Source organism: Pseudomonas sp. SWRI77 (assembly GCF_014269105.1).
GTDB lineage: Bacteria > Pseudomonadota > Gammaproteobacteria > Pseudomonadales > Pseudomonadaceae > Aquipseudomonas > Aquipseudomonas capeferrum.
In genome coordinates this window covers 1-171,408 of record NZ_JABWRV010000012.1, presented here as the reverse complement: position 1 = coordinate 171,408, position 171,408 = coordinate 1, and the positions used below count along the sequence as shown (strand labels likewise).

Below are 171,408 nucleotides of genomic sequence, written 5' to 3'. Positions count from 1 at the left end.
CCTCCCGCCCGCCCTCAAACGGGCCAAAGCAAGGGCCAGGGCCACCTGCGCATCATCGCCGGCGAGTGGCGCAGCCGCCGCCTGGCGGTGCCTGAAGGCGACGGCCTGCGGCCAACGCCTGACCGCGTGCGCGAAACCGTGTTCAACTGGCTTGCGCCTTACATCGAAGGCGCCCGGGTGCTGGATGCCTTTACCGGCAGCGGTGCTCTGGTGCTCGAAGCCTTGTCTCGCGGCGCCGAAGATGCCGTGGCCCTGGACAACAACCCAGCCGCCATCAGTAACCTCAAGGACAACCTCGAGCTGCTGCGCTGCCCACGCGGGCAGATCCTGCAGACCGACGCGCTGCGCTACCTGCAAAACCCGGCCAAGCAGCAGTTCGACGTCGTGTTCCTCGACCCGCCCTTCCATCAGGACCTGCTGGCCAACACCTGCAACCTGCTGGAGCAGAACCAGTGGCTGCGTGAACAGGCGTGGATCTACACCGAAAGCGAGACCGCGCCCTCGGCCTTGCAAATGCCCGGTAACTGGCGCTTGCACCGCGAGAAAAAGACCGGCCAGGTGCATTACGCGCTTTGGCAGCGCGGCTGACCGCCCGACTGCACGCCGGTTTACCGTGTTGGCGTAATTAGTTACAGCACAGTAACCGGCGCCATGGCTGAAGCTGCTCCTTCGTTTCTTGCAGGAGCACTTGCGCCATGTCCGAACACCCGTTGCGCGGTGTTGCCAGGAACAACAGCCTGGCCGCGCTACTCACCAATACCACCTATCAGCGGCAAGCGGATGACCACCTGAATACCTACATCGAGCGCTTGACCCAGCTGCCGGCTATCGACCAATAGCGCAGGTACAGGGGCAGCGTTTCATGGCACTCTAGGCAGGCACATCACGAGTCGCCCAGCATGCCCAGCCTCACTGCCCATTTTCGCCCGGCCGTCGGCCTGTCCAATCCGCACCTGCAAACCTTATGGGGCCCGCTCTGGCGCAAGCTGCCAGCGCTGCAGCGCGACCGCGAACGGCTGTGGCTGGCCGATGGCGATTTCATCGACCTCGACTGGCATGGCCCGCACCAGGCGGATGCGCCGCTGGTGCTGGTGCTGCACGGGCTGACCGGGTCTTCCCACTCGCCTTACGTCAAAGGCCTGCAGCAAGCCCTGCAGGGCCGCGGCTGGGCCAGCGTGGCGGTGAACTGGCGCGGTTGTTCGGGCGAGCCGAACCTGCTGCCGCGCAGCTACCACTCCGGCGCCAGCGAGGACCTGGCAGAAATCGTCGCGCACCTGCGCGCCCAGCGCCCATTGGCGCCACTTTATGCAGTGGGTTATTCGTTGGGTGGCAATGTGCTGCTCAAATACCTGGGCGAAAGCGGCTCGGCCAGCCAGCTGGAAGCTGCGGTCGCGGTGTCGGTGCCGTTTCGCCTGGACCAGTGTGCCGACCGTATCGGCCAGGGTTTTTCGAAGGTCTACCAGGCCCATTTCATGCGCGAGATGCTGGCCTATGTACAGCTCAAGCAGCGCCACTTCCGTGAGAAGGGCGAACACGAGCGGCTAGCAGCCCTGCAACGGCTCGGGCCCCTGACCAAACTGCGCACCTTCTGGGACTTCGACGGCAGGGTCACTGCGCCGCTCAATGGTTTCAACGATGCGCACGACTACTACCGCCGCTCATCGAGCCGCTTCTTCTTGGGCGAGAACCGCACGCCGACCCTGATCATCCACGCCAGCGACGATCCATTCGTGTCCAGCCACAGCTTGCCTTTGGCAAGCGAACTGGCAGCGCAGACGCAGTTTGAACTGCACAATCGCGGTGGCCATGTGGGTTTTGTCGATGGCAGCCTGCGCAACCCGGGGTATTACCTGGAACGGCGGATTCCGCAGTGGCTGGTAGAAGGCGCGTAGCAGCCGCCCGGGTCAATCCCCGGTCGCCACCCCACGCGCCGGATCATTGATCCACTCGCTCCACGACCCTGCATACAGCCGCCCCAGCGGATAGCCCGCCAGTGCCAGGGCAAACAGATTGTGGCAAGCCGTCACCCCCGACCCGCAGTAGGCCACCAACTGCTCTGGCGAGCGCCCCGCCAACTTTTCGGCAAACCGTTGCTTGAGTGCGTCGGCCGGTAGAAAACGCCCGTCGCCCCCCAGGTTGTCGGTAAACGCCGCGCACTGCGCACCAGGAATGTGCCCAGCAACCGGGTCGATCGGCTCGACTTCACCGCGAAAGCGCGGCAAGCCTCTGGCGTCGATCAACGTCAGCCCCGCATCGCCCAAGTGCTTGGCCAAGTGCTCGGCATCGATCAGCAACGTGTTATCCGGCTCACCTGTGAACGTACCCTCGCGCTTGAGGGGTGGGTCAAGGCTCAACGGCAGGTGCGCTGCATGCCATGCCTTGAGGCCGCCATCGAGGATCGACACGCCACTGCGCTTGCCCAGCCAGGCCAGCAACCACCAGGCGCGGGCGGCAAATGCACCGGGGCCGTCGTCGTAGAGCACCACCTGGCTGTCATTGTCCAGCCCCCACTCGCGCAGGCGCTCAACCAGCCGCCCCGCATCCGGTAATGGGTGGCGCCCCGTGCGTCCCTTGCTTACCGGGCCACTGAGGTCGCGCTCAAGGTCGGCGAAGTGGGCCCCGGCAATATGCCCCTCGGCATAGCTGCGTTGGCCATAGTCCACATCCTCGAGGGCAAAGCGGCAGTCGAGGATCACCAGATCGGGCGAGCCCAGACGCTCGGCCAACTGTTGCGGGGTGATCAATTGCGCAAGGGGCATGACTATCTCCTGATCGATGGCACGCGTGCCCTGGTTTACAGTTCCAGGGCCTGGTTGAACGGTACGTGGAATTCCTGGCACAGCGCGTCCACGGCATTGCGGGCGTCAACGGTGACGAAGCCGAGCTCCAGCACCAGTACCTGATAGACGCCGCGCTTGAAGGCTTCTTCACCCAGGTGCGCGGAGTGCTCACGCGTGGTGCTGAGAAAACGCACCCATGACGTCAGCACGATCCAGGCGTTGATGGTCAGCGACTCGATCTGCGCCGGCGCCATGGCCAGGATCCCCGCGTCGACAAAGCCCCGGTAAATCGCCTGGCCCTGGCGCAGGCAGCGCTCGGAAAACCGCCGATAGCGCGCGGCCAGCTCGGGGTCGCTGTCCAGCAGGTGTTCCAGGTCGCGGTGCAGGAAGCGGTAGTTCCACATCGCCGCGAGCAGGGCCTTGAGGTAGAAACGCTTGTCTTCCACCGTTGCGGCTCGCCCTTGAGGCGGGCGCAGAAAACTGTCCACCAGCGCTTCGTACTGGCTGAACAACAGGGCGATGATCGCCTGCTTGTTGGGGAAGTGGTAATAGAGGTTGCCGGGCGAGATTTCCATGTGCGCGGCAATATGGTTGGTGCTGACGCTACGTTCGCCCTGCTGGTTGAACAGCTCCAGGCTGTTCTGCACGATGCGCTCTCGGGTCTTCATGCGCGGGGCCATGCTCAGCTCCCAGTCTGCGGGCCTTGGTCAAAGGGTCATCTTACGGCTTATCCGCTGTGGAATGCACCGCTCGAACCCCAGGAAAAATTCGCACCATGGTACCGATTAGAGTATAGGCTCTAGGGACTCCCTCGCCCGGACTCGCGCCGATATGACCTCGCCCGTTGCCTTGCCTCCTGTGCATTCCGACCTCGACTTGACGGCGAGGTTCGCCGCTCAACGCCAGGCTTTTGCCGGCAACCCCACGCCACCGGCGGCGCAGCGCCGCCAGTGGTTGAAGAGCCTGCGCGAGGCACTGCTGGTGGGCCAGGCGCAACTGATCGAAGCCATCGACCAGGACTTTGACGGCCGTAGTGCCGACGAGACCTTGCTGGCTGAACTGCTGCCCTCGATCCAGGGCCTGCGACACGCCGAAAGGCATTTGCAACGCTGGATGCGCCCCGGCCGGCGCCGCGTAGGCCTGGCCTTCCAGCCCGCCAGCGCGCAGGTGCACTACCAACCCTTGGGGGTCGTCGGCATCATCGTGCCGTGGAACTACCCGTTGTTTCTCGCCATCGGCCCGCTGACCTGCGCCCTGGCAGCGGGCAACCGGGTCATGCTCAAGCTCAGCGAAGCAACGCCGGCCAGTGCCCAGGCACTCAAGCAGTTGCTGGCGCGCGTGTACCCCGAAGACCTGGTCAGTGTGGTGCTGGGTGAGGTCGAGGTTGGCCAGGCCTTTGCTCGCCTGCCGTTCGACCACCTGCTGTTCACCGGCGCTACCAGCGTGGGCCGCCAGGTCATGCTGGCTGCGGCCCACAACCTGACCCCGGTGACCCTGGAACTGGGCGGCAAATCGCCGGCCATCGTCTCGGCCAGCGTGCCGCTGGACAGCGCGGCCGAGCGCATTGCCTTCGGCAAGACCCTGAACGCCGGCCAGACCTGCGTAGCCCCCGACTACGTGCTGGTGCCGCGCGAACGGCTGCAGGCCTTCAGTGACGCTTACCAAATCGCCGTTCGGCGCCTGTACCCACATATCGCCGATAACCCCGACTACACCGCCATCATCAACCCGCGTCAGCTGCAGCGCCTGCAGCACCTGCTGGACGACGCCCGCGACCAAGGCGCCGAGGTGCTCGACCTGTACCCTGGCGAACCCCGTCAGGGGCGACGCCTGCCCCCCCACCTGCTGCTAGGGGTGAACGATGGCATGCAGGTGATGCAGGACGAAATTTTCGGCCCGCTGTTGCCGCTGGTGCCCTATGACACCCTCGACCAAGCCTTGGCCTACATCAACCAGCGCCCACGCCCCCTGGCCCTCTACTACTTCGGCTACGAGCGCACCGAGCAGGAGCATGTACTGCGCCACACCCACTCCGGTGGCGTGTGCCTGAACGACACCCTGCTGCATGTCGCCCAGGACGACCTGCCCTTTGGCGGCATAGGGCCTTCCGGGATGGGGCACTACCACGGCCACGACGGCTTCCTGACCTTCAGCAAAGCCAAGGCGGTGCTGGCCAAGCAACGCCTGAACGCTGCCCGCCTGATCTACCCGCCTTACGGCAAGGCCTTGCAGCGCCTGGTCTACAAGCTGTTCATCCGCTGAGCCCTGGCCCATGCAGCGCCGCGACCTGCTCCGTTTCAGCCTGGGAGCCAGTGCGTTCCTCGCCACCACCAGCCTGGTCGGCTGCACGGCGCAGTCGCCCGCCACCGGCTACCGGGCACTGCGCGACGACGACCTGCCCCTGCTGAGCGCGCTGATCCCGGTGGTGCTTGCCGGCACCCAGGCCGTCGATGGGCTGGTGCTGCACAGCCTTGATCACAAACTGGCGGCGCTGTCGCCAGAGATGCTCAAGCTCACCCGGCAATTGTTCGACGTGCTCAGCCTGCCGCTGACCCGTGGCCCCCTGACCGGTATCTGGGGCGCCTGGCAGCAAGCCAGCGCCGAGCAGATCAACGCGTTTCTGCAACGCTGGCAGGGCAGCTCGCTGAACCTGCTGCGCATGGGCCATGCGTCGCTGCTGCAACTGCTGCTGATGGCCTGGTACGAACGCCCGGAAGCCTGGGCGGCCTGCGGCTACCCAGGGCCACCGAAGATCTGACCACAACAAGAGCACCGCCAATGCCTGTAATCGACCCGTTTCGCCAAGGCCTCGAACGCGGCTGGATCACCCACGACGGCTCGCGCCTGGCGAATGATCTGACCCTGCAAGCGGACATCGCCGTGATCGGCAGCGGCGCGGGCGGCGCCACCAGTGCGCAGTTGCTCAGCGCCGCCGGGTTCAAGGTATTGCTGATCGAAGAAGGCCCACTGAAGACCAGCAGCGACTTCCACCTGCTGGAGAGCGAGGCTTACGCGAGCCTATATCAGGAGGGCTTGGGGCGGATGAGCAAGGATGGCGCAATCACCATTCTGCAGGGTCGCGCCGTGGGCGGCACCACGCTGGTCAACTGGACTTCGAGCTTTCGCACACCGCCACAGACCCTGACCCATTGGGCCCAGGAGCACCAGGTCAGCGGTTTGAGCAACGAAGCATTAGCCCCCTGGTTCGAACGCATCGAACAGCAGTTGGGCATAAGCCCCTGGGCCTTGCCGCCAAATGCCAACAACGAAGTGCTGCGCCGTGGCTGCGAACAGCTCGGCTATCGTTGGGCGGTGATACCGCGCAATGTGCGCGGTTGCTGGAATCTTGGCTATTGCGGCATGGGCTGCCCGGTCAATGCCAAGCAGTCGATGCTGGTGACCAGCATACCGGCCACCCTCGACCACGGTGGCGAGCTGCTGTACCTGGCCCGGGCAGAGCGCTTTGAGCACGACGGCGAACGCATCGCCGGGTTGCAGTGCAGTGCCCTGGACGCCAACGGGATAACCACCACCGGCAAGCAGATCAGCGTAAGCGCCCGGCACTACATTCTGGCCGGGGGCGGTATCAACAGCCCTGCCCTGTTGCTGCGTTCCAACGCCCCCGACCCGCACGCGCGCCTGGGCAAACGCACCTTCCTGCACCTGGTCAACTTCAGCGCGGCACGTTTCAACGCCCGCATCGACCCCTATTACGGCGCCCCGCAATCAATCTACAGCGACCATTTTCAATGGGTGGGCGGCAGCGACGGCCCGATCGGCTACAAACTCGAAGTGCCGCCCCTGCACCCGGCCCTGGCCAGCACCCTGCTGGGCGGGCATGGCAACGACAATGCCCAGCGCATGGCCGAGCTGCCGCACACCCACGTGATGCTGGCGTTGCTGCGCGATGGCTTCCACCCCCAAAGCCAGGGGGGCGCCGTCGAGCTGCGCGGCGATGGCTCACCGGTGCTGGATTACCCAATCAACGATTACCTGCGCGACGGTTTGCGTCGCGCCTACCGCAGCATGGCGCACATCCAGTTTGCCGCCGGTGCCACGCGGGTACTGCCGGTGCACGGCGATGCCCGCTACGCCAGCAGCCTGAGTGAAGCCCTGACGATGATCGACGAGCTGTCACTGGCGCCGTACCGCACACGCCTGGGCAGCGCCCATGTGATGGGCGGCTGCGCCCTCGGTGAAGACCCGCGTCAGGCGGTGTGCAACAGCTTGGGCCAGCACCACCAACTGGAAAACCTCTCGATTCACGACGGCTCGCTGTTCCCCACCAGCATCGGCGCCAACCCGCAATTATCGGTTTACGCCCTCAGCGCAAAGCTCACCGATGCCCTGATCACCCGCCTGGCACACAACGCATGACAACAAATGCACCCACTGTCTATAGTGCCATCAGCCGGCCGCACGACTTGGCCGGGCGCAATCGCTGCGCTACCATCCGACTCCCCAACGCACTCCAGCCAGGATGACGCGATGAACCGAGTGTTGTACCCGGGTACTTTCGACCCCATTACCAAGGGCCATGGCGATCTGGTCGAGCGCGCCTCGCGGCTGTTCGACCATGTGATTATCGCGGTGGCGGCCAGCCCCAAGAAAAACCCCCTGTTCCCGCTGGAACAACGGGTGGCGCTGGCCCGTGAGGTCACCAAGCACCTGCCCAATGTCGAAGTCATCGGCTTCTCTTCCCTGTTGGCGCATTTCGCCAAGGAACAGGGCGCCAACGTCTTCCTGCGCGGCCTGCGTGCGGTGTCCGACTTCGAGTACGAGTTCCAGCTGGCGAACATGAACCGGCAACTGGCCCCCGATGTCGAGAGCCTGTTCCTGACGCCTTCGGAGCGCTATTCGTTTATTTCCTCGACGTTGGTCAGGGAAATCGCGGCATTGGGCGGCGATATCAGCAAGTTCGTCCACCCCGTGGTGGCAGAGGCGCTGACCGAACGCTTCAAGAAGTAACGCCTGATCGCCTGAATATCGCGCCCGCGTGCACTGCGGGCGCGAATGCGGCACAATTGTGCCCATTGCGTTGAACATGCCCGGGCGGTGAGCCCCGGCCGGAGTCCCCATGTCCCTGATCATCACCGACGATTGCATCAACTGCGACGTCTGCGAACCCGAGTGCCCGAACGAGGCCATCTCCCAAGGCGAAGAGATCTACGTGATCGACCCTAACCTGTGCACTCAGTGCGTGGGCCACTACGACGAGCCGCAGTGCCAACAGGTCTGCCCGGTCGACTGCATCCCGCTGGATGAAGCGCACCCGGAGACCGAAGAGCAACTGATGGCCAAGTATCGTCTGATCACTGGCAAGGCCTGAGCCCTGCGAATGGGCCGCCAAGCGGCCCCGATTCAGCGCTGGCAGCGCGGGCAGAACACACTGGCCCGCTGCCCAAGCTTCACCTCGCGCAAGGTCGTGCCACACAGCTTGCACGGCATGCCACCCCGCCCGTAGACGTACAGCTCCTGCTGGAAGTACCCCGGCTGCCCATCCCCGCCAATGAAGTCGCGCAAGGTCGTGCCGCCCTGCTCGATGGCCGCCGCCAGCACCCGCTTGATCTCGATGGCCAGCTTCAGATACCGCGCCCGCGATATACCGCCTGCCTCCCGGCGTGGGTCGATGCCTGCGGCAAACAACGCTTCGGTGGCGTAGATGTTGCCCACACCGACCACGATCGCGTTGTCCATGATGAACGGCTTGACCGCCATCGAGCGCCCGCGCGACAGCTGGAACAGGCGTTCACCGTCGAACAGGTCGGTTAGCGGCTCTGGCCCCAGACGCAGCAGCAGCTCGTGGTTGAGCGGGTCGAGGCTCCAGAGCATGGCGCCGAAACGGCGCGGGTCGGTGTAGCGCAGCATCAGCCCCGACTCCAGCTCGATGTCGACATGCTCGTGCTTGGCCGCCGGCAAGCCCAGCTCGACCAGGCGCAAATTACCCGACATGCCCAAATGGCTGATCAAGGTGCCGACCTCGGCATTGATCAACAGGTACTTGGCGCGCCGCTCGACGCTGACGATACGCTGCCCCGACAGGCGCACATCCAGGTCTTCGGGGATCGGCCAGCGCAGGCGCCGGTCACGCACCACCACGCGACTGACCCGCTGGCCTTCCAGGTGGGGCGCGATGCCGCGCCGGGTGGTTTCTACTTCGGGTAGTTCCGGCATGTGTCAGTGCCCGCCCAGCTCTCGGATATTCTGCTTGAGGTTTTCGAAGTCGTAGTCCGACAAGCCAATGTAGTCGAGCACCAGCGGCCCCACCACCTCCCACTCGTGGTCAACGCTCTGGCTGCCCAGCACGCGGTAGGACGCGCAGATGTGCTCGGCCATCTTCAGCACCGCCAGCAGGTTTTTCAGCTGGCTCTGGGTATTGCGCGACGACTCGTCGCGGAACACCGCCAAGGCATTGTGGTGGTTGGCGATGGCCGCAGTGAGGTGCTCGGGCAGACGCCAGGATTTGGCGGTGAAATACCCCACTACCGAGTGGTTGGTATTGAACGCACGGTTTTCCGTATCGACCACACGGGTTTCGCCGTCGGCCTTGGCGTAGGCCTCTTCCAGCACCTCCATGTAGTTGGGGAAGCGCTTGAGCATCAGCGGCACGCCGCAATCATGGAACAGCCCAAGGGTGTAGGCCTCGTCCGCCAACTGCATGCCGGTGCGCTTGGCCAAGGTCAGGCAGGTCATTGCCACATCCTGCGCGGTGTCCCAGAAGCGGTTCAGGGTGACGATGGTCTCGTCGCTCATTTCGCCTTTGATCGACTGGGCGTTGATCAAGTTGATGATCGAACGGCTGCCCAGCAGGTTCACCGCACGCTGGATCGAGCCAATTTTGTTGGAGAGGCCGAAATGCGGGGAGTTGACCAGCTTGAGCAAGGCGCCGGACAAGCCCGGGTCCTGGGAAATCAGCTTGGCGATGGTTTCCAGATCCGGGTCAGGCATGTACTGCTCGAACTGCAGGTCAACCATGATCTGCGGTTGCGGCGGGATGGTAATGCCTTGCAAGGCTTGCTGGATCTGTTCGGCGCTGAGTTCTTGGGACATGCGTACACACTCGTTGAGGACGGCGAATTCTAACACCGGATCGTCTGGCTTTACGGCTGGCCAGCACTTTGTCGCGCCCAGCACCGCAGCAAGGGCCAACACGGTATACTCCCGCTCTTTTTTCCCGGAGCGACGTCATGTCCCTGCCCAGCCTTCGCCTCAAAGCCAATGCCGACCGCCGCCTGCGCGCTGGCCACCTGTGGGTCTACAGCAATGAAGTCGACGTCGCCGCGACCCCGCTGCAAGGCTTGCAGGCCGGCCAGCAGGCGGTCCTCGAGGCCGCCAACGGCAAGCCGCTGGGCATCGTGGCGCTGAGCCCGAACAACCTGATCTGCGCGCGCCTGCTGTCGCGCGACGTCAAGCTGCCACTGGACAAGTCGCTGCTGGTGCACCGCCTCAACGTCGCCCTGTCGCTGCGTGAGCGCCTGTTCGACAAGCCGTGCTACCGCCTGGTCTACGGCGACTCCGACCTGCTGCCAGGCCTGGTGGTCGACCGTTTCTTCGACATCCTCGTGGTTCAGCTGGCCTCGGCCACCATGGAGCTGCACAAGGACGACGTGATCGCCGCCCTGGTCCAGGTGCTCAAGCCAAGCGGCATTCTGTTCAAGAACGATTCCGCCGCGCGTGATGCCGAAGGCCTGCAGCGCTACGTCGAAACCGTTTACGGCGAAGTGCCGGACTGGGTTGCACTGGAAGAGAACGGCGTGCAATTCGAGGCCCCGGTACGTGAAGGGCAAAAGACCGGCTGGTTCTATGACCACCGCATGAACCGCGCCCGCCTGGCCCCCTACGTCAAAGGCAAACGCGTGCTCGACCTGTTCAGCTACATCGGTGGCTGGGGCGTGCAGGCCGGCGCATTTGGCGCCAGCGAAGTGTTCTGTGTGGATGCCTCGGGCTTCGCCCTGGACGGCGTCGAGCGCAACGCCGCACTCAACGGCATCAGCGAGAAACTGACCTGCATCGAAGGTGACGTGTTCGAGGCCCTGCGCGAGCTGAAGGCCGCCGAAGAGCGCTTCGACGTGATCATTGCCGACCCACCCGCGTTCATCAAGCGCAAGAAAGACCTGAAAAACGGCGAAGCGGCCTACCGCCGCCTCAACGAACAGGCCATGCGCATGCTCAACAAGGACGGCATCCTGGTGAGCGCCTCGTGCTCCATGCACCTGCCCGAAGATGACCTGAACAACATCCTGCTGACCAGCGCCCGTCACCTGGATCGCAATCTGCAACTGCTCGAGCGCGGCGGCCAAGGCCCGGACCACCCGGTGCACCCGGCCATTGCCGAAACCCGCTACATCAAGAGCATTACCTGCCGGTTGCTGCCAAACAGCTGATGCACTGCCCTGGGGCCGCCTTGCGGCCCCAAGGCACATCAGATACCCAGCACGTACGAAGCAATCCCGAAATACACCAGCACCCCCGCCGCATCGGCAATCGACGTCACCAACGGCCCGCTGGCAGTCGCCGGGTCGAACTTGAGCTTGGTGAACATGAACGGCAGGCTCATGCCGATCAGGCTACCCAGCAACACGATCACCAGCATGCTGCTGGCAACGATGATGGCCACGTCCACCCCACCGCGCAACGCACCCAGCGATGCCACCGCCACCGCCATGGTGGCCCCCAGCGCCAACGCCACACCGCACTCGCGCCCCAGCATCCGCAGCCAGTCACGCATCACCACCTCGCCCGTCGCCAGGCCCCGCACCATCAAGGTCGCCGACTGCGCCCCGGCATTGCCACCGCTGTCCACCAACAGCGGCAGGAAGAACACCAGCACGATATGCGCGGCAATGGTCTCTTCGAACGCGGCGATGCCCGCCCCCGAAAACAGGTTGCCGAACACCAGCAGCACCAGCCACAACACCCGCTTGCGGTACAACAGGCTGACCGTGGCATCCCGCAGGTTGCCCACGTGGTTGGTGATGGATGCGCCCTTGTGGAAGTCCTCGGTGGCCTCATCGACCACCACGTCGAGCGCATCGTCGCACGTCACCAGCCCCACCAGACGCCCGCCCTCGTCCAGCACCGGCACGGCCAGCAGGTCGTGCTGGCGTATCAGACGGGCCACCTCTTCCTGGCGGGTCGCGGTACACACGCAGATGACCTTGTGCACCATGATCTGCTCGATCGGCTGCTCGGGGGCGGCCAGGATCAGCTCGCGCAAGGACAAGGTACCGCGCAGGTTGCGCTGCTCATCAAGGACATAGGACTGATAGATCGTTTCGGCATCGGCGGCCTCGCGGCGCAGCATGTCGATGGCCTGGCTGGCAGTGAGGCCGGCATCGAGGCACGAGTATTCGCTGGTCATCAGGTAACCGGCCGTGCCTTCGCGGTAGCCGTGCGGGTGCAGCAGGTCGTCGCGACGCGCCTGGGCGGCCTGGCGCAGGTCGAGGGGGGAAACGCAGAGATCGGAAGAGTGTTGCATGAGGTTCTCCAGGCGCCGACGCAGGCACCTGCAAACCTCAGCCACACGGGCTCAAGCCTTCGCAGGCCCTGGCGGCGACGCGCTCAGTGCCAATTTACGAGTTCGGTATGAACTGAAACTGGGAAGGTCCATTGAGGGTGTATCTCGTGAAGCCGCACATGCGGCGGGCGGATCATAGTCAGCCTGGGCCGGCGGGTCAGCCCTTGAAGCGCCGTTTCGGAAGGGTCCTACAAACTACCGGCTATTCGGCCAAAGCCACCGCCCAGACACATCGCCATTCCCTCGCCGCGCCAGCGGTGTAGAATCGGGCTATTCATCGCCAGTCATCCCCGGCGGGTTTATGAGCTCTGGTCGAGCACGCGGCGATCCCGTGGTGTCTTCGGCCCCATCCGTGCCAGTGGCAACCGGCCTAAGGCGCATAGGACAAGAGAAGCTCACTCCCCTTTTTGTGACCTGATTAAGCCGCCAGGAGTGCTTCATGCCTGATTATCGTTCCAAGACTTCCACCCAAGGCCGCAACATGGCCGGCGCTCGTGCCCTGTGGCGCGCCACCGGGATGAAGGACGAAGATTTCAAGAAACCGATCATTGCCATCGCCAACTCGTTCACCCAGTTCGTCCCGGGCCACGTGCACCTGAAGGACCTGGGCCAGCTGGTTGCCCGCGAGATCGAGCGCGCCGGTGGCGTGGCCAAGGAATTCAACACCATCGCGGTCGACGACGGCATCGCCATGGGCCACGACGGCATGCTGTACTCGCTGCCTAGCCGCGAGATCATCGCCGACGCCGTGGAATACATGGTCAACGCCCACTGCGCCGACGCCATCGTCTGCATCTCCAACTGCGACAAGATCACCCCCGGCATGCTGATGGCCGCCCTGCGCCTGAACATTCCGGTGATCTTCGTCTCCGGCGGCCCAATGGAAGCCGGCAAGACCAAGCTGGCCAGCCACGGCCTGGACCTGGTCGACGCGATGGTCATCGCCGCCGACTCCTCGGCCTCCGACGAGAAGGTCGCCGAATACGAGCGCAGCGCCTGCCCGACGTGCGGTTCGTGTTCCGGCATGTTCACCGCCAACTCGATGAACTGCCTGACCGAAGCACTGGGCCTGGCCCTGCCGGGCAACGGTTCGACCCTGGCCACCCACTCCGACCGCGAACAGCTGTTCCTCACGGCTGGCCGCACCATCGTCGAGCTGTGCAAGCGCTACTACGGTGAGAACGACGCGTCGGTGCTGCCGCGCAGCATCGCCAACTTCAAGGCGTTCGAAAACGCCATGATGCTCGACATCGCCATGGGCGGTTCGACCAACACCATCCTGCACCTGCTGGCCGCGGCCCAGGAAGGCGAGGTGGCGTTCGACCTGCGTGACATCGACCGCCTGTCGCGCGTGGTGCCGCAGCTGTGCAAGGTGGCGCCGAATATCCAGAAGTACCACATGGAAGACGTGCACCGCGCCGGCGGCATCTTCAGCATCCTCGGCTCGCTGGCCCGTGGCGGCCTGCTGCACACCGACCTGCCGACCGTGCACAGCCGCAGCATGGAAGAAGCCATCGCCAAGTGGGACATCACCCAGACCGACGACGAAGCGGTACACACCTTCTTCAAGGCCGGCCCGGCGGGCATCCCGACCCAGACCGCGTTCAGCCAGTCGACCCGCTGGGAAACCCTCGACGACGACCGTGAAAACGGCTGCATCCGCAGCTTCGAGCACGCCTACTCGCAAGAGGGCGGCCTGGCCGTGCTGTACGGCAACATCGCCCTCGACGGTTGCGTGGTGAAAACCGCCGGTGTCGACGAGTCGATCCACGTGTTCGAAGGCAGCGCGAAGATCTTCGAGAGCCAGGACAGCGCCGTGCGCGGCATCCTCGCCGACGAAGTGAAGGCCGGTGATATCGTGATCATTCGCTACGAAGGCCCGAAAGGCGGCCCGGGCATGCAGGAGATGCTCTATCCGACGTCGTACCTGAAGTCCAAAGGCCTGGGCAAGGCTTGCGCCCTGCTCACCGACGGTCGCTTCTCGGGCGGTACCTCAGGCCTGTCGATCGGCCACGCCTCGCCGGAAGCCGCCGCTGGCGGCGCCATTGGCCTGGTGCGCGACGGCGACAAGGTATTGATCGACATCCCCAACCGTTCGATCAACCTGCTGGTCAGCGACGAAGAGCTGGCTGAGCGCCGCGTCGAGCAGGACAAGAAAGGCTGGAAACCTGTTGAAGTGCGCCCGCGCAAGGTGACCACCGCCCTCAAGGCCTACGCCCTGCTGGCGACCAGTGCCGACAAGGGTGCGGTACGCAACAAGGCGATGCTCGACGGGCTGTAAGGCTTTCCAGCGTTCGAAAAACCGGCGCCCTGTGCGCCGGTTTTTTATGCCTGACGGATCAAAACCAGCGCCGAGCGACGAGAGCAACTACCTTGCTTACAAGTCTGCGCCGACCCTGGCAACACATTGGCGCAACTGCGCCAGCAGCAGGGCAACCGAGCGTTTCGGTTTCGCCGCCGCTGTCAGCACAAACTGCGCATGGGGCAAGGGCGGCAGCGTTGGCACTTCCAGCAGCCCTGCGGCCAGGGCGGCCGTGCGAGTGACCGGTGTTACCCCTAGACCGCCGCTCACGGCTGTCATCAAGCCTCCGGCACTTGGGCTCTGGCAGACGATACGCCATTGCCGCCCCGCGCGCGCCAGCGCCTCGATGGCAGCAGCCCGATAGGGGCACTGGTCAGAAAACACAGCCAAGGGAACAGCGGTGGACTCATCATCTGCAAGCAGCGCCAGCGGCCCTCTCGCCCAGACCAGCGGCTCGGACCACAACAGCTCACCAGGCTCATCACCGTTGCAGCGGCTACCCAGGACAAAATCCAGCCCACCGGACTGCACCAGCGGGAGCAACTCCCCTGTCAGGCCGACTTTCAGCACAAGCTCAGTATCCGGGTGAGCGACCGAGAATCGGCGCAGGCAGTCGATCACCGGCGCCTTGACCATCTCCTCGCTCAAGCCCACGAGCACAGTACCTGAAACCCGCCGCCCCACACCAAGGCTTGCACGGGCATCGTCATGCAGCGCCAGGATGGTGCGGGCATAGCCTGCCAACCGCGCACCTGCTGGCGTCAGGCTGACCGAGCGGGTGGTGCGCTCCAGCAACTTGTGCCCGGCTTCGCTCTCGAGCCGCCGAATGTGCGCGCTGATCGCCGATTGCGTCAGGTGCAGCCGCTCGGCAGCACGGGTAAAACCACCGCTGTCGGCAACGGCAAGCAGGCTACGCAGAAGGACAGTATCGAACACGAATTGATCACCTATCTCACTCAATGAGGCGAGCATACGTTATTTCTATAATGGATCATCCTCAATCAGACTTTGCGCAGCCCGCCTGTGCACTCAAGCACCAGCGGACATGTCATCAACGCTGCCAAGGAGAAGCACCCGTGGTTGAACGTGTCTTGTATGTGTGCGCCTCACCGAGAGGAGAGCGCTCGGTTTCCGCTCAGATTGCCGAAGTCTTTCTGTCGGCGCTGGCAGAGCGCAAAGCCATAGAGGTAGACCGCCTGGACCCTTGGGAATGCGCGCTGCCCGAGGTGGATGGCGACCTGCTTGCGGCCAAGTACGCAGGGCTTGCCGATGCCCCGCTTTCACCCGCGCAAACCGCTGCATGGGCCCAGATCACAGCGCTCGCCAAACGCTTCCATCGAGCGGATACGTTGCTGTTCAGCGTGCCGCTGTGGAATTTCGGCATACCGTACAAGCTCAAGCACCTGATTGACGCGATTTCGCACAAGGGCGTTCTGTTCACCTTCGACGAGCAAGGCTTGAACGGCATGCTGGGCGGGCGCCGGGCGGTGGCCATCTACACCCGCGGACTGGGGTATGGCCCCGACTCGCAAACGCCCGACCAGGCGTTTGGCCTGGAAAAACCCTTCCTCGATGCGTGGTTCCGCTCTGTCGGCATCAACCGGGTGCACAGCATCGTGGCCGAACAAACGCTAAGCCCTGCGGGCGCCAGCGTCCGTGCCAGCGCCCTCGTAGAAGTGAGCTTGCTGGCGCGCAACATCGATCAGGCACAGGCCCGCACCATCATCGTCGGCCGCAGCGGCTGAGGTGCGCCCCGTTACTGGATCTGCTCCGGCGTGACGATCACCCAGTTCTTGTCAGCCGTCACCGGCAGCCCTTCCTTGGCCTGGGCGGCTGCATGCTTGGCGATCATCCCGTTGAGTTGGTCCATGTACTTGGCCTTGCGGTTTATCCACAGGTGGATGCCCCCCTTGCCCACATCCACGCCGTGGAACTGCATGTAACCATCGCTGGTCGGCGTGTCGCCCCCGACCAATACCGGTTTCTTCCATTCATCGATGTAGGTGAGGATCGCCGCCTGCTTGCCTGCCATCCACGTTGCCGGTGTCCACAGGTACGGCGTCAGTTCGAGGCCTTCATTGGCCTTGGGGTCATAGTGGCCGGCGCCAATCTGCTTGCGCGCCGTGGTCAGCTGGCCGCTGGCGCGGTCTTTGAGCAGCAGGCTGACACCAATGACATTCTGCGGCTTCACGTTGTAGCCGTACTTCGGGTCGGACGCGACCATGCGTACCAGTTCTTCGGAGGCGGCAGAAATTACATACACCTCGATGCCATTCTCCATCAGCTTGTTGAACAGCTCGGCCTGGCCGGCGAAGACCTTGGGCGGCTGCACCTCGATGGCCTTGACCTGGTCACCTTCGAAGTAGGTGCTGGGCACGGGCTTGCCCGAGGCCATCAAGGCATCGACCTGGGCCTTCAGCTCTTTCAGGGTAAAGCCCGAGAACACCTGGGCCACCCACGGGTAGCAGACCATGTCGTCGATTTCGCACAGGCGGTAGTAGTAACTGAACAGGCTTTCCTTGTGCTCGGCCGTGTCCTTGAACGGGATCAACTTCAACGAAGGGTCGAGCTTGTCGCGAGTCAGCAGGCCCTGGTTCTCCATGAACGGCAGCAGCGCCTCTTCAAGGTCGTGGCGGTAGCTGGTGTTGTCCATGTCGAACACCGCGTAGTTACCTTTGTTGGCGTTGGCGGCGATCATGCTGTCGAGCTGTTTGGCGGCCTCGGCGGGCCAGTGCTTGAGTTCGGTGGCCCAGGCCTGGACACTGAACAGCAGGGAAAGACCGACGGCGAAGGCTTTCGGAGCAAGCTGCATGTACGAATCTCCTGAAATGACCAGGCAACGCTAGCCCAACATACCGCACCCGCCAGCCCTGACAACGACGCCCAGGCAGCTTGAAACGTCGTGTTCATTGCTTTTTGCGACACGGCGTTATTCCATTAACGACTAAGCAAATTCCATTTGGGTATAAATTCGTTTGTTTTCAGGCTGTTAGCATTTCCGTTCGCAATCGCTCACAGAGGCGATGCCTCTTCTGTTCTTGTTGGAGCTTCAATGAACCTGCCGCTGTCACTCAACCTGCTGGCGTTCCTGGCCCTGTTGCTGGGCCTGGCACAAACCCGCCATACCCAATGGAGCCTGGCCAAGAAAGTCTTGCTGGGCCTGGTGCTGGGCGTGGTATTCGGTTTGGTCCTGCACACGATCTATGGCGCTGGCCACCCGGTACTGAAAGCCACCATCGCCTGGCTCGACCTGGTCGGCAACGGCTACGTCGGCCTGTTGCAGATGATCGTCATGCCACTGATCTTCGCTTCGATCCTCAGCGCGGTGGCGCGCCTGCACAATGCCTCCTCGCTCGGGCGCATCAGCGTGCTGAGCATCGGTACCCTGCTGCTGACCACGGCCATCGCCGCGCTGATCGGCATCGTCCTGACCAACCTGTTCGGCCTCACTGCCGACGGCCTGGTGGCGGGCGTGCAGGAAAGCGCCCGGCTGCAAGCGATCCACAGTGACTACGCGGGCAAGGTCGCCGACCTCAACATCCCTCAACTGCTGCTGTCGTTCATCCCCAGCAACCCGGTGGGCGACCTGGCGCGGGCCAAGCCGACCTCGATCATCAGCGTGGTGATCTTCGCCGTGTTCGTCGGCCTGGCCGCCCTGCAACTGATCAAGGACGATGCCGAAAAAGGCGAGCGCGCCCTGTCGGCCATCGACACCCTGCAGGCCTGGGTGATGCGCCTGGTGCGCGTGGTGATGAAGCTCACCCCCTATGGCGTGCTGGCCTTGATGACCAAGGTGGTGGCCAGCTCCAACCTGGACGACATCCTCAAGCTGGGCAGCTTTGTGGTGGTGTCGTACATCGGCCTGGGGCTGATGTTCATGGTGCATGCCCTCATCCTGGCTGCGACCGGGGTAAGCCCGCTGCGCTTCTTCCGCAAAGTGTGGCCGGTGCTGACGTTCGCCTTCACCAGCCGCTCCAGCGCCGCCAGCATCCCGCTGAATATCGAAGCACAGACCCGCCGCCTGGGCGTGCCGCAATCGATCGCCAGCTTCAGCGCCTCGTTCGGCACCACCATTGGCCAGAACGGTTGCGCTGGGCTGTACCCGGCGATGCTGGCGGTGATGGTCGCCCCGGCGGTTGGTATCGACACCTTTGACCCGCTGTGGATCGCGACCCTGGTCGCCATCGTCACCCTGAGCTCGGCCGGGGTTGCCGGGGTTGGCGGCGGTGCCACCTTCGCCGCGCTGATCGTGCTGCCGGCCATGGGCTTGCCGGTCGAGTTGGTGGCGCTGCTGATTTCGGTGGAGCCGTTGATCGATATGGGGCGAACGGCCCTGAACGTGAATGGTTCGATGACGGCTGGGGTGGTTACCAGCCAGCTGTTGAAAGAGACCGACAAAGGTGTGCTGGCCGATGATCAGCATGCAGAGTTGAGCCATAGCTGAGATGGCTAGGGGCTGCTTCGCAGCCCCACACTCTCAAACCCTTTCCCAAACGTCGAAATGGTAAGCCGGCCCAGCCCCTTCAGGCGCCTGCGGCTCACTCGATACCCGCCGCCACTGGTGCTCGTCGAACGCCGGGAACCAAGCATCGCCCTCAGGCGATAGCTCCACACGGGTCAGGTACATGCGGCTCACCAGCCCCTTCTCCAGCGCCTGCCCATACAGTTGCGCACCGCCAATCAGCATCAACTCATCGACGCCCTGCTCGCGCGCCCACTGGTCAGCCCGCACCAGCGCAGCTTCCAGTGACGCAAACACCTCGGCGCCAGGCAGTTGCAGCCCCGGCTGGCGGCTGACCACGATATTCAACCGCCCCGGCAATGGCCGGCCCAGCGAGTCCCAGGTCTTGCGCCCCATGATGATGGGCTTGCCCAGGGTCGTGGCCTTGAAGTACTTGAAGTCCCCCGGCAGGTGCCAGGGCATGGAATTGTCGATGCCGATCACGCGGTTCTCGGCGAGGGCCGCGATCAGGCTGAGAGGGAGTGTGCTAGTCATGCTGGCGAGGATAGCAAACCCGCCGTGGGTTATGCTTCTGCCCTGACCTGTGCAATGGAAGACCTTGTGACTGGACCGACGCCACTGGATAAACGCTGGCTCACCGAAGCGGTGCGCCTGCGCGAGGAACACGCCGGCCCCCTGGAAGACCAGGAGGCCAACCGCCGCGCCCGCCAAGTCGGCGGCGACCTGGCGGCCCGTATCGAGACCCGTGCGCTGTTGCTGGCCGAACGCGACGGCATGGCGACTGCCCTGCGGCACTGGAAACAGGGCGCACGCCTGGCACTGCTGGCCCTGCTGATCGTCGCTGCCTTCAGCGGCGCGGGCCTGGCCTTCGCGGCCCTGGGGGACGGCCAACGCCCGGTGAATGTGTTCTGGGCGCTGGGCAGCCTGCTTGGGCTGAACCTGCTGATGTTGCTGGGCTGGGCGATCGGCCTGGGCCTGAGCGGCGAACACGGCGCAGGCCTGGGCCGCCTGTGGATGTGGCTGAGCGAACGCTTTGCCCGCGATGCCAAGGCCGCGCACCTTGCGCCGGCGCTGCTGGTGCTGCTGCAGCGCCAGCGGCTGAACCGCTGGCTGCTGGGCGTGCTGGTGCACGGCTTGTGGCTGCTGGCGATGAGCACAGCGCTGGGCATGCTCCTGGTCTTGCTGGCTACCCGGCGCTATGGCTTTGTCTGGGAAACCACCCTGCTCGCCGCCGAACCGTTCATCCACCTGACCCAGGCGCTCGGCGCCCTGCCTTCGCTGCTGGGCTTTGCGGTGCCGGACGAAACCCTGATCCGCGCCAGCGGCGACACGCTGCCGGCCCTGGACCTGGCGCGCCAGGCGTGGGCCAGCTGGCTGCTCGGCGTGGTGCTGGTGTATGGCCTGCTGCCGCGCCTGCTGTTGGCCGGGTTGTGCCTGTGGCGCTGGCGCCAGGGCCGCGCGCGCCTGGCGCTGGACCTCAGCCTGCCCGGCTACGCAGCCCTGCGCGAAAGCCTGATGCCCCGCAGCGAACGCATCGGTGTGCAGGATGCCGCGCCCGAAACCTTGCCCCACTTCGCTGCCGGCCAACTGGAAAGCGGCAGCAGCGGTGCACTGCTGGTCGGCCTGGAGCTGGACGACCAGCGCCCCTGGCCGCCCGCCCTGCCCAGGAACGTGACCGATGCCGGTGTGCTCGATAGCCGCGAGTCACGCAACAAGCTGCTCGAACAACTGAGCCGCTTTCCGCCTGCGCGCCTGGCCATCGCCTGCGACCCGCGCCGCTCCCCCGACCGCGGCAGCCTGGCGCTGCTCGCCGAACTGGCACGCAATGCCGGCGCCACCCGTATCTGGTTGCTGCAGGCGGCGCCAGGTCAAGCCCTGGATGCCGAGCGCTTGGGCGACTGGCACGAAGCCCTGGACCGTCTCGGCCTGCCCCACGCCGACACCTCGCCCCTGACCTGGCTTGAGCATGGCCATGACTGAGCCGCTGAAACTGGCCGTGGTCGGCCATACCAACGTTGGCAAGACCTCACTGCTGCGCACCTTGACCCGCGATGTGAGCTTTGGCGAGGTGTCTCACCGCCCCAGCACCACGCGCCATGTGGAAGGGGCGCGCCTGTCGGTGGACGGCGAGCCGTTGCTGGAGCTGTACGACACCCCCGGCCTGGAGGACGCCATTGCCCTGCTCGACTACCTTGAGCGGCTGGAGCGCCCGGGCGAGCGCCTGGACGGCCCGGCCCGTCTGGCGCGCTTCCTTCAGGGCAGCGAGGCGCGCCAGCGCTTCGAGCAGGAGGCCAAGGTGCTGCGCCAGTTGCTGGCCAGCAATGCTGGCCTGTATGTGATCGATGCCCGCGAACCGGTGCTGGCCAAGTACCGCGACGAGCTGGAAGTGCTGGCCAGCTGTGGCAAGCCCCTGCTGCCGGTGCTCAACTTCGTAGCCAGCAGCCAGCACCGCGAGCCCGAATGGCGTGAAGCCCTCGCCCGCCTTGGCTTGCACGCCTTGGTGCGGTTCGACAGCGTGGCGCCGCCGGAAGACGGCGAACGCCGCTTGTACGAAAGCCTGGCCTTGCTGCTGGAAGACGCTCGCCCTGCCCTGCAACGGCTGATCGACGACCAGCAGGCGCAACGCCAGGCCCGCCACCACAGCGGTAAACGCCTGATCGCCGAGCTGCTGCTCGATTGCGCCGCCTGCCGGCGCAGCGTGGTGGCCGAGCCTGCTGCCGAAGCCAAGGCCATCGAAGCGCTGCGCCAGGACGTGCGCCAGCGCGAGCAGCGCTGTGTCGAGGCGCTGCTCAAGCTGTACGCCTTCCGCCGTGAGGACGCCCATGCCAGCGATTTGCCGTTGCTGGACGGGCGCTGGGGCGATGACCTGTTCAACCCCGAGACCTTGAAGCTGCTGGGTGTGCGCCTGGGCAGTGGCGTTGCGGCGGGTGCTGCGGCGGGTGCCGGGGTCGACCTGCTGGTCGGCGGCCTCACCCTTGGCGCCGCCGCCCTGGCCGGGGCCATCGCCGGCGGAGCGCTACAGACGGCACGCAATTATGGGTCGAGGTTGATGGGCAAGCTCAAGGGCCAGCGCGAGCTGACCGTCGACGATACGGTGTTGCGGCTGTTGGCGCTGCGCCAGCAGCAGTTGATGGTGGCCCTGGACAATCGCGGGCATGCGGCGCAAGACAGCATTCGCCTGGGCGAACTGGATGAGAAGGCCTGGCGCGAGGGCAAGTTGCCTGAGGCCTTGATCAGGGCGCGGGCGCATCCGCAATGGTCGACGCTGAACCCAGGGGCACGGGTGAATCAGGCAGAACGGCAGGAGCAGTTGGAGGCGTTGGTTTTGCAGATTTGAGTGTTGTGAGTGGGCGGGAGGTGCATACCTTGAGGGGTGTAGCGCCTCAAGGCATGCACTTCCCAGCCCCTACGCCCTCACTGCTGCGCCACCTTCTCCGATTTGCCGTCATAGCGCTTGCGCCACTCGGCAAGAATCTCGTCGCGGTGCTTCGAAGCCCAGGCAAAGTCGTTCTTGATCAGACGCTGCTCGTAATCCGCTGGCAACTCGGTCTGCGGCTTGGCAATCCCCGGTGCAGCCAGCACCGCGAAGTTCTCCTTGTACAACTCCATCGCCGCGGGGCTGGCCGAGAAGTCAGCCAGCCGCCTGGCCGCATCGGCCTTTGGCGTGCCCTTGATCACTGCCGTCGCCTCGATCTCCCAGCCCAGCCCCTCTTTCGGCAGCACGATGTCCAGCGGCGCCCCCTGGCGCTTGAGCTGCACGGCCGGGTATTCGAACGAGATACCAATCGGGAACTCGCCCGCGGCCGCCAACTTGCACGGCTTGGAACCCGAATGAACGTACTGGCCGATGTTCTGGTGCAAGGCGTCCATATAGGCCCACCCCTGCGGCTCGCCAAAGGTCTGCAGCCAGGCACTGACATCCAGGAAGCCGGTACCGGACGAGGCCGGGTTAGGCATGACGATCTTGCCCTTGTATTCAGGCTTGGCCAGGTCCTGCCAGCTTACCGGCTTGCTCAGGCCCTGCTTTTCGGCCTCGATGGTGTTGAAGCAGATGGTCGCGGCCCAGACGTCCATGCCCACCCACGCCGGCGGGTTGGCGGCGTCGCGGTAGTTCGCCGAAATCTTGCCCAGGTCCTTGGGCGCATAGGCGTCGAGCATGCCGTTCTGGTCGAGGATGGCCAGGCTGGACGCCGCCAGGCCCCAGACCGCATCGGCCTGCGGGCGGTCTTTCTCGGCCAGCAGTTTGGCGGTGATGATGCCGGTGGAGTCGCGTACCCACTTGATCTCGATGTCTGGGTTGGCCTTTTCGAAGGCCTGCTTGTAGGTCTTGAGCTGCTCGGCTTCCAGCGCGGTATAGACCGTCAGCTGGGTCTCGGCGGCCGAAGCCTGCAGGCTGAACACGGCAGAAACGGCAGCGGCAAGTGCAAGGTGCTTGAACATGGTGGGGTTCCTTACAGGTCAGGCGGTCGCGGCGCGTTGGCGCCAGGCTTGGGAGCGGCGCAGCAGGCCGCGCGAGGCTGCGGCCAGCAGCAGTGAAGCGCTGGCACTGGTCAGCAGAATCAGGGTCGACATGGCGGCAGCACCGCCGACGTTGCCCGCGTCGTCCATGTTCAACACGGCGACGGCGGCAAGGATGGTGTCGGGGCTGTACAGGAAGATCGCCGCCGACACGGTGGTCATCGCCGAGACGAACAGGTAGCGAATGATGTCCAGCAGCGCCGGCAGGCAGATCGGCACCGTCACCCGCAGGAAGTGCCGGTACAAGGGCGCCTTGAGCGACAACGCGGCGGCCTCGAACTCGCCGTCGAGCTGGCGCAGGGCGGTGGTGGCGGTCATCTGCGCGGTGGTCAGGTAGTGGGCGATGGTGCAGATGACCAGCAGCCCCATGCTGCCGTACAGCACATGCAGCGGGTTGCCGCTGAGGTTGAAGAAGAACACGTAGCCCAGGCCCAGCACCAGGCCCGGCACTGCCATGGGGATGAAGCTGAGCAAGCGCAGCGCCTGGTTGAGCAGGCGTTGGCCCTGGGTCTTCTCCATCAGGTAGGCACCGCTGAAGATCACGACGCTGCCGATCAGCGCCGTGCCGATCGCCATGGTCACGCTGTTGCGGTAGGCCAGCCAGCCGCCACCGGCAGTGTCCTCGAACATGTAGTGCTTGAGCGACAGCGAGAGGTTATAAGGCCAGAACGTGACCAGCGACGAATACACGGCCATGCCGATCACCAGCAACAGGGCCGCGCAGACCAGCACGACGATGGCCAGGAAGCAGGCATCGCGGCGGCGCGAGGGCTTGGGCTCGAACACTTGCGCACGTCCACTCATGGCCTCGCCCTGGCGCCGGCGCAACCAGGCATCGACGGCAAAGCTCAACAGTGCCGGCAGCAGCAAGACCATGCCGATCAGTGCGCCGCGGCCAAACTGCTGCTGGCCCACGACAGCTTTGTAGGCTTCCAGGGCCAGCACCTGATAGTCGCCGCCGACCACGACCGGGACGCCGAAGTCAGTGATGGTCAGGGTGAACACCAGGCAGAAGGCCGCGAACACTGCCTGGCGTGTGGCAGGCCAGGTAATGCTGGAAAACGCCCGCCAAGGCCCGGCCCCCATGCTGGAGGCAGCGTCGAACAGGCGTGCATCGGCCAGCGACAGGGCTGACAGCAGAATCATCAGCGCATGCGGGAAGGTGTAGATGGCCTCGCCCAGCACGATCCCCCAGAAGCCGTAGATGTTGTCGCTCAGCAGCCCGCGCAGCAGGCCCTGGTTGCCGAACAGGTAGACCAGCGCAATGGCCGGCAGCATCGACGGCGCCAGCAGCGGCAGCAACGAGATACCCCGCCACAGGCCCTTGGCCGGGATCAGGGTGCGCTGCAAGGCGTAGGCGAACAGGTACGCCAGCGGTACCACGATGGCGGCAACGGTGAGCGCTACCGACAGGCTATTGCCGAGCAGCCAGTGGAAGCCCTCGCTGGTGAACAGTTCACGCGCTGCCGCCAGGCCGCCACCCTGGCCAGCCTCACCGCTGAAGCCGCGCCAGAAGATCGCCAGCAGCGGCATCAGCACGGCCAGCACCAGCAACATCAGCAGCAACCACTTGCCACCGACGACGAACAATCGGTCACCGCGGGCGACGCCACGTTCGGACGCAGCCTTGGCCTGGGCCAGCGGCAGGGACATTGGCGCGGCCATCTCAGGCAAACACCTGCAGGCTCTGCGGTGGCAGCGCCACCCAGATGTCCTGCGAGCCCAGCCGCGGCATGGCCTCGGGGGCCAGTTCGGCCAGCAATGCATGGCCGGGCAGGTCTTTGAGTTCGAAGCTCATGCGGCAGCGGTTGCCGAGGAACGTGATCTCGCGGACCTTGGCCGCAAACAGGTTTTCTTCGTGCACCACCGGGTTGACGGTGATCGCCTCCGGCCGGCAGAACAGCCGGCCGCTGCTGGCTCGCGCCGAGCCGGGGGTCAGGCGCATGCGCATGCCACCGACCTGGGCCTGGTTGTCACTGCTGCGCTGAAACGGCAGCCAGTTACCCTGGCCCACGAACTCGGCCACAAAGGGCGTGGCGGGCTGGTCGTAGATTTCCTGCGGCGTGGCGTACTGCTCGACCTGGCCGTTGTTCATCACCGCGATGCGGTCGGCCATCAGCATGGCCTCGTCCTGGTTGTGGGTGACCATCAAGGTGGTGATACCCAACTGGCGTTGCAGTTGGCGCAGCTCGGTGCACAGGTGCTCGCGAACCCGCGCATCCAGCGCCGACATCGGCTCATCCAGCAGCAACAACGAAGGCGCCGGCGCCAGGGCACGCGCCAGGGCCACACGCTGCTGCTGGCCGCCAGAAAGCTGGCCGGGGTACTTTTTTTCGCTACCGGACAGGCCAACCAGCTGGAGCATTTCAACCACCCGCTGGCGCGCTTGCTCACGGCCACTGCTCATCAGGCCGTAGGCGATGTTGGCTTCGACGGTGAGGTTGGGAAACAGCGCGTAGGACTGAAACAGGATGCCGTAGTCCCGGGCCTGGGGTGGCAGATCGGAGATGTCGCGCTCACCGATGTACAGCTCGCCGCGGTCCTGGCGTTCGAGGCCGGCGATGCAGCGCAACAACGTGGTCTTGCCGCAACCGGATGGGCCGAGCAGGCACACCAGCTCGCCCGCGGCGATGTCCAGGGAGACATCGTTAAGCGCCGTGAAGGCGCCGAAGCGCTTGTGGATATTGCGCACTTTCATTTGTGCGCCCGAGGTGGCGTTGTTCATGGCAGGGCCTCATCGAAGAGATGGGGCCATGCTAGGAAGGCTGTGCGACGGTTCTGTGGCGTTCAGGCAAAAGCTGGCGATAGTGGTATAGGCAGATTTTGTATCTGCACCACTGACCTAGAACTGTGAACCGGCCACTTCTTGTGCAACCCCCAGAAACGCTGCAGGCAAACGCGCCTGGCGCCGCTCCTTCAGGCAGTACAGGTATTCATGCATCAGCGGCGCTCCCTCCAGCACCAACACCCGTAATTCGGGGTTGTGCGGCACTTCATGCCGGGCGATCACACTGATGCCGATGTTGCGCAACACCGCCTCACGGATCGACTCGCGGCTGCCGATTTCCAGCAAGGTTGCAGCCTTGACGCCCGCCTCCTGCAGCATCTGCTCGGTCAGCTTGCGCGTGGTCGAGCCCTGCTCGCGCATCAACAGGCAATGCCCGGCCACCACGTCGATGGACACCGCCTGGCGATGGGCCAACGGATGGTTACGGTGTACCGCCACCACCAGCGGGTCGGTGCCGAGCACGCGGCGCACCAGGCGTGCATCCTCCAGCAGTTGCGACGAGGCAGCGATATCGACCCGGTAGTCTTCGAGCATTTCCAGCACTTGCTGCGAGTTGCCGATCTCCACCGTCACATCCACCTGGGGCAGGCGCTCACGGAAGATCTTCACCAGGTCGAGAATGTAGTAAGGCGCGGTGGCCGCGATGCGCAGGCTGCCCTGGGCCTGGCCACTGTTGCGCAGTTCGAACTCGATGTCGGCCTCTTGCTGCAGCAGCGCCTTGACCATCGGCAGCAGGCGCACGCCCTCCTCGCTCAGCACCAGGCGCCGCCCGCCACGGTAGAACAGCTCCACCGCGTACTGGGCTTCGAGGTTGCGGATCTGCGTGGTCACCGTGGGTTGGCTGAGCCCGAGCTTCTTCGCCGCCAGGGTGATGCTGCCCAGGCGGGCCACCATGTAGAAGGCTTTGAGCTCGGAACTCTGCATGCACGTCCTCTATTTGCGCAAAAGGCGCAAGCCGTTGAACACCACCAGCAGGCTCACGCCCATGTCGGCAAACACTGCCATCCACAAGGTGGCCATGCCGGCAAAGGTGATCGCCAGGAAAATCGCCTTGATGCCCAGGGCCAGAATGATGTTCTGCCTGAGAATCGCCGCACTTTGGCGCGACAGCCTGACGAAGGCCGGGATTTTGCGCAAGTCGTCGTCCATCAACGCCACATCGGCCGTCTCGATGGCGGTGTCGGTACCAGCAGCGGCCATGGCAAAGCCGATTTCGGCACGGGCCAGGGCCGGCGCATCGTTGATACCGTCGCCGACCATGCCCACCCGATGGCCCTGGCTGTACAGCGCTTCGATGGTCTTGAGCTTGTCGTCCGGCAACAGGTTGCCTTCGGCGCGATCGATGCCGACCTGGGCGGCGATGGCCTCGGCGGTATGGGGATTATCACCGGTCAGCATGACCGTCTTGATACCCAGCTCATGCAGCTCGGCGATGGCCTGGCGACTGCTTTGCTTGACCGTGTCGGCCACGGCGAACAAGGCCAGCGGGCCGCTGCGGTCGAGCAGCAAGACCACGGTCTTGCCCTGACGCTCCAGTGCATCCAGCTGCGCCTCCAGCGCCGGCGAGCACAGGCCCAGCTCCTCCACCAGGCGGTGATTACCCAGGTGGTAGACCTCGCCCTCGATCACCCCGCGCACACCACGCCCGGCCAGGGCGGCGAAATCGCCCACCTCGCTCAAGGCCAGCCCTTGTGCCCTGCCGAACTGGGCAATGGCACGCGACACCGGGTGGTCCGAACGCTCACCCAGGCTGGCAGCCAAGGCTTGGGCACGGCCTTCGAACAGAGGCTCCAGCACCTTGGCGTCGGTCTGCACCGGCTTGCCGTGGGTGAGGGTGCCCGTCTTGTCGAGGGCCAGGTAATCCAGCTTGCGCCCGCCCTCCAGGTAAACCCCGCCTTTGATCAGGATGCCCTTGCGCGCCGCTGCGGCCAGGCCACTGACGATGGTAACCGGGGTAGAAATGACCAGTGCACACGGGCAGGCCACCACCAGCAGCACCAGCGCACGGTAGACCCAGTCGAACCAGGCGCCAGCCAGGAACAGCGGCGGGATCAGCGCCACGGCCAAGGCCAGGGCAAAGACCACCGGGGTGTAGATACGCGAGAACTGGTCGACGAAGCGTTGGGTGGGCGCACGGGCGCCTTGGGCCTCCTCGACGGCCTTGATGATGCGCGCCAGCGTCGATTGCCCAGCGGCGGCAGTTACGCGGTACTCCAGGGCACCGGCCTGGTTGATGGTGCCGGCGAACAGCTTGTCACCCATGGCCTTTTCCACAGGCAGGCTTTCACCGGTGATCGGCGCCTGATCGACGCTGGATTGGCCGCTGGTGACTTCACCGTCCAAGCCGATGCGCTCACCTGGCCGTACCCGCACCTGGGCACCGATGGCCACCTCACGCACCTCCACTTCACGCCACTGGCCATCGGCCTGCTGTACCGTCGCCATGTCGGGGGTGAGCTGCATCAGGCCGCTGATGGCATTGCGGGCCCGGTCCAGGGAGCGCGCCTCGATCAACTCGGCGACCGTGAACAGCACCATCACCATGGCCGCTTCCGGCCACTGGCCGATCAGCACCGCACCGGTCACGGCAATGCTCATCAAGGCGTTGATGTTGAGGTTGCGGTTTTTCAGGGCGATCCAGCCCTTCTTGTAGGTGCCCAGGCCGCAACCCAGGATCGCCGCCAAGGCCAGCGCGGCCACCAGCCACTCAGGCGCCAGCCCGGTGAAATGCACCACTTCCGCGGCAATGGCGGCAACAGCGGACAGCCCCAGCGGCCACCAGCGGGTCTTGCTTGGCGAGGCGCTGGCGGCCGTTGCCGCGTCCCCTTCAATGAGGGGTTCGGCCTTCATGCCCAGGCTGTCGATGGCCCGTTCGATCTCGACGGTGCCGCCCAGCGTGTGCCGCACGCCAAGTACGCGGTTGATCAGGTTGAATTCCAACTGCTCGATGCCCGCCAGCTTGCCCAGCTTGTCCTGGATCAGCGTTTGCTCGGTGGGGCAGTCCATGGCCTCGATACGGAAGCGGCTGAGCTGTGCGTCGCCGCTGGCTTTTTCGCTCAACTGCACCAACGCTGGGGCGGCGGCGCTACCGCAGCAGCTGTGGGCGTGGTGGTCATGCTTGTGGTGGGGGCTGGCAGGCTGGTTCATTGGGTCATCCTTAAAGTGAGCCTGTTGCCAAGTGAACACCCTGTAGCCACTATAGGGTCAAGCCATCCGCTGGAGATTTCGCGATGAAGATTGGAGAACTGGCAAAAGCCACCGATTGTGCCGTGGAAACCATCCGCTATTACGAGCGTGAGCAGCTGTTGCCAGAGCCGGCGCGCACCGACGGCAATTACCGGCTCTACACCCAAGCCCACGTCGAGCGGCTGACCTTTATCCGCAACTGCCGCACCCTGGACATGACCCTGGACGAGATCCGCAGCCTGCTACGCCTGCGCGACAGCCCTGAAGGGTCGTGCGGCAGCGTCAATGCGTTGATCGATGAGCATATCGCCCATGTGCAGGCGCGGATCGATGGGTTGGTGGCGTTGCAGGAGCAGTTGGTGGAACTGCGGCAGCGGTGCAATGCGCAAGGGAATGAGTGCGCGATCTTGCAGCAACTGGAGGTGAATGGGGCGGTATCGGTGCCGGAAGGTGAGCATTCGCATGTGGGGCGAAGCCACGGGCATTGAGCATGCTGGGGGCGCTTTGCGCCCCAGCAATTGCGAAGGTTAAACCGCCATCGGCGCCGTCATCGGCGCATGGTGCTCATACCCTTCCAGGCTGAAATCACTCGGCTCGATCTGCTCCAGCCACTGCGGCTCATACTTGCCGGTCTCGGCAAACGCTGGCACGCGGTCGCTGATCACCAGCTTCGGCGCTTGCAGCGGCTCGCGTTTGAGCTGTTCGTTGAGCATGTCCAGGTGGTTCTCATACACATGGGCATCGCCAATGAAATACGTGAACCAGCGCGGCGTGTAGCCGGTCAGGCGGCCGAACAGCGACAGCAAAGCCGCGCCCTCGGTGAGGTTGAACGGCGTGCCCAGGCCCAGGTCGTTGGAGCGAATGTACAGGGTCAGGGAAATTTCCCGAGTCTCGGCATTCGGGTGGAACTGGTACAGCAGGTGGCACGGCGGCAGGGCCATTTCATCCAGCTGGGCGCAGTTCCAGCCGTGGAACAGGATGCGCCGGCTGCCCGGGTCGTTGGCGATGGTGTCCAGGCACTGGCGCACCTGGTCGATGGCCTTGTACAGGATGACAAAGGCCTGGCCGTCTTCCTCGTCCTGGGCAATCTTGCGGAACCCCTGCTTTTCAGCCATTTCGATGGCCGCCGGGTTGCTCAGCGGTACACGCTTGTAGCCCGGCCACTGGCGCCACTGAACGCCGTAGATCTCACCCAGGTCGTCATGCCCCTGGCGGAACGGGTTGGCCAGCCACTGGGCGTTTTCGTTGGCGTTCTGGTCCCAGACCTTGCAGCCCAGGTCGCGGAATTCACCGGCGTTCTTCACGCCACGCAGAAAACCGACCATCTCGCCGATGGCCGACTTGAACGCCAGCTTGCGCGTGGTGATGGCCGGAAAGCCCTTCTGCAGGTCGAAGCGCAGCATGGCGCCCGGCAGGCTGATGGTGCGGATGCCGGTGCGGTTTTCCTGCAGGGTGCCGTTTTCGATGACGTCACGGACCAGGTCAAGATACTGTTTCATGGCTTACCTGTAGCAAGAACGGCAGAGGGATCGCCCCTGCCGTCGGGAATCAGATGGCGGGTGTCGCCGTGGGTTTGCGATTATAAGCCCACCAGATCAATCCGAGGCCGGCCAGAATCATCGGGATGCAGAGTATCTGACCCATGGTCAGCCAGCCCCAGGCGATGTAGCCCAGCTGGGCATCGGGTACCCGGACGAATTCGACGATGAAGCGGAAGATGCCGTAGAACAGCGCGAACATCCCGGAGACCGCCATGGTTGGCCGCGGCTTACGCGAATACAGCCAGAGAATCAGGAACAGTGCCACGCCTTCCAGGGCGAACTGGTACAACTGCGACGGGTGGCGTGGCAGTTGCTCTGGGTCGCTGAACGGCGGGAACACCATTGCCCACGGCACGTCGGTGGCCTTGCCCCACAGCTCGGCATTGATGAAGTTGCCGATACGCCCGGCGCCCAGGCCGATCGGTACCATCGGCGCAACGAAGTCCATCAGCTCGAAGAAGGTCTTGTTGTTGCGCTTGCCGAACCACAACGCCGCCAGCATCACGCCGATGAAGCCGCCATGGAACGACATGCCACCCTTCCACACCTCGAAAATCAGCGTCGGGTTGGCCAGGTAGGCGTGCAGGTCATAGAACAGCACGTAGCCCAGGCGACCGCCGACGATCACCCCCATCGACAACCAGAACACCAGGTCGGACAGCTTTTCACGGGACCAGGTGGGGTCGAAGCGGTTCAGCCGACGCGAGGCGAGCAGCCAGGCGCCGCCAATACCGACCAGGTACATCAGGCCGTACCAGTGGATTTTCAGTGGCCCGAGGGCCACGGCCACGGGGTCTATCTGCGGGTAAGGCAGCATGGATATTCCTCTAGTTTCAAATCAGCGAGCTAAATCAAAAAGCTGAGGCCGACGCAGAACAGCAACGCGGCGAACAGACGCTTGAGCAGGCGTGGCGACAGCTTGTGCGCCAGGCGCGCGCCGAAGCGGGCGAAAAACATACTGGTCACGGCAATGCCGAGCAGCGCTGGCAGGTACACGTAGCCCAGGCTGTGCGCCGGCAGGTGCTGTTCGTGCCAGCCCAGCCACATGAAACTCAGGGCACTGGCCAGGGCAATCGGCAGGCCACAGGCCGAGGACGTTGCCACCGCCTGCTGCATGGGCAGGCTGCGCCAGGTCAGGAACGGCACGGTCAACGAGCCGCCACCGATACCGAAGATCGCCGAAGCCCAGCCAATCACCCCGCCTGCTGCGGTCAGCGCGGGCTTGCCAGGGATGCCGCGGCTGGCCTTGGGCTTGAGGTCCAGGGCCATTTGCGCGGCGATGATCAGGGCGAACACACCGATGATCTTCTGCAGCAGCGGGCCCTGGATCAAGGATGCGGTCTTGGCGCCGACCCCGGCGCCGAGCAGGATGCCCACGGTCATCCAGGCGAAGATCGGCCATTGCACCGCTCCACGGCGATGGTGCTCGAGCACCGCATTGATCGAGGTGAAAATGATGGTTGCCAACGAAGTGCCGACTGCCAGGTGGGTCAATACCGAAGGGTCGAAGCCCTGCAAGGTGAAGCTGAACACCAGTACCGGCACGATGATGATGCCACCGCCCACGCCGAACAGCCCGGCCAGCACGCCAGCGCATGCGCCTAACAGCAGATAGAGTACGAACTCCATTCGTTGCCCCTGAGCAAATCAATCCGGCATGGTAACGGAAGCCGGGCTCGAGGCTCTAGTGAACTTCGTGACAGGATGGATCAGCACCGCCGCAGTGGGTACAGTGGCACAAAACACAGAGGCCCAACCGATGTGCCTGATCGTATTCGCCTGGCGGCCGGGGCATGCCCTGCCGCTGATCGTGGCGGCCAACCGCGACGAGTTCTATGCCCGCCCCACGCAGGCCCTGGCGGCCTGGGAGGATGCGCCTGGGGTGTATGCCGGGCGTGACCTGGAGGCCGGCGGCACGTGGCTCGGCGTGGGGCCGCAGGGGCGCTTCGCTGCGCTGACCAACATTCGCGACCCTGGGCAGGCGCTTGGCGTGCGTTCCCGTGGGGAGCTGGTGGCGGCGTTTCTGCAGGGTGAGCTTGGCGTTGAAGCGTATCTGGACCAGGTGGCCAGCCGCAGCAGCCAGTATTCGGGGTTCAACCTGCTGGTGGGCGATGGTACGCAGTTGGGGTATCTGCACGCTCGAGACGCGGCGCCGCGTTTGCTGGAGGCTGGGGTATACGGGCTTTCCAATGCCGGGCTGGATACGCCGTGGCCCAAGCTGGTCAAGGCGCGCGACGGCCTGGAACGGTTGCTGGGCTCAGCTGACCCGCAGCGTTTGCTGGCGTTGCTGGCCGATGGCGAGACGGCGCCTGAGGCTGAGCTGCCGGAGACTGGCGTGGGGGTAGCGACCGAGAAGCTGCTGTCGAGTGTGTTTATTGCCAGCCAGAATTATGGAACGCGGGCCAGTACGGTGCTGATCGTGGATGATCAGGGTGAAAGACGGCTTATTGAACGCAGTTTCGGGCCGTTTGGGGGGCATTTGGGGGACGTTGAGGTAATGGTCTGATAGAAGTGTTTCGGCAGTACCGGCCCCTTCGCGGGGCAGGTATCAGAGGGTCTTGTTGGCCCCAGGCCCGATCATCCGCGCCAGCCCAAGGTTCTTCAACGCCAGCTGCAACGAGCTGTGGATAACCTGCGGGTTGTCATGGCTCATGGCATCGGTCAGCAGTTCCTTGGCCTTGCTCATGTTGATCTGGCGCAGCATCCACTTCACCTTGGGCAGGTTGGTGGCGTTCATCGACAGGCTGTCGAAGCCCATGGCCATCAACAGTACCGCCGCCGCCGGGTCACCGGCCATCTCACCGCAGATGCTCACCGGCTTGCCCTCGCCGTGGGCATCGCGCACCACGGTATTGAGCGCCTGCAGCACCGCCGGGTGCAGGTAGTCGTACAGGTCGGCGACCCGTGGGTTGTTACGGTCGACTGCCAGCAGGTATTGGGTCAGGTCGTTGGAACCGACCGACAGGAAGTCGACCTGCCGCGCCAGCTCCTTGGTCTGGTACACCGCCGCGGGGATTTCGACCATCACCCCAACCGGTGGCATCGGCACATCGGTGCCTTCGTCACGCACCTCGCCCCAGGCGCGGTGAATCAGGTGCAGGGCTTCTTCCAGCTCATGGATGCCGGAAATCATTGGCAGCAGGATACGCAGGTTGTTCAGGCCTTCGCTGGCCTTGAGCATCGCGCGGGTCTGGACCAGGAAGATTTCCGGGTGGTCGAGGGTGACGCGGATGCCGCGCCAACCCAGGAAGGGGTTTTCTTCCTTGATCGGGAAGTACGACAGCGCCTTGTCCCCGCCGATATCCAGGGTACGCATGGTCACCGGCAGCGGGTGAAAGGCCGCCAGTTGCTCACGGTAGATCGCCAGCTGCTCTTTCTCGCTGGGGAAGCGCTGGTTGATCATGAACGGCACTTCGGTGCGGTACAGGCCTACCCCTTCGGCGCCGCGCTGCTGGGCACGTGCGACGTCGGCCAGCAGGCCGGTGTTGACCCACAGCGGCATACGGTGGCCGTCGGGGGTGATGCAAGGCAGCTCACGCAGTGCATCCAGGCCCTGCGCCAGCTGGCGCTCCTCCTCGACCACTTCGCTGTACTGCTTGCGCAGCACGTCGCTGGGGTTGGTGAACACCTCACCCTTGTAACCGTCGACGATCAGCTCGATGCCGTCGACCTTCGAATACGGCAGGTCGACCAGGCCCATCACCGTGGGGATACCCATGGCACGGGCCAGGATAGCGACGTGGGAGTTGCCCGAGCCCAGTACCGAAACCAGGCCGACCAGCTTGCCTTCAGGCACTTCGCCGAGCATCGCCGGGGTCAGTTCTTCGCTGACCAGGATGGTGTTGTCGGCGTACACCAGCGACTGCGAGCGTGCCTCCTGCAGGTAGGCCAGCAGTCGGCGGCCAAGGTCCTTGACGTCCGAAGCCCGCTCACGCAGGTAGTCGTCGTCCATCAGTTCGAAGCGGTTGACGTGCTCGCCGACCACCTGGCGCAACGCGCCCTGGGCCCACTGGCCGGTCTTGATGACCTCGGTCACTTCGCCACCCAGGGCGGCGTCCTCGAGCATCATCAGGTACACGTCGAACAAGGCGCGCTCTTCGGGGCGCAGCTGGGTGGCCAGCTTTGCCGACAGCTTGCGCATGTCGGCGCGCACGCCTTCAAGGGCGTTCTGGAACAGCTTGAGTTCAGCGTCGATGTCTTCGACGGTCTTGTCCGGCACCACTTCGAGGTCGGCAGGCGGCAGCATCACCACCGCACGCCCCACGGCAGCGCCTGGCGAGCCCGGCACACCGACGAAGCGAGCTTCCTGGATGCCCTTGCCCTGGCGGCCCAGGCCACGAATCGAGCCAGTCGCCTCGGCATGGGCGATAACCCCGGCGAGCTGGGCGCTCATGGTGACCAGGAAGGCTTCTTCGCCCTCATCGAACTGGCGGCGCTCCTTCTGCTGGATGACCAATACCCCAACCACACGACGGTGGTGAATGATCGGCGCACCCAGGAAGGAGGCGAATTTTTCTTCACCGGTTTCGGCAAAGTAGCGATAACGCGGGTGATCGGCGGCGTTTTCCAGGTTCAGCGGCTCTTCCCGGGTACCGACCAGGCCGACCAGGCCCTCGTTGGGGGCCATGCTGACCTTGCCGATCGAACGCTTGTTCAGGCCCTCGGAGGCCATCAGCACGAAGCGGTTGGTTTCCGGGTCGAGCAGATAGACCGAGCAGACCTGGCTGCCCATGGCCTCCTTGACGCGCAAGACAATGATCCCCAACGCCGTCTTGAGATCTTTGGCGGAGTTCACTTCCTGGACGATCTTGCGCAGCGTATTGAGCATGGCTCGGGGTCGAACTCCGTCGTCAGTCGCGCGTCAGCAGACGCGGTGCTAGCTCTTTCAGGGCGCGACGGTAGACCTCGCGCTTGAATGTCACAACCTGGCCCAGCGGGTACCAATAGCTGACCCAGCGCCAGCCGTCGAACTCCGGCTTGCCCGTCAGGTCCATCCGTACCCTTTGTTCATTGCTGACCAGACGCAGCAGAAACCACTTCTGTTTCTGGCCGATGCACAGCGGCTGGCTGTGCGTACGCACCAGACGCTGGGGTAAACGATAACGCAACCAGCCGCGGGTGCAGGCAAGAATTTCCACATCATCGCGTTCAAGGCCAACTTCTTCGTTCAGCTCGCGGTACAGGGCATCTTCCGGCGTCTCGTCAGGGTTGATACCACCCTGGGGGAATTGCCAGGCATCCTGGTTGATCCGTCGAGCCCATAGCACCTGCCCGGCATCATTCGTGAGAATGATCCCGACATTGGGGCGAAAACCATCCGGGTCGATCACGGCAGCAACCTCGCAAACGCATGTCACCGCATTGTTCCACAAAGCCTGCGAGCGCAGCAACGCGCCCGCCAAGCTTATGTGCAGCGAGGTGAAAACTCCGTATTCTGCGGGCCTACCCTGTGGCTGATGCGAGTGAACGCGATGCGCCTGGCTTTATTCGACCTGGACAATACCCTCCTCGGTGGCGACAGCGACCATGCCTGGGGTGACTATCTGTGCGAGCGCGGCATTCTCGACCCGGTTGCCTACAAACAACGCAACGATGCCTTCTACCAGGACTACCTGCACGGCACCCTGGACCTGCAGGCCTACCTGGCCTTTTCCATGGAGATTCTCGCGGCAACGCCTACGGCCCAGCTCGACGCGTGGCACCGCGATTTCATGCGCGACTGCATCGAGCCGATCATCCTGCCCAAGGCCCTGGCATTGCTGCAGCAGCACCGCGAAGCGGGCGACAAACTGGTAATCATCACTGCCACCAACCGTTTCGTGACCGCGCCGATTGCCCGCCGCCTGGGCGTGCGCACCCTGCTGGCGACCGAATGCGAAACCCGTGATGGCCGCTTTACCGGGCGCAGTACCGATATACCGTGTTTCCGTGAAGGGAAGGTGACGAGGTTGCAGCGCTGGATGCTGGAAAACGACTATGACCTGGCAGACAGCTATTTCTATAGCGATTCGATGAATGACTTGCCGTTGCTGCAGCAGGTGACTCACCCGGTGGCGGTGGACCCGGACCCTAACCTGCAGGCGGAGGCGCAGCAGCGCGGGTGGCCGGTAATTTCGCTGAGGGATTGATGTTTTCTGTGTCGGCCGCTTGGCGGATACCTGCGAAGCGGCCGGCAGGTTCAGACAGGCTTGGCGCCCATCAGTCCGGCAATCGACAGGAAGCACACCCCGCTGAACACCGCCAAGGCCAAGGTAAACCGCAACCCCACCACCTCAGCCTTACGCAGCCGATTCAAGCGCACCATCAGCCACCACACCGCCAATGCCCCGAAGGTATAGATGACGCTGGAGGCCAGCACCCAGGTCTGCCCCAGCGGCCAGCCCACCAGGTGCACCAGCCACCAGCCCGTGAACGGCATGCTCACCAGGCACAGGCCCATGACCAGCCAGACAAACACCAGCGGCCGCCGCAGCAATTTGCCGTAAGCCTCGCCATCGCCCAGCCTGCGGGCGCGAACCGTCCAGGTCGCCAGGCCCAGCGCGCCCAGAAGCAGCAGCGCGGTGGCGAGGATGTGCAAGGTTTTGAGTGTGGTCAGGTGTTCCATGTTTCGATTGTCCTTGTGCAGGCCGTCAGCCCCAGCTTAGCCGCTCAGCCCAGAAACAGCCGGTAAGCCGGGTTCTCGGTCTCGTCCCAATACGGGTAGCCGATTTTCGCCAAGGCCGCCGGCACCAGGTGGCGCTCGTCCTCTGGCACCTGCAGCCCCGCCACCACACGCCCGTCGGCCGCGCCGTGGTTACGGTAGTGGAACATCGAGATATTCCAGCGCCCGCCCAGTTTGTTGAGGAAGTTGAACAACGCACCCGGACGCTCCGGGAACTCGAAGCGCAGCACGATCTCATCACTGGCACCGGCCGAATGGCCACCGACCATGTGCCGGATGTGCAGCTTGGCCAGTTCGTTGTCGGTCAGGTCGGTGACCGGGAAGCCCTGCTCGATCAACTGCTGCACCAGCACCGCGCGCGGGTCGTTGTCCGGGTGGGTCTGCACGCCGACGAAGATATGCGCCTCGTCGGAGGTGTGCTTGCGGTAGTTGAATTCGGTGATCTGGCGTTTGCCGATCGCTTCGCAGAAGGCCTTGAAGCTGCCAGGGCGCTCGGGGATGGTGACGGCGATAATCGCCTCGCGCTTCTCGCCCAGTTCGGCCCGCTCGGCCACATGGCGCAGGCGATCGAAGTTCACGTTGGCGCCCGAATCGATGGCGACCAGGGTCTGGCCGGTCACGCCGTACAGCTCGACATACTTCTTGATGCCGGCAACACCCAGCGCCCCGGCAGGCTCGGTGATCGAGCGGGTATCGTCGTAGATATCCTTGATTGCTGCGCAGATCTCGTCAGTACTGACGGTAACCACCTCATCCACGTGCAGGCGGCAAATATCGAACGTGTGCTGGCCGATCTGCGCCACCGCCACACCGTCGGCGAACAGCCCGACCTGCGGCAGCACCACGCGCTCGCCCGCAGCCATGGCGGCCTGCAAGCAGTTGGAGTCGTCCGGCTCGACGCCGATCACCTTGATTTCCGGGCGCAGGTACTTCACGTAGGCAGCGATACCGGCGATCAGGCCGCCGCCACCGACCGGCACGAAGATCGCGTCCAGCCGGCCTGGGTGCTGACGCAGGATTTCCATGGCCACGGTGCCCTGGCCGGCGATGGTGTGCGGGTCATCATAAGGGTGGATATAGACGAAGCCCTTTTCGTCGACCAGCTTCAGCGAGTAGGCCAGCGCCTCGGGGAACGAGTCGCCATGCAGCACCACCTTGCCGCCACGCGAACGCACGCCTTCGATCTTGATCTCCGGGGTGGTCTTGGGCATCACGATCGTGGCCTTGATACCCAGCTGGCGGGCCGCCAGGGCCAGGCCCTGGGCATGGTTGCCGGCCGAAGCGGTGACCACACCGCGGGCCAGCTCTTCCGGGCTCAATTGCGCCAGCTTGTTGTACGCCCCACGGATCTTGAACGAGAACACCGGCTGCAGGTCTTCACGCTTGAGCAAAATCTGGTTGCCCAGGCGCTTGCTCAGCTGCCCGGCGCTTTGCAGCGGGGTTTCGACAGCGACGTCGTAGACGCGCGAGGTGAGGATCTTCTTGACGTACTGTTCGAGCATCGGGAAAGCATCACTGGCCGCAGGACAAGGGCTGCGAGTCTACCCCAGCGCTACGTCGGGCGACCACAGCAAAGCCGCGCAAGCCGTTATACTAAGCCCCTTTGAAACCTCCCCCGCCCCTCTCGGAGCCCGCATGACCCAGGACCAACTCAAACAGGCCGTCGCCCAGGCCGCTGTCGACTTCATTCTGCCCAAGCTGGATGAAAAGAGCGTTGTCGGCGTCGGTACCGGTTCGACCGCCAACTTCTTCATCGACGCCCTGGCTCAGCACAAGACCGCCTTCGATGGCGCGGTCGCCAGCTCCGAGGCCACTGCCCAGCGTCTGAAGGGCCATGGCATCCCGGTCTACGAGCTGAACAGCGTCAGCGAGCTGGAGTTCTATGTCGACGGTGCCGACGAGAGCGACGCGCACCTGAACCTGATCAAAGGCGGTGGCGCGGCCCTGACCCGCGAGAAGATCGTCGCGGCCGTGGCCAAGACCTTCATTTGCATCGCCGATGCCAGCAAGCTGGTGCCGGTGCTGGGCGCCTTCCCGCTGCCGGTCGAAGTGATCCCGATGGCCCGCAGCCACGTGGCGCGCCAGCTGGTCAAACTGGGCGGTGACCCGGTGTACCGTGAAGGCGTGCTGACCGACAACGGCAACGTGATCCTGGATGTGTACAACCTGCAGATCACCAACCCGGTCGAGCTGGAAGCGCAGATCAATGCGATCGTCGGCGTGGTCACCAACGGCCTGTTCGCGGCACGTCCGGCAGACCTGCTGCTGCTGGGCACCGCTGAAGGCGTGCAGAGCCTGAAGGCCGAGTAACCCCTCCTTCGCGGGGCAAGTCGGATCGCCGAACCGCCGCGCCCATAGATCCCCGCCTTTTCAATCCAGCGGGGGCGTCTGTGGGGCGGGCTTTGCCCCGCGAAGCGGCCCTCAAGGCCAATCAATCTGCCGGCTGCTTGAACACATAGAACAGGTTCGGCTCACTGACCAGGTAAATGGTCCCCGCCTCGTCCATGGCGATCCCTTCCGCCTGCGGCACCGTCTGCTTCAACCCCTGGTAACCCTTGCGCAACGACAGGGTGCTCAGCGGCCTGCCCTTCACGTCGAGCTCCAGCACCAGCCGCGATTCATCCGACAACGCCAGCAGGTGGCCGCTGCGTTCATCGAACTGCAAACTGGACAGATCCCGCACGAACAAACGCGAATCACGCTTGCGATCCTGCACCACATTCACGGCATAAGGCTGCTCGGGGTTTTCATGCGGGAAGCCATGCACTTCGTAGATCAGCATCGGGTCACGCTCCTTGGCCACGAACAAGCGCTTACCGGCCGAGTCGTAAGCCAACCCCTCGAAGCCCTTGTTGCCGTTCAGGCCAATGCCCAGGGTCAACTGCTCGGCATCACCGGCATCGAGGAACAGCGTGTCGTCATCAAGGCGCACGCGAATCAGCCGCTGCTGGCGTTCATCGGTGATCACATAACTGTTGGGCCCCACGTACTCCACCGCTTCCGGGTCGCCGAAGCCGGTCAGCGGCACCCGCCGCAGGATGCGGCCGTCCAGCGACAGCTCGATCAGCTCCGAGCGTGCATTGGTGACGGTGAACAGGGTCTTGCGGTCGGGGTCGTAGGTCAGGGCCGAAATGTCGTCATCCAGGCCCTCGACAGGCTGTGCCTCGACCACTACCCGATAGCGGTCCAGGCCAATGCCTTGTTCGGCAGGCTGCCACCAGGTCTTGAGGTTGAACCAGCCCCGCTCGAACAGGCGAAACTCTTGCCCGGCCCAACCGAGCAAGAGCAGGCCAATGAAGGCCGGGATCAGTGACAGGCGAAGAAAACGACGCATTTGAGGCAGACTCGACGAAGGGGTGGCGAATCTAACCACGAACAACTGAACTAAAGCTTAATGCCATCATCCGAAAAATCAGATGATCGTGTCAGTTTTTCTTGAAACGATAGAAAAGCGCCGGCTCGCTGACCATGTACAGGTTGCCCTTGTCGTCCATGGCCACGCCTTCGGCACGCGGAATGGTGTCTTCAAGGCCGTTGAAACCACCCAGCAAGGTCATGAAGCTCACTTGCTGGCCCTGCTCATCCAGCTCCAGCAACATGTTGGAGTCTGCCGACAGCACCAGCAGGTGCCCGGTACGCGGGTCCACGCCAAGGGCCGAAAGGTTGCGCAGGTCGAGTTCATCACTGGGCAGCGGCTGTTTGTCGCCCTTGAGCGGGCTCCGGCCATCGGTGCTCCAGGTGTAGAGCTTGGGCGGGCGCTCTTCGCCGATCACCAGGCGTTGGCGCAAAGGGTCCCAGGCCACAGCTTCGAAGCCCTTGTTGCTCTTCACCGACTTGCCCAGGTCGTAGCTTGGGAAATCGCCGTGGTTGAGCGCTGTGGTGTGCGCATCCACCTTGACCACGGTCAGGTCGTGCAGCCGCTCGTCGACGATCGCCAGGTGCCCACCCTCCATCACCGCCACCCCTTCCGGGTTGTTCCAGCCGTGCAGCGGGATCTGGCGCAGCACATTGCCGTCCAGGCTCAGCTCGACCAGGAACGGGTTCTTGCCCATGACGGCGAACAGGGTGCGGGTTTGCGGGTTGAAGGCGATGTCCGAGGCTTCGTCATCGTCCATGCCCGGCAGAGGTTTGGCGTCGATATCGACCTGGTAGGCCGGCAACCACACGCTCTCGCTCTGCTCGGCCGTGCTTTCAAAGCTTTCCTGGATCCACAGCACCGCGCGGTCATCCCAGTGCATGGCCACGGCGACGCCATAGCCGATGACCGCAGCAACTGCCAGGCCAAAGGGCCAGCGCAGGTAGAAGCGTCGCTTGGGCTTTGCAGAAACGGGGGCGCCGGAAGGCAATGCCATGCAGAGTTATCCTGGGTGAATGGGCGAAGGTTTGCGCATTATCCAGATGCCGTGTGAAAAAACGGTAAAAACCCGTCAGGTTACATCCGCGTGTGTGTAGGCGCGGCCTTGCCGGGGCGCCGGACCGGTCGGAAAGGGGTGCGAAGCAGCCCCGGGATATTGGCGGCGACGCTGAAATCGAGGGGGCCGCTTTGCGGCCCGTTCGCGACGCAAGGCCGTTCCTACACAAGGCGGTGCCAGGTTAGAGCACCCGGCTTTCGAAGCGGCTGACACCCGGCAGTTCCAGCACCAGCTCGAGGGGCCGCTTTGCGGCCCGTTCGCGACGCAAGGCCGCTCCTACACAAGGCGGTGCCAGGTTAGAGCACCCGGCTTTCGAAGCGGCTGACACCTGGCAGTTCCAGCACCAGCTCATCACCGACATTGAACGGGCCTACGCCAGCGGGTGTACCGGTCAGAATCACGTCGCCGGCCTGCAGCGAGAAATGCGCAGCGATGTGCTGGATGATCGGCACGATCGGGTTGAGCATCATCGCGCTGGTGCCGTCCTGCACCACTTCGCCATTGAGGGTAAGGCGCACCGGGATGTCGGTCACGTCCTCGAAACTGGACGCCGAAACGAACGGCGGCAGCACGCAGGCGCCGTCGAAGCTCTTGCTCAGCTCCCACGGCAGGCCCTTTTCCTTGAGCTTGGCTTGCACGTCGCGCAGGGTCAGGTCGAGCGCCGGGGCGAAACCGGAGATGGCGTCGAGCACCTCCTCTTCGGTCGGCCGGGTGGACAGCGGCTTGCCAATCAGCACGGCGATCTCGGCCTCGTAGTGCACGGCACCACGGTCGGTCGGGATCTTGAAACCACCTTCCAGCGGCACCACGCAGCTACCCGGCTTGATGAACAGCAACGGCTCGCTGGGGATGGGGTTGTCCAGTTCCTTGGCATGCTCGGCATAGTTGCGGCCGATGCACACCACCTTGCCCATCGGGAAGTGAATGCGCGTGCCGTCTACGTACTGGTGCTGGTAACTCATGGCCGACTCCTCTGGATACTGCTTTTTATACGGGTGCGAAGATCTTACCCGGATTCATGATGCCGTTAGGGTCGAAGACGGCCTTTATTGCCTTCATGCAGGCGATTTCTTCGGGCGAGCGGCTGTAGCCCAGGTAGTCGCGCTTGGTCATGCCCACACCATGCTCGGCGGAGATCGAGCCGTTGTAGCGCTGGACGATTTCGAACACCCACTTGTTGACCTTGGCGCACGAGGCAAAGAAGTCATCCTTGCTCATGGCGTCGGGTTTGAGGATGTTCAGGTGCAGGTTGCCGTCGCCGATATGGCCGTACCAAACCACTTCGTAGTCCGGGTAATGCTCTGCGACGATGGCGTCGATATCACGCAGGAACGCGGGCACTTTCGACACGGTGACGGAAATGTCGTTCTTGTACGGTGTCCAGTGCGAGATGGTATCGGACAAGTACTCGCGCAGCTTCCACAGGTTTTTGAGCTGGGTTTCGCTCTGGCTCATCACCCCGTCCAGCACCCAGCCTTGCTCGACGCAGTGCTCGAAGGTAGCCAAGGCTTCGTTGGCGACCTCCTCGGTACTGGCCTCGAACTCCAGCAGCGCATAGAACGGGCAATCGGTCTCGAACGGCGCCGGCACGTCGCCACGGCCCATGATCTTGGCCAGGCCCTTGTCGGAGAAGAACTCGAAGGCGGTCAGGTCGAGCTTGCCCTGGAAGGCATGCAGCACCGGCATGATCGAGTCGAAGTCCGGCGTGCCCAGCACCATCGCGGTGAGGTTGCGCGGGGCGCGGTCCAGGCGCATGGTCGCCTCGACCACGAAGCCCAGCGTGCCCTCGGCGCCAATGAACAGCTGGCGCAGGTCGTAGCCGGTGGCGTTCTTGATCAGGTCTTTGTTCAGTTCCAGCAGCTCGCCCTTGCCGGTGACCACTTTCAGCCCGGCCACCCAGTTGCGGGTCATGCCGTAACGAATGACCTTGATCCCGCCGGCATTGGTACCGATGTTGCCGCCAATCTGGCTGGAGCCGCTGGAGGCGAAGTCCACCGGGTAATACAGGCCCTGTTCTTCGGCATAGGCCTGCAGCTGCCGAGTGATCACCCCTGGCTGGCAGACCACGGTGCGGTCGAAGGCATTGAAATCGAGAATCTGGTTCATGTAGTCGAAGGCGACCACGACTTCACCATTGGCGGCCACCGCGCCACCGGAAAGCCCGGTGCGCCCGCCAGATGGCACCAAGGCCACCTTGTGCGCATTGGCCCAGCGCACAATCGCCTGCACTTGCTCGACAGTCTTGGGCAACACAATGGCAGTCGGCGCGGGCGGGTAATGCTTGGTCCAGTCCTTGCCATAGGCTTCGAGGGAAGCCGCGTCGGTCAGGACCTTGCCAGGGTCGACAAGGGTCATCAGTTCATCAATAACAGCGGGGTGGTTCATCGCTGGAACTCTCGACTTATTCATAGTCACCCTGAGCACTCTTCACCTGTCGGGATAAGCTCAGATTGTGTCGCGTATGCTAGCATAGCCCTCCCGCTGTTCATGCTAAGGCCGATGCCGCGCCTAGCATCACCCCTCGCCATTTTTTCTCCGGGATACAGGTTTACGCAGATGAGCAAGACTTCTCTCGACAAGAGCAAGATCCGGTTCCTTCTTCTTGAAGGTGTGCACCAGAACGCGGTCGATACCCTCAAGGCTGCCGGCTACACCAACATCGAATACCTCACTGGTTCGTTGCCGGAAGCCGAGCTGAAGGAAAAGATCGCCGATGCCCACTTCATCGGCATCCGTTCGCGCACGCAACTGACCGAAGAGATCTTCGACTGTGCGAAGAAGCTGGTCGCGGTTGGCTGCTTCTGCATCGGTACCAACCAGGTCGACCTGGAAGCGGCCCGCGAGCGCGGTATCGCCGTGTTCAACGCACCGTACTCCAACACCCGTTCGGTGGCCGAGCTGGTGCTGGCCGAAGCCATCCTGCTGCTGCGCGGCATCCCTGAGAAGAACGCTTCCTGCCACCGTGGCGGCTGGATCAAGAGCGCGGCCAATTCCTTCGAGATCCGCGGCAAGAAGCTGGGCATCGTCGGCTACGGCTCGATCGGCACCCAACTGTCGGTCCTGGCCGAGAACCTGGGCATGCAGGTCTACTTCTTCGACCCGCTGACCAAGCTGCCGCTGGGCAACGCTGTACAGGTCGCCAGCCTGCACGAGCTGCTGGGCCTGGCCGATATCGTGTCGCTGCACGTGCCTGAGCTGCCATCCACCCAGTGGATGATCGGCGAGAAGGAAATCCGCGCGATGAAGAAGGGTTCGATCCTGATCAACGCCGCCCGCGGCACCGTGGTCGAGCTGGATCACCTGGCCGCCGCGATCAAGGACAAGCACCTGATCGGCGCCGCCATCGACGTATTCCCGGTCGAGCCGCGCTCCAACGACGAAGAGTTCGAAAGCCCGCTGCGCGGCCTGGACAACGTGATCCTGACCCCGCACATCGGTGGTTCCACCGCAGAGGCCCAGGCCAACATCGGCCTGGAAGTTGCCGAGAAGCTGGTCAAGTACAGCGACAACGGTACTTCGGTGTCTTCGGTCAACTTCCCGGAAGTTGCCCTGCCGGCGCACCCAGGCAAACACCGCCTGCTGCACATCCACGAAAACATCCCAGGCGTGCTCAGCGAGATCAACAAGGTCTTCGCCGAGAACGGCATCAACATCTCCGGTCAGTTCCTGCAGACCAACGAGAAAGTGGGTTACGTGGTAATCGACGTCGACGCCGAATACTCGGACCTGGCGCAGGAGAAGCTGCAGCACGTCAAGGGCACCATCCGCTCCCGCGTACTGTTCTAAGTTTCACTGCATCATGAAAAAGGGAGGCCCTGGTGGCCTCCCTTTTTCGTTTGGATCCTGGGCCTGCTGCGCAGGCCTGTTTCACTCTTCCACAGTGACCGTGACCTTCTTCGATTCAACGCTCGGCTTGAACGGCACGTGATACTGGTCACCCAGCACCAGCTGCAAGGTGTGCTTGCCCGGCGTCAGGGTAATGGTCGCCTCGGTCTGTGCCTTGCCGAAGTGCAGAACTTGCGGGCCGGCCGGCAGCGGCGCGTTGTTCTCCGGCATCAGGCTGGTTGGCAGCGGCATGTCGGCCACCGGCTGCTTGTCGACATCCACCAGCAAATGGTGATGCCCGGTATGCGGGGTCTGGTCACCCGCAGGTTTTAGCCCCATGCCCTCGATGCCGAACTTGACGGTGAAGGTCTTGTCGACCGTAGCGCCATCGGCGGGGGAAACGATGAAGACCTTGGCATCCTTGGGCGGCTCCTGGCTCTTCAGGGCATCCGCAGCACTGGCGAACACCGAGGCCCCCATCAGCAGACCGGCTACGGCAGCACGCGAAAATAGGCTGTTCATTCACTTCTCCTGTGATTCACTTATTGACCGCCACCTGCAAACGATCGGCGGCGGTAGTTCACCATAGCCCACAAAGAGAAATATTTCAGTTAGGGTTAAACCTCGCCAAGGCTTCAAGGTCATAGGCTGCGCTCGACCACGACGAGGAAGAAAGTCGTGGCGAAAGTTATTCATTTGCCAAAGGATAAAGGGGCATTACATGCGTTCGACCATAGGTGTACTGCTGGCAGTACTGATCACGCCATTGGCTCAAGCCGAGCTGATCGACGAAATCGCCGACCGGGGCGAACTGCGCATTGCCGTGCAGGCCGACAACTCGCCGTATGCGTTCAAAGAAAACGACCACCTGACGGGCTTTGAAATCGACTTCGGCCAAGCGTTGGCCAACCAACTGGACCTGCGTGCCGAGTTCATCGAAACGCCTGCGGCCGAAGTGCTGCCAGGTGTCGAAAGTGGCAAGTACGACATCACCCTGACCCCGTTGGACAACGCGCCCAAAGCCGATACACCGTTCGACCTGAGCCAGCCTTTTGGCGAGAAAAAGCTGGTCATCCCGTTCCAGAAGGACAACCCGGCATTCGAGAGCGCGGTGAACAACGCCTTGCAGCGCCTCAAGGACAGCGGGCGCACGGCGGAGCTTGAGCAGAAGTGGTTCAAGGGTGTGCAGGAGACGGCCGCAGGCCAGTGACCGCGCCTACACGTTCGCCAGTGCCTGCTGCGCTTCATCCAGCTCCAGCTCACTGAACACCAGCACCCCCTCGCGCCGCAGCAAGGCCGTGGTCACCCCTTCCCCCGGCACTTTCACCCCACTGAAGGTGCCATCGTAGGTCAGGCGATTACCACACGAGGGGCTGCCGGACTTGAGCACCGCGACCCGAATCCCGTGCCGGCGCACCAGCGCCAATGCCAGTTGAGCACCCGCCAGGAAGGCGTCGCTGACGTCCTCACCGGTTACCGTCAACACCTGTGCCTGGCCGTCGAGCACCTCGCCGCCCTGTCCGCCGGGGATCTCCGCAGGCGGGCGCGGGGTCGGCAGGCCGCCGGCCACTTCCGGGCACAACGGCACCACCCGCCCTTCGCCCTGCCAGAGCTGCAATAGGCCCGGGTGGCCACTGGCGCGGCCGTCATAGCGCACCGGCTGCCCCAGCAGGCAAGCGCTGACCAGTACCTTCGGCAGCTCAGAACGGGTCATTGCCACGCCTGCGGAACCAGCCGGTCAACGACAGTCGCTCACGCCCGGCCGGCAATACCTCATGGGGCACATCGCCCGCCAGAAACACCACCAGGCAGCCGGCCACAGGCTGCACATCGTGCTCGACACCATTGGCCAGGAACATGCGTAACTGGCCGCCATCCTGCGGCTGCCAACCCTCGTTCAGGTAGAACACCGCCGAGACCATGCGCCGGTCATCGTCACGGAAGCGATCCAGGTGACGGCGGTAGAACGCCCCTGGTGGGTACAGGGCGAAATGGCATTCGAAGTCTTCCAGGCCGAGAAACAGCCCCTGGTTGATGGCCAGGCGTAGCTGGTCCATGGCTGCCAGGTACTGGTCGCAGGCGGCGGCCTGGCCGGGGTCGATCCACTGGATCTGGTCGCCGCGGATCGCTTCGCGTACCTCCTGTGAAGCCCCGCGCCCGACCCCAGCCGGGTTGAGTTCGCCTTCGGCATCACGGCGTCGGCACTCGGCCGCCAGCGCGCGCACCAGGTCGGCAGGCAGAAAGAGCGCCTGCTGGGACCAGCCATGGGTGGCCAGATCGTCGACGACGGCCGCAAGCATCGGGTGTTCAGGGGAGGTGTGCATGGCGCGCATCATATCCATTAGCCCTGCACTCGCACAGCGCCACTTGGCTGAGAAGCGCGCAGGTATCTCGACAAACCGACGCTGGGACAAGGACAATGGCAGCCTGCCGACAGGAGTCCTGAATGCGCCGTCTGTTTTCCCTGATTCTGCTGATGATCTGCGCCATGCCTGTCTGGGCAGACAACCTGGATCAACTGTACAAGGCCGCCGGCTGGCCCGACCAGCGCGCCCACTTCAACGATGCCCTGAGCGCCGCCCAGGAACGCTATCGCAACAGCCTGCCGCCTGCGGTCTACCAAGCGCTGGTCAACAACAGCAATCAGCGCTTCCAGGCCCAGGCCGTGGACCGTCGTGCCCAGGCGCAACTGCGTGCCACCCTGAACAACCCCGCACCCGCGCTGGCCTTCTTCCAGTCGCCGCTGGGCCGCAAGGTGGTGGCCGCCGAACTGCAGGCCACGCGCAAGGACCAATTGGCCAAGCATGCCAAAGGCCTGCCGAAGATCCAGGCCAGCGACGACCGTTTGCTGCTCATCGGCCACCTGGCCCGGGCGCTGCCAGCCCGCGAGGCGGGTGCCGAAGTCAGCCTGGCGATTGCCGGCGTCGCCGCCGACAGCCTCAGCTCGATGATCCCCGGCCTGTTCGGCGGCGGCCAGGCCCAGGGCCTGCTCGACGGCCAGCGCCAACGGCTGATGAACCAGATCGGCGAAGACCTCAACAATACCTTGCTGTACGTCTACCGCGACTTGTCCGACGCCGAGCTTGAAGCGTTCGCCACCTTCGCCGAATCGACCGAAGGCAAGGCGTATTACCAGGCGGCACTGGCGGCGGTGCGAGCGGGGCTGGCGGTGGGCCAGAGCGCTGCCGACCTCAAGTGATCAGCCCAGGCGCTGGTCGATGAAGGCGAAGTAACGCTGGCGAATGCCGGGCAGTTCATTGGCCAGGTGGTGCCGCGCGTCGGGCAGCATCAGGATCTGCGGCTCGGTGAACTTGGCCTTGAGCACTTCGAGGTTGTAGGGCCAGTCTACCGTGCCATCCGCCTCACCCTGTACGATCAAGGGCCGCCGCGTGCTGCGTGGCGCCGCTTCTATGCGCTTGACCCAGGCGATCATTGCACCGACCCATGCGGTCGGGAGGCGGCGCGGTTGCAGCGGGTCGGCCTCCAGGAACGTCAGGAATGCCGGGTCATTGGTGTTCTCACTGAACCGCCGTTCGATGCCGTTGACGAAATGGCGCAGCACGCAGTAGCTGAACTTCGACCACCGCCAGGCACTGGGCCGCACCAGCGGCGCAAGCAGAATCACCTGTCCGTCGGCCGGGCTTTGCTCGCCCCGGTGCAACAGGTGGTCGACCACGATGGCGCCACCCGTACTCTGCCCGCACAGGTGCCAAGGGCGCGGCAGGTCCAGCCTGCGTGCTTGCTCGAACAGGGTATCGAGCACCTGCTGATACAGCGAGAAGTCACTGATACTGGCCCGCTCACCACTGGATAGGCCATGCCCGGGCAAGTCGCAGCTGATCACCGCGTAGCCCTGGCCCAGCGCCCACTCGATCACATGCCGATAGAGACCCATGTGGTCGTAATAGCCATGCAGCAGGAATACGGTGGCCACCGGCTGCGGTGGTAGCCAGACTTGCCCGACCACATCGAACCCGGCCGCCTGGAAGCCACCCAGCCAGCGCTGTACAGGCAGATCCAGGCCGTAGAAATGCTGGTAATCCCGACCCTGCGCCGACAACGGCTGGCGATCGGTCAAGGGCGCTAGGCTGGCGCGCAGCAGGTCGGGGAGTAAGGCAGCGGGCATTGGGTACATCCAGAGCGAAGCGAGTATTGATCTGTGATATTCAGCTCTGAGCCTCAACGTGGCAAGCTTGGTCACTTACCAATGCCTGGCATCGGTCCTTGTAGGAGCAGCCTTGCGTCGCGAACGGGGTGCGGAGCAGCCCCGGCAATGTCGGCGGCGAAGCTGAAATCCTGGGGCTGCTCCGCACCCCGTTCGCGACGCAAGGCCGCTCCTACAAAGGCCCGCGGACACCCTCATGAATACTCGCGCCATCAAACTGCTTGCCCTGTTGCTCTGCATCCTCACCCTGTGGCTGGCCTACGACGCCTTCCAGGCCCGCTACCTGCGCCCGTTCGACAACCAGACCACCCTGTTCGAGGGCAGCCAACTGCAACTGCCCCCTGAACTGGCCGGCCCCGGGCCGATCCGCGTCGTGCACTTCTGGGACCCGGCCTGCCCGTGCAATGTCGGTAACCAGCAACACCTGGGCGACCTGGTCAGCCAGTTCACAGGCCAGGGCGTCACCTTCCATGTGTTGCAAAAGCCCGGCAGCCACGGCCAGCTACCGGCGAACCTCACTACCCTCAAGCCCCTCGCCAGCCTTCCTGGCAGCGAACACCTGCCCGCCTCCCCGGCCGTGGCCATCTGGGACCGGCAAGGCCACCTGGCTTACTTCGGCCCCTACAGCGAGGGCGCGGTGTGCAACGCCAGCAACAGCTTCATCGAGCCGATTATCAAGGCGTTGCTCGACGGCCGCCCAGTGACCGCCTCCAACACCCTGGCGGTGGGTTGCTACTGCCCTTGGGGCGCCTGACGCACCCGCGCCGGGTTACCCACCACCACCGCACCCGCGGGCACATCGCGCGTCACCACGCTGCCCGCGCCGACCACCGCGTTGTCGCCAAGGGTCACCCCCGGCAGGATGATCGCCCCGCCACCAATCCACACATTGTTGCCAAGGGTCACCGGCCGACCGCTTTCAAGGCCGGTGCGGCGCAGCTCAGGGTCCAATGGGTGGTCGGCGGTGTAGATCTGCACCGCCGGGCCAATCTGGCAATCGTCGCCGATGTGCACCGGCAGCACATCGAGGATCACACAGTTGAAGTTCATGAACGTATTGCTGCCAACGTTGATGTTGTAGCCATAGTCGCAATAGAACGGCGGGCGGATCACCGTGCCTTCGCCGGCTTGGCCAAAGTGCTCGGCCAGCAGGCTGTGACGTGCGTCGTTGAGCAGTTCGAAGCTGTTGTTGTAGCGATGCATCCAGTGCTTGTTGGCAATCTGCTCAGCCTGCAGCTCGGGGCAGCCAGCGTGGTAGAGCTGGCCGCTGAGCATTTTCTGTTTTTCGCTGAGGGACATGGAAACTCCTTTCGAGGGCTATGCTCTGTTCGCGAATCCGTCGATGATCGGACCACAGTTTCCGTTCGAATGCACAAGGAGTCTCGATGAAGCGCAGCCTGACCCTGTTGGCCGTGGTGATCGCCGTGGCCGCTGGCGCCGGTTACTGGTACGTGCACGGCAAGCTGCCACAACGCGAGGGCGAGGTGCTGATCGCCGGCCTGCAGGCGCCGGTCAGTGTGCGCTATGACGCGCGCGGCGTGCCGCACCTGCAGGCGCAGAACGAACAGGACCTGTACCGCGCCTTGGGCTACGTGCATGCCCAGGACCGGTTGTTCCAGATGGAGATCATGCGCCGCCTGGCCCGAGGCGAGCTGGCCGAGGTGCTTGGCGACAAACTGCTGCCCACCGATACCCTGTTCCGCAGCCTGCGCATCCGCGATCAGGCGGCACTGATGGTGCAGCGGCTGGACCGTCAATCGCCCGCCTGGCAGGCCTTGCAAGCCTACCTTGAAGGCATCGACAGCTGGCAGGCCAGCCGCCCCAAGCCAATCGAATTCGACCTGCTGGGCATTACCCCACGTCCGTTCACTGCCGAAGACACCCTCAGCATCGCCGGCTACCTGGCCTACAGTTTCGCCGCCGCGTTCCGTACCGAGCCGGCACTGACCTACATCCGCGACCAGCTTGGTCCGCAGTACCTGAAGATCTTCGACCTCGACTGGCAGCCCGAGGGTGCCTTGGCTAGCCCCTTGGCCGCCGCCGACTGGCGCAGCCTGGAGGCACTTGCCCGGCTCAGCCATGACGCCCTGAACGACGCCGGTATCCCGCAGTTCGAAGGCAGCAACGCCTGGGCCGTTTCCGGCAGCCGTACCCGCAGCGGCAAGCCCCTGCTGGCCGGTGACCCGCACATCAGTTTCGCAGTGCCGGCGGTGTGGTACGAGGCCGAACTGTCGGCGCCTGGGTTCAACCTCTACGGCTACTTCCAGGCCCTGAACCCCTTCGCACTGCTCGGGCACAACCGCGACTTCGGCTGGAGCCTGACCATGTTCCAGAACGATGACGTCGACCTGATCGCCGAACGGACCAACCCCGCCAACAGCGACCAGGTGATGATCGACGGCACATGGCAAACACTGGAAAAGACTGAACAGACCATCGCCGTCAAAGGCGAGGCTCCGGTCACCATCAGCCTGCGCCGCTCGCCCCACGGCCCGATCGTCAACGAGGTGCTGGGCGCAAGCGCCGGGACCACGCCGGTGGCCATGTGGTGGGCTTTTCTTGAAACCGAAAACCCGATTCTCGACGGGTTCTACCAGCTCAACCGTGCCGACACCCTGGGCAAGATGCGCGAGGCCGCCGCCAAGGTTCAGGCGCCTGGGCTGAACTTCGTCTGGGCCAATGCCCGTGGCGATATCGGCTGGTGGGCAGCGGCACAACTGCCGATCCGCCCGCAAGGCGTCAACCCGACATTCATCCTCGATGGCGCCGGCCCGCAGGCGGACAAGCTCGGTTTCTACCCCTTCAGTGCCAACCCGCAGCAAGAGAACCCGGCACGCGGCTACATCGTTTCGGCCAACTATCAGCCGCCCTCGGCAGTGCCCGTCCCGGGCTACTACAACTTGCCGGACCGCGGCCGCCAGCTCGACCGCCACCTGGCCACCCCTGACGTGAAATGGGACACCCAGAACAGCCAGGCCTTGCAGCTGGACACCACCAGCGATTATGGCCCGCGCACCCTTGCCCCGTTGCTGGCGACGCTGCGCGCGGTGGCCGAGGGCGACGAGGAAAAAGAGCTGGTCGAGCAACTGGCCGCCTGGGGCGGTGACTACCCGCTGGACTCGACCAGCGCGACGCTGTTCAACCAGTTTCTCTATGAACTGGCATTCGCTGCCCTGCATGACGAACTGGGCGACACCTGGTTCCCGGTGCTGATCAGCACCCGCGCCATCGATGCCGCCCTGCCCCGCCTGGCAGCCGATGCCGCGTCGCCCTGGTGGAGCACCCGAGGTGCCAACGAACGTACCGACCGCGCGGCAATCGTGCGCATCGCCTGGCAGAAGAGCTTGAAGCACCTGCGCGATACCCTGGGCAGCGACCCGGCCAGTTGGCAATGGGGCAAGGCCCATACCTTGACCCATAACCATCCGCTCGGCGTGAAAAAGCCGCTGAACCTGCTGTTCAACGTCGGCCCGTTTGCCGCGCCAGGCACGCATGAGGTGCCCAACAATCTGTCGGCGAAGATCGGGCCGGCGCCATGGCCGGTGACTTATGGGCCTTCGACGCGAAGGCTGATCGACTTTGCCGATGCAGGGCAGGCATTGACGAGCACCCCGGTTGGGCAAAGTGGCGTGCCGTTTGATCGGCATTATGCGGATCAGGCCAAGGGTTATATCGAGGGGCAGTATCAGAAGGCACAAATGGGAGTGATTCCGGCGCAGAGCACTTTGAGATTGCTGCCGGCTGAGTAAGGGCTGCTGCGCAGCCCATTCGCGGGGCAAGCCCGTTCCCACAGGATGGGCACTGGAACACAGGTTTGTGCAGTACCTGGACCGTGCGGGAGGGCTACAACCGGATCAGAACGCCGGCAGTACCGCACCGCTGTATTTCTTGGCGATGAATTCCTTCACTTCCGGGCTGGTCAGGGCCTTGGCCAGCTTCTGGATGGCGTCGCTGTCCTTGTTGTCCGGGCGGGCTACCAGGAAGTTCACGTACGGCGAATCGGCGCCTTCGATCACCAGCGCATCCTTGGCCGGGTTCAAGCCGGCTTCCAGGGCGTAGTTGGTGTTGATCATGTCCAGGTCAACCTGATCCAGCACACGCGGCAGCATGGCCGATTCCAGCTCGCGGAATTTCAGATTCTTCGGGTTCGTGGCGATGTCTTTCGGGGTGGCCAAGGCATTTTTCGGATCTTTCAGCGTGATCAAGCCAGCCTTCTGCAGCAGCAGCAGGGCACGGCCGCTGTTGCTGCCCTCGTTAGGGATGGCAACAGTAGCGCCTTCCTTCAACTCGCTCAGGCTCTTTACCTTCTTCGAGTAGCCACCGAACGGTTCGACGTGCACGCCGACCACGGTTTCCAGGTGAGTGCCTTTGCCCTCGTTGAAGTTCTGCAGGTACGGCAGGGTCTGGAAGTAGTTGGCGTCCAGACGCTTCTGGTCAACCTGCACGTTGGGCTGCACGTAGTCGGTGAAGACTTTGATCTGCAGGTCCACGCCTTCCTTGGCCAGGGTCGGCTTGATCAGCTCGAGAATCTCGGCATGCGGCACCGGGGTAGCAGCCACCACCAGTTTTTCGGCGGCATTGGCCAGGCCAGCGAGCGACAGGGCGGCGGCCAGGGCAGTGGTCAGCAGGGTCTTCTTCATGGTGGTCCTTGTTCTGAATCTGGGCCATCGGCGATGGCGAAGTCGGGTGCCCTGCCCCGTGTGGGGTGGGCGTGAAGCGGACAATACCGAGATTTCTTATACCGTAACAATATCTTTTAATTAGCTGCTTATTCCAAAAACAAACTGCCATCACCGCCTTTGCATATGAGCGCTGTCTAACGCGCAGGGTTGGGCAGGTCGAGGTCCTCCGGCTGGATCTCTTCGCTGTCATTCACCAGCAGGGCGAAGTGGATGACGTTCTCCAGCTCGCGGGTGTTGCCGGGCCAGGCATGGGTTTCCAGCACCTGCTGGGCCGCGTCGCTGATCAGCGGCACCGAGCGTTGCAGGCGGGCGGTGTAGATACCCACAAAGTACTCGGCCAACGGCAGAATATCGCCACGGCGCTCGCGTAAGGGGGGCAGTTCCAGCGCGCCCTCGCGCAGGTATTGGTACAGGCGCTCATTGAACCTGCCAGCCTTCACCACCCGCGCCAGGTCGATGCTGGTCGCCGCCACCAGGCGCACATCCACAGGCTGAGGCTGCTGCGCGCCGACGCGGGTCACTTCGCGGTTTTCCAGCGCGGCCAGCAGCTTGCCTTGGATCTCCAGCGGCAAGTCGGCTATCTCGTCCAGGTACAGGGTGCCGCCGTTGGCCGAACCGAACCACCCGGCGCGGCTGCTGGCAGTGCCGCTGTGGGCACCAGCGCTATAGCCGAACAATTCGGCGTCGGCGTAGGTCGGGCTGATGGCCGCGCAACTGACCGACACGAACAGCCCGCTGCGGTCACTGGCGCGATGAATCTGCCGTGCCAGCAACTCCTTGCCGGTGCCGGTCTCGCCACGAATCAGCACAGGCAAGGGCAGTGGCGCCAGGCGTTCGAGGTCTTGGCGAAGCTGTTGCGAACGGGGGTCGATGAACACCAGGGCCTTGGCACGAATGCTCAGCGGGCTCTTGTCCAGCTCGGGGAAGGTCAGCAGCGGCTGGCCAAACGGGTTTTGAAAGGTCATGACGAACTCCCGCCCCAGGCCTTCGATGGCCGGGCGTCAGGCTAACGGTAATCAGTAGGGGCGATCAGGCGCGGCGCAGTGCGCGCTGCTCGACCCGGCTCTGCAGGCGATACAGGTAGGCGAAGCCTTGTTCCCAACGCTCGTGGCCGGACTTGACGTTGATGTGCCCGGCATTGGTCAGCAACCCCGCTTCAGCACCCCAGGCCTGGGCCAGGTGCAGTGCACGCGGCACGCTCACTGCCGGGTCGTTGTCGGAGCTGACCACCTGGCTTGGGAACGGCAGCGCCTGCATCGGGATCGGCGCGAAGTTGCGCAGGGCCGGCGCGCAGGTCGGCCGTTCGACATCCGCAGGCGCCACCAGCAGCGCGCCACGCACTTGGCGCAGCAACGCCGGGCTGGCCTCGGCGGCCCAGTGGGCGACGGTGATGCAGCCCAGGCTGTGGGCGATGAGGATCACCGGCGAGCGTTCGGCGGTAATCGCCTGCTCCAGGGCCTGCACCCAATCACGCCGTTGCGGGGTCAGCCAGTCGTGCTGCTCTACCCGGGCGCTGTTGGGCAGGGTGCGCTGCCAGTGACTCTGCCAATGGTTGTCTGGCGATCCTTGCCAGCCCGGCACAATCAGGTAACGAATAGGCTCATTGCGCATGGGGACGCCTCCAGTGAGTTTGCGTGCTTGGAGACCAGTATAGGGAGGCAGTCATATTCGTAAAGGAATAAGAAGCTATTTATTAATAACTTAAATTCATTTGCAGAGCGGCTGAGATGGGGATGTGTGATGGCGTCGTGGTGCCTGGTTCAGGGGTTGCGGTGATGCGTAAACCGAGCGCCGCGCGGGCGGCGCATCGCGAGCTAGCTCGCTCCATTTGTTTCGGGCCAATCACGCCTGTCCCTGCGTACGCGACCGCCTTGTTTGTACGACGCGATATCGAGGCGGGCGCCAAAGGGGGCCGCGCGCCAATGCCTCAGGAATAATTGGCCCGCAACAAATGTACAAGCGGCCTTGTGCCGCGAAAGGGCCGCAGAGCGGCCCCCGGCGAACTTAAGTGAACAGCATCAGGGACCATGCCCGGGTTTTTATTTTGAAGCGGCTCAGATATCCGCCACCTTCTGCCAGACCTTCGGCCTGAAGAACAGCGTCTCCCCCCGCGCCAGGCCCGTCAGGCTATCGTGGTCCTTGACCACCTCAGCTTCGATCAGCTCGCTCTGCCCTTCCACCTTCAAGGTCACCCGGGTCGTCGCGCCCAGCGGGCGAATGTCGCGCACCTCGGCGGCGTGATGCCCCTCGGTCTCATGCCGCGACAGCGACACCTCGTGGGGGCGGAACAGCACATGGTTCCCTTCGCTCAAGGCCAGGCGGTTGGAGTCACCCAGGAAGTGATAAACGAAGTCGTTGGCCGGCTGCTCGTACACTTCACCCGGCGAACCGATCTGCTCGATCACGCCCTTGTTCATCACCACGATGCGGTCCGCTACTTCCATGGCCTCTTCCTGGTCATGGGTCACGAACACCGAGGTGAGGTTGATGTCCTCGTGCAGGCGCGCCAGCCAGCGGCGCAGCTCTTTACGCACCTTGGCATCCAGGGCACCGAACGGCTCATCGAGCAACAGCACCTTGGGCTCCACCGCCAAGGCGCGAGCCAGGGCGATACGCTGGCGCTGGCCACCGGAAAGCTGCTCGGGGTAACGGTCGGAGAGCCAGTCGAGCTGCACCATGTTCAGCAGCTCATGCACTTTCTCGGCAATTTTGCTCTCGCTCGGGCGCTCGCCCTTGGGCTTCATGCGCAGGCCAAAAGCGACGTTGTCGAACACGCTCATGTGGCGGAACAGCGCGTAATGCTGGAACACGAACCCGACGTTGCGATCACGCACGTCGTGGCCAGACACATCCTCGCCGTGGAACACGATGCTGCCGTCATCCGGCGTTTCCAGCCCGGCGATGATGCGCAGCAGAGTGGTCTTGCCGCAGCCGGACGGGCCGAGCAAGGCCACCAGCTCACCGCTGTGGATATCCAGGTTGATGTTGTCCAGGGCCTGGAAGCTGTTGAAGCGCTTGCTGACGTTACGAACTTCGATCGACATGAATTATTCCTCCGCAGCGCTGTGGCGCAGGCGGTTAATACGGTTCTCGCTCCACTGCTTGAGCAGCAGGATGAAGAGCGCCAGGATCAGCAACAGGCTGGCCACGCTGAAGGCCGCAACGTGGTTGTACTCGTTGTAGAGGATCTCCACGTGCAGCGGCAAGGTGTTGGTGACGCCGCGGATATGGCCCGACACCACCGACACCGCGCCGAACTCACCCATGGCTCGCGCGGTACACAGCACCACGCCGTAGATCAGGCCCCACTTGATGTTCGGCAGGGTCACGTGCCAGAACATCTGCCAGCCATTGGCACCGAGCAGGCGCGCGGCCTCTTCTTCCTGGGTGCCCTGCTCCTGCATCAGCGGGATCAGTTCACGGGCCACGAACGGCACGGTGACGAAGATGGTGGCCAGCACGATGCCCGGTAAGGCAAAAACGATCTGGATATCGTGGTCCTGCAGCCATGGCCCGAAGAAGCCTTGGGCACCGAACATCAGCACGTAGACCAGGCCGGCGATCACCGGCGACACCGAGAACGGCAGGTCGATCAGGGTGACCAGCACGCTCTTGCCGCGGAAGGTGTACTTGCTTACGCACCACGCGGCGCTGACGCCGAACACCAGGTTCAGCGGTACCGAAATGGCCACCGCCAGCAAGGTCAGCCTGAGCGCAGACAGCGCATCAGGCTCGAAAATCGCTTCGAAGAAGGTGCCAAACCCGTTCTTCAAAGCCTGCGACACCACGATCACCAGCGGCAGCAGCAGGAACAGCGCGAACACCAGCCAGCCAAGGCCGATCAGAATACGCCGCGAGGTGGCGCTACCACGCCGGGCAGCATTGGCGGCGGCAGTAGCGCTCAGGGATGAACTAGACATAGCCGGCCTCCTTCAAGGGGTTTCGATACGGCGCTGCAGCAGGTTGATCAGCAGCAGCAGAATGAAGGAAACCACCAGCATCAACACGCCGATGGCGGTTGCGCCGGTGTAGTCGTACTGGTCGAGCTTGACCATGATCAGCAGCGGCAGGATCTCGGTCTTCATCGGCATGTTGCCGGCAATGAAGATCACCGAACCATACTCACCCACCCCGCGGGCGAAGGCCAGGGCAAAACCGGTCAGCCAGGCGGGCAGCAGTGCTGGCGCCAGTATATGGCGGAACACCTGTAGCGGTTTCGCGCCCAGGCAGGCGGCGGCCTCTTCCACTTCACGCGGGATGTCGGCCAGTACCGGCTGCACCGTGCGCACCACGAATGGCAGCGTGACGAAGGTGAGCGCCAGGGTGATGCCCAGCGGCGTGTAGGCAATCTTGAAGCCCAGGTCAGTGGCGAACTGGCCAACCCAGCCCGCCGGCGCGTACAGGGCAGTCAGGGCGATACCGGCAACGGCAGTCGGCAGGGCGAATGGCAGGTCGATCATCGCGTCGATGATCTTGCGCCCGGGGAAGGTGTAGCGCACCAGCACCCAGGCCAGCAGGGTGCCGATCACGCCATTGATGATGGCGGCGAACAGGGCGGTGCCGAAACTCAGCTTGAGCGCGGCGATCACCCGCGGCGCGCTGATGATGGTCCAGAACTGCTCCCAGGTCAGCTGCGCGGCATGCACGAACATCGCGGCCAGCGGTATCAGCACAATCAGGCTGAGGTACACCAAGGTGTAGCCCAGCGTCAGCCCGAAGCCGGGTATGACGGGGGAAATACGACGTGACATAAATATCCCTGGTTGAACGCACGAAGCCCGGCGGTTAAGCCGGGCCCGTGCAGGCTACTGAAGGGTGTTGCTCCCGCAGGCGCAGAATTACTGGGCCTGATAGATCTGGTCGAACACACCGCCGTCGTTGAAGAACTTCGGTTGCGCAGTTTTCCAGCCACCGAAGTCCTTGTCGATGGTTACCAGGTCCAGTTTCGGGAATTGCTTGCCGAATTCGGCAGCGACCTTCTCGTCACGTGGGCGGTAGAAGTTCTCGGCGGCAATCTTCTGGCCAGCCGGGCTGTACAGGTGCTTGAGGTATTCGGTGGCAATTGCGGTATTGCCCTTCTTCTCGGCGTTCTTGTCGACCACGGCCACCGGTGGCTCGGCCAGGATCGACAGCGAAGGCACGACGATTTCGAACTTGTCGGCGCCACCGTCTTCCTTCAGCGCCAGGAAGGCTTCGTTTTCCCAGGCCAGCAGGACGTCGCCCTGGCCGTTGTTGACGAAGGTGATGGTCGAGCCACGGGCGCCGGTATCCAGCACTGGCACGTGCTTGAACAGCTCTTGCACATAGGCCTTGGCCTTGTCTTCGCTACCACCGGTCTTCAGGCCGTAGGCCCAGGCGGCAAGGAAGTTCCAGCGTGCGCCGCCGGAGGTTTTCGGGTTCGGGGTGATGACCGAAACGTCTTTTTTGATCAGATCGCCCCAGTCCTTGATGCCTTTCGGGTTGCCCTTGCGCACCAGGAACACGATGGTCGAGGTGTACGGGGTGCTGGCGTCCGGCAGGCGGGTCTGCCAGTTGTCCGGCAGGGTCTTGCCGAGCTTGGCGATTTCGTCGATGTCGCCGGCCAGGGCCAGGGTCACCACGTCGGCGCGCAGGCCATCGATCACGGCACGGCCCTGCTTGCCCGAGCCACCGTGGGATTGCTGGATCTTCACCTTGTCGTCCGGGTGGGACTGCTGCCAGTGCTTGATGAATTCGGCGTTGTACTGTTGGTATAACTCACGGGTCGGGTCATAGGACACGTTCAGCAGTTCGTAGTCCTTGGCGATTGCGGAACCGGCAAAAACAGCACTGGCCAGGGCGGCGAGCGCATAACGGCGGATGGACATGGTGAAGCTCCCGATTGGCATTTTTCTAATTTTTGGAAGGTGTGGCGCGATCAGCCGGACTTGCTGCCGGGCTGTTGCAGGCGGAACTTCTCCTTGCGCTCGATCTGGACGACCTGAGCGTTGTGCACGGTAATCTCCACCGCACCGAAGCGCAGATCGCGCAAGGCGCTCTGGATCTCACGCAGAATGGTGGCTTCGTCCTGACCGTCGATGCTACGCAGCGATGCACTCATGCTCGTTCTCCTTGCAGTGAGGGTGCCGGGCAGAGGTTTGAAGGGGGGGTTGCGCCTGGCTTGAGGGCAATAATAGTGAGGCGCGGATATTCTTAAAAATACTGTTTAAGAATTTTTATATAACCATTTTAAAAAACCCTGTGGTCGCGGCTTTAGCCGCGCCCACAGGGTTCGATGACGCGCTTCAGTTTTGTTTTTGCGGCTCGCGGATCTTGTACCAGGCCACATACAGGGCCGGCAGGAACAGCAAGGTCAGCAACGTCGCGACGATGATGCCGCCGATCATGGCGTAGGCCATCGGCCCCCAGAACACCTCTCGGGCTATCGGAATCATGCCCAGGCTGGCTGCCGCCGCAGTCAACAGGATCGGCCGCCGCCGATGGTTGGTGGCCTCCACCACCGCATCCCATGGCGAGAACCCCTGCGCTTCGAACTCGTCGATCTGGGTCACCAGGATCACCGAGTTGCGAATGATGATGCCGGCCAGGGCGAGAATCCCGAGAATCGCCACAAAGCCCATCGGCGTGCCGGTCGGCACCAGCGCCAGCACCACACCGATCAGCCCCAGCGGCGCCACGCTGACCACCAGGAACAGCTTCTGCACGCTGTGCAGCTGGATCATCAGGAAGGTCGCCATGAGGAACAGCATCAGCGGGATGACCTTGGCGATCGGGCCTTGGGCTTTGCTGCTCTCCTCCACCGTACCGCCCGTGGCCACTTCGTAGCCGACCGGCAACTGGCTGGCGAACTCATCGATCTTCGGCTTCAGTTGGGCCACCAGGTCGGTGGGCTGGATGTCGCCGTTGACCGAGGCCTTGATGGTGATGGTCGGCTTGCGGTCACGGCGCCACACCAGCGGCTGCTCCAGTTCGTAGCGCACGGTGGCGAAGGCCAGCAGCGGTATCGAGGTGCCACTTGGGGTGACGATCTGCAGGTTCTGCAGTGTGTCCGGCGAACCCCGCTCGCTGTCCACGGCACGGGCGACCACGTCCACCAGGTAGATATTGTCGTTGACCTCGGTCACCGGTGCGCCGCTGACGATGCTGTTCATCACGTTCGCCACGTCTTCGGACGACAGCCCCAGCTGGCGTGCCTTGTCCTGGGCGATTTCGATCCGCAGCACCTTACCGGGCTCGTTCCAGTCGTAGATCATCTCGCCGATGTGCTCGTTGGCATCGAGCAGCGTGGCCAGGTCGATCGCATGCTTGCGCACCTGGTCGATGTCCTTGCCGCTGACGCGGTACTGGATCGGCCGGCCCACCGGCGGGCCCATCTCCAGCGACTGCACGTTGGTGCCGATGCCGACGAACTCTTCATGCAGCAGTTTCTGCAGGCGCGCCATCATGCCTGCACGCTCCTCGAAGCCTTTGCTGACGATGACCAGCTGGGCGTAGTACGGGTTCTGCAGCTGCTGGTCCAGGGGCAGGTAGAAGCGGATTGCGCCCTGGCCGATATAGGTGCTCCAGCGCACCAGGTCCGGGTCGTCCTTGATTCTTGCCTCCAGGCGGTCGACCACCTTGCGCGTCTCCTCGATCGAGGCGTTTTGCGGCAAGTTGAGATCGACGAGGATTTCCGGGCGATCGGACGACGGGAAGAACTGGTTTTGCACAAAGCGCATGCAGAACAACGCCAGGACGAACAATACGATGGTGCCGATGATGGTCAGCCATCTGTTGCGCATACACCACAGCAAACCGCCTTCGAACGCCCGCCCTAACCGGCCAGGCTCGGCGTCGTGGGCCTTGAGCTTGTCAATCTTGAGAATGTGCACGCCCAGCACCGGCGCAAAGAACACCGCCACCACCCAGGACACGATCAGTGCCACGGCGATCACTGCGAACAGGGTATAGGTGTACTCGCCGGCAGAACTGGCATTGAGGCCGATCGGCACGAAGCCGGCCACGGTCACCAAGGTGCCGGTGAGCATGGGGAATGCCGTCGAGGTGTAGGCGAAGGTGGCCGCCTGCTCCTTGCTCTCGCCCATTTCCAGCCGTGTGACCATCACCTCGACGGTAATCATCGCATCGTCCACCAGCAGCCCCAGGGCGATGATCAGCGCACCCAGCGAGATCCGCTGCATGGTGATGCCGCTGTATTCCATGAACACAAAGACCATGGCCAGCACCAGCGGGATCGAGCAGGCCACCACCAGCCCGGCGCGCACGCCCAGGCTGACGAAGCTCACCGCCAGCACGATCACCACCGCCTCGAACAAGGCGCTGGTAAAGCCGCCCACCGCGTCCTTGACCACCACCGACTGGTCGGACACGGTGTGCACACCCACGCCCACTGGCAGGTCGCTGACGATGCTGTCCATCTTCTGCTTCAGCGCAGCGCCGAACACTTGAATGTTGCCGCCGGCCTTCATGCCGATCGCCAGGCCAATGGCAGTCTGGCCGTTGTAGCGGAACATCGGCGAAGGCGGGTCGACATAGCCGCGCTCGATATCGGCGATATCGGCCAGGCGGAAGAAGCGGTCATTGATCCGCAGGTTGACGGTTTGCAGGTCTTTCTCGGAGGCGAACTGCCCGGTAGTACGTACCGAGATGCGCTCTGGCCCGGCTTCGATCACCCCGGCCGGGGTCACCGCGTTCTGTTGCTGCAGCGCCTGCATGACTTGGCGCTGGTCGATGCCCAGGGCCGCCAGCTTGCGGGTCGAGAACTTCAGGTACAGCACTTCGTCCTGGGTGCCGACCAGTTCGATCTTGCCGATATTGGGTACTTCACGCACCTCGGCCCGGGCCTGCTCCACATAGTCGCGCAACTGGCGCAGGGTCAGGCCATCGGCGGTAAAGGCGTAGATGGAGCCAAACACGTCGCCGAATTCGTCGTTGAAGCCCGGCCCCTGGATGCCTTGGGGGAATTCGCCGCGAATGTCCTGGATCTTCTTGCGCACCTGATACCAGATGTCCGGGATGTCGGCGGCCTTGGTGGTGTCGCGCAGGTAGACGTAGACGGTGGACTCGCCGGGGCGTGTGTAGCTTTTGGTGTAGTCGAGGGAGTCGAGCTCTTCGAGCTTCTTCTCGATGCGGTCGGTGACCTGGTAAAGGGTCTCGTCCTGCGTCGCACCCGGCCAGCGGGTCTGGATCACCATGGTCTTGATGGTGAACGACGGGTCTTCCTCACGGCCCAGGTTGAAATAGGAAAAAATCCCCATCAGCAAACCGACGAACATCAGGTACCAGACGAAGGACTGGTGGCGCAGCGCCCATTCGGACAGGTTGAAGCTTCCTTTCATTGCGCGTCCTCGTCGAAGGTAACTTTCTGGCCGGGCTTGAGGCTGTTCACGCCAGCGGTAACCACGCGCTCGCCGGGTTGTACGCCGGCGCTCAACATGAAGCTGTCGCCGGTGCGTTCGGTCAACGTGACGTCACGGGTGGCGACTGTTTTCTGTTGAGGGTCGATCACCCAGACCTGGGTTTTGCCATCACGCTCAAGCAGCGCGCTCAAGGGCAGTTCACTGCGCGGGGTGATCGCAGAGGTCAGGGTCACGCTGATCGCCGTGCCCAGGTGGAACGCGTCCGGGGTGCTGGCCAGGGTCAGCCGGGCACGCCGGGTGCGCGTGGCAGCGTCGGCCTGGGGCTCCAGCTCGCGCAGGGTGGCGGTGGTGTTGATGCTGGTATCCAACTGCGAGGCAACGGTGAACGTAAGGTCCTTGGTCAATGCTTCGGCAATGTTTATGGGCAAGTCGATGACCGCTTCCTTGACGTCTGGTCGGGCCAGGGTGACCACGGCCTGCCCGGCCGTGACGGTCTGCCCGGCTTCGGCCTGCCAGGCGGTGATCACGGCCGCATGGTCGCTGCGCAGGGTGCTGTAGTCGAGCTGATCGCGAGCCTGGCTGACCGCCGAGCGCGCCTGCTCCAGGCTGGCACCGGTGGTTTTCAGGTCGGTCTGGGCAATATCCAGCTGGGCCTGGGCGCCAACGCCGCGGTCATACAACTGCTGCTGACGACGTGCGTTGGCCTGGGCGTTGATCCACTGCGCCTGAACCCTGGCGAGGTCGCCCTCGGCCACGCGCAGCTGGTTCTGCTGGTCGGTCGGGTCAAGGGTGGCCAAGGTATCGCCGGGTTTCACCTGGGCGCCGACATCCAGCCAACGCCGGGCGATGCGCCCGGAGACGCGAAAACCCAGGGTACTTTCAAAACGCGCCTGGATGGCGCCGGCGAAGCGGCCCAGCTGCGACTGCGCCTGCGCCTCGACCAGGGTCGACAGCACAGGGCGCACGGCTTCAGGTTGCTGTTCTTCACTGCCACAGGCGCTCAACAACAGCCCTGCCGCGCCTATCAGCATTAGACGTTTCATGGCGCGGCGCCTCCATCCTGAGCATCGACTTTTTCAACCTGCATGCCCGGATGCAAGAGCTGACCACCGCTGACCACAACCGTTTCGCCACCTTTGATGCCTTGGGCGACGACGACCTTGCCGGTGAGGTAGCGCGTGACCTGCACTTTGCGCAGCTCGACCTTGTCGCCCTCGCCCACCACCCACACTGCCGGCTCATGCAAGGCCTTGGTCAGTGCCGCCCAAGGTAACTCGATGCTCGGTCGCCCCTGAGCATTGGCCGTGGCGGTGACCGGCGAGCCCAATTGCATGCCCGGCGGCACGTTGCGCAAGGCCACCTTGACCTGCACCGTGCCGCTCTGCGCCGACACCGTCGGGGTGATTTCGCGGACAAAACCCTGGGCCTGAACCTTGGGGTCATCGAGCAGGCTGACGACCACTCCGGCATCGCTTGGCGGTGCCACCAGCAGCGATTCATAGACATTGAACACCGCGTCGCGGTCGCCATCGCGGGCCAGGCCGAAGATCGGCATGGTCGCCTGCACCACCTGGCCGACTTCGGCCTGGCGCTCGGTGATCACGCCATCGGCCTCGGACACCAGCGCGGTATAGCTCAACTGCTCCCGGGCATTGGCCAGCTGTGCCTGAGCGGCCTTGAGCGCGCTCTGGTTGCTGCGCAGCGCCGCTTCGGCAGAGTCGTACTCGCTCTGGCTGGTATAGCCTTTGGGCAACAGTTTTTGCTGGCGCACGAAGGCGGCGGCCGTCTGTGTCACACGCGCCTGGGCGGCGAACACTTCAGCCTTGGCCGAGTCGACGTTGTTCTGCAAGTCTTTGGGGTCGAGCCGCGCCAGTACCTGGTTGGCCTTGACGTGATCGCCCACATCGACGCTGCGTGAAATGATCTTGCCGCCCACACGGAACGACAAATCGGTTTGCACCCGTGCCTGCACGTCGCCGGTCAGGGTGACCCTGGCAGCGAAGTCAGTGGGTTGTACTTGTAGCACGCCGACCCGAGGCAGTTCCGGGCTCGAGACTTCCCTCTCGCATCCCGACAACATGAACAGCAACCCCAGGCAGACGACCGACAGAAGACGCCTCAACGTCATGCGGGCTCCTTGCTTGCGCGCAAATGGTTCGAGGAATGCGACTGTTAGCGTAGTTCAGGGTTCAGCAAACAGCGATACTGCCTGTTCGCCCGCACACGGAAGCGCCCCATGCTCACAACCTTGGCCATCGCCAACTACCGCTCGATCAACCAACTGGTGATGCCGCTGGGTCGGCTGAACCTGATTACTGGCGCCAATGGCAGCGGCAAGTCCAACCTGTACAAGGCCCTGCGCCTGCTGGCCGAGACAGCGCGCGGCGGGGTGGTCAATGCCTTGGCCGCCGAGGGTGGGCTGGAATCCACGTTCCATGCCGGGCCAGAAAAACTCAGCCGGCGTATGCTCAAGGGCGAGGTGCCGGTGCAAGGTGGGCCGCGCCAGCAGGTACGGCGCCTGAAAATGGGCTTCACCGATGAAGATTTCGGTTATGCCATTGGCCTTGGGCTGCCGGAGCCAAGCCAGTCGAAGTTTTCCCTGGACCCGCAGATCAAGCATGAAGCGATCTGGGCGGGCCCGGTCTGCCGCCCCGCCAGCCTGCTGGTGGAGCGCAGCGCGGCCATGGTGCGCGCCCGCGAGGGGCGCCAGTGGCAGGTCATGAGCCAGCACATGACCGAGTTCGACAGCCTGTTCGACCAGGTCGGTAGCGTGCAGGGTTCACCTGAAGTGCTGCACCTGCGTGAGCAGATCCGCAGCTGGCGCTTTTATGATCACTTCCGTACCGACCCCGAGGCACCGGCACGCCAAGCGCGCCTTGGCACCCGCACGCCTGTGCTGCACCACGATGGCCGTGACCTGGCGGCGGCGTTGCAGACCATCAAGGAGATCGGCGATTTCGAGGCGCTGCAGGCGGCGGTCAGCGATGCCTTCCCTGGCTCACAGGTGGGCATCGAGGCGACACCGGGTGGCTTGTTCAGCCTGCGCTTTCAGCAGGCAGGGCTGTTGCGGCCGTTGAGTGCCGCCGAGCTGTCCGACGGCACCTTGCGCTACCTGCTGCTGGTGGCAGCCCTGCTAACACCGCGCCCGCCGAGCATGATGGTGCTCAACGAACCGGAGACCAGCTTGCACCCCGACTTGCTACCGGCGCTGGCGCGGCTGATCCGGCGGGCTTCGCAGCAGTGCCAGGTGTGGGTGGTATCGCATGCCCCGCGGTTGGTGGCGGCGCTGGGAGAGGATGAGGGGTGCAATGCCATAAGGCTGACGAAAGAGCTGGGGCAGACTGTGATCGTCGGGCAGGGGATGCTGGATGAGCCGGCTTGGCATTGGCCGGATTGAGGGGCCGCGAAGCGGCCCCAAACCGGGTCAGGCCGACGCTGCAGCAGCCGTCGGACGCTTGACCTGTGGCTGCGACACGTTCGCCGCTGCACCTTCCTCGATTGCTTGCTGAATCGCCTTGCGACGACGCTCTTCAGCACGGCGGCTGAAGAACCAGACCATGAACGTCACCAGCGACACCGACAGCAGGATCAAACTGGCCACGGCGTTGATCTCAGGCTTCACGCCCAGGCGCACCGCCGAGAACACTTCCATCGGCAAGGTGGTCGAGCCAGGCCCGGACACGAAGCTGGCCAGCACCAGGTCGTCCAGCGACAGCGCGAACGACATCATGCCGCCCGCCGCCAGCGAAGGCGCAATCATCGGGATGGTGATCAGGAAGAACACCTTCCACGGCTTGGCACCCAGGTCCATCGCCGCTTCCTCGATCGACAGGTCCAGCTCACGCAGCCGCGCCGACACCACCACCGCCACATACGCCGCACAGAACGTGGTGTGGGCGATCCAGATGGTGACGATGCCACGCTCCTGCGGCCAGCCGATCATCTGCGCCATGGCCACGAACAGCAGCAACAGCGACAGACCAGTGATCACCTCAGGCATGACCAGCGGCGCGGTGACCAGGCCACCGAACAGCGTACGGCCCTTGAAGCGAGTGACCCGGGTCAGCACGAAGGCCGCCAGGGTACCCAACGCCACCGCCGCCACCGCCGTGTAGCAGGCGATCTCCAGCGAGCGCATCACCGACCCCATCAACTGGGTGTTGTCGAGCAAGCCGACGTACCACTTCACCGACCAGCCACCCCACACCGTCACCAGCTTGGAGGCGTTGAACGAGTAGATCACCAGGATCAGCATCGGCAGGTAGATGAACAGCAAGCCGAGCACCAGCATCAGCTTGGAGAAACTGAAACGCTTCATGCCCTGCCCTCCATCTCTTTGGCCTGGCTGCGGTTGAACAGCAGGATGGGCACGATCAGGATCGCCAGCATCACCACCGCCAGCGCGGACGCCACCGGCCAGTCACGGTTGTTGAAGAACTCTTGCCACAGCACCTTACCGATCATCAGGGTTTCCGGGCCGCCCAGCAGTTCCGGGATCACGAACTCACCCACCACCGGGATGAACACCAGCATGCAGCCGGCGATGATGCCGTTCTTGGACAGCGGCACGGTGATCTTCCAGAAGCTGTTGAAGGTGCTAGAACCCAGGTCCGATGCAGCTTCCAACAGGCTCGGGTCATGCTTCACCAGGTTGGCGTACAGCGGCAGGATCATGAACGGCAGGTACGAATAGACCACGCCGATATACACCGCCAGGTTGGTGTTGAGGATCTGCAACGGCTGGTCGATCAGCCCCAGCCACATCAGGAAGCTGTTGAGCAGCCCGTTGTTGCTGAGGATGCCCATCCAGGCGTAGACGCGGATCAGGATCGCCGTCCAGGTCGGCATCATGATCAGCAGCAACAGCACGGTCTGCGACTCTTTGCGGGCATTGGCGATGGAATAGGCCATCGGGTAGCCGATCAACAGGCACAGCAGGGTGCTGATGAAGGCCATCTTCAACGAGCCGAGGTAGGCCGAGATGTACAGCTCGTCCTCGGTCAACAGCCCGTAGTTGGCCAGGTTGAGCACCAACTGGATCTTGTCTTCGACGTAGCTGTAGATCTCGGTATACGGCGGGATCGCCACGTCGGCTTCAGCAAAGCTGATCTTCAACACGATGAAGAACGGCAGCATGAAGAACAGGAACAGCCAGATGAACGGCACACCGATCACCAGGTGCCGCCCCTCAGGGATCAAGCGCTGGAAGGCTCGCTTGAGCTTGCGCAGTTTCATGACCGCAGTACCACGCCGCTGTCGTCTTCCCACCACACGTACACTTCATCGCCCCAGGTCGGACGCGTGCCCTGGCGCTCGGCGTTGGCCACGAACGACTGGACGATCTTGCCGCTCGGCAGCTCGACGTAGAACACCGAGTGGCCGCCCAGGTAGGCGATGTCGTGGACCTTGCCGCGCGACCAGTTGTGCTCGCAGGTCGGCTGCTGGGTAGTGACCAGCATTTTTTCCGGGCGCAGCGCGTAGGTAATGTGTTTGTCTTCGACCGACGTGGTGATGCCGTGGCCGACGTAGATCTTGCGCTCCAGCTCAGGGCTGGCAATGATCGCGTGGCCTTCGGCGTCGTCGACTACATCACCTTCGAACAGGTTGACGTTGCCGATGAATTCGCACACCAGGCGGCTGGTCGGGGTCTCGTAGATGTCCACCGGCGAGCCGATCTGGGCGATCCAGCCCAGGTGCATGATGGCGATGCGCTGGGCCATGGTCATGGCCTCTTCCTGGTCGTGGGTCACCATCACGCAGGTCACACCCACGCGTTCGATGATCTCCACCAGCTCCAGCTGCATCTGCGAGCGCAGCTTCTTGTCCAGGGCGCCCATCGGCTCATCGAGCAACAGCAGCTTCGGCCGTTTGGCCAGCGAGCGGGCCAGGGCCACACGCTGGCGCTGGCCGCCAGACAGCTGGTGCGGCTTGCGCTTGGCGTACTGGGTCATGTGCACCAGCTTGAGCATCTCGGCCACGCGGGCGTCGACGTCGGCCTTGGGCAACTTGTCCTGCTGCAGACCGAAGGCGATGTTCTGCGCCACGGTCATGTGCGGGAACAGCGCGTAGGACTGGAACATCATGTTGATCGGCCGCTCGTAGGGCGGCATGTCGGTGATGTCGACGCCGTCGAGCAGGATCCGCCCTTCGCTCGGCCGTTCGAAACCGGCCAGCATACGTAGCAAGGTCGATTTGCCGGAACCGGAGCCACCCAGCAGGGCGAAGATCTCGCCCTTGCGGATTTCCAGGGACACATCGTCCACAGCTACCGTTTCGTCGAACTTTTTCGTGACCCGGTCGATCTTGACCAGCACCTGCTTGGGTTGCTGGCCACCCTCGAGGGCTTTCTTATAGGCACCGGAGGCAACTGCCATGAGTGAAACTCCCAACAAGATTTGTGTGCCCGCGCAACCTGTTCTGCAGAGGGCCGCGGCGGGCCTGGATTGTTACTTGCCCGACTTGACCTTGGTCCAGCTACGGGTCATCAGACGTTGCACCTTGGGTGGCAACTCAGCGTTGACGAACATCTTGTCCAGCACTTCCTGCGGTGGGTAAACCGCGGCGTCAGTCCTCACGGCCTGGTCCATCAGGTCGCCAGCCTTGGGGTTCGGGTTGGCGTAACCGACGTAATCACTGACCTGGGCGATAACCTCAGGTTTCAGCAAATAGTTGATGAAGGCATGGGCCTCTTTGACGTTCTTGGCGTCCTTGGGGATCGCCAGTACATCGAACCAGAGGTTGCCGCCTTCCTTGGGAATCGCATAAGCCAAGTTCACACCCTTCTTGGCTTCTTCCGCACGGGCCTTGGCCTGGAAGATATCGCCCGAGAAGCCCGCCGCGACGCAGATGTCGCCGTTGGCCAGGTCGGTGATGTACTTGGACGAGTGGAAGTAGGTCACGTACGGGCGTACCGCCAGCAGCTTCTTCTCGGCCTTTTTATAGTCGTCGGGGTTGCTGCTGTTGGGGTCCAGCCCCATGTAGTTGAGCACCGCCGGGAGCATTTCGTCCGCCGAGTCGAGGAAGGCAACACCACACGTGGAGAGCTTCTTCATGTTCTCGGGTTCGAACAACACAGCCCAGGAATCGATAGTGTCGACGCCCAGCGCAGCCTTGACCTTTTCTACGTTGTAACCAATGCCGTTGGTGCCCCACAGGTAAGGCACGGCGTACTGGTTGCCCGGGTCATTCTTCTCGAGGCGCTTCATCAGCGCCGGGTCCAGGTTGGCATAATTGGGCAGCAGGTTCCTGTCGAGCTTCTGGAACGCGCCCGCCTTGATCTGCTTGCCGAGGAAATGGTTGGACGGCACGACGACGTCATAACCGGTGTTACCGGCCAGCAGCTTGCCTTCCAGTGTTTCGTTGGAATCGAAAACGTCCTGCACGGGCTTGATACCCGTTGCCTTCTCGAAGTCCGCGAGTGTGGTTGGGCCGATGTAATCGGACCAGTTGTAGAAATGCACCGTAGGCGCCGCTTGGACGCTGCATGCCAGCGTCAGGCCCGCTCCAGCCATCAAGGCCTTGCGTAATACAGAAATAGACAAGTGGGTGGTCCTCACAATCAGTGCATGGGTAGCGGCAATGTGGCCGCACACGCAAAACCGGCGCGCAACTTACCTTCGCAGCTTCGATGCCGCAATCAACAATTGCCTTTCACTGCCTCTGAGCCGGTAAAGCCCGGCCCAGAGGTGTCGCATCAGGCTTATTTGCCCGACTTGATCTTGGTCCAGCTGCGGGTGATGTCGCGCTGGGCGGCCTTCTCTGGCGCTTTGATGGCGTACAGTTGCGCCTTCACTGCATCAGACGGGTAGATGGCCGGGTCGCTGGTGATGTCCTTGTCGACGAACTCGGTCGCCGCCATGTTGCCGTTCGGGAAACGCACGGCGTTGGTGATGGCGGCCATCACTTTCGGCTGCAGCAGGTATTCCATGAACGTGTAGGCAGCTTCGACGTTTTCGGCGTCTTTCGGAATGGCGACCATGTCATAGAAGGTGCCGGCACCTTCCTTCGGAATGACATAGCTCAGCTTGACCTTGTCGCCGGCCTCGTGGGCACGGGCCTTGGACTGCTCCAGGTCACCCGAGTAACCCACAGCCACGCAGATGTTGCCGTTGGCGAGGTCAGAGATGTACTTGGAGGAATGGAAGTAGGTGATCGACGGACGAATCTTCAGGAACAGATCTTCCGCGGCTTTCAGGTCTTCTTTCTTGGTGCTGTCGCTCGGCTTGCCCAGGAAGTGCAACGCGGCCGGGATCATCTCGGTCGGTGCATCGAGGAAGCTCACGCCGCAGCTTTTAAGTTTTTCGATGTTCTCAGGCTTGAACACGACGTCCCACGAGTCGATCTTGTCGACGCCCAGCGCGGCCTTGACCTTCTCTGGGTTGTAACCGATACCGATGGAGCCCCACATGTAGGGGAAGGCGAATTTGTTGCCTGGGTCGCTGGCATCGCCAACAGCCTTGAGCAGGGCTGGGTCGAGGTTTTTCCAGCTTGGCAGCTTGGAGCGGTCCAGCTCCTGGTAGACACCGGCCTTGATCTGCTTGGCCAGGAAGTTGTTGGACGGCACGACGATGTCATAGCCCGACTTGCCTGCCAGCAACTTGGCTTCGAGGGTCTCGTTGCTGTCGAAGACGTCATAGACGACCTTGATGCCGGTCTCTTTCTCGAAATTGGCCACGGTGTCCGGGGCGATGTAGTCCGACCAGTTGTACACGTGCAGTACTTTGTCATCAGCCTGAACAGCGGTCGCCATGGCACCCATCAGGGCGGCGGCCAGCAACGTCTTGCCCATTTTCTTCATGCGTCATGCTCCAGATTTTTTTTGATTAGCCATCCGTTCAGCTGCCAGGTCCCGCAGTACACGCGCTGGGCGACTGAAACAGTCGCTAGTCTGGCAAGTTACAAGGCGCTGTTTCAAGGAAAGCAGCCCCTTGTAACCAACTAATGTCACAACGCTAGCCTAGCAGGTGCTCATCTGATCGCTTCGAGGGTCAGGTCCAGGCACTTGCGCGCCTTTTCCACCAGCTCGTCGATCTCTGCATGGCTGATCACCAGCGGTGGCGCGATGATCATGGTGTCACCCACCGCACGCATGATCAGGCCGTTCTCGAAGCAGAAGTTGCGGCAGATCATGCCCACCCCCTTGCCTTCGTAACGGCTGCGGGTCGCCTTGTCCTTGACCAGCTCGATCGCGCCGAGCAGGCCCAGGCCGCGCACCTCACCCACCAGCGGGTGGTCTTGCAGCTCACGCAAACGCTTTTGCAAATACGGTGCCGCTTCGTTGCGTGCCTGCTCGACAATGTGCTCGTCGCGCAGGATGCGCAGGTTTTCCAGGCCTACTGCGGCCGCTACCGGGTGGCCCGAATAGGTGAAGCCGTGGTTGAAATCGCCGCCTTCGCTGATCACCTTGGCCACAGTGTCACGCACGATCACACCGCCCATGGGGATGTAACCGGAGGTCAGGCCCTTGGCGATGGTCATCAGGTCGGGCTTGAGGTCGTAGTAGTCGGAGCCGAACCACTCGCCGGTGCGGCCGAAGCCGCAGATGACTTCGTCGGCAACGAACAGGATGTCGTACTTGGCGAGGATCTCCTTGACCTTCGGCCAGTAGGTTTCTGGCGGGATGATCACCCCGCCCGCGCCCTGGATCGGCTCGGCGATGAAGGCCGCGACGTTGTCTTCGCCGACTTCGAGGATTTTTTTCTCCAGTTGCTCGGCGGCCCACACCCCGAACGCGTCCGGGCTCATGTCCCCGCCCTCACCGAACCAGTACGGCTGCGGGATGTGCACAATGCCCGGGATCGGCAGGCCGCCCTGCTCGTGCATGCCACTCATGCCACCCAGGCACGCACCGGCGAAGGTGGAGCCGTGGTAGCCGTTGATGCGGCCGATGATGGTCTGCTTGTGCGGTTTACCCTTCAGTGCCCAGTAGTGACGGACCATGCGCAGCACGGTGTCGTTGCCTTCGGAGCCGGAACCGGTGAAGAACACATGGCTCATGCCTTCGGGCGCCACGTCGGTGATCGCCTTGGCCAGCTCCAATGCCGGCGGGTGCGCGGTCTGGAAGAACAGGTTGTAGTACGGCAGCTCGCGCATCTGCTTTTCGGCAGCCTGCACCAACTCTTCGCGGCCATACCCCACCGCAACGCACCACAGGCCGGCCATGCCGTCGAGGATCTTGTTGCCCTCGCTATCCCACAAATGCACGCCCTGGGCCTTGGTAATGATGCGCGGCCCCTTCTCCTTCAGCTGTTTGTAGTCGCTGAAGGGCGCGAGGTGGTGCTCGCCGCTCAGGGTTTGCCATTCACGGGTTTGCGGGTTTTTGACGCTCATGTGCTTCTCCGTTATCCGACAGCCGCGCTCCTGCGGCACCAGGGTTGATCAGACTGCAAACAGCAGGAACTCACGTTCCCAGGAACTGATGACGCGTTTGAAGTTTTCGTGTTCGGCGCGTTTGGTGGCGACGTAGCCGGTGATGAACTTCTTGCCCAGGTACTGCACCAGCGCACGGCTGACTTCCATGCGTTCCAGGGCGTCTTCGATGGTCAGTGGCAGGCGCAGGTTGCGGCGTTCGTAACCACGGCCCTGCACCGGTGCGCTGGCCTCGATGCCTTCGACCATGCCGATGTAGCCGCACAGCAGGCTGGCGGCGATGGCCAGGTAAGGGTTGGCATCGGCGCCCGGCAGGCGGTTCTCGACCCGGCGGTTCTGCGGCCCGGCATCCGGCACACGCAGGCCGACGGTACGGTTTTCCTCGCCCCACTCGACGTTCACCGGCGCCGAGGTGTCGGGCAGGAAGCGGCGGAACGAGTTGACGTTGGGGGCGAACAGCGGCAGCGCCTCGGGGATGAACTTCTGCAGGCCACCGATGTGGTGCAGGAACAGCTCGCTCATGCTGCCGTCTTCGTTACTGAAGATGTTCTTGCCGGTGGCCGCGTCGATCACGCTCTGGTGCAGGTGCATGGCACTGCCAGGCTCGCCGGTCATGGGCTTGGCCATGAAGGTCGCGGCCACATTGTGCTTGAGCGCGGCCTCGCGCATGGTGCGTTTGAACACCAGGATCTGGTCGGCCAGGTGCAGCGCGTTGCCGTGACGGAAGTTGATTTCCATCTGCGCCGTGCCGTCTTCGTGGATCAGCGTGTCGAGGTCCAGCTTCTGCAGTTCGCACCAGTCATAGACATCCTCGAACAGCGGGTCGAATTCGTTGGCGGCTTCGATCGAGAACGACTGGCGGCCGGTTTCCGGGCGACCCGAGCGGCCTACCGGCGGCTGCAGCGGGAAGTCCGGGTCTTCGCTACGCTTGGTCAGGTAGAACTCCATCTCGGGCGCGACAATCGGCTGCCAGCCTTTGTCGGCGTAGAGCTTGAGCACTTTCTTCAAGACGTTGCGCGGCGACAGTTCGACCGGGTTGCCCTTCTTGTCGTAGGTGTCGTGGATCACCTGCGCCGTCGGCTCGATGGCCCAAGGCACCAGGAACACGGCGTCTTCGTCGGGGCGGCAGATCATGTCGATGTCGGCCGGGTCGAGCAGTTCGTAATAGATGTCGTCGTCGACGTAGTCACCCGTCACGGTCTGCAGCAGCACGCTCTCGGGCAGGCGCATGCCTTTTTCGGCGATGAACTTGTTGGTCGGCGAGATCTTGCCGCGCGTGATACCAGTGAGGTCGCTGATCATGCATTCGACTTCAGTGATCTTGTGCTCTTTCAACCAATCGGTGAGCTGGTCGAGGTTGTTACTCATAAATACCTCAGGAGGTAAGGTGGTCCGCGCATTGATTCTGGATGGAGAAGATTGCTAAAGCAAAAACCCCCACGCACGAGCACAGTGGATACACTGAAACCAAGCGTGTCCGTAATGAGTTTGAAGGGCAGGAAGGCGAATCGAGTAGCGCAACGCCGCTACGGGGGAAGGTCCGGGTGCGCCAAGCGTCAATTATTGCGGCCAGGGCGGCCACACCGTTGACGGTGCGTTCATGAACGACAGGGGTACCCGACTGCACTGCGCAGGCAGCGCTTTCAGGTCGCGACAAGCGGACCATATGACCCTCGTATTATTGTGTTTTGGGTTGTGACCGAGCTTAGCCTTGTTCATTTTTTTACACAACACCTCCGTAAAAAATAAAACACGGCAAGCTTGAGATAGCCCTTTGAGCGGTAAATAGCGGATAATGGCACGCCCCGATATGCAGCAAATCTGCCGTAGATGTGCCATTTCAGGGCATCATGGGGTTGGCTTGACATCAGTATGGCTTTTCGATTGACTGGTCCTGCAAGCCCCCCTTGATTGATATTTTTAACAACAAAGGTGTTGCATCATGTCGGTACCCCCGCGTGCCGTTCAGCTTAACGAAGCGAACGCGTTCCTTAAGGAACATCCTGAGGTTCTCTACGTTGACCTTCTGATTGCAGATATGAATGGTGTGGTGCGCGGCAAGCGCATAGAGCGCACCAGCCTCCACAAGGTTTACGAGAAAGGCATCAACCTGCCGGCCTCCCTCTTCGCCCTGGACATCAACGGTTCCACCGTCGAGAGCACTGGGCTTGGCCTGGACATCGGCGATGCTGACCGCATCTGCTATCCAATCCCCGACACGCTGTGCAACGAGCCGTGGCAGAAACGCCCCACCGCACAGCTGCTCATGACCATGCACGAGATCGAAGGCGAGCCGTTCTTCGCCGACCCTCGTGAAGTGTTGCGTCAGGTTGTCAGCAAGTTCGACGACATGGGCCTGACCATCTGCGCCGCGTTCGAGCTGGAGTTCTACCTGATCGACCAGGAGAACGTGAACGGCCGCCCGCAACCACCCCGCTCGCCGATCTCGGGCAAGCGCCCACAGTCGACCCAGGTGTACCTGATCGACGACCTCGACGAATACGCCGACTGCCTGCAGGACATCCTCGAAGGTGCCAAAGAGCAAGGTATTCCGGCCGACGCCATCGTCAAGGAAAGCGCCCCGGCGCAGTTCGAAGTCAACCTGCACCACGTCCCCGACCCGCTCAAGGCCTGTGACTACGCGGTGCTGCTCAAGCGCTTGATCAAGAACATCGCCTACGACCATGAAATGGACACCACCTTCATGGCCAAGCCCTACCCGGGCCAGGCAGGCAACGGCCTGCACGTACACATCTCCGTGCTGGACAAAGATGGCAACAACATCTTCACCAGCGAGGATCCCGAGCAGAACGCCGCGCTACGTCACGCTGTCGGCGGTGTGCTCGAGACCCTGCCCGCGTCCATGGCGTTCCTTTGCCCGAACGTCAACTCGTACCGTCGCTTTGGCGCGCAGTTCTATGTGCCGAACGCGCCGAGCTGGGGCCTGGACAACCGCACCGTGGCCCTGCGCGTGCCGACCGGTTCTGCCGATGCCGTGCGCCTCGAGCACCGGGTAGCCGGCGCCGATGCCAACCCGTACCTGATGATGGCGGCCGTACTGGCCGGGGTGCACCACGGCCTGACCAACAAGGTCGAGCCCGGCGCGCCAATCGAAGGCAACTCGTACGAGCAGCTGGAGCAGAGCCTGCCGAACAACCTGCGCGATGCCCTGCGTGAGCTGGACGACAGCGAGATCCTCAACAAGTACATCGATCCGAAGTACATCGACATCTTCGTCGCGTGCAAGGAAAGCGAGCTGGAGGAGTTCGAGCATTCGATCTCCGACCTCGAGTACAACTGGTACCTGCATACCGTGTAACTGAAAACGCCGCCCATCAGGGCGGCGTTTTTCATTGAGGCCGAAGCAGGCTTACAGCGACTTTTCGAAGATCTTCGAATTACGCTGATAGTTGTACAGCGAAGCCCGCGCCGCCGGCAGCCGCTCCACGCCACTTGGCGCAAAGCCACGCTCGCGGAACCAGTGCGCAGTGCGCGTCGTCAGCACGAACAGCGTATTCAAACCCATCTGCCGTGCCCGGCTCTCGATGCGTTCAAGCAGTTCATCGCCGCGCCCACCATGCCGGTACTCCGGGTTCACCGCCAGGCACGCCAACTCCCCCGCCTCGGAATCGGCAATCGGGTACAGCGCCGCACACGCGATGATCATGCCCTCGCGCTCGACCACGCTGAACTGCTCGATTTCCCGCTCCAGCACCTCGCGCGAACGGCGCACCAGGATGCCTTGCTCTTCCAGCGGGCTGATCAGCTCCAACAGGCCGCCGACATCTTCGATGGTTGCCTCACGCACGACCTCGAACTGCTCCTGGGACACCAGCGTACCGCCACCCCCGCGGGTGAACAGCTCGGTCAGCAGCGCACCGTCTTCGGCATAACTGACGATATGGCTGCGCGCCACGCCGCCCTTGCAGGCCTCGGCGGCAGCATCCAGCAGCTCACCCTGATAGTCGCTGCCCAGGCGCAGCAGATGCGGCGCCACCTGCTGCGGGCGCAGCTCACGCACCAGCTTGCCCTGTTCATCCAGCAGCCCCGGCTCGGCGCCGAACAGCAGCAGTTTGTCGGCACCCAGCTCGATGGCCGCGCGGGTGGCCACGTCTTCGCAGGCCAGGTTGAAGATTTCACCGGTGGGCGAGTACCCCAGCGGCGACAGCAGCACGATCGAGCGCTCGTCGAGCAAGCGGCTGATGCCTTTGCGGTCGACCCGGCGCACTTCGCCGGTGTGGTGGTAGTCCACGCCTTCGAGCACACCGATCGGCCGGGCAGTGACCAGGTTGCCGGACGCCACGCGCAGGCGCGAGCCCTGCATCGGCGAAGCGGCGATGTCCATCGACAAGCGCGCCTCGATGGCCAGGCGCAGGGCACCCACAGCATCGATCACGCAATCCAGCGTGGCCGCATCGGTGATGCGCAGGCTGCGGTGGTAGTGCGGGGTCAGGCCGCGTTCGGCCAGGCGGCTCTCGATCTGCGGGCGCGAGCCATGCACCAGCACCAGCCGCACGCCCAGGCTGTGCAGCAGCACCAGGTCGTGGACGATATTGCCGAAATTAGGGTGCTCCACCCCATCGCCGGGGAGCATGACCACAAAGGTGCAGTCGCGATGGGCATTGATGTACGGGGAAGCATGGCGCAGCCAGTTGACGTAATCGGGCATGACAGGGCCTGTGGATAAGTGGACGGAGAACGGCGATACAGGGGGCGTTCAAGATCATCGTCGGAACAGGCTTGCGGTCACGCGCGGTCTCCTCTAGGCAGGAACGAATCAGCTCAATGGACGTTTAGTGCAGGCAATAGTGCCGGATCAGGTCACGCAATAGACGCACGGTAGGCTCGATTCGTGACATTTCAAGGTACTCGCCAGGCTGGTGGGCACAGGCGATGTCGCCAGGGCCCAGCACGATGGTCTGGCAGCCCAGCTGCTGAAGATAAGGCGCTTCGGTGCCGAACGCTACCGCTTCGGCGCGATGACCGGTCAGGCGCTCGGCCACGTGCACCAGCTCGGCGTCCGCAGCCTCCTCGAACGGCGGCACTTCAGGGAACAGCGGCGCATAGTCGATACGCACCTCATAACGTTCCGCCAGCGGTACCAGCTTCTGGCGAATCGCCGCACGCAACTGCTCTGCATCCATCCCCGGCAGCGGCCGCAGGTCGAATTCCAGTGCACACTGGCCACAAATGCGGTTGGGGTTGTCGCCGCCATGGATGCAGCCGAAGTTCATCGTTGGTGTAGGCACGGTGAACTGTGGGTTGCGGTACGCCTGCTGCCATTGCCCGCGCAACTGCATCAGCTCGCCCATCACCGCGTGCATGGCTTCCATGGCGCTGCGCCCGAGGCTTGGGTCCGACGAATGGCCGCTGCGGCCCAAGATGTCGATGCGGTCCATGAGGATGCCTTTGTGCATGCGGATCGGCCGCAGGCCGGTGGGCTCGCCGATCACCGCTGCGCGGCCCAGCGGCTGGCCGGCCTCGGCCAGGGCGCGGGCGCCGGACATGGAGCTTTCTTCGTCGCAGGTGGCGAGAATCAGCAGCGGTTGCTTGAAGTCGTGCTCCAGCAACGGCAGCACGGCCTCGATGACCAGGGGGAAGAAGCCCTTCATGTCGCAGCTGCCCAGGCCGACCCAACGGCCATCGATTTCGGTCAGCTTCAGCGGGTCGCTCGACCACAGCTGCTCGTCGAACGGCACGGTATCGCTGTGCCCCGCCAGCACCAGGCCACCCGGGCCGGTGCCACGGCTGGCCAGCAGGTTGAACTTGCCGGGGCTGACCTGCTGGATGTCGCACGTGAAACCCAGGTCGCCCAACCAGCCGGCCAGCAGGTCGATGACCTGGCGGTTGGACTGGTCCAGCGCAGGCTGGGTACAACTGACCGAAGGCGCGGCGATCAAAGCGGCAAACTGGTCTTTCAGCGTCGGCAACGGCATGCCCGTACTCCTCGGAAGCGTTGCCCATCATAGGACCATCTGCCGTCTGGAATAAACCGTTGGCGGCCGACTGCTGTAGACTCTGTTGCCAACGAGCCCCTCCTTCGAGCCAGCGATGCACAAAGAAACCGAACTCAAGCTCCGCGCCAGCCGCGAGACCCTTGCCGCCCTGCGCGAGCACCCCTTGCTGAAAAAGCGCAACAAGTCCGGTTGGCAGACCCGCGAACTGCTCAACCAGTACTTCGACACCCCGGAGCGTGACCTTTCCGCTGCCCGCGTGGCCCTGCGCCTGCGCCGCGATGGCGAGGCGATCATCCAGACCTTGAAGTGCCGTGGCCAAAGCGTGGCCGGGCTGTCCGAGCGCAACGAGTACGAGTGGCAGCTGGACAAGGTCAAGCTCGACCTGAAAAAACTCGACGCCACCTGCTGGCCCGAGCAGTTGGCCGCGCTCGACAAGAAAACCATCAAGCCGCTGTTCACCACCGACTTCACCCGCGAATTCGCGGAAATCGCCTGGGGCCGTGGCAAGAGCAAAGTCGTGATCGAGGCTGCGTTGGATCAAGGCTTCGTGATCGCCGGCAAGCGCAAGGAAGAAATCTGCGAGCTGGAGCTCGAGCTGCGCGAAGGTGCGCCTGAAGCCCTGCTAGAGCTGGCCGCCGAGCTCGCCGCCAGCCTGCCGTTGATGCCCTGCGACATCAGCAAGGCCGAGCGTGGCTACCGCCTGCTGGAGCCCGAGAGCTATGAGCTGGGCTTGCCGCACACCGAGCTGGACGCCGAAATGGCCGTGGACGATGCCTACGCCGCCCTCGCCTGGCAGCTGTTGGCCAGCAGCCAGCGCCTGGCCGAGCAATATCGCCACAATGGCCACTGGCGCCTGTTGCAGGACTGGGTCGAGTGCCTGGCCGAGTTGCGCGCACTGACCAGCAGCCTGGGCCAGGCGGCACCACGCCCGTCCACCCGCGCCCTGCGCAGCAGCCTCGACGCATTGCTCGAAGACTGGCGCCCGCTGGTGCAGGCCGGTAACGATGACGAAGACATCCGCCGCGCCGCGCCCGAACAGTTTGCCGAAGAGCTCGAAGACGTGCGTTGGGGTCAGTTCTCCCTGGAAACCTCGCGCTGGCTGCTGGCCCGTGGCTGGACCGCCGAACGCAAAGGCCGTGGCGAACGCCAGGGCAATGCGCAGCTGGCCAGCTGGATGGCCCATCTGCTGGGCGAAGAAGGCCGTGCGCTGAAGCTGCCGCTGTACACCCAGCGCCCGGAAGACCTGGCCGAACAGCTGCCGCGCATCGAACAGGTGCTTGCCTGGCTGCACCATGCCCGCCAGGTGCTCGAAGCACCGCAAATGGACCGCCTGTACGGTGACCTGAAAAAACTGCACGAGCTGGCCGAGCTGCCGCTGTCGGAAGAGCCCGACGAGCTGCTTGAAGCCCGTATCGAACAGGCCCGCGCCGTTGATCAGAGCCGCGGCTGGAAGCACCTGCTCAAGCCCTGACGACACGGCCCTTGTAGGAGCGGCCTTGCGTCGCGAACGGGTCGCGCAGCGGCTGTAGGAGCGGCCTTGCGTCGCGAAAGGGTCGCGCAGCGGCCCCAAGATCTCCAAAGCAGCACAGATCTTAAGGCCGCTCCTGCAAAAACCACGAAAATCTACCTCAGCGACCCAGTGGCAGGCTCGTCGTGGACTTGATCTCCGAAAGCGCCACAATCGAATTGACCTCCTGAATCCCCGGCACATTCGACAGCTTTTCAAAGAAGAACCGCTCGTACGCCTCGATGTCCGAGGTAACGATGCGCAGCAGGAAGTCCACCGACCCCATCAGCACATAACACTCCAGCACCTCCGGGAACCCCCGAATCGCCTCGGTGAACTCGGTAAAATTCGAGCGCCCGTGCGCGTTCAGCTTCACCTCGGCGAAGATCTGCGTGTTCAAGCCGATTTTCTTGCGGTCGAGCAAGGTCACCTGCCCGCGTATCACCCCCTCCTCCTTCAGCCGCTGAATACGCCGCCAGCAAGGCGATTGCGACAGCCCGACACGCTCGGCAATCTGTGCGCTGGACAGCGAAGCGTCCTCCTGAAGCAGTTCCAGGATGCGCCGATCATAGGCGTCCAGCTCGCTGTGCATGAATATTCCCCCAAAACCAGATAATCAGAATTAAACGATCTGCCATTCCAGCAAATCGATGGAATCATAGCGAAAAAATACCCGCCTTAACGTGCAAGAATTTCTCCCACATTCGCGGAGACCAGCATGAACGCACTGCCACGTACCGACGCCTGGGCCGCCAGCAACGCCCACAGCACCGTGCACTACCGCCTGCAGGCCGAGGCCGAGCCCGACAGCCTGTGCCGGGTGCTCAACCTGTTTGCCTTGCAGTTTCTGACCCCGCACCACGTGCAGGTCAGCCAACAGGAGGACTGGCTCGATATCGAAATCGGCGTTGGCGGGCTGAGCTGGCACCGGGCCGAGGTCATTGCACAAAAATTGCGCAACCTGGTGTGCGTGGGTGAGGTGAGCCTGGCGAACCTTGCGCGCGTGGAGCTGGCGGTGGTCTGAGCCCGCTTCTTTTGTTCATGTCGCAAGATCCCGAAACCCTTTGCCAGCAGACAGCTCACCGCACCCGGCTAGCCTTCATCAGGACTCCCCACCTGGCAAGGACGCCAACATGCATACCCCCGGCAAGCAAGCACTCGACCTCAACCGCCTGCTCCAGGCGCTGCTGACCGAGCAGCACCTGGACGCCAGCGACACCCTGCTGGTACTTGAGCAGGCCGCCGCACGCCCGGCCTGCCACCCACTGGAGCTGATCGCCGGCCCTGGTCTTGAAGACCGCATGCACCCCGGCCAGCCGCTGGACTTGGACCGCCTCTGTCAGTGGCTGGCCGATAAGGTCGGCCAGCCCTTTGTGCGCATCGACCCGATGCAACTGGACATGTCCCAGGTCAGCGGGCTGATCTCCCCGGCGTTCGCCCAGCGCCATGGCATCCTCGTCGTGGCCGCCGACGCCTCGGGCGTCACCGTGGCCAGCGCCCAGCCTTATCAGGATGACTGGCAGGCAGACCTGGCCCGCAGCCTCGGCAGGCCGATCCGTCGGGTGTTGGCAAGCCCGTTGCAGATCCGCCAGCTGGGGCAATCGTTCTTGCGCCTGGCCCAGTCGGTACAGGGTGCGCAACACCAGCAGCCGGCCAGCCTGGGGGAGCTCGAACACCTGCTGGAACTGGGCAAACGCCAGGCCGAGGCCAATGCCGACGATGCGCATATCGTGCACATCGTCGACTGGCTGCTGCAGTACGCCCTCGAACAACGCGCCAGCGATATCCACCTGGAGCCCCGCCGCGAACAGGGGCAACTGCGGTACCGCATAGACGGCCTGCTGCACACCGTCTACGCCTTTCCCGCAGGCGTGACCCTGGCGCTGGTCAGCCGCCTCAAACACCTGGGGCGTATGGATGTAGCGGAGAAACGCCGGCCACAAGACGGTCGCCTGCAAAGCCGCCTGCCGGGCGGCGGCGAGGTGGAGCTGCGCCTGTCGACCCTGCCGACGCCGTTTGGCGAAAAACTGGTGTTACGCCTGTTCGACCCGCAGCAACTGCATGAAGGCTTCGACCGCCTGGGCCTCGAAGGGCAGCAGCTGGAGCAATGGCGGGCGCTGCTGCGCCACCGCCAAGGCATCATCCTGGTAACGGGCCCCACCGGTTCCGGCAAGACCAGCACGCTCTACGCCAGCCTCAAACTGCTGGCCACCCCGCAAATCAACCTGTGCACCATCGAAGACCCGATCGAACGGCTGGAACCGGCGTTCAACCAGTTGCAAGTGCAGCCGGCCCTGGGCCTGTGCTTCGCCAACGGCGTGCGGGCGATGCTGCGCCAGGACCCGGACATCATCATGATCGGCGAGATCCGTGACCGTGAAACCGCCCTGGTGGCCGTACAGGCAGCCCTCACCGGGCACCTGGTGCTGTCGACCCTGCACACCAACGATGCCTGCGCTGCGATCACCCGCCTGCAGGAACTGGGCGTAGCCGACTACCTGATCAAGGCGACGCTGATCGGGGTCATGGCGCAACGGCTGATTCGTACCCTTTGCGGCGATTGCCAGGGTTGTGCCTCGGCGGCCAGCGGCCAGCCCTGCCGTACCTGTCGTGGTACCGGATTTCACGGTCGCACGGGCTTGTTCGAACTGTTGATACCCAGCGAAAACTTGCGCGCGCAGATAGGCCCGCACACCGACCTTGCGCACTTGCGGCGCCAGGCACTGACGGAAGGCTTGCTGGACCTGCGCCGCTGCGGGGAGGCGAAAGTGGCCTGCGGGCTGACCCGCGCAGAGGAAGTGCTACGGGCCTGCTCCTGAGCGAAAATCCCTTGTATTCAAGGAACTTGCCTCCTTTGCCACGATCAAACCGCGCATCTTCAACCCTCACCCTTCGAGGTGTTTCAACATGCGTCTCAAAACCGCCATCGCGACCGCTGCCTTGCTTTCGCTGCCAATGGGCTCCGCCATGGCCGATACCTTCTGGCGTAACGTGATTTCTTCCGGTGCGACCACCGCGTCCACCTACCTGACCTCCAAGGATCACAAGCTGGTACTGGCCGCGCAGGAAGACGCTGGCAGCTTCGTGGCCAGCGAAGGCGCCATTCGTGGGCCGTTCCTGGAGTCTGCGCTGCACCAGGTGCGCGCCGAAAACCCAGGCATGCAAGCCAGCGACATGGAACTGGCCAATGCCATTCTGGCCAAGAACGCAGTAGCCGAGTAAATAATCGGGGGGCCAAGCCCCCCGAAACTCAGCGATAAGCCTCCACCGGCACACACGCGCAGAACAAGTTCCTGTCTCCATACACATTGTCGACCCGGTTCACCGCTGGCCAATACTTGTGCTGGCGTACGTGAGCACTGGGGGCGATGCCCTGCTCCAGGCTGTACGGCCTGTTCCACGCTGCCAACACATCGGCCAAGGTATGCGGCGCATGCTTGAGCGGGTTGTCTTCGGCCGGCCAGTTGCCCTCCTGCACCTGGGCGATTTCTGCACGGATCGCCAGCATCGCCTCGACGAAACGGTCCAGCTCGGCCTTGGACTCACTCTCGGTCGGCTCGACCATCAGCGTGCCCGGTACCGGGAATGACATGGTCGGGGCATGAAAGCCGTAGTCCATCAAACGTTTGGCCACGTCCTCCTCACTGATGCCGGTCTGGGCCTTGAGCGGGCGCAGGTCGAGTATGCATTCGTGGGCCACGCGCTGGTTACGCCCGCGGTAGAGCACCGGGAACGCCCCGGCAAGCTGGCTGGCCAGGTAGTTGGCCGAGAGGATCGCCACCTCGCTGGCATCGGCCAGTTGCGGGCCCATCATGGCGATGTACATCCAGCTGATCGGCAGAATGCTCGCACTGCCCCAGGGCGCGGCACTGACCGCGCTGTTGTTCGGGTCCAGGCCGGGTACCGGCACCACCGGGTGGCTGGCGACAAAGGGCTTGAGGTGGGCGCGGATGCCGATCGGGCCCATGCCGGGGCCGCCGCCGCCATGGGGGATGCAGAAGGTCTTGTGCAGGTTCATGTGCGAAACGTCGGCGCCGATGTCTGCGGGCCGTGCCAGGCCGACCTGGGCATTGAGGTTGGCACCGTCCATGTACACCTGGCCACCGTGCTGGTGCACCACGTCGCAGATTTCGCGGATACCCTCTTCGTACACCCCATGGGTCGAGGGGTAGGTGACCATCAGGCAGGACAACCGATCCCCTGCCGCCTGGGCCTTGACCTTGAGGTCCGTGAGGTCGACGTTGCCGTCTTCGTCGCAATCGACGATCACCACCTCCATGCCGGCCATTTGCGCCGAGGCCGGGTTGGTGCCGTGGGCCGAGGACGGAATCAGGCACAGCGTACGCTGCGGCTGATGGCGGCTGCGGTGGTAGCGGGTGATGGCCATGAGGCCGGCGTATTCACCCTGGGCCCCGGAGTTGGGCTGCATGCAAATGGCGTCAAAGCCGGTGATCGCGCACAACCAGCTCTCCAGCTCGTCGATCATCGCTTTGTAGCCAACCGCCTGGGCAGCAGGCGCAAAGGGATGAAGCTGGGCGAAGCCGGGCCAGGTGATGGGGATCATCTCGCTGGTGGCGTTGAGCTTCATGGTGCAGGAGCCCAGCGGGATCATCGACTGGTTCAGCGCCAGGTCCTTGTTTTCCAGCTGCTTGAGGTAGCGCAGCATCTCGGTTTCACTGTGGTGCAGGTTGAAGACCGGGTGCGCAAGGAACGGCGTGCGCCGCACCAGCCCCGCTGGTATGCCTTCGGGCAGCGCCAGTTGGTCGAGCGTCGCGATGTCCAGGCCGTGGTCGACCCCCAGGAAAACATCGAACAGGCGCAACACGGTCTGTTCGCTGCAGGTTTCGTCCAGGCTCACGCCCAGGTGCCCACGCCCGAGGATGCGCAGGTTGATCTGCGCGTGCTCGGCACTTTCGATGATCGCCGCCTGCGCGCCGCCCACCTCCAACGTCAGGGTGTCGAAAAAATGCTGGTTGAGCCGCTTGATGCCCTTGGCTTCAAGGCCGGCCGCCAGGATAAAGGTCAGCCGATGCACGCGCTGGGCAATGCGCTGCAAGCCCTCTGGGCCATGGTAGACGGCATAGAAGCCGGCGATATTGGCCAGCAGTACCTGGGCCGTGCAGATGTTGGAGTTGGCCTTCTCACGGCGGATGTGCTGCTCGCGGGTCTGCAGGGCCATGCGCAGCGCGGTATTGCCACGGGCATCGCGTGACACACCGATGATGCGCCCCGGCATGGCCCGCTTGAAGTCGTCACGGCAGGCGAAATAGGCCGCGTGTGGCCCGCCGTAGCCCATCGGTACGCCAAAGCGCTGGGTCGAGCCCAACACCACATCGGCGCCCAGCTCACCGGGCGGCGCCAGCACCACCAGGCTGAGCAGGTCGGCGGCAACGCAGGCCAAGGCTTGCTGGCTGTGCAACTGGTCGATCAATGGGCGCAGGTCGCGCACCTCGCCATGGGTGTCCGGGTATTGCAGCAAAGCGCCGAATACCGAGTGCTTGGCAAGGTTATCCACAGCGTCGACGATCAGCTCGAAGCCGAACCCCTCGGCGCGGGTTTTCAGTACCGAGAGGGTTTGCGGGTGGCAGTGCTCGTCGGCGAAGAAGGCGTTGCTCTTGTTACGTGCCACGCGCTTGGCCAAGGCCATCGCCTCGGCGGCGGCGGTGGCTTCGTCGAGCAGCGAGGCGTTGGCCAGGGCCAGGCCGGTCAGGTCGATGACCATCTGCTGAAAGTTGAGCAGGGCTTCCAGCCGGCCTTGGGCGATTTCTGGCTGATAAGGCGTATAGGCGGTGTACCAGCCTGGGTTTTCCAGCACGTTGCGCAGGATGACAGTTGGCGTGACGGTGCCGTGGTAGCCCATGCCGATGAGGCTGGTCCAGACCTGATTCTGCTCGGCGTAACCGGCGAGCTTGGCCAGTGCGGCCTGTTCATCCAGGGCCGGCGGCAGGTCGAGTGGGCGATTGAGGCGGATCCCTGGCGGGACCGTCTGCTCGATCAGCTCGCTGCGGCTGGCAACACCCAGCGCGCTGAGCATGGCCTGCTGCTCCGAGGCATCGGGGCCAAGGTGGCGACGCAGGAAAGGGTTGAGCTCTTGCAGTTGATGCAGGGACGGCGACTGGGACATGACGACGCTCTCTTCCTAGACCAGGCCTCATGGAGACTTATAAGTCTAGGAAGGATTGCCGATTGTGCGGAGAAACTTGCTTTTGCCGCACCATGGCCGGGCGGCGCAGTGCGCCCCCCGGCCTGATCAGTTACTCGCCGATCGCAGCCTGATAAGCCGCAGCATCCAGCAGCTCTTCCAATTCAGCTGCGTCGCTTGGCTTCAATTTGAAGATCCACGCCCCATAAGGTTCTTCGTTCAACAGCTCCGGATTGTCTGCCAGCGCGTCGTTGACCGCGATCACTTCGCCAGCGATCGGGGCGTAGATGTCGGAAGCCGCCTTGACCGATTCGACCACGCCTGCGGCATCGCCTTTGGCAAACACCTTGCCGACTTCCGCCAGTTCGACGAACACGACGTCACCCAGGGCTTCCTGTGCATGGTCGCTGATGCCAACGGTCACTGTGCCGTCGCTTTCCAGGCGCGCCCACTCGTGGCTTTCGGCAAAACGCAGGTCGGCGGGGATATTGCTCATGTCTTGAATTCCTCGATTGGCTCAGCGGTCGGCCCGCCGGTTAATAATTGTTCAAATCAGGATTTTGCCGTGGCGCACGAAGGTCGGTTTGACCACCCGCACCGGGTACCATTTGCCGCGAATCTCGACCTCGGCGCGGTCGCCGGTAGCCATGGGTACACGCGCCAGGGCAATGGATTTGCTCAGCGTAGGAGAGAAACTACCACTGGTGATCTCACCTTCGCCAATACCGGTAACACGAACCACCTGATGGGCACGCAGAACGCCGCGTTCTTCCAGCACCAGGCCAACCAGTTTTTCCTTCACACCCTGCTCGATTTCCGCCAACAGGCCAGTGCGGCCGATGAATTCGCGCGCAGCCGGCTCCCAGGCGATGCTCCAGCCCAGGTTGGAGGTCAGCGGGGTGTGGGCTTCGTCGATGTCCTGGCCGTAAAGGTTCATGCCGGCTTCCAGACGCAGGGTATCGCGGGCGCCCAGGCCACTGGGGGCGATGCCGGCCCCTACCAGGTCGTTGAAGAAGGCCACGGCCTGGTCACCTGGGAGGATGATCTCCAGGCCGTCCTCACCGGTATAACCGGTACGGGCAATGAACCAGTCGCCTTCGGCGATACCTTCGAACGGGCGCAGCTCGCGGATCAGCGCGGCGCGCGAGGGGCTCAGCAAGGCCGCCACCTTTTCACGGGCGTGGGGGCCTTGAATGGCGAGGATGGCGAGGTCCGGGCGAACCTGAACATCCACCTCGAAGCCTGCACGCTGCGCATGCAGCCAGCCAAGCACCTTTTCGCGGGTGGCGGCGTTGGTCACCAGGCGATAGCCGCCTTCGGTACGGTAGGCGATGAGGTCGTCGATAACCCCGCCCTGCGCGTTCAGCAGTGGGCTGTACAGCGCCTTGCCAATACCCGCGAGACGTGCGACGTCGTTGGCCAGCAACCGCTGCAACCAGGCAAAGGCATCACTGCCCGTGACGTCGATGACGGTCATGTGAGAGACATCGAAGACCCCGCAGTCACTGCGCACCTGATGGTGCTCCTCGACTTGCGAGCCATAGTGCAGGGGCATGTCCCAGCCGCCAAAATCGACCGTCTTGGCGCCGAGCGCCAGGTGCAGGTCATACAGAAGCGTGCGCTGTCCCATGGGTTTCTCCTTCCGGGCGTGGCGAAGCGGCGGCGGTCGATGACGTTGGGTCGTCAGCTCTTCTTGTAGGACCCGCCGCGCGAATGCCGCGCATTGTAGCCGCATGGGCGCAGGCTGGCACCCTTAGTGTCTGTGACCGGGGCGCCGAGCCGAACGGCGGATCAGCCCGATGACCGGCAGCAGCCCCACCAGTACCAGGGTCAAGGCAGGCAGCGAGGCGCGCGCCCACTCCCCCTCGCTGGTCATCTCGAACACCCGTACCGCCAAGGTGTCCCAGCCGAACGGACGCATCAGCAAGGTAGCCGGCATTTCCTTCAACACATCGACGAATACCAGCAGGGCCGCACTCAGTGCACCGGGCACCAACAACGGCAGATACACCCTGAAAAACAATCCCACGCCGCCGACGCCCAGGCTGCGCGACGCTTCAGGCAACGAGGGCCGGATACGCTCCAGGCTGCCTTCCAGCGGCCCGTAGGCCACGGCGATGAAGCGCACCAGGTAGGCCAGCAGCAAGGCCGCGAGGCTACCCAGCAGCAAGGGTTTGCCAGCGCCGCCCAGCCATGTGGAGAGCGGCACCACCAGTTGGTTATCGAGGTAACTGAAGGCCAGCATGATCGACACCGCCAGCACTGAACCTGGCAAGGCATAACCAAGGTTGGCCAGGCCGACCCCAGCGCGGATGCCAGCCGTCGGCGCCTGGCGCCGGGCAAATGCCAGCAACAGCGCCACGCTCACCGTGATCAATGCCGCCATGCCGCCCAGGTACAAGGTGTGCAGCACCAGGCCGACATAGCGATCGTCCAGGTCATGCCGACCGCGCTGCCAGAACCACACCAGCAATTGCAGCAGCGGTATGACGAAGGCGCAGGCGAACACCAGCAGGCACCAGCCGCTGGCCAGCAGCGCCTTTGCCCCGCGCAGGTGATAGAGCGCTTGCCCACGCGGCCGCTCGTTGCCGGTACGGCTGGCGCCGCGCGCACGGCGCTCGCCGTAGAGCACCAGCATCACCGCCAACAGCAGCAGGCTGGCCAACTGCGCGGCGCTGGACAGGCTGAAGAAGCCGTACCAGGTCTTGTAGATGGCCGTGGTGAAGGTATCGAAATTGAACACTGCCACTGCACCGAAATCGGCCAGGGTTTCCATCAACGCCAGGGCGATACCGGCACCGATGGCCGGGCGCGCCATGGGCAACGCCACGCGCCAGAACGCCTGCAGCGGCGACAGCCCCAGTACCCGGGCCGCCTCCATCAGGCCCCGGCCCTGCGCCAGAAAGGCCGTGCGCGCAAGCAGGTAGACATAAGGGTAGAACACCAGCACCAACACGATGACCACCCCACCCGTGGAGCGTACGCGGGGCAGGCGCATCGGCCCGAAGGCTTCACGCAAGGCGCTTTGCACGGGGCCGGCAAAGTCCAGCAGGCCGACGAAGACGAATGCCAGCACGTAGGCGGGGATGGCGAACGGCAGCATCAGCGCCCAGTCTAGCCAGCGCCGGCCGGGGAATTCGCAGAGGCTGGTGAGCCAGGCCAGGCTGACACCCAGGACAGTGACGCCGATGCCTACGCCCAGCACCAGGGTCAGGGTGTTGCCGAGCAGGCGGCTCATCTGGGTGTCGAGCAGGTGCGACCAGATCTGCTGGTCGATCGACTGCCACGACAGCAACAGGACGCTCAGGGGCAGGAGCACCAGGGCAGCGATCAGGGCGACCGGGAGGTACCAGCGGCGTTGGGGGGTGTGGGGCAAGGCTCAAGTCTCGAAGGCGATGGCGACCGCTGCGCGGTCGTTCGCGGGTAAACCCGCTCCTACAGGTACGGTGCCGCCGCTTGGGCTGCGCTGTACCTGTGGGAGCGGGCTTGCCCCGCGAAAGGGCCCTTGCAGGCCCCGCAAGGATAAAGCCTGGCGCTTAGTTCCAGCCAGCCCGGTCCATCAACCGAATCGCCTCTGCCTGGCGCTTGCCCGCGATCTCGACCGGAATGCTGTCAGCTTTGAAGCTGCCCCAGGCTGCAACCTCGTCCGACGGTTTGACCTTCGGGTTGGCCGGGAACTCCTGGTTGATGTCGGCGAACAGCTTCTGCGCGTCTTCGCCGGTCATCCACTCGACCAGCTTTTTCGCAGCCTCTGGGTGCGGAGCATGCTTGGTCAGGCCGATGCCCGACAGGTTCACGTGTACGCCACGATCACCCTGGTTGGGCCAGAAGATCTTCACCGGCAACGCGGGGTTTTGCTTGTGCAGGCGCCCGTAGTAGTAAGTGTTGACCACGCCCACATCGCACTGGCCGGCCTCGATGGCCTGGATCACGGCGTTGTCATCGGAGAACACGTCGGTGGACAGGTTGTTGACCCAGCCTTTGACGATCTCTTCGGTCTTCGCCTCGCCGTGGTTCTCGATCAGTGTGGCGGTCAGCGACTGGTTGTAGACCTTCTTCGCGGTGCGCAGGCACAGGCGGCCCTCCCACTGCTTGTCGGCCAGGGCTTCGTAGGTGCTCAGCTGTTCGGGTTTGACCCGGTCGGTGGCATAGATGATGGTGCGGGCGCGCAGGCTCAGGCCGGTCCAGTCATGGGACGAGGCACGGTACTGCGCCGGGATGTTCTGGTCGATGATGTCGGACTTGATCGGCTGCAGGATGCCCATCTGCTCGGCCTGCCAGAGGTTGCCGGCATCGACGGTCAGCAGCAGGTCGGCCACACCGTTCTCGCCCTCGGCCTTGATGCGTTGCATCAACGGGGCTTCCTTGTCGGTGATGAACTTGATCTTGACGCCGGTCTTGGCGGTGTAGGCATCGAACACCGGCTTGATCAGCTCGTCGATGCGCGAGGAGTACACCACCACCTCCTCCGCTGCCTGGGCAGTGCCGCCGAACAGGGTCAGGGCCAGGGCGGCCAGTAGGGGCTTGCGTGGCAACATGGAAAGCACTCCTCGGATCGTATGAGAGGCGCAAATGGTAGTGAATCCCATTTTGTCACTCACCCTTGGAGCCGTTACCGGATGTTGCAGGGGCCGCAAGGCGGCCCCGTAGGCTCAAGGCCTGGCCAACGCCGGCAGGTCCCCGCTCAACCCCAATGCCTGGCGCACGAACAACGCCTTGGCCTCTGGCATCTGCTCCACCAGCTTCAAGCCACTGTTACGCAACCAGCGCAACGGCAGTGGGTTGGCCTGGAACAGCCGCTCGAAACCCTCCATCGCCGCCATCAGCCCCAGGTTGTGCGGCATGCGCCGCCGCTCATAGCGGCTCAGCACCTTCACATCCGCCAGCCGTTCGCCCCGCTCGCAGGCATTGACCAGCACCTCGGCCAGCACAGCGGCATCGAGGAAGCCCAGGTTGACGCCCTGGCCAGCCAACGGGTGAATGGTGTGCGCGGCATCGCCAATCAAGGCCAGCCCCTCGTCCACATAGCGCTTGGCGTGGCGCTGGCGCAGCGGCACGCAGACGCGCGGGTCTGCCTGCAGGACTTCACCCAGGCGCCCCTCGAAGGCTCGTTCCAGGGCCTTGAGGAAGGCCGGCTCATCCAGCGCCATCAACTGCTCGGCATGCTCCGGGGTGGTCGACCAGACAATCGAGCACCAGTCCTGCTGGCCATCGCGCGTCAGCGGCAGGAACGCCAGCGGGCCGTCGTCGGTGAAGCGCTGCCAGGCCGTGGACTGGTGCCCCGCGCTGCAACGCACGCTGGTGACGATGGCGTGATGCAGGTAATCCCACTCACGGGTTTCGCAACCGGTCAGGCGGCGCACCGCCGAGTTGGCGCCATCAGCCGCCACCACCAGCGGCGCACGCAGCTGGCGGCCGTCGGCCAGGGTCAGCAGCCACTCGTCACCGGAGCGGCGCAGTTGCTCCAGCCGCGCATTGGGCAGCAGGCCGATGTCGCTGTCATGCAGACGCTCCAGCAGGCCATCCTGCACCACCCGGTTCTCGACGATGTGGCCGAGTACCTGAGCGTGCACGCTGGCCGCCGAGAAGTGGATCTGGCCCGTGCCGCTGCCATCCCACACGTGCATGTCGGTGTACGGCGTGGCCCGCCGCCGGGCGATACCGTCCCAGGCGCCAAGGCGCTCGAGAATGCGCTGGCTGGCCGCCGACAGGGCACTGACACGCGGCTCGAACGCGGCCTCGTTATCGTAGGGTTTGACCGACAGCGGGCTGCCGTCGAGCAGGAGAATGTCCAGGCCACTGTGGCGCAACGCCAAGGCCAGGGCGCTGCCGACCATACCGGCACCGACAATCAACAGATCTGCGCGCATTTCCATGCCTTACGCCTGCCTCGCTTGCGGCTTGAGCCGCACGTATAGAGTTTTGTCGACCCGCGCTACCAGCTCGCCGGCAGCGTCGCGGATATCCACCTGCAAACGCGGCAGGCACTTCTTGCCGGTAGCGGTCTGCTGGCGGATCTCGTCCAGCAGGGCGTCATCGAGGTGGAACTCGGCGTACACCGGGCCTTTGCCCGGCGAGATGAAATCGATGCTCGCCGCCTTGTCCCAGACGATGTATTCACGCCCCAACTGCTCGATCAGCAGCAACATGTAGAACGGATCGACCATCGAGTAGAGGCTGCCGCCGAACTGGGTACCGACGTAATTGCGGTTCCAGCGCGTGAGCTTCATGCATACCTTGACGCTGCGCATGTCCGGGCTGATGTGCTGCACACGGATACCGGCGCCCAGGTACGGAGGGTAGAGGTTCAACAACCAGCGCAACATACGGGCCCGGCGCGCCAGCCTGCGCGGATTGCTCATGCCTGGCCTCGCGGGTCGGGGCGCGTACCCAGGCCCATGGCCTGGCGGGCAAACCAGCTTTTCGCCGGGGGCAACAGGTCGAGGCCGAGCAGGCCGATGTTGCGCCCTGCGGCCAACAACGGCTGGTTGCTGCCGAACAGGCGCGTAACCTGGTCGGAAAAGCCGATGGTCAGGGCCTGATCCAGGCGCTGACGCTGGTGATAGACGCGCAAGGTAGCCAGGTCTCCGGGTTGCTGCGGGCCCGCCAGCAGCGCTTCGGCCAGTGCCTGAACGTCACGCAGCGACAGGTTGAAGCCCTGCCCGGCAATGGGGTGCAGGCTGTGCGCGGCGTTGCCCAGCACCACCAGGTGCGGGCGTACCTGCTCGTCGGCTTCGACCAATGCCAGCGGGTACAGATGCCTTGCCCCCACCTGGCGCAATGCGCCGAGGCGATAGCCGAAGGCGTCCTGCAGCTCGCGCAGGAAGCTGCGTTCGTCGATTTCGGCCAGCCGCTGCGCGTCCATGCCCTGACGGGTCCAGACCAGCGCACAGCGGTTTTCCGGCAATGGCAGCAGCGCCATCGGGCCTGCCTCGGTGAAGCGCTCGAACGCCTGGCCGCGATGGGCCTCGCCAGGCGTGATGTTGGCGATCAAGGCGCTTTGCTCATAGGGCGTGCGGCGCACATGAATGCCCAGTTGCTCACGCAGGCCGGAGCGGCCGCCATCGGCCAGCACCGCCAGGTCGCAGTCCAGGCTGGTGTCGTCATCCAGCTGCAGGCGGTAACCGCCTTCGATGGCGTGCATTGCCCGCACCTCGGCGGGGCAACGCCAGCTCACCACGTCACTGTCGAGCCCCTGCCACAGGCACTGGCCAAGCCAGGCGTTCTCGACCACGTAGCCGAGCGCTGGCACGCCCTCCTCGACGGCATCCAGGCGCGTGGCGCCGAACCGGCCGCGGTCGGATACCTGAATCTGCCGGATCGGTTCGGCGCGTTGGCCGATGGCCTGCCACAGCCCCAAGTGCTGGTAGATCTGTTGTGTGCCAAACGACAGCGCCGAGGAGCGCGCATCGTAGCTGGGCTGGAAGTTGTCGCCAGGCGCGAACGGCTCGATCAGCAGGATCTTCCAGCCGCGCGCCTTGGCCCCGGCTTGCAGGGCCAAGGCCAGGCTGGCGCCGACCAGGCCGCCGCCGATGATCGCCAGGTTTACTCGATTCATGCCGCGTCCTTGCGCGCAGCCTGCATCAGCGCCTCGATCTCGGTGACCGTGCGCGGCACGCCGGAGGTCAGAATTTCACAGCCTTGCCTGGTCACTACCACGTCGTCCTCGATCCTTATGCCGATGCCGCGCCACTTCTTCGCCACCGCCTGGTTGTCGGCGGCAATGTAGATGCCCGGCTCGACGGTCAGCGCCATGCCGGGCTCCAGCACGCGCCACTGACCGCCCACCTTGTACTCGCCCACATCGTGCACATCCATGCCCAGCCAGTGCCCGGCGCGGTGCATGTAGAAGGCGCGGTAGGCTTCGCTTTCGATCAGCCCCTGCACATCGCCCTTGAGCAGCCCCAGTGCCACCAGGCCCTCGGTGATGACCTGCACGGTCGCCTCGTGGGCGTGGTTCCAGTGCTTGCCGGGGGCGATTTCGGCGAAGGCCGCAGCCTGGGCCTTGAGCACCAGCTCGTAGATGGCCTTCTGCTCGGGCGAGAAACGCCCGCTGACCGGGAACGTGCGGGTGATGTCGCTGGCATAGCAGTCGATTTCGCAGCCCGCATCGATCAACACCAGGTCGCCATCCTTGAGCGGGGCGTCGTTCTGCTGATAGTGCAGGATGCAGCCATTGCGCCCGGCGGCGACGATCGAGCCGTAGGCCGGCATTTTCGCCCCGCCCTTGCGGAATTCGTAATCCAGCTCGGCTTCCAGGCTGTACTCGTGCAGCCCGGCCCGGCACGCCTGCATGGCACGCACGTGGGCGCGAGCGGAAATTTCGGCGGCAGCGCGCATCACTTTCACTTCCGCCGCCGATTTATACAGGCGCATGTCATGCAGCAGATGATCCAGCGCAACGAACTCGTTCGGCGGCTGGGCACCAAGGCGCGCCTTGGAGCGGATCACGTTGATCCAGTCCATCAGCCGGCGGTCGAACTCGGGGTTGCTGCCCATGGCGCTGTAGACCCGCTCGCGGCCTTCGATAAGGCCCGGCAAGATCTCGTCGATGTCGGTGATCGGGAAGGCATCGTCGGCGCCGAAATCACGCACCGCACCTTCCTGGCCGGCGCGCAGCCCTTCCCATTGCTCGCGCTCGGGGTTGCGCTCGCGGCAGAACAGCACGTACTCGCCATGTTCCCGGCCGGGGATAAGCGCGATGACAGCCTCAGGCTCCGGGAAGCCGCTGAGGTACTGGAAGTCGCTGTCCTGGCGGTACACGTGCTCGACGTCGCGGTTGCGAATGGCAACTGCGGCGGCGGGCAGGATGGCAATGCTATTGGGGACCATCTGCGCCATCAGCGCCTTGCGCCGACGGGCATACTCGGCCTTGGGAATGTGGCTCATGGGCAGACTACCCCCGGTTGATCAGTGCAACGATGGCTTGGACGCAGGTGCGGCCGGCTTGGCCAGTTCGGAGAACAGCAGCAGCGGCGCTACGCGCAGGTATTCCATGACTTCCATGTAGTCGCTCTCGCCGTCTTCGGACTCTTCGAGGGCTTCTTGCACCTGCGAGATGGCAACCAGGTCCTGCAGCACGTCCTTGGCCTCGGTGGAAAGCTCCTTGCCACCTGCGTTCAGGCCGAAACCGGTGATGAAGCCCTGGCACCACTGGCCCAGCGCCGCAGCGCGGTCGGCCAGCGCGGCGTCATCGGTAGGCAGCAGCAGGACGATGGCCATGTCATCGCTGGTCAGCTCACCCTTGACCATCTCCTGCAGGCCGATCAGGGCATTGCGGACAGTGTCACCGGGTTCGTTTTCCAGCAGTTGGGCGGCGTCGGCCAGCCAGGCGTCGGCATCGAAGCCGGCACCGGCGCAACTGCGCCCGACCAGCAAGCCGTGCAGCTCGGCAGGAGTGACAGGGTGGCCATTGCTGGAAAGCAGCATGGCGAAGGCGATGTAGGGCGATTGGGTATTGGGCATGGGCAACTAGGCGCCAGACGGCGCAATGACTAGAATGGAGACCTTGTATCCTAGCACCGGCAGGCGCGCCAAGACCATCGGCACTGGCCGTCGCGGGCCAGGGAGAGGCATCATCGCCAGGTGACTCAACGACGGAGCGATTCGAGTGCAACCCACGCAAGAGAACGACCTGCAAGCGCTGATGAGCCGATTCGAGTTGCTGATTGAACGTGTCGAGCAACTAAAACGGCAAAATGCACTCCTAGTAGCTCAGGAAAAGTCCTGGCGCGAAGAGCGCGCCCACCTCATTGAAAAGAACGAGATCGCAAGGCGCAAGGTCGAGTCGATGATTTTACGCCTCAAGGCTCTGGAGCAAGACTCATGAGTTCAAGCAATAGCGTCACCGTGCAGATCCTCGACAAGGAATACTCGATCATCTGCCCGCCGGAAGAGCGCAACAACCTGGTCAGCGCGGCGCGCTACCTGGACGGCAAGATGCGCGAGATCCGCAGCAGCGGCAAGGTGATTGGTGCCGACCGCATCGCGGTGATGGCGGCGTTGAACATTACCCACGAGATGCTGCACCGCCAGGAAGAGCGTACCGACGCACCCGCTGCTGACACCAACCGCGAACAGGTGCGCGAGCTGCTGGATCGGGTCGATAAGGCTTTGTCCGACGACACGGATACCAAAATCGGCTGAGATTGGTATACTGGCGCCACTCCCTGGGGGATGCGCCAGTCGGTTATGTCCCTGAGCCGATACGCACAACCACGGGGGTTGCACGCTGGGGCCGGTGTGCATGTCCGCTCGACGGAAAGCCTTAACGCCCCCTGCAATCTCCACCTTGAACTTTCGGGTTCAAGGGCTACACCGATAGCGGTCCTATCGGGGAGCCTTATTTCTCTTGCCTGCATTTGCTGCGGGCAGACTCCACACCAGTAGCGACAACTGGGAACGCCCGTGCCATGACCGACACCGCGCCGCCTACCCGCCCCCAGCTCCGTCGCCTGCTGCGCAATGCCCGCCGCGCACTGACGCCTGCCCAGCAGCGCCAGGCCGCCCTCGGCCTGTACCGCCAGTTGGCGCAAGACCCGCTGTTCCGCCGCGCCCGGCACATCGCCCTGTACTTGCCCAACGACGGCGAAATCGACCCATACCTACTACTGCGCGAAGCCCAGCGACGCGGCAAGCGCACCTACCTGCCGGTACTGCACGCCTGGCCGCGCACGCGCATGGTGTTTCAGCGTTTCGAGCAGGGTGAAAAACTCAAGCGCAACCGCTTCCGTATTCCAGAGCCACTGACCGACCGCAAACGCCAACGCCCGATCTGGTCCCTGGACCTGATCCTGCTGCCGCTGGTGGGCTTCGATGAAGTGGGTGGGCGCCTGGGCATGGGCGGGGGGTTCTATGACCGCAGCCTGGCCTACCAGGCGCGCCGCAAGACCTGGAAAAAGCCCTTGCTGCTGGGGCTGGCGCATGAATGCCAAAAGGTCGAGCGGCTGGCGCAGGCCAGCTGGGATGTACCCTTGCAGGGGACGGTCTCGGACTGCGACTGGTACCTGGCGCCGAGCTGAGCGGCGCCAGCGAAGGGCATCAACGTGGCGGCTGGCTGGCGTCGACTGGCATCTGATAGGCGGTATCCAGCTTGCGCTCCCAGAACCCCTGCGCATAACCGGTAGTGACCACACCCAGGCCAAAAATGAACACCAGGATCCACAGCAGATCCGGCTTTTTGCGTTGATTCATCGAAGATTGCCCCCCAGGCAAACTGTTCCGGCTTGGCGATTTTCTGGGTATCGCCAGCGCATCTCGCTTTAAACGGGGCGCATTTTCCGACAACCTGCGTCTACACGCAAACATTGACGCCAACCGGCTGTCGGTTTCGTGCAACAGGTTATTTCAAACCTTTTCAGGAGCAGCATCCATGGCCTATTGGCTGATGAAATCCGAGCCCGACGAGCTCTCGATCGAAGGCCTTGGCCGCCTGGGCGAAACACGCTGGGACGGCGTGCGCAATTACCAGGCGCGCAACTTCCTGCGGGCCATGAGCGTGGGCGACACGTTCTTCTTCTACCATTCCAGCTGCCCGCAGCCGGGCATTGCCGGCATCGCCCGGATCACGCGGGCAGCCTACCCGGACCCAACCGCACTGGACCCAGAGAGCCCCTATCACGACCCCAAGGCCACGGCCGAGAAAAACCCGTGGAGCGCCGTAGATGTGGCGCACGTGCAGACCCTGCCCAAGGTGCTGGAGCTGGGCTGGCTCAAGCAACAGGCTGCCCTTGCCGAACTGCCGCTGGTACAGAAAGGCAGCCGCCTGTCGGTGATGCCGGTGACCCCCGAGCAATGGGCGGCGATTGTCGCGCTGAGCTGAAGGTGCGCTATGGTCATGGGGTTTGACCGATATCAACACGCCATGGATAGCCACACGCCACGATAGGGGCGTGCATTGAGCAGGATGCTGACTGATGAATCGATATGCCCCCAGGGTCTTCGCCACCGCGTTGATCGCCTTACTGGCGACCGCTGCAGGGCTGGGTTACTGGAAGTCGCTGCACGACCAATTGCCGGAAGGCTTGAGCATGGGCAACGGCCGCCTCGAGGCGACCGAAGTGCAGATTGCCAGCAAGGTCCCCGGGCGCTTGGCCGAAGTGCGGGTCGACGAAGGCGACAAGGTTGTCCGCGGCCAGCTGCTGGCCCGTATCGACACCCGTACCATGGAGGCCCAACGCAACCAGGCCGAGGCCGAAGTGCTGCGCGCGCGGGAAAACTACGCGGCAGCCCAGGCCAGTGTGCAACTGCGCCAAAGTGAACTGCTGCTGGCCGGCCAGGAGCTCAAGCGCGTGCGCGAAATCTTCCAGCGCAAGTACGCCAGCCAGCAGTTGCTCGACCAGCAACAGGCCCGCTTCGACACGGCCAACGCGGCAGTTGTCGCGGCACGTGCCCAGCTGGCGGCAGTCAAGGCCGCCATCGGCGCCGCCCAAGCCCAGGTGGCGCAGCTCACCAGCGAGATCGACGACAGCAGCCTGCGAGCGCCCATCGACGGCATCATCCAGCTGCGCCTGGCCGAACCGGGTGAGGTGTTGGGTGCTGGCGGTCGGGTACTGATGCTGATCGACCCGAGCGACCAGTACATGAACCTCTACCTGCCGGCCTCCACCAGCGGCCGGCTGACCGTTGGCGATCAGGCACGCATCGTCCTCGACGCCTTGCCAGAGCAGGCCTTGCCGGCGAAGGTGGCCTTTGTTGCGGCCAAGGCACAGTTCACCCCGAAACAGGTCGAAACCCGTGACGAACGGCAGAAGCTGGTGTTTCGCGTCAAACTGCGCCTGATCGACCCAAGCGCCGTGCCTCAAGCCAAGCCGGGCATGCCGGGTGCTGGCTACGTGCGCACGGCTGATGTGGACTGGCCGGCCAACCTGCAATGAACGCGCCGGCACTGCTGGCCGAGGGTATCAGCCACCGCTATGGCGGCCTGGTCGCCTTGCACACGCTGGGCTTCAGCCTGCCTGCAGGCACGCGCTGTGCACTGATTGGCCCCGACGGGGCCGGCAAATCGACCCTGCTCGGGCTGATCGCCGGCGTGAAGCGCCTGCAACAGGGTGAGCTGCAGGTGCTCGGCGGCTCGATCCGTCAGCGCCGCCATCGCGCGGCGCTGTACCCAAAAGTGGCGTTCATGCCGCAAGGGCTGGGCAACAACCTGTATCCCGAACTGTCGATCAGCGAGAACATTCGCTTTTTCGCCACCCTGTTTGGCCTTGGCCGTGATGAATGCGACCAGCGCATGGCCAACCTGCTACAAGCCACTGACCTGCAACGTTTCGCCGAGCGCCCGGCCGGCAAGCTGTCGGGGGGCATGAAGCAGAAGCTGGGCCTGTGCTGCGCGCTGATCCACGAGCCTGACCTGCTGATCCTCGACGAACCCACCACCGGGGTCGACCCCCTTTCGCGCCGGCGCTTCTGGGAGCTGGTCGAGCAGGTACGTGCGCAACGCCCGCAATTGACGCTGCTGGTGGCCACCGCCTATATGGAAGAGGCCGAGCAGTTCGAGCACTGCCTGATGCTCGATGGCGGCCAGCTGATTGCCGCAGGCCCCAGCCAGGTACTGGCCGCCGTCACGCCCAGCGGCAAGCTGGACGACGCCTTTACCCATTACCAGGGCGCAGGCAGCACGCAACACGCACCCTTGAGCATCCCGCCACGCCCGACCAATGACGGCCCGGTTGCCATCGAGGCGCACGACCTGACCCTGCGCTTTGGCGATTTCACCGCAGTGAACAAGGTCAGCTTCGCCATTGGCCGTGGGGAAATTTTCGGCTTCCTGGGTTCCAACGGCTGCGGCAAGACCACCACCATGAAAGTGCTCACCGGCCTGATGCCCGCCACCGAGGGCAGCGCCACCCTGCTCGGCCGCCCGGTGGATGCCAGCGACCTGGCCACGCGCAAGCGGGTGGGGTTCATGTCGCAGAGTTTCTCGCTGTATGGCGAACTCAGCACCCGCCAGAACCTGACGCTGCATGCCCGCCTGTTCGACCTGCCCAAGGCCGAAAGCGCGCAGCGCATCAGCGAACTGATCGAACGCTTCGACCTGGGCAGCTTCGCCGACCAGCCGTCAGGCGCCCTGCCCCTTGGCCTGCGCCAGCGGCTGTCGCTGGCGGTCGCGGTGCTGCATCGCCCTGAAGTGCTGATCCTCGACGAGCCGACTTCTGGCGTCGACCCTGCCGCCCGGGACGACTTCTGGCGGCTGCTGGTGGAATTGTCCCGCGAGCAGGGCGTGACCATTTTCCTCTCCACCCACTTCATGAACGAAGCCCAGCGCTGCGACCGCATTTCGCTGATGCACGCCGGCCGGGTGCTGGCCTGCGACACGCCCGACGCCCTGCAGCGCCATTACGCCGGCAACACCCTGGAAGACGCCTTCGTCCGCTGCCTGGAACAGGCCCAGGAGACCGGCCCCCAGGCCCCGGGCAACGCGGTACTGGAGCAGGCAGCAGCGACCACACCGCCGTTGCGCCATGGCTTCAGCCTGCGCCGCCTGTTGGCGGTGGCCAGCCGGGAGGGCAAGGAGTTGCTGCGGGACAGGGTGCGCCTGGCCTTTGCCCTGCTCGGCGCCGTGTTCATGATGGTGATCTTCGGCTACGGCATCTCGCTGGATGTGGAGAACCTCGCCTTCGCCGTTCACGACCAGGATCAGAGCCCGCAGAGCCGCGCCTACCTCGAGGCCTTTCGCGGGTCGCGCTATTTCGCCGAACAGGCGCCGATCCGGGATACTCGCGAGATGCACCAGCGCTTGCAGCGCTCCGAAATCAAACTGGCGCTGGAGATCCCACCGGGCTTTGGCCGCGACCTGCACGCCGGGCGCCAGCCGGTCGTGGCAGCCTGGCTGGACGGCGGCATGCCGTTTCGTGCGGAAACCAGCCGTAACTACGTGGAAGCCGTGCACCAGGCGAACCTCGAACAGCTTGCCGCCTACAGCCCGCAACCGGTGCAGCGCCAGGAACCGGTGCGCCTGGAAACACGCTTTCGCTACAACCAGGATGTGGTCAGCGTGAATGCCATCGGCCCCGGGGTGATGGCGCTGATCCTGGCCTTCATACCAGCCATGCTCACCGCCCTGGGCATTGTCCGCGAGAAAGAGCTGGGCTCCATTACCAACTTCTACGCCACGCCCCTCACCCGCCTGGAGTTCCTGCTGGGCAAACAGCTGCCCTACCTGGCCGTGAGCCTGGTCAACCTGGCGTTGCTGGTGGCGATGAACCGCTGGCTGTTCGCCGTGCCGCTAAAGGGCAGCGTGCTGGCCCTGGCCTGTGGCGGCGTGGCCTACCTGTTGGCCACCACCAGCCTGGGCTTGCTGATTTCGGCGTTCACCCGCACCCAGATCGCGGCCATTCTGGGCACCATGATCATCACCAGCTTGCCGACCATTCAGTTTTCCGGGCTGATCGTGCCGCGCTCGTCGCTCGACGGCGCTGCGGCGGTGATGGGCCAGCTGTTCCCGGCCGGGTATTTCCTCGACATCGCGGTCGGCACCTTCACCAAAGCGCTGGGCCTGCGCGAGCTGTGGCCGCAGTGCCTGATCCTGCTGAGTTTCTTTGCCGTATTCACCGGCCTGAGCCTGATCATGCTCAAGAAGCAGGAGGCCTGACATGTCGCGCTTGAACCACACCCTGCGCCTGGGCCTGAAAGAACTCACCAGCCTGCGCCATGACAGCGTGCTGCTGCTGTTTCTGCTTTATGCCTTTAGCGTGGCGATCTACATGCCTGCGGCCGGCTCGGTGATCGGCGTGCACAACGCCAGTGTCGCCGTGGTCGACGAAGACCACAGCCTGCTCTCGCGCAAACTCACCGAGTCGCTGCAACCGCCCGAGTTCCAGCCTGCCGTGCCTCTGCCTCCGGACCGCCTGGACCAGGCCATGGACAGTGGCCAGTACACCTTCGTGATCAATGTGCCGGTAAATTTCCAGAGCGACCTGCTGGCCGGGCGGTCGCCGGAGCTGCAGATCAACGTCGACGCCACGGCCATGAGCCAGGCCTTCATGGGCGCCGGCTACATCGGCCGGATCTTCGAACGTGAGCTGCTCGACTATACCCAGCGCACCACCACGCAGAGCCCGGTGCTGATCAACCCCAAGGCATTGTTCAACCCCAACCTTGAGGGCGGCTGGTTTCTGGCGGTGATCCAGATCGTCAACAACATCACGATTCTGGCGATCATCCTCACCGGCACCGCGTTGTTGCGTGAGCGCGAACACGGCACGCTCGATCACTTGCTGGTGCTGCCGTTGACCGCGCTGGAAATCATGCTGGCGAAAATCGCCAGCAACGCACTGGTGGTGGTGCTTTGCACCTGGATCTCGCTGATCGTGGTGGTCAAGGGCGCCCTGGGCGTGCCGTTGTCCGGCTCCATGGGGCTGTTTCTGGGGGTGACGGCGCTGTACCTGTTCGCCAGCACCGCGCTGGGCATCTTTCTGGCCACCCTGGCGCGTTCGACGCCTCAGTTCGGCCTGCTGGCGATCCCGGTGATCATCCCGATGCTGTTGCTGTCGGGCGGCAGCACGCCGCTGGACAGCATGCCGCAGTGGTTGCAATGGGTGATGCAAGGCTCGCCGTCGACGCATTTCGTCAGCCTCGGCGCCGCAATTCTGTTCCGCGACGCCGGCTTGGCCGTGGTATGGCCAGATATCCTGGCCCTGGCCGTGATCGGCCTGGTGTTCTTCAGCGTGGCACTGGCGCGCTTTCGGCGCAGCCTGGCCTCTTGATCACTGCACGATCAGGTTGTTGAACAGCAGGTCTTCGACAATCGGCTTGCCCTCTTCCGCTTCCATTACCTGCTGCACCTGCTTGAGGGCTTCCTGGCGCAGTTGCTCCTTGGCCTCGACGTTGCTCATCTTGTCTACCGTCTGCTGGGTGAACAGCGCCACCAGCTGGTTACGGATCAGCGGCTCGTGATGCTTCACCGCCTTGGCGGCCTCATCACCGGTCACGCGCAGGGCCACGTCAGCCTTGTAGACGCGCAGCTTGGGGCCAACGTCGAGCGCGTAGTTACCGACAAAGGGTGGGCTCAGGGTGATGTAGGCGACTTTTGGCTGCCCTTCCTTGGCCTCTTCGGCCATGGCCGCCACTGGCAGCATCAGGGCCAGCACCATCAAGATCCACGCTTTCACGAATTCGCTCCTCAATACAATTGGCGCCAGCTTACCCAGCACACCGCTCAAACCCAAGCCCAGGCTTATGCCGGCCCATCAGGGTGGGCCATGCTCGTTGACCCGGCAGGTGGCCCTCCTACACTTATCGGCCATTACCCGCAAAGGAATAGCCCCGATGAAAGCTGTGTTGTGCAAAACCCTGGGTCCGGCGCGCGACCTGGTACTGGAAGACGTCGCCAGCCCCGTGCCGAAGAAGAACGAGCTCCTGCTGGAGGTACAGGCCGCAGGTGTCAACTTCCCGGACACCCTGATCATCGAAGGTAAATACCAGTTTCAGCCACCGCTGCCGTTTTCCCCGGGCAGCGAAGCAGCGGGGGTGGTCGCCGCAGTCGGCGAAAAGGCCGGGGCGTTCAAGGTCGGCGACCGGGTCATGGCGCTGACGGGCTGGGGTGCGTTCGCCGAGCAGGTCGCGGTGCCCTTCTACAACGTGATGCCGATCCCCGAAAGCATGGACTTCACGACCGCTGCCGCCTTTGGCATGACCTACGGCACCTCGATGCATGCACTCAAGCAGCGCGGCCAACTGCGGCCCGGTGAAACCCTGCTGGTGCTGGGGGCGTCTGGCGGTGTGGGCCTGGCGGCAGTGGAAATAGGCAAGGCCATGGGCGCCCGGGTGATCGCCGCGGCCAGCAGCGCTGAAAAACTGGCTGTGGCCAAGGCTGCCGGGGCCGACGAGCTGATTGACTACAGCCAGGCCAGCCTCAAGGACGAGATAAAGCGCCTGACCGGCGGCCAGGGCGCGGACGTGATCTACGACCCGGTGGGCGGCGAGCTGTTCGACCAGGCCGTGCGCGGGCTGGCCTGGAATGGACGGTTACTGGTGGTCGGGTTTGCCAGCGGCACCATCCCACAGATGGCGGCGAACCTGGTGCTGCTCAAGGGCGCTGCGGTGCTGGGGGTGTTCTGGGGGGCGTTTGCACAGCGTCAGCCGGAGGACAATGCGGCGAACTTCAGCCAGCTGTTTGCCTGGCATGCCGAAGGCAAACTGAAACCGTTGGTGTCGAAGACTTATCCACTGGCCGAGGCTGGGGCGGCTATCGAGCAATTGGGGCAGAGGAAGGCGCTGGGTAAGTTGGTGGTGCTAACCCGATAAGGCATCACAACTGGGTTGGCAGCACCGGCCTCTTCGCGGGGCAAGCCCGCTCCCACAACCTGAAGACCGCAGAGAACCTGAGCAACTGTCTTGCTCAAACTTCGCGCAGGTTATGGCAGCGCCTGAACCGCGCCTCCAGGTTGCGATCCGGCATCTGGTGAGTGCGCAAAGCGTTCAAGGTCTGTTCCACATACTCGCGCGTGGTGCCATACCGCCCTTTGGCACTGGCAAGGATCTGGCTGAGCAGCGTATCTGGCAGATTCCCCGCATAGCACGGCAAGTGGCGCTCCAGCACAAAACCCAAGGCCTGCACCTTGCTGCCATCCCCCAACCGGCAACTGAGCCAGTGCGGGCGGTAGGCCGGGTAAGGCATCTCCCTCTGCCACAGCGCCATCAGCGACTCATCCAGGTTGCTTTCTTCCAGCCGATAGGCAAAACCGCTGCACGACCCGCCACGGTCCAGGCCGAACACCAGGCCCGGTGTTTCCGGCGTGCCACGGTGCTCGTGCGACCACAGGTACAGCCCACGGTGGTAACCATGCACCCGCGCCCGCTGACGCTCAACCGAACTGCACTCCGGGCGCCAGATCAACGAGCCATAGGCAAACAACCACACGGGCCCGCCTTCATGGCGTGACATGGTCATGTGCATGGAGTTGATCAATTGCTCGCGGGTCAATTGCTGGCCGAAGTCGAGCGCCGGAGGGTAAGAACTATTCCAGGATAACTGTTGAAGTGCCGACATAAGCTGCCGCCATTATTCCCCGTGAACTACTGTCGTAGCGAGCGTCGCTGTGTGCCAGGGCCTGCGCCCCGCACCCAAGGTACCTGGATTAACCTTAGGATATAAACAGGCCACTACTCAAGCCCCGCAGCTAAAGATTCACGCGAACTTCCGACAGTTGGAGCGCATTGTTTCAAGCCGGGTGAAAGTTATGAGCCAAGGCGGTAACAATTACCGCCTTATACCCAGTGGTTCAAACTTCGGTTATTAGCCACGCGGCGCGTAGGCAAATACATCCGCGCGCATGCGGTGCGCATCCATGCCCGCCTCGACCAGCGCATCGAGGGTGGCATAGACCATGTTGGGCGAGCCGCTGGCATACACATGCACGGTATTGAGGTCAGGGATGTCTTCGCAAACCGCCTCGTGCAGCATGCCGCACCGGCCTTCCCACCCGCACAGGTCACTGACGACCTTGTGCAGGAACAGGTTGGGCAAGTGCTGCCATTGGTCCCAGTGCTCGATCTGGTAGAAATCCTCGGGCCGGCGCACCCCCCAGTACAGGTGTACCGGATGCTTGAAGCCCTGGGCGCGGCAGTGCTCGACCAGGCTGTGCATCTGGCCCATCCCCGTACCGGCAGCGATCAGCACCAGCGGGCCGTCTGGCAGCTCGGCCAGGTGCGCATCGCCGAACGGCAGTTCGATACGTGCCAGGCGATCGCGCTGCAATTGCTCGATCAACTGCAGTGCGCTGGGTTCACGCGCCAGCACGTGCAGCTCCAGCTCACGCCCACCGTGGGGGGCCGAGGCCAGGGAGAACGCCGCCTGCTTGCCGCCTTCACGCTCGATCATCAGATACTGCCCGGCGTGATAACGCGGCGGCTTGCCCGCAGGCGCACGCAGGCGCACGCGCCAGACGTCGCCACCGACGTCGACGCATTCGCTCACGCTGCACGCCAGCTTGCGCACTGGCAGCTCGCCCAGGGCGAGCACACCATCCCAGAGCAACACGCAATCCTCCAGCGGTTCGGCAATGCAGGTGAACAGCTCGCCATGGTCGCGTACTTCGCCGTTCTGGCGGACGCTCCCTTCTACCAGCAAAGCGGCGCAGACATGGCAATTGCCATTGCGGCAGCTGTTGGGGCAGTCATAGCCCAGCCGCCGCGCTCCATCCAGGATCCGTTCCCCGGGTTCGAGCGCCAGCACTGCCCCGGACGGCTGCAACGTTACCTGCATCAATCTATTCCCAACTGATCCCACAGCTCATCGATACGGCGGGTGACGGCTTCGTCCTTGACGATGACCCGCCCCCATTCGCGTGTAGTCTCGCCCGGCCACTTGTGGGTGGCATCCAGGCCCATCTTCGATCCCAACCCCGACACCGGCGACGCGAAGTCCAGGTAGTCGATCGGGGTGTTGTCGATCATCACCGTATCACGCTTGGGGTCCATGCGCGTGGTGATGGCCCAGATCACGTCATTCCAGTCGCGGGCGTTGATGTCGTCGTCGGTGACGATAACAAACTTGGTGTACATGAACTGTCGCAGGAACGACCACACCCCCAGCATCACGCGCTTGGCGTGGCCTGGGTACTGCTTTTTCATGGTCACCACCGCCATGCGGTACGAACAACCTTCCGGCGGCAGGTAGAAGTCGACGATCTCCGGGAACTGCTTCTGCAGGATCGGCACGAACACTTCGTTCAGCGCCACCCCGAGAATGGCCGGCTCATCGGGCGGGCGGCCGGTGTAGGTGCTGTGGTAGATCGGTTTTTGCCGGTGAGTGATGCGCTCGACCGTGAACACCGGGAAGCTGTCCACTTCGTTGTAGTAACCGGTGTGGTCGCCATAGGGGCCTTCGGGCGCCATTTCGCCAGGGTGGATCACCCCTTCGAGGATGATCTCGGCGGTGGCCGGCACCTGCAGGTTGCTGCCACGGCACTTGACCAGCTCGGTGCGGTTGCCACGCAGCAGGCCGGCGAAGGCGTACTCGGACAGGGTATCCGGCACGGGCGTCACCGCCCCAAGAATGGTCGCCGGGTCTGCGCCCAGCGCCACAGCAACCGGGAACGGCTGGCCGGGGTGCTTCTCGCACCATTCGCGGTAGTCCAGCGCGCCACCGCGGTGGCTCAGCCAGCGCATGATGACCTTGTTGCGGCCGATGACCTGCTGGCGGTAGATACCCAGGTTCTGGCGGTCCTTGTTGGGGCCGCGGGTCACGGTCAGGCCCCAGGTGATCAGCGGCGCCACATCGCCTGGCCAGCAATGCTGGATCGGCAGCTGGCCGAGGTCGACGTCGTCACCTTCGACCACCACCTCCTGGCACACGGCATCCTTGACCACCTTGGGCGCCATCGACACGACCTTCTTGAAGATCGGCAGTTTCGACCAGGCGTCCTTCAGGCCCTTCGGCGGCTCGGGCTCCTTGAGGAAGGCCAGCAACTTGCCGATTTCGCGCAGCTCTTCGACCGACTCGGCGCCCATGCCCATGGCCACCCGTTCTGGCGTACCGAACAGGTTGCCCAGCACCGGGATGTCGTAGCCGGTGGGCTTCTCGAACAGCAACGCCGGGCCCTTGGCACGCAGGGTGCGGTCGCAGACCTCGGTCATTTCCAGGACGGGAGAAATCGGAACCTGGATGCGCTTGAGTTCGCCGCGCTGTTCCAGGCCACGGATGAAGTCGCGCAAGTCGCGATACTGCATGCAGGAGCCTCGTGTTGGCCGTATCGGTCGGGGTGCAGAGTGTAGCGCCTAAGAGGGCAAAATGGCCAAGGGAGTCTGGGCCGCGCGCAGTCTCACCGACTGGCCTGCGTTCAGGGGGCTGGCTAACGATCTTTTGTGACAAGCAGCAAAAAGCCGGGTTTCCCCGGCTTTTTGTATGATGCAGCGAAGCTTACTTGCGCTTCATCGACAAGAAGAACTCGTCGTTGGTCTTGGTCTGCTTGAGCTTGTCGACCAGGAACTCGATGGCGGCGATTTCGTCCATCGGGTGCAGCAGCTTGCGCAGGATCCACATGCGCTGCAGTTCGTCGTCGGCAGTCAGCAGCTCTTCACGGCGGGTGCCGGAGCGGTTGATGTTGATGGCCGGGAACACACGCTTCTCGGCGATGCGACGGTCCAGGGGCAGCTCCATGTTGCCGGTACCCTTGAACTCTTCGTAGATCACTTCGTCCATCTTCGAGCCGGTTTCAACCAGCGCGGTGGCGATGATGGTCAGCGAGCCGCCTTCCTCGATGTTACGCGCGGCACCGAAGAAGCGCTTCGGCTTCTCCAGGGCATGGGCGTCGACACCACCGGTGAGGACCTTGCCGGAGCTCGGGATCACGGTGTTGTAGGCACGCGCCAGGCGGGTGATGGAGTCGAGCAGGATGACCACATCCTTCTTGTGCTCGACCAGGCGCTTGGCCTTCTCGATCACCATTTCGGCAACCTGCACGTGGCGGGTCGGCGGCTCGTCGAAGGTCGAGGCAACCACTTCGCCGCGCACGGTGCGCTGCATTTCGGTCACTTCTTCCGGGCGCTCGTCGATCAGCAGGACGATCAGGTGGCACTCGGGGTTGTTCCGGGTGATGTTCGCCGCGATGTTCTGCAGCATGATCGTTTTACCCGCTTTCGGCGGGGCGACGATCAGGCCACGCTGGCCCTTGCCGATCGGTGCACACAGGTCGATGACACGGCCGGTCAAGTCTTCGGTGGAACCGTTGCCGGCTTCCATCTTCAGACGCTTGTTGGGGAACAGCGGCGTCAAGTTTTCGAACAGGATCTTGTTCTTCGCGTTTTCAGGGCGATCGAAGTTGATCGTGTCGACCTTCAGCAGGGCGAAGTAACGCTCCCCTTCCTTCGGCGGGCGGATCTTGCCGACGATGGTGTCGCCGGTACGCAGGTTGAAACGGCGGATCTGGCTGGGCGAGACGTAGATGTCGTCGGGGCCGGCCAGGTAGGACGCATCAGCCGAACGCAGGAAACCGAAACCATCCTGGAGAATCTCCAGCACGCCGTCACCCGAGATCTCTTCGCCGCTTTTCGCGTGCTTTTTCAGCAGGGCGAAAATCACGTCCTGTTTGCGCGAACGGGCCATGTTTTCGATGCCCATCTGTTCGGCCATTTCCAGCAGATCGGTAATCGGCTTTTGCTTGAGTTCAGTCAGGTTCATAAGGGGAGTGACGTAATCATGTATGAAGGGAGGATTAAGCTTCTGGCTTAATGAAGCCGCGCCGCTAGAAGGCGATAGGATCGCGCACAGATTCTAATTAGGAGTGCGTCGGCGACGGCGTGCAGGGGGCACTGGAGAAGCAGTGCGAGGCCGAATGTAACACTTGCTTTTTTCGACGTCTAGTGGGTTGGAAAAGAAAAGCCCCGGTTTTTCCGGGGCTTTTTCACATCACAGGTGGGCGTCGAGGAACGCGGCCAATTGCGATTTGGACAGTGCGCCGACCTTGGTGGCCTCGACGTTGCCGTTCTTGAACAGCATCAGCGTTGGGATGCCACGCACGCCGTGCTTGGCGGGGGTTTCCTGGTTCTCGTCGATGTTCAGCTTGGCGACGGTCAGTTTGCCCTCGTAAGTGCTGGCGATGTCGTCCAGGACTGGAGCGATCATTTTGCATGGGCCGCACCATTCAGCCCAGTAGTCAACCAGCACCGGGCCTTGAGCCTGCAGTACGTCGGCTTCGAAGCTGGCGTCGGTGACGTGTTTGATTTTGTCGCTCATGGAAATCTCCAAGGTCGTAAGCTAAAAAACGTTGCCCATCATAGCCGCACCCACGCCCTACAGGAAGTCGCGGGCGATTGAGTGTAACTATAGTGGTGCAAGACGCCGCGAATCGAAAACTGTCATACGTGTGTCATAACATCGAATGGCACATTGCCTTGCATCAAGCCTTGGCGTGCCACGCGTTGGCGACAGCCCCGTATCGTGGCACGATTGCCAGGTTAACGACCGAGAACATCCAGATCATGCCGCATACCAACGCGAAGAACCTGTCTCTGATCGCCGCCATCGACCTTGGCTCCAACAGTTTTCACATGGTCGTGGCCAAGGCCCACCACACCGAGATCCGCATTCTCGAACGGCTGGGGGAAAAGGTTCAGCTGGCCGCCGGCATCGACGAAGAGCGCAAGCTCAGCGAAGAAGCCATGCAACGAGGCCTCGATTGCCTCAAGCGCTTCGCCCAGTTGATCAACGGCCTGCCTGCGGGCGCCGTGCGCATCGTTGGCACCAACGCACTGCGCGAAGCGCGCAACCGTAACGAATTCATCCAGCGCGCCGAGGCCATTCTCGGCCACCCGGTGGAGGTGATTTCCGGCCGTGAGGAAGCCCGCCTGATCTACCTGGGCGTCTCCCACACCCTGGCCGACAATCCGGGCAAGCGCCTGGTCGCCGACATTGGCGGCGGCAGTACCGAGTTCATCATCGGCCAGCGTTTCGAGCCGCTGCTGCGCGAGAGCCTGCAGATGGGCTGCGTCAGTTTTACCCAGCGCTACTTCCGCGACGGCAAGATCACCCCGGCGCGCTATGCCCAGGCCTACACCGCCGCACGCCTGGAACTGATGAGCATCGAAAACGCCCTGCACCGCCTGACCTGGGACGAAGCCATCGGCTCGTCCGGCACCATTCGCGCCATCGGCGCAGCCATCAAGGCCAGTGGCCTGGGCAATGGCGAGGTCAACGCCGAGGGGCTGGCGTGGGTCAAACGCAAGCTGTTCAAGCTGGGTGAGGTCGACAAGATCGACTTCGACGGGGTCAAGCCAGACCGGCGCACTATCTTCCCGGCTGGCCTTGCGATTCTCGAGGCGATCTTCGATGCCCTCGAGCTGCAACGCATGGATCACTGCGACGGCGCCCTGCGCGAAGGCGTGCTGTTCGACCTGCTTGGCCGCCATCATCACGAAGACGTGCGCGAGCGCACCCTCAACTCATTGATGGAGCGCTACCACGTTGACCAAGGCCAGGCCGCGCGCGTCGAGCGCAAGGCATTGCATGCCTTCGACCAAGTGGCCAAAGCCTGGAAGCTGGAAGACGGAAATTGGCGCGATCTTCTGGGTTGGGCGGCGAAAGTGCATGAAGTTGGGCTGGATATTGCCCACTACCACTACCACAAGCACGGCGCCTACCTGATCGAACATTCCGACCTGTCAGGCTTCTCCCGCGAGGACCAGCAGATGATGGCCCTGCTGGTGCGCGGCCATCGCCGCAACATCCCCAGAGACAAATTCGCCGAGTTCGGCGATGAAGGCGTGCAGCTGATTCGCCTGTGCGTGCTGCTGCGCTTCGCCATCCTGTTCCACCACATTCGTGGTACCCAACAGATGCCGAAAGTGCAGCTGCAAGCCGGCGACAACAGCCTCGAAGTGGTCTTCCCGCAGGGTTGGCTGGAGCAACACCAGCTGACCCAGGCCGACTTCGCCAACGAGGCGGAGTGGCTAGCCCGGGTCGGCTTCGTCCTCAGCGTACGTTGAGCACCGGGTTGCTCAGGCGCTCCAGCAGGGTCGCCTGGGCACTGCGCGGGTTCTGGTTGCCGGTCGGGGTGCTGCGCACGTAGCGCCCGTCCGACTGCAGCGTCCAGGCATGGGTGTTGTCGGTCAGGTAGCTTTCCAGCTCCTTCTTCACCCGCAGCAACAGCTTCTTGCCTTCGACCGGGAAGCACGTCTCGACGCGCTTGTCGAGGTTGCGTTCCATCCAGTCGGCACTGGACAGGTAGATCTGCTCCTCGCCACCATTGAGGAAGTAGAACACCCGGGTGTGCTCCAGGAAGCGGCCGATGATCGAGCGCACGTGAATGTTGTGCGAAACCCCCGCAATCCCTGGCCGCAGGCAGCACATGCCGCGCACCACCAGGTCGATGCGCACGCCGGACTGGCTGGCCTTGTACAGCGCCTTGATGACCTTGGCGTCGGTCAGCGAGTTGAACTTGGCGATGATGTGCGCAGGCTTGCCTTCGAGCGCGAACTGAGTCTCGCGCGCAATCATGTCGAGCATGCCCTTCTTCAGGGTGAACGGCGCGTGCAGCAGCTTCTTCATGCGCAGGGTCTTGCCCATGCCGATCAACTGGCTGAACAACTTGCCGACGTCCTCGGTCAGAGCGTCGTCGGACGTCAGCAGGCTGTAGTCGGTGTACAAACGGGCGTTGCCAGCGTGGTAGTTACCGGTGCCCAGGTGCGCATAACGCACGATTTCACCGTGCTCGCGGCGCAGGATCAACATCATCTTGGCGTGGGTCTTGAACCCGACCACACCGTAGATCACCACCGCACCCGCAGCTTGCAGGCGGCTGGCCATCTGCAGGTTGGACTCTTCGTCGAAGCGCGCGCGCAATTCGATCACCGCAGTGACCTCCTTGCCGTTACGGGCGGCGTCCACCAGCGCGTCGACGATCTCCGAGTTGGCACCGGAGCGGTACAGGGTCTGGCGCACGGCGAGCACATGCGGGTCCTTGGCAGCCTGGCGCAGCAGGTCGACCACCGGCGTGAAGGACTCAAACGGGTGCATCAGCAGGATGTCCTGCTTGCTGATCACACTGAAGATGTTGTCGGCGTTCACCAGCAGCTTGGGGATCGCCGGGGTGAACGGCGTGTATTGCAGCTGCGGGTGGCTGTCGAGGCCGGTGATGCTGAACAGGCGGGTCAGGTTGACCGGGCCGTTGACCTGGTACAGCTCGCTCTCGCTCAGGCTGAACTGTTTTAGCAGGTAATCCGAGAGGTGTTTCGGGCAGGTATCGGCCACCTCGAGGCGCACGGCGTCACCATAGCGGCGCGAGAACAGCTCGCCGCGCAGGGCGCGAGCCAGGTCGTCGACCTCTTCGGAGTCCAGCGCCAGGTCGGCGTTACGGGTCAGGCGGAACTGGTAGCAGCCCTTGACCTTCATGCCCTGGAACAGGTCGTCGGCGTGAGCGTGAATCATCGACGACAGGAACACGTAGTTGGCACCTGGGCCACCGACCTCTTCAGGCACCCGGATGACCCGCGGCAACAGGCGCGGCGCCGGGATGATCGCCAGCCCCGAGTCGCGGCCGAAGGCATCGACGCCTTCGAGCTCGACGATGAAGTTGAGGCTCTTGTTCACCAGCAAAGGGAACGGGTGGGTCGGGTCGAGGCCGATCGGGGTGATGATCGGGGCGATCTCGTCGCGGAAGAAGCGCCGCACCCAGGTCTTGAGCTTGGGCGTCCAGTGACGGCGGCGGATAAAGCGGATGTGGTGCTTTTCCAGCTCCGGCAGCAGCACATCGTTGAGGATGGCGTACTGGCGGTCCACCTCCGAGTGCACCAGCTCGCTGATGCGCGCCAGCGCCTGGTGCGGCTGCAGCCCGTCGGCACCGGCCTGTTCGCGGGCGAAGTTGATCTGCTTCTTGAGGCCGGCGACGCGGATCTCGAAGAACTCGTCGAGGTTGCTGGAGAAGATCAGCAGGAATTTCAGGCGTTCGAGCAGCGGGTAGCTCTCGTCCAGCGCCTGCTCCAGTACCCGAATGTTGAACTGCAGCTGCGACAGCTCGCGATGAATGTACAGGCTGCTGTCGTCAAGGCCGGGGACGGCGATCGCCGGTGCCGGCGCAGGGGCCGGTGCCGCAGCCTCGACCACCGGCGCAGGTTCTGGCTCGGGCTCTGGCGCCGGCGGCAGGTCTGGCGGGGTCTGCACCATCTCTTCGGGGACGGCCTGGGCGTCCTTGATCGCGACAGGGGTGAGCACTTCATTATTCATCTGGACGTTCCTGGAGGACGTTAACGCCCTATCATCAATTGAGCGGGACGATAAGCGGCCATTATGACGCCTGTGTTACACCCACTGGCAAGCCTGCGACTTGTGGCCGAAGGCATTGTCCTTGTAGGAAATGTTCACGTCGAGACACATTTGGACACTTTCATCCACGCGCGCGAAGGGGTAGGCTGCGCGTTCATTTCGCCAGCACCTCAGAAAATGCTTCAACAATTCCTGCAGGATTTCGGCTACTTCGCCCTTTTTCTAGGCACCTTCTTTGAAGGCGAGACCATCCTGGTGCTTGCGGGTTTTCTTGCGTTCCGCGGCTACATGGACATCAAGCTGGTGTGCCTGGTGGCCTTCCTGGGCAGCTATGCTGGCGACCAACTGTGGTACTTCATGGGCCGTCGCCATGGGCGCAAGATCCTGGCACGCAAGCCGCGCTGGCAGGCCATGGGTGATCGGGCGCTGGACCACATTCGCCGCCACCCCGATATCTGGGTGCTGAGTTTTCGCTTCGTCTATGGCCTGCGCACGGTGATGCCGGTGGCCATTGGCCTGTCGGGCTATCCGCCGCGCCGCTACCTGCTGCTCAACGGCCTCGGCGCCGCCATCTGGGCGTTGGCCCTGGGTACTGCGGCCTATCACTTCGGCGCTATCCTCGAAGGCCTGCTGGGTAATGTGAAGCGATACGAGCTATGGGTGCTCGGCGGCCTGCTGTTGCTTGGCGCCCTGCTCTGGCTGCGCCGGCGCTTTCGCACCATGCGCGCCGAGCGCAAGGCGGCCGCACTGGGCCAAGCCGCAGACGCTGAGCAGGCTGTAGACCAGGAGCAGGAACCACCCCAGCGGCGTGATCACCGCTAAACCCAGTGCGCCAGCCAAGTACAGCGCTGGCGCATTCGACAGCAACCGCAGCCACTCCAGGCGCCTGGCCCACGGCCGATTCTCAAGCAGCGTGCCAAGCACGAACAGGCCCACGGCCATGACCGACCAGCCCAGCACCAGTGCGGCGCCCGGCACGCGCTCTGCCACTTCCATCAAGTAGCTGCCCACGGCCACGTAGACGACGAACTGCACCGCTACGTAAGCCTGCTGCGCCCGCCCCAGGGCTACCTCGAACTTGCGAAACAGCGCCAGGTCCGGCTTGGCCTGCGGATAGCGCGCCGCGACATCGGCCGGGCGCCAGCCCGTGGGCATGAACCAGATCCGCAGCTTGTCCCACACGCGCTGGGTACGCCGGGCATCGCTCCACAGCTGGGCGTAGAACTGCAGGTTGGCCCACAACGGGTTCCAGCTGGCCAGTGGCGTGGTCACCCCGAATACCACCGGCTCGTCCGGGTCTTCTTCCTTGAACGTGCCGAACAGGCGGTCCCAGAGAATGAACACGCCGCCGTAATTGCGATCCAAGTAAACAGGATTTTGCGCATGGTGGACGCGATGGTTGGATGGCGTGATCAGTATCCACTCGAGCCAGCCCAGCTTGGGAATGTGCCGGGTGTGCACCCAGAACTGGTACAGCAGGTTCAGCGACGCCACGGTGATGAACACCAGCGGCGGCACGCCGACCAGCGCCAACGGCAGGTAGAAGACCCACGCAAAGATGAACCCGCTGCTGGTCTGGCGCAGCGCCGTGGTGAGGTTGTACTCCTCGCTCTGGTGGTGCACCGAATGAGCTGCCCACAGCACGTTGCGCTCATGCCCCAGGCGGTGCAGCCAGTAGTAGCAGAAGTCGTAAAGCACAAAGGCCAGCACCCACACCCACCATGCCTGTTGCGGCAGGCGCAACAACGCCAGGTGCTCCCAGGCCAGGGCATAGGTCACCAGCCCTACACCTTTGGTCAGCAGGCCGGTACTGGTCGACAAGGCGCCCGTACTCAGGCTGTTGATCGAGTCGGCCAAGGTGAAATTGCGCTGGCCGCGCACGCGGTCGGCCACCAGCTCGGCGGCAATCAATACGAAGAAGAACGGCACGGCCAGCAGTATCAGGTCCATGGCAACGACCTCAGGCGTTATCCACCAAGATTAGGCCGCAACTGCGGGAACCCCTATGGCTACATCTGCCAAACTAGAGGACATTTAGCGCCTCGACACTGGAGTAATGAGCATGACAAAAAAAGTAGCGGTGATTCTTTCAGGCTGTGGCGTGTATGACGGCGCCGAAATCCACGAAAGCGTGATCACCCTGCTGCGCCTCGACCAGCGCGGGGCGCAGGTGCAGTGCTTTGCGCCGAACATCGCGCAGATGCATGTGATCGATCACCTGACCGGCGAGCCAATGCCCGAGTCGCGCAATGTACTGGTGGAGTCGGCACGTATCGCCCGCGGTGAGGTCAAGGACATCCTCGACGCCAATGCCGAAGACTTCGACGCACTGATCGTGCCCGGTGGTTTTGGCGCGGCAAAAAACCTGTCCAACTTTGCCGTCGAGGGCGCCAACTGCAGCGTCAACCCGGACGTGCTGGCCCTGGCCGAAGCCTTCGCCGACGCCTGCAAGCCGGTCGGGCTGATCTGCATCTCGCCAGCGCTGGCAGCGAAAATCTATGGCCCGGGTGTGGTGTGCACCATCGGCAACGATGCCGGTACCGCTGCAGCAGTGGAAAAAATGGGCGGCAAGCATGAAGAATGCGATGTGCACGATATCGTCGAAGACACCCAGCGCAAGCTGGTGACGACCCCGGCATACATGGTGGCGAAATCGATCAGCGAGGCGGCGGGCGGGATCTACAAGCTGGTGGATCGCGTGCTGGAACTGACCCACGAGAACGACCAGTAACCCCCGGCCTGCACCCTCTTTGTAGGAGCGGCCTTGCGTCGCGAAAGGGGCGCGGAGCGGCCCCGGGTTTTCGGGTGCCAGCAAGAACGTAGGGGGCCGCTCCGCGCCCCTTTCCGACCGGTCCGGCGCCCCGGCCTTGCCGCTCCTACAAAAACCAAAACCCGCGCTCGCGCGTCAGGGGCCCTTGGACAAGCGCGCGATGATGCGGTCCAGTGCATTGGCGAACGCCTGTTTCTCCCGCTCGCCATAAGGCGCCTGCCCTCCTCCAACCTGCCCCTGCTCGCGCAATTCGGTGAACAGGTTGCGCGCCGCCAGCCGATCACCCATGTTGCGCTCGTCAAACTCACGCCCCCGTGGGTCCAGCGCCGCCACGCCTTTCTTGACCAGCCGATCGGCCAGCGGCACGTCGCTGCAGATCACCAGTTCGCCAGGCGCGGCGTTGTCGACCAGGTAATCATCAGCCGCATCCATGCCGCTGGGCACCACGATCAGCCGCACACAGGCAAAGGCCGGCTTGCTTTGCGCCTGGCCCGCCACCATCACCACCTCGAGTTTGCGCTTGAGGGCAAACTTGACGATCAAGTCCTTGGCCGGCTTGGGGCAGGCGTCAGCATCGATCCATACACGCATCGGGAAACACCTCTAAATCAGCGCGACTACGCTCATGCCTCACATCATGCCCCAAGCGTGGCAAAAGCTGGAGCTGCCTGGCCGGCACAAGGCATACCGGCGCTTGAAAAATGGCGTCAACAATCCATTTAGCGCTTATCCGAGTGCGTCACTCAGGCTAAACTCGCCGCAGCCCCACTGGCCTGCCCCGAGTGTGCAATGAACCACCCCCACGAAATCCGCCCCGACCTGGACGAAGGCATCGACCGCAAGGTCCTGGCGACATTACGGGCGCGGTTCCTGCAGCTCAATCAAGGCCGTTTGCAGCGTGCGAGGGAGGGGCTGTCGACGCGCCAGCAGCAGGTACTGACGTTGTTGCCGCTGCTGTTCCACGTCAATCACCCGCTGCTGCCCGGCTATGTCTCGGGCAGCACCCCTGCCGGGGTGGCCGGCTTCGAGCCTGGCGCAGAACGGGTCGCCGAAGCCCAGCGCCTGGCACGCTCGTTTGCCTACAAGGCTCGCCAGGGGCACGCACCGCGCCCGATCCATGGGCTGTTCCTGATGGGCAGCCTTGGCTCCCTGGCCCAGGCCGAACTGAGCGACATGGACTTCTGGGTCTGCCACGCGCCTGACCTGGGCGACAGCCAGCTGGACGAGCTTCGGCGCAAATGCCAGTTGCTGGAAACCTGGGCCGCCAGCCTGGGGGCCGAGGCACACTTCTTTTTGATCGACCCACAAGGCTTTGCTCAAGGCGAGCGGGATGGCCAGCTCGGCTCCGACGACTGTGGCACCACCCAGCATTACCTGCTGCTCGACGAGTTCTATCGCACCGCCATCTGGCTGGCCGGGCGTACGCCCCTGTGGTGGCTGGTGCCGGTGTATGAAGAGCACAACTACAGGGCCTACACCCAGACCTTGCTCAGCAAGCGCTTCATCCGCAGCCAGGACGTGCTCGACCTTGGCAACTTGGCGCATATCCCGCCCGGCGAGTTCGTCGGTGCTGGGCTGTGGCAGCTGTTCAAGGGCATCGACTCGCCTTACAAATCGCTGCTCAAGCTGCTGTTGACCGAAGCCTACGCCAGTGAGCACCCCGCCGTACGCTGCCTGAGCCTGGACTACAAGCAAGCGGTGTTCGCCAACCAGCTCGACCTCGACGCGCTGGACCCCTACGTGATGGTCTACCGGCGCATCGAGCAGTACCTGCACCAACGCGGCGAGCCGGTACGCCTCGAACGGGTAAGGCGCAGCCTGTACCTGAAGGTGAACAAGAAACTCAGCGACCAGGTGCGCGGCAACGGTTGGCAGCGCCAGCTGCTACAGCGCCTGGCAGACGAATGGGGCTGGGACGAGCGCCAACTGGCCCTGCTCGATAGCCGCAGCCAATGGAAAGTCGGCCAGGTGGCCGTCGAGCGCCGCGAACTGGTGGCCGAACTGAACCACAGCTACCGCTTCCTCAGCCAGTTCGCCCAGACCCGCAACGCCAGCAGCCGCGCCGATCAGCGTGACCTGAATGTGCTGGGGCGGCGCCTGTATGCCGCCTTCGAACGCCGAGCCGGCAAGACCGAGGTGATCAACCCGGGGATTGCCCCGGACCTGGCCGAGGGCACCCTCACCCTGGTCCAGGCCCCCAATCGCAAGGAGCCCGGCAGCCATCACTGGGAACTGTACACAGGCAACCTGAGCACCCACGAAGTGGAGCACTTCAGCCCGATCAAACGCTGCCGCGAACTGCTCGAACTACTGACCTGGGCCCATCGCAATGGCGTGATCGACAGCAGCACGCGCTTCGCCCTGCACCCTGGTGCCAGCGATCTCAGGGAGCTCGAACTGTTCAACCTGCTGGGCAGCCTGCAGCAGGCCATCGACCTGCCGCTGCCCACCGTCAGCGAAGTCCGCCTGCTGCAGCCCAGCGTGGCCGACGACATCCTGTTGCTGGTCAACGTCGGCGTCGACCCACTGCGCCACCACCGCGACCTGAACATCCTGATGACCACCGAGCGCACCGACTCGTTGAGCTACGCCGGCGTGCGCGAAAACCTGGTGCTGACGCTCGACCAGGTCACCCTCAACAGCTGGAGCGAGGTGCTGGTGCAGCGCTACGACGGTGAGCACGCGCTGCTGCGCTGCCTGCGCGACTACCTCAACAGCCTCGGCCAGCGTGGCCATCGCCCACGGCTGCGGGTGCGCTGCTTCTGCCACAACCGCGCGCAGGCCATCGAACAGCGGGTCGAGGACATTTTCGCCACGGTGCAACGGCTGCTCGACCAGGGTGCCAAGCACCGCTACGTGCTACAGGTGGCCCAGCACACCCACGTGCTGGAGCTTCTGCCCGGCCAGGTCAGCCTGGCGACCCTGGGCGACCATGAGGCCGTGCTGGACTGCCTGAGCGAAGAGCGCAGCGTCTACAGCCCGCTGCACCTGGACGCCAATGCCCTGCAGGACCACGACCTGCCACTGGTACTGGAGCGCGGCCGGCCCGCTTGCATCCAGGTGTTCTATCGCCTGTTGGGTGACTGGGCCGACCTGTATGTGCTGGATGAGTACAACGCGTTGTGGCAGCAACGCTTGCCACTGCAGGATGAAGCCCACTTGCTGCTGCCGCTGCAACGCTTTTTGCGCTCTGTGCTGATGCGCCGCGATGCGCAACTGCCGCTCGACAGCCTGGGGGCGGCTTCGCTGGATATCCGCTATGGGCAGTTGCTGCCTTCAGGCACAGGCAAGGCCCGCAGCATCGAGCCGCGCCTGGCGCCGGTGGACGGCAGCGACCAGCCTTTCTATGAGGTCCAGGCCATCATTCAGGCCGGGGCAGCGGGCGCCGTGCAGGTCACCTTGTACTGTGACCAACAGGAGTTTTCCGAACTGGATCATGGTGACCAGCTGTACGCAGTGGTCGCGCGGCAGATCATCGGCCAACGGCGCAATGCCGGGCATTACCGCTGCTACATCACCGACCTGGATTTGTCCGAGCTACTGGGGGACGAGCTGGGGGCGACCGTGTTGTATCTGCGCTACAAGCGGGAGCTGGAGCAGGCGTTGAACGAGGGGTTGGAGCAGGTGCAGGCGATGGGTTTCTGAATAGTAGGGGGCGCTTTGCGCCCCCAAAGGCTCACAGGTCGAAATCACCCGCCGCTTCCGGCTGGTACTCAACCGCCACCAGCTTCAATTTCAGCGTCTTGCCGCCGGGCGCCGGCCAGTCGATCTGCTCGCCCACCGTCAGGCCCAGCAATGCGCAACCAATTGGCGCCAGGATCGAGACCTTGCCTTCGCCGCCGGCATCCTTTGGATACACCAGGGTCAGGTGGTAATCCTTGCCACTGGCCTCTTCACGGCAGTGCACGCGCGAGTTCATGGTCACCACGCCGGCCGGTACTTCCTCATGACCGACAACCTTCTCAGCGCGGTCCAGCTCGTCCTGCAGGGCGAGCACACCCGGCGTACTTTCGTCGAGGCTGTCGATCAGACGCTCCAGACGTTGTACGTCCAATCGGGTGAGGGTGAGGGAAGGCTTGGTGCTCATGATCCAGTCAGACTCCATTGAACAGGCGGTTTTCTGTGGGCAAATAAAGCAAAACCCCGCCCAAGGGCGGGGTTTGTGAATGCTTTGGCGTCACCGACGCATAACCCGACACTACCACAGCCGGGCAAATACTCAAGCCCGCGCGCGCAAGGCCTCGGCTTCCTGGCAGATCTGCCGGCGCCGCTGGTCATCTGCAGAGCGCCATTCGCGGATGTGCTCCACATGGCGATGACAGCCGGTGCAGACGCGCTGCTCGTCCAGGCGGCAGACACTGATGCACGGCGATTTCACGGCGGTGCTGACATTGCTGTAAAGCGGCTTGGGCGGCCGCGGCTGCTCACTCATCTCAGATCTCGTCGAAGTCCAGCTCAACGCCGGCGCACTCCCCGACGAGGCGTACAAGCATCTCGCCGAGCAGCTCGTCGGTCTTCTCGCAGGTCCACTTCTTGCTCTCTTCATCGTAGTCGAAGTGGAAACCACCGGACTTGGCAGCCAGCCACAACTGGCGCAGCGGCTCCTGACGGCTGAAGATCAGCTGGCTGCCGTTGTCGAACTTGATGGTCAGGACGCCGGCGGAGTTTTCCATGTCCAGGTCCAAGTCGCTGTCGTCGAACAGGTCTTCCAGCGCCTGTTGGGTCGCGTCGACCAGATCATGGAAACGCGCTTCGCTCAAACTCATTGCAGGAACCTCGAAATTGGCTGCGTGACAGGCAAGCCGGGCAAGATACGGGCGCTTGGCGCTGAATGCAAAGATTAGCCATTGAAGGCAGCAAGAATAGCCCGCCCGGCGGACCGGCCCTTGCATAGGCAATCCGCCGGTCGCTCGGTATACTCGGGCGCAATACTGCATATTTCAAAGGATTTCACCCAATGAAGCGCCTGATTTCCTCCCTCGCGGCGCTGGTCGCTGTTGCCTGCCTCGTTTCTGCCTGCGGCCAGAAAGGCCCCCTGTACCTGCCGGAAGACGGCAAGGACGGCAAGGACACCCGCAAATCGCACCAGCACCAGCCCAAAGCCAAGCCGGCCCAGACGCAAGAACAGCAGCCCGAGCTGCAATCCGAGCCCGAGCAGTCGCCAGCGCAGTAAGGAAATCAGATGAACGCTTTCAACTACCGCGACGGTGAACTGTTCGCGGAAGGCGTGGCCCTGTCGGCCATCGCCGAACGCTTCGGCACCCCCACCTACGTGTACTCGCGCGCCCACATCGAGGCCCAGTACCGCAGCTATGCCGACGCGCTGGACGGCATTTCCAGCCTGGTCTGCTTTGCCGTCAAGGCCAACTCCAACTTGGGCGTGCTGAACGTCCTGGCGCGCCTGGGCGCAGGCTTCGACATCGTCTCCGGCGGTGAACTGGAGCGCGTACTGGCCGCTGGCGGGCGCGCGGATCGCGTGGTGTTCTCGGGTGTCGGCAAAACCCGCGAAGACATGCGCCGCGCCCTCGAAGTCGGCGTGCACTGCTTCAACGTCGAGTCCACCGACGAGCTTGAGCGCCTGCAGGTGGTGGCTGCCGAGATGGGCAAAGTCGCCCCGGTCTCGCTGCGGGTCAACCCGGACGTCGATGCCGGTACCCACCCGTACATCTCCACCGGCCTCAAAGAAAACAAGTTCGGCATCGCCATCGCTGACGCCGAAGCCATCTACGTGCGCGCCGCGCAGCTGCCGAACCTGGACGTGGTCGGTGTCGACTGCCACATCGGCTCGCAGTTGACCACCGTCGAACCGTTCCTCGATGCCCTCGACCGCCTGCTGGACCTGGTCGACCGCCTCGCCGACTGCGGCATCCACCTGCGCCACCTGGACCTGGGTGGCGGCGTGGGCGTGCGCTACCGCGATGAAGAGCCGCCTTTGGTGGCCGACTACATCAAGGCCATCCGCGAGCGCGTCGGCGACCGCGACCTGGCCCTGGTATTCGAGCCAGGCCGCTACATCGTGGCCAACGCCGGTGTCCTGCTGACCCGTGTCGAGTACCTCAAGCACACCGAACACAAGGACTTCGCCATTATCGATGCGGCGATGAACGACCTGATCCGCCCGGCCCTGTACCAGGCCTGGATGGGCGTCAGCGCGGTTACCCCACGCGAAGGCCAGGGCCGCGCCTATGACCTGGTCGGGCCGATCTGCGAAACCGGCGACTTCATCGCCAAGGACCGCGAGCTGAACCTGGCAGAAGGCGATCTGCTGGCCGTGCAGTCTGCTGGCGCCTATGGTTTTGTCATGAGCTCGAACTACAACACCCGTGGCCGCTGCGCCGAAATCCTGGTCGACGGCGACCAGGCATTCGAAGTGCGCCGCCGCGAGACCATCGCCGAACTGTATGCTGGCGAAAGCCTGCTGCCGGAGTGAGCCCATGCTGCTGCGTTTCACCAAGATGCATGGGCTGGGCAATGACTTCATGGTCCTCGACCTGGTCAGCCAGCACGCACATATCCAGCCCAAGCATGCCAAGCAATGGGGCGACCGCCATACCGGCATCGGTTTCGACCAGTTGCTGATCGTCGAGGCGCCGAACAATCCGGAAGTGGACTTCCGCTACCGGATTTTCAACGCCGACGGCTCCGAGGTCGAGCAGTGCGGCAACGGCGCGCGCTGCTTCGCCCGCTTCGTGCTGGACAAACGCCTGACCGCGAAAAAACGCATCCGCGTGGAAACCAAAAGCGGCATCATCGAGCTGGACGTGCAGAACGACGGCCAGGTGAGTGTCGACATGGGCCCTCCGCGCCTGGTGCCGGCCGAAATCCCCTTCGTCGCCGACGAGCAGGCATTGAGTTACCCACTGGAGGTCGACGGCGAGGTCTATTCGATCGCCGCAGTGTCCATGGGCAACCCACATGCCGTGCTGCGTGTCGATGACGTACATACTGCGCCCGTGCACGCACTGGGCCCGAAGATCGAAAACCATCCGCGCTTCCCGCAGCGGGTCAACGCTGGCTTCATCCAGGTCATCGACCGTCACCGTGCCAACCTGCGGGTCTGGGAACGCGGCGCGGGCGAAACCCAGGCCTGCGGCACCGGCGCCTGCGCCGCGGCCGTGGCGGCTATCAGCCAGGGCTGGATGGACTCACCGGTAAGCCTTGACCTGCCGGGTGGCCGCCTGCACATCGAATGGGCCGGCCCCGGCAAGCCCGTGCTGATGACCGGCCCGGCCGTACGCGTCTACGAAGGACAGGTTCGTCTCTAAGTGAGTAACCGCCATGACCGATCAGCCCAAGGTTGTACCCCAGCAATCCAGTGACCTCGATGCCGAGGCGGTGGTCGCGTACCTGCGTGCCCACCCGACCTTCTTCGCCGAACACGACGAGTTGCTGGTCGAGCAGCGCATCCCCCACCAGCGCGGCGACAGCGTGTCGCTGGTGGAGCGTCAGCTCAAGCTGCTGCGCGATCGCAACATCGAGATGCGCCATCGCCTGTCGCAACTGATGGACGTGGCGCGTGACAACGACCGGCTGTTCGACAAGACCCGCCGGCTGATCCTCGACCTGCTCGATGCCGGCAGCCTGGAAGAAGTGGTGATGGCGGTCGAAGACAGCCTGCGCCAGGAGTTTCAGGTGCCCTTCGTCAGCCTGATCTTGTTCGGCGATAACGTCGCACCGGTCGGCCGCTGGGTCAGCAATGCCGAGGCACACCAGGCCATCGGTGGCCTGCTGGGGGGCGGCAAGACCGTCAGCGGCAACCTGCGCGAACACGAACTGGCCTTCCTGTTTGGTGAAGAAGAGCGACGCGAGGTCGGCTCCAGTGCTGTTGCAGCACTCGAATATCAAGGGCTGCACGGTGTACTGGCAATCGGCAGCCGCGACCCGCAGCACTACAAGAGTAGCGTCGGCACGCTGTTCCTCGGCTACATTGCCGAAGTGCTCGGCCGCGTTGTCCCACGCGTGACCCAGACCCTGCGCCAGGTGCGCTGATGGACCGCCAGCTGGAAGCTTATTGCGCGCACCTGCGCAATGAGCGCCAGGTGTCCGAACACACCCTGCTGGCCTATCGCCGCGACCTCGACAAGGTCGTCGCGTATTGCAACGAACACAGCATTGCCGGCTGGCAAGCGTTGCAAATCCAGCAATTGCGCCAACTGATCGCCCGTCAGCACCATCAGGGGCAATCCTCGCGCAGCCTGGCGCGCCTGCTTTCAGCGGTACGCGGGCTGTACCGTTACCTGAACCGTGAAGGGCTGTGCCAGCACGACCCGGCCAACGGCCTGTCTGCGCCCAAAGGCGAACGGCGCCTGCCCAAGACGCTGGATACCGACCGTGCCCTGCAACTGCTCGACGGCGGTGTCGACGACGACTTCATTGCCCGGCGCGACCAGGCCATCCTTGAACTGTTCTATTCATCAGGCCTGCGCCTGTCCGAGCTGACCGGCCTGGACCTCGAATACCTCGACCTCGCCGCCGGGCTGGTGCAGGTGCTTGGCAAGGGCGGCAAGGCACGCGTGCTGCCGGTCGGGCGCAAGGCACGCGAGGCGCTGCAGGCCTGGTTGCGCCTGCGCGGCATCGGCGGCCCGCGCGACAGCGCCGTGTTCATTACCCGCCAGGGCAATCGCCTGAGCCCGCGGGCCATCCAGATGCGTGTGAAGGCGGCCGGCGAGCGCGAGCTGGGCCAGCACCTGCACCCGCACATGCTTCGCCATTCCTTCGCCAGCCATGTGCTGGAATCGTCCCAGGACCTGCGTGCGGTGCAGGAGATGCTCGGCCATGCCGACATCAGCACCACGCAGATCTACACCCACCTGGACTTCCAGCACCTGGCCGCGGTGTACGACAGCGCCCACCCTCGGGCCAAACGCAGCAAAGGCACAGACTCATGAGCATCAAGCTGATCACCTTCGACCTCGATGACACCTTGTGGGACACCGCGCCGGTCATTGCCAGCGCTGAAGTCGTCCTGCGCGACTGGCTCGAAGCCAACGCACCGATCCTGGGCGGCGTACCGGTCGAGCACCTGTTCACCCTCCGCGAGCGCCTGGTGCAGGCCGAACCGGGCCTCAAGCACCGTATCAGCGCCTTGCGTAGGCGGGTGCTATGCCATGCCTTGGAAGAGGTCGGTTACAGCGAAAAGCACGCCCAGGCGCTTGCCAACGAAGGCTTTGAAGTGTTCCTGCATGCCCGGCACCAGGTGGAAATTTTCCCTGAGGTGCAGCCTGTGCTGGAAATCCTGCGCCATCAATACACCCTGGGCGTGGTCACCAACGGCAATGCCGATGTGAGCCGCCTGGGCCTGGCGGACTACTTCCGCTTCGCCCTGTGCGCCGAGGACCTGGGGATCGGCAAGCCGGACCCGGCGCCGTTCCTCGAGGCGCTGAAACGTGGCGAGGTCGAGGCCGGCGCGGCGGTGCATGTGGGTGACCACCCTGGCGACGACATCGCCGGCGCCCAGCGTGCCGGGTTGCGCGCCGTGTGGTTCAACCCGCAAGGCAAGCCCTGGGCCGGAGAGCGGGCGCCGGATGCAGAGATTCAGCGCCTCTCGCAACTGCCTGAAGTGATAGCACGCTGGCGCTGACAGCCGATACCTTCCCAACGCCGCACAGACCTGCGTAGGAGCGGCCTTGCGTCGCGAAAGGGCTGCGTAGCGGCCCCGGCGATTTTTGCTGCGCCACAGAACCTGGGGGACGCTCCGCGACCCGTTCCGACCGGTCCGGCGCCCCGGCAAGGCCGCTCCTACAAGACCGCACTCATGGCGCACAAAAAAGCCCGCAGCGACGGCGGGCTTTTTTGCATGCAACCACTCAGATAGGGCGGCTGCCGTATTTGTTGTCCGGCTTCTTGGGCGGATCGGCGACCACGTTGGCCTCCACTTCCTGCACCTTGCCACCGCGCGAAAGGAATTCTTCCATCGCTTTGGCCAGGGCATCACGCTCCTTCTGCTTGGCTTCCAAGCTCGGCATCTCGTCTACCGAGACAGCGGCCTTGGACTTGCCTTTGGCAGTGGGCGCGGGGCTATCGTCTTCGCCGGAGTCTTCCGCTACGTCATCAGCCGCAGCTTCCAGACCCTCATCAGCCTCATCATCATCGCCTACTTCGAGGTCGTCGTTTTCCAGATCATCGTCGCTCATGTTCTACCTCATGACTTGCGAAAAGCAGGTTAGTTATAGACCAGTGCAGCCGTAGACCGGCAGCCACCAGTGAAAATTCAACTGGCCGTGGGTTGGCCACTGCCTTGGGCATGCACCTCCTGATGGGAGGGTTTGTACCCTGCAGGCCCTGCTCCTGGCAGGGCCTGACGAAATCCTTGAGCCATCTGCTGGCCACGCGCTAATGGCAAGCCTAGCAAAGGCTGGGGGCGCCTGCGGACTGCTTGTCCAACACCCTTCGGCGCGCATTCTAGCGCGCCCGTAGAAAAAGCAAAGCGCCATAAACGCCCATCATCTTGTAAGTTTTCCGCCTGCGTCGCGAACGTGGCGGATAAACCGTTTGCTGTGCGGGAAAAGGCAAAAATCAGGCGAAAAAATGCCCGGCGAACCGGGCAAGATTTTCCAGCGTCGCAGTTACAGGTTGTAGCCGCGTTCGTTGTGCTGAGCCAGGTCGAGGCCGACCGACTCTTCTTCTTCGTTGACCCGCAGCCCCATCACCACGTCCAGTACCTTGAGAATCACGTAGGTAACGATGGCGGTGTAGACCACGGTGAAAATCACGCCCTTGGCCTGGATCCAGACCTGCATGCCGATATCGGTCACAGCGCCGAAACCGCCCAGGGCTGGTGCTGCGAACACACCGGTCAGGATGGCGCCGACGATACCGCCGATGCCGTGCACGCCGAAGGCGTCCAGCGAGTCGTCATAGCCCAGCTTGCGCTTGAGGGTAGTGGCGCAGAAGTAGCAGATCACGCCAGACGCCAGGCCAATCACCAGGGCGCCCATCGGGCCCACGGTACCGGCAGCCGGGGTGATGGCGACCAGGCCGGCGACCACACCCGAGGCGATGCCCAGGGCACTCGGTTTGCCGTGGCCGATCCACTCGGCGAACATCCAGCCCAGCGCCGCAGCAGCGGTGGCGATCTGGGTCACCAGCATGGCCATGCCGGCAGTGCCGTTGGCAGCGGCGGCGGAACCGGCGTTGAAGCCGAACCAACCGATCCACAGCATTGCCGCGCCCATCAGGGTGTAGCCCAGGTTGTGCGGGGCCATCGGCGTGGTCGGGTAGCCCTTGCGCTTGCCCAGTACCAGGCAGCACACCAGGCCCGCGATACCGGCGTTGATGTGCACCACGGTGCCGCCAGCGAAGTCCAGCACGCCCCAGTCCCACATCAGCGCGCCATCACCGCTCCAGACCATGTGCGCGATCGGCGCATACACCAGGGTGAACCAGATGCCCATGAACACCAGCATCGCGGAGAACTTCATGCGCTCGGCGAAGGCACCGACGATCAGCGCCGGGGTAATGATGGCGAAGGTCATCTGGAAGGTGATGAACACCGCCTCAGGGAACAGCGCAGTGGCCGAAGTGAGGCTGTCGGGGGTGACACCGCTGAGAAACGCCTTGGAGAAGCCACCGACGAAGGAATTGAAGTTGAGCACGCCCTTTTCCATACCCGTGGTATCGAAGGCCATGCTGTAGCCGTAGACGACCCAGAGAATGCTCATCAGACCGGTGATCGCGAAGCACTGCATCATCACCGAGAGCACGTTCTTGGAACGCACCATACCGCCATAGAACAGGGCCAGGCCCGGGATGGTCATGAACAGCACCAGCGCCGTTGCGGTCAACATCCAGGCAGTGTCGCCGGAGTTCAGCGCTGGGGCAGCTTCCTCTGCCAGGGCAAGCCCGGGCATTACGAGGGACAATAGGGCTCCTAGCCCTGCGATCTTACGCAGAGTCATGTTGTTTTCTCCTGGGGCGTTGGGTTTGGTGAGGCTTTTTTTGTTACTTAGATCGCGTCGGTATCGGTTTCGCCGGTACGGATGCGGATCGCCTGCTCCAGATTCACCACAAAGATCTTGCCGTCACCGATCTTGCCGGTGTTGGCAGCCTTGGTGATGGCTTCGATCACCCGATCAAGGTCCTTGTCGTCGATGGCGACGTCGATCTTCACCTTGGGCAGGAAGTCGACCACGTATTCAGCACCGCGGTACAACTCGGTGTGGCCCTTCTGCCGACCGAAGCCTTTGACTTCAGTGACGGTGATGCCCTGCACGCCGATTTCCGACAGCGACTCGCGCACGTCGTCCAGCTTGAACGGCTTGATGATGGCTGTGACTAGCTTCATGAAACTCTCTCCCGATTTGGTGGACTTGCCCCAGGAAAACAAACCCGTCTCAAGTCTAAGCGCAGCGGTTGGCTTTGTAACGCGTCGTCGGCATCCGGCTCCGCGTGCGCACTGCCTGGTCACAAGGAACTGCATCAGTGCATGGCTCGTACAGGTCTTTGCAGAAACCTTGCCAGTTCCACTAAACCACCAGAAAACAGTGAGTTGCTTGAAGGCGTCGGCGTTGGCCAGTCGCCAGCATCAAAAAGATGCACGATTTCGGTGCGCTACCCGTCGGCGTCTTGCTCGAAAAATGTGCAAGGCTCACCCGCTCCTGCCCTCAAAACAGTGTTTTGCTGCGTGCTACACTGCGGGTCATTTTTCAGATTCAGTGGACAGCCGAACATGCTCGCGCCCAAAGCCCTCCTCGACGCCCTGAGCGACCAGGCCTCGCGCCTTTTCAGCAGCGATACCGCCCAGCCTCGCGCCGAACTCGAAAGCCAGTTCAAGGTGCTGATGCAGGGCGCCTTCAGCAAGCTGGACCTGGTCAGCCGCGAAGAATTCGACAGCCAGATGGTCGTCCTCGCCCGCACCCGCGCTCGCCTGGAAGCCCTGGAGAAACAGGTCGCCGAGCTGGAAGCACGGATGGCGCCACCTCAGGCATAAGGTTCAGGCCGATGCCTGCAATCGCCCTTCGCCCGGGTTGCCCGATTTAGGCGGCAACTCGCTGGCATGCAGCGTCCCCCGAAACAAAGCGGCACCGCACAAGGTGAACAGTGTTTTCACCCGGTTGTGCGAGTTGAGTATCTCGGCCTGGATATGCTCGATGTCGTTGTCCGCCGGCTGCAACGCCACTGCGCGGTTGATCCACTCGATGGCCGCGAAGCGGCTTTGCTTGCGTGTGCCATGCCCCTGCATCCAGGCCAGCCCCAGCTCTGCGCTGGCACGGGCGGCAATCCAATCGTCCGGGTGCTCGACCAGGCCAAGCAAGTAGTCGACGGCCTCGGCCTGCTCCTGCGGCTCGCCAAACTGCCGCAGCAGAATACCCAGTTGCAGCCGCGCACCGGCAGCGGTCTGCGCACTGCCCAACGCATCGTTCAATAGCCGCCTCACTGCCAGCATGGCACTTCGGTCGCTCAAGGCTTCGGCACTTTGCATACGCCGGCATGCCAAGGTGTATTTGGCCACCTTGCAGCCAGCCTGCACCGCTTGCAGCAGCCAGTATTCGGCCGCATCCGCGTCCAGGTAGTGCCCAGGGGTGTTGGCCAGTGCACCGCGATGCAGGTGATGAAGGCTCAGCGCAGCCTCTGGCAGGCTCAGATCGGCACAGCGTTCATAAAGGAAATAGGCGGCCTCTTGCTGGTTGGCAGACCAGAGCAGACGTGGCACTTCGAGCACATCGAAATCCGGCCGCTGGCGGCCAAGTTGCCGCTTCACCGCACGCTGCGACCACATACGTGCCTGCTCAGGCGAACATGCAAACCCCCAGCGCCCAAACGCATGCCCCACCGCCCGCAGCGCACAGGCAGCCGGGTGCGAACCGCTCTCGCACAGCCGCTCGATCGCGCTACGAAATGCCTGCTGGTCATCGTCCATGCCGTGGAACAGCATGAGGCAGACAAAACTACGAAAGGGCTGGCCGATACCCGGGACAAAGCCCAGGTCAGGGTAAAGGTCTACACAGACGGCAAAATCGCGCAGCGCGCCCGTGTAGTCCTGCAGGGCACAACCACGCAAGGCACCACGCCATGCCAGCAAGGTAGCGCGCTCCCTAGGCCTGAGCGCACGCAGCGACCACCCCTTGAACACCTGCTGCCAGGCAGCGATCGACTGCACCTGGCCGGCATGCGGCAGTTCGAGCTGGTCCTCGATAGCCAGCCAGCGCAGCGCATTGCGCTGCTCCTCTCGCCATCCTTCACACAGCGTGCCACCAGCCAATTCGTCGATTGCCGCGTAACTGCCGCCCCAACGGGGCAGCAGGTAGACGGCATGCGCCTGAATCGCTTCAAAACAGCCGGGGAAAGCACCCAGCGCATGCTGCAGCCAATAGTGCTGCGCGGCTTCTCGCCCATGCACGGCACGTTTGCCCAGGCACGCCGGCAAGGTCTGTGGCACTTGGGCCAGGGGTAGCAGGCCGTATTTCACCAACAGCGGCGCCGCAGCCTCCTGCACCTCCACATCCGCGTGAGCGCTCGGGCTGAAGCGTGCCGGCTGGCCGTCGAACAGTTCGCGCAACCAACCTGGCTCGGCAAACTGCGCGCTGAGCCGCAGCATGCCGATGGCCGCCGCCACCGGCTGCGCCGAGCGCCCCATGGCACGCAACAGGTGCGCGGCGCCGAGCTCGCAAACCTGCTCGGCCGCCAACTGCTGCTCGGCACTGAGGGGCTCGGCATTGGCACTGTCGTGGATATCGCAGGCGCGGCTGAAACAATGCAAGCCCATCACCACCTGAGGGTGGTAGGCCTTGGGGCAGGCGTCGATCCAGGCCTTTAGAACCTGCGTCAGGGCCTTGTCGCCCTGGCAGTCCCAATCGACCAGCATGTGCCCTTCGACGGCCTCCAGGTAGGCAGGAAACTCGCCGGGTGGCGACTGTCGCCAGCGCACTTCGAGGATGTCGAAGTAGCGGTTGAGTTCAACGAATGCACTGGCCTGCACCAATTCTCGGATTGCCTGGCGAGTGCGAGTGAGCGTTTGCACGGAGCAATACCTCAAGTCCATTTGTGGGAAGCGGCGCTGCCATCCCATGGCAAGCGCGGTAGCCTTTCAACACTAAGCCATACCCTGGATCTGCGCAAAGTTATTGGATCCATTTTTGTCAGATTGTATGAAAAACCAGGGGAAATCCCTGACCTGAAAAACCAGGACGCACACTTCTTGCGCTGATTGCCACTCCCCCCGCTAACCTTGCCCAAGCCGCAGGAAGCGGCCCTTTTCAGCGACAACGGAGCGTCCATGTCACTTGCCCTCGTCCACAGCCGCGCCCAGGTAGGCGTGCAGGCACCGGCGGTCAGCGTCGAAACCCACCTGGCCAACGGGCTCCCCCACCTCACCCTGGTCGGCCTGCCCGAAACCACGGTCAAGGAAAGCAAAGACCGGGTACGCAGTGCCATCGTCAACTCAGGCCTGGACTACCCGGCAAGGCGCATCACCCAGAACCTGGCGCCCGCCGACCTGCCCAAGGATGGCGGGCGCTATGACCTGGCCATTGCCCTGGGCATTCTGGCCGCCAGTGGCCAGGTCCCGGTGGCCACCCTCTGCGACATCGAGTGCCTGGGCGAGCTGGCGCTGTCCGGGCAACTGCGCCCTGTGCAGGGCGTGTTGCCGGCGGCGCTGGCGGCAAGGGATGCGGGTCGGGCATTGGTGGTACCACGCGAAAACGCCGAAGAAGCCAGCCTTGCAGGTGGGCTGGTGGTGTATGCCATCGGGCACCTGCTGGAACTGGTCGCCCACCTGAACGGCCAGGTACCGTTAGCGCCCTATGCCGCCAATGGCCTGGTATTGAACAGCCGGCCCTACCCCGACCTCAGCGAGGTACAGGGCCAGGTGGCGGCCAAGCGTGCCTTGCTGCTGGCCGCAGCCGGGGCGCACAACCTGTTGTTCACCGGCCCGCCCGGCACTGGCAAGACCTTGCTCGCCAGCCGCTTGCCAGGGCTGTTGCCGCCGCTGGACGAGCGCGAGGCGCTGGAGGTGGCGGCCATTCAGTCGGTCAGCGGCCATGCGCCGCTGAACAGCTGGCCACAGCGCCCTTTCCGCCACCCGCACCACTCGGCCTCAGGCCCTGCACTGGTGGGCGGCAGCAGCCGGCCACAGCCGGGCGAAATCACCCTGGCTCATCATGGTGTGCTGTTTCTCGATGAGTTGCCGGAATTCGAGCGGCGCGTGCTGGAAGTACTGCGCGAACCGCTCGAGTCCGGCGAGATCGTGATTGCCAGGGCGCGGGACAAAGTGCGCTTCCCGGCGCGTTTTCAGCTGGTGGCGGCGATGAACCCTTGCCCTTGCGGCTACCTCGGCGACCCGAGCGGCCGCTGCCGCTGCAGCACCGACCAGGTCCAGCGTTATCGCAACAAGCTGTCGGGGCCGCTGCTGGACCGCATTGACCTGCACCTGACCGTGGCGCGCGAAACCACCACGCTGAACAACCAACCCAGCGGCGAAACCAGCGCCGCAGTCGCCAAGCGGGTGGCCGAGGCGCGCGACCTGCAGCAACGTCGGCAAGGGTGCGCCAATGCGTTTCTCGACCTCAACGGTTTGCGCAGCCATTGCCTGCTGGAGGCGGCCGACCAGGCTTGGCTGGAGACTGCCTGCGAGCGATTGAACTTGTCGTTGCGCGCTGCCCATCGGCTGCTGAAAGTGGCGCGCACGCTGGCGGACCTGGAGGGCGTGGCGTCGATTGCCCGGGGGCATCTGGGCGAGGCGTTGCAGTATCGGCCTGGGAGCTGACAGGGGCGTGGGTTTTGGGGGCCGCTTTGCGGCCCATCGCGACGCAAGGCCGCTCCTACAGGTCGGTCATTGCGGCCTGTACCGCCGCCAGCAACGCCTCTTCGGAAAACGGTTTGGCCAGGTAGGCGACCGCCCCCTGGCGCAGCGACGCTTCTAGCGTCGTATCATCCCAATGCGCCGACATGCAGATCACCGGCAAACGCCAGCCCAGGTGTGCCAGCTCACGCAGCACTTCCAGCCCAGTCAGCCCGGGCATCCTCAGATCGAGCAACGCGCACCCGGCGTCACACGCCAGCGTCGAGGCCAGAAACTCTTCACCCGACCCGAACAGCAGTGCGCCAAAGCCTGTCGCCCGCAGCAGGTTGGCCAGGCTTTTACGTACAGACGTATCGTCATCGACGATGCACACCCACACCCTGTCGTTTGCCCCCTGTGGCTTCATGCGGCGCCCTGGCCCTCGACACGCGCCTCTAGCACGTTGTGCATGGCCACCAGTTCGACCAGCGAGCGGGACTGCAACTTGTTCATGATGTTCTTCTTGTGCACCTTGGTCGTCACCTCGCTGGTGCCGATCTCCTTGGCAATCTGTTTGTGCGACAACCCGCTGACCACCAGCGCGAACACCTGGCGCTCGCGTTGCGTGAGCCGCCCGTACTTTTCCCGAACCTGCCGAGCATGCCGCCACGTGCGCCCGGCCGCCAGCGCGCGGGCACGCAGTGCCGTCAGCAATGCCAGCAACTGCGCTTCATCAAAAGGCTTGGTCAGAAACTCCACCGCACCTGCACGCATGGCCTGAACAGTCATGGGGATGGTGCCGTGGCCGGTCATGAACACGACCGGCCATGGCAGGTCGAGCCGACGTAATATCGCCTGCAGCTCCAGCCCACTGGCCTCAGGCAGGTTCATGTCCAGCAACAAGCAGGCACAGGGCACGTGCGAATCGGCTTCAAGCAGCGCCTCAGCCGAGGCGTACAGCCGATGCAAAATGCCGTGCGAGCGCAACAGCCGGCCCAGGGCATTGAGCACCGAAGGGTCGTCATCTACCACCAGCACGGGCACGGCCGAGCAGTCACCCGCTGCGTCAGCGGTATCGAGGTCGACAGGTCGCAACGCGCGCCCAATGTCCTTCGCCGGTAGGTCGAGCGCGACTTCAGCCGCCAGCCGATAGCCCCGGCGAGGCACGGTCTGGATCAGGCCGCGGTCGCCAAACGCCTTGCGCAACAGAGAGATCTGCACCTGCAGGTTGTTGTCCTCGACCACGGTGCCGGCCCAGACCTGGCTGAACAGCTCGTCCTTGCCGACCACCCGGCCTTTGGCGCGAATCAGCGTCGCCAGCACTTCGAAGGCGCGCCCGCCCAACGTAATCGGCTTGCCGTCGAGAAACGCTTCTCGTCGCTCCAGCGACACCTGGGCATTGCCAAATCGGATCATGGTCGTCTCGAATCTCACGGGTCCGGGCGGTTGCGCAGCCCCATGCAATCTAGGCCACCGTCCACATTCATACAATTATCCCGAGGGATAGGTCGGCCCTTGGACTATACAAGCACCCGCCTCAGCCGAGGGGGCGATAACGGTCAAGATGGTTCCCGTTCCTGCCAAGCCGTCTGGCCCGGGCATGCGCACGGTGCTCGCTGCGTATACTCGCGCCCTTGGATGTCGTTAGCAGGGGGTGCTTGATGCTCGATGAACGCCTCGCTTGCAGGCCCATCGATTATGACCCGTCGATCGACGAGGGCTGGTTGAACCGGTGCGACATCACGCGCCTGGGGCAGGAAGGTGATCTGACCTACTTCCGCCTGCGTGACCCCGGCACTGGTCAGTCGTGGCTCGCCGTACGCGCGCCCCTTGAGTCGCCTGCTGCCTGCCAGCACCTGGAGCGCGCTTATCGTCTGCGCCTCGACCCACAGTGGGCGGTGATCCCCTCGGCCTATCTGCGTTCGGCCGAAGGGCCGCTGCTGGTTTATCCGGCGGGCCGCTCGGTCGCCGACCTGATTGCCCAAGGCCCCGCAGCGCTCCCCAGCTTCCTCGACATCGCCGTCAACGCCGCCTCGGCACTGGCGCTGGCACACGAAAGCAATGTTCTGCACGGTGCCTTGCAGCCCGCGCACATCTGCGTGCAACACGCGCATCGGGTCAGGCTTGGCTGTTTCAGCGCCGATGTGCCGGCGTTGATCAGCGAACCAGGCACCCCCCTCGGCACCTGGAGCTACCTGGCACCGGAACAGATCTGCCCACACGGCTCCAGCTGCGATCAACGCAGCGATATCTATGCGCTCGGCGCCATCCTGTACCAGCTGTTGCTGGGCGAGCTGCCGCTGGCCGGGCGCGACAAACCGCACTGGCGCCAGCTGCATGCCGGCGTTCAACCGCGGGCGGCCATCGACGTCGACAACCGGGTACCGCAGCCGCTCAGCCGCATCCTCGCCAAGGCCCTGGCCAAAGAGCCCGATGCCCGCTACCAGACTGCCCGCGCGCTGGCGGTCGACCTTGGCCATTGTCAGCGGCAGTGGCGTGCGGGCCAGGCCATCGCAGATTTCCAACCCGGCAGCGCCGACCCCCTTTCCCCCAGCCACGACCGCCTCTATGGCCGCTCTGCCGAGCAGAAGGTCATCACCCTGCTGCTCAAGGCACTGCGCCGGGACAGCACATCCCAGGCCCTGTTCATCAAAGGCGCCACGGGCATGGGCAAGTCGAGCCTGGTTCAGGCGGCACTCAAGGGCAGCGCCGAGGGATACTGGGCCAGCGGCACGTGCAACAGCCTGGAGCGAGCGGTGCCCTACGGGCCCTGGATCGAAATCCTCGGGTCACTGACCACCCAACTGCTGGCCAAGAACAGTGGTGACCTGGAGCTGCTACGCCGTGAAATTCTGCGGCGTATCAAAGGCCGTGGCCGGCTGCTCGGCAAGTTGGCCCCGGACCTCAAGCTGGTGATCGGCCCCACGGCCGAGCTCCCCGACAAACCCACGCGGCTGGCACTGCAAAAAGAACTGCGCGCCGTGGTCGAGTTCCTGCAGGTGTTCAGCCGCCCCGGGCGCCCATTGGCACTGTTTTTCGATGACATGCAATGGGCCGACGACGCCACGCTGCACCTGCTGGACGAACTGCTTGAGCAAGCGCCCGGCAACCTGCTGCTGATTTTTGCCCGGCGCAGCGACGCAGCACCCGACAGCAAGCCCTGTGTGCCCCCTGTGTCCATCCGCAGCACCACGCTCGACCTTCGCCCCCTTACTGTCGGCGCGGTGATGGAGATGATCGGCGAACGCTACCACGCCGCACCTGAGGCCGCGCTGCAACTCGCCGAGCTGGTGCACGCCAAGACCGCTGGCAACCCGTTCTTCATTCACCAGATCCTCGGGGCGATGGTCGAGGACCGCTTGTTCACCTTCGACACCCAGACCATGCGCTGGTCCTGGTCACTGTCGGCGGTGGCGCAACACCGCTATGCCGACAACGTCGCCGACCTGATGGTCCATCGCCTGGCGCGCCTGCCCTCGGCCCAGCGCGATGTGCTGCGCGTGGCCAGCGCGGCGGGTGGCCGATGCGATGAGCCACTGCTGCGCAGCATGCTGCCACTGCCCGCCACGCACCTGGCCGAACAGCTCAAAGCCTTGATTGCCGCAGGTTTCCTGCTGCCGGGGCAAAAGGGCCTGAGGTTTTCCCATGATCGCGTACTGCAAGCCGCCTACGCACTCACGCCCTCACGAGAGCGGCCGGCCTTGCATGCGCACATTGCCCACGCCATGCGCAAAGCCTGGCAGGCGACGCTGCACGAGGCCGTGTTCGAGATCGCCAACCAAGTACAACGGGCCAGCCCGCGTGCATTCGAGGCCTGCGACTGCGAGGTGTTTGTGCTGCTACTGCAAGAAGCTGCGCTGAGGGCGCGTGACAGCGCCGCCTACGAGCAGACGGCCGGCTACCTGCATGCCGCCGACGAACTGTTGCGCCTGAGCGTTGCACCTGGCACCCAGGCAACCCATGCGCTTGCCATCGCCTGCCTGGCGGCGGAGTGCGACATGCAATTGTCGCGGATGCCGCAGGCCGAAGCCCGCATCCGCGAATGCCACCTGCGTGCGCAATCGGCTTTGGACAAGGCGCGTGTCTGCAAGCTTGAGGCCCGCTTACATACCCTGCGCTCGGATTACCCGACGGCCATCGCCTGCGCCATCAGTGGCCTTGAGCTGCTGGGCGTCACGCTGGTACAGGGTTCCAACCCCGATCTGGTCGAGGCCGCCTATGGCCGCGTGCATGCCCTGATCGAAGACAAGGGTCAGCACTGCCTGGAGTCGCTGCCCAAAACCGACTCGGAAGAAGTGGCCGTGGCGATCGCGTTGCTGGCGACGCTGTCGTCATCGTTTTTCGTCAAGGACGATATCTGTTTTCTGCACCTTGCCAAGATCATGGAGCTGTCGTTGCTGCACGGCGTGGCCCCTGGCAGCACCTATGGCCTGGCCTGGTTCGGTGTGATGGCTGCCGAACGCTTTGGCGCCTACCACGATGGCCATGCCTACTGCCTGGCGGCGCTCAAGCTGATCGAACGGCACGCTTTCGAGGCGGACCTGACCAGCGCCCTGCTTGCCCTGGACCAGGTCAGCGCCTGGACCGCCCCCATGGAGTACGCCCGACGCACAGCACTGGAGGCGCTCGACTCGACGCGCCTGAGCGGCGACCTGGCGATGGCCTGCTATGCCCGCAATCACCTGGTTTCCGACTCGCTGTTCATGGGCCACCATTTGCAGGAAGTCGGCGGCGAAGTGGCGCAAGGTTTGCTCACCGTTCGCGGCTACGGCTACAGCGATGTCGAACATATCCTCCTGGCCCAGCAGGCATTCGTCGCCGCCATGATCGGCAGCGGCGGCAGGAGCGGCCTTGCCTCGCGGTCGGCGTGCGAAGCGCCTGCCGACGCCACCGTGCACGCCATAAAATCCTGTACAACACTGTTCTTCAAGCACCTCTTCACTGGCATGTCGGCCTTCTACCTGGGCGACATCAAACAGGCCGTACGCCAACTCGCCAGTGCCGGCAGCCATGCCTGGGCCGCCCCCGCCCACATCAACCTGGCCGACTACCATCTGTTCTGCGGCCTGACCCTGGGCAGCCCAGAGGCCCCCGGCACCGCGATGGGCAAATTGGCCGCACTGCACGAACTGCGCGAACGCTTCGCGGCATGGTCGGGCTTCAACCCGGTCACCTTCCGCAGCAAGCTGCTGCTGATCGAGGGTGTGATTGCCAAGCTCAGCGGCGACGGCCTGGCCGCCATCCGCTGCTTCGACCAGGCCCAGATCGCAGCTACGGCCGCCGGGTTCATCCATGAGCAGGCCCTCGCCCACGAGCAACTGGCCGAAGTATGCATCCCCAGCGGGTTGATCTCCGGTGCCAACCTGCACCTGCGTATAGCCCGCGACTGCTTCCACATCTGGGGCGCCACGGGCAAGGTACGCCAGCTCGAAACCCTGCACCCCTTCCTGCGCACTCAGCCCGTGCAGGAGACCTACCGCTCTGCCAGCCAGGCCCGGCTGGACTTGGAAGTCGGCCTCGAGGCCGCGCGCGCATTGTCCGAAGAAGTGCTGCTGGAGGGCCTGATCGAAACCCTGATGGGGCACCTGACCCAGCACTCCGGTGCCGATCACGGCGCCTTGCTGATCGTCAGCGGCGCCGAGTTCCAGATGGCTGCGCTGGCCTACATCGACGACGCCGGTTTACAAGTGCGCATGGACAACTGCCAGAAGTTCATGACCCAGGCCCCGCTGTCGATCATCAACGCCACCCTGCGCACCAAGAAGCCACTGGTGCTCAACGATGCCCAGTGCGACTGCCCGGAAGCCTTCCGCCAGGAACTGCACGCGCGCAACGCCCGCTCGGTGCTGTGCCTTCCGCTGCTGCTGCAAGGCGTGCTTATCGGCCTGGTCTACCTGGAAAACCGCTTGGTGCCCAATTTGTTTGGCAGGCAGCGCCTGGCCATGCTCGAGATCCTCGCTTCGCAGGCTGCAGTATCGCTGCAAACCGCCAAGTTCTATACCCGCCTGGCCGAAGACAATAAAAGCCGTGCGCAGATGGAAGCCGAGCTGCGCCGCTCACGGGCAGAGCTTGCGCGCAGTGCGCACCTGCAGGTGATGAACGAGTTGTCGGCCTCTATCGCCCACGAGATCAGCCAGCCGCTGCTGGGTATCGCCGCCAATGCCTCGGCCAGCCTTCGCTGGCTGAAACGCGACCAGCCCGACCTGCAGGAAGCCATCGATGGCCTGGAGGATATCCGCAGAGACAGCGAGCGCGCGGCCAACATCGTTCGCGCGCTGCGTTCGCTGGCCAAACAGTCGCCGATGCAGTGCAAGGCGGTGAAGCTTGATGCGCTGATCCTGGAAGTGGTGCGCCTGACGTCCTCGGAAGCCTTGAAATGCGGCGTGAACGTGCAAACCCGGTTGCAAGCGGCGACGAGCATGATGGCTGACCCGGTACAGTTGCAGCAGTTGATCTACAACTTGCTCACTAACGCTCTGGAAGCACTGGCGGGGTTTCGCAACGACGGCGTATTGCGGATCACCTGTGCCGTTGTCGAGGACGAGGTGGAGATCTGTGTCGACGACAATGGGCCGGGCATTGCGCCAGAGGAACTGGAGCGCGTGTTTGGCGCCTTCTACACCACCAAGAGCGGTGGGCTGGGAATGGGGCTGGCGATATGCAGCTCGGTGATTCAAGCCCATGGCGGACAGCTGCAGGCGCAGGCGTCAGAGCTGGGCGGGTGCAGGATTCGGGTAACTGTGCCGATTCGGGCAGGCGATTGAAGCCTGTGTAGCCTGGTGCAGCCTTTTCGCGGGTAAGTCGGATCGCCGCACCGCCGCGAAGAGGCCCGAGCAGGCTTACATCAACGCGCGCTCAACACCGCATAACTGTTCATCAGGTTGCGGTAGTTGGGGATTCGCTGGGACAGCAGATTACCCAGCCCTTCGATATCGTTGCGCCAGTCGCGGTGCAGCTCACAGGCCACCGAGAACCAGTTCATCATCTGCGCGCCTGCCTGGGTCATACGCACCCACGCAGCCTGCTGTACGGTCTCGTTGAAGGTACCGGACGCGTCGGTGACCACGAACACTTCAAAGCCTTCGGCCAGCGCCGACAAGGTCGGGAATGCCACGCACACGTCAGTCACCACACCGGCGATGATCAGTTGCTTGCGGCCTGTCGCCTTGATCGCCTTGACGAAGTCTTCGTTGTCCCATGCGTTGATCTGGCCTGGGCGGGCAATGTACGGCGCGTCCGGGAACATCTCTTTCAGCTCGGGTACCAGTGGGCCGTTCGGGCCTTGCTCGAAGCTGGTGGTGAGGATGGTCGGCAGGCCGAAGAACTTGGCCAGGTCGCCCAGGGCCAGTACGTTGTTCTTGAACTCGTTGGGTGAGAAGTCCTGTACCAGCGAGATCAGGCCGGTCTGGTGATCGACCAGCAGCACCACGGCGTCGTCTTTGTTCAGGCGCTTGTAATCGGGTTGGCTCATGGGGTTTCTCCTTGGATGATTTGGGCTTGGAAAACGGGGGCGGTACTATCCGGAGGTGGTATACCAACGGATAAACATGGTTTAAGAATGAGCGCCGGATGCGGCGTTCTGGCTGGTCCGCCGCCATGCCTTGGGCGGCTGGCCGACCAGGCGGCTGAACGCCCGGGTGAAATGTGACTGGTCGCAGAAACCACATTCGAGGCTGACATGGGTGATCGGCACCTCGGTGACCAGCAACCGCTTGGCCTTCTCCATGCGCGCCAGCAGGCGCCAGGCCTGGGGCGACAAGCCGGTGTTGACCTTGAACGCGCGAGAAAAGTGGCTGCGGGTGAGGTTGCACAGGCCAGCGATCTCGATGATCGACAAGGGGCTGTGCAGCATCAGTTCCTTGGCCTGGCGCAGGCGTGCAGGGGTCAGCGCGCCCGGGGCCTGTGAGGTACTGCAGATCGTCAGAGGGCTCATGGCGACTCTCCTGTTCAATGAGGAAAGTCTCGCCCCGAGGACATGACAAAGTCCTGAGCCAAACCTGAATAGTTCTTAATTGTGCATTGCTGGCCCTGGCCGCTATACCGATACCTTAAGATGCGCGCCTGTTCAGCTTCACGCCGCCAGTGGCGGCCCGTACTAAAGGCGAAAGTGGTATGCAGGAAAATCGCGCTCACCGCACCGTGGCGATGGTGCTGTTCAATGATGTGCTGTTGCTGGATGTCACCGGCCCCATGGATGCCTTTGCCATTGCCAACCGCTTCTTGCCCGCGGAGCGGCAATACCGGCTGATCACGTTGGCCGAAGGGGATGGAGTGGTACGCAGCTCATGCGGGCTGAGGGTCATCGCCGACCTGCGCCTTGAGGCGCTGCCGGAAGCCGTCGACCTGTTGCTGGTACCCGGAGGCCCAGGCGCCTACGACGTTGCGCTGCCGGGGCTCGAGCACTGGCTGACGCAGGCCGTGCGTGGGGCCAAGCGTTTCGGCGCGATCTGCACTGGCGTGTTCTTGCTGGGCCGGGCGGGGCTGCTTGGCGGTTATCGCTGTACCACCCACTGGAACTACGTCGAGCGGCTGGCGCGGGCCTTCCCTGAGGCGAAAGTCGAGACCGAACAGATCTATGTGATCGACCGCTGCCTGATCACCTCGGGCGGGATCACGGCAGGTATCGACCTGGCCCTGGCCGTAGTTGCCGAAGACCATGGCAAGGCACTGGCGCTGGAAGTGGCCAAAGTGCTGCTGGTCGCGCGCCATCGCCAGGGCGGGCAGACACCTTACGGGCCGTTGCTGGCGGCCGTGCCGCGCGACGACTCGCCGACCGCGCGGGTGCAGGCCTATATCGTCGACCATATCGACCAGCCGTTTACCGTGCGCAAGATGGCCGACCTGGTGGCGATGAGCAGCCGCAATTTTGCCCGGACCTTCCAGCGCGAGGTCGGCATCACCCCGCTGCAGTACCTGCAGAATGCGCGTATCGATCAGGCACGCAAAGTGCTCGAGGGCAGCGACCTGCCGTTGAAGGTGGTGGCGGCACAGTGTGGGTTTGGCAGTGATCGGCATATGCGCAAGGTGTTTTGCGAGCGCATCGGCATGACACCAGCGCAGTACCGGGCGCAGTTTGGTGGCGGCTGACCGATACACGTGTGGAGGATCATCACTGTCCCGCCTGGCGAGACAATGTTTCTCCTTCCAGCCAGATTGTCTAACACTCCCTCCACCTCCAGAATTGTCCGCCACACTGTTCTAACGCTGCCCCGGCAGCTCATGGAGTTCGAGCCAATGCCACACGAAGGCAGCCTTCTGCAAACCGCGGTGATCTTCCTCTTCGCCACCGTCCTTGCCGTCCCCTTGGCCAAGCGCCTGCAACTGGGCGCGGTGATCGGCTACCTGCTGGCTGGCGTGGCCATCGGCCCGCAGGCGCTGGGGCTGATCCGCGATACCGAGAGCGTCGCGCACATTTCTGAACTGGGCGTTGTTCTGCTGCTGTTCATCATCGGCCTGGAGCTGTCACCCAAACGCTTGTGGCTGATGCGCAAGTCAGTGTTCGGCGTGGGGGCTGCGCAGGTGTTGCTGACCGGTGCGGTGATCGGCGCCATCGCCCTGTTCGGCTTTGCCCAGTCATTGCCGGCGGCCCTGGTGCTGGGCCTGGGCCTGGCGCTGTCATCGACCGCCCTCGGCCTGCAGAGCCTGGCCGAAAGCAAGCAGCTGAACGCGCCGCACGGTCGCCTCGCGTTCGCCATTCTGCTGTTTCAGGACATCGCGGCCATCCCGCTGATCGCCCTGGTCCCGCTGCTGGCCGCCAGCGGTCCGGATACCAGTCACGGTGACAGCCTCGAACATGCACTGAAGGTATTCGCCAGTATCGCCGTGGTCATCGTCGGCGGCCGTTACCTGCTGCGCCCGGTGTTTCGCATCGTCGCCCGTACCGGCCTGCCGGAGGTTTCCACCGCCACCGCGCTGCTGGTGGTGATCGGTACCGCCTGGCTGATGGAAGAGGCCGGCATTTCCATGGCCCTGGGCGCCTTCCTCGCCGGCCTGTTGCTGGCCGACTCGGAGTACCGCCACGAGCTGGAGTCGCAGATCGAACCGTTCAAGGGGCTGCTGCTGGGGCTGTTCTTCATCAGTGTCGGCATGGGCGCCAACCTGAGCCTGCTGCTGGAAATGCCGCTGGTGCTGTTGGGCCTGACCCTGCTGCTGATCGCGGTCAAGCTGACCTTGCTGATCGTGGTCGGCCGGCTGGCGGGTGGCCTCAACAGCGCCAGCGCCCTGCGCCTGGGGATGGTGCTGGCGGCGGGTGGCGAGTTCGCCTTCGTGGTGTTCAAGCTGGGCAAGGACCAGGGCTTGTTCGACACCCAGACCTACGACCTGCTGATGATGACCATCACCCTGTCGATGGCCCTCACCCCCCTGCTGATGCTCGGCTGCGCCCGCGCCCTCAAGCGCCCGCAGCCGCAGCGTGAAGTGCCGGAGCAGTACAAGCAGATCCAGACCGACGCCCCGCGTGTGGTCATCGTCGGCATGGGCCGCATGGGGCAGATCGTCTCGCGCATCCTGCGCGCGCAGAAGATCCCCTTCATAGCCTTGGAAACCTCGGTGGACGCTATCGAGATGACCCGCATGTTCGAGCAGGCTCCAGTGTTCTACGGCGACCCCTTGCGCGCCGAGGTGCTGCATGCGGCCAAGGTGGGCGAGGCCGAGTACTTCGTCATCACCACCGACGACCCGGACGTCACCACCCGCACGGCGGAGCGGGTCAAGCGCCTGTACCCGCACCTGAAAGTGCTGGCCCGCGCGCGTAACCGCCAGCATGTGCACAAGCTGATCGATGTAGGCGCCGAGCCGATTCGCGAGACGTTCTATTCGAGCTTGGAGATGACCCGCCGTGCGCTGGTGGGGTTAGGGTTGAGTGATGAACAAGCGGCGGATCGCATCGCCCGGTTTACCCAACACGACGAAGAAGTGCTGGTAGCCCAAGGGCAGGTACGCGATGACCGGGCCAAGGTGATGCAGACAGCCAAGGAAGCGCGGGTGGAACTGGAGCGGTTGTTTGATTCGGATGCGGATTGAGTTTCAAGCAAATACCAGCCGCGCAATCTGCGGGTGCTCACGGTGCGCGGCCTGCCACAGATCGTAGGCGGCCTGCTCGGCAAGATACTGCCGAGCATCGCCGAGGCCCGCCAGTTCAAGACGGTACGCCAGATCAGCGGATATAGCGGCACGCCCATTGAGCACGGTGGACAGCTGCCCCCGCGAATAACCGAGGTGACGCGCCAGTCCCGAGACACTCATGCCAATTGCAGGCAAAACGTCTTCTCGCAAAGACTCACCGGGATGGGGTGGATCGTACATAGGCATGGCGTTCTCTCTCCTAGTGGTAGTCCAGATAATCGACAAGCTCTACATCGGTACCAACGAAGCGGAACACCAGTCGCCAGTTGCCCGAAACGTTCACCGCCCAGAAGCCATCCAGCTTGCCCCGCAGCAAATGCAGGCGGTATCCAGGACGATCCAGGTTGGAAGGCGTTTGCGCCACCTCGAGCGAGGCAAGTAGCCGTCGTAAACGAGCAACATGATCGGCGCGTACTCCTGATGTGTCTCGTCGCTGATAAAGCAGCCTCAGGCCCTTGTGCCTGAAACTCTTGATCATTGAATTTTGAGTGTAAGGTCACGCCTTACACATTTCAAGTTGGATATAGAAAGGCGCATCCAAGCTCTCCTGAAGCATTTCCGGATTGATCAGTCTGTTCTCAGAGATTTGATTTAGCGCGGTGTTGCCGTCCGCGATCTATGTGGGAGGTTTCCCAAAGTCTTTCAGCCAGAGCTCGGGCTGCATGGCAAGATACCCTTCAAACTCATCACCTTTGCTGCGTTAAACTGCGAAACTGCCCTTACCGTTCCACCCGGAGAACGATCATTGGAAGACCTCAACTCCCTCTACTACTTCACCCAGGTAGTGGAGCACGGCGGTTTCGCCCCGGCAGGTCGCGCGCTGGACATGCCCAAGTCCAAGCTCAGCCGGCGTATCGCAGACCTTGAAGAGCGTCTTGGCGTACGCCTGCTGCACCGCACCAGCCGGCATTGCTCGCTGACCGAAATCGGCCAGGCCTACTACAACCGTTGCCTGGCCATGCGCGTGGAGGCCGAGGGCGCGGCGGAGATCATCGAACGCAACCGCAGCGAGCCTCGCGGGCTGGTGCGCATCAGCTGCCCGACCACCCTGCTCAACTCCTGGGTCGGGCCGATGCTGACGCGCTACATGCTCAAGTACCCGCAGGTAGAGCTGTTCATCGAAAGTACCAACCGCCGCGTCGACCTGCTGCATGAAGGCTTCGACGTGGCGCTGCGCGTGCGCTTTCCGCCGCTGGAAAACACCGACATGGTGATGAAGGTGCTGAGCAACAGTACCCAGTGCCTGGTCGGCCAGCCGCAATACCGGGAGCAACTGCCCAAGGGCTTCGACCCGCAGATGCTCGGCCAGCTGCCCAGCGTGCACTGGGGCAGCGCCCAACGTGAGTACCAGTGGGAGCTGTTCCAAGGGGAAGACCAAAGCCACAGCATCGTGATCCCGCACACACCGCGCATGGTCACCGACGACCTGTTTGCCTTGCGCCATTTCGTGGTGGCCGGTGTGGGCATTGCGCACCTGCCCCGGGTAGCCGTGCGCGAGGACCTGGCCGAGGGCCGGCTGGTGGAGCTGTTGCCGGGCTGGCACCCGCGCTGCGGCATCGTGCATGCGATCTTCCCGTCGCGGCGCGGCTTGCTGCCGTCGGTGCGGTCGCTGATCGATCACCTGGCCGAGGAGTTCGCCATCAGCGACATGGCCTGAATCTGTACTGCCCTTTCGCGGGTTTACCCGCGAAAGCACACCTTTACAAGACCCTCGCCTGCGCTTGCTCCACAGTCCTGGATCATCCATCCCGGAGCCCCCATGATCCGCGCCACTCACGGCCCCGGCCGCGCCCTGCTCGCCACCCTCGCCCTCTGCCCCGCGCTCAGCCAGGCAGAAGAACCCGGCTGGTCGCTGCTCAGCCGCAACTACTTCCTGCACAGCGACTTCCGCTCGCCTTCCGGCAGCGGCCAGAACTACCGTCAGGAATGGGCGCAAGGCTTCATCGGTGAAATCCGCTCGGGGTTCACCGAAGGCGCTGTGGGTGTCGGCATCGATGCCCATGGCTTTCTCGGCCTCAAGCTCGACGGTGGCCGCGGCCATGCCGGTACCGGGCTGCTGCCGCGTGACAGCGATGGCCGTGCCGAGTCCGACTATTCCAGCGCCGGCGCCGCCATCAAGCTGCGCCTGGGCAATACCCTGCTGCGCTATGGCGAGATGACCGTCGAGACACCCGTGTTCGATACCGGCGACAAACGCCTGCACCCCGAATACGCCACCGGCTGGTTGCTGGAGAACACCGCCCTGCCCGGCTGGCGCCTGGAGGCCGGACGCTTCACCGCGTTCAACAACCAGGACAACAGCTCGACCCACGACGATTTCACAGGCTACGGCGCCACCACCCATGGCCGCGCCATCAGCCTGGCCGGCGCCACGTTCGCAGCCGATGGCCCGTTCGGCGGCGCGCTGTACGCCAGCCAACTGCAAGACACCTGGCGCCAGGCCTACCTCAATCTCAACCTGGCCGAAGGCAGTTGGCGCCTGGACGGCAACCTCTACAAGAGCCGTGATACCGGCAACGCCAGCGCCGGCGCCATCGACACCCTTGCCTTCAGCTTGGCGGGCAAGTACAGCTTCGGTGCCCAGGCCCTGACCCTCGCCTACCAGAAGGTCGAAGGCGACACCCCCTTCGACTTCGTAGCTGGCGACTCGATCTACCTGGCCAACTCGATCAAGTACGCCGACTTCAACGGCCCGGGCGAGCGCTCATGGCAGCTGCGCTATGACCTCGACTTCGCCACCCTTGGCATGCCCGGCCTGAGCCTGATGGGCCGCTACGTCAGTGGCCGCGGGGTCGACGGCACGCATGCCCCGGCAAGCGGCGCCTACGCGGCGCAACAGGGCCAGGGCGGGCGCCACTGGGAACGCGATATCGACCTCAGGTATGTGGTGCAGTCCGGCGTCGCCAAAGACCTCAGCCTGGCGCTTTCCCACGTCAGCCATCGCGCCAACCAAGCCCAGGCGGGCGACGATATCGACCGCCTCTACCTGATCATCGAATACCCACTCAAAGGCAGCTTCTGAACTGAGCCGATAATTCACTCAAGCAAAAAAAGGGGCCTCTGCAGGCCCCTTCTTCACATCAACTCAGAACGCGAAGCACGAACAACCCAGCGCCCCCCAGAACCCTTGGAAATCGTTCACCGGCACGCTGGAATGCCGCGCCTTTTCATGGCTGTGCGCATGCACCCCACACGGGCCGCTGCACTGGTGCACCGCTGCGGCCAGCGATGGCGTACCCACCCGCCAGTGCCCCGGCACCTTGGCCACCGGCGACCATTCCGGCAGTACTGGCACCTGCGGCGGGCCGAGCCTGTCGAACTCGCCGGCGCCGAACACGACCTTGCCATCGACGAGGGTCAGCACCGACTCGATGCCCTTGATCGCCTCTTCATCGACACTGAAGAAGTCCAGCGACAACGCCGCCAGGTCGGCCAACTGGCCCACCTTGATCTGGCCTTTCTTGCCCTGCTCGCTGGAGAACCAGGCGCTGCCCTGAGTGAACAACTGCAGCGCGGTGTCGCGGCTCAGGCCTTCCGGGTACAGCGCCATGCCGCCAACGGTCTTGCCGCTGACCAACCAATACAGCGAAGTCCACGGGTTGTAGCTGGAGACGCGGGTTGCGTCGGTACCGGCCCCAACCGGCACACCCATGTCGAGCATGCGCTGGATCGGCGGTGTCTTTTCGGCTGCCTTGGCACCGTAGCGGTCGACGAAGTATTCACCCTGGAAGGCCATACGGTCCTGGATGGCGATGCCCCCGCCCAGGGCGCGCACGCGCTCGATGTTTTCCGGGGTGATGGTTTCGGCATGGTCGAAGAACCACGGCAGGCCGTTGAACGGAATGTCCCGGTTAACCTTTTCGAACACATCGAGCATGCGCGTGATCGATTCGTTGTAAGTAGCGTGCAGGCGGAACGGCCAGCGCTGCTCGACCAGGTGGCGCACCACCGGCTCCAGCTCTTCTTCCATGGTTTGCGGCAAGTCCGGCCGCGGCTCAAGGAAGTCCTCGAAGTCGGCGGCGGAGAACACCAGCATCTCGCCCGCGCCGTTATGGCGCAGGAAGTCCGTGCCGCTGTGCAGCTTCACGCTCGACGTCCACTTCTTGAAGTCGTCGAGTTCTTCCTTGGGCTTCTGGGTAAACAGGTTGTAGGCGATGCGCACGGTCAACTGGCCTTTGTCAGCCAGCTCCTGGATCACCGAATAGTCGTCGGGGAAGTTCTGGTAGCCACCCCCGGCGTCGATGGCGCTGGTCAGGCCCAGGCGGTTGAGCTCACGCATGAACTGGCGGGTCGAGTTGACCTGGTATTCCAGCGGCAGCTTCGGCCCCTTGGCCAGGGTGGCGTAGAGGATCATCGCGTTAGGGCGGGCAATGAGCATGCCGGTCGGCTCGCCGAATTTGTTGCGCTGGATCTCGCCACCTGGCGGGTTCGGCGTGTCCTTGGTGTAGCCCACGGCCTTGAGCGCAGCGCGGTTGAGCAGTGCGCGGTCGTACAGGTGCAGCAGGAACACCGGGGTATCGGGCGCGGCCTGGTTGATTTCTTCCAGGGTCGGCATGCGCTTTTCAGCGAACTGGAATTCGTTCCAGCCACCGACCACACGCACCCACTGCGGGGTTGGGGTACGGGCGGCCTGGTCTTTGAGCATGCGCAGGGCGTCGGCTACCGACGGTACGCCTTCCCAACGCAGCTCCAGGTTGTAGTTCAGGCCACCACGGATCAAGTGCAGGTGGGAGTCGTTCAGGCCTGGGATAACGGTACGCTGCTTGAGGTCGATGATCTGCGTGGCAGCGCTTTTGTGGGCCATGGCGTCGGCGTCACTGCCGACGGCAATGAAGCGGCCGTCCTTGATGGCAACGGCGGTGGCGGTGGGCTTCTCACGGTCAACGGTGTGCAGTTTGCCGTTGAACAGGATGAGGTCGGCGGTCATGGAGCCTCCTTGGGTGGATGCATGGGCGGAACCGGCGGAGCCGGCGAAGGGCAATGCGGACCAGAGCGCGCCAGCAGCACCGAGCACGGTGCTGGTGGCGAGGAACTGGCGACGGCTCTTGTCGTTGGGGTCCTGGGACATGGTCTTCTCCGTCTGGGTGCGGCGGCGGCAAGCGCAACTGCGGAGCATGCCGGTTCGTGCCTGGCCAAGGCTTGGATGGATGTGCGGTGGGTGGGTGAAGGTTAGCCTTGATCAGCTTTTGTGCAGCGGCCGGCCTCGGCGCGAGGCGGCCGCTGGATTTTCACCGGTTCAAGAACGCCAGCAGGTCTTCGTTCAACTGCTGCGTATGCGTCACGGCAAAGCCATGCGGCGCGCCTTCATACACCTTCAACTCGGCCCCACGAATCAACTCGGCAGCCTTCTTGCCGGTGGTCTCGAACGGCACGATCTGGTCCGCGTCACCGTGGATAACCAAGGTAGGCACCTCGATCTTGGCCATGTCGGGGCGGAAGTCGGTCTCGGAAAACGCGCTCACGCAATCCAGCGTGCCCTTGATCGAGGCCAACAGCGCGATGTTCAGGGTTTGCGTCAGCACGCCCTGGGACACTTGCTGGCCCTGGTTCAAACCATAGAACGGCGTGGCGAAATCAGCGATGAACTGCGCCCGGTCCGCACGCAGCCCTGCCTGAATACCTGCGAACACCGATGCATCGACCCCTTCAGGGTTGTCATCACGCTTGCCGAACACCGGCGTCACCGCGCCCAGCAGCACTAGCCCGGCAACTCGCTCGTTGCCATGGCGGGCGATATAACGGCTGACATCGCCGCCGCCCATGGAGAACCCCACCAGGGTCACTTCACGCAGGTCGAGGTGCTCGATCAACTGGGCGATGTCATCGGCAAAGGTATCGTAGTCATAACCGTTCCACGGTTGGCTCGACCGGCCGAAGCCACGGCGGTCGAACGCGATGGCGCGGTAGCCGCGGCTGGCCAGGAACTCCATCTGCGCGTCCCACATGTCGGCATCCAGCGGCCAACCGTGGCTGAACAGCACGGGCTTGCCGCTGCCCCAGTCCTTGAAATAGAGCGAAGTGCCGTCGCGGGTTACGAGTGTGCTCATGTCGGTATCTCCTTGAAAGCCTTTTGGGGTGGGGGGTGGAGCTGGCTCAGCCACGCAGCCAGTTGGCGCAGCGGTGGGTTACCCACGGCATGATGTAGAACACCACGGGCAGGATGACGAACAGGTTGACGATCAGGTTGCCGGTGATCGGGCCGCCCAGCTGCGGGACGCGGGCGAACAACGGCGCCAGCAGTTGCGGGATGATCATGGTCATCGGGCAGATCACCAGGTAGGTCAGCAGTGCCTGCTTCCAGCGCGGCGGTTGCTTCGCGGTGGTGCTCGGCGGGGTGAACCAGAACTCCGGGTCGTCGTGGACCTGGGTGTTGTCACCCTCCTCCAGCAACGGCAGCACCTGGCTGACCAGCGTCTGGCGCTCGGTGGAGTTGACCCAGGCCTGCAACAGGCTGGCGTCGCTGAAGCGCACCACGGTGGTGAAGTGGCGGCCACCGTCTTCCGGGCGGATCACGTTGACATCGAGGTGGCCGGGTTGGCGGCGTGCGGCGCTGACCGTGTGCTTGAGCCACGCTTCGTAGCCTGCCAATGCTTCGGCACGAACCTTGTGCTGGATGACCAGGGTAACCACGTTGCGGTTGTCTTGGAGTGCGGTGTTCATCGGCGTTCCTTGGGATGAGCTGGCCCGCATCCACTGTGCAACGGCGAACGGGCGGAAGATTGCATGGGTGTGCTGCCCTTGCCGGGCACCGACTGGCGGTGCCCGGGGGCGTGGCGGGTTACTTGCCGGCGTTGAAGGCGTTGTAGCTGCTCATCAGGTTGCGGTAGTCCGGGATGTGGTTGGAGCACAGCGCCGCCAGGCCTTCGACATCGTTGCGCCAGTCGCGGTGCAGCTCACAGGCCACGCCGAACCAGGTCATCAGTTGCGCACCGGCACGGCTCATGCGGTCATGGGCGGCGTCGCGGGTCATGGCGTTGAAGGTGCCGGAAGCATCGGTCACCACGAAAACCTCGAATTCTTCTTCCAGGGCCGCCAGTGCCGGGAAGGCTACGCACACCTCAGTCACGACACCGGCGATGATCAGTTGCTTCTTGCCGGTGGCCTTCACGGCCTTGACGAAGTCTTCGTTGTCCCAGGCGTTGATCTGGCCTGGGCGGGCGATGTAGGGCGCGTCCGGGAACAGCGCTTTCAGCTCGGGTACCAGCGGGCCGTTGGGGCCTTGCTCGAAGCTGGTGGTGAGGATGGTTGGCAGGTTGAAGAACTTGGCCAGGTCGGCCAGGGCCAGCACGTTGTTCTTGAAGGCGTCCGGCTCGATGTCACGCACCAGGGACAGCAGGCCAGCCTGGTGGTCGACCAGCAGCACGGCAGCGTCGTCTTTGTTCAGGCGGTTGTATTTGAATGGGGTCATGGTCGTTGCTCCTAAGGGTTTTGATCTTCAGTGATTTGGGTGTTTCGCGTTGATGGGAGAAGATTAAAACCATCACCTTTGGAGCGGTAGATAGCTGTTTTTGGCTTTAGCGTTCTATTCTGTGAACGATTAGTTGGCAATGGATTTGCTGGCTTGTTTGCTTAGCGGCCTCAGCATTCTGAAATGCCAGCAATGTCCTACTGCGATGTCAGTCATTACCTGCGAAACCGCGTCGCATCGGGAAATCCCCTACGAACTGTGTCGATTCCCTTCTGATTGTTCGCGCTCTACCCGCTCCCTAGGCTTGTCGAGCCCTATCGCTTCAGCCCTCCGCTTGTCACCAGGTACCTCCTTGACCGTCACTACCCCACCCGCAAAAATCACTGAGAAAGGGTGTCAGCGCACTTGGCTGGATATGGGGCTACCCGATCTCAGGTCACTTCACCGTGAGATGCGTGCTCAAGCTATCGAGGAGATTGCTGCAGCGGACTCCCATGACGATGCTATCGAACTGGTCGCTCAGCACTTCGGCTTGAGCGACTCACCTATCGCCTTTGTGGTTCTCAAGACGCCCTTGGGAGGTGTTCAGGTTCGGCGCAGCTGTATCTGTCACATCGTCGAAAAAAGGCAGGATGCCCGGGAACGTTATGTCCAAGTAGCCTTGGATACCTTGACCGGGCCGTTTGAAGTGTGGAGTGTCGCCTATACCAACGACACACATAGATTGGCATTTATCGGGGTCTATGAGACCAAGCGACAGATGCTGGTGATCGTGACGCTCGAGAGCGGAAAAATGCTGTGGAATTTTATGCAGTGCGACGCGAAAGCGTTGAACAAGCATCGCCATGGCGAGCTGCTCTTCAAACGCTATGCGTTTCTGCCGAACAAAGAAAAGGGCCACTGTAACCAGTAGCCCTGAAAGAGGTGCTTGATATTCATATACACACCCTCAAGCCGGGGTGTGGAGGTCTCACCCTGCGCTGATGATTCAGCCATCGACGGGGTTCCTACGCCAGTTACTGCCGCTGAATGGCAACTGGTTTCGCGCTCAGGTAAAACGCTACCACAGTCCTTGGACAAGTCAACAGGCGACCAGGGTGAGCGCAGCCGGACAACATTGCCTGGCGAACCAACCTGCTCTATTACTACCCACAGCCCTCCCCTCATCCCGAGACCACCATGCTGGCCTTTATCCAGTCTTCCCCGTTGCTGCTCGGCTGCGCCCTGATTCTGCTCGACCTCGTGCTCTGGCAACTGATCCCCCTCCAGCGCCGGGCCTGGCGTATCGGCGCGCGGCTGGTGATCTTCCTGCTGTTCAGCTCGGTGCTGCTGGCCGCCGGCATGAGCCCGTTGCAACCACCGCCATGGCCCGAGGATGTGTCGCGCAACCTGATGGCCACGGTGCTGACGATCGGCTGGTGGCTGTTCGGCGCGCGCACGGTGACGGTGGTGTTCGGCCTGCTGCTGGTGGCGCGCGGCAGCCATGGCGGGCGGTTGCTGCAGGATGTGCTGGGGGCGCTGATATTCCTGGCGGCGGTGGTGGCGGCGGCAGGCTACGTAATGCAGCTGCCGGTGAAGGGGCTGCTGGCCACCTCCGGGGTGATGGCCATCGTTATCGGCCTGGCATTGCAAAGCACCTTGGCCGATGTGTTCAGCGGCATCGTGCTGAACACCACACGGCCCTATCAGATCGGCGATGCGATCTCCATCGATGGCACCGAAGGCAAGGTACTGGACATCGACTGGCGCGCCACCCGCCTGCTGACCGGGTCCGGCAGCCTGGCGGTGATCCCCAACTCGGTCGCGGCCAAGGCCAAGCTGCTCAACCACAGCCGCCCGGCCGATGTGCACGGTGTATCGATCAGCGTGGTGGTGCCGGCCAAGGTGCGGCCGAAGCGGGTATTCGATGCGCTGGAAAAGGCCTTGCAGGGCACCCGCGCGATACTGGCCTCGCCCAAGCCGAAAGTCACGGTGAAGGCCTCGAGCCTGGAATCGGTGGAATACGAGGCCAGTGGTTTCATTGCCGACATGGGCGGCAAGACCGAAGCGCGCAATCAGCTGTTCGACCTGGCCCACCGGCACCTTGAGGCCAGTGGCGTGATGTGGAACGTCGACCTGGCCATGCCGCCACGCAGCCGCCAGCGCGAAGTACTGGACGAGGTGCGGGTGTTCCGCTCGCTGAGCGATGACGAACGCGATGCGCTGAGCCAGCGCATGACCGCGGTAGAGTACCTGGCCGACCAGGTGATCCTGGGGGTGGGCGAACGCTCGGAGCATCTGTTGGTGATTGGCAGCGGCGTGGTTTCGGCGTCGGTCCGCGACGGCGACAAGTTGCTGGAGGCTGGGCGCATGGGGCCTGGGGAGGTACTGGGAATCGAGGGCATCCTCGACGAGGACGACGGCTTCGCTGAATTCCGCACGCTGACCAGCTGCGTGCTTTACCGCATCGACAAGGAACAGGTGAAGAGCTGCCTGGTGCAGCGCGGCGAGGTACAGACGGCGTTGAGCAAGTTGCAGCGGTTCCGGCGCCAGAGCCGGGAGTCGCTACTGCTGCAGAAGCCGACCCTGATCAAGAAGGGCGGCTTCCTCAGCTGGTTGCACAAATGACCTGGGGCCCCTGAATTGGCGCTGATTGTAGGAGCGGCCTTGCGTCGCGAAAGGGTCGCGCAGCGGCCCCAGCGATTTTTGCTGCGCCATAGAACTTGGGGCCGCTGCGCAGCCCTTTCGCGACGCAAGGCCGCTCCTACAGAACCGTAGCAGTACCTTACAGCACCACTCTCAAACACTGCCCCGCGTGGTACAGCGAGAACCCGGACTCATAGAACGCCGTGCGCAACGACGGCGCACTCACCCCGGTCATCGGCGAGAACGGAATCGGCAAGCTGTCCGCCTCACCCTTGAGCAGGAACTCGGCAAACGCCCGGCCGATCACGGTCCCGGTGGTGTTGCCGCGCCCGTTGTAACCGGTCACCGCGACCAACCCAGGCGCCGGCTCGAACAGCCGCATCAGGTGGTCGGGGGTGAAATCGATGCAGCCAGTCCAGTGCATCTCCCACTCGACCTTGCCCAGCTCCGGGTAGTAATGGCTCTGGATCCGGTCCGCCCAACTGCGCACGAACCAGGCTGGCTTGTTGTCGACCCGGCCCAGGCTGCCAAGCAGCAGGCGGCCCTGCTCGTCACGGCGGATGCTACTGAGCACAGTGCGGGTGTCCCAGGAGCCTTGGCCATGCGGCAGCACCTTGTCGGCGGCGGCGCCCTGCAGCGGCTTGGACGCCACCTGGTAGTAGTAACCGCGGAAGAACTGCTTCTGCAGGTTGCTCCAGTCGCCTTCAGTGTAGGCACCGGTGGACATCACCACCTTGTCGGCGCGCACCGAGCCGCGCGCGGTCTTCACTCGCCAGCCATCACCCTCGCGCTCCAGGCCCTCGACGGACGACTGCTGGAACACTTTGCCACCCAAGCGCGAGACCGCAGCGGCCAGGCCTTGGGTGTAACCCATGGGGTTGATGGTGCCGGCGCGGCGGTCGAGCAGCGCGGCGGAAATTTTGTTGGTACCGCAGTATTCCTGGCATTGGGCGCCGGTCAGCAGCTCCACATCAGCCCCTCGCCGGCGCCACTGTTCATGGCGGGCTTCGAGGTCGGCGATGCCGGTGGCGTTGTGCGCCATGTGCAGCGTGCCTTTGTGCTGGGCCTGGCAGTCGATGCCAAGGCGCTCGATCATGGCGAAGACCTCGCCGGGTGCCTCGCCGAGCACCTTGTTCAAGCGGCTGCCCTGCTTCTGGCCGAGGGTCGCCTCGACATCGTCGGGGCGGATCCAGGTGCCCGCGTTGACCAGGCCGACGTTACGTCCGGAGCCTCCGTGGCCGATCTGCCAAGCCTCCAGCAGAATCACCGACTTGCCCTGCTCCAGCAGGTGGATGGCTGCGGACAGGCCGGTGATGCCGCCACCGATGACACAGACATCGGCCTTGTGCTCACCGGCCAGGGCCTGGGCGGCGACGGTGGGTTTGCTGACGAATTCCCACAAGCATTGTTGACGCAGTTCGGACATGGCCGGCTCCAGCAGGGTTGTTCTTATTGCGGGTGCATCTCGTGTTTTGGCGCCGCTTTGCGGCCCATTCGCAGGCAAGCCCGCTCCCACAGAGATCGCGTTGTGTGCATGATTTCTGTGGGAGCGGGCTTGCCCCGCGAACCGGGGGCATCGCCCCCGGCCATGCAGCATCAGTCGAACACGATACCCTGCGCCAGCGGCAGCTCGCGCGAGTAGTTGACGGTGTTGGTCTGGCGACGCATGTAGCCTTTCCAGGCATCCGAACCGGACTCACGGCCACCGCCGGTCTCCTTCTCGCCACCAAACGCACCGCCGATCTCGGCGCCGCTGGTGCCGATGTTGACGTTGGCGATGCCGCAGTCGCTGCCCGAGGCACTCTGGAAGCGCTCAGCTTCACGGATGTCGGTGGTGAAGATGCACGAGGACAGGCCCTGTGGCACTTCGTTGTTCAGGCGCAGGGCCTCTTCGAAGTCGTCGTAGGCCAGCACGTACAGGATCGGCGCGAAGGTTTCGTGGCGCACTACGTCGCTCTGGGCCGGCATCTCGGCGATGGCCGGGGATACGTAGTAGGCATTCGGGTACTGGTCAGCCAGCTGACGCTCGCCGCCAAACACCTGGCCGCCTTCGTCGCGGGCCTTGGCCAGCGCGCCCTGCATGGCATCGAACGACAGCTTGTCGATCAGCGGGCCCACCAGGTTGTCCTTGCGTGGGTCACCGATACGCACCTTGGCGTAGGCGGCTTTGACGCGGGCAACCACTTCATCCTTGATCGAACGGTGCACGATCAGGCGGCGCAAGGTGGTGCAACGCTGGCCGGCAGTGCCGACGGCCGAGAACAGGATGCCACGCACGGCCAGGTCCAGGTCCGCGCTCGGTGCCAGGATCATGGCGTTGTTGCCACCCAGTTCGAGGATGCTGCGGCCAAAGCGGGCAGCGACACGTGGGCCGACTTCACGGCCCATGCGGGTACTGCCGGTAGCGCTGACCAGCGGCACACGCGGGTCGTCGACCATGGCTTCGCCCGCTTCACGGCCACCGATGACCAGTTGCGCCAGGCCAGCCGGTGCATCGCCAAAGGCTTTCAGGGCTTTTTCGAACAGCGCCTGGCAGGCCAGGGCGGTCAGTGGGGTCTTTTCCGACGGCTTCCACACCACCGAGTTACCGGCCACCAGGGCCAGTGCGGTGTTCCAGGCCCAGACGGCCACCGGGAAGTTGAAGGCGCTGATCACGCCAACCACGCCCAGCGGGTGCCAGCTTTCACGCATGTGGTGGCCCGGGCGCTCGGAGGCGATGGTCAGGCCGTACAGTTGACGCGACAGGCCGACGGCGAAGTCGCAGATGTCGATCATTTCCTGGACTTCGCCCAGGCCTTCCTGGGTAATCTTGCCGGCTTCGATCGAAACCAGCTCGCCGAGGTCGGCCTTGTGCTCACGCAGCACTTCGCCGAACAGGCGGACCAGCTCGCCACGGCGTGGGGCCGGTACGCTGCGCCAGGCTTCGAAGGCGCTGTGGGCCTGATCGATGCGGGCGATGGTCTCGGCCTTGCCGAGCAGCTTCACCGAGGCGATCTGGCTGCCGTCGATCGGCGTGTGAACAGGGTAGTCGCCCTGGGTGTAAGCCTCGGCGGCAACGCCAAGACGCTCGAGCAATCCAGCAACCATTGGTGCATCTCCTACATCGGTGATGGGGTGGAAAAATGATGTGGATCAGTATTAATCCGATCACACCAGTGCAACAAACGACCTTTATTCCGCATATCATTCCGTCAGGTAATGATTTGAGCCGCAGAGACCGCTATGTCCAAACGCCTGGTGCCCTCCATGACCGCCCTGCAGTGCTTTGAAGCCGCAGCCCGTCATTTAAGCTTCACCCGTGCCGCCGAAGAGCTGCACCTGACCCAGAGCGCGGTCAGCAAGCAGGTGGCGCAGCTCGAAGACATGCTGCGCCACCACCTGTTTCTGCGCATTCGCCGCCGCCTGCAACTGACGCCAGCCGGCAGCCTGTACCTGGCCGAGGTCAACAAGATCCTCACCCAGGTCGACATCTCCAGCCGCTACGTCCTGACCTATGGCGAGCAGACCGAGATATTGAAGGTAGCCACTCAACCGAGTTTTGGCGTGCGTTGGTTGATCCCTCACCTCAAGGGGTTTGGCAAACGCCACAGCAATATCCACCTGGACATCCGCAACGAGATGGAGCCGTTCGCCTTGCTGCAAGGCTCGGCGGACGTGGTGTTCTTCTATGGGCAGGGCACCTGGCCGGGGGCGACCTGCATAGAGCTGTTCCGCGAAGAGGTGGTACCGGTATGCGCGCCGGAGCTTTTGGCCGGGCGGGCGCTGGCCGATGCGGGAGAGTTGGCCGAACTGGTGCTGCTGCAGAGCACATCGCGGCCGGAAGCGTGGCATGAGTGGTTTCTCGAACTGGGGCTGCACAGTGTCAGCAGCTACCACGGGCCGCGGTTCGATACCTTCTACATGGCCTTGAGCGCCGCGCAGGCGGGGTGTGGGGTGGCGTTGGTGCCGCAGTACCTAGTGGCCAAGGAATTGAATGAAGGGAGCCTGGTCATTCCGTGGAATCATGCGATGTGCAGTACTGGGGCGCATTACCTGGCGTATGCCGAGCATGCAGCGGAAGTGCCCAAGGTGCGGGCGTTGGTGGAGTGGGTGCGCGAGCAGTTGCAGCGCTGAGCGTGCCGGGGCCGCTTTGCGGCCCTTAGGTCGATCAAAAAAGGAATGACACACCCACTTTTTTTCGCTTGTGAGCCATGTGCATTCCCAGCTTTCATGTAAGCGTCCGAACCTAACCAGGAAGCTAGCGATGCCCGCCCACGATTTCGTCAGCCCAGACAGCATCCGCGCGCAGTTCTCTGCCGCCATGTCGCTCATGTACAAACAGGAAGTGCCGCTGTATGGCACGTTGCTGGAGCTGGTGAGCGAAATCAACCAGCAGGTCATGGCCCAGCAACCCAAAGTGGCCGAAGCGCTGCGCTGGACCGGCGAAATCGAACGCCTGGACCAGGAGCGCCACGGCGCCATCCGTGTCGGCACCGCCGAAGAGCTGGCCACCATCGCCAAACTGTTCGCAGTGATGGGCATGGAGCCCGTCGGCTACTACGACCTCAGCTCGGCGGGCGTACCGGTGCACTCCACGGCATTTCGCGCCGTGCACGAGCAATCGCTGCATGTCAGCCCGTTCCGCGTGTTCACCTCGCTGCTGCGCCTGGAACTGATCGACAACCCACAGCTGCGTGAGCTGGCGCAGGGCATCCTGGCCAAACGCGAGATCTTCACCCCGCGCGTGCTTGAACTGATCGAGCAGTGCGAACGTGACGGCGGCCTGAGCGCGGCCGACGCCGAAGCCTTCGTCCAGGAAGCGTTGCACACCTTCCGCTGGCACCACGACGCCACGGTAACCGCCGAGCAGTACCAGCAACTGCACGACCAGCACCGTTTGATCGCCGATGTGGTTGCCTTCAAAGGCCCGCACATCAACCACCTCACCCCGCGCACCCTGGACATCGACGCGATCCAGGTCGGCATGCCGGCCAAGGGCATCCCGCCAAAAGCCGTGGTCGAAGGCCCGCCCACCCGTCGTCACCCGATCCTGCTGCGCCAGACCAGCTTCAAGGCACTGCAGGAGAAGGTCGCCTTCTGTGACCAGCAAGGCAGCGAGGGCAGCCACACCGCACGTTTCGGAGAGATCGAACAGCGCGGTGCGGCGCTGACGCCGAAGGGCCGCCAGCTTTACGACACGTTGCTTGATGCCACGCGCGCGGCCTTGGGCGGTGCCCCCGCCGAAGCCAATGCCGAGCGTTACAAGGCACTGTTGAGCCAGACCTTCGCGGAATTCCCGGATGACCTGGCGCAGATGCGCGAGCAAGGCCTGGCCTACTTCCGTTACTTTGCCACCGAAAAAGGCCTGGCCGCACGCGATCAGCGCGAGCGCCCGACCACCCTGCAGGGGCTGATCGAGGCAGGGCATGTGCACTACGAGGCGCTGGTGTATGAAGACTTCCTGCCGGTGAGCGCGGCAGGGATCTTCCAGTCCAACCTGGGCGATGATGCGCAGGCAGACTACGGCAGCAACGCTAACCGTGAGGCCTTCGAGGCCGCACTGGGGCTGAAGGTGCAGGATGAACTGGCCTTGTATGCGCAAAGCGAGCGCCGCTCGTTGCAGGCCTGTGCGCAGGCGTTGAACCTGGGCTCGATGTAAGGCTCAGGGGTGCATTGGGTCGCGCTGCGGCCCAATCGCCGGCAGGATTTCCACCTTCGGCAGGTCCATGGCCGCCACCTCGTCGTGCAGAAACGCGCTCAACCGCCGCAGCCGCTCGCCGCCCGGCCGGGTACGCGGCCACACCAGGTAATAGTCCATGCCGCTGGGTACCGCCGTCGGCCAGGGCAGGCTCAGGCGCCTCTGCGCCACATCCTCGGCCACCATCAGCAAATCGCCCATCGATATCCCATAGCCACGCGCCGCCGCGATCATGCCCAACTCCAGGGTGTCGAACACCTGGCCGCCCTTGAGCGAGACCTTGTCGCCAAGCCCCATGCGCTGCAGCCACTCTCGCCAGTCGCGCTTGTCCACCGTCGGGTGCAACAACTCGAAGCAGGCCAGCCGATGCTCGTCCCACGGTGCGTCGTCGAGCAGGTCCGGGGCGCCCACTGGGATCAGCAGTTCGGGAAACAACCGGCGCACCTCCCAATGAGCAGGGAACACGCCATCGCTGAGCAACACTGCGCAATCGAAAGGCTCCTGGTTGAAATCGACATGGTCGACGTCCATCCAGGCACTGGTCAGTTGCACTTCATTACCCGGCTGCAGGTGACGAAAGCGGCTCAGGCGCGCCAGCAACCAGCGCATGGTCAGGGTAGAGGGCGCTTTCATGCGCAGGATGTCATCTTCACCGCGCAAGGTATCGCACGCCCGCTCCAGCGCAGTGAAGCCTTCGCGCACGCCGGGCAGCAATAGCCTTGCCGCTTCGGTCAGTTGCAGGCTGCGGCCGCTGCGCACGAACAAGCGGCAGGCGAAGTGCTGCTCAAGGGTGCGTATATGGCGGCTGACAGCACTCTGGGTAATGGACAGCTCTTCGCCGGCGCGGGTGAAGGAGCTCAGCCGGGCAGCGGCTTCGAATGCGCGCAAGGCATACAACGGAGGGAGCTGACGAGACATGAGGCACCTGCCATACGGGGCTGTGAAACCGATCGACCGCAGCATATACCTATGAGTCAGACTCATGCCAATGATCGCTTTTATCCTTTTGTGCAAAGTTGACCAAAGCCTCAGACTCGCCCCTTGCTCACAGAATCAGGAAGAAGGACTACTCACATGCATGTAGCGCCCACCACCGAACTCAAGGCTTTGCTGCGCCTGGCCGGGCCGCTGATCGCCTCGCAGTTGGCGCACATGCTGATGGTGCTGACCGACACCCTGATGATGGCCCGCATCAGCCCACAAGCACTGGCCGGCGGTGGCCTGGGCGCTGCCAGCTACTCGTTCGTGTCGATTTTCTGCCTGGGCGTGATCGCCGCCGTCGGCACGCTGGTGGCCATCCGCAAGGGCGCCAACGACATCGAAGGCGTCACCCGCCTGGCCCAGAACGGCTTGTGGCTGGCCTGGGGCCTGGCGCTGGTCGCGGCGCTGGCGCTGTGGAACCTGGAGCCGGTATTGCTGATGTTCGGCCAGCAGCCGGACAACGTCGCCTCGGCAGCCGAGTTTCTCACCCTGCTGCCGCTGGCCCTGCCCAGCTACCTGACCTTCATGGCCTTGCGCGGGTTCACCAGCGCCCTCGGCCGCTCGACGCCGGTGATGGTCATCAGCGTGATTGGCACGGTGCTCAACTACCTGCTCAACGTCGCGATGATCGAAGGCATGTTCGGCCTGCCCAAGCTGGGCCTGATGGGCATCGGCCTGGTCACTGCGGTGGTGTCGATGGGCATGGCCATTGCCCTGGCGCTGTACATCCGCTGGCATTCGGCCTATGCCGCCTACCCACTGCGCAAGGGCCTGTCGCGCCCTTCGCTGCCGGCCCTGCGCGAGTTGTGGCGGTTGGGCCTGCCGATTGGCGGCACGTACATGGTCGAGGTCGGCCTGTTTGCCTTTGCCGCGCTGTGCATGGGCGTGCTCGGCAGCACGGAGCTGGCGGCGCATCAGATCGCGCTGCAGATCGTTTCGACGGCGTTCATGGTGCCGACCGGGCTGTCCTATGCCGTGACCATGCGCGTGGGCTTGTACTACGGCGGCGGCAACCTGCTCGCCGCCCGCAGCGCAGGCCGGGTGGGCATCGGTTTCGGCGGGATGATCATGTTCGCCTTCGCCGCGCTGTTCTGGCTGTTGCCGGATGCCTTGGTGGGGTTGTTCATCGACCGCGACGACCCGGCGTTCGCGGCCATCTACCACTTGGCCGTGCAACTGGTGATGGTGGCGGCGTGGTTCGAACTGTTCGATGGCATGCAGACCATCGCCATGGGCTCGATCCGTGGTTTGAAGGATGCCAAGACCACCTTCCTGATCGGGCTGTGCTGCTATTGGCTAGTGGGCGCACCCAGCGCCTGGCTGTTCGCCTTCAACCTGGGTGGCGGCGCGGTCGGGATCTGGTGGGGGCTGGCGCTGGGGCTGGCCTGCGCGGCAGTGGCGCTGACCTTTGGCTTTGAATGGCGGATGAAGCGGTTGCTGCGCAAGGCCGGGGCTGGCAGCCAGGCAGCGGTGTCGGCCTGAATGCCCGGGGGGGCGCGTTGCCCTCCCCGGCTATTTCACACGCTGACCAGGTGCGGCTTGCCACCTTCCTGCAAAAACGCCATCAACTCCCCTACCGGCAGCGGCTTGCTGACCAGAAACCCCTGCACCTGGTCACAGCCGAACTCACGCAGCAAGGCCATCTGTGCCTCGCTCTCGACCCCCTCGGCCACCACCTCAAGGTTGAGGTTGTGCGCCAGGTTGATCATCGCGTGCACCAGCTTGCGGTTCTCTTCGCGCATTTCCATTTCGGCAACAAAGCTGCGATCGACCTTGAGCAACGCGATCGGCAGGCTGTTCAGGTGCACGAACGATGAGAACCCCGTGCCGAAATCATCCAGGGAAAACCGCACGCCCAGGCGCCCCAGGGCATCCATGGTCTGGCGTACCAGCTCGTTGCGACGCATGACCGCCGTCTCGGTCAGCTCGAACTCCAGCCAGCGGGCATCGACCCCGTGTTCGATGATCAACCGGCTCAGGGTCGTCAGTAGCTGGCTGTCCTGAAACTGGCGAAAGCTCAGGTTCACTGCCATGTGCAACGGCGCCAGGCCATGCTCGCACAGCGCCTGCATGTCACGCAGCGCGCGCGATATCACCCAGTAGCCCAGCGGCACGATCAGCCCGCTCTGCTCGGCCAGCGGCACGAACTCGCTGGGCGGCAACAGGCCGCGTTCGGCATGGCGCCAGCGCACCAACGCCTCCAGGCCGACAATACGCCCATCGGCCAGGTTCAGCCGTGGCTGGTAGTGCAGCTCCAGCTCGTCACGGCGCAGGGCCCGGCGCAGCTCGCTTTCCAGGTCGGCAAGGCTGCGGGCGTTGCAGTTGATGCGTTCATTGAAGACATGAAAGGTACAGCCTTGGCTGCCCTTGGCCTGGCGCATGGCGATATGCGCATGCCACATCAGGGGGTCGGCACCGCTCTGCGCGCGGGCATGCGCCAGGCCCAGGCTGCAGCCGAGCAGCAGGCTTTCGCCGTCGATCCAGTAGGGCTCGGCCAAGGCCTCGATGATGCGTTCGGCCATCCACTCGGCCCGGTTCGGGTCACGGCGGGTATCGATCAGCAGGGCGAATTCGTCGCTGCCCAGTCGCGCCACCAGGTCACCGGCCTCCAGTTGCTGCTTGAGCCGCAGCACCACCTGCAGGATAAGGCGGTCGCCGCTCTGGTGGCCAAGGGCGTCGTTGACGTGGCGGAAGTTGTCCAGGTCGAGGTGGCCGAGGGCCAGGCCACGGCCATCACCTTCTGCCAGGCGCGCCGTCAGCAAGGCCTGAAACCCCTGGCGGTTGGCGATGCCGGTCAGTGGGTCCTGCTCGGCCAGGCGTTGCAAGGTGGCCACTAGCACGCCGCGCTCGCGCACATGGCGCAGCGAGCGGCGCAAGGTATCAGCATTGAGATGGTCGCGCACCAGCCAGTCGCTGACCCCGCCGGGCGCCACCTCCGGCTCGTGATCGAGCAGCACGATGGTGGGCAGTTCGCAGCGCCCAGGGGCAGGCTGCAGGGCCGGTGTGGCCAGGACCACGGCCTGGCGGTCATGGCTGAACAGGCTGTCGACCGACTCCCAGTCAGGTGCGGTCAACAACACTGCGCTGCCGCCAAGGGCCTGCAGGCACTCACGCAACAGCACGGCCCATTCCGGCTCATCAGCCAACAGCAGCAAACGCAGAGGTTCGACAGGCGTGGACAAGCGGGCTCCTTAGGGCTTGGACGGGGCAGCGGCAGAGGCCAGGTATGCTACTGTATTAATGAAAATGATTTCCATTTTTAGACACGTACACCCCGACGCATTTTGTCGTGCATCCTGCGCGAAACCAGCCCAACCGGCAAATACGATTTTTTCAATGAATAGCATGAGCCTGACTAATGCTTATGCGCAGACAAAAGTCTGACTCAGACGTCAGACGGTCGCGCCATAACCGGCCCATGCCTGTTAGAATGCGCGGCTATTTTCTGGCGACCCCCGGTTTCTAGCATGTCCCGACTCAATCCCCGGCAACAGGAAGCCCGAGACTACGTTGGCGGCCCTCTTTTGGTGCTCGCCGGTGCAGGTTCCGGCAAGACCAGCGTGATCACGCGCAAGATTGCCCACCTCATCCAGAACTGCGGCATCCGTGCCCAGTACATCGTGGCGATGACCTTCACCAACAAGGCCGCACGCGAGATGAAAGAGCGGGTCGCCACCCTGCTGCGGCCGGGGGAAGGCCGCGGCCTGACCGTGTGCACCTTCCACAACCTGGGCTTGAACATCATCCGCAAGGAGCATGAGCGCCTGGGCTACAAGCCTGGTTTTTCGATCTTCGACGAGTCCGACATCAAGGCACTGCTGTCGGACATCATGCAGAAAGAGTATTCCGGCGACGACGGCATCGACGAGATCAAGAACATGATCGGTGCCTGGAAGAACGACTTGATCCTCCCCCCCGAGGCCCTGGAAAAGGCTCGCAACCCGCGCGAGCAGACCGCCGCCATCGTCTATACCCACTACCAGCGCACGCTCAAGGCGTTCAACGCGGTGGACTTCGACGACCTGATCCTGCAGCCGGTCAAGCTGTTCCAGGAACACCCCGAGGTGCTGGAGCGCTGGCAGAACCGCGTGCGCTACCTGCTGGTCGACGAATACCAGGACACCAACGCCAGCCAGTACCTGCTGGTGAAAATGCTGATCGGCATGCGCAACCAGTTCACCGTGGTCGGCGACGACGACCAGTCGATCTACGCCTGGCGCGGTGCGCGGCCCGAGAACCTGATGCTGCTCAAGGAGGACTACCCCTCCCTTAAAATCGTCATGCTGGAGCAGAACTACCGCTCCACCAGCCGCATCCTGCGCTGCGCCAACGTGCTGATCGCCAACAACCCGCACGCGTTCGAAAAGCAGCTGTGGAGCGAGATGGGCGTGGGCGACGAGATCCGTGTGATCCGTTGCAAGAACGAGGAAGCCGAGGCCGAGCGGGTGGCCATGGAAATCCTCACCCTGCACCTGCGCACCAACCGCCCGTACAGCGACTTCGCCATCCTCTACCGCGGCAACTACCAGGCCAAGCTGATCGAGCTCAAGCTGCAGCACCACCAGGTGCCGTATCGCCTGTCCGGCGGCAACAGCTTCTTCGGCCGCCAGGAGGTCAAGGACCTCATGGCCTACCTGCGCCTGCTGGTGAACCCCGACGACGACAACGCCTACCTGCGGGTCATCAACGTGCCGCGCCGGGAAATCGGCTCCACGACCCTGGAAAAGCTCGGTAACTATTCGACCGAACGCGGTATCTCGATGTACGCCGCCAGCGAGGAGATGGGCCTGGGCGAGCACCTGGACGCCCGTTACACCGAGCGCCTGCAGCGCTTCAAGCATTGGCTGGACGGTGTGCGCCACAAGGTGGCGCTGGACGACCCGATCGCCGCGCTGCACGAAATGATCCGCGACATCGACTACGAGAACTGGATCCGCCAGCAAACCGCCAGCGACAAGGCGGCGGAGTTCCGTATCAGCAACGTCTGGTTCCTGGTCGAAGCGCTGAAAAACACCCTCGAGAAGGACGAAGAGGGTGACATGACCATCGAGGACGCCATCGGCAAGCTGGTGCTGCGCGACATGCTCGAGCGCCAGCAGGAAGAGGAAGAAAACGCCGAAGGCGTGCAGATGATGACCCTGCATGCCTCCAAGGGGCTGGAATTCCCTTACGTGTTCATCATGGGCATGGAAGAAGAGATCCTCCCGCACCGCTCCAGCATCGAAGCCGACACCATCGAAGAAGAACGCCGCCTGGCCTACGTGGGCATCACCCGCGCGCGCCAGACCCTGGCCTTCACCTTTGCGGCCAAGCGCAAGCAGTACGGCGAGATCATCGACTGCACACCGAGCCGGTTCCTCGACGAACTGCCGCCGGACGACCTGGCCTGGGAAGGCCTGGACGATGCGCCAGTCGAAGTCAAAGCTGCGCGTGGCAACAACGCACTGGCCGATATTCGGGCGATGCTCAAACGCTGATCAACCCTTACTCTTTAACCGTTGCCGCTGTTGCGGCCACCTTTGCTACATCGAGGAAAACCACAGTGGAAGCACTGCATCAGAAGATTCGCGAAGAAGGCATCGTGCTTTCCGATCAGGTTCTCAAAGTCGACGCGTTTCTCAACCACCAGATCGACCCTGCACTGATGCAGCTGATCGGTGACGAGTTCGCCCGCCTGTTCGCCGACGCCGGCGTGACCAAGATCGTCACCATCGAAGCCTCGGGCATTGCCCCGGCAGTGATGACGGGCCTGAAGCTGGGCGTGCCGGTGATCTTTGCGCGCAAGCACCAGTCGCTGACCCTGACCGAGAACCTGCTGACTGCCTCGGTGTACTCCTTCACCAAGCAGACCGAGAACACCGTGGCCATCTCGCCGCGTCATCTCAACAGCAGCGACCGCGTGCTGGTGATCGATGACTTCCTGGCCAACGGCAAGGCGTCGCAGGCACTGATCTCGATTATCAAGCAAGCTGGCGCCACGGTGGCCGGGCTGGGTATCGTCATCGAGAAGTCGTTCCAGGGCGGCCGTGCCGAGCTGGACAGCCAGGGCTACCGCGTTGAATCGCTGGCGCGGGTGAAGTCGCTGGCAGGTGGTGTGGTCAGCTTCATCGAGTGATCGCCGTTGGGGCCGCTCCTATAGGTGAAGCAGATCGCGCGAGCCTGCAGGAGCGGCCTTGCGTCGCAAAAGGGCCGCTCTGCGGCCCCGACAATTATCGGGTCGCCGCCAAACCCGCCAGCAATAACCGCTGATAGATTTCTTCCTTCAGCCCTTGGGGATCCCCCAACCCCATGCGCGCCAACTGCGCCGCATACCCCTCCGGCCCCGGCGCATCCAGCGCTGCCTTGCCCAGCCCCAGTACCTCGCTCAACCTGAACTTGCTCTTCAGCCAGTTCAACGCCCGCAGCAAGTCACGCTCTTCGGCCGTGAAATCGGTGCCCAGCGGATACTCCGGAAACAGCCCTGCATGGCGCGCCCGGATGGCCTCAAGGCGCTCTGGCGTGTTGTCGGTAAAGCGTGCTTCCAGCTGGAAATCCCTGGCCAACTTGCCGGCCTTCTTGGCCTGTTCGATCAGCTCGCCCTGGAACCTCGAATCACTGACCGCCAACAACCGCGCAATCACTTCACTGTCGGTCTGCCCGCGCAGGTCGGCGATGCCGTACTCGGTCACCACGATATCGCGCAGGTGCCTGGGGATGGTGCAGTGGCCGTAGGCCCACAGCAGGTTCGAGCTGACCTCGCCCGCCGCCTCGCGCCAGCTACGTAACAGCAGTATCGATCGCCCGCCCTCCAGCGCGTGGCCTTGGGCGACGAAGTTGTACTGCCCGCCCACGCCGCTGAGCACACGGCCATCCTCCAGCTGGTCGGCCACCCCCGCGCCCAGCAGGGTCATGGTGAATACCGTATTGATGAACCGCGCATCCCGGCGCTGGCGGCGCTTCAGTTCTTCCTGGCCATACAGCTCATTGATGAAGCTGATACGCGTCATGGCAAACCGTGCGCGCTGCTCCAGCGGCATGTCCCGCAAGCGTTGGTAGAACGCCCGTGGGCCGAGGAAAAACCCGCCATGCACCAGTACGCCCTGCTCGTCTGCCGGACGCCGCACCACGCCCGCCTCAGCCAGCGCCAGCAGGCCGTTGACGAACATTTCACTGCATCCGTAGAGGCCTTGGGCGAAGGCATCCAGCCCCCCTTCCCGCTGGATCAGGGTTTGCCAAGGGGCAACATCCAGTTCATCCATCAATGCCCGATAGCCCGCATTGTCGCCCTGGCGCGCTAACAGCGCAGCGGCCACGGCATCGCCCATGGCGCCGATGCCTATCTGCAAGGTGCCGCCATCACGCACCAGGGTGCTGGCGTGCAGGCCGATGCAATGGTCCTGGGTGGTGACCGGCATGTTCGGCGTGGAGAACAGCCGGCGTTGCTCCACCTCATCGATCAGCAGGTCGAATGCGTCGATGCTCAGCTCCGAGTCACCCGGCATGTAGGGCAGCTCGGCATGCACCTGGCCCAGCATGAGAATGGTTTCACCGGCCGCGCGGCGCTTGGCGATCATCGGCAGCAGGTCGAGGGTGATGTCGGGGTTACAGGCCAAGCTCAGGTGCACGGGCTTTTCTGGCGTGGCGGCCACCAGCTGGGCAATCAGGTTAAGGCCCTTGGCGTTGATGTCGCGGGCGGCGTGGCTGTAGTTGCTGCTGACGTAGTCCTGCTGGGCGCTCTCGCTGTGCAGCAGGCTGCCGGGCTGCATGAAGAACTGCTCGACGCGGATGTTCGGCGGCAGTTGGTCGTTGCGCAAGTCGGCGAGGTAGGTGAGGTCTTCGTAATCGGCGAACACACGCTCGATGAAGGGCTCGAGGAAGCGCCGCTGCAAGCCGTCGCCCAAGGGTGGACGGCCAAGGGACAAGGCGGTGTAGATCGTCAGCTGGCGCTCGGGCAGTTCGCGCACTCGGGCGTACAGCGCATTGACGAAGGCGTTGGGTTTGCCAAGGCCCAGCGGCAGGCCCATGTGAATGTGGGCCGGCAGGCGCGACAGCGCCTGGTCGACTGCCTGATCGATGGAGCAGAGGTGCATCTTGGCCTCCTGAGTCTTCCATGGGGTCAGGGGTTGGACATGGGGTTCAGCGGGTTGGTTGCCGGCACTGACTGCAATCGAGTAGGAGGCGGGTTCACACCCGCCGTCCTCTCACACCACCGTGCGTACGGTTCCGTACACGGCGGTTCAGGTTATGCGGCTAAGCCGGTTGATCGTATCCAGTAT

General features: G+C 63.6%; 152 protein-coding genes, 1 other RNA gene and 1 pseudogene. 62 read left to right on the top strand and 92 right to left on the bottom strand.

Features of this window, described 5'->3' with window-relative positions:
* The 3 genes from rsmD to HU766_RS14195 form a co-directional block, all read left to right on the top strand.
* Positions 1-588, top strand: a 588-nt coding sequence (gene rsmD / locus HU766_RS14205) for a 16S rRNA (guanine(966)-N(2))-methyltransferase RsmD (RefSeq protein WP_238338612.1), incomplete at its 5' end; no start/stop codon positions are given.
* Between the two features lie 107 nt (positions 589-695).
* Positions 696-839, top strand: a complete 144-nt coding sequence (locus tag HU766_RS14200) for a hypothetical protein (RefSeq protein WP_186657883.1) — start codon at positions 696-698, stop codon at positions 837-839.
* 60 nt (positions 840-899) lie between these two features.
* Complete coding sequence (locus tag HU766_RS14195) at positions 900-1,892, top strand: hydrolase (protein WP_186657881.1); 993 nt, start codon at positions 900-902, stop codon at positions 1,890-1,892.
* 12 nt (positions 1,893-1,904) lie between these two features.
* On the opposite strand, the gene HU766_RS14190 is transcribed toward HU766_RS14195, so the two are convergent.
* Positions 1,905-2,759, bottom strand: a complete 855-nt coding sequence (locus HU766_RS14190; RefSeq protein ID WP_186657879.1) for a sulfurtransferase — start codon at positions 2,757-2,759, stop codon at positions 1,905-1,907.
* Positions 2,760-2,794: 35 nt separating this feature from the next.
* Entirely contained in the window at positions 2,795-3,460 is a 666-nt protein-coding gene (locus tag HU766_RS14185) for a TetR/AcrR family transcriptional regulator (protein ID WP_033702040.1), read from the bottom strand.
* Positions 3,461-3,611: 151 nt separating this feature from the next.
* Here HU766_RS14185 and HU766_RS14180 point away from each other — a divergent pair, with 151 nt between their 5' ends.
* From HU766_RS14180 to HU766_RS14160, 5 genes are all read left to right on the top strand, one after another.
* On the top strand, positions 3,612-5,042 hold the full coding sequence (locus HU766_RS14180) for a coniferyl aldehyde dehydrogenase (protein ID WP_186657876.1): 1,431 nt from the start codon (positions 3,612-3,614) through the stop codon (positions 5,040-5,042).
* 10 nt (positions 5,043-5,052) lie between these two features.
* Complete coding sequence (locus HU766_RS14175; protein ID WP_047582168.1) at positions 5,053-5,538, top strand: hypothetical protein; 486 nt, start codon at positions 5,053-5,055, stop codon at positions 5,536-5,538.
* A 20-nt stretch (positions 5,539-5,558) separates the two neighbouring features.
* Complete coding sequence (locus HU766_RS14170; protein ID WP_186657874.1) at positions 5,559-7,157, top strand: GMC family oxidoreductase; 1,599 nt, start codon at positions 5,559-5,561, stop codon at positions 7,155-7,157.
* 111 nt (positions 7,158-7,268) lie between these two features.
* Positions 7,269-7,748: a pantetheine-phosphate adenylyltransferase gene (gene coaD, locus HU766_RS14165; RefSeq protein WP_016489662.1), complete on the top strand. Its 480-nt coding sequence runs from the start codon at positions 7,269-7,271 to the stop codon at positions 7,746-7,748.
* Positions 7,749-7,857: 109 nt separating this feature from the next.
* On the top strand, positions 7,858-8,109 hold the full coding sequence (locus HU766_RS14160) for a YfhL family 4Fe-4S dicluster ferredoxin (protein ID WP_027592315.1): 252 nt from the start codon (positions 7,858-7,860) through the stop codon (positions 8,107-8,109).
* A 32-nt stretch (positions 8,110-8,141) separates the two neighbouring features.
* Here HU766_RS14160 and mutM read toward each other — a convergent pair whose 3' ends face one another.
* On the bottom strand, positions 8,142-8,954 hold the full coding sequence (gene mutM / locus HU766_RS14155) for a bifunctional DNA-formamidopyrimidine glycosylase/DNA-(apurinic or apyrimidinic site) lyase (protein ID WP_033702045.1): 813 nt from the start codon (positions 8,952-8,954) through the stop codon (positions 8,142-8,144).
* Between the two features lie 3 nt (positions 8,955-8,957).
* The gene (locus HU766_RS14150; protein ID WP_186657891.1) at positions 8,958-9,776 is read right to left on the bottom strand and encodes an HDOD domain-containing protein; all 819 of its coding nucleotides are present in this window, start codon (positions 9,774-9,776) and stop codon (positions 8,958-8,960) included.
* Between the two features lie 191 nt (positions 9,777-9,967).
* On the opposite strand from HU766_RS14150, the gene HU766_RS14145 reads away from it, so the two are divergent.
* Positions 9,968-11,164: a class I SAM-dependent rRNA methyltransferase gene (locus tag HU766_RS14145; protein ID WP_186657871.1), complete on the top strand. Its 1,197-nt coding sequence runs from the start codon at positions 9,968-9,970 to the stop codon at positions 11,162-11,164.
* A gap of 38 nt (positions 11,165-11,202) precedes the next feature.
* On the opposite strand, the gene mgtE is transcribed toward HU766_RS14145, so the two are convergent.
* Positions 11,203-12,258 carry a magnesium transporter gene (gene mgtE, locus HU766_RS14140; RefSeq protein ID WP_186657869.1) on the bottom strand — a complete coding sequence of 352 codons (1,056 nt, stop codon included), beginning with the start codon at positions 12,256-12,258 and terminating at the stop codon, positions 11,203-11,205.
* 478 nt (positions 12,259-12,736) lie between these two features.
* Here mgtE and ilvD point away from each other — a divergent pair, with 478 nt between their 5' ends.
* Complete coding sequence (gene ilvD / locus HU766_RS14135; protein WP_186657855.1) at positions 12,737-14,578, top strand: dihydroxy-acid dehydratase; 1,842 nt, start codon at positions 12,737-12,739, stop codon at positions 14,576-14,578.
* Between the two features lie 96 nt (positions 14,579-14,674).
* Here ilvD and HU766_RS14130 read toward each other — a convergent pair whose 3' ends face one another.
* Positions 14,675-15,535, bottom strand: a complete 861-nt coding sequence (locus HU766_RS14130; RefSeq protein WP_186657852.1) for a LysR family transcriptional regulator — start codon at positions 15,533-15,535, stop codon at positions 14,675-14,677.
* 140 nt (positions 15,536-15,675) lie between these two features.
* Here HU766_RS14130 and HU766_RS14125 point away from each other — a divergent pair, with 140 nt between their 5' ends.
* On the top strand, positions 15,676-16,344 hold the full coding sequence (locus HU766_RS14125) for an NAD(P)H-dependent oxidoreductase (RefSeq protein ID WP_346656675.1): 669 nt from the start codon (positions 15,676-15,678) through the stop codon (positions 16,342-16,344).
* Between the two features lie 11 nt (positions 16,345-16,355).
* Here HU766_RS14125 and HU766_RS14120 read toward each other — a convergent pair whose 3' ends face one another.
* Positions 16,356-17,411, bottom strand: a complete 1,056-nt coding sequence (locus tag HU766_RS14120) for a haloacid dehalogenase-like hydrolase (protein ID WP_186657830.1) — start codon at positions 17,409-17,411, stop codon at positions 16,356-16,358.
* 240 nt (positions 17,412-17,651) lie between these two features.
* Between HU766_RS14120 and HU766_RS14115 the strand changes: the two genes are divergently transcribed.
* Positions 17,652-19,043, top strand: coding sequence for an L-cystine transporter (locus HU766_RS14115; protein WP_186657827.1), 1,392 nt, complete (start codon positions 17,652-17,654; stop codon positions 19,041-19,043).
* Between the two features lie 33 nt (positions 19,044-19,076).
* Here HU766_RS14115 and HU766_RS14110 read toward each other — a convergent pair whose 3' ends face one another.
* Positions 19,077-19,595: a dihydrofolate reductase gene (locus HU766_RS14110; RefSeq protein WP_033702055.1), complete on the bottom strand. Its 519-nt coding sequence runs from the start codon at positions 19,593-19,595 to the stop codon at positions 19,077-19,079.
* 54 nt (positions 19,596-19,649) lie between these two features.
* Here HU766_RS14110 and HU766_RS14105 point away from each other — a divergent pair, with 54 nt between their 5' ends.
* A complete protein-coding gene (locus HU766_RS14105; protein ID WP_186657824.1) occupies positions 19,650-21,041 on the top strand; it encodes a DUF2868 domain-containing protein in 1,392 nt (463 codons plus the stop codon).
* Positions 21,034-22,398 carry a GTPase/DUF3482 domain-containing protein gene (locus HU766_RS14100; protein ID WP_186657822.1) on the top strand — a complete coding sequence of 455 codons (1,365 nt, stop codon included), beginning with the start codon at positions 21,034-21,036 and terminating at the stop codon, positions 22,396-22,398. The genes HU766_RS14105 and HU766_RS14100 overlap by 8 nt, the downstream gene beginning before the upstream one ends.
* Before the next feature lie 77 nt (positions 22,399-22,475).
* Here HU766_RS14100 and HU766_RS14095 read toward each other — a convergent pair whose 3' ends face one another.
* From HU766_RS14095 to HU766_RS14075, 5 genes are all read right to left on the bottom strand, one after another.
* Positions 22,476-23,501 (bottom strand): putative 2-aminoethylphosphonate ABC transporter substrate-binding protein, encoded by a 1,026-nt coding sequence (locus HU766_RS14095; RefSeq protein ID WP_033702058.1) that lies wholly within the window; start codon positions 23,499-23,501, stop codon positions 22,476-22,478.
* A gap of 18 nt (positions 23,502-23,519) precedes the next feature.
* Complete coding sequence (locus tag HU766_RS14090; RefSeq protein ID WP_095063914.1) at positions 23,520-25,244, bottom strand: putative 2-aminoethylphosphonate ABC transporter permease subunit; 1,725 nt, start codon at positions 25,242-25,244, stop codon at positions 23,520-23,522.
* A 1-nt stretch (position 25,245) separates the two neighbouring features.
* Positions 25,246-26,304 carry a putative 2-aminoethylphosphonate ABC transporter ATP-binding protein gene (locus tag HU766_RS14085; RefSeq protein WP_186657819.1) on the bottom strand — a complete coding sequence of 353 codons (1,059 nt, stop codon included), beginning with the start codon at positions 26,302-26,304 and terminating at the stop codon, positions 25,246-25,248.
* A gap of 117 nt (positions 26,305-26,421) precedes the next feature.
* The gene (locus tag HU766_RS14080) at positions 26,422-27,291 is read right to left on the bottom strand and encodes a LysR family transcriptional regulator (RefSeq protein ID WP_033702061.1); all 870 of its coding nucleotides are present in this window, start codon (positions 27,289-27,291) and stop codon (positions 26,422-26,424) included.
* Between the two features lie 9 nt (positions 27,292-27,300).
* Entirely contained in the window at positions 27,301-29,514 is a 2,214-nt protein-coding gene (locus HU766_RS14075; RefSeq protein ID WP_186657816.1) for a heavy metal translocating P-type ATPase, read from the bottom strand.
* A gap of 83 nt (positions 29,515-29,597) precedes the next feature.
* Between HU766_RS14075 and cadR the strand changes: the two genes are divergently transcribed.
* On the top strand, positions 29,598-30,041 hold the full coding sequence (cadR, locus tag HU766_RS14070; RefSeq protein ID WP_186657814.1) for a cadmium resistance transcriptional regulator CadR: 444 nt from the start codon (positions 29,598-29,600) through the stop codon (positions 30,039-30,041).
* A gap of 39 nt (positions 30,042-30,080) precedes the next feature.
* On the opposite strand, the gene HU766_RS14065 is transcribed toward cadR, so the two are convergent.
* The 3 genes from HU766_RS14065 to HU766_RS14055 are packed head-to-tail and all read right to left on the bottom strand — an operon-like array spanning position 30,081 to position 32,723.
* Positions 30,081-31,052, bottom strand: coding sequence for a thymidylate synthase (locus HU766_RS14065; protein WP_033702064.1), 972 nt, complete (start codon positions 31,050-31,052; stop codon positions 30,081-30,083).
* A gap of 49 nt (positions 31,053-31,101) precedes the next feature.
* Positions 31,102-31,911: a prolipoprotein diacylglyceryl transferase gene (lgt, locus tag HU766_RS14060; RefSeq protein WP_033702066.1), complete on the bottom strand. Its 810-nt coding sequence runs from the start codon at positions 31,909-31,911 to the stop codon at positions 31,102-31,104.
* Positions 31,912-31,940: 29 nt separating this feature from the next.
* Positions 31,941-32,723, bottom strand: a complete 783-nt coding sequence (locus HU766_RS14055; protein WP_047582150.1) for a sulfite exporter TauE/SafE family protein — start codon at positions 32,721-32,723, stop codon at positions 31,941-31,943.
* A 130-nt stretch (positions 32,724-32,853) separates the two neighbouring features.
* On the opposite strand from HU766_RS14055, the gene HU766_RS14050 reads away from it, so the two are divergent.
* Positions 32,854-33,600: an NRDE family protein gene (locus tag HU766_RS14050; protein ID WP_186657807.1), complete on the top strand. Its 747-nt coding sequence runs from the start codon at positions 32,854-32,856 to the stop codon at positions 33,598-33,600.
* Positions 33,601-33,642: 42 nt separating this feature from the next.
* Here the strand turns inward: HU766_RS14050 and ptsP are convergent, their stop codons facing one another.
* Positions 33,643-35,922 (bottom strand): phosphoenolpyruvate--protein phosphotransferase, encoded by a 2,280-nt coding sequence (ptsP, locus tag HU766_RS14045; RefSeq protein ID WP_033702071.1) that lies wholly within the window; start codon positions 35,920-35,922, stop codon positions 33,643-33,645.
* Between the two features lie 22 nt (positions 35,923-35,944).
* On the bottom strand, positions 35,945-36,424 hold the full coding sequence (locus HU766_RS14040) for an RNA pyrophosphohydrolase (protein WP_003249017.1): 480 nt from the start codon (positions 36,422-36,424) through the stop codon (positions 35,945-35,947).
* Positions 36,425-36,565: 141 nt separating this feature from the next.
* On the opposite strand from HU766_RS14040, the gene HU766_RS14035 reads away from it, so the two are divergent.
* Positions 36,566-37,222: an HAD family hydrolase gene (locus HU766_RS14035; protein ID WP_033702072.1), complete on the top strand. Its 657-nt coding sequence runs from the start codon at positions 36,566-36,568 to the stop codon at positions 37,220-37,222.
* A 50-nt stretch (positions 37,223-37,272) separates the two neighbouring features.
* On the opposite strand, the gene HU766_RS14030 is transcribed toward HU766_RS14035, so the two are convergent.
* Both HU766_RS14030 and ilvA read right to left on the bottom strand, forming a co-directional pair.
* Entirely contained in the window at positions 37,273-37,698 is a 426-nt protein-coding gene (locus HU766_RS14030; RefSeq protein WP_186657790.1) for a DUF2269 family protein, read from the bottom strand.
* Positions 37,699-37,742: 44 nt separating this feature from the next.
* Complete coding sequence (gene ilvA, locus HU766_RS14025) at positions 37,743-39,257, bottom strand: threonine ammonia-lyase, biosynthetic (RefSeq protein WP_186657786.1); 1,515 nt, start codon at positions 39,255-39,257, stop codon at positions 37,743-37,745.
* 133 nt (positions 39,258-39,390) lie between these two features.
* On the opposite strand from ilvA, the gene rpiA reads away from it, so the two are divergent.
* A complete protein-coding gene (gene rpiA, locus HU766_RS14020) occupies positions 39,391-40,065 on the top strand; it encodes a ribose-5-phosphate isomerase RpiA (RefSeq protein ID WP_033702077.1) in 675 nt (224 codons plus the stop codon).
* 121 nt (positions 40,066-40,186) lie between these two features.
* Here rpiA and HU766_RS14015 read toward each other — a convergent pair whose 3' ends face one another.
* From HU766_RS14015 to HU766_RS14000, 4 genes are all read right to left on the bottom strand, one after another.
* Positions 40,187-41,089, bottom strand: coding sequence for an SdiA-regulated domain-containing protein (locus HU766_RS14015; protein WP_033702078.1), 903 nt, complete (start codon positions 41,087-41,089; stop codon positions 40,187-40,189).
* Positions 41,090-41,180: 91 nt separating this feature from the next.
* Positions 41,181-42,107 (bottom strand): SdiA-regulated domain-containing protein, encoded by a 927-nt coding sequence (locus HU766_RS14010; protein ID WP_186657769.1) that lies wholly within the window; start codon positions 42,105-42,107, stop codon positions 41,181-41,183.
* 356 nt (positions 42,108-42,463) lie between these two features.
* Positions 42,464-43,129 (bottom strand): fumarylacetoacetate hydrolase family protein, encoded by a 666-nt coding sequence (locus HU766_RS14005; protein ID WP_186657765.1) that lies wholly within the window; start codon positions 43,127-43,129, stop codon positions 42,464-42,466.
* Between the two features lie 25 nt (positions 43,130-43,154).
* Positions 43,155-44,552: an FAD-binding oxidoreductase gene (locus HU766_RS14000; protein WP_186657762.1), complete on the bottom strand. Its 1,398-nt coding sequence runs from the start codon at positions 44,550-44,552 to the stop codon at positions 43,155-43,157.
* A 171-nt stretch (positions 44,553-44,723) separates the two neighbouring features.
* On the opposite strand from HU766_RS14000, the gene serA reads away from it, so the two are divergent.
* Entirely contained in the window at positions 44,724-45,953 is a 1,230-nt protein-coding gene (gene serA, locus HU766_RS13995) for a phosphoglycerate dehydrogenase (protein ID WP_027592284.1), read from the top strand.
* Between the two features lie 81 nt (positions 45,954-46,034).
* On the opposite strand, the gene HU766_RS13990 is transcribed toward serA, so the two are convergent.
* Positions 46,035-46,514, bottom strand: a complete 480-nt coding sequence (locus HU766_RS13990) for a DUF4399 domain-containing protein (RefSeq protein ID WP_186657759.1) — start codon at positions 46,512-46,514, stop codon at positions 46,035-46,037.
* 199 nt (positions 46,515-46,713) lie between these two features.
* Here HU766_RS13990 and HU766_RS13985 point away from each other — a divergent pair, with 199 nt between their 5' ends.
* On the top strand, positions 46,714-47,202 hold the full coding sequence (locus HU766_RS13985) for a transporter substrate-binding domain-containing protein (protein WP_186657757.1): 489 nt from the start codon (positions 46,714-46,716) through the stop codon (positions 47,200-47,202).
* Positions 47,203-47,208: 6 nt separating this feature from the next.
* Here HU766_RS13985 and HU766_RS13980 read toward each other — a convergent pair whose 3' ends face one another.
* Entirely contained in the window at positions 47,209-47,706 is a 498-nt protein-coding gene (locus tag HU766_RS13980; RefSeq protein WP_186657754.1) for a DUF523 domain-containing protein, read from the bottom strand.
* Positions 47,693-48,325: a 2OG-Fe(II) oxygenase gene (locus HU766_RS13975; protein WP_033702087.1), complete on the bottom strand. Its 633-nt coding sequence runs from the start codon at positions 48,323-48,325 to the stop codon at positions 47,693-47,695. The genes HU766_RS13980 and HU766_RS13975 overlap by 14 nt, the downstream gene beginning before the upstream one ends.
* A gap of 113 nt (positions 48,326-48,438) precedes the next feature.
* Here HU766_RS13975 and HU766_RS13970 point away from each other — a divergent pair, with 113 nt between their 5' ends.
* Entirely contained in the window at positions 48,439-49,191 is a 753-nt protein-coding gene (locus tag HU766_RS13970) for a DUF2059 domain-containing protein (RefSeq protein ID WP_186657751.1), read from the top strand.
* Here HU766_RS13970 and HU766_RS13965 read toward each other — a convergent pair whose 3' ends face one another.
* On the bottom strand, positions 49,192-50,118 hold the full coding sequence (locus HU766_RS13965; RefSeq protein WP_186657748.1) for an alpha/beta hydrolase: 927 nt from the start codon (positions 50,116-50,118) through the stop codon (positions 49,192-49,194).
* 235 nt (positions 50,119-50,353) lie between these two features.
* On the opposite strand from HU766_RS13965, the gene HU766_RS13960 reads away from it, so the two are divergent.
* Entirely contained in the window at positions 50,354-50,911 is a 558-nt protein-coding gene (locus tag HU766_RS13960; RefSeq protein ID WP_186657744.1) for a DUF6436 domain-containing protein, read from the top strand.
* Here the strand turns inward: HU766_RS13960 and HU766_RS13955 are convergent.
* Positions 50,890-51,456 carry a sugar O-acetyltransferase gene (locus tag HU766_RS13955; protein WP_186657742.1) on the bottom strand — a complete coding sequence of 189 codons (567 nt, stop codon included), beginning with the start codon at positions 51,454-51,456 and terminating at the stop codon, positions 50,890-50,892. The genes HU766_RS13960 and HU766_RS13955 overlap by 22 nt on opposite strands.
* A gap of 86 nt (positions 51,457-51,542) precedes the next feature.
* Here HU766_RS13955 and HU766_RS13950 point away from each other — a divergent pair, with 86 nt between their 5' ends.
* Positions 51,543-53,906: a penicillin acylase family protein gene (locus tag HU766_RS13950; protein ID WP_186657740.1), complete on the top strand. Its 2,364-nt coding sequence runs from the start codon at positions 51,543-51,545 to the stop codon at positions 53,904-53,906.
* Between the two features lie 105 nt (positions 53,907-54,011).
* Here HU766_RS13950 and HU766_RS13945 read toward each other — a convergent pair whose 3' ends face one another.
* The 11 genes from HU766_RS13945 to HU766_RS13895 all read right to left on the bottom strand — a co-directional run bounded on the left by HU766_RS13945 (position 54,012) and on the right by HU766_RS13895 (position 66,305).
* The gene (locus HU766_RS13945; RefSeq protein WP_047582135.1) at positions 54,012-54,797 is read right to left on the bottom strand and encodes a MetQ/NlpA family ABC transporter substrate-binding protein; all 786 of its coding nucleotides are present in this window, start codon (positions 54,795-54,797) and stop codon (positions 54,012-54,014) included.
* 176 nt (positions 54,798-54,973) lie between these two features.
* Positions 54,974-55,804 (bottom strand): sigma 54-interacting transcriptional regulator, encoded by an 831-nt coding sequence (locus HU766_RS13940; protein WP_186657738.1) that lies wholly within the window; start codon positions 55,802-55,804, stop codon positions 54,974-54,976.
* A gap of 64 nt (positions 55,805-55,868) precedes the next feature.
* The gene (locus HU766_RS13935) at positions 55,869-56,450 is read right to left on the bottom strand and encodes an alpha/beta hydrolase (protein ID WP_186657736.1); all 582 of its coding nucleotides are present in this window, start codon (positions 56,448-56,450) and stop codon (positions 55,869-55,871) included.
* A 443-nt stretch (positions 56,451-56,893) separates the two neighbouring features.
* Positions 56,894-57,883 carry a sulfate ABC transporter ATP-binding protein gene (locus HU766_RS13930; RefSeq protein WP_033702112.1) on the bottom strand — a complete coding sequence of 330 codons (990 nt, stop codon included), beginning with the start codon at positions 57,881-57,883 and terminating at the stop codon, positions 56,894-56,896.
* Between the two features lie 3 nt (positions 57,884-57,886).
* Positions 57,887-58,759 (bottom strand): sulfate ABC transporter permease subunit CysW, encoded by an 873-nt coding sequence (gene cysW / locus HU766_RS13925; protein WP_033702114.1) that lies wholly within the window; start codon positions 58,757-58,759, stop codon positions 57,887-57,889.
* Between the two features lie 12 nt (positions 58,760-58,771).
* On the bottom strand, positions 58,772-59,590 hold the full coding sequence (gene cysT, locus HU766_RS13920; protein ID WP_033702116.1) for a sulfate ABC transporter permease subunit CysT: 819 nt from the start codon (positions 59,588-59,590) through the stop codon (positions 58,772-58,774).
* A gap of 87 nt (positions 59,591-59,677) precedes the next feature.
* Positions 59,678-60,685, bottom strand: a complete 1,008-nt coding sequence (locus HU766_RS13915; protein ID WP_033702118.1) for a sulfate ABC transporter substrate-binding protein — start codon at positions 60,683-60,685, stop codon at positions 59,678-59,680.
* 50 nt (positions 60,686-60,735) lie between these two features.
* Positions 60,736-60,918 (bottom strand): sulfur starvation response protein OscA, encoded by a 183-nt coding sequence (gene oscA / locus HU766_RS13910; protein WP_186657732.1) that lies wholly within the window; start codon positions 60,916-60,918, stop codon positions 60,736-60,738.
* A 184-nt stretch (positions 60,919-61,102) separates the two neighbouring features.
* Positions 61,103-64,156, bottom strand: coding sequence for an efflux RND transporter permease subunit (locus HU766_RS13905; RefSeq protein WP_186657719.1), 3,054 nt, complete (start codon positions 64,154-64,156; stop codon positions 61,103-61,105).
* Positions 64,153-65,220: an efflux RND transporter periplasmic adaptor subunit gene (locus tag HU766_RS13900; protein WP_186657706.1), complete on the bottom strand. Its 1,068-nt coding sequence runs from the start codon at positions 65,218-65,220 to the stop codon at positions 64,153-64,155. Before HU766_RS13900 ends, HU766_RS13905 begins: the two co-directional genes overlap by 4 nt.
* Positions 65,217-66,305, bottom strand: coding sequence for an efflux RND transporter periplasmic adaptor subunit (locus HU766_RS13895; RefSeq protein WP_033702123.1), 1,089 nt, complete (start codon positions 66,303-66,305; stop codon positions 65,217-65,219). Before HU766_RS13895 ends, HU766_RS13900 begins: the two co-directional genes overlap by 4 nt.
* A gap of 108 nt (positions 66,306-66,413) precedes the next feature.
* On the opposite strand from HU766_RS13895, the gene HU766_RS13890 reads away from it, so the two are divergent.
* Complete coding sequence (locus HU766_RS13890) at positions 66,414-67,574, top strand: AAA family ATPase (RefSeq protein WP_186657700.1); 1,161 nt, start codon at positions 66,414-66,416, stop codon at positions 67,572-67,574.
* A gap of 27 nt (positions 67,575-67,601) precedes the next feature.
* On the opposite strand, the gene HU766_RS13885 is transcribed toward HU766_RS13890, so the two are convergent.
* The 7 genes from HU766_RS13885 to HU766_RS13855 all read right to left on the bottom strand — a co-directional run bounded on the left by HU766_RS13885 (position 67,602) and on the right by HU766_RS13855 (position 75,913).
* Positions 67,602-68,495 carry an ABC transporter permease subunit gene (locus HU766_RS13885; protein WP_033702126.1) on the bottom strand — a complete coding sequence of 298 codons (894 nt, stop codon included), beginning with the start codon at positions 68,493-68,495 and terminating at the stop codon, positions 67,602-67,604.
* Positions 68,492-69,373 carry an ABC transporter permease subunit gene (locus HU766_RS13880; protein ID WP_177326479.1) on the bottom strand — a complete coding sequence of 294 codons (882 nt, stop codon included), beginning with the start codon at positions 69,371-69,373 and terminating at the stop codon, positions 68,492-68,494. Before HU766_RS13880 ends, HU766_RS13885 begins: the two co-directional genes overlap by 4 nt.
* Before the next feature lie 35 nt (positions 69,374-69,408).
* Entirely contained in the window at positions 69,409-70,551 is a 1,143-nt protein-coding gene (gene potA / locus HU766_RS13875) for a polyamine ABC transporter ATP-binding protein (RefSeq protein WP_033702130.1), read from the bottom strand.
* A 72-nt stretch (positions 70,552-70,623) separates the two neighbouring features.
* A complete protein-coding gene (locus tag HU766_RS13870) occupies positions 70,624-71,718 on the bottom strand; it encodes a polyamine ABC transporter substrate-binding protein (RefSeq protein ID WP_186657698.1) in 1,095 nt (364 codons plus the stop codon).
* A 158-nt stretch (positions 71,719-71,876) separates the two neighbouring features.
* Entirely contained in the window at positions 71,877-72,974 is a 1,098-nt protein-coding gene (locus HU766_RS13865; RefSeq protein WP_186657695.1) for a polyamine ABC transporter substrate-binding protein, read from the bottom strand.
* A 170-nt stretch (positions 72,975-73,144) separates the two neighbouring features.
* On the bottom strand, positions 73,145-74,506 hold the full coding sequence (locus tag HU766_RS13860) for an aspartate aminotransferase family protein (RefSeq protein WP_033702135.1): 1,362 nt from the start codon (positions 74,504-74,506) through the stop codon (positions 73,145-73,147).
* 48 nt (positions 74,507-74,554) lie between these two features.
* Positions 74,555-75,913, bottom strand: a complete 1,359-nt coding sequence (locus tag HU766_RS13855) for a glutamine synthetase family protein (RefSeq protein ID WP_033702137.1) — start codon at positions 75,911-75,913, stop codon at positions 74,555-74,557.
* 574 nt (positions 75,914-76,487) lie between these two features.
* Between HU766_RS13855 and HU766_RS13850 the strand changes: the two genes are divergently transcribed.
* On the top strand, positions 76,488-77,864 hold the full coding sequence (locus tag HU766_RS13850) for a glutamine synthetase family protein (protein ID WP_186657692.1): 1,377 nt from the start codon (positions 76,488-76,490) through the stop codon (positions 77,862-77,864).
* A gap of 51 nt (positions 77,865-77,915) precedes the next feature.
* On the opposite strand, the gene argA is transcribed toward HU766_RS13850, so the two are convergent.
* Complete coding sequence (argA, locus tag HU766_RS13845; protein ID WP_033702141.1) at positions 77,916-79,214, bottom strand: amino-acid N-acetyltransferase; 1,299 nt, start codon at positions 79,212-79,214, stop codon at positions 77,916-77,918.
* 124 nt (positions 79,215-79,338) lie between these two features.
* Positions 79,339-80,481 (bottom strand): acetylornithine deacetylase, encoded by a 1,143-nt coding sequence (argE, locus tag HU766_RS13840; RefSeq protein ID WP_033702143.1) that lies wholly within the window; start codon positions 80,479-80,481, stop codon positions 79,339-79,341.
* A 115-nt stretch (positions 80,482-80,596) separates the two neighbouring features.
* On the opposite strand from argE, the gene HU766_RS13835 reads away from it, so the two are divergent.
* On the top strand, positions 80,597-81,973 hold the full coding sequence (locus HU766_RS13835) for a CYTH domain-containing protein (protein ID WP_186657690.1): 1,377 nt from the start codon (positions 80,597-80,599) through the stop codon (positions 81,971-81,973).
* Positions 81,974-82,130: 157 nt separating this feature from the next.
* Here the strand turns inward: HU766_RS13835 and HU766_RS13830 are convergent, their stop codons facing one another.
* A complete protein-coding gene (locus HU766_RS13830) occupies positions 82,131-82,601 on the bottom strand; it encodes an Lrp/AsnC family transcriptional regulator (protein ID WP_033702147.1) in 471 nt (156 codons plus the stop codon).
* 126 nt (positions 82,602-82,727) lie between these two features.
* On the opposite strand from HU766_RS13830, the gene HU766_RS13825 reads away from it, so the two are divergent.
* From HU766_RS13825 to HU766_RS13815, 3 genes are all read left to right on the top strand, one after another.
* Positions 82,728-83,033 carry a hypothetical protein gene (locus HU766_RS13825; protein WP_186657687.1) on the top strand — a complete coding sequence of 102 codons (306 nt, stop codon included), beginning with the start codon at positions 82,728-82,730 and terminating at the stop codon, positions 83,031-83,033.
* A 109-nt stretch (positions 83,034-83,142) separates the two neighbouring features.
* Positions 83,143-84,828 (top strand): GspE/PulE family protein, encoded by a 1,686-nt coding sequence (locus HU766_RS13820; RefSeq protein ID WP_186657684.1) that lies wholly within the window; start codon positions 83,143-83,145, stop codon positions 84,826-84,828.
* Positions 84,829-84,916: 88 nt separating this feature from the next.
* Complete coding sequence (locus HU766_RS13815; RefSeq protein WP_186657680.1) at positions 84,917-85,231, top strand: DUF2388 domain-containing protein; 315 nt, start codon at positions 84,917-84,919, stop codon at positions 85,229-85,231.
* Positions 85,232-85,259: 28 nt separating this feature from the next.
* Here the strand turns inward: HU766_RS13815 and gcvP are convergent, their stop codons facing one another.
* From gcvP to HU766_RS13765, 10 genes are all read right to left on the bottom strand, one after another.
* Complete coding sequence (gcvP, locus tag HU766_RS13810; RefSeq protein ID WP_186657677.1) at positions 85,260-88,133, bottom strand: aminomethyl-transferring glycine dehydrogenase; 2,874 nt, start codon at positions 88,131-88,133, stop codon at positions 85,260-85,262.
* Between the two features lie 130 nt (positions 88,134-88,263).
* Positions 88,264-88,647: a glycine cleavage system protein GcvH gene (gcvH, locus tag HU766_RS13805; RefSeq protein ID WP_186657668.1), complete on the bottom strand. Its 384-nt coding sequence runs from the start codon at positions 88,645-88,647 to the stop codon at positions 88,264-88,266.
* Positions 88,648-88,698: 51 nt separating this feature from the next.
* A complete protein-coding gene (gene gcvT, locus HU766_RS13800; protein WP_186657665.1) occupies positions 88,699-89,781 on the bottom strand; it encodes a glycine cleavage system aminomethyltransferase GcvT in 1,083 nt (360 codons plus the stop codon).
* A 123-nt stretch (positions 89,782-89,904) separates the two neighbouring features.
* On the bottom strand, positions 89,905-91,527 hold the full coding sequence (locus HU766_RS13795) for an iron ABC transporter permease (RefSeq protein WP_033702160.1): 1,623 nt from the start codon (positions 91,525-91,527) through the stop codon (positions 89,905-89,907).
* Positions 91,528-91,687: 160 nt separating this feature from the next.
* Positions 91,688-92,689, bottom strand: a complete 1,002-nt coding sequence (locus HU766_RS13790) for an extracellular solute-binding protein (RefSeq protein ID WP_033702162.1) — start codon at positions 92,687-92,689, stop codon at positions 91,688-91,690.
* Between the two features lie 114 nt (positions 92,690-92,803).
* Positions 92,804-94,021 (bottom strand): 2-octaprenyl-3-methyl-6-methoxy-1,4-benzoquinol hydroxylase, encoded by a 1,218-nt coding sequence (locus HU766_RS13785; RefSeq protein ID WP_167334469.1) that lies wholly within the window; start codon positions 94,019-94,021, stop codon positions 92,804-92,806.
* A gap of 9 nt (positions 94,022-94,030) precedes the next feature.
* Positions 94,031-94,513 carry a DUF4442 domain-containing protein gene (locus HU766_RS13780; protein ID WP_033702166.1) on the bottom strand — a complete coding sequence of 161 codons (483 nt, stop codon included), beginning with the start codon at positions 94,511-94,513 and terminating at the stop codon, positions 94,031-94,033.
* Positions 94,510-95,709 carry a 2-octaprenyl-6-methoxyphenyl hydroxylase gene (ubiH, locus tag HU766_RS13775; RefSeq protein ID WP_033702168.1) on the bottom strand — a complete coding sequence of 400 codons (1,200 nt, stop codon included), beginning with the start codon at positions 95,707-95,709 and terminating at the stop codon, positions 94,510-94,512. The genes HU766_RS13780 and ubiH overlap by 4 nt, the downstream gene beginning before the upstream one ends.
* On the bottom strand, positions 95,706-97,040 hold the full coding sequence (gene pepP / locus HU766_RS13770) for a Xaa-Pro aminopeptidase (protein WP_033702170.1): 1,335 nt from the start codon (positions 97,038-97,040) through the stop codon (positions 95,706-95,708). The genes ubiH and pepP overlap by 4 nt, the downstream gene beginning before the upstream one ends.
* 21 nt (positions 97,041-97,061) lie before the next feature.
* The gene (locus HU766_RS13765; protein ID WP_033702172.1) at positions 97,062-97,616 is read right to left on the bottom strand and encodes a YecA family protein; all 555 of its coding nucleotides are present in this window, start codon (positions 97,614-97,616) and stop codon (positions 97,062-97,064) included.
* 181 nt (positions 97,617-97,797) lie between these two features.
* Between HU766_RS13765 and HU766_RS13760 the strand changes: the two genes are divergently transcribed.
* From HU766_RS13760 to HU766_RS13745, 4 genes are all read left to right on the top strand, one after another.
* Positions 97,798-97,980, top strand: a complete 183-nt coding sequence (locus HU766_RS13760) for a TIGR02449 family protein (protein ID WP_033693939.1) — start codon at positions 97,798-97,800, stop codon at positions 97,978-97,980.
* On the top strand, positions 97,977-98,297 hold the full coding sequence (locus HU766_RS13755; RefSeq protein WP_186657662.1) for a cell division protein ZapA: 321 nt from the start codon (positions 97,977-97,979) through the stop codon (positions 98,295-98,297). The genes HU766_RS13760 and HU766_RS13755 overlap by 4 nt, the downstream gene beginning before the upstream one ends.
* A gap of 17 nt (positions 98,298-98,314) precedes the next feature.
* Positions 98,315-98,494: non-coding RNA, 6S RNA (gene ssrS / locus HU766_RS13750), on the top strand.
* Positions 98,495-98,563: 69 nt separating this feature from the next.
* Positions 98,564-99,172 (top strand): 5-formyltetrahydrofolate cyclo-ligase, encoded by a 609-nt coding sequence (locus HU766_RS13745; RefSeq protein ID WP_033702176.1) that lies wholly within the window; start codon positions 98,564-98,566, stop codon positions 99,170-99,172.
* 19 nt (positions 99,173-99,191) lie between these two features.
* On the opposite strand, the gene HU766_RS13740 is transcribed toward HU766_RS13745, so the two are convergent.
* Positions 99,192-99,344, bottom strand: a complete 153-nt coding sequence (locus HU766_RS13740; protein WP_167334468.1) for a hypothetical protein — start codon at positions 99,342-99,344, stop codon at positions 99,192-99,194.
* A 178-nt stretch (positions 99,345-99,522) separates the two neighbouring features.
* On the opposite strand from HU766_RS13740, the gene HU766_RS13735 reads away from it, so the two are divergent.
* From HU766_RS13735 to HU766_RS13720, 4 genes are all read left to right on the top strand, one after another.
* The gene (locus tag HU766_RS13735; protein WP_033702178.1) at positions 99,523-99,972 is read left to right on the top strand and encodes an EVE domain-containing protein; all 450 of its coding nucleotides are present in this window, start codon (positions 99,523-99,525) and stop codon (positions 99,970-99,972) included.
* 94 nt (positions 99,973-100,066) lie between these two features.
* The gene (locus tag HU766_RS13730) at positions 100,067-101,026 is read left to right on the top strand and encodes an HlyD family efflux transporter periplasmic adaptor subunit (RefSeq protein WP_033702180.1); all 960 of its coding nucleotides are present in this window, start codon (positions 100,067-100,069) and stop codon (positions 101,024-101,026) included.
* On the top strand, positions 101,023-103,743 hold the full coding sequence (gene rbbA, locus HU766_RS13725) for a ribosome-associated ATPase/putative transporter RbbA (RefSeq protein ID WP_186657659.1): 2,721 nt from the start codon (positions 101,023-101,025) through the stop codon (positions 103,741-103,743). The genes HU766_RS13730 and rbbA overlap by 4 nt, the downstream gene beginning before the upstream one ends.
* 1 nt (position 103,744) lies before the next feature.
* Positions 103,745-104,857 carry an ABC transporter permease gene (locus tag HU766_RS13720; protein ID WP_186657657.1) on the top strand — a complete coding sequence of 371 codons (1,113 nt, stop codon included), beginning with the start codon at positions 103,745-103,747 and terminating at the stop codon, positions 104,855-104,857.
* On the opposite strand, the gene HU766_RS13715 is transcribed toward HU766_RS13720, so the two are convergent.
* Positions 104,858-105,262 carry a flagellar basal body-associated FliL family protein gene (locus HU766_RS13715; protein WP_186657654.1) on the bottom strand — a complete coding sequence of 135 codons (405 nt, stop codon included), beginning with the start codon at positions 105,260-105,262 and terminating at the stop codon, positions 104,858-104,860.
* Between the two features lie 157 nt (positions 105,263-105,419).
* On the opposite strand from HU766_RS13715, the gene HU766_RS13710 reads away from it, so the two are divergent.
* Positions 105,420-106,397, top strand: a complete 978-nt coding sequence (locus HU766_RS13710; protein ID WP_186657651.1) for an NADPH:quinone oxidoreductase family protein — start codon at positions 105,420-105,422, stop codon at positions 106,395-106,397.
* A 94-nt stretch (positions 106,398-106,491) separates the two neighbouring features.
* On the opposite strand, the gene HU766_RS13705 is transcribed toward HU766_RS13710, so the two are convergent.
* The 5 genes from HU766_RS13705 to trxA form a co-directional block, all read right to left on the bottom strand.
* Complete coding sequence (locus HU766_RS13705) at positions 106,492-107,142, bottom strand: gamma-glutamylcyclotransferase (RefSeq protein ID WP_186657648.1); 651 nt, start codon at positions 107,140-107,142, stop codon at positions 106,492-106,494.
* A gap of 246 nt (positions 107,143-107,388) precedes the next feature.
* Positions 107,389-108,357, bottom strand: a complete 969-nt coding sequence (locus tag HU766_RS13700; protein WP_033702191.1) for a CDP-6-deoxy-delta-3,4-glucoseen reductase — start codon at positions 108,355-108,357, stop codon at positions 107,389-107,391.
* Complete coding sequence (gene ubiD / locus HU766_RS13695; protein WP_033702193.1) at positions 108,357-109,823, bottom strand: 4-hydroxy-3-polyprenylbenzoate decarboxylase; 1,467 nt, start codon at positions 109,821-109,823, stop codon at positions 108,357-108,359. Before ubiD ends, HU766_RS13700 begins: the two co-directional genes overlap by 1 nt.
* 190 nt (positions 109,824-110,013) lie before the next feature.
* The gene (gene rho, locus HU766_RS13690) at positions 110,014-111,273 is read right to left on the bottom strand and encodes a transcription termination factor Rho (protein ID WP_003253661.1); all 1,260 of its coding nucleotides are present in this window, start codon (positions 111,271-111,273) and stop codon (positions 110,014-110,016) included.
* A 228-nt stretch (positions 111,274-111,501) separates the two neighbouring features.
* Entirely contained in the window at positions 111,502-111,828 is a 327-nt protein-coding gene (trxA, locus tag HU766_RS13685; RefSeq protein ID WP_186657633.1) for a thioredoxin TrxA, read from the bottom strand.
* Positions 111,829-112,073: 245 nt separating this feature from the next.
* On the opposite strand from trxA, the gene ppx reads away from it, so the two are divergent.
* Positions 112,074-113,576, top strand: a complete 1,503-nt coding sequence (gene ppx, locus HU766_RS13680; RefSeq protein WP_033702200.1) for an exopolyphosphatase — start codon at positions 112,074-112,076, stop codon at positions 113,574-113,576.
* On the opposite strand, the gene ppk1 is transcribed toward ppx, so the two are convergent.
* The gene (gene ppk1 / locus HU766_RS13675; protein ID WP_033702202.1) at positions 113,563-115,812 is read right to left on the bottom strand and encodes a polyphosphate kinase 1; all 2,250 of its coding nucleotides are present in this window, start codon (positions 115,810-115,812) and stop codon (positions 113,563-113,565) included. The genes ppx and ppk1 overlap by 14 nt on opposite strands.
* A 216-nt stretch (positions 115,813-116,028) precedes the next feature.
* On the opposite strand from ppk1, the gene HU766_RS13670 reads away from it, so the two are divergent.
* A complete protein-coding gene (locus HU766_RS13670) occupies positions 116,029-116,673 on the top strand; it encodes a DedA family protein (RefSeq protein ID WP_186657619.1) in 645 nt (214 codons plus the stop codon).
* 501 nt (positions 116,674-117,174) lie between these two features.
* Here the strand turns inward: HU766_RS13670 and HU766_RS26210 are convergent.
* Positions 117,175-117,801, bottom strand: a pseudogene (locus HU766_RS26210) (sterol desaturase family protein); the annotation flags it as partial.
* A gap of 112 nt (positions 117,802-117,913) precedes the next feature.
* Between HU766_RS26210 and elbB the strand changes: the two are divergent.
* Positions 117,914-118,582 (top strand): isoprenoid biosynthesis glyoxalase ElbB, encoded by a 669-nt coding sequence (elbB, locus tag HU766_RS13660; RefSeq protein WP_186657616.1) that lies wholly within the window; start codon positions 117,914-117,916, stop codon positions 118,580-118,582.
* Between the two features lie 174 nt (positions 118,583-118,756).
* Here the strand turns inward: elbB and HU766_RS13655 are convergent, their stop codons facing one another.
* Positions 118,757-119,212 (bottom strand): YaiI/YqxD family protein, encoded by a 456-nt coding sequence (locus HU766_RS13655; protein WP_033702205.1) that lies wholly within the window; start codon positions 119,210-119,212, stop codon positions 118,757-118,759.
* 198 nt (positions 119,213-119,410) lie between these two features.
* Between HU766_RS13655 and HU766_RS13650 the strand changes: the two genes are divergently transcribed.
* Positions 119,411-122,266: a class I adenylate cyclase gene (locus HU766_RS13650; RefSeq protein ID WP_186657603.1), complete on the top strand. Its 2,856-nt coding sequence runs from the start codon at positions 119,411-119,413 to the stop codon at positions 122,264-122,266.
* Between the two features lie 31 nt (positions 122,267-122,297).
* On the opposite strand, the gene rnk is transcribed toward HU766_RS13650, so the two are convergent.
* From rnk to cyaY, 3 genes are all read right to left on the bottom strand, one after another.
* Complete coding sequence (gene rnk, locus HU766_RS13645) at positions 122,298-122,708, bottom strand: nucleoside diphosphate kinase regulator (RefSeq protein WP_033702208.1); 411 nt, start codon at positions 122,706-122,708, stop codon at positions 122,298-122,300.
* A gap of 132 nt (positions 122,709-122,840) precedes the next feature.
* Positions 122,841-123,053 (bottom strand): DUF1289 domain-containing protein, encoded by a 213-nt coding sequence (locus tag HU766_RS13640; protein WP_095063924.1) that lies wholly within the window; start codon positions 123,051-123,053, stop codon positions 122,841-122,843.
* Position 123,054: 1 nt separating this feature from the next.
* A complete protein-coding gene (gene cyaY, locus HU766_RS13635; RefSeq protein ID WP_186657601.1) occupies positions 123,055-123,387 on the bottom strand; it encodes an iron donor protein CyaY in 333 nt (110 codons plus the stop codon).
* Positions 123,388-123,578: 191 nt separating this feature from the next.
* Here cyaY and HU766_RS13630 point away from each other — a divergent pair, with 191 nt between their 5' ends.
* From HU766_RS13630 to HU766_RS13605, 6 genes are read left to right on the top strand one after another with little or no spacing between them, the layout of a single operon-like run.
* Positions 123,579-123,794 carry a lipoprotein gene (locus tag HU766_RS13630; RefSeq protein ID WP_033702214.1) on the top strand — a complete coding sequence of 72 codons (216 nt, stop codon included), beginning with the start codon at positions 123,579-123,581 and terminating at the stop codon, positions 123,792-123,794.
* 9 nt (positions 123,795-123,803) lie between these two features.
* The gene (gene lysA / locus HU766_RS13625) at positions 123,804-125,051 is read left to right on the top strand and encodes a diaminopimelate decarboxylase (RefSeq protein WP_033702216.1); all 1,248 of its coding nucleotides are present in this window, start codon (positions 123,804-123,806) and stop codon (positions 125,049-125,051) included.
* A 4-nt stretch (positions 125,052-125,055) separates the two neighbouring features.
* A complete protein-coding gene (gene dapF / locus HU766_RS13620) occupies positions 125,056-125,886 on the top strand; it encodes a diaminopimelate epimerase (protein WP_033702218.1) in 831 nt (276 codons plus the stop codon).
* Positions 125,887-125,899: 13 nt separating this feature from the next.
* Positions 125,900-126,610: a DUF484 family protein gene (locus HU766_RS13615; protein ID WP_033702220.1), complete on the top strand. Its 711-nt coding sequence runs from the start codon at positions 125,900-125,902 to the stop codon at positions 126,608-126,610.
* The gene (gene xerC / locus HU766_RS13610) at positions 126,610-127,509 is read left to right on the top strand and encodes a tyrosine recombinase XerC (RefSeq protein ID WP_186657585.1); all 900 of its coding nucleotides are present in this window, start codon (positions 126,610-126,612) and stop codon (positions 127,507-127,509) included. The genes HU766_RS13615 and xerC overlap by 1 nt, the downstream gene beginning before the upstream one ends.
* Positions 127,506-128,201, top strand: coding sequence for an HAD family hydrolase (locus HU766_RS13605; protein WP_033702224.1), 696 nt, complete (start codon positions 127,506-127,508; stop codon positions 128,199-128,201). The genes xerC and HU766_RS13605 overlap by 4 nt, the downstream gene beginning before the upstream one ends.
* A gap of 226 nt (positions 128,202-128,427) precedes the next feature.
* Here HU766_RS13605 and sutA read toward each other — a convergent pair whose 3' ends face one another.
* The 3 genes from sutA to glnK form a co-directional block, all read right to left on the bottom strand.
* Positions 128,428-128,754, bottom strand: coding sequence for a transcriptional regulator SutA (sutA, locus tag HU766_RS13600; RefSeq protein WP_033702226.1), 327 nt, complete (start codon positions 128,752-128,754; stop codon positions 128,428-128,430).
* A gap of 432 nt (positions 128,755-129,186) precedes the next feature.
* A complete protein-coding gene (locus HU766_RS13595; protein WP_033702228.1) occupies positions 129,187-130,518 on the bottom strand; it encodes an ammonium transporter in 1,332 nt (443 codons plus the stop codon).
* A gap of 47 nt (positions 130,519-130,565) precedes the next feature.
* The gene (glnK, locus tag HU766_RS13590) at positions 130,566-130,904 is read right to left on the bottom strand and encodes a P-II family nitrogen regulator (RefSeq protein ID WP_002555808.1); all 339 of its coding nucleotides are present in this window, start codon (positions 130,902-130,904) and stop codon (positions 130,566-130,568) included.
* A gap of 384 nt (positions 130,905-131,288) precedes the next feature.
* Here glnK and HU766_RS13585 point away from each other — a divergent pair, with 384 nt between their 5' ends.
* The gene (locus HU766_RS13585) at positions 131,289-131,549 is read left to right on the top strand and encodes an accessory factor UbiK family protein (protein WP_033702230.1); all 261 of its coding nucleotides are present in this window, start codon (positions 131,289-131,291) and stop codon (positions 131,547-131,549) included.
* 3 nt (positions 131,550-131,552) lie between these two features.
* Here HU766_RS13585 and HU766_RS13580 read toward each other — a convergent pair whose 3' ends face one another.
* Positions 131,553-133,580: a DUF4034 domain-containing protein gene (locus HU766_RS13580; protein ID WP_186657581.1), complete on the bottom strand. Its 2,028-nt coding sequence runs from the start codon at positions 133,578-133,580 to the stop codon at positions 131,553-131,555.
* A gap of 255 nt (positions 133,581-133,835) precedes the next feature.
* Between HU766_RS13580 and HU766_RS13575 the strand changes: the two genes are divergently transcribed.
* Complete coding sequence (locus HU766_RS13575) at positions 133,836-135,323, top strand: YifB family Mg chelatase-like AAA ATPase (protein WP_186657578.1); 1,488 nt, start codon at positions 133,836-133,838, stop codon at positions 135,321-135,323.
* Positions 135,324-135,378: 55 nt separating this feature from the next.
* Here the strand turns inward: HU766_RS13575 and HU766_RS13570 are convergent, their stop codons facing one another.
* Both HU766_RS13570 and HU766_RS13565 read right to left on the bottom strand, forming a co-directional pair.
* Positions 135,379-135,765: a response regulator gene (locus HU766_RS13570; protein WP_189673224.1), complete on the bottom strand. Its 387-nt coding sequence runs from the start codon at positions 135,763-135,765 to the stop codon at positions 135,379-135,381.
* Positions 135,762-136,754, bottom strand: a complete 993-nt coding sequence (locus HU766_RS13565; protein ID WP_033702234.1) for a response regulator — start codon at positions 136,752-136,754, stop codon at positions 135,762-135,764. Before HU766_RS13565 ends, HU766_RS13570 begins: the two co-directional genes overlap by 4 nt.
* A gap of 245 nt (positions 136,755-136,999) precedes the next feature.
* Here HU766_RS13565 and HU766_RS13560 point away from each other — a divergent pair, with 245 nt between their 5' ends.
* Complete coding sequence (locus HU766_RS13560) at positions 137,000-142,102, top strand: ATP-binding sensor histidine kinase (RefSeq protein WP_186657576.1); 5,103 nt, start codon at positions 137,000-137,002, stop codon at positions 142,100-142,102.
* A gap of 80 nt (positions 142,103-142,182) precedes the next feature.
* On the opposite strand, the gene ycaC (HU766_RS13555) is transcribed toward HU766_RS13560, so the two are convergent.
* Positions 142,183-142,809 carry an isochorismate family cysteine hydrolase YcaC gene (ycaC, locus tag HU766_RS13555; protein WP_033702238.1) on the bottom strand — a complete coding sequence of 209 codons (627 nt, stop codon included), beginning with the start codon at positions 142,807-142,809 and terminating at the stop codon, positions 142,183-142,185.
* Between the two features lie 81 nt (positions 142,810-142,890).
* Positions 142,891-143,271, bottom strand: coding sequence for an AraC family transcriptional regulator (locus HU766_RS13550; protein ID WP_052040632.1), 381 nt, complete (start codon positions 143,269-143,271; stop codon positions 142,891-142,893).
* A 179-nt stretch (positions 143,272-143,450) separates the two neighbouring features.
* Here HU766_RS13550 and HU766_RS13545 point away from each other — a divergent pair, with 179 nt between their 5' ends.
* Positions 143,451-144,425 (top strand): GlxA family transcriptional regulator, encoded by a 975-nt coding sequence (locus HU766_RS13545; protein WP_186657573.1) that lies wholly within the window; start codon positions 143,451-143,453, stop codon positions 144,423-144,425.
* Positions 144,426-144,572: 147 nt separating this feature from the next.
* On the top strand, positions 144,573-146,360 hold the full coding sequence (locus HU766_RS13540) for a monovalent cation:proton antiporter-2 (CPA2) family protein (RefSeq protein WP_186657571.1): 1,788 nt from the start codon (positions 144,573-144,575) through the stop codon (positions 146,358-146,360).
* 3 nt (positions 146,361-146,363) lie between these two features.
* Here the strand turns inward: HU766_RS13540 and HU766_RS13535 are convergent, their stop codons facing one another.
* Both HU766_RS13535 and HU766_RS13530 read right to left on the bottom strand, forming a co-directional pair.
* Positions 146,364-146,648 (bottom strand): HigA family addiction module antitoxin, encoded by a 285-nt coding sequence (locus tag HU766_RS13535; RefSeq protein WP_186657551.1) that lies wholly within the window; start codon positions 146,646-146,648, stop codon positions 146,364-146,366.
* A gap of 13 nt (positions 146,649-146,661) precedes the next feature.
* Positions 146,662-146,940, bottom strand: a complete 279-nt coding sequence (locus tag HU766_RS13530) for a type II toxin-antitoxin system RelE/ParE family toxin (protein ID WP_186657549.1) — start codon at positions 146,938-146,940, stop codon at positions 146,662-146,664.
* Between the two features lie 267 nt (positions 146,941-147,207).
* Here HU766_RS13530 and HU766_RS13525 point away from each other — a divergent pair, with 267 nt between their 5' ends.
* Complete coding sequence (locus HU766_RS13525) at positions 147,208-148,119, top strand: LysR substrate-binding domain-containing protein (RefSeq protein WP_033702243.1); 912 nt, start codon at positions 147,208-147,210, stop codon at positions 148,117-148,119.
* A 102-nt stretch (positions 148,120-148,221) separates the two neighbouring features.
* Positions 148,222-149,484 carry an OprD family porin gene (locus HU766_RS13520; protein ID WP_186657537.1) on the top strand — a complete coding sequence of 421 codons (1,263 nt, stop codon included), beginning with the start codon at positions 148,222-148,224 and terminating at the stop codon, positions 149,482-149,484.
* Between the two features lie 63 nt (positions 149,485-149,547).
* Here the strand turns inward: HU766_RS13520 and HU766_RS13515 are convergent, their stop codons facing one another.
* The 4 genes from HU766_RS13515 to ycaC (HU766_RS13500) form a co-directional block, all read right to left on the bottom strand.
* Complete coding sequence (locus HU766_RS13515; protein WP_186657885.1) at positions 149,548-151,389, bottom strand: amidohydrolase; 1,842 nt, start codon at positions 151,387-151,389, stop codon at positions 149,548-149,550.
* A gap of 301 nt (positions 151,390-151,690) precedes the next feature.
* On the bottom strand, positions 151,691-152,509 hold the full coding sequence (locus HU766_RS13510) for an alpha/beta hydrolase (protein ID WP_047582060.1): 819 nt from the start codon (positions 152,507-152,509) through the stop codon (positions 151,691-151,693).
* 46 nt (positions 152,510-152,555) lie between these two features.
* Entirely contained in the window at positions 152,556-153,122 is a 567-nt protein-coding gene (locus tag HU766_RS13505) for an antibiotic biosynthesis monooxygenase (RefSeq protein WP_186657534.1), read from the bottom strand.
* 118 nt (positions 153,123-153,240) lie between these two features.
* A complete protein-coding gene (gene ycaC / locus HU766_RS13500) occupies positions 153,241-153,870 on the bottom strand; it encodes an isochorismate family cysteine hydrolase YcaC (protein ID WP_033702251.1) in 630 nt (209 codons plus the stop codon).
* 352 nt (positions 153,871-154,222) lie between these two features.
* On the opposite strand from ycaC (HU766_RS13500), the gene HU766_RS13495 reads away from it, so the two are divergent.
* Positions 154,223-154,783, top strand: coding sequence for a PBECR2 nuclease fold domain-containing protein (locus tag HU766_RS13495; protein WP_047582057.1), 561 nt, complete (start codon positions 154,223-154,225; stop codon positions 154,781-154,783).
* A gap of 266 nt (positions 154,784-155,049) precedes the next feature.
* Positions 155,050-156,477, top strand: a complete 1,428-nt coding sequence (locus tag HU766_RS13490; protein WP_095063929.1) for a mechanosensitive ion channel family protein — start codon at positions 155,050-155,052, stop codon at positions 156,475-156,477.
* Positions 156,478-156,634: 157 nt separating this feature from the next.
* On the opposite strand, the gene HU766_RS13485 is transcribed toward HU766_RS13490, so the two are convergent.
* A complete protein-coding gene (locus tag HU766_RS13485) occupies positions 156,635-157,921 on the bottom strand; it encodes an FAD-binding oxidoreductase (protein WP_186657532.1) in 1,287 nt (428 codons plus the stop codon).
* A 170-nt stretch (positions 157,922-158,091) separates the two neighbouring features.
* Entirely contained in the window at positions 158,092-159,582 is a 1,491-nt protein-coding gene (locus tag HU766_RS13480) for an aldehyde dehydrogenase family protein (RefSeq protein ID WP_186657530.1), read from the bottom strand.
* A 135-nt stretch (positions 159,583-159,717) separates the two neighbouring features.
* Between HU766_RS13480 and HU766_RS13475 the strand changes: the two genes are divergently transcribed.
* Both HU766_RS13475 and HU766_RS13470 read left to right on the top strand, forming a co-directional pair.
* Positions 159,718-160,608 (top strand): LysR family transcriptional regulator, encoded by an 891-nt coding sequence (locus tag HU766_RS13475; protein WP_186657527.1) that lies wholly within the window; start codon positions 159,718-159,720, stop codon positions 160,606-160,608.
* Positions 160,609-160,738: 130 nt separating this feature from the next.
* Positions 160,739-162,133, top strand: a complete 1,395-nt coding sequence (locus tag HU766_RS13470; RefSeq protein WP_186657524.1) for a VOC family protein — start codon at positions 160,739-160,741, stop codon at positions 162,131-162,133.
* Positions 162,134-162,136: 3 nt separating this feature from the next.
* On the opposite strand, the gene HU766_RS13465 is transcribed toward HU766_RS13470, so the two are convergent.
* Entirely contained in the window at positions 162,137-163,090 is a 954-nt protein-coding gene (locus HU766_RS13465; RefSeq protein WP_186657520.1) for a LysR substrate-binding domain-containing protein, read from the bottom strand.
* 156 nt (positions 163,091-163,246) lie between these two features.
* On the opposite strand from HU766_RS13465, the gene HU766_RS13460 reads away from it, so the two are divergent.
* On the top strand, positions 163,247-164,635 hold the full coding sequence (locus tag HU766_RS13460; protein ID WP_033702265.1) for a NorM family multidrug efflux MATE transporter: 1,389 nt from the start codon (positions 163,247-163,249) through the stop codon (positions 164,633-164,635).
* A gap of 35 nt (positions 164,636-164,670) precedes the next feature.
* On the opposite strand, the gene HU766_RS13455 is transcribed toward HU766_RS13460, so the two are convergent.
* A complete protein-coding gene (locus HU766_RS13455; RefSeq protein WP_186657517.1) occupies positions 164,671-166,335 on the bottom strand; it encodes a bifunctional diguanylate cyclase/phosphodiesterase in 1,665 nt (554 codons plus the stop codon).
* Positions 166,336-166,620: 285 nt separating this feature from the next.
* Between HU766_RS13455 and rep the strand changes: the two genes are divergently transcribed.
* A complete protein-coding gene (gene rep / locus HU766_RS13450) occupies positions 166,621-168,630 on the top strand; it encodes a DNA helicase Rep (RefSeq protein WP_033702267.1) in 2,010 nt (669 codons plus the stop codon).
* A gap of 65 nt (positions 168,631-168,695) precedes the next feature.
* Entirely contained in the window at positions 168,696-169,268 is a 573-nt protein-coding gene (locus HU766_RS13445; protein WP_033702269.1) for a xanthine phosphoribosyltransferase, read from the top strand.
* 94 nt (positions 169,269-169,362) lie between these two features.
* On the opposite strand, the gene HU766_RS13440 is transcribed toward HU766_RS13445, so the two are convergent.
* Positions 169,363-171,222 carry an acetyl-CoA hydrolase/transferase family protein gene (locus HU766_RS13440; RefSeq protein WP_186657514.1) on the bottom strand — a complete coding sequence of 620 codons (1,860 nt, stop codon included), beginning with the start codon at positions 171,220-171,222 and terminating at the stop codon, positions 169,363-169,365.
* Positions 171,223-171,408 lie beyond the last annotated feature (186 nt).

Coding starts and splice junctions, on each gene's coding strand:
- HU766_RS14200 (WP_186657883.1), top strand. CDS start 696: ATGTCCGAACACCCGTTGCGCGGTGTTGCCAGGAACAACAGCCTGGCC.
- HU766_RS14195 (WP_186657881.1), top strand. CDS start 900: ATGCCCAGCCTCACTGCCCATTTTCGCCCGGCCGTCGGCCTGTCCAAT.
- HU766_RS14190 (WP_186657879.1), bottom strand. CDS start 2,759: ATGCCCCTTGCGCAATTGATCACCCCGCAACAGTTGGCCGAGCGTCTG.
- HU766_RS14185 (WP_033702040.1), bottom strand. CDS start 3,460: ATGGCCCCGCGCATGAAGACCCGAGAGCGCATCGTGCAGAACAGCCTG.
- HU766_RS14180 (WP_186657876.1), top strand. CDS start 3,612: ATGACCTCGCCCGTTGCCTTGCCTCCTGTGCATTCCGACCTCGACTTG.
- HU766_RS14175 (WP_047582168.1), top strand. CDS start 5,053: ATGCAGCGCCGCGACCTGCTCCGTTTCAGCCTGGGAGCCAGTGCGTTC.
- HU766_RS14170 (WP_186657874.1), top strand. CDS start 5,559: ATGCCTGTAATCGACCCGTTTCGCCAAGGCCTCGAACGCGGCTGGATC.
- coaD (WP_016489662.1), top strand. CDS start 7,269: ATGAACCGAGTGTTGTACCCGGGTACTTTCGACCCCATTACCAAGGGC.
- HU766_RS14160 (WP_027592315.1), top strand. CDS start 7,858: ATGTCCCTGATCATCACCGACGATTGCATCAACTGCGACGTCTGCGAA.
- mutM (WP_033702045.1), bottom strand. CDS start 8,954: ATGCCGGAACTACCCGAAGTAGAAACCACCCGGCGCGGCATCGCGCCC.
- HU766_RS14145 (WP_186657871.1), top strand. CDS start 9,968: ATGTCCCTGCCCAGCCTTCGCCTCAAAGCCAATGCCGACCGCCGCCTG.
- mgtE (WP_186657869.1), bottom strand. CDS start 12,258: ATGCAACACTCTTCCGATCTCTGCGTTTCCCCCCTCGACCTGCGCCAG.
- ilvD (WP_186657855.1), top strand. CDS start 12,737: ATGCCTGATTATCGTTCCAAGACTTCCACCCAAGGCCGCAACATGGCC.
- HU766_RS14120 (WP_186657830.1), bottom strand. CDS start 17,411: ATGCAGCTTGCTCCGAAAGCCTTCGCCGTCGGTCTTTCCCTGCTGTTC.
- HU766_RS14115 (WP_186657827.1), top strand. CDS start 17,652: ATGAACCTGCCGCTGTCACTCAACCTGCTGGCGTTCCTGGCCCTGTTG.
- HU766_RS14110 (WP_033702055.1), bottom strand. CDS start 19,595: ATGACTAGCACACTCCCTCTCAGCCTGATCGCGGCCCTCGCCGAGAAC.
- HU766_RS14105 (WP_186657824.1), top strand. CDS start 19,650: ATGGAAGACCTTGTGACTGGACCGACGCCACTGGATAAACGCTGGCTC.
- HU766_RS14100 (WP_186657822.1), top strand. CDS start 21,034: ATGACTGAGCCGCTGAAACTGGCCGTGGTCGGCCATACCAACGTTGGC.
- HU766_RS14095 (WP_033702058.1), bottom strand. CDS start 23,501: ATGTTCAAGCACCTTGCACTTGCCGCTGCCGTTTCTGCCGTGTTCAGC.
- HU766_RS14090 (WP_095063914.1), bottom strand. CDS start 25,244: ATGGCCGCGCCAATGTCCCTGCCGCTGGCCCAGGCCAAGGCTGCGTCC.
- HU766_RS14085 (WP_186657819.1), bottom strand. CDS start 26,304: ATGAACAACGCCACCTCGGGCGCACAAATGAAAGTGCGCAATATCCAC.
- HU766_RS14080 (WP_033702061.1), bottom strand. CDS start 27,291: ATGCAGAGTTCCGAGCTCAAAGCCTTCTACATGGTGGCCCGCCTGGGC.
- HU766_RS14075 (WP_186657816.1), bottom strand. CDS start 29,514: ATGAACCAGCCTGCCAGCCCCCACCACAAGCATGACCACCACGCCCAC.
- cadR (WP_186657814.1), top strand. CDS start 29,598: ATGAAGATTGGAGAACTGGCAAAAGCCACCGATTGTGCCGTGGAAACC.
- HU766_RS14065 (WP_033702064.1), bottom strand. CDS start 31,052: ATGAAACAGTATCTTGACCTGGTCCGTGACGTCATCGAAAACGGCACC.
- lgt (WP_033702066.1), bottom strand. CDS start 31,911: ATGCTGCCTTACCCGCAGATAGACCCCGTGGCCGTGGCCCTCGGGCCA.
- HU766_RS14055 (WP_047582150.1), bottom strand. CDS start 32,723: ATGGAGTTCGTACTCTATCTGCTGTTAGGCGCATGCGCTGGCGTGCTG.
- HU766_RS14050 (WP_186657807.1), top strand. CDS start 32,854: ATGTGCCTGATCGTATTCGCCTGGCGGCCGGGGCATGCCCTGCCGCTG.
- ptsP (WP_033702071.1), bottom strand. CDS start 35,922: ATGCTCAATACGCTGCGCAAGATCGTCCAGGAAGTGAACTCCGCCAAA.
- HU766_RS14035 (WP_033702072.1), top strand. CDS start 36,566: ATGCGCCTGGCTTTATTCGACCTGGACAATACCCTCCTCGGTGGCGAC.
- HU766_RS14030 (WP_186657790.1), bottom strand. CDS start 37,698: ATGGAACACCTGACCACACTCAAAACCTTGCACATCCTCGCCACCGCG.
- ilvA (WP_186657786.1), bottom strand. CDS start 39,257: ATGCTCGAACAGTACGTCAAGAAGATCCTCACCTCGCGCGTCTACGAC.
- rpiA (WP_033702077.1), top strand. CDS start 39,391: ATGACCCAGGACCAACTCAAACAGGCCGTCGCCCAGGCCGCTGTCGAC.
- HU766_RS14015 (WP_033702078.1), bottom strand. CDS start 41,089: ATGCGTCGTTTTCTTCGCCTGTCACTGATCCCGGCCTTCATTGGCCTG.
- HU766_RS14010 (WP_186657769.1), bottom strand. CDS start 42,107: ATGGCATTGCCTTCCGGCGCCCCCGTTTCTGCAAAGCCCAAGCGACGC.
- HU766_RS14005 (WP_186657765.1), bottom strand. CDS start 43,129: ATGAGTTACCAGCACCAGTACGTAGACGGCACGCGCATTCACTTCCCG.
- HU766_RS14000 (WP_186657762.1), bottom strand. CDS start 44,552: ATGAACCACCCCGCTGTTATTGATGAACTGATGACCCTTGTCGACCCT.
- serA (WP_027592284.1), top strand. CDS start 44,724: ATGAGCAAGACTTCTCTCGACAAGAGCAAGATCCGGTTCCTTCTTCTT.
- HU766_RS13990 (WP_186657759.1), bottom strand. CDS start 46,514: ATGAACAGCCTATTTTCGCGTGCTGCCGTAGCCGGTCTGCTGATGGGG.
- HU766_RS13985 (WP_186657757.1), top strand. CDS start 46,714: ATGCGTTCGACCATAGGTGTACTGCTGGCAGTACTGATCACGCCATTG.
- HU766_RS13980 (WP_186657754.1), bottom strand. CDS start 47,706: ATGACCCGTTCTGAGCTGCCGAAGGTACTGGTCAGCGCTTGCCTGCTG.
- HU766_RS13975 (WP_033702087.1), bottom strand. CDS start 48,325: ATGCGCGCCATGCACACCTCCCCTGAACACCCGATGCTTGCGGCCGTC.
- HU766_RS13970 (WP_186657751.1), top strand. CDS start 48,439: ATGCGCCGTCTGTTTTCCCTGATTCTGCTGATGATCTGCGCCATGCCT.
- HU766_RS13965 (WP_186657748.1), bottom strand. CDS start 50,118: ATGCCCGCTGCCTTACTCCCCGACCTGCTGCGCGCCAGCCTAGCGCCC.
- HU766_RS13960 (WP_186657744.1), top strand. CDS start 50,354: ATGAATACTCGCGCCATCAAACTGCTTGCCCTGTTGCTCTGCATCCTC.
- HU766_RS13955 (WP_186657742.1), bottom strand. CDS start 51,456: ATGTCCCTCAGCGAAAAACAGAAAATGCTCAGCGGCCAGCTCTACCAC.
- HU766_RS13950 (WP_186657740.1), top strand. CDS start 51,543: ATGAAGCGCAGCCTGACCCTGTTGGCCGTGGTGATCGCCGTGGCCGCT.
- HU766_RS13945 (WP_047582135.1), bottom strand. CDS start 54,797: ATGAAGAAGACCCTGCTGACCACTGCCCTGGCCGCCGCCCTGTCGCTC.
- HU766_RS13940 (WP_186657738.1), bottom strand. CDS start 55,804: ATGACCTTTCAAAACCCGTTTGGCCAGCCGCTGCTGACCTTCCCCGAG.
- HU766_RS13935 (WP_186657736.1), bottom strand. CDS start 56,450: ATGCGCAATGAGCCTATTCGTTACCTGATTGTGCCGGGCTGGCAAGGA.
- HU766_RS13930 (WP_033702112.1), bottom strand. CDS start 57,883: ATGTCGATCGAAGTTCGTAACGTCAGCAAGCGCTTCAACAGCTTCCAG.
- cysW (WP_033702114.1), bottom strand. CDS start 58,759: ATGTCTAGTTCATCCCTGAGCGCTACTGCCGCCGCCAATGCTGCCCGG.
- cysT (WP_033702116.1), bottom strand. CDS start 59,590: ATGTCACGTCGTATTTCCCCCGTCATACCCGGCTTCGGGCTGACGCTG.
- HU766_RS13915 (WP_033702118.1), bottom strand. CDS start 60,685: ATGTCCATCCGCCGTTATGCGCTCGCCGCCCTGGCCAGTGCTGTTTTT.
- oscA (WP_186657732.1), bottom strand. CDS start 60,918: ATGAGTGCATCGCTGCGTAGCATCGACGGTCAGGACGAAGCCACCATT.
- HU766_RS13905 (WP_186657719.1), bottom strand. CDS start 64,156: ATGAAAGGAAGCTTCAACCTGTCCGAATGGGCGCTGCGCCACCAGTCC.
- HU766_RS13900 (WP_186657706.1), bottom strand. CDS start 65,220: ATGAAACGTCTAATGCTGATAGGCGCGGCAGGGCTGTTGTTGAGCGCC.
- HU766_RS13895 (WP_033702123.1), bottom strand. CDS start 66,305: ATGACGTTGAGGCGTCTTCTGTCGGTCGTCTGCCTGGGGTTGCTGTTC.
- HU766_RS13890 (WP_186657700.1), top strand. CDS start 66,414: ATGCTCACAACCTTGGCCATCGCCAACTACCGCTCGATCAACCAACTG.
- HU766_RS13885 (WP_033702126.1), bottom strand. CDS start 68,495: ATGAAGCGTTTCAGTTTCTCCAAGCTGATGCTGGTGCTCGGCTTGCTG.
- potA (WP_033702130.1), bottom strand. CDS start 70,551: ATGGCAGTTGCCTCCGGTGCCTATAAGAAAGCCCTCGAGGGTGGCCAG.
- HU766_RS13865 (WP_186657695.1), bottom strand. CDS start 72,974: ATGAAGAAAATGGGCAAGACGTTGCTGGCCGCCGCCCTGATGGGTGCC.
- HU766_RS13860 (WP_033702135.1), bottom strand. CDS start 74,506: ATGAGCGTCAAAAACCCGCAAACCCGTGAATGGCAAACCCTGAGCGGC.
- HU766_RS13855 (WP_033702137.1), bottom strand. CDS start 75,913: ATGAGTAACAACCTCGACCAGCTCACCGATTGGTTGAAAGAGCACAAG.
- HU766_RS13850 (WP_186657692.1), top strand. CDS start 76,488: ATGTCGGTACCCCCGCGTGCCGTTCAGCTTAACGAAGCGAACGCGTTC.
- argA (WP_033702141.1), bottom strand. CDS start 79,214: ATGCCCGATTACGTCAACTGGCTGCGCCATGCTTCCCCGTACATCAAT.
- argE (WP_033702143.1), bottom strand. CDS start 80,481: ATGCCGTTGCCGACGCTGAAAGACCAGTTTGCCGCTTTGATCGCCGCG.
- HU766_RS13835 (WP_186657690.1), top strand. CDS start 80,597: ATGCACAAAGAAACCGAACTCAAGCTCCGCGCCAGCCGCGAGACCCTT.
- HU766_RS13830 (WP_033702147.1), bottom strand. CDS start 82,601: ATGCACAGCGAGCTGGACGCCTATGATCGGCGCATCCTGGAACTGCTT.
- HU766_RS13825 (WP_186657687.1), top strand. CDS start 82,728: ATGAACGCACTGCCACGTACCGACGCCTGGGCCGCCAGCAACGCCCAC.
- HU766_RS13820 (WP_186657684.1), top strand. CDS start 83,143: ATGCATACCCCCGGCAAGCAAGCACTCGACCTCAACCGCCTGCTCCAG.
- HU766_RS13815 (WP_186657680.1), top strand. CDS start 84,917: ATGCGTCTCAAAACCGCCATCGCGACCGCTGCCTTGCTTTCGCTGCCA.
- gcvP (WP_186657677.1), bottom strand. CDS start 88,133: ATGTCCCAGTCGCCGTCCCTGCATCAACTGCAAGAGCTCAACCCTTTC.
- gcvH (WP_186657668.1), bottom strand. CDS start 88,647: ATGAGCAATATCCCCGCCGACCTGCGTTTTGCCGAAAGCCACGAGTGG.
- gcvT (WP_186657665.1), bottom strand. CDS start 89,781: ATGGGACAGCGCACGCTTCTGTATGACCTGCACCTGGCGCTCGGCGCC.
- HU766_RS13790 (WP_033702162.1), bottom strand. CDS start 92,689: ATGTTGCCACGCAAGCCCCTACTGGCCGCCCTGGCCCTGACCCTGTTC.
- HU766_RS13785 (WP_167334469.1), bottom strand. CDS start 94,021: ATGCGCGCAGATCTGTTGATTGTCGGTGCCGGTATGGTCGGCAGCGCC.
- HU766_RS13780 (WP_033702166.1), bottom strand. CDS start 94,513: ATGAGCAATCCGCGCAGGCTGGCGCGCCGGGCCCGTATGTTGCGCTGG.
- ubiH (WP_033702168.1), bottom strand. CDS start 95,709: ATGAATCGAGTAAACCTGGCGATCATCGGCGGCGGCCTGGTCGGCGCC.
- pepP (WP_033702170.1), bottom strand. CDS start 97,040: ATGAGCCACATTCCCAAGGCCGAGTATGCCCGTCGGCGCAAGGCGCTG.
- HU766_RS13765 (WP_033702172.1), bottom strand. CDS start 97,616: ATGCCCAATACCCAATCGCCCTACATCGCCTTCGCCATGCTGCTTTCC.
- HU766_RS13760 (WP_033693939.1), top strand. CDS start 97,798: ATGAGCCGATTCGAGTTGCTGATTGAACGTGTCGAGCAACTAAAACGG.
- HU766_RS13755 (WP_186657662.1), top strand. CDS start 97,977: ATGAGTTCAAGCAATAGCGTCACCGTGCAGATCCTCGACAAGGAATAC.
- HU766_RS13745 (WP_033702176.1), top strand. CDS start 98,564: ATGACCGACACCGCGCCGCCTACCCGCCCCCAGCTCCGTCGCCTGCTG.
- HU766_RS13740 (WP_167334468.1), bottom strand. CDS start 99,344: ATGAATCAACGCAAAAAGCCGGATCTGCTGTGGATCCTGGTGTTCATT.
- HU766_RS13735 (WP_033702178.1), top strand. CDS start 99,523: ATGGCCTATTGGCTGATGAAATCCGAGCCCGACGAGCTCTCGATCGAA.
- HU766_RS13730 (WP_033702180.1), top strand. CDS start 100,067: ATGAATCGATATGCCCCCAGGGTCTTCGCCACCGCGTTGATCGCCTTA.
- rbbA (WP_186657659.1), top strand. CDS start 101,023: ATGAACGCGCCGGCACTGCTGGCCGAGGGTATCAGCCACCGCTATGGC.
- HU766_RS13720 (WP_186657657.1), top strand. CDS start 103,745: ATGTCGCGCTTGAACCACACCCTGCGCCTGGGCCTGAAAGAACTCACC.
- HU766_RS13710 (WP_186657651.1), top strand. CDS start 105,420: ATGAAAGCTGTGTTGTGCAAAACCCTGGGTCCGGCGCGCGACCTGGTA.
- HU766_RS13705 (WP_186657648.1), bottom strand. CDS start 107,142: ATGTCGGCACTTCAACAGTTATCCTGGAATAGTTCTTACCCTCCGGCG.
- HU766_RS13700 (WP_033702191.1), bottom strand. CDS start 108,357: ATGCAGGTAACGTTGCAGCCGTCCGGGGCAGTGCTGGCGCTCGAACCC.
- ubiD (WP_033702193.1), bottom strand. CDS start 109,823: ATGCAGTATCGCGACTTGCGCGACTTCATCCGTGGCCTGGAACAGCGC.
- rho (WP_003253661.1), bottom strand. CDS start 111,273: ATGAACCTGACTGAACTCAAGCAAAAGCCGATTACCGATCTGCTGGAA.
- trxA (WP_186657633.1), bottom strand. CDS start 111,828: ATGAGCGACAAAATCAAACACGTCACCGACGCCAGCTTCGAAGCCGAC.
- ppx (WP_033702200.1), top strand. CDS start 112,074: ATGCCGCATACCAACGCGAAGAACCTGTCTCTGATCGCCGCCATCGAC.
- ppk1 (WP_033702202.1), bottom strand. CDS start 115,812: ATGAATAATGAAGTGCTCACCCCTGTCGCGATCAAGGACGCCCAGGCC.
- HU766_RS13670 (WP_186657619.1), top strand. CDS start 116,029: ATGCTTCAACAATTCCTGCAGGATTTCGGCTACTTCGCCCTTTTTCTA.
- elbB (WP_186657616.1), top strand. CDS start 117,914: ATGACAAAAAAAGTAGCGGTGATTCTTTCAGGCTGTGGCGTGTATGAC.
- HU766_RS13655 (WP_033702205.1), bottom strand. CDS start 119,212: ATGCGTGTATGGATCGATGCTGACGCCTGCCCCAAGCCGGCCAAGGAC.
- HU766_RS13650 (WP_186657603.1), top strand. CDS start 119,411: ATGAACCACCCCCACGAAATCCGCCCCGACCTGGACGAAGGCATCGAC.
- rnk (WP_033702208.1), bottom strand. CDS start 122,708: ATGAGCACCAAGCCTTCCCTCACCCTCACCCGATTGGACGTACAACGT.
- HU766_RS13640 (WP_095063924.1), bottom strand. CDS start 123,053: ATGAGTGAGCAGCCGCGGCCGCCCAAGCCGCTTTACAGCAATGTCAGC.
- cyaY (WP_186657601.1), bottom strand. CDS start 123,387: ATGAGTTTGAGCGAAGCGCGTTTCCATGATCTGGTCGACGCGACCCAA.
- HU766_RS13630 (WP_033702214.1), top strand. CDS start 123,579: ATGAAGCGCCTGATTTCCTCCCTCGCGGCGCTGGTCGCTGTTGCCTGC.
- lysA (WP_033702216.1), top strand. CDS start 123,804: ATGAACGCTTTCAACTACCGCGACGGTGAACTGTTCGCGGAAGGCGTG.
- dapF (WP_033702218.1), top strand. CDS start 125,056: ATGCTGCTGCGTTTCACCAAGATGCATGGGCTGGGCAATGACTTCATG.
- HU766_RS13615 (WP_033702220.1), top strand. CDS start 125,900: ATGACCGATCAGCCCAAGGTTGTACCCCAGCAATCCAGTGACCTCGAT.
- xerC (WP_186657585.1), top strand. CDS start 126,610: ATGGACCGCCAGCTGGAAGCTTATTGCGCGCACCTGCGCAATGAGCGC.
- HU766_RS13605 (WP_033702224.1), top strand. CDS start 127,506: ATGAGCATCAAGCTGATCACCTTCGACCTCGATGACACCTTGTGGGAC.
- sutA (WP_033702226.1), bottom strand. CDS start 128,754: ATGAGCGACGATGATCTGGAAAACGACGACCTCGAAGTAGGCGATGAT.
- HU766_RS13595 (WP_033702228.1), bottom strand. CDS start 130,518: ATGACTCTGCGTAAGATCGCAGGGCTAGGAGCCCTATTGTCCCTCGTA.
- glnK (WP_002555808.1), bottom strand. CDS start 130,904: ATGAAGCTAGTCACAGCCATCATCAAGCCGTTCAAGCTGGACGACGTG.
- HU766_RS13585 (WP_033702230.1), top strand. CDS start 131,289: ATGCTCGCGCCCAAAGCCCTCCTCGACGCCCTGAGCGACCAGGCCTCG.
- HU766_RS13575 (WP_186657578.1), top strand. CDS start 133,836: ATGTCACTTGCCCTCGTCCACAGCCGCGCCCAGGTAGGCGTGCAGGCA.
- HU766_RS13570 (WP_189673224.1), bottom strand. CDS start 135,765: ATGAAGCCACAGGGGGCAAACGACAGGGTGTGGGTGTGCATCGTCGAT.
- HU766_RS13565 (WP_033702234.1), bottom strand. CDS start 136,754: ATGATCCGATTTGGCAATGCCCAGGTGTCGCTGGAGCGACGAGAAGCG.
- HU766_RS13560 (WP_186657576.1), top strand. CDS start 137,000: ATGCTCGATGAACGCCTCGCTTGCAGGCCCATCGATTATGACCCGTCG.
- ycaC (WP_033702238.1), bottom strand. CDS start 142,809: ATGAGCCAACCCGATTACAAGCGCCTGAACAAAGACGACGCCGTGGTG.
- HU766_RS13550 (WP_052040632.1), bottom strand. CDS start 143,271: ATGAGCCCTCTGACGATCTGCAGTACCTCACAGGCCCCGGGCGCGCTG.
- HU766_RS13545 (WP_186657573.1), top strand. CDS start 143,451: ATGCAGGAAAATCGCGCTCACCGCACCGTGGCGATGGTGCTGTTCAAT.
- HU766_RS13540 (WP_186657571.1), top strand. CDS start 144,573: ATGCCACACGAAGGCAGCCTTCTGCAAACCGCGGTGATCTTCCTCTTC.
- HU766_RS13535 (WP_186657551.1), bottom strand. CDS start 146,648: ATGCCTATGTACGATCCACCCCATCCCGGTGAGTCTTTGCGAGAAGAC.
- HU766_RS13530 (WP_186657549.1), bottom strand. CDS start 146,940: ATGATCAAGAGTTTCAGGCACAAGGGCCTGAGGCTGCTTTATCAGCGA.
- HU766_RS13520 (WP_186657537.1), top strand. CDS start 148,222: ATGATCCGCGCCACTCACGGCCCCGGCCGCGCCCTGCTCGCCACCCTC.
- HU766_RS13515 (WP_186657885.1), bottom strand. CDS start 151,389: ATGACCGCCGACCTCATCCTGTTCAACGGCAAACTGCACACCGTTGAC.
- HU766_RS13510 (WP_047582060.1), bottom strand. CDS start 152,509: ATGAGCACACTCGTAACCCGCGACGGCACTTCGCTCTATTTCAAGGAC.
- HU766_RS13505 (WP_186657534.1), bottom strand. CDS start 153,122: ATGAACACCGCACTCCAAGACAACCGCAACGTGGTTACCCTGGTCATC.
- ycaC (WP_033702251.1), bottom strand. CDS start 153,870: ATGACCCCATTCAAATACAACCGCCTGAACAAAGACGACGCTGCCGTG.
- HU766_RS13490 (WP_095063929.1), top strand. CDS start 155,050: ATGCTGGCCTTTATCCAGTCTTCCCCGTTGCTGCTCGGCTGCGCCCTG.
- HU766_RS13485 (WP_186657532.1), bottom strand. CDS start 157,921: ATGTCCGAACTGCGTCAACAATGCTTGTGGGAATTCGTCAGCAAACCC.
- HU766_RS13480 (WP_186657530.1), bottom strand. CDS start 159,582: ATGGTTGCTGGATTGCTCGAGCGTCTTGGCGTTGCCGCCGAGGCTTAC.
- HU766_RS13475 (WP_186657527.1), top strand. CDS start 159,718: ATGTCCAAACGCCTGGTGCCCTCCATGACCGCCCTGCAGTGCTTTGAA.
- HU766_RS13470 (WP_186657524.1), top strand. CDS start 160,739: ATGCCCGCCCACGATTTCGTCAGCCCAGACAGCATCCGCGCGCAGTTC.
- HU766_RS13465 (WP_186657520.1), bottom strand. CDS start 163,090: ATGTCTCGTCAGCTCCCTCCGTTGTATGCCTTGCGCGCATTCGAAGCC.
- HU766_RS13460 (WP_033702265.1), top strand. CDS start 163,247: ATGCATGTAGCGCCCACCACCGAACTCAAGGCTTTGCTGCGCCTGGCC.
- rep (WP_033702267.1), top strand. CDS start 166,621: ATGTCCCGACTCAATCCCCGGCAACAGGAAGCCCGAGACTACGTTGGC.
- HU766_RS13440 (WP_186657514.1), bottom strand. CDS start 171,222: ATGCACCTCTGCTCCATCGATCAGGCAGTCGACCAGGCGCTGTCGCGC.